Origin of the sequence: Ancylobacter sp. (assembly GCF_965279025.1) — a bacterium.
In the GTDB taxonomy this organism is placed as follows: domain Bacteria; phylum Pseudomonadota; class Alphaproteobacteria; order Rhizobiales; family Xanthobacteraceae; genus Ancylobacter.
On record NZ_OZ257132.1, the window covers coordinates 786,007 to 992,500 of the forward strand.

At 66.7% G+C, this 206,494-nt stretch carries 170 protein-coding genes, 2 tRNA genes, 5 pseudogenes and 1 CRISPR repeat array (2 of these 178 running past the window's edge); of the genes and pseudogenes, 107 read left to right on the top strand and 70 right to left on the bottom strand.

What is annotated here, in order from left to right:
* The 3 genes from ACQY76_RS03695 to ACQY76_RS03705 form a co-directional block, all read right to left on the bottom strand.
* A protein-coding gene (locus ACQY76_RS03695) for an ABC transporter substrate-binding protein (protein ID WP_428031569.1) crosses the window boundary here: on the bottom strand, positions 1 to 416 show its start. The gene continues 1,570 nt to the left of window position 1, outside the view; the window shows 416 of its 1,986 coding nt (coding positions 1-416); the start codon lies at positions 414 to 416; the stop codon falls past the left edge of the window.
* 94 nt (positions 417 to 510) lie between these two features.
* Positions 511 to 2,388, bottom strand: a complete 1,878-nt coding sequence (locus ACQY76_RS03700; RefSeq protein ID WP_428031570.1) for an extracellular solute-binding protein — start codon at positions 2,386 to 2,388, stop codon at positions 511 to 513.
* 241 nt (positions 2,389 to 2,629) lie between these two features.
* The gene (locus ACQY76_RS03705; protein ID WP_428031571.1) at positions 2,630 to 3,541 is read right to left on the bottom strand and encodes a c-type cytochrome; all 912 of its coding nucleotides are present in this window, start codon (positions 3,539 to 3,541) and stop codon (positions 2,630 to 2,632) included.
* Positions 3,542 to 3,682: 141 nt separating this feature from the next.
* Between ACQY76_RS03705 and ACQY76_RS03710 the strand changes: the two genes are divergently transcribed.
* From ACQY76_RS03710 to ACQY76_RS03730, 5 genes are all read left to right on the top strand, one after another.
* On the top strand, positions 3,683 to 4,468 hold the full coding sequence (locus ACQY76_RS03710) for a 3-deoxy-manno-octulosonate cytidylyltransferase (RefSeq protein WP_428031572.1): 786 nt from the start codon (positions 3,683 to 3,685) through the stop codon (positions 4,466 to 4,468).
* The gene (locus ACQY76_RS03715; RefSeq protein ID WP_428031573.1) at positions 4,465 to 5,319 is read left to right on the top strand and encodes a prephenate dehydratase; all 855 of its coding nucleotides are present in this window, start codon (positions 4,465 to 4,467) and stop codon (positions 5,317 to 5,319) included. The genes ACQY76_RS03710 and ACQY76_RS03715 overlap by 4 nt, the downstream gene beginning before the upstream one ends.
* Positions 5,320 to 5,481: 162 nt before the next feature.
* On the top strand, positions 5,482 to 6,420 hold the full coding sequence (locus tag ACQY76_RS03720) for a heme/hemin ABC transporter substrate-binding protein (protein ID WP_428031574.1): 939 nt from the start codon (positions 5,482 to 5,484) through the stop codon (positions 6,418 to 6,420).
* Entirely contained in the window at positions 6,417 to 7,505 is a 1,089-nt protein-coding gene (locus ACQY76_RS03725; RefSeq protein ID WP_428031575.1) for a FecCD family ABC transporter permease, read from the top strand. The genes ACQY76_RS03720 and ACQY76_RS03725 overlap by 4 nt, the downstream gene beginning before the upstream one ends.
* A gap of 28 nt (positions 7,506 to 7,533) precedes the next feature.
* Positions 7,534 to 8,271 (top strand): heme ABC transporter ATP-binding protein, encoded by a 738-nt coding sequence (locus ACQY76_RS03730; protein ID WP_428031576.1) that lies wholly within the window; start codon positions 7,534 to 7,536, stop codon positions 8,269 to 8,271.
* A gap of 58 nt (positions 8,272 to 8,329) precedes the next feature.
* On the opposite strand, the gene ACQY76_RS03735 is transcribed toward ACQY76_RS03730, so the two are convergent.
* Positions 8,330 to 8,923 (bottom strand): biliverdin-producing heme oxygenase, encoded by a 594-nt coding sequence (locus ACQY76_RS03735; RefSeq protein WP_428032921.1) that lies wholly within the window; start codon positions 8,921 to 8,923, stop codon positions 8,330 to 8,332.
* 42 nt (positions 8,924 to 8,965) lie between these two features.
* Entirely contained in the window at positions 8,966 to 11,098 is a 2,133-nt protein-coding gene (locus ACQY76_RS03740) for a TonB-dependent hemoglobin/transferrin/lactoferrin family receptor (protein WP_428031577.1), read from the bottom strand.
* A gap of 429 nt (positions 11,099 to 11,527) precedes the next feature.
* On the opposite strand from ACQY76_RS03740, the gene ACQY76_RS03745 reads away from it, so the two are divergent.
* From ACQY76_RS03745 to ACQY76_RS03770, 6 genes are all read left to right on the top strand, one after another.
* On the top strand, positions 11,528 to 14,038 hold the full coding sequence (locus tag ACQY76_RS03745) for a GumC family protein (protein ID WP_428031578.1): 2,511 nt from the start codon (positions 11,528 to 11,530) through the stop codon (positions 14,036 to 14,038).
* The gene (locus tag ACQY76_RS03750; protein WP_428031579.1) at positions 14,028 to 14,702 is read left to right on the top strand and encodes a hypothetical protein; all 675 of its coding nucleotides are present in this window, start codon (positions 14,028 to 14,030) and stop codon (positions 14,700 to 14,702) included. Before ACQY76_RS03745 ends, ACQY76_RS03750 begins: the two co-directional genes overlap by 11 nt.
* 137 nt (positions 14,703 to 14,839) lie before the next feature.
* On the top strand, positions 14,840 to 15,442 hold the full coding sequence (locus ACQY76_RS03755) for a hypothetical protein (RefSeq protein WP_428031580.1): 603 nt from the start codon (positions 14,840 to 14,842) through the stop codon (positions 15,440 to 15,442).
* 10 nt (positions 15,443 to 15,452) lie between these two features.
* Positions 15,453 to 16,739 carry an outer membrane beta-barrel protein gene (locus tag ACQY76_RS03760; RefSeq protein WP_428031581.1) on the top strand — a complete coding sequence of 429 codons (1,287 nt, stop codon included), beginning with the start codon at positions 15,453 to 15,455 and terminating at the stop codon, positions 16,737 to 16,739.
* 83 nt (positions 16,740 to 16,822) lie between these two features.
* The gene (locus ACQY76_RS03765; RefSeq protein ID WP_428031582.1) at positions 16,823 to 17,590 is read left to right on the top strand and encodes a metallophosphoesterase family protein; all 768 of its coding nucleotides are present in this window, start codon (positions 16,823 to 16,825) and stop codon (positions 17,588 to 17,590) included.
* Between the two features lie 44 nt (positions 17,591 to 17,634).
* Entirely contained in the window at positions 17,635 to 19,083 is a 1,449-nt protein-coding gene (locus ACQY76_RS03770; protein ID WP_428031583.1) for an O-antigen ligase family protein, read from the top strand.
* A gap of 23 nt (positions 19,084 to 19,106) precedes the next feature.
* Here the strand turns inward: ACQY76_RS03770 and ACQY76_RS03775 are convergent, their stop codons facing one another.
* On the bottom strand, positions 19,107 to 19,646 hold the full coding sequence (locus ACQY76_RS03775) for a polysaccharide biosynthesis/export family protein (protein WP_428032922.1): 540 nt from the start codon (positions 19,644 to 19,646) through the stop codon (positions 19,107 to 19,109).
* A gap of 867 nt (positions 19,647 to 20,513) precedes the next feature.
* On the opposite strand from ACQY76_RS03775, the gene ACQY76_RS03780 reads away from it, so the two are divergent.
* The 4 genes from ACQY76_RS03780 to ACQY76_RS03795 all read left to right on the top strand — a co-directional run bounded on the left by ACQY76_RS03780 (position 20,514) and on the right by ACQY76_RS03795 (position 25,748).
* Positions 20,514 to 21,938: an exopolysaccharide biosynthesis polyprenyl glycosylphosphotransferase gene (locus tag ACQY76_RS03780; protein ID WP_428031584.1), complete on the top strand. Its 1,425-nt coding sequence runs from the start codon at positions 20,514 to 20,516 to the stop codon at positions 21,936 to 21,938.
* Between the two features lie 311 nt (positions 21,939 to 22,249).
* Positions 22,250 to 23,143 (top strand): glycosyltransferase family 2 protein, encoded by an 894-nt coding sequence (locus ACQY76_RS03785; RefSeq protein ID WP_428031585.1) that lies wholly within the window; start codon positions 22,250 to 22,252, stop codon positions 23,141 to 23,143.
* A gap of 2 nt (positions 23,144 to 23,145) precedes the next feature.
* The gene (locus tag ACQY76_RS03790; protein WP_428031586.1) at positions 23,146 to 24,285 is read left to right on the top strand and encodes a glycosyltransferase family 4 protein; all 1,140 of its coding nucleotides are present in this window, start codon (positions 23,146 to 23,148) and stop codon (positions 24,283 to 24,285) included.
* On the top strand, positions 24,282 to 25,748 hold the full coding sequence (locus ACQY76_RS03795) for a hypothetical protein (RefSeq protein WP_428031587.1): 1,467 nt from the start codon (positions 24,282 to 24,284) through the stop codon (positions 25,746 to 25,748). The genes ACQY76_RS03790 and ACQY76_RS03795 overlap by 4 nt, the downstream gene beginning before the upstream one ends.
* Before the next feature lie 67 nt (positions 25,749 to 25,815).
* Here ACQY76_RS03795 and ACQY76_RS03800 read toward each other — a convergent pair whose 3' ends face one another.
* Positions 25,816 to 26,469, bottom strand: a complete 654-nt coding sequence (locus ACQY76_RS03800; protein ID WP_428031588.1) for a GntR family transcriptional regulator — start codon at positions 26,467 to 26,469, stop codon at positions 25,816 to 25,818.
* 274 nt (positions 26,470 to 26,743) lie between these two features.
* Between ACQY76_RS03800 and ACQY76_RS03805 the strand changes: the two genes are divergently transcribed.
* The 9 genes from ACQY76_RS03805 to ACQY76_RS03845 all read left to right on the top strand — a co-directional run bounded on the left by ACQY76_RS03805 (position 26,744) and on the right by ACQY76_RS03845 (position 35,650).
* Complete coding sequence (locus tag ACQY76_RS03805) at positions 26,744 to 27,559, top strand: transporter substrate-binding domain-containing protein (RefSeq protein WP_428031589.1); 816 nt, start codon at positions 26,744 to 26,746, stop codon at positions 27,557 to 27,559.
* Between the two features lie 189 nt (positions 27,560 to 27,748).
* A complete protein-coding gene (locus ACQY76_RS03810; RefSeq protein WP_428031590.1) occupies positions 27,749 to 28,411 on the top strand; it encodes an amino acid ABC transporter permease in 663 nt (220 codons plus the stop codon).
* 22 nt (positions 28,412 to 28,433) lie between these two features.
* Positions 28,434 to 29,087, top strand: a complete 654-nt coding sequence (locus tag ACQY76_RS03815) for an amino acid ABC transporter permease (protein WP_428032923.1) — start codon at positions 28,434 to 28,436, stop codon at positions 29,085 to 29,087.
* An 8-nt stretch (positions 29,088 to 29,095) separates the two neighbouring features.
* Entirely contained in the window at positions 29,096 to 29,821 is a 726-nt protein-coding gene (locus tag ACQY76_RS03820) for an amino acid ABC transporter ATP-binding protein (protein WP_428031591.1), read from the top strand.
* Positions 29,822 to 29,861: 40 nt separating this feature from the next.
* Positions 29,862 to 30,758 (top strand): dihydrodipicolinate synthase family protein, encoded by an 897-nt coding sequence (locus tag ACQY76_RS03825; RefSeq protein WP_428032924.1) that lies wholly within the window; start codon positions 29,862 to 29,864, stop codon positions 30,756 to 30,758.
* A gap of 146 nt (positions 30,759 to 30,904) precedes the next feature.
* Positions 30,905 to 32,161, top strand: a complete 1,257-nt coding sequence (locus ACQY76_RS03830) for an NAD(P)/FAD-dependent oxidoreductase (protein ID WP_428031592.1) — start codon at positions 30,905 to 30,907, stop codon at positions 32,159 to 32,161.
* Between the two features lie 12 nt (positions 32,162 to 32,173).
* Positions 32,174 to 33,175 (top strand): 4-hydroxyproline epimerase, encoded by a 1,002-nt coding sequence (locus tag ACQY76_RS03835; protein WP_428031593.1) that lies wholly within the window; start codon positions 32,174 to 32,176, stop codon positions 33,173 to 33,175.
* 131 nt (positions 33,176 to 33,306) lie between these two features.
* Positions 33,307 to 34,410 (top strand): cis-3-hydroxy-L-proline dehydratase, encoded by a 1,104-nt coding sequence (locus ACQY76_RS03840; RefSeq protein ID WP_428031594.1) that lies wholly within the window; start codon positions 33,307 to 33,309, stop codon positions 34,408 to 34,410.
* Between the two features lie 202 nt (positions 34,411 to 34,612).
* A complete protein-coding gene (locus ACQY76_RS03845; RefSeq protein ID WP_428031595.1) occupies positions 34,613 to 35,650 on the top strand; it encodes a trans-3-hydroxy-L-proline dehydratase in 1,038 nt (345 codons plus the stop codon).
* Positions 35,651 to 35,832: 182 nt separating this feature from the next.
* Here the strand turns inward: ACQY76_RS03845 and fabI are convergent, their stop codons facing one another.
* From fabI to fabA, 3 genes are all read right to left on the bottom strand, one after another.
* On the bottom strand, positions 35,833 to 36,696 hold the full coding sequence (gene fabI / locus ACQY76_RS03850; RefSeq protein WP_428031596.1) for an enoyl-ACP reductase FabI: 864 nt from the start codon (positions 36,694 to 36,696) through the stop codon (positions 35,833 to 35,835).
* 34 nt (positions 36,697 to 36,730) lie between these two features.
* Positions 36,731 to 37,951, bottom strand: a complete 1,221-nt coding sequence (gene fabB, locus ACQY76_RS03855; protein ID WP_428031597.1) for a beta-ketoacyl-ACP synthase I — start codon at positions 37,949 to 37,951, stop codon at positions 36,731 to 36,733.
* 100 nt (positions 37,952 to 38,051) lie between these two features.
* Complete coding sequence (gene fabA, locus ACQY76_RS03860) at positions 38,052 to 38,558, bottom strand: 3-hydroxyacyl-[acyl-carrier-protein] dehydratase FabA (RefSeq protein ID WP_428032925.1); 507 nt, start codon at positions 38,556 to 38,558, stop codon at positions 38,052 to 38,054.
* A 517-nt stretch (positions 38,559 to 39,075) separates the two neighbouring features.
* Here fabA and irrA point away from each other — a divergent pair.
* Positions 39,076 to 39,600 (top strand): iron response transcriptional regulator IrrA, encoded by a 525-nt coding sequence (gene irrA, locus ACQY76_RS03865; protein ID WP_428031598.1) that lies wholly within the window; start codon positions 39,076 to 39,078, stop codon positions 39,598 to 39,600.
* 78 nt (positions 39,601 to 39,678) lie between these two features.
* On the opposite strand, the gene ACQY76_RS03870 is transcribed toward irrA, so the two are convergent.
* On the bottom strand, positions 39,679 to 40,524 hold the full coding sequence (locus ACQY76_RS03870) for a LysR family transcriptional regulator (protein ID WP_428031599.1): 846 nt from the start codon (positions 40,522 to 40,524) through the stop codon (positions 39,679 to 39,681).
* A gap of 94 nt (positions 40,525 to 40,618) precedes the next feature.
* Between ACQY76_RS03870 and ACQY76_RS03875 the strand changes: the two genes are divergently transcribed.
* On the top strand, positions 40,619 to 41,023 hold the full coding sequence (locus ACQY76_RS03875; protein WP_428031600.1) for a 4-oxalocrotonate tautomerase: 405 nt from the start codon (positions 40,619 to 40,621) through the stop codon (positions 41,021 to 41,023).
* A 3-nt stretch (positions 41,024 to 41,026) separates the two neighbouring features.
* Here ACQY76_RS03875 and ACQY76_RS03880 read toward each other — a convergent pair whose 3' ends face one another.
* Complete coding sequence (locus ACQY76_RS03880; protein WP_428031601.1) at positions 41,027 to 41,602, bottom strand: SH3 domain-containing protein; 576 nt, start codon at positions 41,600 to 41,602, stop codon at positions 41,027 to 41,029.
* Between the two features lie 239 nt (positions 41,603 to 41,841).
* On the opposite strand from ACQY76_RS03880, the gene ACQY76_RS03885 reads away from it, so the two are divergent.
* Positions 41,842 to 42,843: a 2-hydroxyacid dehydrogenase gene (locus ACQY76_RS03885; RefSeq protein WP_428031602.1), complete on the top strand. Its 1,002-nt coding sequence runs from the start codon at positions 41,842 to 41,844 to the stop codon at positions 42,841 to 42,843.
* Between the two features lie 1,265 nt (positions 42,844 to 44,108).
* Here ACQY76_RS03885 and ACQY76_RS03890 read toward each other — a convergent pair.
* Positions 44,109 to 44,912: a HesA/MoeB/ThiF family protein gene (locus tag ACQY76_RS03890; protein WP_428032926.1), complete on the bottom strand. Its 804-nt coding sequence runs from the start codon at positions 44,910 to 44,912 to the stop codon at positions 44,109 to 44,111.
* Positions 44,913 to 45,067: 155 nt separating this feature from the next.
* On the opposite strand from ACQY76_RS03890, the gene ACQY76_RS03895 reads away from it, so the two are divergent.
* Both ACQY76_RS03895 and ACQY76_RS03900 read left to right on the top strand, forming a co-directional pair.
* Entirely contained in the window at positions 45,068 to 46,201 is a 1,134-nt protein-coding gene (locus ACQY76_RS03895) for a glycine hydroxymethyltransferase (protein ID WP_428031603.1), read from the top strand.
* A gap of 117 nt (positions 46,202 to 46,318) precedes the next feature.
* Positions 46,319 to 46,408, top strand: a tRNA-Ser gene (locus tag ACQY76_RS03900).
* Between the two features lie 180 nt (positions 46,409 to 46,588).
* On the opposite strand, the gene ACQY76_RS03905 is transcribed toward ACQY76_RS03900, so the two are convergent.
* Positions 46,589 to 46,921, bottom strand: coding sequence for a hypothetical protein (locus ACQY76_RS03905; RefSeq protein WP_428031604.1), 333 nt, complete (start codon positions 46,919 to 46,921; stop codon positions 46,589 to 46,591).
* A gap of 171 nt (positions 46,922 to 47,092) precedes the next feature.
* The gene (locus ACQY76_RS03910) at positions 47,093 to 47,485 is read right to left on the bottom strand and encodes a VOC family protein (RefSeq protein ID WP_428031605.1); all 393 of its coding nucleotides are present in this window, start codon (positions 47,483 to 47,485) and stop codon (positions 47,093 to 47,095) included.
* A gap of 87 nt (positions 47,486 to 47,572) precedes the next feature.
* On the opposite strand from ACQY76_RS03910, the gene ACQY76_RS03915 reads away from it, so the two are divergent.
* Positions 47,573 to 47,995 carry a MarR family winged helix-turn-helix transcriptional regulator gene (locus tag ACQY76_RS03915; RefSeq protein WP_428031606.1) on the top strand — a complete coding sequence of 141 codons (423 nt, stop codon included), beginning with the start codon at positions 47,573 to 47,575 and terminating at the stop codon, positions 47,993 to 47,995.
* A gap of 88 nt (positions 47,996 to 48,083) precedes the next feature.
* Here ACQY76_RS03915 and ACQY76_RS03920 read toward each other — a convergent pair whose 3' ends face one another.
* Positions 48,084 to 48,461 (bottom strand): nuclear transport factor 2 family protein, encoded by a 378-nt coding sequence (locus ACQY76_RS03920; protein ID WP_428031607.1) that lies wholly within the window; start codon positions 48,459 to 48,461, stop codon positions 48,084 to 48,086.
* A 230-nt stretch (positions 48,462 to 48,691) separates the two neighbouring features.
* Positions 48,692 to 49,906, bottom strand: coding sequence for an MFS transporter (locus ACQY76_RS03925; RefSeq protein WP_428031608.1), 1,215 nt, complete (start codon positions 49,904 to 49,906; stop codon positions 48,692 to 48,694).
* Positions 49,907 to 49,988: 82 nt separating this feature from the next.
* Between ACQY76_RS03925 and ACQY76_RS03930 the strand changes: the two genes are divergently transcribed.
* A complete protein-coding gene (locus ACQY76_RS03930) occupies positions 49,989 to 51,005 on the top strand; it encodes an AraC family transcriptional regulator (RefSeq protein WP_428031609.1) in 1,017 nt (338 codons plus the stop codon).
* A gap of 78 nt (positions 51,006 to 51,083) precedes the next feature.
* Here ACQY76_RS03930 and ACQY76_RS03935 read toward each other — a convergent pair whose 3' ends face one another.
* The 4 genes and pseudogenes from ACQY76_RS03935 to ACQY76_RS03950 all read right to left on the bottom strand — a co-directional run bounded on the left by ACQY76_RS03935 (position 51,084) and on the right by ACQY76_RS03950 (position 56,570).
* Complete coding sequence (locus ACQY76_RS03935; RefSeq protein WP_428033084.1) at positions 51,084 to 51,371, bottom strand: hypothetical protein; 288 nt, start codon at positions 51,369 to 51,371, stop codon at positions 51,084 to 51,086.
* Positions 51,372 to 51,444: 73 nt separating this feature from the next.
* A pseudogene (locus ACQY76_RS03940) lies at positions 51,445 to 51,600 on the bottom strand (FAD-dependent monooxygenase); the annotation flags it as partial.
* A gap of 6 nt (positions 51,601 to 51,606) precedes the next feature.
* Positions 51,607 to 52,323: a hypothetical protein gene (locus tag ACQY76_RS03945; RefSeq protein WP_428031610.1), complete on the bottom strand. Its 717-nt coding sequence runs from the start codon at positions 52,321 to 52,323 to the stop codon at positions 51,607 to 51,609.
* Positions 52,324 to 52,367: 44 nt separating this feature from the next.
* On the bottom strand, positions 52,368 to 56,570 hold the full coding sequence (locus ACQY76_RS03950) for an autotransporter domain-containing protein (RefSeq protein WP_428032927.1): 4,203 nt from the start codon (positions 56,568 to 56,570) through the stop codon (positions 52,368 to 52,370).
* Positions 56,571 to 56,874: 304 nt separating this feature from the next.
* On the opposite strand from ACQY76_RS03950, the gene ACQY76_RS03955 reads away from it, so the two are divergent.
* The 4 genes from ACQY76_RS03955 to minE all read left to right on the top strand — a co-directional run bounded on the left by ACQY76_RS03955 (position 56,875) and on the right by minE (position 59,203).
* A complete protein-coding gene (locus ACQY76_RS03955) occupies positions 56,875 to 57,048 on the top strand; it encodes a hypothetical protein (RefSeq protein WP_428031611.1) in 174 nt (57 codons plus the stop codon).
* 417 nt (positions 57,049 to 57,465) lie between these two features.
* On the top strand, positions 57,466 to 58,110 hold the full coding sequence (gene minC / locus ACQY76_RS03960; protein ID WP_428031612.1) for a septum site-determining protein MinC: 645 nt from the start codon (positions 57,466 to 57,468) through the stop codon (positions 58,108 to 58,110).
* Positions 58,111 to 58,124: 14 nt separating this feature from the next.
* A complete protein-coding gene (gene minD / locus ACQY76_RS03965; protein WP_428031613.1) occupies positions 58,125 to 58,934 on the top strand; it encodes a septum site-determining protein MinD in 810 nt (269 codons plus the stop codon).
* Positions 58,931 to 59,203, top strand: coding sequence for a cell division topological specificity factor MinE (minE, locus tag ACQY76_RS03970; protein ID WP_428031614.1), 273 nt, complete (start codon positions 58,931 to 58,933; stop codon positions 59,201 to 59,203). The genes minD and minE overlap by 4 nt, the downstream gene beginning before the upstream one ends.
* A gap of 103 nt (positions 59,204 to 59,306) precedes the next feature.
* On the opposite strand, the gene ACQY76_RS03975 is transcribed toward minE, so the two are convergent.
* Positions 59,307 to 59,783: an Lrp/AsnC family transcriptional regulator gene (locus ACQY76_RS03975; protein WP_428031615.1), complete on the bottom strand. Its 477-nt coding sequence runs from the start codon at positions 59,781 to 59,783 to the stop codon at positions 59,307 to 59,309.
* A gap of 140 nt (positions 59,784 to 59,923) precedes the next feature.
* Between ACQY76_RS03975 and ACQY76_RS03980 the strand changes: the two genes are divergently transcribed.
* Together ACQY76_RS03980 and ACQY76_RS03985 are read left to right on the top strand one after the other, a co-directional pair.
* Entirely contained in the window at positions 59,924 to 60,943 is a 1,020-nt protein-coding gene (locus tag ACQY76_RS03980) for a 1-aminocyclopropane-1-carboxylate deaminase (protein WP_428031616.1), read from the top strand.
* Positions 60,944 to 61,145: 202 nt separating this feature from the next.
* Positions 61,146 to 61,910, top strand: a complete 765-nt coding sequence (locus tag ACQY76_RS03985; protein ID WP_428031617.1) for an alpha/beta fold hydrolase — start codon at positions 61,146 to 61,148, stop codon at positions 61,908 to 61,910.
* A gap of 66 nt (positions 61,911 to 61,976) precedes the next feature.
* On the opposite strand, the gene ACQY76_RS03990 is transcribed toward ACQY76_RS03985, so the two are convergent.
* The 13 genes from ACQY76_RS03990 to ACQY76_RS04050 all read right to left on the bottom strand — a co-directional run bounded on the left by ACQY76_RS03990 (position 61,977) and on the right by ACQY76_RS04050 (position 78,331).
* Positions 61,977 to 62,465, bottom strand: coding sequence for a GAF domain-containing protein (locus ACQY76_RS03990; protein WP_428031618.1), 489 nt, complete (start codon positions 62,463 to 62,465; stop codon positions 61,977 to 61,979).
* A gap of 3 nt (positions 62,466 to 62,468) precedes the next feature.
* Positions 62,469 to 64,259 (bottom strand): gamma-glutamyltransferase family protein, encoded by a 1,791-nt coding sequence (locus ACQY76_RS03995; RefSeq protein ID WP_428031619.1) that lies wholly within the window; start codon positions 64,257 to 64,259, stop codon positions 62,469 to 62,471.
* A 15-nt stretch (positions 64,260 to 64,274) separates the two neighbouring features.
* The gene (locus tag ACQY76_RS04000) at positions 64,275 to 65,705 is read right to left on the bottom strand and encodes an aldehyde dehydrogenase family protein (protein WP_428031620.1); all 1,431 of its coding nucleotides are present in this window, start codon (positions 65,703 to 65,705) and stop codon (positions 64,275 to 64,277) included.
* Positions 65,706 to 65,737: 32 nt separating this feature from the next.
* Positions 65,738 to 67,114: an aminotransferase gene (locus ACQY76_RS04005; RefSeq protein ID WP_428031621.1), complete on the bottom strand. Its 1,377-nt coding sequence runs from the start codon at positions 67,112 to 67,114 to the stop codon at positions 65,738 to 65,740.
* Complete coding sequence (locus ACQY76_RS04010; protein WP_428031622.1) at positions 67,114 to 68,157, bottom strand: branched-chain amino acid ABC transporter permease; 1,044 nt, start codon at positions 68,155 to 68,157, stop codon at positions 67,114 to 67,116. The genes ACQY76_RS04005 and ACQY76_RS04010 overlap by 1 nt, the downstream gene beginning before the upstream one ends.
* Complete coding sequence (locus tag ACQY76_RS04015; RefSeq protein WP_428031623.1) at positions 68,154 to 69,044, bottom strand: branched-chain amino acid ABC transporter permease; 891 nt, start codon at positions 69,042 to 69,044, stop codon at positions 68,154 to 68,156. Before ACQY76_RS04015 ends, ACQY76_RS04010 begins: the two co-directional genes overlap by 4 nt.
* 10 nt (positions 69,045 to 69,054) lie before the next feature.
* A complete protein-coding gene (locus tag ACQY76_RS04020; RefSeq protein WP_428031624.1) occupies positions 69,055 to 69,765 on the bottom strand; it encodes an ABC transporter ATP-binding protein in 711 nt (236 codons plus the stop codon).
* A gap of 3 nt (positions 69,766 to 69,768) precedes the next feature.
* Positions 69,769 to 70,482: an ABC transporter ATP-binding protein gene (locus ACQY76_RS04025; protein WP_428031625.1), complete on the bottom strand. Its 714-nt coding sequence runs from the start codon at positions 70,480 to 70,482 to the stop codon at positions 69,769 to 69,771.
* A 93-nt stretch (positions 70,483 to 70,575) separates the two neighbouring features.
* Entirely contained in the window at positions 70,576 to 71,814 is a 1,239-nt protein-coding gene (locus ACQY76_RS04030) for an ABC transporter substrate-binding protein (RefSeq protein WP_428031626.1), read from the bottom strand.
* Positions 71,815 to 71,861: 47 nt separating this feature from the next.
* Positions 71,862 to 74,126 carry a hydantoinase B/oxoprolinase family protein gene (locus ACQY76_RS04035; protein ID WP_428031627.1) on the bottom strand — a complete coding sequence of 755 codons (2,265 nt, stop codon included), beginning with the start codon at positions 74,124 to 74,126 and terminating at the stop codon, positions 71,862 to 71,864.
* 14 nt (positions 74,127 to 74,140) lie between these two features.
* Positions 74,141 to 76,234, bottom strand: coding sequence for a hydantoinase/oxoprolinase family protein (locus ACQY76_RS04040; RefSeq protein ID WP_428031628.1), 2,094 nt, complete (start codon positions 76,232 to 76,234; stop codon positions 74,141 to 74,143).
* A gap of 310 nt (positions 76,235 to 76,544) precedes the next feature.
* Positions 76,545 to 77,147 (bottom strand): helix-turn-helix domain-containing protein, encoded by a 603-nt coding sequence (locus ACQY76_RS04045; protein WP_428031629.1) that lies wholly within the window; start codon positions 77,145 to 77,147, stop codon positions 76,545 to 76,547.
* A 218-nt stretch (positions 77,148 to 77,365) separates the two neighbouring features.
* A complete protein-coding gene (locus ACQY76_RS04050) occupies positions 77,366 to 78,331 on the bottom strand; it encodes an SDR family NAD(P)-dependent oxidoreductase (RefSeq protein WP_428031630.1) in 966 nt (321 codons plus the stop codon).
* 122 nt (positions 78,332 to 78,453) lie between these two features.
* Between ACQY76_RS04050 and ACQY76_RS04055 the strand changes: the two genes are divergently transcribed.
* The 3 genes from ACQY76_RS04055 (at position 78,454) to ACQY76_RS04065 (ending at position 80,801) form a co-directional block, all read left to right on the top strand.
* Positions 78,454 to 79,389 carry an AraC family transcriptional regulator N-terminal domain-containing protein gene (locus tag ACQY76_RS04055; protein WP_428031631.1) on the top strand — a complete coding sequence of 312 codons (936 nt, stop codon included), beginning with the start codon at positions 78,454 to 78,456 and terminating at the stop codon, positions 79,387 to 79,389.
* Positions 79,390 to 79,608: 219 nt separating this feature from the next.
* Positions 79,609 to 79,989 (top strand): MarR family winged helix-turn-helix transcriptional regulator, encoded by a 381-nt coding sequence (locus ACQY76_RS04060; protein ID WP_428032928.1) that lies wholly within the window; start codon positions 79,609 to 79,611, stop codon positions 79,987 to 79,989.
* A complete protein-coding gene (locus ACQY76_RS04065; protein WP_428031632.1) occupies positions 79,986 to 80,801 on the top strand; it encodes an NAD-dependent epimerase/dehydratase family protein in 816 nt (271 codons plus the stop codon). The genes ACQY76_RS04060 and ACQY76_RS04065 overlap by 4 nt, the downstream gene beginning before the upstream one ends.
* A gap of 62 nt (positions 80,802 to 80,863) precedes the next feature.
* Here ACQY76_RS04065 and ACQY76_RS04070 read toward each other — a convergent pair whose 3' ends face one another.
* Complete coding sequence (locus ACQY76_RS04070) at positions 80,864 to 81,565, bottom strand: fumarylacetoacetate hydrolase family protein (RefSeq protein ID WP_428031633.1); 702 nt, start codon at positions 81,563 to 81,565, stop codon at positions 80,864 to 80,866.
* A 167-nt stretch (positions 81,566 to 81,732) separates the two neighbouring features.
* On the opposite strand from ACQY76_RS04070, the gene ACQY76_RS04075 reads away from it, so the two are divergent.
* From ACQY76_RS04075 to cas2, 15 genes are all read left to right on the top strand, one after another.
* A complete protein-coding gene (locus ACQY76_RS04075) occupies positions 81,733 to 82,767 on the top strand; it encodes an ABC transporter substrate-binding protein (RefSeq protein WP_428031634.1) in 1,035 nt (344 codons plus the stop codon).
* A 2-nt stretch (positions 82,768 to 82,769) separates the two neighbouring features.
* A complete protein-coding gene (locus tag ACQY76_RS04080) occupies positions 82,770 to 83,573 on the top strand; it encodes an ABC transporter ATP-binding protein (RefSeq protein WP_428031635.1) in 804 nt (267 codons plus the stop codon).
* Positions 83,570 to 84,433, top strand: coding sequence for an ABC transporter permease (locus ACQY76_RS04085; protein WP_428031636.1), 864 nt, complete (start codon positions 83,570 to 83,572; stop codon positions 84,431 to 84,433). The genes ACQY76_RS04080 and ACQY76_RS04085 overlap by 4 nt, the downstream gene beginning before the upstream one ends.
* On the top strand, positions 84,430 to 85,188 hold the full coding sequence (locus ACQY76_RS04090) for a GntR family transcriptional regulator (protein WP_428031637.1): 759 nt from the start codon (positions 84,430 to 84,432) through the stop codon (positions 85,186 to 85,188). Before ACQY76_RS04085 ends, ACQY76_RS04090 begins: the two co-directional genes overlap by 4 nt.
* Before the next feature lie 278 nt (positions 85,189 to 85,466).
* The gene (locus tag ACQY76_RS04095; RefSeq protein WP_428031638.1) at positions 85,467 to 85,967 is read left to right on the top strand and encodes an RNA polymerase sigma factor; all 501 of its coding nucleotides are present in this window, start codon (positions 85,467 to 85,469) and stop codon (positions 85,965 to 85,967) included.
* 102 nt (positions 85,968 to 86,069) lie between these two features.
* The gene (locus tag ACQY76_RS04100) at positions 86,070 to 87,023 is read left to right on the top strand and encodes a FecR family protein (RefSeq protein ID WP_428031639.1); all 954 of its coding nucleotides are present in this window, start codon (positions 86,070 to 86,072) and stop codon (positions 87,021 to 87,023) included.
* 101 nt (positions 87,024 to 87,124) lie between these two features.
* A complete protein-coding gene (locus ACQY76_RS04105; protein ID WP_428031640.1) occupies positions 87,125 to 89,470 on the top strand; it encodes a TonB-dependent receptor domain-containing protein in 2,346 nt (781 codons plus the stop codon).
* Between the two features lie 7 nt (positions 89,471 to 89,477).
* Positions 89,478 to 90,599, top strand: coding sequence for an ABC transporter substrate-binding protein (locus tag ACQY76_RS04110; protein ID WP_428031641.1), 1,122 nt, complete (start codon positions 89,478 to 89,480; stop codon positions 90,597 to 90,599).
* Between the two features lie 104 nt (positions 90,600 to 90,703).
* Positions 90,704 to 93,034 carry a CRISPR-associated endonuclease Cas3'' gene (locus ACQY76_RS04115; RefSeq protein ID WP_428031642.1) on the top strand — a complete coding sequence of 777 codons (2,331 nt, stop codon included), beginning with the start codon at positions 90,704 to 90,706 and terminating at the stop codon, positions 93,032 to 93,034.
* Positions 93,035 to 93,203: 169 nt separating this feature from the next.
* Positions 93,204 to 93,881: a type I-C CRISPR-associated protein Cas5c gene (gene cas5c / locus ACQY76_RS04120; protein ID WP_428031643.1), complete on the top strand. Its 678-nt coding sequence runs from the start codon at positions 93,204 to 93,206 to the stop codon at positions 93,879 to 93,881.
* On the top strand, positions 93,878 to 95,695 hold the full coding sequence (gene cas8c / locus ACQY76_RS04125; protein ID WP_428031644.1) for a type I-C CRISPR-associated protein Cas8c/Csd1: 1,818 nt from the start codon (positions 93,878 to 93,880) through the stop codon (positions 95,693 to 95,695). The genes cas5c and cas8c overlap by 4 nt, the downstream gene beginning before the upstream one ends.
* Entirely contained in the window at positions 95,685 to 96,626 is a 942-nt protein-coding gene (gene cas7c, locus ACQY76_RS04130) for a type I-C CRISPR-associated protein Cas7/Csd2 (RefSeq protein WP_428031645.1), read from the top strand. The genes cas8c and cas7c overlap by 11 nt, the downstream gene beginning before the upstream one ends.
* Positions 96,627 to 96,637: 11 nt before the next feature.
* Positions 96,638 to 97,291, top strand: coding sequence for a CRISPR-associated protein Cas4 (cas4, locus tag ACQY76_RS04135; RefSeq protein WP_428031646.1), 654 nt, complete (start codon positions 96,638 to 96,640; stop codon positions 97,289 to 97,291).
* A 7-nt stretch (positions 97,292 to 97,298) separates the two neighbouring features.
* Positions 97,299 to 98,339, top strand: a complete 1,041-nt coding sequence (gene cas1c / locus ACQY76_RS04140; protein ID WP_428031647.1) for a type I-C CRISPR-associated endonuclease Cas1c — start codon at positions 97,299 to 97,301, stop codon at positions 98,337 to 98,339.
* A gap of 3 nt (positions 98,340 to 98,342) precedes the next feature.
* Positions 98,343 to 98,633 carry a CRISPR-associated endonuclease Cas2 gene (gene cas2 / locus ACQY76_RS04145; protein ID WP_428031648.1) on the top strand — a complete coding sequence of 97 codons (291 nt, stop codon included), beginning with the start codon at positions 98,343 to 98,345 and terminating at the stop codon, positions 98,631 to 98,633.
* 185 nt (positions 98,634 to 98,818) lie between these two features.
* Positions 98,819 to 104,741: a CRISPR direct-repeat array (repeat unit 32 nt; unit sequence GTCGCCCCCCACGCGGGGGCGTGGATCGAAAC).
* A 780-nt stretch (positions 104,742 to 105,521) separates the two neighbouring features.
* Here cas2 and aldA read toward each other — a convergent pair.
* The 4 genes and pseudogenes from aldA to ACQY76_RS04165 all read right to left on the bottom strand — a co-directional run bounded on the left by aldA (position 105,522) and on the right by ACQY76_RS04165 (position 110,073).
* A pseudogene (gene aldA, locus ACQY76_RS04150) lies at positions 105,522 to 107,011 on the bottom strand (aldehyde dehydrogenase).
* A gap of 35 nt (positions 107,012 to 107,046) precedes the next feature.
* Positions 107,047 to 108,069 carry a 4-hydroxythreonine-4-phosphate dehydrogenase PdxA gene (gene pdxA / locus ACQY76_RS04155; protein WP_428031649.1) on the bottom strand — a complete coding sequence of 341 codons (1,023 nt, stop codon included), beginning with the start codon at positions 108,067 to 108,069 and terminating at the stop codon, positions 107,047 to 107,049.
* An 83-nt stretch (positions 108,070 to 108,152) separates the two neighbouring features.
* On the bottom strand, positions 108,153 to 109,229 hold the full coding sequence (locus ACQY76_RS04160) for a four-carbon acid sugar kinase family protein (protein WP_428031650.1): 1,077 nt from the start codon (positions 109,227 to 109,229) through the stop codon (positions 108,153 to 108,155).
* A complete protein-coding gene (locus tag ACQY76_RS04165) occupies positions 109,222 to 110,073 on the bottom strand; it encodes a DeoR/GlpR family DNA-binding transcription regulator (protein ID WP_428031651.1) in 852 nt (283 codons plus the stop codon). The genes ACQY76_RS04160 and ACQY76_RS04165 overlap by 8 nt, the downstream gene beginning before the upstream one ends.
* Before the next feature lie 219 nt (positions 110,074 to 110,292).
* Between ACQY76_RS04165 and ACQY76_RS04170 the strand changes: the two genes are divergently transcribed.
* The 14 genes and pseudogenes from ACQY76_RS04170 to ACQY76_RS04235 all read left to right on the top strand — a co-directional run bounded on the left by ACQY76_RS04170 (position 110,293) and on the right by ACQY76_RS04235 (position 124,724).
* Positions 110,293 to 111,360 (top strand): ABC transporter substrate-binding protein, encoded by a 1,068-nt coding sequence (locus ACQY76_RS04170; RefSeq protein ID WP_428031652.1) that lies wholly within the window; start codon positions 110,293 to 110,295, stop codon positions 111,358 to 111,360.
* 49 nt (positions 111,361 to 111,409) lie between these two features.
* Positions 111,410 to 111,856, top strand: a pseudogene (locus ACQY76_RS04175) (ATP-binding cassette domain-containing protein); the annotation flags it as partial.
* Positions 111,850 to 112,890 (top strand): ATP-binding cassette domain-containing protein, encoded by a 1,041-nt coding sequence (locus ACQY76_RS04180; RefSeq protein WP_428032929.1) that lies wholly within the window; start codon positions 111,850 to 111,852, stop codon positions 112,888 to 112,890. The pseudogene ACQY76_RS04175 and the gene ACQY76_RS04180, both read left to right, overlap by 7 nt.
* A 15-nt stretch (positions 112,891 to 112,905) precedes the next feature.
* Positions 112,906 to 113,907 carry an ABC transporter permease gene (locus ACQY76_RS04185; RefSeq protein WP_428031653.1) on the top strand — a complete coding sequence of 334 codons (1,002 nt, stop codon included), beginning with the start codon at positions 112,906 to 112,908 and terminating at the stop codon, positions 113,905 to 113,907.
* A gap of 196 nt (positions 113,908 to 114,103) precedes the next feature.
* Complete coding sequence (locus ACQY76_RS04190; protein ID WP_428031654.1) at positions 114,104 to 115,693, top strand: sugar ABC transporter ATP-binding protein; 1,590 nt, start codon at positions 114,104 to 114,106, stop codon at positions 115,691 to 115,693.
* Positions 115,690 to 116,691 (top strand): ABC transporter permease, encoded by a 1,002-nt coding sequence (locus ACQY76_RS04195; protein ID WP_428031655.1) that lies wholly within the window; start codon positions 115,690 to 115,692, stop codon positions 116,689 to 116,691. The genes ACQY76_RS04190 and ACQY76_RS04195 overlap by 4 nt, the downstream gene beginning before the upstream one ends.
* Positions 116,692 to 116,696: 5 nt before the next feature.
* Positions 116,697 to 117,713 carry an ABC transporter permease gene (locus ACQY76_RS04200; RefSeq protein WP_428031656.1) on the top strand — a complete coding sequence of 339 codons (1,017 nt, stop codon included), beginning with the start codon at positions 116,697 to 116,699 and terminating at the stop codon, positions 117,711 to 117,713.
* A gap of 57 nt (positions 117,714 to 117,770) precedes the next feature.
* Positions 117,771 to 118,988: a sugar ABC transporter substrate-binding protein gene (locus ACQY76_RS04205; RefSeq protein ID WP_428031657.1), complete on the top strand. Its 1,218-nt coding sequence runs from the start codon at positions 117,771 to 117,773 to the stop codon at positions 118,986 to 118,988.
* A 163-nt stretch (positions 118,989 to 119,151) separates the two neighbouring features.
* Entirely contained in the window at positions 119,152 to 120,162 is a 1,011-nt protein-coding gene (locus ACQY76_RS04210; protein WP_428031658.1) for a LacI family DNA-binding transcriptional regulator, read from the top strand.
* The gene (locus ACQY76_RS04215; protein WP_428031659.1) at positions 120,159 to 120,713 is read left to right on the top strand and encodes a hypothetical protein; all 555 of its coding nucleotides are present in this window, start codon (positions 120,159 to 120,161) and stop codon (positions 120,711 to 120,713) included. Before ACQY76_RS04210 ends, ACQY76_RS04215 begins: the two co-directional genes overlap by 4 nt.
* Positions 120,714 to 120,758: 45 nt before the next feature.
* Positions 120,759 to 121,649, top strand: a complete 891-nt coding sequence (locus ACQY76_RS04220; RefSeq protein ID WP_428031660.1) for an N-acyl homoserine lactonase family protein — start codon at positions 120,759 to 120,761, stop codon at positions 121,647 to 121,649.
* Positions 121,646 to 122,602 (top strand): 3-hydroxyacyl-CoA dehydrogenase, encoded by a 957-nt coding sequence (locus ACQY76_RS04225; RefSeq protein ID WP_428031661.1) that lies wholly within the window; start codon positions 121,646 to 121,648, stop codon positions 122,600 to 122,602. The genes ACQY76_RS04220 and ACQY76_RS04225 overlap by 4 nt, the downstream gene beginning before the upstream one ends.
* A gap of 53 nt (positions 122,603 to 122,655) precedes the next feature.
* Positions 122,656 to 123,966 (top strand): histidinol dehydrogenase, encoded by a 1,311-nt coding sequence (gene hisD / locus ACQY76_RS04230; protein WP_428031662.1) that lies wholly within the window; start codon positions 122,656 to 122,658, stop codon positions 123,964 to 123,966.
* Complete coding sequence (locus ACQY76_RS04235) at positions 123,963 to 124,724, top strand: SDR family NAD(P)-dependent oxidoreductase (protein WP_428031663.1); 762 nt, start codon at positions 123,963 to 123,965, stop codon at positions 124,722 to 124,724. The genes hisD and ACQY76_RS04235 overlap by 4 nt, the downstream gene beginning before the upstream one ends.
* Positions 124,725 to 124,799: 75 nt before the next feature.
* On the opposite strand, the gene ACQY76_RS04240 is transcribed toward ACQY76_RS04235, so the two are convergent.
* The 9 genes from ACQY76_RS04240 to ACQY76_RS04280 form a co-directional block, all read right to left on the bottom strand.
* A complete protein-coding gene (locus ACQY76_RS04240) occupies positions 124,800 to 125,927 on the bottom strand; it encodes an ABC transporter ATP-binding protein (RefSeq protein WP_428031664.1) in 1,128 nt (375 codons plus the stop codon).
* Positions 125,924 to 127,642, bottom strand: coding sequence for an ABC transporter permease (locus ACQY76_RS04245; RefSeq protein WP_428031665.1), 1,719 nt, complete (start codon positions 127,640 to 127,642; stop codon positions 125,924 to 125,926). Before ACQY76_RS04245 ends, ACQY76_RS04240 begins: the two co-directional genes overlap by 4 nt.
* A gap of 91 nt (positions 127,643 to 127,733) precedes the next feature.
* On the bottom strand, positions 127,734 to 129,059 hold the full coding sequence (locus tag ACQY76_RS04250; protein ID WP_428031666.1) for an ABC transporter substrate-binding protein: 1,326 nt from the start codon (positions 129,057 to 129,059) through the stop codon (positions 127,734 to 127,736).
* A gap of 194 nt (positions 129,060 to 129,253) precedes the next feature.
* On the bottom strand, positions 129,254 to 130,609 hold the full coding sequence (locus ACQY76_RS04255) for a sigma-54-dependent transcriptional regulator (RefSeq protein ID WP_428031667.1): 1,356 nt from the start codon (positions 130,607 to 130,609) through the stop codon (positions 129,254 to 129,256).
* The gene (locus ACQY76_RS04260) at positions 130,606 to 132,531 is read right to left on the bottom strand and encodes an ATP-binding protein (RefSeq protein ID WP_428031668.1); all 1,926 of its coding nucleotides are present in this window, start codon (positions 132,529 to 132,531) and stop codon (positions 130,606 to 130,608) included. Before ACQY76_RS04260 ends, ACQY76_RS04255 begins: the two co-directional genes overlap by 4 nt.
* On the bottom strand, positions 132,528 to 133,901 hold the full coding sequence (locus ACQY76_RS04265) for an ABC transporter substrate-binding protein (protein WP_428031669.1): 1,374 nt from the start codon (positions 133,899 to 133,901) through the stop codon (positions 132,528 to 132,530). The genes ACQY76_RS04260 and ACQY76_RS04265 overlap by 4 nt, the downstream gene beginning before the upstream one ends.
* A 129-nt stretch (positions 133,902 to 134,030) precedes the next feature.
* Positions 134,031 to 137,114 carry an efflux RND transporter permease subunit gene (locus ACQY76_RS04270; protein WP_428031670.1) on the bottom strand — a complete coding sequence of 1,028 codons (3,084 nt, stop codon included), beginning with the start codon at positions 137,112 to 137,114 and terminating at the stop codon, positions 134,031 to 134,033.
* Positions 137,111 to 138,190 (bottom strand): efflux RND transporter periplasmic adaptor subunit, encoded by a 1,080-nt coding sequence (locus ACQY76_RS04275; protein WP_428031671.1) that lies wholly within the window; start codon positions 138,188 to 138,190, stop codon positions 137,111 to 137,113. Before ACQY76_RS04275 ends, ACQY76_RS04270 begins: the two co-directional genes overlap by 4 nt.
* Positions 138,190 to 139,656: an efflux transporter outer membrane subunit gene (locus ACQY76_RS04280; protein ID WP_428031672.1), complete on the bottom strand. Its 1,467-nt coding sequence runs from the start codon at positions 139,654 to 139,656 to the stop codon at positions 138,190 to 138,192. The genes ACQY76_RS04275 and ACQY76_RS04280 overlap by 1 nt, the downstream gene beginning before the upstream one ends.
* Positions 139,657 to 139,805: 149 nt before the next feature.
* Between ACQY76_RS04280 and ACQY76_RS04285 the strand changes: the two genes are divergently transcribed.
* From ACQY76_RS04285 to ACQY76_RS04310, 6 genes are all read left to right on the top strand, one after another.
* Positions 139,806 to 140,495 carry a response regulator gene (locus tag ACQY76_RS04285; RefSeq protein WP_428031673.1) on the top strand — a complete coding sequence of 230 codons (690 nt, stop codon included), beginning with the start codon at positions 139,806 to 139,808 and terminating at the stop codon, positions 140,493 to 140,495.
* Positions 140,495 to 141,814, top strand: a complete 1,320-nt coding sequence (locus ACQY76_RS04290) for a HAMP domain-containing sensor histidine kinase (RefSeq protein ID WP_428031674.1) — start codon at positions 140,495 to 140,497, stop codon at positions 141,812 to 141,814. The genes ACQY76_RS04285 and ACQY76_RS04290 overlap by 1 nt, the downstream gene beginning before the upstream one ends.
* A 133-nt stretch (positions 141,815 to 141,947) precedes the next feature.
* Positions 141,948 to 142,457, top strand: coding sequence for a DUF305 domain-containing protein (locus ACQY76_RS04295; protein WP_428031675.1), 510 nt, complete (start codon positions 141,948 to 141,950; stop codon positions 142,455 to 142,457).
* A gap of 9 nt (positions 142,458 to 142,466) precedes the next feature.
* On the top strand, positions 142,467 to 143,924 hold the full coding sequence (locus ACQY76_RS04300; protein WP_428031676.1) for a YncE family protein: 1,458 nt from the start codon (positions 142,467 to 142,469) through the stop codon (positions 143,922 to 143,924).
* Positions 143,925 to 143,993: 69 nt separating this feature from the next.
* The gene (locus ACQY76_RS04305; protein WP_428031677.1) at positions 143,994 to 144,524 is read left to right on the top strand and encodes an RNA polymerase sigma factor; all 531 of its coding nucleotides are present in this window, start codon (positions 143,994 to 143,996) and stop codon (positions 144,522 to 144,524) included.
* On the top strand, positions 144,521 to 145,300 hold the full coding sequence (locus tag ACQY76_RS04310) for an anti-sigma factor family protein (RefSeq protein ID WP_428031678.1): 780 nt from the start codon (positions 144,521 to 144,523) through the stop codon (positions 145,298 to 145,300). Before ACQY76_RS04305 ends, ACQY76_RS04310 begins: the two co-directional genes overlap by 4 nt.
* 28 nt (positions 145,301 to 145,328) lie before the next feature.
* Here the strand turns inward: ACQY76_RS04310 and ACQY76_RS04315 are convergent, their stop codons facing one another.
* Positions 145,329 to 146,216: an alpha/beta fold hydrolase gene (locus tag ACQY76_RS04315; protein ID WP_428031679.1), complete on the bottom strand. Its 888-nt coding sequence runs from the start codon at positions 146,214 to 146,216 to the stop codon at positions 145,329 to 145,331.
* Between the two features lie 125 nt (positions 146,217 to 146,341).
* Here ACQY76_RS04315 and ACQY76_RS04320 point away from each other — a divergent pair, with 125 nt between their 5' ends.
* Complete coding sequence (locus ACQY76_RS04320; protein ID WP_428031680.1) at positions 146,342 to 148,138, top strand: sensor histidine kinase; 1,797 nt, start codon at positions 146,342 to 146,344, stop codon at positions 148,136 to 148,138.
* Between the two features lie 65 nt (positions 148,139 to 148,203).
* Here the strand turns inward: ACQY76_RS04320 and ACQY76_RS04325 are convergent, their stop codons facing one another.
* Positions 148,204 to 148,395 (bottom strand): hypothetical protein, encoded by a 192-nt coding sequence (locus ACQY76_RS04325; RefSeq protein WP_428031681.1) that lies wholly within the window; start codon positions 148,393 to 148,395, stop codon positions 148,204 to 148,206.
* 556 nt (positions 148,396 to 148,951) lie between these two features.
* On the opposite strand from ACQY76_RS04325, the gene ACQY76_RS04330 reads away from it, so the two are divergent.
* From ACQY76_RS04330 to ACQY76_RS04345, 4 genes are all read left to right on the top strand, one after another.
* A complete protein-coding gene (locus tag ACQY76_RS04330) occupies positions 148,952 to 149,470 on the top strand; it encodes a Dps family protein (RefSeq protein WP_428031682.1) in 519 nt (172 codons plus the stop codon).
* A 69-nt stretch (positions 149,471 to 149,539) separates the two neighbouring features.
* Positions 149,540 to 150,058 (top strand): redoxin domain-containing protein, encoded by a 519-nt coding sequence (locus ACQY76_RS04335; RefSeq protein WP_428031683.1) that lies wholly within the window; start codon positions 149,540 to 149,542, stop codon positions 150,056 to 150,058.
* Complete coding sequence (locus ACQY76_RS04340) at positions 150,055 to 150,585, top strand: DsbA family protein (RefSeq protein ID WP_428031684.1); 531 nt, start codon at positions 150,055 to 150,057, stop codon at positions 150,583 to 150,585. The genes ACQY76_RS04335 and ACQY76_RS04340 overlap by 4 nt, the downstream gene beginning before the upstream one ends.
* A gap of 78 nt (positions 150,586 to 150,663) precedes the next feature.
* Entirely contained in the window at positions 150,664 to 151,854 is a 1,191-nt protein-coding gene (locus tag ACQY76_RS04345) for an MFS transporter (RefSeq protein ID WP_428031685.1), read from the top strand.
* 64 nt (positions 151,855 to 151,918) lie between these two features.
* On the opposite strand, the gene ACQY76_RS04350 is transcribed toward ACQY76_RS04345, so the two are convergent.
* From ACQY76_RS04350 to ACQY76_RS04370, 5 genes are read right to left on the bottom strand one after another with little or no spacing between them, the layout of a single operon-like run.
* Positions 151,919 to 153,034: an FAD binding domain-containing protein gene (locus tag ACQY76_RS04350; RefSeq protein ID WP_428031686.1), complete on the bottom strand. Its 1,116-nt coding sequence runs from the start codon at positions 153,032 to 153,034 to the stop codon at positions 151,919 to 151,921.
* A 26-nt stretch (positions 153,035 to 153,060) separates the two neighbouring features.
* Positions 153,061 to 153,837 (bottom strand): SDR family NAD(P)-dependent oxidoreductase, encoded by a 777-nt coding sequence (locus ACQY76_RS04355; RefSeq protein ID WP_428031687.1) that lies wholly within the window; start codon positions 153,835 to 153,837, stop codon positions 153,061 to 153,063.
* A 50-nt stretch (positions 153,838 to 153,887) separates the two neighbouring features.
* Positions 153,888 to 154,865, bottom strand: a complete 978-nt coding sequence (locus ACQY76_RS04360) for an efflux RND transporter periplasmic adaptor subunit (protein ID WP_428031688.1) — start codon at positions 154,863 to 154,865, stop codon at positions 153,888 to 153,890.
* A complete protein-coding gene (locus ACQY76_RS04365) occupies positions 154,862 to 155,065 on the bottom strand; it encodes a DUF1656 domain-containing protein (protein ID WP_428031689.1) in 204 nt (67 codons plus the stop codon). Before ACQY76_RS04365 ends, ACQY76_RS04360 begins: the two co-directional genes overlap by 4 nt.
* A gap of 14 nt (positions 155,066 to 155,079) precedes the next feature.
* Entirely contained in the window at positions 155,080 to 157,137 is a 2,058-nt protein-coding gene (locus tag ACQY76_RS04370) for an FUSC family protein (RefSeq protein ID WP_428031690.1), read from the bottom strand.
* Between the two features lie 381 nt (positions 157,138 to 157,518).
* On the opposite strand from ACQY76_RS04370, the gene ACQY76_RS04375 reads away from it, so the two are divergent.
* The 3 genes from ACQY76_RS04375 to cydB are packed head-to-tail and all read left to right on the top strand — an operon-like array spanning position 157,519 to position 162,276.
* A complete protein-coding gene (locus tag ACQY76_RS04375; protein ID WP_428031691.1) occupies positions 157,519 to 159,819 on the top strand; it encodes an FdhF/YdeP family oxidoreductase in 2,301 nt (766 codons plus the stop codon).
* A 1-nt stretch (position 159,820) separates the two neighbouring features.
* A complete protein-coding gene (locus tag ACQY76_RS04380; protein ID WP_428031692.1) occupies positions 159,821 to 161,236 on the top strand; it encodes a cytochrome ubiquinol oxidase subunit I in 1,416 nt (471 codons plus the stop codon).
* A 2-nt stretch (positions 161,237 to 161,238) separates the two neighbouring features.
* Positions 161,239 to 162,276 (top strand): cytochrome d ubiquinol oxidase subunit II, encoded by a 1,038-nt coding sequence (gene cydB, locus ACQY76_RS04385; protein ID WP_428031693.1) that lies wholly within the window; start codon positions 161,239 to 161,241, stop codon positions 162,274 to 162,276.
* Between the two features lie 42 nt (positions 162,277 to 162,318).
* Here the strand turns inward: cydB and ACQY76_RS04390 are convergent, their stop codons facing one another.
* A complete protein-coding gene (locus ACQY76_RS04390; protein WP_428031694.1) occupies positions 162,319 to 162,996 on the bottom strand; it encodes a helix-turn-helix transcriptional regulator in 678 nt (225 codons plus the stop codon).
* A gap of 355 nt (positions 162,997 to 163,351) precedes the next feature.
* Here ACQY76_RS04390 and ACQY76_RS04395 point away from each other — a divergent pair, with 355 nt between their 5' ends.
* Both ACQY76_RS04395 and ACQY76_RS04400 read left to right on the top strand, forming a co-directional pair.
* Complete coding sequence (locus tag ACQY76_RS04395) at positions 163,352 to 164,245, top strand: LysR family transcriptional regulator (RefSeq protein ID WP_428031695.1); 894 nt, start codon at positions 163,352 to 163,354, stop codon at positions 164,243 to 164,245.
* A 177-nt stretch (positions 164,246 to 164,422) separates the two neighbouring features.
* The gene (locus ACQY76_RS04400; RefSeq protein WP_428031696.1) at positions 164,423 to 165,343 is read left to right on the top strand and encodes a helix-turn-helix domain-containing protein; all 921 of its coding nucleotides are present in this window, start codon (positions 164,423 to 164,425) and stop codon (positions 165,341 to 165,343) included.
* Positions 165,344 to 165,364: 21 nt separating this feature from the next.
* On the opposite strand, the gene ACQY76_RS04405 is transcribed toward ACQY76_RS04400, so the two are convergent.
* Positions 165,365 to 166,051: a carbon-nitrogen hydrolase family protein gene (locus ACQY76_RS04405; RefSeq protein WP_428031697.1), complete on the bottom strand. Its 687-nt coding sequence runs from the start codon at positions 166,049 to 166,051 to the stop codon at positions 165,365 to 165,367.
* 335 nt (positions 166,052 to 166,386) lie between these two features.
* On the opposite strand from ACQY76_RS04405, the gene ACQY76_RS04410 reads away from it, so the two are divergent.
* Positions 166,387 to 167,283, top strand: a complete 897-nt coding sequence (locus ACQY76_RS04410; protein WP_428031698.1) for a helix-turn-helix domain-containing protein — start codon at positions 166,387 to 166,389, stop codon at positions 167,281 to 167,283.
* A gap of 122 nt (positions 167,284 to 167,405) precedes the next feature.
* Here ACQY76_RS04410 and lpxD read toward each other — a convergent pair whose 3' ends face one another.
* Both lpxD and ACQY76_RS04420 read right to left on the bottom strand, forming a co-directional pair.
* Positions 167,406 to 168,458, bottom strand: a complete 1,053-nt coding sequence (lpxD, locus tag ACQY76_RS04415; RefSeq protein WP_428031699.1) for a UDP-3-O-(3-hydroxymyristoyl)glucosamine N-acyltransferase — start codon at positions 168,456 to 168,458, stop codon at positions 167,406 to 167,408.
* 142 nt (positions 168,459 to 168,600) lie between these two features.
* A complete protein-coding gene (locus tag ACQY76_RS04420) occupies positions 168,601 to 169,512 on the bottom strand; it encodes a DUF3313 domain-containing protein (protein ID WP_428032930.1) in 912 nt (303 codons plus the stop codon).
* A gap of 385 nt (positions 169,513 to 169,897) precedes the next feature.
* On the opposite strand from ACQY76_RS04420, the gene ACQY76_RS04425 reads away from it, so the two are divergent.
* The gene (locus ACQY76_RS04425; RefSeq protein WP_428031700.1) at positions 169,898 to 170,620 is read left to right on the top strand and encodes a response regulator; all 723 of its coding nucleotides are present in this window, start codon (positions 169,898 to 169,900) and stop codon (positions 170,618 to 170,620) included.
* Positions 170,621 to 171,859, top strand: a complete 1,239-nt coding sequence (locus tag ACQY76_RS04430; protein WP_428031701.1) for an ATP-binding protein — start codon at positions 170,621 to 170,623, stop codon at positions 171,857 to 171,859.
* 284 nt (positions 171,860 to 172,143) lie between these two features.
* Here ACQY76_RS04430 and ACQY76_RS04435 read toward each other — a convergent pair whose 3' ends face one another.
* Positions 172,144 to 176,016: an autotransporter domain-containing protein gene (locus ACQY76_RS04435; RefSeq protein WP_428031702.1), complete on the bottom strand. Its 3,873-nt coding sequence runs from the start codon at positions 176,014 to 176,016 to the stop codon at positions 172,144 to 172,146.
* 272 nt (positions 176,017 to 176,288) lie between these two features.
* Here ACQY76_RS04435 and ACQY76_RS04440 point away from each other — a divergent pair, with 272 nt between their 5' ends.
* Positions 176,289 to 177,833, top strand: a complete 1,545-nt coding sequence (locus ACQY76_RS04440; protein WP_428031703.1) for a methyltransferase regulatory domain-containing protein — start codon at positions 176,289 to 176,291, stop codon at positions 177,831 to 177,833.
* An 82-nt stretch (positions 177,834 to 177,915) separates the two neighbouring features.
* Here ACQY76_RS04440 and ACQY76_RS04445 read toward each other — a convergent pair whose 3' ends face one another.
* From ACQY76_RS04445 to ACQY76_RS04480, 8 genes are all read right to left on the bottom strand, one after another.
* On the bottom strand, positions 177,916 to 178,668 hold the full coding sequence (locus tag ACQY76_RS04445; RefSeq protein ID WP_428031704.1) for a sulfite exporter TauE/SafE family protein: 753 nt from the start codon (positions 178,666 to 178,668) through the stop codon (positions 177,916 to 177,918).
* Between the two features lie 36 nt (positions 178,669 to 178,704).
* Entirely contained in the window at positions 178,705 to 179,460 is a 756-nt protein-coding gene (locus ACQY76_RS04450; RefSeq protein ID WP_428031705.1) for an SDR family NAD(P)-dependent oxidoreductase, read from the bottom strand.
* Complete coding sequence (locus ACQY76_RS04455; RefSeq protein WP_428031706.1) at positions 179,457 to 180,830, bottom strand: MmgE/PrpD family protein; 1,374 nt, start codon at positions 180,828 to 180,830, stop codon at positions 179,457 to 179,459. The genes ACQY76_RS04450 and ACQY76_RS04455 overlap by 4 nt, the downstream gene beginning before the upstream one ends.
* A complete protein-coding gene (locus ACQY76_RS04460) occupies positions 180,827 to 182,323 on the bottom strand; it encodes a tripartite tricarboxylate transporter permease (protein WP_428031707.1) in 1,497 nt (498 codons plus the stop codon). Before ACQY76_RS04460 ends, ACQY76_RS04455 begins: the two co-directional genes overlap by 4 nt.
* A complete protein-coding gene (locus ACQY76_RS04465; RefSeq protein ID WP_428031708.1) occupies positions 182,320 to 182,814 on the bottom strand; it encodes a tripartite tricarboxylate transporter TctB family protein in 495 nt (164 codons plus the stop codon). The genes ACQY76_RS04460 and ACQY76_RS04465 overlap by 4 nt, the downstream gene beginning before the upstream one ends.
* An 81-nt stretch (positions 182,815 to 182,895) precedes the next feature.
* Positions 182,896 to 183,855, bottom strand: coding sequence for a tripartite tricarboxylate transporter substrate binding protein (locus ACQY76_RS04470; RefSeq protein WP_428031709.1), 960 nt, complete (start codon positions 183,853 to 183,855; stop codon positions 182,896 to 182,898).
* Between the two features lie 111 nt (positions 183,856 to 183,966).
* Entirely contained in the window at positions 183,967 to 184,674 is a 708-nt protein-coding gene (locus ACQY76_RS04475) for an FCD domain-containing protein (protein ID WP_428031710.1), read from the bottom strand.
* A gap of 267 nt (positions 184,675 to 184,941) precedes the next feature.
* Entirely contained in the window at positions 184,942 to 186,825 is a 1,884-nt protein-coding gene (locus ACQY76_RS04480; protein ID WP_428031711.1) for a sigma-54-dependent Fis family transcriptional regulator, read from the bottom strand.
* Positions 186,826 to 187,060: 235 nt separating this feature from the next.
* Between ACQY76_RS04480 and ACQY76_RS04485 the strand changes: the two genes are divergently transcribed.
* From ACQY76_RS04485 to ACQY76_RS04550, 14 genes are all read left to right on the top strand, one after another.
* Positions 187,061 to 188,113, top strand: coding sequence for an NAD(P)-dependent alcohol dehydrogenase (locus tag ACQY76_RS04485; protein ID WP_428031712.1), 1,053 nt, complete (start codon positions 187,061 to 187,063; stop codon positions 188,111 to 188,113).
* 560 nt (positions 188,114 to 188,673) lie between these two features.
* Complete coding sequence (locus ACQY76_RS04490) at positions 188,674 to 190,344, top strand: aromatic/alkene/methane monooxygenase hydroxylase/oxygenase subunit alpha (RefSeq protein WP_428031713.1); 1,671 nt, start codon at positions 188,674 to 188,676, stop codon at positions 190,342 to 190,344.
* A gap of 73 nt (positions 190,345 to 190,417) precedes the next feature.
* Positions 190,418 to 191,479: an NADH:ubiquinone reductase (Na(+)-transporting) subunit F gene (locus tag ACQY76_RS04495; protein WP_428031714.1), complete on the top strand. Its 1,062-nt coding sequence runs from the start codon at positions 190,418 to 190,420 to the stop codon at positions 191,477 to 191,479.
* A gap of 51 nt (positions 191,480 to 191,530) precedes the next feature.
* Positions 191,531 to 192,601: an aromatic/alkene monooxygenase hydroxylase subunit beta gene (locus tag ACQY76_RS04500; RefSeq protein ID WP_428031715.1), complete on the top strand. Its 1,071-nt coding sequence runs from the start codon at positions 191,531 to 191,533 to the stop codon at positions 192,599 to 192,601.
* A 5-nt stretch (positions 192,602 to 192,606) separates the two neighbouring features.
* Positions 192,607 to 192,978, top strand: coding sequence for an MmoB/DmpM family protein (locus ACQY76_RS04505; RefSeq protein WP_428031716.1), 372 nt, complete (start codon positions 192,607 to 192,609; stop codon positions 192,976 to 192,978).
* Between the two features lie 109 nt (positions 192,979 to 193,087).
* Positions 193,088 to 194,110, top strand: a complete 1,023-nt coding sequence (locus ACQY76_RS04510) for an amidohydrolase family protein (protein ID WP_428031717.1) — start codon at positions 193,088 to 193,090, stop codon at positions 194,108 to 194,110.
* Positions 194,111 to 194,114: 4 nt separating this feature from the next.
* Entirely contained in the window at positions 194,115 to 194,987 is an 873-nt protein-coding gene (locus ACQY76_RS04515; RefSeq protein WP_428031718.1) for a metal-sulfur cluster assembly factor, read from the top strand.
* Between the two features lie 66 nt (positions 194,988 to 195,053).
* Positions 195,054 to 196,685, top strand: coding sequence for a molecular chaperone GroEL (locus tag ACQY76_RS04520; RefSeq protein WP_428031719.1), 1,632 nt, complete (start codon positions 195,054 to 195,056; stop codon positions 196,683 to 196,685).
* 383 nt (positions 196,686 to 197,068) lie between these two features.
* Complete coding sequence (locus ACQY76_RS04525; protein WP_428031720.1) at positions 197,069 to 197,566, top strand: hypothetical protein; 498 nt, start codon at positions 197,069 to 197,071, stop codon at positions 197,564 to 197,566.
* Positions 197,567 to 197,660: 94 nt separating this feature from the next.
* A complete protein-coding gene (locus ACQY76_RS04530; RefSeq protein ID WP_428031721.1) occupies positions 197,661 to 199,718 on the top strand; it encodes a sigma-54-dependent Fis family transcriptional regulator in 2,058 nt (685 codons plus the stop codon).
* A gap of 43 nt (positions 199,719 to 199,761) precedes the next feature.
* Positions 199,762 to 200,229, top strand: coding sequence for a hypothetical protein (locus ACQY76_RS04535; RefSeq protein WP_428031722.1), 468 nt, complete (start codon positions 199,762 to 199,764; stop codon positions 200,227 to 200,229).
* A 48-nt stretch (positions 200,230 to 200,277) separates the two neighbouring features.
* On the top strand, positions 200,278 to 200,577 hold the full coding sequence (locus tag ACQY76_RS04540; protein ID WP_428031723.1) for a hypothetical protein: 300 nt from the start codon (positions 200,278 to 200,280) through the stop codon (positions 200,575 to 200,577).
* Positions 200,578 to 200,614: 37 nt separating this feature from the next.
* Positions 200,615 to 201,760, top strand: coding sequence for a WD40 repeat domain-containing protein (locus tag ACQY76_RS04545; RefSeq protein WP_428031724.1), 1,146 nt, complete (start codon positions 200,615 to 200,617; stop codon positions 201,758 to 201,760).
* The gene (locus tag ACQY76_RS04550) at positions 201,757 to 201,939 is read left to right on the top strand and encodes a hypothetical protein (RefSeq protein ID WP_428031725.1); all 183 of its coding nucleotides are present in this window, start codon (positions 201,757 to 201,759) and stop codon (positions 201,937 to 201,939) included. The genes ACQY76_RS04545 and ACQY76_RS04550 overlap by 4 nt, the downstream gene beginning before the upstream one ends.
* A gap of 284 nt (positions 201,940 to 202,223) precedes the next feature.
* Here the strand turns inward: ACQY76_RS04550 and ACQY76_RS04555 are convergent.
* Positions 202,224 to 202,300: transfer RNA gene (locus tag ACQY76_RS04555), tRNA-Arg, on the bottom strand.
* 723 nt (positions 202,301 to 203,023) lie between these two features.
* On the opposite strand from ACQY76_RS04555, the pseudogene ACQY76_RS04560 reads away from it, so the two are divergent.
* The 4 genes and pseudogenes from ACQY76_RS04560 to ACQY76_RS04575 all read left to right on the top strand — a co-directional run.
* Positions 203,024 to 204,572 (top strand): annotated as a pseudogene (locus tag ACQY76_RS04560) (type I restriction-modification system subunit M).
* 8 nt (positions 204,573 to 204,580) lie between these two features.
* Complete coding sequence (locus ACQY76_RS04565; RefSeq protein ID WP_428032931.1) at positions 204,581 to 204,982, top strand: restriction endonuclease subunit S; 402 nt, start codon at positions 204,581 to 204,583, stop codon at positions 204,980 to 204,982.
* A 52-nt stretch (positions 204,983 to 205,034) separates the two neighbouring features.
* Positions 205,035 to 205,877 (top strand): type I restriction-modification enzyme R subunit C-terminal domain-containing protein, encoded by an 843-nt coding sequence (locus ACQY76_RS04570; RefSeq protein WP_428031726.1) that lies wholly within the window; start codon positions 205,035 to 205,037, stop codon positions 205,875 to 205,877.
* A 25-nt stretch (positions 205,878 to 205,902) separates the two neighbouring features.
* Positions 205,903 to 206,494, top strand: a pseudogene (locus ACQY76_RS04575) (IS3 family transposase) (its annotated part continues 481 nt past the right edge of the window); the annotation flags it as partial.

Genomic DNA, 206,494 nt, shown 5'->3' on the forward strand with positions numbered 1-206,494 from the left:
ACGCCCTGCGCACCATCGCCCTTTAGCACATAGCCATTCAGCGAATTGAAGGTCTGGAAGGACTGGTTGAAGGCAGCGGTCGGGCCGATCTGCGAAAAGGTGCCGCCTTTAGGGGCGTCCGGGTCGACATAATCGAAATGGACGAAATCGGCGGGGTATTTCAGGTCGCCAAAGGCCGAGAGCCCGTGCCGCTCGGGACTGAGGCTGGGCGCCGACGACGCCGGGGTGGAAGTCGGCACGGCCTCCTGCGCAAAGGCGGGGCAGCCGAGCCAGGGCAGCAGCGAGGCACCGGCGGTGAGCGTCAGAAGCGTGCGGCGGGAGACGGGAGCGCCGTCATGCCGGACGGCCAGAACGGCCGATCCGGTATCGCGTGCCGAAGGTGCATGACGGGCGGCGATCGGTGGCTTTCGACTCATGTCCGGCCCCCCTCATGCTGCCAGACACCGCCATGCTGAGGTGCCCGGGCGCCGCCTGGGTCTCGAAGCACGCAGGCCCCCGTCCCCTGCCCCCTCACCGTGCCGCTCCGGTCTTGGCCGCCTTCTCCGCGTCCCACCACCAAATGCCGGGAAAGCCATCGGAATATTCGGGCAGCTTCTCGGGGTGGCTGAAGCGGTTCCAGCGCGCCGTGCGGGTGTTCGGGTAGTTCCAGCTCGGCACCACGTAATCATGCGCCAGCAGCACCCGGTCGAGGGCGCGGGTGGCGGCGACGAGTTCGTCGCGGCTGGTGGCGTAGATGACCTTCTCGATCAGCGCGTCGATGCCCGCATCCTTGATGCCGGCATAGTTGGCCGAACCCTCGCGGTCGGCAGCGTTCGAGCCCCAGAAATCGCGCTGCTCATTGCCAGGCGAGAGCGATTGGCCCCAGCCCGTGATGATCATGTCGTAGTCGCGGGCGCGGAGGCGATTGATATATTGCGAGGTGTCCACCTGCCGGACGGTCACGGTGATCCCGAGACGTTCGAGTGAGGGCTTGTAGAACAGCGCGACACGTTCGAAGGCGGGATTGGCGATCAGGATCTCCATCGTGAAGGGCTCGCCCTTCGCGTTGACCAGCTTGCCACCCTTCACCTCATAGCCGGCTTGCTTGAGCAGGTTCGCCGCCTCGCGCAGATTGCCGCGCCGTAGGCCCTCGCTCCAGCCTTCCGGGTTGGTGTAGGGCGTGGTGAAAACGCTGGCCGGGACCTTGTCCTTCACGCTCTCCAGGATCTGCAGCTCCAGCCCCTGGGGCAGTCCGGAGGAGGCGAGTTCGGTGTTCTGGAAATAGCTCGATGTGCGCTTGTACTGGCCGAAGAACAGCGTGCGGTTCATGCCGTCGAAGTCGAGCGCCAGGTTGAGTGCGCGGCGCACCCGCTGGTCCTGGAACTTCTCGCGCCGCAGATTGGGGATGAAGGCCTGCATGGAGCCGGAGGCGCGGTTGGGAAATTCTTCGAGGACAACCTTGCCCTCCTTCACCGCCGGAAAATTATAGGCGGTGGCCCAGTCTTTGGCTGACGTCTCGACGCGATAGTCATACTGGTCGCCCTTGAAAGCCTCCAGTTCCACGGTCGAATCGCGGAAATACTCGTAGCGCAGCTCGGCGAAATTGTCGGTGCCGATATTCACCGGCAGGTCCTTGCCCCAATAGTCCGGCACGCGCTCCAAGGTGATGGAACGTCCGGGCAGCACCTGCTTGATTTTGTAGGCGCCGGAACCGAGCGGCGCCTCCAGCGTGCCTTGGCTGATGTCCCGCGGCTTGCCGCTGGAATCCGTGCCGGTCCACCAATGCTTGGGCATGACCCGCAACTGGCCGACGATCTGCGGCAATTCGCGATTGCCCGCTTGGTCGAAGGTGAAGGTCACCTCGCGCTCGCCGGTGACCGCAGCGCCCTTCACATGGCTGTAATAATAGGCCTGCCGGGGGCTGTTCTTGGTCAATTGCTCGAAGGACCACACCACGTCCTCGGCGGTGATCGGCTGGCCGTCATGCCACTTGGCCTCCGGTCGCAGCTTGTAGGTGACGAAGGAGAAGTCCGCGGGGTAGCGCACGCTTTCGGCAAGGAGCCCGTATTCCGTCGCCACCTCATCATAGGCTGGGCTCATCAGCGTGTCGTAGATCAGCTGCAACCCGTCCGCCGCCGCGCCGCGCGGAATGATGTCGTTCAACGAATCGAAGGTGCCGTCGGCCGAAAGCCGCAGCAGGCCGGCTTTCGGGGCGTCCGGGTTCACATAGTCGAAGCGCTTGAAGTCGGCGGGGTATTTCGGCTCGCCCATCAGCGACAGGCCGTGCCGCCATGCGCCCGGATCCGCCTGCGTCGACGGGGCGGCCGGGGCCGGGGCGGTCGCCTCCTCGGCCATCGCCGGGCCGACGAGGCCAAGGCCAAGCAGGGCGACGGCGAGAGACCGTGTCATGGCGCCGCTCCATGCCGGGGGACGCCAGCCGGCAGTGGCGGGGCGGTCGGAGCGGCGGAGACGGGTCATGCGCATTCATCCCTCGGGCACGTCTGGAAGCGGGGCGGTACCCACCCTCGCTACGATTATGAACAGTGGCAGCCAATAAGAAGAGGGTAGTCCCGAAAAGAATAAGGCCGGCGACGCATTGCGCCGCCGGCCTGACGTGATCGTGAAAGCCGCGCCTCGCAGCGCGCTTGTCTCAGGGCGTGGCGGGCGCCGCCGGAGCGGGCTCGGTCGGCGCCGGGGTGGCTGGCGCAGGTTCGGCCGGAGCCGGGGCTGCGGGCGCCGCAGGGGCAGGCTCGGCTGGCGCGGGAGCGGCCGGCGCTTCCGGGGCCGGGGCGGCCGGTGTCGCGGATTCGGGCGCGGCGGAGCCGGCAGGCGGCGGCGTGTTGCCGCCGGGCTCGCCCGAGGCAGGCGCGGTCGGTGCTGGCTCGGCGGAAGCCGGCGTTGCGGCTTCGCCCGGCTGGGGCAGCGGAAGCGGGCTGTGCGACAGCGTATTGAGATAGGCGATCAGGTCGGCGCGGTCGGTTTCCTTGGCGATGCCGGCAAAGCCCATCGCCGTGCCGGGGATGTCCGCCTTGGGGTTCTTGATGAAGTCGCTGAGGTCCTGGAAGGTCCAGTTGCCGCCATGCGCCTTCATCGCCGCCGAATAGGCAAAGCCGTCGACCCCGCCGATCGGGCGGCCGACAATGCCGTAAAGGTCGGGACCGACCTTGGCGCCAGCGCCCTCCACGAAATTATGGCAGGCGCCGCACTTCTTGGCCTGGGCCGCGCCCTTCTCGGCACTGGCCGCCGCGAGCAGCTGAGCGATCGGCACATCGGCGGGAGCCGCCGCCTGAGCTTCGCCGGCCGAACTCTCCTGCACGGCGATCTCGAATCCCGGCTTCTCCGGCGCATGGCTGGAAAACAGGATATCGGCGAACACGTTCAGACCGAGCGTGAACGTCAGCACGCCCAGGACGGCACCAGCAACCTTGTTCAGCTCGTAGCTGTCCATCGAAATATTCGCTCCCTCACCCGGCACGACGACCATCCGGCTGGCCTGCCGATACCCCGCGCGCAATCTACCAGCGCTCGCATGCGACCGCCAATCGCGGCGGGAACTAATCATTTTGACGGTTAGCGTGCAACCCGTATAAGCACGGCGCGGTGCTACGTTTCGCCACCCTGAGAGCGGGGCCGGCACTGTGTAGCGCGATGACAAGGCACGAGAATGTCCGCCCAGGACACACTTATTCTTATTCCAGCCCGCATGGCTTCGACACGTCTGCCCGGAAAGCCGCTCGCCGATCTGCGCGGCCGCCCGATGATCGTCGAGGTGGCGCGGCGTTCCGCCGCGGCAGGCATCGGCCGGGTTGTCGTCGCCACCGACGATGAGGACGTGCGCGCGGCGGTGGAATCGGCCGGATTCGATGTCGTCATGACCCGCTCCGACCATGCGTCCGGTTCCGACCGAATCTTCGAGGCGCTCGGCCATGTCGACCCGGAGCGTCGCGCGAGCCGCGTCGTCAACGTGCAGGGCGACCTGCCAACCATCGATCCCGCCCTCATCCGCGCCGCGCTCGATCTGCTCGACGACCCCGCCGTCGATATCGGCACGCTGGCGGCCGAAATCGTCGATGAGGGCGAGCGCACCAACCCCAATGTGGTGAAGGCGGTCGGCAGCGCGCTCAGCCCGTCGCGGCTGCGCGCGCTCTATTTCACCCGCGCCACCGCCCCCTATGGCGAGGGGCCGCTGTTCCACCATATCGGCCTCTATGCCTATCGCCGCGCGGCGCTGGAACGCTTCGTCGCCCTGCCGCCCTCTCCGCTGGAGCAGCGCGAGAAGCTGGAGCAGCTGCGCGCTCTGGAAGCGGGCATGCGCATCGACGTCGCCATCGTCGACACGGTCCCGCTCGGCGTCGACACGCCGGAGGACCTGGAAAAGGCGCGCGCCTTGCTCGCCCAGGAATCAGAGGTCGCCGAGAAGGTCGAGGAACTCGCCCGCGAGGCCGCGCACCCGCCGGACGCCGTACAGGAATCAGAGACGCCGCCATGACCACCCCTCGCCGCACCATCGTCTTCCAAGGAGAGCCGGGCGCGAACTCGCACATCGCCTGCCGTGAGGTCTATCCCGCGCATGAAGCGGTGCCCTGCGCCACCTTCGAGGACGCCTTCGCCGCGCTGCAGAACGGCGAGGCCGATCTCGGCATGATCCCGATCGAGAATTCGGTCGCCGGACGCGTGGCGGACATACACCACCTCATGCCGACCTCCGGCCTCACCATTGTCGGCGAATTCTTCCTGCCGCTCTCGCACCAGCTCATGGCCATCAAGGGCGCGTCGCTGGCAACGGTGAAGTCGGCGGAAAGCCATGTGATGGCCCTCGGCCAATGCCGCAACATCATTCGCAAGCTCGGCTTGAAGGCGATCGTAGGCGCCGATACGGCGGGCTCGGCGCGCCTCGTGGCCGAGGCGCAGGACGAGACCCGCGCCGCCATCGCCTCGCGCCTCGCCGCCGAGATCTACGGCCTCGACATCATCGCCGAGAACATCGAGGACGAGGCCCATAACACCACCCGCTTCGTCATCCTGGCGAAGGAGGGCGAGTGGGCCCCCGCCAATAATGGGCCGACGGTCACCACCTTCGTGTTCCGTGTGCGCAACGTGCCGGCGGCGCTCTACAAGGCGATGGGCGGCTTTGCCACCAATGGCGTGAACATGACGAAGCTGGAATCCTATCAGCTCGACGGCGAGTTCTTCGCCACCCAGTTCTATGCGGATGTCGACGGGCACCCGGATGACCCGGCCCTGAAGCTGGCTCTGGAGGAGCTGTCCTTCTTCTCCAAAGAAGTCCGCATCCTCGGCGTCTACCCCGCGCACGCCTACCGCATCGCGCTCCGCGCTTAGCGTCCGCAGAGGGCTCGTCTTGAAGCGAGGGCGGACAATGCTGCCCGGCTTCAATTTATTACATTTATAATCTGCAATTATTCGGACATTTGATCTTCCACGCTGTGGAATTAGACCAGCGCCCTGCCTATTGTCGCCGCGACCAATGCAGCGGTGAGGTTGATGGTGCTGAACGTGTCCTTGGAGCGGGTTCTGGCGGCGGCGGTGGTGGCCGCCAGCCTTGTGGCGGGCGCGGTTTCCGCCTCGGCGACGGACGTGCCGGCCCCCCAGCGCATCCTGGCCGTCGGCGGAGCCGTGACCGAGACGCTCTACGCCCTTGGGCTGGAGGATCGCGTGGTCGCCGTCGACACGTCGAGCACCTATCCGCGCCGCGCCTTGGGCGGGAAGCCCAATGTCGGCTACATCCGCGCGCTCTCGCCCGAAGGCGTGCTGTCCGTGGGGCCGGACCTCATCATCGCCCTCGACGGGGCCGGCCCGCCGGACGCGGTAAAGGTGCTCAGGGGCGCCGCCATTCCGTTCGAGACGCTGCCCGAGGCCCGGGATGAGGCGGGTGTCCTCGGCAATATCAGGCGCATCGCCGCCCTTGCCGGCGTGCCCGCGCGCGGCGAGGAACTGGCGCAGGCCGTCAGCGACGATTTCAAGGCGCTGGCTGAGATCCGTACGCGGATCACCGCACCGCGCAGCATCGTCTTCGTGCTGTCGGCATCCGGCGCGGCGCCGGTGGTCGCCGGTGCCGGCACCGGCGCGCAGGCCATGTTCGAGCTTGCAGGCATTTCCAACGCCATGGCCGGCCTGCACGGCTACAAGCCGGCGGTGGGAGAGGCGGTGCTGGGGGCCGATCCCTATGCCATCGTGCTGATGAAAGACCAGAATCACGGGGTTTCCGACGACGCGATCAAGGCCATGCCCGCCTTCGCCGGCGCGCCGGCCATGGCGGAAGGGCGCTTCTACCGCATGGATGGCGGCTATCTCCTCAGTTTCGGGCCGCGCACCCCGCAGGCCGCGCGCGACCTCGCCGCGCTGGTTTATCCTGAACTCCGGCTGCCGGCGATGCCGGCGCATGCCTGGACCCTCGACACGCCGGCGTCCAGCGCGCCATGAGCCTGGCCGTGCCCGCCGCAACACGCCCCGTTCGCCGCCGGCCGCGCCGCGCGCCTCTCGCGCTCGGCCTGTGCGTCGTGCTCCTCGTTATCGCTCTCCTTGCCTCGCTTGCCATCGGACCGGTGACCATCGCCCCGGGCCGGATCCTGGAGATTCTCGGCACCGCCGCGCGGGGCGAGCGCGCGACCGGCGCAGCCCTCCGGGAATCGGTGATCGTGCTGGATGTTCGCCTGCCGCGCACCCTGCTCGGGCTGCTGGTCGGCGGCGGAATGGCGCTGGCCGGCGCGGTGACGCAGGGCATCTTCCGCAATCCGCTCGCCGATCCCGGGCTCATCGGTATCTCCAACGGCGCCGCACTGGCCGCCGCGGCGTGGATCGTCGCCGGCGGGCATCTCGCGCTCTATTTTCCGCCGCTCTTTACCGATTATGGCCTGCCGATCATGGCCTTCGCCGGCGCGCTCCTCGCCACGGTCGCGCTCTATGCCATCTCGACGCATGAGGGGCGAACCTCCGTCGTCACCATGCTGTTCGCCGGCATCGCCATCGCCGCCCTGGCGGCGGCCGGCACCGGCCTCACCGTGTTCATGGCCTCCGACCAGCAATTGCGCGATTTCACCTTCTGGTCCTTTGGCTCGCTCGGCGGGGCAACCTGGCAGAAAGTGGCGGCAGCCCTGCCATTCATGGTGCTGCTCGGCGTCATCTGCAGCCGGCTGATCCGCGCCCTGGACGCGCTGGCGCTCGGCGAGGCGGAGGCGTTCCATGTCGGCATCGACGTGCAGCGGGCCAAGTGGCTGGCGATCCTCGGCATCGCCGCCGGGGCCGGGGCATCGGTGGCGGTGGCGGGTGTCATCGGCTTCATCGGGCTCGTCGTGCCGCATCTGGTTCGGCTGATGATCGGCCCCGGCCACCGCCTGCTGCTGCCCTGCGCGGCGCTGCTCGGCGGGGCACTGCTGCTGGGGGCGGATGTGGTGGCGCGCACCATCGTCAGCCCCGCCGAATTGCCGCTCGGCGTCGTCACCGCCGGCTTCGGGGCGCCGTTCTTCCTCTGGCTGCTGCTGCGCCGTCGCGCTGCGCTGATGGGGTAGGCCGATGTATGGGGCGAGGGACATAGGCGTGTCCGCCGGCGGCCGGGCGCTGCTCGACGGCGCCTCGGTAGAGGTGCGGCCCGGCCGCGTCACCGTGCTGATCGGGCCCAACGGCGCGGGAAAGTCGACCCTGTTCAAGGTGCTCGCGGGCGAGCGGCGGCCGCAGCGCGGGGCGGTGACGCTGGCCGGCACAGACCTCGCCGCCTTGCGCCCGGCACGCCTCGCGCGGCTGCGGGCTGTGCTGCCGCAGAGCGTGAGCGTCGCCTTTCCCTTCACGGTGGAAGAGGTGGCGGGCATCGGGGCGGCGCCGGGCCATGGCACGCCCGCCCATATTCACCGGGCGCTGGCGCGTGTCGAACTGGCCGGGATGGCGAACGAGAACTACGACCATCTCTCCGGTGGCGAAAGGCAGCGCGTGCAACTCGCCCGCGCCCTGGTCCAGCTGGAGAGCGGCGAGGGCACGGGCTACCTGCTGCTGGATGAGCCGACCGCCAGTCTCGACCTCGCCCAGCAGCTCCTTGTGCTCGCCCTGATGCGGGAACTCGCGGGAGAAGGCGTCGGCATCCTGGCCGTGCTGCACGACCTCAACCTCGCCGCCATGGTCGCCGACGAGATCGTCGCGTTGAAGCAGGGGCGCGTCGCGGCGCGCGGCACCCCGGGGGAGGTGCTGACCGACGCGCGGATCGCCGAGCTGTACGGCGTCTCAGTGCGCATCGGCTGGGCGCCCGCGACGCCGTTCCTGCTGCCGCAATCGGCCGCGCGCTGAACGAAAAAGCCCCGCCCGGCGACCCGGACGGGGCTTTGATCGATCGACGTGCGCACTCTCAGGCGTGTTCGGCAGCGAGTTCCCGACCGACGAGCAGGTCGACATGGTCGAAGGCGGCGGTGGCGGCGGCCTCGATCCGCGTCTCCTCCTCCGGCGTCAGCTCGACCTCGTTGAGGGCGGCCGTGAAATGGCGCCAGTGCAGGGCTCGACCTTCGGGATGGCCGGCGAGATGGCGCGCGCCGTGCTCGGCGGTGAAGCCGATCTTCGCCGCCTCCTTGGCGAGAATCGCGGCGCCCATGTTGGAGCCCTCGACCACATAGAGCCAGCCGAGCGCCTCGGCCAGTTCCAGCGAGGGGCCGGCAGCCGCGTCCGGCGGCGTCAGGCCGAGATCGGCGAAGTCCTGCTCCAGCGCCGCGAAGCGGGAACGCTCGGAAAGGTCCGGCAGCAGTTCCTGCAGGCCCGCATCCGCATAGAGCGTCTCGACCCGGCGGTGCAGATGGTACTGGAAACGCAGGAAACGCGCGTAATTTTCCGGGCTGGCGAAGGGGGCGGCGTGCATGACGCCCCCGTCCACCCGCTCATGCGCAGCCGTGGAAGCGGCCTTCAGGCGCTTGGCACGGCTCGGTGCCTCCACGTCGGTAGCTATGGACATCATGTGCTCCTCTCATCCCGCCGCTTTCAGGCAGGACCATTTTCACTTCACATAGAGCGGATCAGAAATCGACGCGACCTCGCCGCCGCCGAACCGCACCGTGAGAGCTCCCTTCACCGTCAGGCCGGCGCTCGGCAGGAAGTTCTCATACTGGGTGTACTGCTCATCGAGCAGGTTCTCGACCGAGACCCGCCACAGCGTGTTCTCGTTCGGCTGATAGCCGGCATACACGCTGACCAGGTTGAAGCTGTCGGTCGGCTCATACACCGCATTGGCCGGCAGATCCGACGCCTTCACGGCCGCCACCGCGGTCCAGCGCACGGCCACCGTCAGCCGTTCGTCGAGGAAGCGAAAGCCCAGCGTGGTTGAGATCTGGTCCGGCTGCACACTGGAGAGCGGCTGCCCGGCGGAAAGGCCGGCCGTGACCTCGCCTTCCGTGATTTGCCCGGCAAGACCGATAAACCATTTGCGGGCGTCATATGTGCCTTCGAACTCGAAGCCCTTGAGCCGCGCCTCTTCCACGTTCTGGTACTGCGCGTAGCCCGGCACGCCCCAGTCGAACGGGAAGCAGGTGGTCGGCCGGCCCGGGATCGGGCAGATGGTGCCGGTCGACGAACCGAACTCCACCAGCTCGATATAGTTCTCGACGTCGTTCTGGTAATAATTGAGCTTGGCGCGCAGCTTGTCGCCCGTGACGAAGAGATCGTCCTTTTTGATATTGATGCCGACCTCCTTGTTCTTGCCGATTTCAGCCTGCAGGCCGGGGTTCGGCAGGAAGTAGAACATGGTGCCCGGCGTATCGAAGGGCAGCGGGTGCGGGCCGGAAACCAGCGCCTCGGTCACGGTCGGGGCGCGATAGCCCTCGGCATAGGTACCGTAAAGCGTCAGCCACGACCACGGCGTCACGCCGAGCGTGAATTTCGGCGAGAGCCGCTCGCCGCTGGTGCCGCCATCATCGGAATTGAGGGAATAGGCGTCGTAGCGCAGCGCCGCGATCGCCTCCAGCCAGGTGGAGTAATTGCCCTTCCACTGCACGAAGGCGCCGCCGACCCCGCGATCGCCCGACGGATTATAGCCTTCGCCGAAGCCGTAATCATCGGTGTTGTCGATCTCGTCTTGGAAATAGTCGCCGCCATAGGTGATGGCGTTGTTCCAGCCGGCGACGTCGAAGCGGCTGGTGTTGTTGGCGTCGAAGCCCACCGTGTCGATAACGAAGCTGCGCGGATCGCCCACCCCGCCGGTGATCGGGTTCGAGGAGCCCGAGACCTTCACCTGATCCTGATCGACCTGGTTCCAGTAGACTGAGCTGCGCCAGTCGAACAGGCTGTCGCTGGGATTCTCGTAGTTCCAGCTCGCCGTCACGGTGCGGTTGGTTGTCTGCGTCGAATATTCCGTCGCGGCATTGGCGTCGGCGCTGGTGGTGAACTGGGTATCGTAGTTCAGCGCGGTCAGCTTCACCTCGTGGAAATCGGCCGGCCGCAAGGTCAATTTGGCGAGGCCGGTCCAGGTGTCGAAGGCGCTGTCGGGCACCACTTCGCCATTGCCGTCATGGTAGTTGTCGGCGTCACGATAGGTGCCGCCGACGAACAGGTCGACATTCTGTCCCACCCGCGTGGCGGCGAGCACCGACCCATAGCCCATGAAGCCGTTGCCAGCCGCCTCGCCCGTGGCCTCCACGCCCCAAACCTTGCCGGGAGCGATGATGTCATCGGCATCCTTGGTGCGCATGGTGACGACGCCGCCGATGGCACCCGAGCCATAGATGTTCGACACCGGCCCGCGCACTACATCGACATCGGCGATGAGGCCCGGCTCCACGAAGAAGCCGCCCGCGCCGGCGTGGCCGAGCTGGTTGAAATTCTGCCGCGCCCCGTCGACGATCACCGCGACACGGCCGAAATCCTGCAGGCCGCGAATATTGATCTGCGTCTGGCTGGTATTGGCATTCTGGATCGCCGTCGTGCCCGGCATGCCCTCGAACAGGTCCGACGTTCGCGCCGGCATGAGCATGTCCAGCTGATCCGAACGCCGGACGGTGACACCCGCCAGCGTATCGATCCAGCTCTCCGCCGTACGGGTGGCGACAACCGTGATCGGATCGAGTTCGACAAACTCCTCCGTCGCGACCACCGCGGCACTCGAGGCCTGCGGCGCTTCCGCCGACTGCTGCGCCATAGCCGGCGCGGCGGCCAGCAGTGCGAGCCATGAAACGCTCAGGCCAGCCGTGCGCGTGAGTGTCGCGAGAAGGGGAGTTCCCCGATCCGTCTTTCGCATCTCAGTCCATCCCCGAATCGCATCCGCGGAGCGGCGCGATGTTCCCCGGCGGGCAATGGGCGCCCGCATCCCCGTCCGGCGGCGACCGGACCTTGGCTCAAGTCAGAGATGGACCGTTATTTTAAGTAAAAGATTGAGTCAAATAACGTATTCATTTGATTTTGATGAATTATAAACGAAATCATTGTTTATAACGATTCGATCAATTTTGGCTTTAATCGCTACAAGAAAGGTCATCGTTTATATTTAGAATAGATATAATTCAGAAACTCTGGGTTATCCGGCGGCTAAAACGCGCGCAATCCGCGAGAGAGAGCACCGAATCAAGGCATGGGGCGGAGAGGATGGAATCGTGCCGTCAGAGGGCAGGATGCCCCCCCCGGCATCCGACAGACGTGCCTTCGATGGACGTGCCTTCGACAGACGTGCCAAAGCGGCGCACGCCGTGTACAGACGGAGCGGGCCCGACGCAGAGCCGGCCGTGCCGCAAGGGCCGGGCCTAGGAATTCACTGTTACTCAAATATAATCTCTACCGCGGCGCACAAACCGCGCGCCCGTGCCGGAAAGAGAATAGCCTGCGCTCCGCTTGGCCTCTCACGGCGGTTTCTGGATTGGGCCTGATGCACGGACAGATCACGCGAGCACCTGCGGCCGATGATGACGATCGGATCGATCTTCATCAGGTCATCGATTTTCTGCTGCGCCGCCGCGTTTTGATCGGCGTCGTCGCGGTGACGACGATGATACTGGCCCTCGCGAGCGCCTTTCTCCTGACACCGCGCTACACCAGCACGGCGGTGATCCTACTCGACCAGGCGTCGCGCTCGGCTCTGGGAGCCGAGCTCGGCGGCGTCAATGCGGCCGAAACGGCCACCGGCTCCAATATAGAGAACCAGGTTTCCATCATTGAGTCGCTCAACCTGCTGCGCCGCGTGGTGGAGAAGGAGAGCCTCGTTGGCGATCCCGAGTTCGGAAGTCAGTCCTCTGGGCCCTCGTGGCGGACCGCGTTCTGGAACCTGTTCGGATCCGCGCCCGCTGCCGATGAACAGGTACCGGCGGATTCAGGGGCGGCGAGCATTCCCGACGACGTCCGGACCTCGATCTACAAGCTGCGCAATGCCTTGGCGGTCGAGCGGGTGGGCAAGTCCTACATCATCGAAATCTCTGTCACGTCGGTCGACCGCGACCGGGCGGCGCGGCTGGCCAATGCCGTTGCGGACGCCTTCATCGTCGACCAGCTGGAAACCCGCTTCGAGGCGGCGCGCCGCGCCACCGATTGGCTGAACGACCGCCTGCAGCGGTTGCGCGACGCGTTGCGCCAGTCGGAAGAGGCGGTGTCCAAGTTCCGCAGCGAACACAATCTCGTCTCCGTCGGCACCCGCTCCCTGAACGAGCAGCAGCTCTCCGAAGTCAGCGCGGAACTCGTGCAGGTGGAGACGGAGGCTGCCGAGAAGCAGGCCAAATACGAGCAGGCCAAGAAAATTCTCGATGCCGGTGGCAATTTGGCGACGCTTCCCGACGTCATCCGCTCCGGGGTCGTCACCAATCTGCGCAGTCGCCATGCGGAAGTGGCTGGACGCGAGGCCGACCTGGTCACGCGGTATGGCGAGCGCCACCCGATGGTGGTCAATGTGCGGGCGGAACGCCGGGAGATCGAGCGCCAGATCACCGCCGAGATCGGTCGCATCGTCGCAAACCTCGAAAACGACTACGACGTCGCGCGCACCCGGGCCTCGGCCATGGCCGCCAATGTGGCGACCGCTTCCGGCCAGAACACCGACGAGAACGCCCTGACGGTGAAGCTGCGCGAACTGGAGCGCGACGCCTCCGCCAACCGCACGCTCTACGAGACCTTCTTGAGCCAATCGAAGGTCACGTCGGAACGTTCGGAGATGGACATACGCGACGCGCGCATCATCACCCCCGCCTTGCCGTCGGGCGGGCCCTCATTCCCGAAGAAGTCGCTGTTTCTGGCGGCCGGCACCGCCCTGGGTCTGGTTCTCGGCATCGGTCTCGCCGCGTTGCTCGATATGCTCAATGCGGGGTTCAGCAGCCCGCGCCAGCTTGAGGAGGCAACCGGCCTACCGGTGCTCTCTTCGGTGGAATGGGCCGATTTCAGCGAAGGCGACAAGACCAAGGGCACCATACCAATCGTCGACTTTCTGACGTCGAAACCGCTGTCGCGTTTCAGCGAATCGATCCGCAGCCTGAGAGCCGGGGTGCAGATGTCGGATGTCGACAACCCGCCAAAGGTCGTGCTGATCACCTCATCCTCTCCCGGCGAGGGGAAAACCTCGATCGCCATGGCAATCGCGACCTCCGTCGCGAGTTCCGGCAAGCGCGTGGTGCTGATCGATTGCGATCTGCGCCGCCCCTCGATCACCCAGCAGTTCGGGCTCGAAGACCGGCCCGGCCTCGTGGAATGGCTGGCGCAGACCGCGTCTTCCGAAGGCTTGATGCACCGCCATGCCGCATCGGGAATCTATGTTCTGGGCGCCGGCGCCAAGACACAGAACCCGCCCGACCTGCTCGGCTCCGCCCGCATGCAGCACCTGATCGAGCAGTTGCGGCTGAACTTCGATTTCGTCGTGCTCGATGCCCCGCCCATCGGGCCCGTGGTGGACGCGGCCATCCTGGCGCCGGTGGCGGACAAGGCGCTCTTCGTGGTGCGCTGGAACGCCACGTCGCGGGAATTCGTGCGCCATTCGATCGAGCGCATTCCCGGCGACCGCAAAATCTGCGGGATTGTCCTGAACATGATCGATCTGCGCGGCGCGCCGAAATATGGGCGCTACTCCTATCACTCGTCCGCCTATTACAAGAAGTATTATGTCGGCTAACGCTACCCGTCGCCACACTGGTGGCCGGGTGCTGAGAACCGCCTTCTCGCTGGCCCTTATCGGCGTCGCTGGCGGCGCCGTCTTCAAGGGAGTGCAGTTCGCTCGCCTGGGCGCACTCGAATGGGCGATGGAAGGCACCCCACCCGCCGCCGGGGATGCCGCGCCAAGCGATGTTCCGGCGGAGCGGGCGCAGGAGCGGCGCGACGCGCTTGCCCAATGGAGCGATTCCTGGGGGCTGCGGGATAAGGCGCGGCTCCTCTATTTCAGCGTCGGCCAGCGCGAACTGGTGCCCCCCTCGCCGGAGGGCCTGCGCGAACTCGCGGCCGCCCTGCAGGTTGATCCCGTGAGGTCAACCTCGTGGATGGACCTCGCCGAGATGACGTGGCCGACCCTCGCCCTCCGTCCTGTCTCCATGGCTGCCTGGGAAATGTCCCGGCTGACCGGGCCCTATGAATATGACGACATGCTGCGCCGCGTGCAGTTTCTGGCGCGGCGCTGGGCCTTCGCCGACCAGGGCAGCAAACAGCAATTTGCGTATGATGTGTCCGTCCTGCGACGCTTCCCCGATCCCTTCGCGGCGCCTTGGGACCGCCTGTTGCGGTCCGTGCCGGCCGCCCAGCGCACGCTCATCCAAGAAGAGATCGGCGCAACGCCGATGCGCTGAGGTTATACAGCATCTCATTACCATAAATTGGTATTTTGGCATCACCTCGTGCCAAAAGGTCGCTAAGAGGCTTCCACAACTGGCAAATTACCGGCAGTCAGGTATTATGGGGTGTGTGGGTTGGGATCGGATGGGACATGATCGTCAAAACGATGCGCGTCCTTGCGTGGGCAGTTGTGGTGGGTGCTTTTGCGCCGGCCGCCTTATTGACGTCGGCCGGGGCGGTTCAGGCTGCGATTTCGGCTGACGAAAAGGCTGTTCTCAGTGTCGTCGTCTCTGCGGAGACCGCAAGTGGGCCGGACGCGCAGGTATCCGCCCTCATGGCCTCCTCGCTCAGTGGCCCGCAAAAGGCACTTGCCGTGCAGTGGCTGATCGAGGGTGCGGCTACGGATGCGCAGGCGGGTGCGCTTAGCGCGGCCGTTGTCAAGGCCGCGGCGGCGGCCGCCGCCGCTGGTCAGCCCGGCACGGTCAGCGTTCTGGGAACCGGCCTCGGTCAGGCTTTCAAGGCGCTTAACGGCGACGGTCGTGCCTCGGCCGCCTCGGCGGTCATGGGGGCCGTCGAAAGCGCGGTGGCGGAACAGGGTTCGTCCGGCGGCATGTCGCGCCAGATGGCGGCACTCTTCGTCAGCTCGTTCAACAGCGCCGCCGCAGGCACGCCACGCAGCGCCGCAGACGCCGCCGGCGAGGATGCCGTCGATCCGGGACAGACCGACACTCCCTCCACACCCAGCCCTTCGTGAGGTGGCGCTCATGAACCGTATTCGGATAAAGGCACTTCTCTTGGGCACGACGGCGCTCCTCGCGTCGAATGCCGCGCATGCCGACGATGTGGCGCCGAGCTACCGTCCTGCAGTGGAGGTGGACCCCGCGCGAGCTGCCGTTATGGACCGGCAGCCGGTCAACTACCTGCCGCTCGGCGTGCCCGTCGGATCGTTCGTGCTGTTTCCCACTCTCAAGCTGGAAACGGGATACGATACGAACATCACTGCGGCCAACAAGAACGAGAAGGAAAGCTGGCTCTTCACCGTCCGGCCTGCCTTTGACCTGCAGTCGGACTGGGCGCGCCATTTTCTGGCTTTCGACGGCTATTTTGAAAGCACCAGCTACGCCAGCTACAGCAATGCGGATTACGAGAATTATGCCGGTGGTGCACGGGGGCGGATCGACGTCACCGGCGACTTCAACATAGGCGGCTATGCGCGCTATGCGCATCTGAACGAACTACCCGGCGACGACGAGACCAATGTGGACAATCTCGGCGACCCGTTGCCTTACGACCAGATCACCGCAGGCGTGAGCTTCGACAAGCAGTTCAATCGGATCTGGACAACGGGCGGGTTCGACTACCGCGACCGCGACTTCGCCAATTACCTGGACGGCGAGCCGACCGACCAATCCTATCGCGACGGCAGCGACTACAAGTTCGCCGGGCGTGTCGGTTACGAGCTCAGTCCGATGACCAGCGTATTCGCCGGCGGCTCGTATCAATGGTTCGACGTCGAGGACAAGAATTACAACTCCAGCGAATACCGGGTCATCACCGGCATCCAACTTGCGCCGTCGCGCCTGACGCGCGGAGAAGCCTTCATCGGTTATTACGACTGGAAGTCCGAAAATGGCTATCTCGACGGCAGTTCGGGTCTGACCTTCGGCGGCAATATCCAGTGGTTCATCAGCCCGCTTGTGACCGCGACCTTCACAGCCGGCCAGCAGGTGATGACCTCCAACTATGAATATGACGGCATTACCGGCTCGGCGGTGGTCAGCTCCAATGCCGGCGTACGCCTGGATTATGAGTTTCGGCGCAACATCGTCATTTCCGGCTGGGTTGACTATCTGAACCAGGATTACGATGAGTTTCCGCGCGTCGACAATCAGTACGTTATCGGCGCTGAGCTGCGCTATTCCATCAATCGCTTCTCCATCGCCAAGATCAATTACTCGTTCACGGATTTCGACACCAATTTCGACAACATAAACGGTGCGGAGGACTATGTCCGCAACATGATAACCGCCGGCGTCACCCTCGCCTATTGAGCGGCCGGCGGGGCGGGGCGCTTTTGGCGCGAGGCTTCGGGCATGATAGCTTGGTCGCACCCGGCCGCCGCCATGACGGCCTCATGACTCTCGGGCTAGGCATGTTGTTTTCCCGCTTTCGCGCGGCAGAGGCGCGACGTGCGCCGGCATATATTCCCGACGGGATGCGGGTCTACGCCGTCGGCGACATCCACGGGCGCCACGACCTGCTACGCTCCTTGCTCGGCGCGATCGCCGCAGACGCCGCGACGACGACCAGCCTCTGCCGCACGGTCTTTCTCGGCGATTATATCGACAGGGGCGAGGACAGCGCTGGCGTCGTCGAGCGCCTTTCCGCCGGTGCCGACGATGGCTCATGGACCTGCCTGATGGGCAATCACGAGGCCATGCTGCTGGCGGCCCTTTCAGGTGACGCCGATTGGGAAACATGGCTGCGGGTTGGCGGCGTGGAAACGCTATTTTCCTACGGCCTCTCCATCCGCGACTTCAGCGGGCCGGATCGGGACGAGCGCATGCGGGAGGCGGCCCTTGCCGCCCTTCCCGCCACGCATCTGGACTTCCTGCGGCAATTGCCCGGAACGGTTGAGATCGGCGACTATTATTTCTGCCATGCCGGCATACGCCCGGGCGTGGCACTCGATCGCCAGGCGCTTGAGGATTTAATCTGGATCCGCGAGGAGTTCACCCGCTCGGCGCTGGACCACGGCAAGCGGATCGTTCACGGCCACACCCCGGTAATGGACGTGGAACTGCTCCCCAACCGGATCAATGTCGACACCGGGGCCTATCTCACCCACCGCTTGTCCTGCGTCGTGCTCGAAGGCGACACTGCGCGGGTGATCCACACGTGACAGCGCACGCGGTTCCTGCGGAGGCAGTTGCATCGCGCGCGCCCGTGCCCGGCAAGCCCGCCCGGCCGGCCGGTTTCCTGGCGCGCCGTACGCGACATGAGACCTATAACGACCTGATATTCATCGGCCTCCTCATGTGCGTGGCCTGGGTGCCGTTTCTTCTGGGCAGCAATCGTCTGGTGGCCTGGGGCATCAATGCGGTCCTCTTCGGAGGCCTGCTCATCCTGTTCGAAGCCGGCTTGCTGATCAGCGGCACGCGCCACCCTGTCGCGCCGCGCCGGCTTTGGTGGGCGATTCTGCTCTGGACCGGGCTGCTGGGCTGGATTGTCTTCCAGCTGGCGCCCTGGGCTCCTGCAGCCTGGCAGAATCCCTTTTGGCAGCTCGCACGCGACGCGCTCACGGCTCTTCCGGACAGCGTGCCGCTGCAGGGAAGCCTCTCGGTGACGCCGGACGCTGGCGTGCGCGGGCTTGTCATGCTGTTGACGAGCTCCATGGCATTCTACCTCTCGCTGCAGCTCTGCCGGGACGGAAGGCGGGCCGACCTGTTCCTGCGCGCTCTCGCCGGCATCGCCGTGGGCTATGCGCTGTTCGGCATCGCCCAGCACGCGCTCACACCGCGCATGGTGCTGTGGTTCGAGCGCGAGGCCTATTTCGAACAGGTCACCTCGACGTTCATCAACAAGAACAGCTATGCGACCTATACGGGCATCGGGCTCGTCGCCACGGTCGGCCTGCTGATCGACGTCTATCGCCGCGCCGGTTCCCGGCGCGACATGCCGCTGGGCCTGCGTGCGGCCGCCTTCGTCGAGGTCACGCTGAAATCGGCCGGGGCAATCCTTGCCGCAACCGGCATCGTCGGCATCGCCCTGGTCCTCACGGTCTCGCGCGCCGGCTTCATCGCGGGCATGGCCGGGCTGGTCGCGCTGGCTCTCCTGGCGCTGGCATCGGCCCGGCGTCGCTGGCTTATCGTGGCGATCGCGGTTCCGGCCTTCGCGGTGCTCTTCGCGGCCCTCGCGCTGTTCGGCGATGAGCTGGGCGGCCGCTTCGCCTTGCAGGGCGCCAATGATCTGCGATGGCCCGTGGCCTTGCGGGCGCTGGAAGCGGTGGGGGACGCCCCCCTGACGGGCTTCGGCTATGGCAGTTTCGACCGCATGTTCTCGGTCTATCGCGGCGCTGAAGCCTTCGCGCCGTGGCATCACTGGGACAAAGCTCACAACACCTATATCGAACTGCTCTTCGACCTAGGCATTCCAGCGGCGGCGAGCCTTTTCATCTTAGTCGGCGCTCTGTTGACGACAATGCTCGCCAATATGCTCCGGCGCGATGCCCCCCATATGATAACGCTGGTCGCGCTGGCCGTCAGCGCCACGGTGCTCTCCCACGCGGCCTTCGACTTCAGCCTGCAGATCCAGGCGGTGGCGGTCACCTACTGGGCGATCCTTGGCGCCGGCCTGGCCCAGAGCTGGACACGGCGCATCGATACGGCCGCCTGAAGGGTTGGGTGCGGGAGGCGGTCTCAGAACAGGCGCTCGCCGACCCTCACAATATCGCCGGGAAGAACCGAGGTCGTGGTGGTGACGGGATAGGAATATTCCTGCGTCTGGCCGGCACGGCGGATGTTGACCGTCTGATCGTTCGCCCGATAGGTGAAGCCGCCCGCCACGGCCACCGCGCTCATGATGTTCATGCCGTTGCGATAGGGGTATTCACCCGGCTTCGAGACTTCGCCGATGATGTAGAAGGGGCGATACTGCAGGACCTCGATATTGACGCGCGGGTCCCGCATGTAGCCCGATGACAGCTTCTGCGCGACCGCACTTTCGAGTGCGTGGGCCGTTACCCCCTGAGCCTTGATGTTGCCGATGAGCGGGATGGAAATGACGCCGCTCGAGTTCACCTCGAACTCGCCCGAGAGCGAAGGCTCGTTGAACACGGTAAGGCGCAGCTTGTCGCCTGTACCGAACACATATTCCGCCTGTGCGCCCGGGTCCCCCGCAATGGGAGGCGGCGCGCTGGGTGCCGTCGAACAGCCGACCATGGCGAGGATGATGGGCACAAGAAGCAAGGCGACCCACTGACGGGCCGGGCACGGCCGGCGATCAAAGCTCATATAGGTTCCAAATCCCTGTCTTCGCCTCAGCCCCTGCGCGGGGCGCCCGCGACGCATCATTCATGCCTCGACAGCGCCGCTCGGTCGAGCCCGTCTTTGAAGTGAGCCTGAGGCGATGTCCAAGCAATTCTCGCCGGCCCGCTACGCCGGCCGGGCAAGCTCGAACCTTCCGACCGAACCCGCCGGCTCCGAGCACGGCAAAGAATACCGGACAAACCAGCCGCTGTTGCGCTGGGAGGGCGCCCGAATATAAGGCATGTGCGCAAGCGCGGAAAAAGAGGGGCGCCGCCTCTCGCAACGATTTTCCACGCGCACGCCGCGCAATCATGGAAATAAACACACTCAAACTTCCTCGAGCACCTAGAAAAGAAGCCCGCGCGGCAGACCGGACTACGACACGCCGAAGGCGTGCCAGCAAAATCCTTGCCACTCGCCTCCGCTTCTCCACTCGGCGCGGAGACACACACAAAGCGAGAGGCGCGTTGTGCGCCTGAGCGACGAGCCCTTTCTCAGCGATAGATTTCCAGATTACCGTCGCGGCTTATGTTGCCCTGCAGCAATCATCTCTGGTATATCAATAGCCTAGCAAATTCGTCGCATCAGAAGGGCGAGGCGACCTGCATGTCGTTCGCGCAGGTAGAGGGTGACGCGGGAGCTCCGCACCATCCTTGATGCCTCATGCCGTGCCGGGTTTGCCAGGTGATTGGATGTACCCCGGCAGCGGGCTCGGCTGACGTTCTGGTTCGATAATCTCCGAGCCACAGGATCAAGCCGCGGCCCCCCACGCGTTTCGACAGAAGGGAAGAACCACCTATGGGAGGGATCGGCCTGTACGGCGGCACGCATGACGCTGCCGGAGGCGACGGCCGGACCGTGGGTTCCCCCGACCGGTTGAGGCGCTATCGGGATCTGCTTCGGGTGAGTCTCACGGCCGGCATGGCTGCGACCGACCTGCTCGCGATTACCGGCGCCTGCTTCCTGGCCGCGGCGTTGCGACACGGAAACCCTTTCGAAGGCAACTGGGAAATTTTCTACTTTCTCGCGCCGACCTATCTGCTCGCGGCGATCGCGCTGCGTGCCTACGCGACCCAGACACTGACGTCGCTGAGCCGCTCCATCTCGTCGGCCGGCACGGCTCTGCTTCTCACGGCCGGCCTCTTCCTTACCGCCGTGTTCGCGCTGAAGGTCGGCAGCCTGCTGTCCCGCCTCGAGATCGGTTATTCCTTCCTTCTGACATTCGCGCTGCTCGGCCTGATCCGCATCGGCGCCGCTCTTCTCATCCGGCAGCTTTTTTTCCCCGTCGTTGCGCCGCGGCTGGTCGTGCTCACCGACGCGAAGGAACGCAAGACACCGCGGCACGATGGGCTGACCACCTATGTCGATGTGCGCGAGGCCGGGCTCGTCCCGCATTTCCAGGACCCCCGCTTCTTCGAAGCCACGAGCCGCGCTATCGGGTATGCCGACCGCGTCATTCTCGCATTCTCGGACGCGCATGAGCGGCTGAAATGGACCGAGGCCATGCGGTTGAGCGGCTTCGAGGCCGAGATCGTCCTCGATCTTCCCGGCTTCAATCCATTGGCCGTTTCGCGCTGGGGCGAGCGCACGACACTGCTCATTTCGCGCGGCCCGCTCAATCTCGGCGAGCGCCTGGTGAAGCGGCTGTTCGACATTGTCGTCACCATCCCGCTCCTGCTGGTCGCCGCTCCCGCTATCGGCCTCGCGGCACTGCTGGTGAAACTGGATTCGCCCGGTCCCGCCTTTTTCGTCCAGGAGAGAGTGGGCCGCAACAACCGGCCCTATCGCTGCTTCAAGATGCGGACGATGCGGTCCGAGACCTCGGATGCGAGCGGCCGCGTGTCGACATCGCGCAATGACCGCCGCGTCACCCGGGTGGGGAAAATCCTTCGCCGAACCAGCATCGACGAATTGCCCCAGTTTCTCAATGTGCTGATCGGCAATATGAGCCTCGTCGGCCCGCGCCCACACGCCCTGGGCTCGCGGGCGGAAGGGTCGCTTTTCTGGGAGCTCGTCCCGGACTATTGGAGCCGGCATGCCGTGAAGCCGGGCGTGACGGGCCTCGCCCAGATCCGCGGCCAGCGCGGCGCAACGGAGAGCCGGCGGGATATCGAAGCACGGGTGGCTTCGGATCTCGAATACATCAACAATTGGTCGTTGTGGCAGGACGTGAAAATTCTCCTTCTCACAGCCCGCGTCATTCTTCATCGCAACGCTCACTGAGACCGTAGGGGCATGGTAACAAGATGCGCGGACGCACCGGCTTATTGCGGATTGCCTTTGTTCCGTGAATTGCCGCTGCGTTCAAAAGCTAGCCCAACAAGCGGATCCATGCGGATTGACATCGACTTTTCCTTTGCGCATGCGTTTCACCGCAGCGGTTTAACGCCGCGCGTCGCCGGCGATGTCGGCCCCCTCATCCACCCCGGCTCTGTCGCCCCAGGATTTTCTCCTGCCTTCGGCAAGCGAGCAGGGATCAGCTTTCGCCAACGGCCCCCCCGGGCGCGGAGGATGGGGAAAAGGGAGCCTCGCCCATGACCGTCGCGCCCGACCTTTCCGTCGCCATCGTGATCGCGACACTCGGACGAGCGAGGAATGTGGCCGCCCTGCTGGACAGGCTGGCGCTCCAAAGCCCGCTCCCCGCCCGCGTCGTCCTCTCGATGGAGAGCGCTTCGGATGCACCGCCGCCAGCGGCCTACCCCTTTCCCCTGACCACCGTCTTCGGGCCGCGAGGCGCCTGCCAGCAGCGCAATCGGGCACTGGACCACCTGCCGCCAAGCATCGGTATCGTCGTGTTTCTCGACGACGACTATGTCCCCTCACGCCATCTGATCTCGGGCGTCACATCCTTCTTCACGACATTCCCGCATGTCGCCGGGGCCAGCGGCCGGCTGCTGGCCGACGGAATTTCGGGGCCCGCGATCGATCCGCAGGCGGCGGTTGCCTTGGTGGATGCCGAAGACGCCCAAGAACGCAGCCCGCGCCACAGTATCTCCTCGCCTCATCCGGGCCTGTATGGCTGCAACATGGCCTACCGGATGTCCGCCATCGCCGGGATTCGGTTCGACGAGAACCTGCCGCTCTACAGCTGGCAGGAAGACATCGACTTCGGAGGACAGATAGACGGTCCCCTTGTCTATACGGACGCTTTTCACGGCGTGCACTGCGGTGAAAAGGCCGGGCGCGAGCGCAATGGAAAGCGGCTGGGATATAGCCAGATCGCCAACCCGTGGTATCTCAAGCGCAAAGGCACCATGCCCAAGACCTTCGCGCACCGATTGATCCTCCGCAGCCTGATGGCGAACATTGCCCGCGTCCTTTGGCCGGAACCGTGGATCGACCGGCGGGGCCGCATGGCGGGAAACTGGCTCGCCGTATGGGACATTTTTCTCGGGCGTGCGGACCCCCGACGCATACTGGAGCTCTAGGCATGCCCGGCAAGGCGCCCCTCTTTATCAATGGTAGATTTGCAACGGGAGGTCCGGCGGCCGTTCACCGCGTGGCCCAGGAACTGATAGCCGGACTGGCGGCGATAACCGAAGACCGGGAGCTTACGCTGCTTGTCCCGCCCAACCCTGTCCAACTGGAAATCGATGACAGGATCCCGCGCGTCCAGATCGGGCGGTTCACCAAGACCGCATGGGAACAGGTCTCCCTGCCTCTGCATGTCGGCAATGGCTTGCTGCTCAACCTTTGCAATATGACACCCCTGGTCACGCGAAATGGCCTCACCCTGCTGCATGACGCGCAGGTCTTCACCACACCGCGGTCCTACAGCGCCGCGAGGGCGAAGTGGGGGCAGTTGCAGAGCCGCATCGCCGGGATGCGTCAACTCGGCCTGCTCACCGTGTCGGAATTTGCAAAGTCCGAACTTGTAGGCTTGGGGATCGCGCCAGCGGAACGGATACATGTCATCCCGAACGGCGCCGACCATGTGCTGCGTACACCCGCGCAGGACGATATCCTGCCCCGTCTAGGACTCGCGCCACGCAGCTACGCGCTCGCGCTCGCCAATCTGATGACGCACAAGAACATCCGGGTGCTCATCCGCGCCTTTGCGCGACCTGACCTTGCGGGCATAAAGCTGGTTCTGGCGGGAGCGGCGGGCCGGGAGGCCTTTGCAGCCGCCGGCCTTGCGGTACCGGCGAATACGATCTTCGCCGGCTATGTCTCGGATGGCGAGATGAGAAGCCTGCAGGAGGCGGCACTGGCGGTATGCACACCGTCGCTGACAGAGGGCTTCGGCCTTCCTCCCGTCGAGGGCCTGCTGCTGGGGACGCCCGCCGTGATTGCACCCTGCGGGGCGCTGCCGGAGGTTTGCGGCCCCGGCGCCCTGCACGCCGACCCGCACGATCCGGCCGCGTGGGCGGCTGCCTTGCTGCGACTGCGCGATGAGCATGGCCTTCATGAGGGACTTGCACGTGCAGGGCAGGCTTTCGCGGCGCGTTTCACCTGGAGAGCCGCCACCCGCCGCCTCATCGACGTGATCGAGGCGGTGGAGCCGGCGAACCGTGAACGTGGCAGGGTCGAGCAGAGGACCGTCGGCCTGGAGGCGGGCTCAGGCGCATGAACGCCGTAGCACTCGCCGGCTTTTGGGCGCTGGCATTCTGGGCGTTGTTTTCAAGGCGCCAGATGTTGTTTTGGCTGTTCTTCGGCACGTTGCCTCTTGGCTCTTTTGCGGTCATCCCGATTGAATTGACCGGCGGGCTATCGCTGCTGGCCACCCATGTCACGGCGGCGTTCATCGTCATCCAGCGGTTTTTCTTCCACCGTAATGGCCTCAAAAACCTGCTCAGCAGCGCGCTGCGCGTGCCGGGACTGCTCCTCACGCTTTTCTGGCTGGTTGCCCTTCTGGTGACGATGTTCGCCCCACGTCTCCTTGCCGGAAGGGTCGATGTGGCACCGATGACAGTGACCGAATTCATGCAGGTCTCTCCGCTCCGACCGACCCTGCAGAATTTTTCACAGCTTTCCTACGTGACCCTGTCCGTACTAATGGTCTTTTCCGCCGCCGATTTCTTCCGTTCGCCGCGGAATCATCCTCTGATCCTGCGCGGCCTTCTTTTCAGCAGCGGAATCACCATCGCCACCGGCATACTGAGCTACCTGGCGACATTCCTGCCGCTGGATTCCTTGCTCGATCCCTTCAAGACGGCCGGCTATACACTGCTGGACGAGGCTTCCATCGGAGACGGCACGCGCCGGATCACCGGGTTGATGCCCGAGGCCTCGGCTTTCGGAGCGCTGACGCTGGCGCTGCTCTCCTGCCTTTATTTCCTGCGCCACGCGATCGACGACCGGGTGCAGCTTTTTCGCACAAACGTCGTCATCGTCATGCTTGCTGTTCTCCTGGTGATGTCCACCTCGTCAGCTGGATATGTCGGGCTCGGCGTGCTCGGCGCCCTCGTCGGTCTCGATTGGTTCACCCGCGCCTTCCGTATCAACCGGCCCAGATTTGCCTATCGCGGCGTCCGCCAGGATTTCTTTCTCGCTTTGGCCATTGTCGGATTTGCGGCCCTCGCGGTCATGGCGACGCCGGGGGTCTTCGACCCCGTCATGCAACGCCTTGACGAGATCATCTTCAGCAAGGTCGAATCCGCTTCCTATCTCGAACGCAGTGGTTGGACAGCCACATCCATGCAGGCGGGTTTCGACAGCTATCTGATCGGCGTCGGCCTCGGCTCCACCCGGGCGTCCAATTTTGCCGCGGTCCTGTTCGGCAGCACCGGTCTGCTGGGATTCCTTCTCTATTTCAGCTTTATTGGTCGGATCCTGCTCACGCCGGCGCCGAAAGACGACCAACGGGCGCAGGCCGTATCGAGCGCGTTGAAATGGTCATTTTTTCCTGTTTTCAGCGTCAGCTTGCTGATCGGAACCACCCCTGATTTCGGCGTTTTCGAAGCCTTCCGCTTCGGTGCCCTGATGGCGCTGAGCCAGGCAGGCGCTGTGGCCATCGTCCATGCCGAGGCGACACCGGAGATCCCTCACCGGCCGCTTGGGCCGACATCGGCGGCGCAAAGGCTGCGCCGTTGACTCCCACGGATATGGCAAGGTCCACCAGCAGCCACAGCCAAGTGGACGCCGGCTCTCGATCCCCCGACTAGGGTCTGCGGTCGTTCGCCGCGCGGGTGCGGTCGAGGAAATCGATCAGCGAGACGCAGGCGCCGAGAATATGTGCGCGGGTGAGGCGGGCCGCCTCTTCGGCATCGCGCCGCATGCAGGCGAGCAGGATGCCTTGATGTTCGTGGCGAGCCCGCGCCATGCCGTCGGTCAGCACCAGCTGCGCGCGCAGATACCGGTCGACCCGATCGAGCGCCCCACTGATGGTCTGGAGGTAATAGGGCCGGCCGGACGCCTCGTAGAGGCTGTAATGAAAACTGCGGTTTAATTCGCCCCAATGCGATGAATCGGTCTCGGTCGAGAAGGCGTGGGCGAAGCGCTTGGCGGCCTCGAGCCCTTCGTCCGAGATACGCTCGACCGAATAGCGCAGCACTTCGGGTTCCAGCAAAGCGCGGAACTCGAAGATCTCGCGGATCTCGTCGGTGGAGAGGGTGGTGACCACCGCGCCGCGGTAGCGCTGCGTGGACACAAGTCCCTGCTCCTCCAGCCGGGTCAACGCCTCGCGCACGGGGATGCGGCTCACATTGAACATGCGCGCAATGTGGTCCTGGCGCAGGGTCTGGCCCTCGGCGATGTCGCCCTTGGCGATCGCTTCGCGCAGCGCGTCGAATATGACGTCCGACGCGGACGCCATCTGCGCGATGTCCGTGGCCCTGACCTTCACCGTGCCTGCCTCCCCAAGGGAATCCCGCCCATCTTATCCAACAAGCTCTGCGCCCACGCACCCTGCGATTTGTCGCGCGCCACGCCCATCGCCGGCCGCAGGTAAATTTCGCATGGTTTGTGTAAAATGGATATTGAAACTTGGATCCAAAAATCGGAAGCTCTTTTCCGTCGCCGGGAAGGCGCCCCTTTCGACGCCGCCGGCCATCAACAATGAAGACACCTTCCTCCAGAGGAGAGCCATCATGGCTAAGGGATTCGGCATTCTGGCCGCGGCGGCGCTGACGCTCGCCGCCGCACTGCCCGCGCAGGCGGACAAGCTCGACGACATCATCGCTTCCGGCACGCTGCGCTGCGCCGTCGTGCTCGACTTCCCGCCCATGGGATCGCGCGACGCCAATAACGAGCCGATTGGGTTTGATGTCGATTACTGCAACGACCTCGCCAAGGTGCTGGGCGTGAAGGCGGAGATCGTCGAGACGCCGTTCCCCGACCGCATACCGGCGCTGGTCTCCGGCCGCGTCGATGTCGGCGTCGCCTCGACCTCCGACACGCTGGAGCGGGCCAAGACGGCCGGCTTCACCATCCCCTATTTCGCCTTCAAAATGGTGGTTCTCACCAAGGATGGCCTGGGGATCAAGGATTACGACAGCCTGAAGGGCAAGAAGACCGGCTCGGTCTCCGGTACTTTCGAGGCAATCGCGCTCGATAACGACGTCAAGAAGTGGGCGGATGGCACGACGTTCCGCGGCTACCAGAATCAGGCCGACGTGTTCCTTGCGCTTTCCCAGGGCCAGATCGACGCGACTGTGGTCACCTCCACCGTTGCCGCAGCGATCGTCAAGGAAGGCAAGTATAAGGGCCTGATGATGGGCGGCGATGCTCCCTATGACATCGACTATGTTGCCCTGATCGCCCTGCGCAACGAGCAGGGGCTCATCAACTATCTGAACCTGTTCGTGAATCAGCAGGTCCGCACCGGCCGCTACAAGGCGCTCTACGACAAGTGGATCGGCCTTGGCGAGGCGCCCGACCTGACGGTCCCCGGCGTCTATCGCTGAGCGTTTCCGACAAATCCATCCCGGAGCGGCCATCGCGCCGCCTCCGGGATGACAACGTGACGGGACGTCCGCGCCGACTGCCGGCGCTGCTGCTTCCTCAAGCTGCAAATTGACCCCGGCCCGACGGCACGTTCAACTGCACGCTGCACCTTCACGATCCGCCTGCAACGTCCGAGCGACGAGCGCCCCATGAACTACACCTTCCACTGGCTCCCGGCCTTCCGTGCGCTGCCCGACATGCTGTGGGGCGCACTGGTGACGCTGGAGATCGCGGTGCTCTCCATGGTGCTCGGCGTGTTCTTCGCGGTGCTGCTCGCGGTCGGCGCCTCCTCGCGCTACCGCGTGTTCCGCGCGGCCGCCGTGAGCTGGGTGGAACTGGCCCGCAACACGCCGGCGCTGTTCCAGATTTACATGGCCTATTTCGGCCTCGGCTCGCTCGGCATCCATCTCGACAGTTTCGTCGCCCTGCTGGCCGGCATCACCTTCAACAATGCCGGCTATCTCGCGGAGACGTTTCGCGGCGGCCTGCGCGCCGTGCCGCAGACGCAGCTCCGTGCCGCCCGCTCGCTGGGCATGGGTCCGATACAGGCCTTCCGGCTGGTGATGATGCCGCAGATGTTCCGCATCGTCTTCTATCCCCTCACCAACCAGATGGTGTGGGCGATTCTGATGACCTCGCTCGGCGTCATCGTCGGGCTGAACAACGACCTGACCGGCGTGACGCAGGAATATAATGTCCGCTCCTTCCGCACCTTCGAGTATTTCGCCCTGGCGGCGGTGATCTATTATCTGCTGGCCAAATTCGTCACCGTGTCCGCGCGCCTGATGGCGTGGCGGCTGTTCCGCTACTGAGGGGGCCGCGATGTTCTCCTCCCTGTTCGACACCACCTTCTCGGCCAACGACCTCTGGTTCATGCTGAAGGGCGCCGGCGTCACGCTGATGCTCACCTTCTGGGCGGTGCTTGGCGGCACGCTGCTCGGCGTGGTCTTCGGCGTCATCCGGGCCATCTCGCCTTGGTGGGTGAACGCCCCGCTCGGCGCGGTGCTCGACGTGTTCCGGTCCATCCCGCTGCTGATCCAGCTTGTGGTGGCCAATTCGTTCAAGACCATTGTCGGCATTCACTGGAGCCCGTTCACGGTGGGCTGCGTGGTGCTGGCGCTCTACATGTCGGCCTATTGCACCGAGATCGTGCGCTCCGGCTTTCTCGCCGTGCCGACGACGACCCGGCGCGCCGCGCGCTCGCTGGGGCTGAGCTGGCGGCAGGACCTGACGGAAATCGTCTTCCCCATCGCCCTGCGCGTGGCGCTGCCGAGCTGGATCGGCCTGACGCTGGGCGTGATGAAGGACACCGCCATGGTGTGGTGGATCGGCGTGGTGGAGTTGCTGCGCTCCTCGCAGGTGATCGTCACCCGCATCCAGGAGCCGCTCTTCGTGCTGTCCATCGCCGGGCTGATCTACTTCCTGATGAGCTTCCCCATCGCCCGCCTCGGCGCACGCCTTGAGAAGCGCTGGCGCGAGAACGACTGAGGACCGAAATGTCGATCGAAATCCAGGACGTCCACAAAGCCTTCGGCTCGCTCGAAGTGGTCAAGGGCGTGACCATGACCGTCGAGAAGGGCGAAGTCGTCTCCGTCATCGGCGGCTCGGGCTCGGGCAAGTCGACGCTGCTCATGTGCATCAACGGGCTGGAGGCGATCAATGCGGGTCGCATCCTGGTCGACGGGACCGATGTGCACGGGCGCGGCACCGACCTCAACAAGCTGCGCCGCAAGATCGGCATCGTGTTTCAGCAGTGGAACGCCTTCCCGCACCTCACCGTGCTGGAGAACGTGATGCTGGCACCGCGCAAGGTACTCGGCAAGTCGAAGGCCGAGGCCGAGGCCATCGCGGTGGAAAAGCTCGCCCGCGTCGGCCTTGGCGAGAAGATCAAGGTCTACCCCTCCAAGCTCTCCGGCGGCCAGCAGCAGCGCATGGCGATTGCCCGCGCGCTCGCCATGTCGCCCGACTACATGCTGTTCGACGAGGTGACCTCGGCGCTCGACCCGCAGCTCGTCGGCGAGGTGCTCGACACGATGCGCCTGCTCTCCTCCGAGGGCATGACGATGATCGTCGTCACCCACGAGATCGCCTTCGCGCGGGAGGTCTCCGACCGCGTCGCCTTCTTCCACAAGGGCCGCATCCACGAGATCGGCCCGCCCGCACAGGTGATCGGCAATCCGCAACAGCCGGAAACGATCGACTTCCTCAAATCCGTCCTCTGACCCATCACGCGCATTCGCACGAATCTCAAGGAGCATGACCATGTGGCAGGGCGTCTATCCCGCCGTTACCGCCAAGTTCAACGAAGACGACACGCTCGATCACAAGGAGATGGAGCGCAGCTTCGCCTTGCAGATCGACGCCAGCGTCGACGGCATCATCGTCAACGGCTCGCTTGGCGAAGGCCCCATGCTCTCGCATGACGAGCGCCTTGCCGTGCTGAAGACCGCGAAGTCCGTGGCCGGCAAGCGCCCGGTGCTGATGACCATCGCCGATGCCGCCACCCGCGACTGCGCCTCGCTCGCCAAGCGCGCCGCGCAGGCCGGTGCCGACGGGCTGATGGTGGTGCCGAGCCTCGTCTACCACACCAACGCCAAGGAGACGGTGGCGTCGATGGGCGCGGTGGCGCAGGCCGCCGACCTGCCGGTGATGATCTATTCCAACCGCATCGCCTATCGCGTCGACGTCACCATCGAGATCATGGCGGAACTGGCCAAGGACAGCCGCTTCGTCGCGGTGAAGGAATCGTCCGATGACATCCGCCGCACGGTCGAGCTGCAGAACGCCTTCGGCGACCGCTACGACATTTTCACCGGCGTCGACAATCTCGCCTTCGAGGCGCTGGCGCTCGGTGCGGTCGGCTGGGTCGCCGGTCTGGTCGTCGCCTTCCCCGAGGAGACGGTGGCGATCTATCGGCTGATGAAGGCCAAGCGCTATGACGAGGCGCTGGAAATCTACCGCTGGTTCCGCCCGCTGCTCGACCTCGATGTCTCGACCTATCTCGTCCAGAACCTGAAGCTGGTCGAGGCAATGGTGACCGGCACCACCGAGCGCGTGCGCAGCCCCCGGCTGGTGCTGGACGGCGAGCAGCGCGCCAAGGTCGAGAAGATCGTGCGCGACAGCCTCGCCACCCGCCCGACCCTCGCCAAGGCGGCGTGAGCCTCCTCGACTCGGCCGGGATGGCATCATCCCGGCCAAGGCGAAGCCGCAGAACCGGGATGATGCCCGGATTCTTGGCGTCATCCCGGATGCGGCCTTCGGCCTTTCCGGGAGGACGCCGGACGTGAACAACCGCGGTAAAAAACGTGCCCGCTGCCTCCTCTCCCCCTAATGACATCGTCATCGTCGGTGCCGGCATTGTCGGCCTCGCCACCGCGTTCCATCTGCTGCGCGAGGGCCACCGCGTGCGCCTGATCGAGCGTGGCGGCGTGGCGGAGGGCGCGAGCTATGGCAATGCCGGTGCGTTCGCCTTTACCGACATCCTGCCACTCGCCTCGCCGGGCATGCTGCGCAAGGCGCCGAAATGGCTGCTCGACCCGCTGGGGCCGCTCACCATTCCGCCGCGCTACCTGCCGCAAATCACGCCCTGGCTGTTCCGCTTCTGGCGCGCCAGCCTTCCCGACCGCTACCGCGCCTCGCTCGCCGCGCAGGGCAATTTGATGCGCTTTGCCGCCACCGCGACGCAAGGCCTGCTCGCGCAGGCCGACCTCGCCGGCCATGTGCGCTCCGACGGCAATCTCCAGCTCTATGAGAGCGAGGGCGAGCTTGCCGCCGCTCTGCCGGGCTGGGAGGCGCGGGCGCGCGAGGGCATCGTCTTCGAGCATGTGCGCGGCGCGCAGCTGGGAGAACTCCAGCCCGGACTTTCGCCGCGCTTCACCGTTGGCACCTTCACGCCGCACTGGCAGACGGTGAGCGACCCCTATCACTATGCTCTGGCGCTGTTCCGCGCGGTGATGGCGCGCGGCGCCGGCCTCGTCCATGGCGAGGTGGTCGGCGTCGAGGGTGATGCGAACGGGGTGCGCCTGCGCCTCGCCGACGGGCAGGTGCTGAAGGCCGGGCGGGCGGTGATCGCCAGCGGTGCCTGGTCGCGCCCGCTGGCAAAGTCGCTCGGCGATTCCATTCCGCTGGAGACCGAGCGCGGCTACAACACCACCCTGCCGCCGGGCGCCTTCGACCTGCGGCGCCAGCTCACCTTTGGCGGCCACGGCTTCGTGGTGACGCCGCTCTCCACCGGCATCCGCGTTGGCGGGGCGGTGGAACTGGGCGGGCTGAAGGCGCCACCAAACTTCAAACGCTCGGAGGCGATGCTGACCAAGGCGGCGCGCTTCCTGCCCGGGCTGCGCACCGAGGGCGGCAAGCAGTGGATGGGCTTTCGCCCTTCGCTGCCGGATTCGCTGCCGGTCATCGGCCCCTCCACCGCCTCGCCGCGCGTCTTCTATGCCTTCGGCCACGGCCATCTCGGCCTCACCCAGAGCGCGGCGACGGGCAAGCTGATCGCTGATCTGGTGGCCGGACGCCGGCCCTCCATCCCGCTCGAACCCTTCCGCCCCGACCGTTTCTGACGAGTGACCTCCATGGCGCGACACAGCTTCTTCTGCATAGACGGCCACACCTGCGGCAACCCGGTGCGGCTGGTGGCCGGCGGCGGGCCGAACCTCGTCGGCGACACCATGATCGAGAAGCGCGCGCATTTCCTGCGCGAATTCGACTGGATCCGTACCGGGCTGATGTTCGAGCCGCGCGGCCACGACATGATGTCGGGCTCGATCCTCTATCCCCCGACCCGGCCCGATTGCGACGTCGCCATCCTGTTCATCGAGACCTCGGGCTGCCTGCCCATGTGCGGCCACGGCACCATCGGCACGGTGACGATGGCGATCGAGCATGGCCTGGTGACGCCGAAGACCCCCGGCGTGCTGATGCTCGACACCCCGGCCGGCGTGGTGAAGGCGCAATACACGCAGGTCGGGCAATATGTGGAAGAGGTGCGCATCACCAATGTGCCCGCCTTCCTTTACGCGCGCGGGCTCACCGCCGACTGCCCCGGCCTTGGCGAGGTCACCGTCGATGTCGCCTATGGCGGCAACTTCTACGCCATCGTCGAGCCGCAGGACGCCTTCCGCGACATGGCCGACTTCACCGCCGGCGAGCTGGTGGGCATGAGCCCGGCGCTGCGCCGGGCGCTGAACGAGAAATACGAATTCATCCACCCCGAGAAGCCGGAGATTCGCGGCCTGTCGCACATCTTGTGGACCGGTGTGGCCCAGCACCCGGAGGCGCATGCGCGCAACGCGGTGTTCTATGGCGACAAGGCGATCGACCGCTCGCCCTGCGGCACCGGCACCTCCTCGCGCATGGCCCATCTCGCCGCGCTCGGCAAGCTGAAGGTCGGCGATGATTTCGTGCATGAGAGCATCATTGGCTCGCTGTTCAAGGGCCGGGTCGAGGCGGCGGCGAAGGTGGGGGAGCGCGACGCGATCATCCCCTCCGTCGGCGGCTGGGCCCGCATGACCGGCTATAACACCATCTTCATCGACGACCGGGACCCCTTCGCGCACGGTTTCGTGGTGGTGTGAGCCACTCGAGCGCCGTCATGGCCGGGCTTGGCCCGGCCATCCCCGCCTTCGCTGCAGCCGACTTCGCCCTCGCAAGACGTGGATCCCCGGGCCAAGCCCGGGGATGACGTCGAGATAACGGAAACCACGCCATGAAGATCACCGGCATCAAGGCCTACAAGGTCGGTCTCCCGCTGCGGGAAGGCCGCTACAGCTGGTCGAACGGCAATTTCATCGAGGTGTTCGATTCCACCGTGGTGGCGGTGGAGACCGATGCCGGCATCACCGGCTATGCCGAATGCTGCCCGCTCGGCTCGGCCTATCTGCCCGCCTATGCCCATGGCGTGCGCGCCGGGCTGGAGGAAATCGGCCCGAAGGTGATCGGGCTGGACCCGACCGACCTCAACGTGCTGAACCGCCACATGGATGCGGTGCTGCGCGGCCATCCCTATGTGAAGGCGCCGATCGACATCGCCTGCTGGGACATTCTCGGCAAGGTGGCCGGGCTGCCGGTCTACAAGCTGCTGGGCGGCGCGGCGCAGGAGAAGGTCGCCCTCTACCGCGCCATCTCGCAGGAAGCGCCCGAGGTGATGGCGAGGAAGATCGCCGGCTACAAGGCCGAGGGCTACACCAAGTTCCAGCTGAAGGTGGGCGGCGATGCCGACCAGGACATCGACCGCATCCGCGCCACCCGCGACATTCTGGACGCCTCCGACATTCTGGTCGCCGACGCCAATACCGGCTGGACGCGGGCGGAAGCGGCGCGCATCGCCGCCGCCGTCGCCGATGTCGACGTCTATATCGAACAGCCCTGCCCGACCTATGAGGAATGCCTCTCGGTGCGCCGGCGCACCTCCCGCCCCTTCGTGCTCGACGAGGTGATCGACGGCGTCGGCACGCTGATGAAGGCGCTGGCCGAGGACGCCATGGACATCATCAACCTGAAAATCTCCAAGGTCGGCGGGCTGACCAAGGCGCGGCTGATGCGCGATATCTGCGTCGCCTCCGGCACGCCGATGACGATCGAGGACACCTGGGGCGGCGACATCGTCACCGCCACCATCGCCCATCTCGCCCGCTCGACGCCGGAGGAATTCTCCTTCTCCGCCACCGACTTCAACAGCTACGGCACGGTGGACATCGCCACCGGCGCGCCCAAGCGCGTCAACGGCTTCATGACCGCCTCCGACGCGCCGGGGCTGGGCGTGACGCCGCTCTTCGACGTGCTCGGCGACCCGGTGGTGGTGATCGGCTGAAGGCCACGCCCGTGTCCCGGACAAGCTGCACGAGGTGCAGAGCCGATCCGGGACCCAGCGCAGAGGTTCGGCGAAGCCGGCAAAAACTTTGTCGGTCGCCTCCGGCGCTGTTTTCACCTGGGTCCCGGCGCGGCGCTTCGCCTTCGGCTCCGCTGGGCCGGGAAACGTATAGTCAACGCACTCAACGCGGCGAGGCCCCCCCATGCGCACCAGCAAGATCATCCACATCGTCGGCTGCCATGCCGAGGGCGAGGTCGGCGATGTCATTGTCGGCGGCGTCGCGCCGCCGCCCGGCGACAGTGTATGGGCGCAGTCGCGCTTCATCGCCTCGGACAACACCCTGCGCAATTTCGTGCTGCAGGAACCGCGCGGCGGCGTCTTCCGCCATGTGAACCTGCTGGTGCCGCCGAAGAACCCGAGGGCGGTTGCGGCGTGGATCATCATGGAGCCGGAGGACACCCCGCCCATGTCCGGCTCCAACTCGATCTGCGTGTCCACCGTGCTGCTCGACACCGGCATCGTGCCGATGACCGAGCCGGAAACGCACATGGTGCTGGAGGCACCGGGCGGGCTGATCGAGGTCACCGCCTATTGCCGCAATGGCAAGGCCGAGCGGATCAAGGTGCGCAACCACCCCTCCTTCGCCGACAAGCTGGACGCGAAGCTGGAGGTCGAGGGCCTCGGCACACTGACCGTCGATACCGCCTATGGCGGCGACAGCTTCGTCATCGTCGACGCCCATGCGCTGGGCTTCTCGATCAAGCCGGACGAGGCGAAGGACCTTGCCGAGACCGGCATGCGCATCGTGAAGGCGGCCAACCGGCAGCTCGGCTTCAAACACCCCGAGAATGCCGACTGGAACCACATCTCGTTCTGCCAGTTCGCCGCGCCTGTGGTGGAGGCGGACGGCGTGAAGTCGGGCGCCAATGCGGTGGCCATCCGCCCCGGCAAGATCGACCGTTCGCCCACCGGCACCGGCTGCTCCGCCCGTATGGCGGTGCTGCACGCCAAGGGCCAGCTCAAGGTGGGCGAGACCTTCATCGGCCGCTCCATCCTCGATTCGCGCTTCGAGTGCCGGATCGAAGGGGAAACCAGCGTTGGCGGGCGGCCGGCGATACTGCCCTCCATCATGGGGCGCGCCTGGGTGACGCACACCGCGCAGCTGATGGTGGACCCGGAAGACCCGTGGCAGACCGGCTACCGGCTCTCCGACACGTGGCCGGTGTGGAAGCAGGACTGATGTCCGCCTTTACGTCGGTATGGACGGCGGACTGAATTTTCGCGTCATCCCGGCCGGCACCGCAGGCTGAGCCGGGATCGGGTGCCGCGCTCGCGCTCTAAAACGAGCGTCATCCCGGACACGGCCTTACGGCCGTTCCGGGATGACGCTCGTTCGCAGATGACTCGTTGGAACGGCGCGGCTTACTCCGCCGCCTCGCCAGCGGCGCGTTCCTCGGCGTCCTCGATGGTCTTCAGCGCGTCGGGATGCGGCATCGAGATGATGTTGTAGCCGGAATCGACGAAATGGATCTCGCCGGTGACGCCCGAGGACAAATCGGAGAGCAAATAGAGCGCGGCGCCGCCGACTTCGTCAATGGAGACGGTGCGGCGCAGCGGCGCGTTGCGCTTCTGGTAGTTGAACATGAGGCGCGCATCGGCGATGCCGGCGCCCGCCAGGGTACGGATCGGGCCGGCGGAGATGGCGTTGACGCGCACGCCCTGCGGGCCGTAATCGGCGGCGAGATAGCGCACGCTGGCCTCAAGCGCCGCCTTGGCGACACCCATCACATTATAGTTCGGCATCACCCGCGTGGAGCCGCCATAGGTCAGGGTGATGATCGAGCCACCCTCGGCCATCAGCGGCGCGGCGCGCTTGGCAAGCTCGGTGAAGGAGAAGCAGGAGATCACCATGGTGCGGGTGAAGTTCGCCCGCGTGGTGTCGGCGTAGCGGCCCTTCAGCTCGTTCTTGTCGGAGAAGCCGATGGCATGGACGAGAAAATCCAGCGTGCCCCACTTCTCCTTCAGCACGGCGAAGACGGCATCGACCGAGGCGAGGTCCTCGACATCGCAGGCCAGCAGCGTGTCGCTGCCCAGGCTCTCGGCGAGCGGCTTCACCCGGCGGCCGAGCGCCTCGCCCTGATAGGTGAAGGCCAGCTCGGCGCCCTGCGCCGCCAGCGTCCGGGCGATGCCCCAGGCGATGGAATGGTCGTTCGCGACGCCCATGATGAGCCCGCGTTTTCCCTGCATCAAATTGCCCTGTAGGGGGGCGCCCTGCGTCAGGCTCATGTTGGTTGTTCCTTCCGCAGCACCGCCGCCTCGATCACGCCTCGGGATGCTGGAAGACCAGCACCGCATTGGCCCCGCCGAAGCCGAAGCCGTTGGAAAGCACCCGCTCCAGCCGCGCATTGTCGACGCGCTCGCGCACGATTGGCATGTCCGCGAAGGCGGGGTCGATCTCGTCAATATGGGCGCTCGCCGAGATGAAGCCGTTCTGCATCATCAGGATGGAGTAGATCGCCTCATGCACGCCGGTGGCGCCCTGCGAGTGGCCGGTGAGCGACTTGGTGGCCGAGATCGGCGGCGCCTTGTCGCCAAACACCGCGCGAATCGCCTCGATCTCCTTGAGATCGCCGATCGGGGTCGAGGTGGCGTGCGGGTTGATGTAGTCGATTCCGCCCTTCACATCGGCCAGAGCCAGCTTCATGGCACGGGCAGCGCCCTCGCCGGACGGGGCGACCATGTCGGCACCGTCCGAGGTGGCGCCATAGCCGATGATCTCGGCATAGATGCGGGCGCCGCGGGCCTTGGCGTGCTCCAGCTCTTCCAGCACCAGCACGCCGGCGCCGCCGGAGATGACGAAGCCGTCGCGGTTCTTGTCATAGGGGCGCGAGGCGACTGCGGGACGGTCATTATAGTCGGACGACATGGCGCCCATGGCGTCGAACAGGCAGGACAGCGTCCAGTCGAGATCCTCGCAGCCGCCGGCGAACATGATGTCCTGCTTGCCGTACTGGATCATCTCGGCGGCATTGCCGATGCAGATATTGGTGGTCGCGCAGGCGGCGGAGATGGAGTAGCTCAGCCCCTTGATCTTGAACCAGGTCGAGAGCGTGGCCGACGCCGTCGACCCCATCGCCTTGGGCACCGCAAAGGGGCCGACGCGCTTGGGGTTGGCGTTCTTGCGGGTGATATCAGCCGCCTCGACGATGGTGCGCGTCGACGAGCCGCCCGATCCCATGATGAGGCCGGTGCGCTCATGGGAGATTTCGTGCTCTTCGAGCCCGGCGTCGCGGATCGCCTGATCCATGGCGACGTGGTTCCACGCCGTGCCGCCGCCGTGGAAGCGCATGGCGCGGCGGTCGACGATCTCGCTGGCGTCGAGTTGCGGGGCGCCCTGCACCTGGCTGCGGAAGCCGAGCTCGGCATATTTCTCGGCCCGGCTGATGCCGCTCCGTCCCTCGCGCAGGGAGGCGAGCACCTCCTGCGTGGAGTTGCCGATGGACGAGACGATGCCCATTCCGGTTACGACAACACGGCGCATAGGCTTCCTTTCCTTCAAAGCACGCGAGATGGTCTAGGCACGCGACAGGGGTGAGGCACGCGAGATGGCCCCGCGGGGCGAACCCCGCAAGGGCGTGACGTCACGACTGGAACAGCCCGACCTTCAGGTCGCCGGCCCGGTAGATAACCTCGCCATCGGCCTCGACCCAGCCATCGGCGATGCCGAGCACCAGCTTGGAACGCATGACTCGCTTGAAGTCGATGCCGTAGACCACCTTCTTGACGGTGGGCAGAACCTGGCCGGAAAACTTGATCTCGCCGGCGCCCAGCGCCCGCCCGCGCCCGGGCGAGCCGAGCCAGCCGAGATGGAAGCCGACCAACTGCCACAGCGCATCGAGGCCGAGGCAGCCGGGCATCACCGGGTCACCGATGAAGTGGCAGCCGAAGAACCAGAGGTCGGGCCTGATGTCGAGCTCGGCGCGGATATGGCCCTTGCCATTGGGGCCGCCGCTCTCGGAAATCTCGGTGATGCGATCGAACATCAGCATCGGCGGGGCGGGAAGCTGCGCATTTCCCGGCCCGAAAAGCTCTCCGCGCCCGCACGCGAGCAGTTCCTCGTAAGTGAAGCTCGTCTGCCGCTCGACCATCGTTTCGGTGTTACCCACGCTTGCTGTTTCCATTGCCTTGAACGGTCCCTGCCGCCGATCCTTCGCGGCGCGGAGGCGGGCTCTCCCGCATCGGCCACGTGACGCAGCGCGCTTCCTATCACAGCGCCCCGCCCGCTCAAAGCCGCCCGGCCGGCGGCCGAGCCACGCAAGACGGCGCGCCGATCGCCCTACCCCCGCACCTTCAGGCGAGAAAGGCGGCAGGCAGGCCGCGCACCTTCCCGCGAGGCGGGTTTCCATGCGAGGATGGTGGCAGGCGGCAGGGACGTGGCTGCGGGGGCCCCGGATGACCGCGCCGGCCCATAGTTTGGAACCATTACGATTATCCCGCACGATATTGCCCCCGCCCCTGCGGTGCCGATATAATGCCAGATGAATAGGGGTGTCGTGCGCCTGCCACTCGACCTGAGCGAGCGGCACGGGGACGCCCATTGTGATGCGGATCCACCTTGTCTCGCCCCCCGGCGGGAGGGGCGGTAACGATGGTTCGGAAGAAACGATGAGCGAAGGATTTCGCCCCCAGAACCTGGCCTTCTCCCGCATGGTCGTGGAAGAAGACGGTCCCATTCTGCCGGTCGCCAAGCTGCGCGACGGCGCCGGCCGCACCGGCTGCCCGTTCCATGACGTGCGCCATATGCTGCGCGATGTCGGCCTTCGCCCCACCCGCCAGCGCCTGGCGCTCGGCTGGCTGCTGTTCGCCAAGGGCGACCGCCACGTCTCAGCGGAAATCCTGCACGAAGAGGCGATCAAGGCACGCTTCCCGGTGTCGCTGGCCACCGTCTACAACACGCTGCACCAGTTCACCGAGGTCGGCCTGCTGCGCGAGCTGGCGGTCGACGGGTCGAAGACCTATTTCGACACCAACCCCTCGGACCACCACCATTTCTTTCTGGAAGGCGAGAACAATCTCGTCGACATTCCCAGTGCCTCGGTCGAGGTCGAACGCATTCCGGAAGCCCCGGAAGGTTATGAGATCGCCCGGGTCGACGTGGTGGTGCGCCTGCGCCCCAAGCGGCGCTCGTAGACCCAGCTGGACGCCACTGCGGCGTCATTGATGCGGAATTGAAAGCCGGTCGCGAGACCGGCTTTTTTGCTGGGTCGGTCAGCCCGCCCGCAGGAAGGCGGCAAGTTCGCGCAACGCCGCCTTTACCGGCGCGTCGCCGGCGCGGGCGACCAGCATGACGGTTGCCGCCGGCAGGCCGGGCAGGTTCAGGCGCGGACCGACATCGACAGCGCCGGCCGGGGCAAGGTGAGCGGCCAGCGGCGCGACCGCCAAGCCTGCCGCCACCGCCGCGCCGACAGAGGAGACGCTGCCGCCGACAAAGGCCTCGCGCCAGGAAATCCCGGCCGAATCGAGCGCCTCGATGGCCACGGCGCGCACGCCGCAGGGCGCCGCCAGCAACGCGAGCGGCAGCGCATCCCCCGCCTCCCGCCAGTTCGCGGCGGCGAACCAGCCATAGCGATCCTGCCGCAGAATCTCGCCGGTCCGTCGGTCGCCCTCCCGCCGCGCCACGACCGCATCGAGATCCCCCGAATCGAAGGCGTCGAGCAGGACCCGCGAAAAGCCCATGCGGATATCGAACACGATGTCGGGGCTGGCCGCTGAAAGGCGCCGCAGCAATCCGGGCAGCGTGTCGCCGGTGACGTGATCGCTGATGCCGAGTCGCAGCCGGCGCGCCGGTACGGCGCCCCACAGCCGCGCCTCGCGATCGGCCGACAACAGCCGGCGGGCACGCTCCAGAAACAAGGCGCCATCGGCGGTGAGGCGGACGAGACGCGGCGTGCGCTGCAGCAGCGTGCGGCCGAGCCGATCCTCCAGCTTGCGCAGCTTCAGGCTCACGCCCGCCTGCGTGCCGCCCAGCGCCTCGGCCGCGCGGGTGAAGCTGGAGAGCTCGGCCACATGCACGAAGGCGCGGACGAGATCGAGATCGAGGGGACGATCATTCATGACGTTTTGCTATCGCTGATATATTCAATGATAGCATTATCTCATGATGGAGGCTGCGTTACGACTCCCCTCGCAACCCCAGGGGAGACACGCCATGCCGATGATCCAGATAAAGTTCGCCACGCCGTCCGGCGCCACTGGGCTGGAAGCCGCCCTCGCCCGCCGCGCCGCGCAACTCGCGCAGCAATGGCTGGGCAAGGACCCCACGGTCACCGCCGTTCTGGTCGAGCCGGCGGACCCGGCGCACTGGTTCTGCGCCGGGCGCAGCCTTAAGGACGCGGGGCTCGCCGCCTTCTGGCTCGATATCCGCGTGACGGAAGGCACGAACACCAAGGACGAGAAGGCCGCCTTTATCGCCGCCACCTTCGCGACCTTCGCCGAAGAGCTCGGCCCGCTGCATGCGGAAAGCTATGTGCATGTGGTGGAGGCGCGCGGCGATGCCTATGGCTATGCCGGCCTTACCCAGGAGCGCCGCTATATCACCGCGCGGCCGGTGTGAGGCTCACTCCAGCTTCTCGCCGGGATAGACGCCCCACAGGCGCTCCTGCTCGATGAAGCCGTCGAAGCCATTCTCGAAGAAGCGGCACCATTTGCCGTCGCAATGCTCGATCTTGCCGAGCACCCCCGCCTCCAGGCGAGCGCGGACGGCCGAATCCTTGGACGGGCTGGCGTAGAGCGGAATCTCCTCGCCGGCCTTCCACGGGTTCACCAGCGCCGTGCGGCGGCCCGAGAGCATGGAATGGTAGACCCAGCCCTCCGCGCCGTCGGCGTCGCGGATGCGCCGCCAGGTCTCGAACTCGGCGGTGATCTCCACCGGCAGGCCGGCGCGAGTGAACACCCACGCCACACCGTGGTCGCGGGTGGGGCCCGAACGGACATTCACCTTGTCGGCCTTGAGACTGACGAATCGCGGCACCTGCAGCCCGCTGGTGCGCCCCACCGGCCCCGTGCTCCCGTCCGGCACGCCTTCCGGTGCCGGCACGCTCTCCGGTGCTGGCGTCGGGGCCTGCGCCAGCGCCAGCGGCATGGCAGCCGCCAACACCGCCGCCGCCGCCACGGCCCGCAGGAAACCCGTCATCCGCAGCTTCGCCACGCCTCGAAGCCTGTTGCTACGCATCGTCTCAATCACCCTTCGCCCATCGCGGCGGCACGGCCCGGCAGCGCGATCGCCAAAACACGCCTGCACCGCGAATCAGTGCATTTTTGTGTTTCGTGGACCTGTCTGCTAAGGAACGCGTCGCCCGGTTTTGGCGCGAGTGTGGAGCCCGTAGCGTTAACGGGAGCTTGATCGCCACGGGGAATCGTACGGGGAGCAACATGGCCCGCAGGAAGCCGCTGGTCGTCGTGACGCGCAAGCTGCCCGACAAGATCGAAACGCGCATGCGCGAACTGTTCGACGCGCGCCTGAATGTCGACGATGTGCCGATGAGCCAGGCCGACCTGTGCGAGGCGATGGCTACCGCCGACGTGCTGGTGCCCGCCATCTGCGACAGGATCGATACCAGGGTCATCGAGGCGGCCGGCCCCAATCTCAAGCTCATCGCCAATTTCGGCAATGGCGTCGACCATATCGACGTGACCGGCGCCACCACGCGCGGCATCACCATCACCAACACGCCCGGCGTCCTCACCGAGGACACCGCCGACATGACCATGGCACTGATTCTCGCCGTACCGCGCCGGCTGACCGAGGGCGCGGCGCTGATCACCAGCGATGACGGCGCCTGGCCCGGCTGGTCACCTACCTGGATGCTCGGCCACCGCATCTGGGGCAAGCGGCTCGGCATCATCGGCATGGGCCGCATCGGCCAGGCGGTGGCGCGGCGCGCGCGCGCCTTCGGCCTGCAGATCCACTATCACAACCGCCACCCCCTCCCCGCCCAGATCGAGGAAGACCTCGAGGCGACCTATTGGGACAGCCTCGACCAGATGCTGGCGCGGATGGACATCCTGTCCATCAACTGCCCGCACACGCCGGCCACCTTCCATTTGCTCTCCGCCCGCCGGCTGAAGCTGGTGCGGCCGGACGCCTATATCGTCAACACCGCGCGCGGCGAGGTGATCGACGAGCACGCGCTGATCCGCATGATCGAGCAGGGCGAGATCGCCGGTGCCGGCCTCGACGTGTTCGAGCGCGAGCCGGCGGTGAGCCCGAAGCTGCTCAAGCTCGCCCGCGCCGGCAAGGTGGTGCTGCTGCCGCATATGGGCTCGGCCACCGTCGAGGCCCGTGTCGACACCGGCGAGAAGGTGATCGTGAACATCAAGGCGTTCATGGACGGCCACCGCCCGCCCGACCGGGTGCTGCCGGCGATGCTGTGAGGCGGGGCGGCTGAAGGCGGGCGGCTGCGTGCTTCAAGGCGCGCTCCGCTCGCACCTCAGCATGACGTGGCCTTTGTCCCGCGCACCGTCTCCGCAGCGCGGCTCCCCCACTGCGTTCCCCGGACAAGCCGCGCCCCGCGCGGCGCCGATCCGGGGCCCAGGAGGACCGGGAGGGCGCTCGCCGCAGGCTGTTGGCGCGAGGGATTGCCCAAGTGTCATCCGCCGAAGTGTCTCCCCTGGGTCCCGGCGCGGCGCGGCGCTTCGCCTGCGGCTCCGCTGGGCCGGGACAAGAGGGTGGCGCGAGGATCGCCGTGCGGCGCCCGATCGGGCCATCCCATGACACGCGAGCGCCCCGTCGCGTTGCTTCACGTCCATTCAAAGATTAATTATATTAGCGATTACAGCCTCACATCGCGGATTTTGCCGAGCCAATCGATCTACGCACGGAGCCGCATATGATAAAACGTCTATTAATTGCTACATTTGGCGCCCTATTATTGTATATATTTTTGTATATATTTATGATAAGTTCCCATCTTATGTTATTTGTAGTACATGTCCAAAGTTTTCCTGGAGGCACCATCAAAATAGACGACAGCGACCGGCATATTGCAAAGAAAGATGGATATATTGCGTTCATACAACAATTAAATAGTGATTCCGACGTCATCTTGAAATGCACAAAATCTATAGATAGAGATGGATATTTTACACCTCTACTTGATCAATTTATATATATTGAAATAGATGGCTGCGATATAATTGACACCAAAGGATATGATTTAATATTTCCATTCATGATTATGAGTGGTTTTTTATATCAGCTTTATGAGCCCTCATTTATGCCCATAAGGGCGACCCGCGCGGTCGTTGGGATGACATAAATTGTCGTTGCGTGGCTCAAGGCCCTATTCGGCCCCCCACCTCTCGCGCTCCCGTTCCCCGGACAAGCCGCGCCCCGCGCGGCGCCGATCCGGGGCCCAGGAGGACCGGGAGGGCGCTCGCCGCAGGCTGTTAGCGCGAGGGATTGCCGAAGTGTCATCCGCCGAAGTGTCTCCCCTGGGTTCCGGCGCGGCGCTTCGCCTGCGGCTCCGCTGGGCCGGGACACGAGGGGGGGCGTCCGGCCCATCGTCATCCCGGACGGCCAAAGGCCGAGCCGGGATCGCGGGCAGAATGATCGCACGCGAATGACGGACCCGATCCCGGCTCTCGCTTCGCTCGGCCGGGATGACGCCCCCTTTAAGGCCATGCGGAGCCTGTCACCGTCAGCGCATATGCCCCGACAGGTCCTTGATGGTTGGGTTCTCGCCGGTCAGCGGGTTGTCCGGGTCCCAGCCATAGCTCAGCGTCTCGAAGCGCATGGTGAGGGTGTCGATCATCAGCAACCGCCCGACCAGCCCTTCGCCGAAGCCGGCGACGGCGCGCACGGCCTCCAGCGCCACCAGCGTGCCGGCCACCCCCGCCACCGCGCCGAGAATCCCCGCCTCCGCGCAGCTGGGCACCAGCCCCGCCGGCGGCGGTTCCGGGAACAAGCAGCGATAGGTCGGGTTCGGCGCGCCATCCGGCGCCTTCTCATGCGGGCGCAGCGTCGTCACCGTGGCGTCGAAGCGCCCCAGCGCCGCCGAGACCAGCGGTACGCCGGCCAGCGCGCAGGCGTCCGACACCAGATAGCGGGTGGAAAAATTATCCGAACCGTCGATCACCACATCGGCCTGCGCGACCAGCGCCAGCGCATTGTCGGCGGTGAGCCGCGCCGTGATTCCGTCAAAGCCGACATGCGGGTTGAGCGCGGCAATGAAGTCGCCCGCGCTCTCGGTCTTGCGCCGGCCGATGGCGGCGGTGGTGTGGATGACCTGCCGCTGCAGGTTCGACAGCGAGACCTCGTCATCGTCGATCACCGTGAGGTGCCCGACGCCGGCAGCGGCGAGATACATCAGCGCCGGCGCGCCGAGCCCGCCCGCGCCCACGACCAGCATTCGCGCCTTTTTCAGCGCTTGCTGGCCGGGGCCGCCGATTTCGGCGAGCACGAGGTGGCGCGCATAGCGCTCAACCTCCTCGGGGGAGAACAGCGGCGTGCGCGCGGGCGCGGAGGAACCGGCGGGAGTGTCTGTCATGGCTCAGCTATATAACAACCCGCCGCCCGCCCGCCACACTCTGCGTGGAGCCGCACGGGACGGCAGCGATCGGCATTGGCCGCGCGGCGATGAACCGGTATTGCGGGGGCATGAGCGCGAACCCTGAATCGCTTTTCGCCGCCGCCGATCGCCATGCCGAGACGCTCGCGCGCCAGCGCCTGGTGCTCTATGCCGGCGCCAACCTACCCTCGCCGGAGGTTCTGGCCGCCTATGCGCCGGGCCTCGGCGCCATGCCTGCCATGGGGCCGAGTTTCGACAAGGAGCAGCCGGGCACCGAGTTGGTGTCGCATTTCGAGGTAGCGGTGCGGGACGAGGCCTGCGCCCTGTTCGGCGCCGCCTGGGCGGAACCGCGCCTGCCCACCGCCACCCTGTGCAACCTGGCCGTATTCCACGCCTACGCCCGCCCGGGGGACCTCCTGCTGGCGCCGGACAAGGCCCATGGCGGCCATCTGAGCCAGCGGCGCGGCGGCACGCCGGAACTTGCCGGGCTCGCCTGCGCGGAACTGCCCTTCGATGCCGCCGAATACCGCCTCGACGCCGACGGGGCGGCGCGGCTGGTGGCGGAGCGCCTGCCGCGCCTCGTCATGCTCGGGCGCAGCGTGATGCTGAGGGCGGACGACATCGCCCCCGTCGTCGCGGCCGCCCGTGCCGTCGGCGCCACCACGGTGTTCGATGCCTCGCATGTCGCCGGGCTGATCGCCGGGGGCACCTACCCCAACCCGCTGGCGCAGGGCGTCGACGTGCTGGTCACCTCGACCTACAAGACCATCCTCGGCATTCCGCACGGCCTCATCCTCGGCGGTGACCCGGCGCAGGGCGAGGCGCTGGCCCGCCTGCTCGATGCGCGCTTTCTGGCCAATTACAACCCCGCTTTGCTGCCGCCGCTGCTGCGCGTGCTGCTGGAGATGCGCAGCGGCGCGGCCGCCTATGCCCAGCGCATCGTCGCCAACACCGCCGCCCTCGCGGCCGCCTGCCGCGCTGGCGGAAGGTGGCGTGATCGTCGGCCTGTGCCCGGACATCACCCGGCCGGGACGGACCGCCCTGCGGGTGGGCACGCAGTTCCTCACCACGCTCGGCCACGGGCCGGGCGAGATGGAGCACGTCGCCGCCACCTTCGCGGCGCAGCTCTCCCGTGCGCTTTCATCCGTAATGTGAGGTCCGGCGACGAACCTGTCCGCCCGTGCGCATCGCCAGGCGCCGCCTGCCACGCGCACAAGGCCTGAGCGGCCGTGCGCTATCCCCCGGAAGTGCGACAAGCGCACGGCAGGCACTTGTGCGCCGGACGCGCCTCGGCTATTCAGCCTGCGCTCCACGGCGCGGGTGACTTCCGCGCCACGCGCGGAGAGGTGCCGGAGTGGTCGATCGGGACGGTCTCGAAAACCGTTGTGCGTGCAAGCGTACCGTGGGTTCGAATCCCACCCTCTCCGCCATTTAATCGCCCTAAGGGACTGTATTTCGAACAGTTTTCATCGCGACGCTTGTTAGCCAATCCTCATTTTACCCCACATTTTTGAATTTCGGCGCGCGCCGATCGACCATTCGGCGTCCTCTCGCGTGGGTTGCGGTATGCAGGTCCTCCGGGTGCCCGGTCGTGCTCTGCGGCCCAGCCTTCACGGCGAGGCGAAGGCGATCTCCTTTACAAGGTCGAGGAAGGCGCTCGTGCGGATGCCCTTCGGATTCTGCCTCAGATCAACGGTCTGGACCACAACGAGCCACCTCGTCGGCACCAACGCTATGATCTGGCCGCCATAGCCGGACGCGTAGAAGGCTCTCTTCCCCCAAATGTCCTCCGGAAGCGTCCACCACAAATAGCCATAGCCCTGCCGAATCCGCTTCGCCGAGGAATAGGCCGCGGTCGACTCCCTGACCCATGAAGCCGGGACGACCTGCGTGTTGCCCCACACTCCATCATTCAGGAACAACTGGCCGAAACCGGGCAGCATCGCGAGCGCTCAGCCGGAACGGACACCTCGCGAGGCGAGTAGTAGACGATCCCGTCGCCTTTTCTAAGCGCCTTCACCGCGATGTACTTGCCATGACGGAGCGGCGCAAAACCGCCGCTGCGTCCCCCACGCATGCTGCGCCGATGCAACACCCATCGAGATCGCCATACCTTAGCGCCTCACGCGCTGGTCAATTGGGGCCGCGATCGTGTGGGCCGTAATTGTGTAGCCGAACGGATCGCGGAATGCGAAGTAGCGGCCGAAGGGCCCCTCTTTCGGGGAGAACTCGATATGGGCGCCTTGCCTGACAAGATGGTCGTGCAGCGAGTCGGCGTCGTCACAGCCGAACCAGATGGCGACACCCCAGCCCAGTCTGTCTGTTGCTCCGAGGTCGACCACGGGTGTGCGAACGGCAAACGGGATCGGCTTTGTGTCAAACACGATGGCTCCCGGCGGGCTATGGGGAGCGGCCTTCAGTCCGACGACTTCTGTGTAGAATGACCGTGCAGCTTCGAGATCCTCGGTTTGGATGCCGATGAAGTCGGGTCCGATCAGGTGGGGCATGTCAGGGCTTTCCTTCGTTACGCAAGTCTCTATTATCAGCCCACTTATTTATATAAGGGCACTGACATGTCAAACGCAAGTTCGCGAATGAGCGATCCTTATGCGACGATCGGCTTCGCGCTAAAGCAGGCGCAACAGGCGCTTCGCACGCGCATGGACGCGGAACTGCGGGAGATTGGCCTCACCACGCCGCAATACGCAGTCCTTGCATATTTGAAGGTCGAAGCAGGGGCTTCGAACGCGGCGCTCGCACGCCGCGCGTTTGTCACGCCACAAACGATGCAGGCCATACTCGTCACGCTCGAGAAAGCAGGCTTTATCAGGCGGAGTCCCCACCCCGAATATGGGCGCGTTCAGAGAACCGAACTGACGGCCTCGGGCTATCACGCCTTTGAAGCGGCATCTGCAATCGTAGCCGATGCGGAGACACGTCTTCGCAATGCTGCGGCACCCGTGGATCATCAGACTGCCACAGCTATGTTATTGCGACTTGCCGAGGCGCTCCGATAGAGGCGGGTTTTGCTGTTTGCTGAGCACGAGCAGGCCCTGAACTTAGTATGGAGAGAGTCAGCAGGGCCTGTGCGCAGTCGAAGCGTTTTCAGCCAACCGGAGCGTTCAGTAGCACCCAGAGCTGGGCAATCCTGCCGTCGACGATCCGGGCGGCATCCGATCCGGTGACGGCGATGGGCCCGCCGTCGGGGCCAGCCTCCCAACGGAGCACGGCCAGCCCGTGATGGCCGACGCCACGACCAGCCGGCGTGAAGCGGAAGGTGGGTCCGAACTGCGCCAGTAGCTTGCCGGCGACGGCGGAGATCGCTTCCCGGCCCGTCACGATGCCATCCGGCTCGTACATCACAGGATCGGCGATGAAGAGTTCTTCGATCGCCAGCGTGCGCCTATCGTCATCGCGCTCGTTGAATACGCGCTCGAGATTGGCGCGCAGCAGGTGGTCGTAATCGGGTTCCTGAGTCGACAAGGGAGCGGTCCTTCCGAGTGAGAGGCAATCAGTCGATCTTGATAGGGTTCATCAGCGGCTCACCAGGAAATTGCACCAGACGGCTGCCAAGGGCGAGCGGACCGAGATCAATGCCGAAAGTCGATGTTCCTCCCTCCTTCCGCCTGTGGCGACGCGTTATCGCCGGAATGGAACAGCACCCGAATGCGATGGCTGCGCGTCCCACGCCGTTCAGCCATCGCATCACGCTCCTAGTGCAGCGCGGTTGCGCGACCGCTGCCCGGCAGCGTGCGCACGCCGAACAGGACGATCAGCGCGGCGACCACCAGAAGCAGGCAAGCGGCGGCAAAGGTGCCGGTCACGCCATCGACCGCGAGTATCGCACCGCCACCGGCCGCTCCTACCGAAATCGCCAGCTGAACGGACGCGACGAGCAGGCCGCCGGCGGTCTCGGTCTGATCGGGAACGGCGCGGGTGAGCCAGGTTGACCATGCGACCGGAACGCCGCCGAAGGCAAAGCCCCAGAGGGCGAACAGCAGGGTATGTACCGTGGGATCCGCCGGAAGAGTGACCAGGGCGACACCCAGCGCTGCCATCAGCAGCGGCATGCCGAGCAGAGCCGCTTTCAGGCTGCGCTCGATCAACGGGCCGGCCGCCAGCGTGCCGACAAAGTTCGCCAGCCCAAAGCCGAGCAGAATACCGGAGAGCGCGTTGATGCCGATGCCGGTGACCGTCTCGAGGAAGGGCCGAATATAGGTGAAGACCGCGAAATGACCGGCGAAGGCCAGCATGGCCGCCAACATGCCCAACGCGACGCCCGGCCGGCGCAGCACGTCGACCAGCGTGCGCAGCCCAGCGGTGCCGGTCGGTGCCATGCGGGGCAAGGTCGCGATCTGGGCGATGATCGTCACGACGCCCATGGCCGCCGCCAGCAGGAACACGGCGCGCCAGCCGAGGAGATGGCCGAGATAGCTGCCGACCGGAGCGGCGAAGATCGTCGCCGCCGACACCCCGCTGAACAGGATCGACAGCGCACGCGGTATCATCGCCTCGGGCACGAGCCGCATGGTCAGCGCCGCCGACATCGCCCAGAAACCGCCAAGCGCCAGCCCCAGCAGCACGCGGCCCAGGATGAGCACAGGCAGGTTCGGGGCGAACGCCACGATAAGGTTCGAGATCACCAGCATGATCGAGAAGGCGACCATGAGGTTGCGCCGATCGATGCGCTGCGTCGCCGCCGAGACCAGCAGGCTGGCAGCCATCGCCACCAGAGCTGTTGCCGTCACGGCCTGACCTGCAGCGCCTTCGGTGATGCCGAGGTCGGCTGCCATCGGGGTCAGCAGGCTGGCGGGGAGAAACTCCGCCGTGACCAGACCGAAAACCCCCAGCGTCATCGAGCCGACGGCCGCCCATGCCGGGGAAATGGCGGGCGTTTGTGTCGCCTCCGCCGCAAGCGTGTCACTCATTCGTCTGCCTTTCCAGTGAAGCATGTTGCATTGCAACAGGCTAGGCTGGTTTGGCAAGACGAACTATGCCAGAATATCCTTCATGTTTGATCATTCGTCCGAAGCTGCGGCCTCCGCCGGGCGCTCCACCTACACTGACGTCGTGAGCGAACTGCTCGGCGGCATGCGGTTCGTCGGCCTGAAATACCGTCGTATTCAGATATCCCCGCCCTTCGGCGTGCATTTCGGCAATGAGGCGGGACGTGCGCAGTTTCATTTCATTTCGCGCGGCACGGTCTATCTGCGGCGCCCCGAGGGGGACATCGAAAAACTGGAGGCGGGATCGGCGGTGTTGCTACCGCATGGCGGGGCGCACGACCTGCTCTCCGCTCCAGACCTGCCATGCCGCACGATATCAGCCTTTGCTGAGGCTCCGCTCTGCGGCACCGTCGCGACGATCAATGCCTGCGATACCGATCTCTGCCGCAGCACCGATGTCGTGATCTTCAGCGGCTGCATGGAGCTCGAACTCGGTGGCATGACCCCGTTGGTCGCCTTGATGCCATCGGTGATGTCGGTCGGCACATTGCTGGAGCGCTATCCCGAATTGCTGCCGATGCTGGAGGCCATGGAACGGGAAACCCGCGGCGACCGTGCAGGTTTCGCCGGCATTCTCGCCCGCCTCGCCGAGGTGGTGTCGGTCTTCATCGTCCGGGCATGGATCGAATGCGGCTGTGGCACCGCCGCCGGATGGGTGGCCGCGCTGCGCGATTCCCGGCTTGCGCGCGTCATTGCCGCTGTGCACCGCGATCCCGGCCGCGAATGGACGGTGGCCGAACTTGCCTCGGTCATGGGCAGTTCCCGCTCCGTGTTCGCCGCACGCTTTCTCGACGTGACGGGGATGACGCCGCTGCGCTACCTCACCGAACTGCGGATGCGTCTTGCGGCACAATGGATCACGCGGGACAAGATTCCCATCGAGACGGCCGCCGACCGGCTCGGCTATGGCTCGCACGCCGCGTTCAGCCGGGCCTTCAAGCGGACGATGGGGCATGCGCCGGGAGCTCTGCGGTCGTTGCAGCTTGGTCCAAGAACGGTCGAGCCGCACGAGACGCGCTAGCACCCTGCTCGGGCGAAAAGCGCGGCGCGGAAAGCAAAACCACTCAATTCAAATGAGTTGTCGCCACTGCGGCTGAAGCTAATTACGCGCCAAAAAGCAGAAGTTCGCTGGGACGACGACGATGGGCCGGCTTGGGGCCAGTAGCAGACGGTCCGTTATTTGGGACTTCAAACAAGAAGCGGACATGTCGCCGACGAAGGTCGAGGGCAGCTCCGTGATGCTGATCGGCGCGCTGCCCGAGATATCCATAGGGCCGAACGACAAAAGCGCCACACCACGGACGCCCAGCCGCTCCGCGACCGTCTGGTCGATGCGGGCAAATCCACGATCCGGGGCCGGCGTGGCGAACAGGAATCTGGCCTCCAAGACAGGGCTTCCGGGGCAGGCGTGAAAGCGCGTGAGCCCTCCGCTGTGGGACGCCCGCTTTCAGCAGACGATCCGCAAGGCCCAGAGAATCGAAGATCTCAATTGAACGCTGATGAACGACGGTCGCCCGATCCCAGGTCAGTGGCTTGTCATGGGCGTCGATGAGAAGGAAACCGACCCCGCGGCGCTGGAGTTCCGCAGCGTCGGCACGCGTTCCGCTGGAGCCCACCAAGTTTTAGATGGGCTTCCAGCCGTAGCGTTTGCGCAGATCGGCCAGATTATTCTTGATTCGCACGATTGCGGAGCTGGTTGGCTCATTCTCTGAGAAGAAGCGGCCCGTGGGCGTCCGCAGAAACACCTCCGCAGCTTCGGCCGAGATCTTCAGATCATATCCGGTCTCAAGCCAGATCGCGTTGCCATAGGCATCCAGACGAACGAGCGAGGTCTCTTTGCCGAAGAAGCTGTTCGACGCGTAGGTCTGCAGCCGCGAAATGCGGTCGCCCCGGAAGCCGACATGCTGCATGGCCAACAGGTGCTCATTGCCGTAGCGGATATCGAGTACGATGGAGCCGGTATCCGTCTCGGCATCATAGCCTATGGAAGGCACGTCGACGCCGTCGATGATCGCAAACCACCAGACGTTGTTGTATTCGACGAAAAACCGCAGGGACATCCGGCTGGCATCGGCGAGCGTCGTCTTGAGATAGCCGGTATCGGCCTCGAAAAGATCCAGGTCGAAACGCCGGTCCGCGTACATCTGGCGGAAACGACCGAGCATTTCGAGACGTTTTGCCGCCCGTTCGCAATGGGGCGCGGTTTCTGCACCGCTGCCCTGGACTGAAACCGCGCCGGGCACAACCTGCGCTGTATCGGCTGCCATCGCGGCGCGGTGAACCACCGCAGCGACCGGTACCGCCAGCGACGCGGAGAGCAGGTGGCGTCGATTGAACACGATAGTCCTCCCGTTGCGCGGTGTGGCTGTTCGGGCTGCGTGGTTCACCAGGTGATCTTGAGGCCGCCCCAGAGCTGGTGGTTGTCGTTGCCGCCGCCGATTTCGCCGTCATAGCTGGCGAACAGCGAGCTGCTGTCGCTGAGCTTCACAGCGGCCGACAGGCCGACCAGCGCGCTGTCGCGCTGACGCGTCGCGCCATAGACCGTGAAGTCGGCAGCGGGAGACGAGGCGAACGAAGCCGTCATTGCCGGCGTCGTGTCGGCGAACTCGTGCACCCAGCCAAGCCGCAGGCCGAGGTCGAGCGGCACGCCGTTGCCGAGATCGAAGCGGGTGGTGAAGTCGGCGCCGAGCGTCGTGCGCACCGAACTGGTGGACTGCGAGGCAACGGCAAGATTGTAAAGACTCGAGCCGGTCTCGGTGAAGCCGTCCTGATCGATCGAGACCACCTGCAGGCGCCCGAACGGCGTGATCGCGATCTTGAACGGCGTGTCGAGGTCGAATGTGTAGCCAGTCTCGATCTGGCCGAGAAACTGGCCGGCGTCGGTGTCGCCCTTGGCGATCCCGGCCGCCAGACCCGGGCTGGAGATCGTGCGGTCCAGGCTGTTGCTGGCATTGGCATAGCCTGCCAACGCGTCGACATAGAGCGGGCCTTGCGTGAACGAGCCATAGGCGACCGCGCTGACCGTGTCGGCATCGGTGTTGCCGGCGAAGCCATTGACCGATTGCGAGCCAGCGACATAGCCGCCGGCAACGCCGACGAGGACGCCCGGATTGACGCGGTAGTCGATGCCGAAGGCGGTGCCGCCCAGCGAATAGTCGAGGCCGGAAGCATTGGCGTTGCCGCTCACGCCGCCGGTGCTGCCAATGCCGCTCATCCAGACAGAGAAGCCTGCCAGCGCATCCGAACCGGGCTCGGTGAGCGAAGCCCGGTCGCCGCCCAAGCCGGCGCCGCGCGCGACCGACATCTGCCGCCCCACCGCGTTCATGAACAGCTGGCTGGCGCGCAGATTGACCGTGGCGATGTCGGTATAGGGTTGGCCGCTCAGCGTCTGCAGCGCGGCGCTGCCTTGGCCGATTTTCGCGCTGGCCACGGTATTGATGAGGTCGACAGAACCGCCGGCAACGGCGATGGCATCCAGTGCGCCGCCGACGGCCTGCTGGTTGATGGTCAGCCCGCCCGCGCGGAAGGCATCGGGCAGCAGCGCCAGCGTGACATAGATGTGCTCGGGATCGATCGAGACCTGAGGCGTAAGGAAGGCCGTGCCACCTGTCACCTCGCCGAAAGTGACCGTCCCGCCGGCTTCCGTCGTGATGATGGTATAGGTGGTGCCCGGCGTGTAAATGCCCGGCTCCGCGGAGATGTCGAGCGTGCCGGCATTGATCATCACCCTGTGGTCGGCGCCGATGACGCTGATCCGGTCGCTGTCGCCGGCGGCGTTGACCTCCATCTCCAGCGTGCCGCTGTTGAGGGTGAAGTTGCCGTCGACGATGAGATGCCCGATCGAATTGCCCGGTTTGACCGTGCCGCCATTATTGGTGATGTCGCCGGTGACGTTGCCGCTGCCGCTCAGCGTGCCGCCCTTGTTGACGATGACATTGCTGGTCAGATGGCCGTTCACGGCAACGCCGCCGGCATTGATCGTGGTGCCGCCGCCGACGGTGCTGACGCCCGTGAGATTGAGCTTGCCGGTGCCGTTCTTGATCAACGTACCCGTGCCGCTCATGCTGCCGGCATAGGTGCCGTCGAAGGCCTGATCGAAGATCAGCGCGGCATTGTTGACGATGTCGCCCAGCAGGCTTTCGCTTGTCCCTTGCAGGGTGCCCCCGAGAACCGTGAACTCCGCCAGGCCCGGGACTTGCGACTTGAACTTGCTGGTGCCGGAGAGGACTAGCTTGCCGGCGCCGGTCTTGGTGAGGGTGCCGAGCCCGAGCGTATTGCCCATGCCGGTGATGTTGCCGGCGAAGGTGCCGTCGGTCGCCTGATCGAACACGATCGACCGCGCATTGGTGTTGCCGGCATTATTGTCGAAAGCAATATTGCCGCGCAGGTTGCTGGTATTGCCCTGAATGGTGCCGCCATAATTGTTGACCCCACCATACGGGTCCGCGGCGCCGGCGAGGACGAGGGTGCCGGAGCCAACCAGGCTGAGAGTTTGGGCGCCCGTTCCGCCCGCACCGATGGTGCCGGTCAGCGTCAGCGTGGTGCCGGCATCAAGCTGGAAGCCGCCACCCGCGTCCACCAGCGTGATCGAACGATCCGTCGTGAAGCTGCTCGACGCCCAGAGGTGCCCATTATTGACCATCATGATATTGGCCCCGCTCCCGAGCTTGTCGTCGGAAGCGATCTGCAGCGTGCCCTCCTCGATGATGGTATCGCCGCTATAGGTGTTCGTTCCCGTGAGCTGCAGGACGCCGCCACCGTTCTTGATGAATCGGCCGGTGCCGCTGATGTCACCGCTCCAGATCAGCGGATTGTTCTGCACGTATATAATGCCCGCGTCGGTCAGCGTGAGATCGCGGCCGATGTTGAGCGCCGCCGCCGCATCCGCGGTCGTGCCGAGGGTGCCGCCATTCAAGGCGATCCCCGTGCCGGCGGCGCCGAGATTGGCGTCGGTCGTAAACCGGACATCGCCCGCGATCCGCGTGCCGCCGGCGTAGGTGTTGTTGCCGGCCAGTTCGACAATGCCGTCGCCCGCAACGATCAGCGCGCCAGAGCCGCTTATTGTCCCGTTCCAGGTCACCTGGGCATTCGGATCGCCGCCGTTCGGCCCGACATAGATGCCACCGGTTCCCGTCAGCGTCAGGGCGCGATCCATGACCTGCCCGTTTGCCGTGCCGATCCCGATCGCCCCGCCAGCGAGGTCGATGGCCATTCCGGTCGGGCCAAGGCTGGCGTCGTCGCGGAAGAACAGCACACCGTTCTCGACCCGCGTGCCGCCGGCCTGCGTGTTGGTTCCTTCGAGCGTGAGGTTGCCCGTGCCGGTCTTGATGAGGGTACCCGTGCCCGACATGTTGCCGGCATAGATACCGTTGGCGCTCTGGTCGAACAGAACCTGGGCATTGTTCAGGATGTTGCCCTGTATCCCGAGGCTGTCGCCTTGCAGCACGCCACTATTGACGGTCGTGCCGCCGCTATAGCTATTCGTGCCGGTCAGGATCAGCGTGCCGGCGCCGTTCTTCACGAGCGACCAGCTGCCGGCATTGCCGCCGGTGCCTCCGAGACCGGTCTGGTCGGCGATGGCGTCGGATATGTTGACCGTCTGGCCAGATCCGGGCGCTATGACGAGTGAGCCGTTGCCGGCAAGGAACATTCCCGTTCCGGCCGAGCCGCCGGCCTCTCCCCAGCCGAATCCCCGACCACCGGCACCGCCAGAAACGGCATTGCCGGCGACATTGAGCGGCCCATTCACGGCGAGAGATCCGCCGTCCTGGACGAAGATCGCGCCGCCCATGCCGGCGCCGCCGCCGCCGCCGCCGCCCTTGTTCGGTCCGCCGGGGCCTCCCTTGCCCGCCAGGAAGCCGCCATCGATCTTGGTGGAGCCGGCACCGCCGCCCCCGCCGCCGCCGAAACCGCCCACACCGCCATAGGCTGATCCCGAGCCGCCACCGCCGCCACCGAACCCGCCCGCACCGCCATTGCCGGTGTCGATACCGTCACCACCACCGCCCGTTCCACCGCCGCCGCTGGAAAGCCCTCCGGCATTGCCGCCATTGGCACCGGTCGGCCAATAGCCCCCACCGCCGCCGCTGGTCGAAACAATGCCGTTGCCCGTCGCGACGCCGCCCGCGCCACCGCGCGCTGCGCTGCTCTGCAGATTGACATTGTCGACCGCCACATGCGCGCCACTGGCAACGAACAACGCCCCGCCAAGTCCAGCGCCGCCGCCACCGCCGGCACCCTGCAGGCCGTTTCCGCCTGTGCCGCCCTGCGCGACAGAATTGGTGATGGTGAGGTCGCTTATCGCGACCGAGCCGGACTGCACGAACAGGCCGCGATACTCGTTATCGCCCGAGAGGGTGTGGTTGCCGCCGATGAAGGTGACGTTCGTCGTGACGTTCGGCAGATTGCTCGCCAGCGTGATGTCAGCAGTGAAGGTGATGGTGTCGCCATTGCCGGCATTGCTGATGGCGCTGCGCAAATCCGCATCGCTGCCGACATTGAAGTTCGCGGCATAGACGGGGCCGGTGAGGATCGTCATCCCCATGGCGAGGAAAGTCGCCAGCGCCGTTGCTCTGAGCGGTCGCACGATCAATCGCGACGTTGTCATCGGGGGCGTCGCAACAGCCGGCATCGTCAGCATCCTCCGGCGCGCCCGAGTGGCCTGAGCCCCCAGCGTCGCACCTATCCCGTAACCTCTGGTCATTGGAGAAGCATGAGGGTCACGCGTCCCGCAACAGCTTTCTCGCCATGCGCGGCCCACTGATACATTCCGACCAATGTTGAGACGCCTGAAGCACTCGGCCCCTGAGCCGGTCCGTCACGCCCCGGAGAACGGCCGCTTCATCGCAGGCCTCAAGCGCGATCCGGATCAGCAGTCTCCCGCTGGTGGCGTGACCTCCACTGTGACCGACCTTGCCGAATGGGCGACGCTGGTACTGGCAAATGGCCAGCACGATGGCCGCGAGATGATCTCGCCCTCCGCTCTGCTGCCGGCACTGCGCGCTCAGGCCTTCGGTGCACCCGCGGGCACGGACGGCTCGCGCTCGGGATCTCACGCCGGCTGACACCCTCTTCGCCATTTGCTTCGGCTAAATCGTTGATTGTGAGGCTTTAAGTCTCGATCTGCCTGAGCAAACCCGTTCATTGCCCATTTCCTGGTTGCTGCCGGGTCCGACGCGCGACAGATCGGGCGGCCGTCTGCGCGTCGGAACGATACCTTCACGCTCTTCCAACGCCGCAACTCTCCGACCACCAACCCCGACGGACCCCGCCGCAGCTCTATCGGCGGCACGGCATGCGAGGGGCGACGGGCACATGGCGGTCCCATAGCGGCAAGCCGCATATCGATGGTGGAGATCATCGGCGCGGTTAACCACTCGTTAACCGAGATTAACTGAATCTATCCATCAGATGGGGAGATTCGATCCGTGAACGCTGTCACTCAAACTGGGCCATCGATCCGTTTCCGTGGACGGTCGTTCATGGCGATGACGCTGGTCGCCGATGTGCCGCTGCAGACGTGGCTGGCCGATTTCGACGTGTGGCTGCAGCGGTCTCCCGGATTCTTCAACGGCCGGACCGTCGTTCTCGACCTCGCCGACACCGCGCAGAGCCGGACCGATGTCGAGCGCTGGATCGCTGAACTCGCGACGCGGGGCGTGCGGCTGATCGGTCTCGAGGGCGTGCGGGCGAGCCTCGTGGATGCCACCATGCCGCCCATCCTGCGCGGTGGCCGCGACAGCACGCTCCCCATGGCCGATGTTGCGGCCCCCCCGGTGGAACCGCGCAAGCCCCTCGAACCCGTCAACCTGCTCGTCGAGCGGCGCGTGCGCTCCGGCCAGTCGATCGTCTGCCTCGAAGGCGATGTGACGATCATCGGTTCCGTCGGCGCTGGCGCCGAGATCATCGCCGGTGGATCGATCCATGTGTACGGGACGCTCGCCGGGCGGGCGATCGCCGGAGCCACCTTCGGCGCGTCGGCCCAGATCTTCTGCACCAAGCTCGAAGCCGAGCTGCTGGCCGTGGACGGCACCTATCGAACCGCCGAGGACATTGACAATGCCTTCCGGGGCAAGGCGGTCCGCGTATCGACCGAAGACGACACCCTGCAAATTACCGCGCTTTAGGAGCGAAGCAAGACATGGCTAAGATCATCACAGTCACGTCGGGAAAGGGTGGCGTCGGCAAAACGACGACGACCGCCGCCATCGGCGCTGCCCTGGCCCGCACCGGCGATAAGGTCGTCGTCGTCGACTTCGACGTCGGACTTCGCAACCTCGATCTGATCATGGGGGCGGAGCGCCGGGTCGTCTACGACTTCGTCAACGTCATTCAGGGCGATGCCCGGCTGCCTCAGGCGCTCATCAAGGACAAGCGGCTGGATTCGCTGTTCCTGCTCCCGGCCTCGCAGACGCGCGACAAGGATGCGCTGACCGAAGAGGGCGTCGATCGTGTCATCGGCATGCTGGCGCAGCATTTCGACTGGGTGATCTGCGACAGCCCGGCCGGCATTGAGCGCGGCGCGACGCTTGCCATGCGCCATGCCGAGATCGCCATCGTGGTCACCAATCCGGAAGTCTCGTCGGTGCGCGACAGCGACCGCATCGTCGGCATACTCGATGCCAAGACGCTGAAGGCGGAGCGCGGCGAGACGGTGGACAAGCGCCTGCTGCTGACCCGCTACGACCATGTCCGCGCAGCGCGCGGCGATATGCTGAAGACCGAGGACGTTCTGGAAATCCTGTCGCTGCCGCTGCTCGGCATCATTCCGGAGAGCAATGACGTGCTCAGGGCGTCCAATATGGGCGTTCCGGTCTCGATCCATGATCCCAACAGCGCGCCGGCCCGCGCCTATCAGGACGCGGCGCTGCGCCTCAAGGGCGAGAACATCGCCATGGAGCTGCCCCGGCAGCGCGGTCTGTTCAGCAAGCTCCTGCGGAGGGCGGCATGACCTTGTGGAAGCGTCTCTTCTCACCCGCCAGCGCCCCCCAGGCGCGGGAACGGCTGCAGATCCTGCTGTCCCATGAGCGCCAGGTACTGGGCGGCGACGACCTGCTCTCGCGTCTGCGCGAGGACATTCTGGCCGTCGTTGCCAAGCACGTGCCCTGCGAGCAGGACAATGTGAAGGTTCGCCTGGAACGCGGGACGCCGATGTCGATCCTCGAGATCGAGGTCGAGGTGCGCGGCGACATCAATCTGGCGATCAGCCACGCGGCCTGACGGCGCAAGCCAAACGCCATGGCTCATCCGGGTGAGCGCCCGAAAGGCAGCATCGCCCGGATGAGCCGTGTTCGGCCGGCCATTGCTTCGATAGGGGCGCGGCCTAGAACGGCAGGCTCGCATTGCCCTTCACTTCCTTCATGACGAAAAACGTCCTCGTCTGCCGGACGCCGGGCAAGGCGATCAGCTTCTGCCCGTGCAACTTGTTGAAATCGGCCATGTCGCGGACCCTTATCTTCAACAGATAGTCGAAGTCGCCCGCCACAAGATTGCAGTCGAGCACCTCCTTCATCTTGAGGATGGCCTCTTCGAACGCGCCGAAGCTCTCCGGCGTTGAGCGGTCGAGCACGACGCCCACCATGACGAGCGCGCCAAGGCCGACAACGGCCGGGGCGATCTCCGCCCGGACGCTGGTGATGCACCCCTCCTCAAACAGACGCTGCGTCCGCCGATGACAGGTGGCGGGGCTTACGTTGACGCGCAGCGCCAGTTCGGCGTTTGTCAGCCGCCCGTCCTCCTGCAGCGCCCGCAATATCCTGATGTCCGTCCGGTCCAGCGCCGCTGTGAAAGAATCTTCCATTTTTTCCACATTTTCTAGACAGGAATGCGGATTATATAAACGATATCGAGATGTTGGCGCATTAAATAACCGAACTTAGAGAGCACCTTTCGCAGGCAATAGACTATCTTCCGCTCATCAAGTTTTGGCGGAGGCAAGCCATGTCGCTCTTGCAGAAGTTCGAACGATATTCCCTCACGTTCGGCCCTACGCCGATCGAGTATTTGCCCCGGCTGTCGTCGGCACTTGGCGGAAAGGTCAAGATCTTCGCCAAGCGCGACGACTGTAATTCGGGCCTCGCCATGGGCGGCAACAAGCTCAGGAAGCTCGAATACATCGTGCCGGACGCCATTGCTGCCGGCGCCGACACGCTGGTCTCCATCGGCGGCGTCCAGTCGAACCACACCCGCATGGTGGCGGCGACCGCGGCGAAGATCGGCATGAAATGCGTGGTGGTGCAGGAGAAGTGGGTTTCTCACCATGACGCCGCCTATGATCGTGTCGGCAATATCCTGATGACCCGGCTCATGGGTGCCGATAGCCGGCTGGTGGATGCCGGCTTCGACATCGGCGTCCGCCAGAGCTGGGAGGACGCCATCGCCTCGGTGACCGACGCCGGCGGAAAGCCCTATGCCATTCCGGCCGGCGCCTCCGAGCATAAATATGGCGGCCTCGGCTATGTCGGCTTCGCCGAGGAAGTCGCCGAACAGGAGGACGCGCTCGGCTTCCGCTTCGACTACATAATCACCTGTGTCGTCACCGGCTCGACGCAGGCCGGAATGATCGTCGGCTTTGCCGCTCAGGGCCGAGCGGAGCGCGTCATCGGCATAGACGCCTCAGGCACCCTGGAGCAGACCCGCGCGCAGGTGCGCCGGATCGTCGACCACACGGCAACCCTCGTCGAACTCGGCCGCACGGTCCGCGAGGACGAGATCGTCATCAATCCGGATTATGCCTACCCGGCTTATGGCGTGCCGTCCGACGAGACCAATGCGGCGATCCGGCTCGCCGCCCGCACCGAGGCGATGATCACCGATCCCGTCTATGAGGGGAAATCGATGCAGGGGCTGATCGCCCTGACGCGGGAGGGCTTCTTCCCCGAGAACTCGCGGATTCTCTACGCCCATCTCGGCGGCGCCCCGGCGATCAACGGCTACAGCTCCTATTACAAGGACGGCTGAGCCGCGAGCCGGCCCTCCACGCTCCTACCCTTCCCGACACGATGCCGCCGGCCTGTCCACGGGCCGGCGCTGGGAAGGCTTTGCTCCGACCGTCGCGCCGCCCGGCGCGGCCCGCACGAACGAGAAGCGTTACCCGTTGCGGAAAGACGCCCCCAGACGGACCCGCCCTGAACGCCATCAAACCCAAGCAAGGAACCCTGTCATGGCACTCACACAGCTCTCGCTTTCGCTCGCTGGCACCCTGCTCTTCGCCCTGGCCGCCGCCGTCCCGGCGCGTGCCGCCGAACCGGTCAAGAACGTCGTCATCGTTCATGGCGCACTGGCCGACGGGTCCGGCTGGCGCAAGGTGCACGACCTGCTCATCGCCAAAGGCTTCAACGTCACCATCGTGCAGGCCCCGATGACCACCTTCGAGGCCGACGTGACCGCCGCCAGGCGCATCCTCGATCTGCAGGACGGGCCTTCGGTTCTGGTCGGCCACAGCTATGGCGGCATGATCATCACCGAGGCCGGCAATGCCGATAACGTCGCCGGCCTGGTCTATATCGCCGCCTTCCAGCCGGATGCCGGCGAGAACCTCCTCGACCTCGCCGGCAGGACGCCCCCCGCGACCACGGGCATCAAGGCAACCGCCGACGAGTTCCTCTATCTCGATCCCGACGTCTACGCCGCCGACTTCGCGGCCGACGTGCCGGCGGCGGAAGCCAGGTTCATGGCGAATTCGCAGGTCTTCCCGTCCAAGCTGGCCTTCGAGACCCGGATCAAGCAGGCAGCGTGGAAGAGCAAGAAGAGCTGGGCGCTCGTCGCGACCGCTGATCGTGCGATCAATCCCGAACTGATGCGCACCATGGCCAAGCGCGCCGGCAGCACCACGGCGGAGGTCGAGGGCAGCCATGCGGTGTTCATGTCGCAGCCGCAGGCCGTTGCCGATCTGATCGTGGAGGCCGCAAAGGCGTCCGCGAAGTGAGGATCCCGCTGCCCCCGCCCCCCGGGGGCAGCAGCTTCGCCGGACATGTGTGCGGGCGGCCCCTCGTCAGGTGTCGTAGCTCAGGAAGGATGACGACAGATACGGCGCCAGTGCGATGGCATCCGTTAGATGGCGCCTGTCGAAGGCGTGCTCGATACCGAGGATGTTGAGCGTGCCAAGCGTGCGGCCTTTGGCGACGACCGGCACATTCATGGTGGCGCCGAGACCCAGCCCGCGAATGAGATCGTAATCGCCGGGGAATGCCCACTTCACCCCCTCGGCGTCGGCGCCGAGGAAGGGCTGCTGCTCGACAATGACATGCTGCCCCCAGGCGGTCTTGCCGAGGCGCTCGCGCCCGGAAACCGGGTAGTTGACCGGGTCGGTCGTGTAGATGCGCTGCACCTCGTCGCCATCACTGGTCAAGAGCAGCATGGTCAGCAGCTTGAAGCCGATCCGCAGGCTGGCGGCCTCTTCCACCATCCGGAAGATTTCGACAGGCGTGCGGGCGCGCAGATAGCCGGCGCCCAGCTTGGTGAAGTCCTTCGCGGTCAGCATCGATCAGCGCCCCACCGCATAGCCTTGCATGAAGCGAGGCGTCGCTCCCGCACGCAGCATCCCGTCCGACCGCCCGGCCGCGCAGACCCGCCCGAGCGCCCACGGGCCTTCGATCTTCAGGCGGTGCCCCCGCGCGGCGAGGCGCTCCAGCGTCTCGGCCGGAAACCGGCTCTCGATCAGCAGTTCGCCCGGTGCGCGCACGCGGGGATAGAACGAGGCTGGCCCATGCCGGGTGTTGAACAGGGGCGCGTCGATGGCCGCCTGCAGGTTCAGGCCGTGGTGCAGGTGCCGCAGCAGCACCGTTCCCGTCCACTGGTCCTGCTGGTCGCCGCCCGGCGTTCCCAGCGCCAGCCACGCCGCGCCGTCCCGCTCGACCATGGTCGGCGACAGCGTGGTGCGCGGGCGCTTGCCGGGCACCAGGCACGAGGGCAGCCGCGGATCGAGCCAGCACATCTGCGCCCGCGTCGAGAGGGGAAAGCCGAGTTCGGGGACAACCGGCGAACTCTGCAGCCAACCGCCGCTCGGTGTGGCCGAGACGACGTTGCCCCAGCGGTCGATAATGTCGAAATGCACCGTGTCGCCTTCCACCTCGGGAAGGTCGATGAAGGTCGGCTCGCCCATGCCGGGACCGACCGGGATCTCGCAGCCCGCCCGTTCCAGCAGGGCGGCGAGCGCGGCCTGCGCACCCGGCAGGTCTCCGGGCCGCAGGTCGAGCGAGGCGTCGTTGCCGATCAAGGCGCGCCGGTCGCGATTATACGCGTCGGAGAGCAGCGTTTCGAGCGGCACGGAGACGACGTCGGGATCGCCATAGAAGGCGTCGCGGTCCGCCATGGCGAGCTTGGTGCATTCGGTGATCAAGTGCACATAGTCGTCGCCCAGCGGGTCCATCGCGCCGAGGTCGTAGCCCTTCAGCAGGGCCAGCACCTGCAGCAGCACGGGGCCCTGTCCCCACGGCCCGGTCTTGTGGACACGGGTGCCGTGATAATCATAGGACAGGGTGGGCTCGTAGCTGGCCTGCCAGCCGGCCATGTCCGCGCCGGTGAGCAGCCCGCGATGCTTGCGCCCGCTGGTGTCCATCAGCTCGTTGCGGCGGTAGAAGCCCTCGATCGCCTCCGCCACGAAGCCCTGATAGAAGGCCGCGCGCGCGGCGTCGATCTGCGCCACCCGGTCGCCGCTGGCGGCCTTGGCCTCCGCGCACAGGCGACGATAGGTGGCGCCGATCTGCGGCGTCGTGAACAGCGCGTCGGGCTTCGGCCGCTTGTCGTGCGGCAGCCATACCGCCGCCGAAGTGGGCCATTCCCGGCGGAAGAAGTCTTCCACCGCGTGGATCGCCTGCACGGCGCGCCGCACCAGGGGAAAGCCCTGCTCGGCGTAGAAGATCGCCGGCTCGAGCACGGTCTCGATGTCCATGGTGCCGTGATCGCGCAGCAGCAGCATCCAAGCATCGAAGGCGCCGGGGACGACGGCCGGCAGCAGGCCGGTGCCGGGCACCAGCTGCAGGCCCAGCGTCCCATAGGCTTCCACCGTCGCGGCCGCCGGCACGGTGCCCTGCCCGCACAGCACGGTCGGCGCCGGGGCGCCGGCTGGCCACAGGATGATCGGCACCTCGCCGCCGGGCCCGTTCAGATGCGGCTCGACGATCTGCAGGGTGAAGCCGGTGGCGACGGCGGCGTCGAAGGCATTGCCGCCGCGCTCGAGGATCGACATGCCGACGGCAGAGGCGATCCAGTGGGTGCTGGCGACGACGCCGAACGTGCCCTTGATCTCGGGGCGGGTGGTGAAGGAAGTGTCCATCGGTGCGGCTCGCATTCAGGCGGCGAAGGTGTAGGCGGTGCGGACCTTGGTGTAGAACCGCATGGCGTGGTGGCCCATTTCGGCCGGCCCGTAGCTGGAAGCCTTCATGCCGCTCAGCGGCACATGGAATTCGACGCCGGCGGTGGGCAGGTTCACCATGGCAAGGCCGCTGCGGATATTGGCCTTGAAGTGCTGCGCCAGCTTCAGCGAATTGGTGACGATGCTGGCGGAAAGACCGAATTCGGTATCGTTCGCCACATCCAGCGCCTCCTCATAGCCCTCCACCGGGATGATGCAGGCGATGGGCCCGAAGATTTCCTCGCGGTTCACCCGCATGGCGTTATGCGTATCGGCGAACAGTGCCGGTGCAAGAAAATGGCCGGGCGTCGCCCGCTGCAGGGGCTCGCCGCCGGTCACGCGGCGCGCGCCTTCGGCTTCCGCCAGCGCGATATAGGACAGGTCCTTCTCCAGCTGGCGTTCGTCGACCACCGGGCCGATATCGGTTTCCAGCGAGGGGCCGACATCGACGATGAGCTGGCCCATCCGCGCGGCGAGCGCCTCGGTGAAGCGGTCGGCGAGGCTGGCGTCGACGATCAGCCGGCTGGAGGCGGTGCAACGCTGCCCGGTCTGCAGGAACGACCCCTGCACCGCGCATTCCACCGCAAGGCCGAGATCGGCGTCGGCGGCGATCACCAGCGGGTTCTTGCCGCCCAATTCGCATTGGGCGGGAATCATGCGGGCGGCGGCAAGCTGGGCCACGGCGGTGCCGGTCGCCACCGAGCCGGTGAAGCTCACCGCGTCGACGTTCTCCACGATGGCACGGCCCACCGCGCCGTCGCCCATCAGCAGGCTGAACAGCCCCTTGGGACAGCCGGCCTTGTCGATGATGTCGGCCAGCGCCCAGGCCGAACCGGGGACCAGCTCGCTCGGCTTGAACAGCACGGCATTGCCATAGGCGAGGGCGGGGGCGATCTTCCAGGCGGGGATCAGGATCGGGAAGTTCCACGGGGTGATGAGCCCGACGATGCCCACCGGCTCGTGCAGCACCTCCACCGATACCCCCACGCGCAGCGAGGCGAAGCGCTCGCCCGCCATGCGCACCACTTCGCCGGCATAGAAGCGGAAGATGTCGGCGGCGCGGGCCACCTCGCCCCGGGCGTCGCGAAGCGCCTTGCCCTCCTCGCGCGACAGCAGCAGGCCGAGCTCGTCGGTGCGCCGCTCGATCTCGTCGGCGATGCGCCGCAGCAGGTCGGCCCGCACGCCCGGCGCGGCGACGGCCCATTGCGCGCCGGCGATGCGCGCGGCAGCGGCGGCGTCGCGCACCTGGGCGGGGGTGGCATCGGCATAGTCGCCGACGACGTCCCCTGTGTCGGAGGGGCTGACATTGAGGCAGCTGGTATCGCCCGAAACCCATTCGCCGGCGACGAGATTGCTGAAGATCGACATGGAATGTCTACCTGGCTGAAGCGTGGGGAGGATCAGGCGTGGGCGCGCATGTCGTCGGTGAAGCGCGCAAGGCCGCGTGCGAAGCGGGCCAGCAGATCGTCCACCTCGGCCAGCGTGATGATGAGCGGCGGCGAGATCGCGACTGTGTCGCCAATGGCCCGCACCACCAGCCCTTCTTCCAGACAGGCCATTTCCAGCGCGAGCGCGGCACGCCGCTCCGGCGGGAAGTTCTCCTTGCTGGCCTTGTCGCGGACCAGTTCGAGGCCGGCGATCAGGCCCATGCCGCGCACGTCGCCGACATAGGGCGAGCCGGCGAATTCCCGCAGCCCGTCCTGAAAGCGGGCCATGACCGAGCGGACATGGCCGACAATGTCGCGCTCCTCGTAGATCTTCAGCGTCTCGACCGCGACGGCGGCGGGGACCGGGTGCGCGGAATAGGTGAAGCCGTGGCCGAACACGCCGACCGCGTCGGCGCCGGCGGAAATCCCCTCGAAGACCTTCTCGTTCATGAGCAGCGCCGAGATCGGCTGGTAGCCGGACGACAGCGCCTTGGCGACGATGATCATGTCCGGCTCGATGCCGAAGGCCTGCGAACCGAACATGTGGCCGAGCCGGCCGAACCCGCAGATCACCTCGTCGGCGACGAACAGGATGTCATATGTGCGCAGCACCGCCTGCACCTTGGCGTAATAGCCTTCCGGCGGCACGATCACTCCGCCCGAGCCCAGCACCGGCTCGGCCCAGAAGGCGGCGATGGTTTCCGGGCCCTCGCGCAGGATCATCTCTTCCAGATTACCGACGATGCGGTCGACAAAGGCGGCCTCGCTCTCGCCTTCCTGCCCGTAGCGGTAGTAGAGCGGGCAATCGGTGTGGAGGATGCCCTCGATCGGCAGGTCGAAATTGATGTGGTTGCGCGCGATACCGGTCAGGCTCGCGGTGGCCAGCGTCGTGCCGTGATAGGCCCGCACGCGCGAGATGACCTTCTTCTTCGCCGGGCGGCCCAGTGCGTTGTTGTAGTAGCGCACCAGCTTGAGCGCGGTGTCGTTGCCCTCCGACCCGGAGCCGGCGAAATACACCTTCGACATCGGCACCGGCGCCAGCGCGACCAGTCGGTCGGCGAGGTCGGCGGCGGCCTCCGTCACCTTGTGGCCGAAGGAGTGATAGCAGGGCAGCACCTGCATCTGCCGGTGCGCAGTGTCGACGAGACGCTTCTCGCTGAAGCCGAGGGAGGCGTACCAGAGCGCGGAAACGCCTTCCAGATAGCGGTTGCCGGCGGTATCGAAGACATAGATGCCCTCGCCGCGCTCGATCACCAGCGGGCCGGTCTGCGCCAGCGCCCTCGGGTTGGAATAGGAGTGCAGGTGGCTGCGGGTGTCCCGCGCCTCGATGGAGTTCGGCATGTTGGACATCAGGCGTCCCCTTCCACGGCGGTTCGGTTGTTCCGGCGGGTGCGGCGGGCGTCGATCCACGCGAGAGCTTCGCGCAGGGCGCCGGCGAGACCGCTCGGAAACAGGGTGATGATGAGGATGAGCGACAGGCCGTAGATCACCAGCCGCCATTCCTGCAGGTCGCGCAGCACTTCCTGCATGCCGACCAGGAATAGGGCGCCGAGCAACGAGCCCCAGAGGGTTCCGCGCCCGCCGACATAGGCGATGGTGAGGATCTCGACCGTCCGCTGGATGCCGAATTCTTCCGAGGTCGGCACCAATATGCCGATGTAATGCGCGTAGAAGGCGCCGAAGACGCCGACGAAGAAGCTGGCGACGACGAAGTTGAACAGTTTGTAGCCGACGACATTGACGCCGAGCACGCTGGTGCCGAGCTCATCGTCGCGGATGGCCTTGAAGACCAGGCCGATGCGCGAATGCACGATGGTGTGCAGGATCGCGTAGACCACCACCACCATCACCAGAAGCAGGTAATAATAGGTGATGGGGTCGCCCCGCGAAAAGCTGAGGTCGAACAGCGGCGTGAAGGGCTTCACCGTCAGGCCGGAAGCGCCGCGCGTGATGTCGCGGGCATTGGAGATGGTGTAGCGCAGCGTCTCCATAACGAAGAGCGTCGTCAGGCCGATATAGATGCCGCGCAGCCGCAGCGTCAGCACGCCGGTGATCAGGCCGATCAGCGCCGAGGCGAGGCCGCCGATGAGCAGTCCGGTCCACGGCGTGATGTGGAAATACTGCACGCTGAGCGCCGAGCCATAGGCACCGGCGCACAGGAAGCCGGCGATGCCGAAATTCACGAGGCGCAGATAGCCCAGCATGAAGTCGAACAGGGCGCCGAGGATGAAGAACAGCAGTATCGAGGTGAAGACGGCCGGCAAATAGCGCCCGCCGACAATGCCGGGCACCATGGCCAGTGCCGCGAGCAGGACGAGGATGATGGCGGGGCCGGCGAACCGGCTGCCGGCGCCGTCGCGGACGGCGCCATCGCTGGAGGATGTTGCGCTCATGGCCGCGTCACCTGCGTGCTGAACAGGCCCTGCGGACGCAGCACGAGCACGGCGAGCACCAGCAGCGAGGTGATGGTGTTCTGCCAGCCGCCCGGCGCGAAGGCGGTTGCGTAGGCCTCGATGAGCCCGAGCAGCGGCCCGGCCAGCATCGCACCCCAGACGCTGCCGAGCCCGCCGATGATCACCACGACAAAGGCCTTGAGCAGCACCTCGCCGCCGACCGTGGGATAGGCGGGGTAGGTGGAGAGCAGCAGCGAGCCGATGGCGCCGGCCAGCGCGGCGCCGATGCCGAAGGTGATGGCGTAGATGCGCTCGATATCGATGCCCAGCACCTGCGCGGCGGCCGGGTGCTCGGCGGTGGCGCGAATGGCGCGGCCGGTATCGGTCTTCTTGAGGAACAGCGCGAGCGCCACGGCGGTGGCGACGGCACCGCCGAGAATGAGCAGCCGCTCATTCGCCACCACGATATCGCCGATCTCCTGGCGCCCGGGCCAATAGGCGGCGACGCCATATTCGCGCGGGCCGAACACGATGAGCGCGAGATTCTGCAGTACCACCATGAGGCCGATGGTGAGGACGTAGCCGTCGACCAGCCATCGGCTGCCCAATCGCCCGCGCAGCGGCGCGATCAGCCCGCGCTCGATGGTGACGCCGACGCAGAACATGACGCCGGCGGTCAGTAGCAGGCCGATGGGTGCCGGGATGCCCAGCATCACCGTGGCGAAATACATCGCATAGGCGCCGAGCATGAACAGCTCGCCATGCGCCATGTTGATGACGCCGAGGATGCCGAAGATCAGCGCCAGGCCGGCGCCCATCAGCCCATACATGGCGCCGCGCGTGACGCCGTCGATCGTCAGTTGGATCAGTACGCTCGCAGTCAGCACGGGTGGCTCCTCAGATGAAGTTGCGGACCATTTCGTCAATGTCGGCGGCGAGCACCGCGGCCGGGCCCTCCACGATGATCTCGCCGAGCCGGAGGACGTAGAGATGCCGGGAAGCCGCGCAGACGTGCCGCGCGCTCTGGTCGACCACCAGCACGCCGGCGCCCTCCGCCGCCATGGTGGCGATGCGCGCGAAAACCTCGTGGACCAGCTTCGGGGCGAGCCCGAGCGAGGGCTCGTCGAGAATGACCAGGCGCGGTTCGTTCAGCGCGAGGCGCTCCATTTCGAGGATGCGCTGCTGGCCGCCCGACAGCAGGCCGGCGCGGGAATGGCGCTTGGCCTGCAGCACGCTGGACTGGTCGAAGGCCCGCTCCAGCGCCCGCTTTACTCGTGGGCGATCCTTTCGGAAGGCCCAGGTGCCGAGGATCAGGTTCTCCTCGACGGTCAGGCTCGGAAACACCGAATGGCCTTCCATGAGATAGGCGATCTTCTTGCCGGCGAGATCGGACGGGCCCACCCCCTCCAGCGCCTGGCCATCGAAGCCGACCGAACCGCCACGGCGCTTCAGGAAGCCGCACACGGTCTTGAGAAGGGTCGATTTGCCCGCGCCGTTGGCGCCGATCAGCCCGGTCACCGCGCCGGCGCCGACCTGCAGGCTGACGCCCTTGAGCACGTCCGCGCCCGTGGAATAGCCGGCTCTCACGCTCTCTATGTCCAGCAGCATGGCTCAAGCCCCGAGATAGGCGTCGACGACGCGCGGATCGTTGCGGATCTCGGCCACCGGCCCCCGGGTCAGCACCTTGCCCTCGACGAGCACCAGTACTTCCTCGCAGAGCCGGGGCAGCGAGACGATGTCGTGGCTGATGACGAGGCAGCCGATGCCGGTGCCGGCGAGCCGGATGATCAGTGCGATGAGGATCTCGATCACCTCGGCGCTCACGCCGGCAAAGGGCTCGTCGAGGATGAGCAGCTTGGGGTCGAGCAGGATCGCCCGCGCGACCTCCAGCAGTTTTTTCTGGCCGTCCGGCAGCGCGGAAACATATGTATCGCGTGCGCCACGCAGGCCGACCTGGTCGAGCATCGCGTCGACCCGGCGGCGCTCTTCGGCAGAGGACAGCCGCGCCGTGACCAGCGCCATGCGCAGGTTCTCGTCCACCGTCATGTCGTTGAAGGTGCGCGCCACCTGGAAGGTGCGGGCGACGCCGAGGCGGGCGATCCGCGCCGGCGCCCTGTTGGTGATCTCGACGTCGGCAAGCCGAATCCGGCCGGAATCGGCGGTGTAGATGCCGCTGATCACGTTGAAGATCGTCGTCTTGCCGGCGCCGTTGGGACCGATCAGCCCGAGCACCTGCCCGCTCTCCAGCGAGAACGTCACATCGGTGAGCGTGCGGACGCCCTGGAAGCTCTTATTGACTTGTTCGACGGTCAGCAGCGCGGGCATGGCTCAGCTCCGGATGAACCCACCTTGCGGTGGATTCCTGGTTCATGGGTCGAGCGTCACATACGGGCCGGCCTTGCCGGCAGGCTCACTGGCTCACTTCGGGGCCTGGAACTCGGCCTCGGCGTAGTCGAACGGCCAGACCACCGGGGCCTTGTCGCCGTAATACTGGACCATCGGAAAGGAGAAGCCCTTCATGAACGGGCCGGTCTTGACCTCATAGGCCGAGATCGCGCCGTCGCCGGGCTGGGTGGCGAAGGCGTAAAACTGCCAGACGCCCTTGTGCTCGGTGGCGAGCAGCGCCGCCGCCAGCTTCTGCTGGTCGAGAGAGCCGGAGGCGGCGAGGCCCTTGATCAGCGCGCGGGTGTAGTCATAGGCGTGCCCTGCGGCCGCCGGCGAGGGCGCGGCGCCGAAGGTCTTTTCGTAGCGCGCCGACCATTCCTTCTCTTCCGGGGTGATGCTGCGCGGGCTGTCCATGGAGAGCGCGTAATTGGCGGCGTCGCCGGTCAGCTCGTGCCAGTTCGACGCCCAGCCGAGGCCGTCCGCGAAGAGCAGGCCCTTGATGCCGGCGCTGTTGAACTGCTTCACGAAAGCGGCCGCCGATGCCGGGGCGTTGAGCGTGAAGGCGGTGAGGCTGACGCCAGACGCCTTGTAGCGGGTCAGCAGCGCGTTGAACTCAAGCTCGTTGTTGCGCGCCACGTCCTGCGCGACGACCTCCCAGCCCTTCGCCTTCAGCCCGGTGACGATGGCCTCGCCCCAGGTGCGGCCCCAGTCGCTGTCCTCGACCACCACGGCAGCCTTGCGCGTCGGCGGGGTCCACTTGCCCTTGGCGATCAGGTCCTCGGCGGCATCGACATAGAGGCCGGACATGGATTTGGGGGCCGGCCAGCCCTTGAACCAGTTGGTGTACTTGTTCTCGGTGATCTTCTCGGAGATGTCCTCCGGCGCGGCGAGGTTGCCATAGCTGATGATGCCGTCGGCCGCCGCGAGGTCGATCAGCGCCAGGCCGACCGAGCCGTGCCAACCGTTGAGCAGAAGCTGGATACCCTCGCGCGAGACGGCGTTGCGATAGGCCTTTACCGCCTTTTCGGGCGAGGATTCGTCGTCGATCCAGACGAGGCTGATGTCGCTCTTCTTGCCGTCGATCGTGACCGGCAGCTCGCCGGCGGCGCGTGCGTCTTCGATCGCCATCTTGGTGCCGTTCTGGATGTCCTGCCCGATGCGGGCGGAGGGGCCGGTGAACGGGCCGACGACGCCGACCTTGATGGAATCGGCCGCCAATGCGGCGTGGCCGAGACCGGCCAGCAGCGCCGCGGTGGCCAGTAATCTGCGCATTTTCATGATGATCCTCTGGAGGTTCGTTTTTATGGGCAGGCTTAAGGTCAGGCGTGGGACGGGCCGGTGAGCTGCACGTCCCAGATCGGTGCTTCGCGCGCGAGCGCGACCTCGGTCTCGACCTGGGTCCCGCAGCCCGGACAGACGAAGGCGCGGAACTCGATCGGCTCGTCGATGAAGACCGCCGGATCGGGCATGGTCGGCGACATCTGCGCGATGGGAATGGCCTTCATGACGAGCGAGAGCTTGTAGTTCTGCTCGGCAGGGCCGTGATCGTGGCCGCAGCACCGGCATTGGAACCGGCGGCCAGCGAGCATGGTGTAGTCGTTGATGGCGATGCCTTCCGCTTCCGCCGGGCGCAGCGCGACGGGCGCCGCGCCGTCGAGGCGGTCGGTCCGCATTTGCGTGCGGCGATCCCGCGTCGCGGTGTCGTCGATGGCACCGCCGGCGCTGACCACGCCATAGAGGCGCTCGGCTTCCGCGGGCGAGACGAAGCCTTCCGCCAGATCGGCAGCGACATTCGCCGGGTCGCGGTCGAGTGGGTCACCGAAGCCGCCGCCGCCGAAGAAGGTGATGGAATAGACGTCGCGCGGGCCCTGCTCGGTCTGCGACTTCGGCGGCAGCACGTCCCGCTGGCCGGAGAGTTCCGCAATGTCCTGCGGAATGGTGCCCTGCCGCAGGCGCTCGTTCACGTCGCTATCGCGCTGCAGGGCATAGACCACCGAGGCGCCCGGCATGCCGCCGCTGAGCGCGCCGCCATTGGGCACGGCGACATGGAAGGCCGCCGAGACATGGGTGAAGTTGCGGTTGGTCTTGTGCAGAATGAAGGAGAAGCGACCGCCGACGCCACCGCGCCACTTGCCGGCGCCGCCCGTATCCACCGCCTCGCCGCGCCACAGTACCAGCAGCGGCCAGGTGAATTCCGTCGCCTCGACATTGGGGACGCGCGCCGAGGGGATGCAGTAGGCGCCGGCCGTATCCACGCCGTCGCCGAAGGAGCGGGCGCCGAAGCCGGTGAGGTTTGCCTCCTGGAACTGTGTGACAAAGGCGTAGCCGGTCTTGTCCCAGCCGAAAAGCTGCATCGCCGGCCAGGAGCCGCCGCCGGCCGAAAGCACGCGCAGGCGGTGCTCGGGGTGGCAGAGCAGCATCTTCGACAGCGTGGCATGGGCGCAATTATGCGCAAGCCAGGTGCCGGTGATCGAACCCATGCTAACCGCAGCGGGATATTCGGCATTCAGCATGGTGCCGCGCGGGCTGGTGATCTTGATGCAGCGTTGAAGGCCGCCGATCGCCCACGGAATGTCGCCCACCAGCATCGGCAGCATGCCGGCGAGCACGCCGGCACGCGTGCCCGACGTCGCCGAATTGATCAGGCCGACCTGCGCCGCCGAGCCGGTGAAGTCGAAATGCAGCGTGTCGCCGCTCTTCGTCATTTCAAGGCGCCCGGCATAGATGCCGCGATCCCCGGCCGAAGCGACCTCCTGGAAGTCGACATGGCGCCAGGTTCCATCAGGCAGTTCCTGCAGCCGGGCGCGAAGCTGCGCCTCGGCCCGGTCCATCACCCGGCCCATGACGGTCTTCACCGTGTCGGCGCCGTATTTCGCGATGGCTTCGAGAATGCGCGCGCGGGCGACGTTGTTGGCGGCGATCTGCGCCCGCAGGTCCAGCGAGAGCAGCAAAGGCTGGCGCGAGCGGCGGGTGTAGAGATCCTCGATATCCGACTGGATGACGAAGTTCTTGACGATTTTCACCGGCGGCAGCGGCGAAACTTCGCCGAACACGTCCTCCGCGACGATCGAGAAGCTGCCGGGGGCCGGGCCGCCGACATCGACCTCATGGATCGACGCGCCGACCCAGCAGAACAGCCGTCCCTCATGGAACACCGGGGCGAACACCGCGACGTCGTTCTGGTGCACCGCGCCCACCCACGGGTCGTTGCACAGGAACATGTCGCCATCTTCGATGCCCGGGCTGCCCGCACGGTTGATCAAGGTCCATTTGATCATCGGCTCGAAGGCGGCGGCCTGGTAGAGCAGGTTGGGCGTCATGAAGGCGACGTCGCCCATCTCGTCGGCGATGACGGTCATGAAGTCGTTCGCTTCCGTCGCCACTGGCGAGCCGGAGACGTGGCGGATGGTGACGCCGGCCTCGTCGCAGATGTGCCAGAGACGATGGCTCAGCACCTCGTCGGTGACGAAGTCGACCTCGCCTCCCGCCTCGCGGCGGTGCAGCTTGAGGCCTGCCGCCTCCACGGCCTCGACCGAGGGTTCGTGATCGGCGTAGTAACGTTCGGCGCCCGCAACCCAGCTCATGTTCCCGGCCCCGTTCAGTGCGTGAGGAGGAGGTTTCCGGCTGCGTCGACCGTGCAGGTCCAGCCGGGGGGAATGGTGATCGTCGTCGTCGAATATTCGATGATCGCCGGGCCGGGCAGATGGGTGCCGGGGCCGACGCTCTCCCCGCCGACGATGGCGGTGGTGACGAAGGCACGGGACTGCGGCCAGTAGACCTCGCGGCTCTGCGCCACCTTGCCCGGCGCCGGGCGCTGCGCGACATCGCCGGCGGGCGCGGTGCGCCGCAGTCCCACGGCCTCCAGACGGGCGCCGACGATCTCGACGGGAGCGTCCTTCCACGCCGCGCCCGGCCCGAAGGCCTCGACATAGAGCCGCTCGAATTCGGCGCGGATCCGGTCGGCGCTGCCGCCATCGGCGCCGACCTCGACGATCAGCTCGTTGAGCTGGCCGACATAGCGCACCTCGATGAAGCGGCGCATCTCGCGGTCCTCGGGCGGAACGCCGTCGCGGGAAAGCTGCGCGTCGGCATCCTGCGTCAGGCCGGCGAACACCTGCGCGATATCCGCGCCGGCGAAAGGCTCCCGCAGATTGATCGAGCGCTCATGGACATGGACGACATCGGCGATGGCGACGCCATAGGCACTGAAGGCCGAGGAGATTTCGCCGAGCGGGATCATCACCGCCTTCACGTCCAGATCGCCGGCATAGAAGGGCGCGTGCAGCGGGCCCAGCCCGCCATAGGCGCAGAGCACGAAATCACGCGGGTCGTGCCCGCGCTCCACCGTCACCTTGCGGACAAGATCCGCCATCTTGCCGTTGACGATGGTGAAGATACCGATGGCGGCTTCCTCGACCGACACGCCGAGCGGCTCGGCGACATGCGCGCGCAGCGCCTGCTCGGCGGCGTCGCGGTCGAGCGGGAAGCGCCCGCCGAGGAAATTCACCGGGTCCATGAAGCCGAGGACGAGATTGGCGTCGGTCACGGTGGGGTGGGTGCCGCCGCGTCCGTAGCAGGCCGGGCCGGGCGACGCCCCCGCGCTGCGCGGCCCGACGAGCAGGCGCTTGGTCACCGGATCGACCCGCGCGATGCTGCCGCCGCCGGCGCCGATCGAGACGATGTCGATGGTCGGGCAGTACAGGATGCGCTGGTCGACCGTGGAGGTGCTGCGGATCAGCGGGCGCCCGTCGACGATCAGCGCCACATCGAAGGTGGTGCCGCCGACATCGGCGCAGACGACATTGGAAAACCCGGCGGCGCCGCAGACACGGCGCGAGGCGACCACGCCGCCCGCCGGGCCGGAGAACAGCGTGGTGATCGGCTTGGCGGTGGAACTGGCCTCGGTGCCGACGCCGCCCGCCGAATGCATGACCAGCATGGACGGCTCGACGCCCGCCACCTTCAGGCCGGCGGACACCGAGGTGAGATATTTCTCCATCTCGATGGCGACATAGGCGTTCACCACCGCCGCCTCGGTGCGCTCATATTCGCCGAGGCGCCGCGACAGGGCGCTGCCGAGCGAGACGAAGATGTGGGGGTGGCGCTCTTCGATCAGCTGCGCGATGCGCTGCTCATGCGCGGGATTGACGAAGCTCCACAACAGCGAGACCGCGATGCTCTCGACGCCCTGCGCCACCAGCCGATCGACGGCGGCGACCACCTCGGCCTCCTGCAGCGGGACGATGACGTCGCCGGTGAAGTCGAGCCGCTCGTTGACCTCGGCGATCAGGCTCTTGGGCACGATGGGCTTGGGCTTGCTGCTGGTGGAATAGGACTGGATCTCGGCGAGCGACAGCCCGGCGACGCGGCCATTGACGCGCATGATCGAGATCATGTCGGCATGGCCCATCGTGGTGATGAGGCCGACCTTGGCGCCGGTATGGGTGACGACGGTGTTGGTCGCGATGGTGGTGCCCAGCGCGAAGGCGCGGACGCCGCTGTAGAAGCCCCCCGGCCCGGCTCCCGAGGCCTGCTCGGCGACGCGCAGCACGTTGAACACGCCCTGCGCATTGTCATGTGGGGTCGAGGGAGATTTATGGACGTGGGCACGCCCGCCATCGTCGATCACGACGAGGTCGCAGAAGGTTCCGCCCGTATCAACGCCGACCGCTTCCACCGCCTTCAACTCCATTCAAGTCACTTGAATGAACTGACAGTAGTCACGCGGTGCGGATGTCGTCGAGTCAAAAATATGGGCAGGACGATATTTGTTTTATCGCCACACCAACGGCCGACGGGACGGCGCGAAGATGCCTCGTTGAATGGATAATATCTGCAGCTAAAACAGATGTTTACCCGACAGAATCGGGAAGTGGTTGCGCAGCCCTGTGCGCCGGCGGGGGCCGGCCTGCGCCCCTGCCCTTCCGCGTCCCTGCGCGTTTCAACTCACTTGAAGCAGGTAAAGTGACTTGAACGAAGCAGGCACTGCCCAATCGGCGGGCTTAAAAGGTCGGCGGCGTGTTGACCCAGATGATGCGGCAGGAGGCACCATTGGCGGCGCGATAGAAATGCTCGAGCTCGGATTCGAAGAAGAAGCTGTCGCCGACGCCGATCACCGCGACGATGCCGCTGACCTTCAGCTCAAGCGCGCCTTCGAGAATGTAGCCCACCTCCTCGCCGGCGTGCCGGTAGGGCCCGCACCAGTCGCCATTAGCGGGGACGTGCATGATATGGGCTTCGAGCTGACGGTCGGGCGCATAGGGCACCAGGCTCTCCGCCATGCTGCCGTCGCCCTCGACAAAGCCGCCGCGCGTATAGGCCGGCCGATGGCCGTTGCGGTACACCACAAGCGACTGGTTCTCTCCGTCTTCCAGCAGGGCGGTGACGGAGATTCCGAGCGCGCGGCACAGCCGGTGCAGCGTGGTGAGGGACGGAGAGGCGACGCCGTTCTCGACCTTCGACAGCAGGCTTTCCGAGCACCCCGCCGCCGCGGCGAGATCCTTCAGGCGCATTTTTCGGGTCCGTCGCTCGACGCGGATGCGAAAGCCGATATTGCGAAACTCGCCTTGATTGAGCGCTTCGACGCTTCCGAGAACGTCGGACATGGAGGACCCCGAAAAACCAAAGGATATGAAAGCGCTTGAACGGCATTCAAGCCGCGCCGACAATAGGGCTTGTTGCCGGCCATATCAATTGCACCTCCGCCGCCCCCGCTGATGAGCCGATTGCGGGTGGCCGAACGGCTGCGGGAACCGTCCGGCCATGGCGAGGATCCGGACGCCGAGGGCAGCGGCGCCCGGAAAACTGCCGGGCGCGCCCCGCGTCAGAACCGCTCGCCGACGAGTTCCTCGCTCTTGCGCCATAGGGCCTCCGCCCGCTCGACATCGAGGGCATAGGGGCGCACGCCGCCGCGAATGCCTTCGCCGTCCTGAATTTCCGCAACATGGCAGTCCTCGCAGTAGCGGCCGCCGACCGCCTTGGCATCGGCGACGGCGGCGGCCCATACAGAGGTCGCGGCACCCTGCGGGATGGTCTTTAACGCGAAGGGCGGCAGGCCGGCCGCGGCATGGGCGGCATCGATGGAGGCGATCAGAGCCTCCATCTCGCCCGAGCTCATGTGCCGGCCCAACTCGGTGTGGATGCCGCCGGGATGCACAGCCGTGGCGCGCACCCCACGGTCGCGGTGCCTGCGGTCGAACGCCACCGCGAACAGGCTGTTGGCGGTCTTGGAGCGGCCATACGCCACCCACGGGTCATAGGCGGTCCGCTCGAAATTGGGATCGTCGAGGTCGACATCGGCGAAGCGGTGGCCGGCGGAGGAGAGGTTCACCAGCCGTCCGCCGTCGCCGAGCAGCCCGGCGATCCGGTTCACCAGCACGAAGTGGCCGAGATGATTGGTGCCGAACTGGGTCTCGAAGCCGTCGGCGGTTCGGCCGAAGGGCGGCGCCATGACGCCGGCATTGGCAATCACCATGTCGAACCGCCGGGCGTCTTCCAGCAGCCGGTCCGCGCAGGCGCGCACGCTGGAAAGCGAGGCCAGATCGAGCGCGACCAGCTCGAAGCTGCCGCCACTCGCCCGGGTAGCCTCCCGCACGCCGGCGGTCGCCCTCTCGGCCTTGGCGAGGTCGCGCGCCGCGCCGACGACATTGGCGCCATGCGCCGCCAGAGCCCACGACGTCTCGACGCCAAGCCCCGCCGAAGTACCCGTCACCAGCACGCGCTTGCCGAGGAGGTCGACGCCGGCGAGCACCTCGTCCGTGGTCGATGTCGCACCGAAAACCTGACTCATGATCCGTTCCTGTTCGCTTGAAGCCGAGCGGCACTGCCGCGTCCTGGCCAATATGGTCGGCGGCTTGCGAAGCGGAGCGCCCGATCGTATCAACTCCTTGCCTGATCCTATCAGTGCCGTAAGTGCCGCTTGCGACGGCCGCGAGGAAGGACGACGTCACCGCCATGCAGGATCTGCTCGATCGCATGTGCCGGCGCATCGCGCGCCATACCGACGGGATGCGGCTGGAAACGCCGTTGCCGCATGTCGGCATAGGCGTGGCCCGCCAGCACAGCGCGCCGGCGACGACTCTCTATGAGCCGATGGTCTGCGTGGTGCTGCAGGGCACCAAGCAGGTGCTGATCGGCAACCGCATGCTGCGCTATGGCGCGGGGAGCTGCTTCATCGCCTCGCTGGAATTGCCGGCGACGGGATGCGTGATCGAGGCGGCGCGGGACGAGCCCTATGTGGTCGCCAGCCTTGCCCTTGATCGCGACGTGCTGACCAGCCTGCTCGCGGACCTGCCGCCCGCCCCGGCGGCTGGGCCGGCCTCCGGCTTCGGCGTGGCGCCTGCCCCGGCCGAACAGTTGGAGGCCTGGGACCGCCTGCTCGCGCTGCTGGACACGCCGGACGACATCCCCTTCCTCGCTCCCTCGCGCGAGCGCGAATTGCTCTACCGCCTGCTGCAGGGCGCCCACGGGCCCCTGCTCCGGCAGGCCGGGCGCGCGGACAGCCGGGTGTCGCAGGTGCGCCGCGCGATCAGCTGGATCCGCCGTAACTTCGAGCAGACGCTGCGGACCGAGACCCTGGCCGAGATCGCCGGCATGAGCGTGCCGTCCTTCCACCGCCATTTCAAAGCGGCCACGGCGATGAGCCCGCTGCAGTACCAGAAGACGCTGCGCCTTCAGGCGGCGCGGCGATTGCTGACGACCAACACCGATGCGGCGCGTGCCGCCTACGCCGTCGGCTATGAAAGCGCCTCGCAGTTCAGCCGCGAATATGCCCGGCTGTTCGGGACGCCCCCCGCCCGCGACGCCGAGCGCCTGCGCAGCGCTTCACAGGCGGGCGGCACCATCTGAACGGCGCGGCAATGCGCGGGAAAGCCATCGCGGTACCTCCCGCCGCGCGCGGCGCGCCCACGCCGTGTCCGCACCCTTGACTTTGTTTGGTGCCTTACATTTAATTGCTAGGTAACTAGCTAAATGGGAGGGCAGCCATTGGATGACGGGCGCGAACACCAGGGGCACGATCTCGTCGCCGCGTGGGCCAAGCGGTGCTATTTCGCCGGCCGGGCGGTCATGGATTCGGTCTTGCGCCCCCACGATCTCGGTTCCGTGCAGTGGTACGTGCTCTACCAGCTCGCCACCTCCGGGCCGACGATGCAGCGCGATCTCGTAAGGCTGCTTGCCGTCGAGCGCGCGACGATGACCGGCATCATCGCGACCCTCGTGCGCAAGGGCCTCGTCGAGCAGGCGCCCGACGATGTCGACCAGCGGCAGAAGCGCCTGCGCCTCACCCAGGCCGGCGCGACACTGTGGGCCCAGTTGCCGGACCTCACCTTCATTCGCGCGGCGGCGTTCGGCGGGATCGATGGAGCGGACATCGCGGTGGCGGTGCGCGTGCTCCAGACCGCGACGGAGCGGCTCGAAAAACTACTGCAGAAAGGAAATCACCCGTGACCATTCTGGTGACCGGTACCACCGGGCTCGTCGGCGCCCGTCTTCTTCCACGTCTTGTCGCAGCGGGGTTGGAATGCCACGCCCTCCTGCGCGGGGGCAGAGCGGCACCCGCCGGCGTGACATCGGTGGAGGCCGACCTTCTCGATCCGGCCTCGCTCCCGCAGGCGGTGGAGGGCGTATCGGCGATCATTCATCTCGCCGCGGTGTTTCGTACGCCGGACACCGACCTGATCTGGAAGAGCAACCTTGAGGGCACGCGCAACCTCGTCTCGGCGGCGAAGGCGCGCGCCCCGCAGGCGCGTTTCATCCTGGCGAGCACGTCCAACATCTACAGCCCGGACAGCCCGCGCCCCGGCCGCGAGGACGATGCGGTGAACCCCCAGCAGGCCTATCCCGCCAGCAAGCTCGCCGCCGAGAACCTCGTCCGCGACAGCGGGCTGATCTGGGCGATCCAGCGCTTCGGCTTCGTCTATGGCGATGGGGACGGCCATCTGGAAGAGCTGCCCCGGCTCGTCGCCCGCCTCGACCTGCATCCCGCCCAGCGGATGAGCCTTGTCCATCACCGCGACATTGCCACGGCGATGAGGCTGGCCTTGGCCGGCGGCATGGACGGCCGGATCGTCAATATCGCCGACGAGGCGCCCACCTCCCTCTATGAGCTGGCCGCCCTGGTCGGGGAGACGATCGAGCCCTCTTCCGCACCGCTCGCCAATCCGTGGCATTTGCATGTCGATGCCGCGCGGGCGCGCAGCCTTGGCTTCCAGCCGGCAGTGCGGAGCGTCCATCAGGCCATGCAGCAGGGGCTGATGTGACTGGCGCCCGCAGGCTGGCGCGCGCCGGGCAGACGGGATCGGAAGGCTGTTCGCAAACGCGCTCAGCCGGCCGGGTGGCGCGCTTCACCGATGGTGATGGTCAGCGGCGGGAGCCCGGCGACGCTGGCGTCCAGCCGATCGCCCGGCACCACCGCGCCGACGCCGGCCGGCGTGCCGGTGTAGATCAGGTCTCCCGGCTTCAGCACGTAGGAGCGCGACAGGCTCGCGATGATCTCCGGCACCTTCCAGATCATCTGGCGGATGTCGCCGGTCTGCCGTCGCTCGCCATTGACGTCGATGCTGATCTCGCCGGCGGTGATGTGGCCGACCGCGCTCACCGGGGCCACAAGGCCGCAGGGCGCGGACTGGTCGAACGACTTGCCGACCTCCCACGCCACGCCCCTCTTGCAGGCCTCGCGCTGGCGGTCGCGCCGGGTGAGGTCGAGGCCCACGGCGTAGCCGAACACATGATCGGGTGCCTGCTCGGGCGTCACATTGCGCGCCTGCGTGCCGATCACCGCCACCAGTTCGACCTCGAACTGAAAGTCGGAGGTCTCCGGCGGGTAGTCCACCACGCTGTCCGGCGGCACCACGCTATCGGTCGGCTTCTGGAAGAAGAAGGGAGGGTCGCGCTCATCGCCCTCCTTCATCTCACGGATGTGGTCCACATAGTTGCGGCCCACCAGATAGACGCGACGGACGGGGAATGGCTCGTCCTCCCCAAGCACGGGCAGGGTGACGGGGGGCACGATCGGACGCGGCATTTTCAATCCTCGAAGACCTCACGGTGTCCCGCATTCGGAATGGCGGGCCGACGAGAAATACGCAAAGATTGCACGAAGCGCAAATCATACATTTTTTTGGAACGCTCCTTGCTTAATGGATTTTGGCGTCGCAAGCTCGCGGCAACCAGCAAAGGGAGCAGCCACCGATGAACCATCTTCGTGCAGGGCTTTTCGCAGGGGCGCTCGCCGCCTGCACCGCATTGATCAGCGCTGCGGCGCCGCCGGCGCAGGCACAGGAACTGACGCGCGTCACCGTCGCTTTCCCGCATCCCGGCGCGATCCAGCACTTCCCGATCCACGTCGCCATCGGCGAGGGGTACTTCAAGCAGGAGGGCCTCGACATCCGCGTGGAGGCGGTCGACGGGTCCGGCCAGGTGCTTCAGGCGCTCGCCGCCGGCCAGGCGCAGATCGGGCATCCCGGCGTCGGCCCGACGCTCTCCGCCCGAGCGAACGGCGTGGATGTGCTGTTCATCTACAACCACTTCGCCAAGAGCCAGTTCGGCCTGGTGGTGAAGGACGAGGCGACCTACAAGGTGCCCGCCGACCTCAAGGGCAAGATCATCGGCGTCGGAACCGCCGATGGCGCGGAGGTCTCCTTCACGCGCAACATCTTCGACGACCTCGGCTGGAAGGAAGGCACCGACTACACCTTCCTGCCGGTGGGCGATGGCGGCATGGCCACCGCCGCCTTCATGCGCGGCGACATCGATGCCTATGCCGGCGCCTTCGTCGACAGCGCGATCCTGACCCTTCGCGGCATGAGGCTGCGCGAGATCACCCCCGACAAATATCTCGGCTTCTTCGGCAATGGCTATGTGACGACGCGCGCCTATCTCGAGAGGAACCCCAAGGTGATCGAGGGCTTTGGCCGCGCCATCGTGAAGGCCACGCTGTTCGCCATGAACGAGGCCAATACCGACGCCGTGCTCAAGCACACCACGGCCGGCAACCCGCAGGAAGGCGAAGACAAGGCCTTCGGCAAGGCGCTGCTCGCCAGTGCCCGCGCCCGGGTGACCCCCACCATCGCCGGCAAGGGCTGGGGCTATAATCACCCCGAGCAATTCCAGCAGTGGCACGACGCGCTGGTCAAGAGCGGTTCGCTCAAGGCGCCCCTTCCGGACCTCGATAAGGCGTATACCAATGCGTATATCGAGACCTGGAACGTGGGTGCGACACCGTGACGATGACGGGTGAAACCGATGGACCGACCGGGGGCACGCCCCGGCCGGTCTACCAGCTGCGCGGGGTCAACAAGAGCTACGCCCGGCGTAATGTGGTCGCGCTCTCCAGCGTGGACCTCACCTTGCACCAGGGCAGCTTTTCCTCGGTGATCGGCTCCAGCGGCTGCGGCAAGTCCACGCTGCTGAAGATCATGGCCGGGCTGCAATCGCCCTCCGAGGGCAGCGTCATGCTCGACGGCAAGCCCGTGCTTGGCCCGCGTGACGACATCGGCATGATGTTCCAGCAAGCGACGCTGATGCCCTGGATGACGACGCTGGAAAACATCGTACTCCCCATCGAGATCCGGCGGGGCAAGAAGGCGGGCCGCGCCGCCCAGGGCAAGGCGCGGGAATTGCTCGAACTCGTCGGCCTCAAAGGGTTCGAGGCGGTCTATCCCGGCGAATTGTCCGGCGGCATGGCGCAGCGCGCCGCGATCTGCCGGATGCTGATCGGCGAGCCCAAGGTGATCCTGCTGGACGAACCCTTCAGCGCGCTCGACGAGATCACCCGCGACTTCATGAACATGGAGTTGCAGCGCATCTGCCGGCAGACCAACGCCACGGCGTTCCTCGTTACCCACTCGATCGCCGAGGCGGTGATCCTGTCGGATGTGGTGCATGTGATGTCGCCGCGCCCCGGCCGCTTCGTCGAGGCGATCCCCATCGACCTGCCGCGCCCACGGACGCTCGAGATGATGAACACCCCGGAATTCGGCGCCTATGTGCACCGTATCCGCGACCTGCTCGGCAAGGGAGCCCTGTCGTGAGCGACATCGGAAAGCAGGGGGGCGCCGACATGGCCCCGAGCACGGTCTGGAACGAGAAGCAGAGCTGGCTGGACTATCTCCCGACCCCGCTGGCGATGGCGATGCTGGTCGCGGTCTTCATCGCGATCTGGCAGGCGATCCATGTGTCCGGGCTGGTCTCGCCCATCATCCTGCCCTCGCCGGGGCGCACCGGAACCGAGCTGGTGACGGTGGGCATGAACCTCATGAGCGGCGGCTTCGTCTTCACCGCGTTCGTCATCACGGCGCAGGAAGTCCTGTTCGGCTTCGCCTTCGCCATCGCCATCGGCGTTGGCCTCGGCGTCATCGTCGGCGAGACCCACTTCGGGGAGCGCGCGGTGATGCCGCTCATCGTCGCCATCGACACCATGCCGAAGATCGCCTTCGCGCCCGTCTTCGTCGCCTGGCTCGGCTTCGGCATCGGGTCCAAGGTGGCGCTGGCGGCGTTCGTGGCGATCTTCCCCATCGTGGTGGGCGTCGCGGCGGGCCTGCACGCGGCGGACGAGAACGCCCGCATGATGTTCCGCAGCATCGGCGCGAGTCGCTGGCAGACGCTGCGGCGCCTGAAAATTCCCGCCGGCCTGCCGCAGTTCTTCACCGGGCTGAAGATCGCCTCCATCGGCGTCGTCGCGGGGGCGATCACTGGCGAATTCCTCGGCGGCGGGCGCGGCTTCGGCGATCTCATCCGCACCGCCGCTTCGCAACTGGACACGGCGCGCGTCTTCGCGCTCATCTTCTATCTGAGCCTGCTGGGGCTGGCGACATTCTGGGCCGTGGCGCTGACCGAGCGCCGAATGGTGTTCTGGCGTCGCTCGACGTCGGCGGCCGGGGGCGAACGATGAGCGACGAAAAAAGCATGGTGGCCGAGCGGTTGACCACCGAGACGCTGAAGCGCCGGCCGGGCCGTCGGCCCGCAACCTCGCCCGACAAGGCCACCTCGGCGACGCTGGTCTACGAGAAGTTGCGGCAGGACATTCTCAGGGGCGCGATGGTGCCGGGCCAGAAGCTGGCCATCGACGCGGTCGCCGCCATGTACGATGCAGGCACCAATCCCGTGCGAGAGGCGCTCAATCGGCTCTCGTCCGAGCGCCTGGTCGACCGACAGGACCAACGCGGCTTCTTCGTCCCCGAGATCAGCCTCGACCGCTGGCGCGAACTCGTGAAGACCCGCTGCTGGCTGGAGAGCACCGCGCTGACCGAGAGCATCCGCAACCGCGACGACCGATGGGAGGAGAACATCGTCATCGCCTTCCACCGCCTGTCGAAATGCTCGCCCACCGGCGACGCGCAGAGCCGCGCCGGCTGGGAGATTCACCACCGCGCCTTCCATCTCGCGCTCATCGCCAATTGCGGCTCGCAATGGCTGATGGATTTCTGCGAGATCCTGATGGACCACGCGCAGCGCTACATCCTGATTTCCGCCGTCTCCGCCAACCGCAGCGCCATTGAGGAGCACCGGGGGATCATGGAGGTCATCCTGCAGGGCGACATCGCGCGCGCCGTGTCAACGCTCGTCGAACACTACCAACGCACGCTCTACTATATCGAGGAGCAGATCCGCATCCCCATGGGAGGCGCTACGCCCGACGCGACCTAAGCCGGCCAGGGGTCGCGCTCACCCGCCGGCCCCCGGCCCTGGTGATGCCCGGCACCCTTCGACAGATCCACTGCGACGCAATGGAGATCGACCGCCCCCGCGCCGAGCGCGCAGTGGGGCGTGATGCCACGGCCGACCTCGGCAGCAACGGTTAAGAACTGCCCTGACAATAAGCAGCGCCGCGCACCTTTTATCTGTTCTAAATCATTATCATTGCGTGGAAAAACGCTTCTCGGTATCCCAGTCGCCAAGTATGACCCTGGGTCAATGTTAGCGATATGGGACACAAAGACTGGTCGGGCATTTACACAGCGCATCGCTCCGCGCTGGTGGCCTATGCGACGCCCATTCTGGGGTCGCGCGAGGCGGCCGAGGATGTGGTGCATGACGCGTTCCTTAAATTCCCGCCGGACAATGGCGAGGCCGAGCGCGGCATCGGCTATCTCTATCGCATCGTCCGCAACCTCGCCTTCGACACGTTGAAGCGGCGCAGGCTCGAATCCCGCACGCAATCCACCGAGTTGCCGGACTGGGCGCTGCCGGCGCCGGAAGCCTCGCCCGAGCGCCGATTCATCGACCGCGAGGACATCAGGCGCATCGCGCGCCTCATGGACGAGCTGCCGCCCGAGCAGCGCACGGCGCTTGAAATGCACCGCTTCGCCGGCTGCACGCTGGAGGAGGTTGCCGCACGGCTGGGCATCTCGGTGGCGACCGCCCACCGCCATGTCCGCGCGGCGCTGGCGCGCATCGCCAGCGAGCTCGACCGTGCCGGCGCGTGACAATTGCGGGCCGGACATGAAAACTAGCGCGCAGCAGATCGTCTTCTGCATGGTAACGGTGCCGCTTCCCTGAGAAGCGCGAATGAGCGGCGATGACGCGCCTTGACTGACGAAGCAACATTGTCGCTCCACGAAATGGCGGCGGACTGGCTGATACGGGTGCGCGAGGCGCCCGGCGACGCCGCGCTGGCGCGCTCGCTTGCGCAGTGGCTGGACGAGAACGACAGCCATCGCCGCGCTTACGCCTCGGTCGAGCGCTCCTGGCAGCTGCTGGCCGAGGTGCCGCGCGCCCATGGCGAGCCGGGCCCCCGCGCCGTCCTCCAGCGGCCCCGCCTATGGCGGCCGCTCGGCCTGTGTGCGGCGCTCGCGGCCGCGCTGGTGGCGTTCTTCGCCTATCCCGCGCTGCTGCTGATGATGGAGGCGGACTACCGCACCGGCACGGGCGCGCGCCAGGCCCTGACCCTCGACGATGGCAGCCGGGTCGAGCTCGGCGCCGACAGCGCGGTGGCCGTTGACGTGACGGGCACCACGCGTACCGTCCGGCTGCTGGCGGGCGAAGCTTTCTTCGACGTTCGGCCGGATGCGGCACGACCCTTCGTGGTCGATGCCGGCGGGGTCGATGTCACCGTGCTCGGCACCCGCTTCAATGTGCGGCTTTCCTCTACCGACACCGATGTCGAGCTGGCGGAGGGCGCGGTGCGGCTCGACTATCCCGGCCATGGCGCCGCGCAGGCACGGCTGGCGCCGGGCCAGAATGCGCGGGTGGATTTGCAAACCGGCGCGCTGGTGCGCGGAGAGATCGCACCGGACGACATTGCGGCGTGGCGCGAGGGCCGGCTGTTCGTGCAGGACGCCACCATCGCCGCCGTGGTCGAGCAGTTGCAGCGCTATCACCGGGCGTGGATCGCGGTGCCGGACGCGGCGCTGGCGAACGAGCGCGTCACCGGCCTGTACGACCTCACCGATCCCGACCGCGCCTTGCGCGCGTTGGTGGAGCCGCATGGCGGCCGCATGCGCGAAATCTCGCCCTTTATGCGCGTGTTGTCGCGCTTCTAGAAGAAATTGCGCGCGGGGATGAAAAACCGAGCGGGCTCGATCGTCTGACACCCGGGATGCGTTCGTCGCAACGCACAGAAACATTCTGGGGAGTACTGCTGATGAGCGCGCCGATGCGCCCCGCCGACATTGTGGCGGCGCGGCCCACCACCCACCGTCGCGCGCTGCGCCTGATGGCGACGACCGCCTTCGTCTGCCTCGCCGGCGTGCCCTACGGCTTCGCGCAGACCGCGACGTCGCCGGCGACCGCCGCAACGAACGTGGCGCGCGCCTTCAACATTCCGGCGCAGCCGCTCGCCAGCGCGCTGAATGCCTTCGGGCGGCAGTCCGGCCTGCAGGTGACGCTTGCCTCGACAACGTCGCAGGGCATCACCTCGCGCCCCGTGCAGGGCAACCTCACGCCGCAGCAGGCGCTGGCCCAGATGCTGGCGGGAACCGGCATCGCCTTCCGCATCACCGGCGAGGGCACCGCCGTGGTAGGCCAGAGCGCGCCGGCACAAACCCATGCGGACGGGACGGTCGAGGGCGAGCTGCTGGATGTCATCTCGGTGGCCGGAGACGGCATGAGCCGGGGCGGCGTCGCCGAAACGGTCATCGGCCCGCAGGCGCTGGAGCGGCTCAACCCGCAGAACCTCGCCGACGTGTTCCGCGAGCAGCCGGGCATCGAGGTCGGCAGTTCGCTGCCGATGTCGCAGAAGGTCTATGTCCACGGCATCGAGGAAACCAACCTCGCCGTGACCATCGACGGCAGCCGGCAGAACAACAAGGTGTTCCACCATATGGGCACCAACCTCATCGACCCCGGCGTGCTTAAGGCGGTGCGCGTCGATGCCGGCGTGGCGCCCGCCGATGCCGGCCCGGGCGCGCTCGCCGGCACCATCGCCTATGAGACCAAGGACGCGCGGGACTTCCTCGACGCCGACGGCTTTGGCGGCATCGGCAAATATTCGTTCAATTTCAACGGCGACACCTCGCTGGCCAACATCACCGGCTATGCCCGCAAGGGCGGGTTCGAGACGCTCGGCTATTTCAACATCGGCCAGGGCGACCAGTTCACGGCCGGCAATGGCGATACGGTGCTGGGCACCAGCACGAACCTCGTCAACGGCATCGGCAAAGTGTCCTATGAGGCGCCCACCGGCGACCGCTTCAGCATCAGCTATGAGAGCGTGAGCGACGACGCCCCCCGCCCCTACCGCGCCAATGGCTCGGATTTCCCCGGCGCGCGGCCTTGGGACCCGGACGTGACGCCCTATGACATCCAGCGCCAGAACACGGTGTTCACCTATACGGACTCGACGCCCGAAGGCTGGTGGGACCCCAAGCTGGTGATCGCCTACAGCTCGACCGAAATCTCCAAGCTGACCTATCTCAATCCCAATTGGGGCCTGCCGACGCCCTACACGACCTCCGGCAAGACCGACAGCTTCAACGGCAAGTTCGAGAACAAGTTTGCCTTCTCGCTCGGCAACGTCGTCGCCGGCATCGACTTCTACGACGACAGCGCCGAGCTCTTCGACCCCTATGACGCCGCGAGCGAGAAGGCGACCAATGTCGGCGTATATGCGCAGGCTCGCCTCGAGCCGTGGGAGCGCACCCGGCTCTCCTTCGGCGGCCGCGCCGACAATCAGTGGTTCACCGGCACGACGGGCGAGGAATGGGACAATGCCGGCCTCAGCGGCAATGTCTCGGGCGAGTACGACGTGGTCGAGAATTTCCTGACCGCGCGGGCCGGCTATTCCCATGTCTGGGCCGGCATTCCGCTGGCCGAGAACTTCTACATGAACCCCAACTGGGATTACGCGGACGGCTCCGAGCCGGTGACCTCGAACAACGCCATGGCGGGGCTGAAGGCGACCTATCAGGGCTTCACGCTGGAGGGCAGCATCTTCCGCACCGACATCGATAATGCCCGAGTCGTGACCTACAGCAACGCCCTGCTGGGCGCGATCCGGGCGCGCGACATCGAATCGCGCGGCTTCGAGCTTGCCGCCGGCTATGAATGGGACACCGGCTTCGTCCGGGTGAAATATGCCGATATCGACGTGAAGATCGACGGTCTGGCGGCGGATTCCGACACCGGCAACTATCTCGCCACTCCCGTCGGCCAGATGATCACCTTCGTCGTGGCGCACCGCATTCCGCAATGGGGCCTGACCATCGGCGGCAATGTGGAAGTGGCGCTGGAGTATGACGACCTTCCCGTCGTGGTGCCGGACGGGTGGGGCGACACGCTGACCACCTCGATCCCCGGCTACACCGTCGTCAACATCTATGCGGAGTACCGTCCCGTTACCGCGCCGAACCTGATGCTGCGCCTCGACGTCAATAATCTGTTCGACGAGACCTATGCCAGCCGCGGCACCTATGGCCAGGACATCGAGAACGTCGTGCCGCTCTACCAGCCGGGGCGCTCCTTCATCGTGACCGCGTCAGCGAAGTTCTGAGCCGCCGATGACGGCACGTCTCGCCGCGCTGATCGCCCTGCTTGTTGCGTTCTGGCCGGCGATCGCGGCGGCGCGGGAGATCGTCGACCTCGCCGGCCGCACCGTTACCGTGCCGGACCGGGTAGAGCGCCTCATCATCGGCGAGGGCCGCTATATCCCGGCCCTCGCCATTCTCGACCGCGACGACCCCACCCGCCGCCTCGTCGGCATGATGGGCGAGTATGAGCAGGTCGACCCGGCGACCTATGCGCGCTTCCGTGCCCGCTTCCCCCGCATTGCGGAAATCCCCCGCTTCGGCCGCTCCTCGCAGGACAGTTTCAGCGTGGAGCGGGCGCTGGCACTGCGCCCGGAGGTCGCGATCTTCGGGGTCGACGGCCATGGACCCGGCGCCGCCAATGCGCGGGTGATCGAGGTGCTGGAACAGGCCGGCATCGCGATCGTGTTCATCGATTTCCGCAACGATCCGCTGGTCAACACGCCGCGCAGCCTCGAGGTGCTCGGCGCGGTGCTGGGACGGGAGGCGGAAGCGGCGGCCTTCGTCACGGAATGGCGCGCCGCCCATGACGTCGTGCGTGACCGGCTGGCACAGCAGCGCCCGCCGGCGCCGCGCGTCTTCGTCGAGAGCCGGGTCGGCCTCATGCCCTGCTGCGAGACCATGGTGCGCGGCATGATGGGGGATTTCGTCACGGCGGCCGGCGGCACCAACCTCGCCGACGGCGTCATCCTCGCCGATGCCGGGTCGGTGAGCCTGGAATATCTGCTCGTCAACCAACCGGACATCTATGTCGGCACCGCTATAGGCAGCGCCGCAAGCCCGGCGGACAGCCCATGGATCGCGCTGGGGCCGGACGTCTCGGCGGCGCGTGCATTCGAGAGCCTGTCACGCGCCACCCGGCGCGTCGGCATTGCCGAGCTGACGGCCGTGAAATCCGGGCGTGCCTTCGCCGTCTGGCATCATTTCTACAATTCACCCTTCAACGTCGCGGCGCTGCAGGCCTTCGCCAAATGGCTGCATCCCAAATTGTTTGCCGACCTGGACCCCGAGGGCCTGCTGCGCGACCTGCACGCGCGTTTCCAGCCCTTTGCGCTGGAGGGAACGTACTGGACCTCGCTGAGACGTCCCCACTAGGGCGACGCCCCGCTGCCCCGGAGCCGGCGCGGCTCTTCGCTGGCCATTCGCGACGCTCCGAGTGAAAGTGACCTTCCGCCACATCCATTTCCCGCCGAGGACGCATGGTCGCCATCTATGCCCATTCGCTCGATGGGAAGCCCGCGGATCGATGGGAAACCCTCGCCGCCCATAGCGCCGCCGTGGGCGCGCGTGCCGCCGACTATGCCGAGCCGCTGGGATGGGCGGAGGTGCTGCGCCTCGCCGGGAGCCTGCACGACATCGGCAAAATGTCGCCGGAGTTCCAGGCCTACATCGCCGGACAGCGCAGCTCGGGCGGCGACCATTCTTCCGCCGGGGCCCGCATTGCGCTGGATCGTTACGGGAATGGGCCCGGCAAGGCGCTCGGCACGATCCTCGCCGCCCTCATCGCCGCTCATCATGCCGGGCTCGCCGATGGGGACGATCTGAGCCGCCGCATGGACGGGTCTCATCGGCTGGTCCCGGCAGACTGGCAAAGCCATGCCGGCCCGCTGCCGGACCCGGCCATGCTGACGCCGCGCGTGCCGCTCCCCAAGGGCGGCCCGAAGGGCTTCGCCCTCAGCTTCCTGATCCGGATGCTGTTCTCCTGCCTGGTCGACGCCGATTTCATCGCGACGGAACATTTTTACGCCGAGGTGACGGGCGAGACGGTCGAGCGGGGCGGCCACACCGATCTCGCCGTGCTGCGCGCGCGACTCGCCGCCTTCATGGCGAAGAAGCGCGCCACCGCATCTCGAAATGACCTCAACGCGCTGCGCGCCGACATCCTCGACCACGCCGTGGCCAAGGCCGCCCTGCCGCCCGGCCTTTTCAGCCTCACCGTGCCGACGGGCGGCGGCAAGACACTGGCATCACTGTCCTTTGCGCTGGAACACGCCGTCCGCCACGGCCTGCGGCGGGTCATTTTCGTCATTCCCTACACCTCGATCATCGAGCAGACGGCCGAGGTATTCCGGCAGGCGCTCGGCGCGGATTTCGACATTCTCGAACATCACGCCAGCTTCGACTGGGAGAACGCGAAAAGCCTTCGCACGGCGGATGACGAGGCTCCCAGCGCCCTCGCCAAGCTGCAGCGGGCGGCGGAGAACTGGGACGTACCGATCGTCGTCACCACGGCGGTACAGTTCTTCGAGAGCCTGTTTGCCAACCGCACTTCACGCTGCCGCAAGCTGCACAACATCGCCGAAAGCGTGGTGGTGCTCGACGAGGTGCAGACGCTGCCGCTGCATCTGTTGCTGCCAAGCCTGGCTGCCATCGAGCAGTTGACGCTGAATCATCGCTCCAGCGCGGTGCTCTGCACGGCGACGCAGCCGGCGCTGCGGAAGATCGACGCCGCCCTGCGCGATGGCCAGGGAACGCCCCTCGGCCTGGACCTGCCGGAGGCGCGCGAACTCGCGCCCGATCCGGCGGGCCTCTATGTGAAGCTGAAGCGTGTCGCAGTGGGGCGGATGGCCGGCCCGGTGGCGGACGAGGCCATCGCCGGGCGCTACGCCGCGCAGCCGCAGATGCTGTGTATCGTCAACACAAGGCGGCACGCGCGCGCGCTGTTCGACGCCATACGCGACCTGCCCGGCGCGGTGCATCTTTCCACACTGATGTGCGCCCGCCATCGCCGGCAGGTCCTGGCCGAATTGCGGGCCAGGCTGAAGGACGGCGCGCCGGTGCGGCTGGTGGCGACCTCGCTGATCGAGGCGGGCGTCGACATCTCCTTTCCCGAGGTCTGGCGCGCCGCCACCGGGATGGACGCCATCGCCCAGGCCGCCGGCCGCTGCAATCGCGAGGGCGAGTTGAAGGACGCCGCCGGCGCGCCCCGCCTCGGGCGCGTCGTCGTGTTCGAACCGGCGGACGGCCACATCCAGCACGATATCAAGCTGCGCTGGCAGGCGGCGCAGCCGGTGCTGGAAAAATACGCCGATCCGCTCGGGCTCGACGCGGTCCGGCACTACTTCACCGAGCTTTATTGGCAAAAGGGCGACGCGGGGAAGGCGTTCGATACGGCCAAGGTAGGTTCTTATACCGGCATCCTTCCCGCCATCAGCGAGAGCGCGGACGGCCTCGCCTTCCCTTTCCGCTCCGTCGCCGAGGCCTTTCGCATGATCGACGAGGCGGCGGCGGAGCCGGTCATCGTGCCGTGGCAGGCCAGCCCGGACGATGACGACGCCGAAAAACTGCTGGCCCGCCTCGCCGCGCAGGAGCGTCCGCGCACCGCCGACCTTAGGCGGCTGCAGCAATATGTCGTGCCGATCCCGAAGCGGGCCCGCGACGAATGGCTGGAACGCGGCGTGCTCAAGCGGGTCCACCCCACGCTCGGGGACGCGATGCTGCGCTTCGTCGACGACGCCCATTATCGGGCGGAGACAGGCGTCGATCTGGAAAACACGACGTATCGGGACCCCTCGCTGAACATGATGTAAGCGCCGATCTTCTCGATCCAGTCCGCAGGGTCGGCAAGCGGCGGCGACACGGCCCACAATCATCGGTGGAAAACCGGTTCATATTCCCCAACGTGAGTTGCGCACATCGAAACGTTGGTCTGAGGTGCTGGGGTGCCGTTGATTCCGGGGTTCTGGGTGAGGTGGGTGCATGTCCTTTGGGGTGAGGCTCCATGTCTGGGGCGAGCGGGCCTGCTTTACCCGGCCAGAAATGAAGGTCGAGCGCGTTTCCTATGACGTGATGACCCCTTCGGCGGCGCGCGGCATTCTCGAAGCGGTCCATTGGAAGCCGGCTATACGTTGGGTGGTGGACGCCATTCACGTTCTGCAGCCCATCCGCTTACAGTCGTTCCGTCGCAACGAGGTGGGCGCCAGGGCCAGCGCCGCCTCCGCCGGCACCGCCATGCGCGCCGGCACCACGGGAGGGCTCGGCCTCGTCGTGGAAGAAAACCGGCAGCAGCGCGCCACCCTGTTCCTCACCAAGGTGGCCTATGTCATCGAGGCGCATTTCGAGCTCACGGCCAAGGCAGGGCCGGACGATACCGAGGCCAAGCATCTCAGCATGTTCAACCGCCGCGCAGCGACGGGCCAATGCTTCCACCGCCCCTGCCTCGGCACCCGCGAATGCGTGGCGGATTTCGAGCTGATCGCCGCCGGCGAGCCGCTTCCCGAGAGCCGGCTGCCCGACGACCAGCGCAACCGCGACCTCGGCTGGATGCTCCACGACATCGACTTCGCCGACGGCAACACCTCCCGCTTCTTCCACGCCCGCCTCACCGATGGCGTGCTGGACGTCAAGGCCTGCCTCGCCGGTGGGACGGTGTCATGACCATCCTGCAATCGCTTGACCGCTATTACGAGCGGATGGCCGAGCGGGGGGAAGCCGAACCGCCGGGCTTCTCCCGCGAGAAGATCGGCTTCGCCATCGAGATCTCGCAAGACGGAGCGCCAGTCGCGGCGATCGACCTGCGCGCGGCCAGCGGCAAGAAGCTCGTTCCGCAACTGCTCTCCGTGCCGGCAGCGGTGAAGCGCACGGCGGGCATCCTTCCCAACCTGTTCTGGGACAAGAGCGCCTATGTGCTCGCTCGCACGGCGGGACAGGGAAACCGCACGGCACTGGAGCACGACGCCTTCAAGGTCCTGCATCTCGACCTGCTGGCCGGGGCAGACGATGCGGGCCTTGTCGCGCTGCGCCGCTTTCTCGAGAGCTGGACGCCGGAACGCTTCGACAACCCGCCTTTCCACGCCGAGATGCTCGACGCGAATCTCGTCTTCCGTCTGCAGGGTGACCTGCACTTTGTGCACCAGCGCGAGGCGGCGCGCGCACTGCTGGCGGCGCGGGCAGGCGGCGCGGGCACGCGCGTGGCGTGCCTCGTCACCGGCAACACGGCCATCACGCAACGGCTTCACCCCACCATCAAAGGGGTGAGCGGAGCGCAGTCCTCCGGGGCGGCGCTGGTGTCGTTCAATCTCGATGCCTTCACCTCCTACGGCAAGGAGCAGGGCGACAATGCCCCGACCTCCGAGGCGGCCGCTTTCCGCTACGGCGCCGCCCTGAACGGTATGCTGGAGCGCTCCAGCCGCAACCGGCTCGCCCGCGGCATCGGCGACGCGACGGTGGTGTTCTGGGCCGATACCTCGGACGCCGTCGACGAGGCGGCGGCACGGGCGGCGGAAGACTTCTTTGCCGCCATGGCCGAGCCGCCGAGTGACGAGGGAGAAGCGAAGAAGGTTCGCGCCAAGCTCGAACTGATCATGCACGGGCTCCCGGTCGAGACGCTCGACGCGCAGCTTCAGGCCAAGACGCGCTTTCATGTTCTCGGCCTCGCGCCCAACGCCGCGCGTTTGTCGGTGCGCTACTGGCTGTCGGATGATTTCGGCGCCTTCGTCGAGCGCCTCGGCGCGCATTACCGCGATCTCGCCATCGAGCCGAGCCCATGGGGCGAGCGGCCGCCTTCCATCGCCTGGCTGCTGCTGAAGACCACGGCGATGCTCGAAAAATTCGAGAACATCCCGCCTCTGCTGGCCGGCGAAGTTGCCCGCGCCGTGCTGGAAGGCACGCGCTACCCGCGCTCGCTGCTGGCGGCGGCGATCATGCGGGTGCGCGCCGGCGACGATCCCGCCACCGGCTGGCACGCCGCCGTCATCAAGGCGGTTCTCGCCCGCGAGCATCGTCTGAGGAGGCTCGACAAGGATGCGCCTGAAAGCCCCGAACGCGCCAAGGAGGACGTACCCGTGAGTCTCCACAGGGAGAATTCCGATCCCGCCTACCAGCTCGGCCGCCTGTTCGCCGCCTATGAAACGGCGCAGCGAATGGCGCTGGGCAAGGTCAACGCCACCATTCGCGACCGCTATTTCGGCGCCGCCTCGGCCACCCCGGCCAGCGTCTTCCCGATCCTGATGCGCGGCGTGCAGAACCATCTCGCCAAGCTGCGCAAGAGCGGCAAGGGCATCTGGCTGGAGCGCGAGATCGAGGAGATCATCAATCGCCTCGACGACCACATGCCGCGCTCTCTCCCCCTCGAGGCGCAGGGGCGCTTCGTGATCGGCTATTACCACCAGCGCAAGGGCCAGTTCGCCAGCCGCGAGGCCGAAGCCGAACTCGCCAGCACCGACGCGGAGGACAACGACAATGACGAATGAAACGAACAGCCTCACGCGCCGGCACGAATTCGTGCTGTATTTCGACGTGATCAACGGCAACCCGAACGGCGATCCGGACGCTGGCAACATGCCGCGCCTCGATCCCGAGACCAATCAGGGGCTGGTCTCCGACGTCGCTCTGAAGCGCAAGATCCGCAATTACGTGGCACTGGCCCGGCCCGACGTGCCGGGTCACGAGATCTACATGCGCGACGGGGCGACGCTGAACAACGAGCACAAGCGCGCCTGGGCCGCGGTGCTGCCCGACGTCACCAAGGCGGAGGAGCTGAAGAAGGGCCCCAAGGACGACGCCAAATCGCGTGAACTGACCGCCTGGATGTGCGCCAATTTCTGGGACATCCGCAGCTTCGGCGCCGTGATGACCACCGGCGTCAATGCCGGGCAGGTGCGTGGGCCGGTGCAGATCAACTTCGCTCGCTCGGTCGAGCCGATCCTGCCGCTGGAAATCTCCATTACCCGCCTCGCCGCGACCACGGAAGCCGACGCCGAGGCGAAGGGCGGGCGTACCATGGGCCGCAAGCACATCGTGCCCTACGGCCTCTACCGCGCCCATGGCTATGTCTCCGCCCCGCTCGCCTCGCATCCGACCAAGGGCACCGGCTTCTCAGACGCCGATCTTGACCTGCTGTTCGAGGCGCTCGGCAACCTGTTCGAGCATGACCGCTCCGCCGCGCGCGGCGAGATGGCGACGCGCAAGCTGGTGATCTTCCGCCACGCCTCGGCACTGGGCAACGCGAAGGCCAACGAACTGTTCGACCGGGTGAAGACCTGGCGGCTGTTCCGCGGAGAGAAGCACAAGCCCGGCGACGAGCGCCTCGACAACGCCCCGCCGGCGCGCAGCTTCGAGGACTACGCCATCACCATTCAACGCGATGGACTGCCGGACGGCATCGAGATCATCGAGAAGTAGGACCCAAGTCCATGCCGGCCTCTCCCATCGACGGCGAGACGGAGGAGGCGCTGGTCCCGCTCTCGGCGCTGCAGCACTATCTCTTCTGCCCGCGCCAATGCGCGCTCATTCATGTCGAGCAGCTCTGGGCCGAGGATGTTGCGACGGCCGAAGGGCGGCTGCTGCACGAGAAAGCCGATTCCGGCCGGGCCGAGGCCCGGCCGGGGGTCCGCACCGCCCGAAGCGTGGCGCTGCGCTCGGTTGCGCTCGGCGTTTCGGGCAAGGCCGACGTGGTCGAATTCCACCGGGCGCGCGGCGGCGAGCCGGACACGCCCTTTCCGGTCGAATACAAGCGCGGCAAGCCGAAGGCACACCGCGCCGACGAGGTGCAACTCTGCGCGCAGGCGCTCTGCCTCGAAGAGGCATTCGGGGTGCCGGTTCCCCAGGGCGCGCTGTTCTATGGCGAGACCCGTCGCCGCCTCGGCGTGCCCTTCGACGCGGCGCTACGGGCTTTGACGGCAGAGGTCGCGGCGGCAACGCGCAGCATGATCGCGGCACAGGTCACACCGCCGCCGGTCCATATGCCGGCCTGCCGGCGTTGCTCGCTCGAAGCCCTCTGTCAACCGGCGCGGCTGGAGAAGCCACCCTCGGTGGCACGCTGGCTCGCCGCGCAGATCGGAGCGTGAGGCGGCGATGCGGCGGATGCTCAACACCATCTACGTCACCAGCGAGGATGCCTGGCTGCGCAAGGACGGCGCCAATCTGGTTGTCGAGGTCGGTGGCGCGGAGCGCGGACGCGCGCCGCTGCACATGCTCGAGGGCGTGGTCAGCTTCGGCCGCCCGGGCGCGTCGCCGGCCCTGCTGGCGGCCTGCGCCGAGGCGGGGATCACGGTCTCGCATCTCGACCCCAACGGACGGTTCCTCGCCCGGGTGGAGGGCCCGCGCACCGGAAATGTGCTGCTGCGCCGGACCCAGTTTCGGGTGGCTGACGACCCGGCCCGCGGCGTGGCCATCGTGCGCGGCATCGTCGCGGCGAAGACGGCGAACCAGCGCACGGTCATTCGCCGTGCCCTGCGCGACCATGGCACCACCCTGCCGGTCGAGGGTCGGGAGACGCTGGAGGCAGCCGAGCGACGCCTCACTGATGTGGCGCGCCGCACTCTCGGCGCGCCGACCGTCGAAGTGCTGCGCGGCCTGGAAGGCGAGGCGGCGCAGGTTTATTTCAGCTGCTTCAACCAGTTGCTGCGGACAAACGATCCCGCTTTCGTCTTCGGCGGTCGCTCGCGCCGCCCGCCGCTCGACCGGGTGAACGCGCTGCTTTCCTTTCTCTACGCCCTGCTCGGCCATGATTGCCGCTCCGCACTGGAAGCCCACGGGCTCGATCCGCAGGTGGGATTTCTGCACGCCGACCGGCCGGGGCGCGCCAGCCTTGCGCTGGACCTGATGGAAGAGCTGCGGCCCCTCCTGGCGGACAGGCTCGTACTGAGCCTCGTCAATCGACGCCAAGTGGCGCCGCACGACTTCGTCCTTGAGGAGGCCGGTGGCGTGCGGTTGACCGACGACGCCCGCAAACGGGTCCTCGTCGCCTGGCAGGAGCGCAAGCGGGACGAACTCACGCATGCCTTCCTGGGCGAGACGCTGCCGCTCGGCCTCGTGGCGCAGGCGCAGGCGCAGCTGCTCGCCCGCCACCTGCGCGGCGATCTCGACGGCTATCCCGGCTTCATCTGGAAATGACGCATGCTGATGCTGGTCGCCTATGATGTACGAACCGAGACGGCGGCCGGCCGCCGCCGGCTGCGCCGCGTGGCGCGGGCCTGCCTCGACTACGGACAGCGTGTGCAGAATTCGGTATTCGAATGCGAGGTGGACCCCTCGCAATGGGTGACCCTGCGGGCACGTCTCATCAACGAGATCGACGAGGCGACCGACAGCCTGCGATTCTACCGGCTGGGCGCCGAGGGCCGGAGCCGGGTCGAGCATGTCGGCGCCAAACCCACCCTCGATCTCGAAGGCCCGCTGCTGTTCTGAGCGGCCGCGCGAACCTGAAGCGCGCACGCCCGGCCGCGGAGGTTCGCGCAACCGGCAACCCATTGCGGGCGCTCCCTTTTCCCATGCACGCGCGCCGCCCCGCCCCGCTTCACCACGCCCGGCCGAGCCGGATCGCGCAAACGCCGGTATTTTCCATGCGCCACCAAGCTGTTAGACAGTGTGCCGTCGCCCCCCACGCGGGGGCGTGGATCGAAACAGCGAAAACCCCGCCGACTTGCCCATCGCGATCGTCGCCCCCCACGCGGGGGCGTGGATCGAAACCAAGCCATTGATGTCATTTGCATCATACGGTCGGCGTCGCCCCCCACGCGGGGGCGTGGATCGAAACGATAGAGACGTCATAGTCATCGATAGGAAAAGCGGTCGCCCCCCACGCGGGGGCGTGGATCGAAACAACGCCTTCGAGATGATGAGCCGGAATCCTTCGCGTCGCCCCCCACGCGGGGGCGTGGATCGAAACTTCTCGAAGGCGCTGGGCGCCGGCGGACGGGGCGTCGCCCCCCACGCGGGGGCGTGGATCGAAACCGCGTGGTAGGAGCCAGACCCACCAGCGCCAATGGTCGCCCCCCACGCGGGGGCGTGGATCGAAACTTTATGGGCGGGGGCGACGACGGTATCGCGCGGGTCGCCCCCCACGCGGGGGCGTGGATCGAAACCCATCGGCAACGCGACCCTGTCCGCCGACAACACGTCGCCCCCCACGCGGGGGCGTGGATCGAAACTGGGTGATGGCTATGAACTCAAATTCTGACGCCGTGTCGCCCCCCACGCGGGGGCGTGGATCGAAACTCGTCGCGCTCCGCGTCCTGCGCTGCCTTGCGGGTCGCCCCCCACGCGGGGGCGTGGATCGAAACGTTGTGCACGGCATACAGGCCGGTCATCACCAGGTCGCCCCCCACGCGGGGGCGTGGATCGAAACATGCCAGTTCGGCCTCGCGGGTCGATGCAGGCGAGTCGCCCCCCACGCGGGGGCGTGGATCGAAACATCGACCAGGTGCCGACGGCCCAGACGACGGCGCGTCGCCCCCCACGCGGGGGCGTGGATCGAAACAGGCCGATAGGTGAGGGTGACGAAGCGAGACGAGTCGCCCCCCACGCGGGGGCGTGGATCGAAACGTGTTCACCCGGGGGGCCGCCCCCATCTACAAGGGTCGCCCCCCACGCGGGGGCGTGGATCGAAACGTCGCTCTCGTAGGGCAATGGTCATCGGACAACGGTCGCCCCCCACGCGGGGGCGTGGATCGAAACCTGGATGCGGGTCCCCAAATCTCCCAGAGTGAGGAGTCGCCCCCCACGCGGGGGCGTGGATCGAAACTTCCTATGCGCGTGCATGACGGCCCGCCCCTCCGCGTCGCCCCCCACGCGGGGGCGTGGATCGAAACATGGCGGTCATGACTGCATCACCATCACCTTCAAGGTCGCCCCCCACGCGGGGGCGTGGATCGAAACTTGAGGAGGGCGCCGTTGAGGCCCAGCTCCCGGTGTCGCCCCCCACGCGGGGGCGTGGATCGAAACTTGCCGTCCGAGGAGCGATACCGGCAGACCGAGGGTCGCCCCCCACGCGGGGGCGTGGATCGAAACCAGCACCTCAGCGGACGAGCGCGCGTTCATCAGCGGTCGCCCCCCACGCGGGGGCGTGGATCGAAACCTCGAAGATCACGCCGCTGAGTTGGCGGCCCCGCGTCGCCCCCCACGCGGGGGCGTGGATCGAAACCAACTGTTAAAGGATCTTACGTCACACTTAACCGGTCGCCCCCCACGCGGGGGCGTGGATCGAAACTCGAAGACGGCTCCGCCGTGTTCTTCACCATGGAGTCGCCCCCCACGCGGGGGCGTGGATCGAAACTTCCGACCGGGGAGAAGGTGCCGCCCTCCGTCGTGTCGCCCCCCACGCGGGGGCGTGGATCGAAACCCGCCCGGGCCTCTTTATCCGTGCACAGTGAGCAGTCGCCCCCCACGCGGGGGCGTGGATCGAAACGCCGACGTGTTCGAACGCGCGATGATCGACTTCGTCGCCCCCCACGCGGGGGCGTGGATCGAAACTTCGAATAGGTCGTCGAACCCTGCCCGGAACGCGTCGCCCCCCACGCGGGGGCGTGGATCGAAACGCGGCCGAGCATGTTCGCGACTATTGGCGACTGGTCGCCCCCCACGCGGGGGCGTGGATCGAAACTGGGCGGCGGCTTCCTCCTTTCGACGCTGACCGCCGTCGCCCCCCACGCGGGGGCGTGGATCGAAACCCCGAAACCCCTTTTGCATAACCTATGCGCGCGCGTCGCCCCCCCACGCGGGGGCGTGGATCGAAACATCGACGACACGCCGGAGACGGTGAGGATCGTCGTCGCCCCCCACGCGGGGGCGTGGATCGAAACATGGAGCGCCGCCGCCCTTGGGGTTTTGACCGCGCAGTCGCCCCCCACGCGGGGGCGTGGATCGAAACAAGCGCATGAAGCTCTTGGGCGTGGGCATCGTGGGTCGCCCCCCACGCGGGGGCGTGGATCGAAACTCGCCCATGGTCACTCACCCTCCTGCGAGAGGCGTCGCCCCCCACGCGGGGGCGTGGATCGAAACCAGTTCGCGCCACCCTGCCGGCACCGGCAGCGTGGTCGCCCCCCACGCGGGGGCGTGGATCGAAACCTGTAGAGAGCGGCGGCTGATGCGCAGCACCTCGTCGCCCCCCACGCGGGGGCGTGGATCGAAACTTGTATCTAACGCCCTTTACACCCAAGGCGCCTATGTCGCCCCCCACGCGGGGGCGTGGATCGAAACATATACGATGCGATGTTGGCCTGAGACACCGCCGCGTCGCCCCCCCACGCGGGGGCGTGGATCGAAACTCGCCGAAGTATGGACTCCTTCACGGCAGGAGAGGTCGCCCCCCACGCGGGGGCGTGGATCGAAACACACCAGATCAGGCGCATGTCAGTGTGAACCCGCGAGTCGCCCCCCACGCGGGGGCGTGGATCGAAACACCACATAGCGCATCACCCCCTTGGCCACCCGCGGTCGCCCCCCACGCGGGGGCGTGGATCGAAACTCAAAGTCAGTAGGGGCTCGCGAGCGACCCCAGGGGTCGCCCCCCCACGCGGGGGCGTGGATCGAAACAAAGATGGCAAGGTCTTGAAAGCTCCGACCGAGAGGTCGCCCCCCACGCGGGGGCGTGGATCGAAACATGCAACCGGCCAGAAACAGCGTCGTGATCAGCACGCGTCGCCCCCCACGCGGGGGCGTGGATCGAAACATACCGCTCTCGCTGACGTTCAAGCGCGGGTAGGTCGCCCCCCACGCGGGGGCGTGGATCGAAACTAGGATCGAGCGCCATGAAAACCCCGCGCCTCTGTCGCCCCCCACGCGGGGGCGTGGATCGAAACCTTGTAGAGCACCGAGTCGGCGCCATCGCGGGATCGTCGCCCCCCACGCGGGGGCGTGGATCGAAACCAGAGCAGCCCCATGGCTCAACCCTCCCAATCCGGGTCGCCCCCCACGCGGGGGCGTGGATCGAAACGCCAATGGACTATCGACCAAGCGCAAACGGACAATGTCGCCCCCCACGCGGGGGCGTGGATCGAAACCTCGATCGCCCACATGCCAATGCCAGGACGGAGAGAGTCGCCCCCCACGCGGGGGCGTGGATCGAAACTTTTTGCCAGTAGTCCATGTATTGCCGGCGAAGAGTCGCCCCCCACGCGGGGGCGTGGATCGAAACAATAAATGCCGTGATTATGTCTTTGGCCTCGGCGGTCGCCCCCCACGCGGGGGCGTGGATCGAAACAGGTTGGAAACGCCGATCTGGTCGGGCGGCTTGGTCGCCCCCCACGCGGGGGCGTGGATCGAAACATTGCGATGGCCGGGGATGAGATCATCATCTCCGGTCGCCCCCCACGCGGGGGCGTGGATCGAAACATCACCACGAAGTTCTGAGCGTCGACGCTCACGACGTCGCCCCCCACGCGGGGGCGTGGATCGAAACGAGGGCATCAGAGGGGCGAATGCTGGATCATGACGTCGCCCCCCACGCGGGGGCGTGGATCGAAACTGGATCCGCTTGGCACGGCGCGACCAATGAGCCGCGTCGCCCCCCACGCGGGGGCGTGGATCGAAACAGGGCTTGGGGGCAACAGGGTCAGTTCCGGTTTGTCGCCCCCCACGCGGGGGCGTGGATCGAAACAACGATGGTCGGCTCGTAGCGCACCCACATGGTGCCGTCGCCCCCCCACGCGGGGGCGTGGATCGAAACCGATCCACTGTACGATGTCCCCCAGAAGCCCGGGTCGCCCCCCACGCGGGGGCGTGGATCGAAACAGGCTGTTGGGCGACACCTCGATATGCGCTGACGTCGCCCCCCACGCGGGGGCGTGGATCGAAACTGGAATCCTCTCGTGCTGATCTGTTGATCGACAGTCGCCCCCCACGCGGGGGCGTGGATCGAAACCACTGCCCGTCCTGAAACGCCCCCTGAACCGAATGTCGCCCCCCACGCGGGGGCGTGGATCGAAACTGAACGAGAACTGCACAGGCCCGCCGTCTGCGCCGGTCGCCCCCCACGCGGGGGCGTGGATCGAAACAATGCGGGTGTGGCCGTCGCACGGTGTACGAGCGGTCGCCCCCCACGCGGGGGCGTGGATCGAAACACCGAGGAGTGCCGAAGGTGCTCCTTGAGCGTGGTCGCCCCCCACGCGGGGGCGTGGATCGAAACTCCTTCAGGCGCCGCATCTTGTCGAGCGCCGGGTTGTCGCCCCCCACGCGGGGGCGTGGATCGAAACATGAACCCCGGAGGTTTGGCGCACCAGTCTGACGTCGCCCCCCACGCGGGGGCGTGGATCGAAACTCGCGCATGAACGTGGTTAGTCGAATGGAAGCCAGTCGCCCCCCACGCGGGGGCGTGGATCGAAACGAGGAGGTCCTTCGCGAATTTGACGAGGACCGCGTCGCCCCCCACGCGGGGGCGTGGATCGAAACTTCATGACAGGCGGTGGGGCTGGCGAGAGCGCAGGTCGCCCCCCACGCGGGGGCGTGGATCGAAACGCGAACAGTAGCCGAGGCGCCGGTATAGATTTCGGTCGCCCCCCACGCGGGGGCGTGGATCGAAACTCGAGCGCAGCTCGCTCAGAATCGCCGAGAGAGGGTCGCCCCCCACGCGGGGGCGTGGATCGAAACAATCGTCTCGTGCATCCGGTCGATTTCGGCCTGAGGTCGCCCCCCACGCGGGGGCGTGGATCGAAACATCCAGCCGCCCGCTATCGAGCCGGAACGGCGTTGTCGCCCCCCACGCGGGGGCGTGGATCGAAACAGATCAAGGTAGATCTGATCCTGCCCATCGTAGCGTCGCCCCCCACGCGGGGGCGTGGATCGAAACCAGTATCCCGGCGTGACGCTCTGATATGCGAGCCGTCGCCCCCCACGCGGGGGCGTGGATCGAAACTTTATCGCCGGCGCGCTGACGGGGGGAAGGACCGGGTCGCCCCCACGCGGGGGCGTGGATCGAAACTCGTGACCTCTGCGGCGCCATCGCTTGAGCGAGATGGTCGCCCCCCACGCGGGGGCGTGGATCGAAACCGATATCGGCTACTCCCCGGCGCATGGGCCGACCGTCGCCCCCCACGCGGGGGCGTGGATCGAAACTACGGCGAGACGACCAATCCGCGCTTCAAGGTTGTCGCCCCCCACGCGGGGGCGTGGATCGAAACACGGCGCTTCCCATTCTGCTCACCGGGGCAGACGTCGCCCCCCACGCGGGGGCGTGGATCGAAACTTCGAGCACTGCGCCATGCGCGGCCGCGAGGAAATCGTCGCCCCCCACGCGGGGGCGTGGATCGAAACAGCGCGCCCTTGGTGCGACGGCGGATGGCGCCATGTCGCCCCCCACGCGGGGGCGTGGATCGAAACAACCGATCCGTATGTCTTTCTCATCACCCTCTCCTGTCGCCCCCCACGCGGGGGCGTGGATCGAAACTGATACCCCGTTGCGATGCCGCCGAGGGAGAGCAGGTCGCCCCCACCCGGGGGCGTGGACCGAAACAAGGATGCCGTCACGCGGGTGACGAAGGCTGTCAAGTCGCCCCCCACACGGGGGCGTGGATCGAAACACGTTTTATGTGCATGTCAGCGAGCGGGGTTTGCCGTCGCCCCCATACGGGGGCGTGGATCGAAACTCGGTGCCGAGCTCGGCACGGGCGATCCGGTCCAGGTCGCCCCCCCACACGGGGGCGTGGATCGAAACCTTTTCACCCGATACGGCGTGGACGGCCTCCTCAGGTCGCCCCCCACACGGGGGCGTGGATCGAAACCGGTTCGGCGTGCGGAACATCGAGGCCGAGCAAGTCGCCCCCCACACGGGGGCGTGGATCGAAACCTTCAAGGTGTCGAGCGCCGCCGGCGACCCGCCAGGTCGCCCCCCCACACGGGGGCGTGGATCGAAACGGGCGGATCGCGTTCGTCATCCGCCGTCACCGTTGTCGCCCCCCACACGGGGGCGTGGATCGAAACTCCACCACCGGTACGCCCTTGGCGCAGCCATTGGGTCGCCCCCCACACGGGGGCGTGGATCGAAACAGGAAGTCATCGGCCGCGACAGCCGACTCGACGAGGTCGCCCCCCCCACACGGGGGCGTGGATCGAACTCGGGGGCGCAGTATCTCGACCTGCAGGGCGCCGCCGTCGCCCCCCACGCGGGGGCGTGGATCGAAACACCCAGCCGGCGCGGGCGATAGCACCGGTGTTGGTCGCCCCCCCCACACGGGGGCGCGGATCGAAACCACGAGAGCTTGCAGCAGGCCATCGACGCGGCCGGTCGCCCCCCACATGGGGCGTGGATCGAAACACTGCGTCTCACCTCCTTCCGTAGCCGCGCCAAGTCGCCCGCAATGTTCAGCGCCCATAGGGCATCAGCGCTGCCGTGGGGCCGCCCGAATAGTTCACATAGACGGTCTTCTTGCGCAGATAGGTCTCCAGCCCATGCGCCCCGTCATCGCCGCCGAGGCCGCTCTCGCGGAACCCGACATGGAACCCCTGCAGCATCTCCGGGCCGATGCGGTTGACGTAGATCTCGCCGAACGAGACCTCGTTGACCGCCGACATTACGCGGGTGAGGTCGCGGGTGAAGAGATAGGCGGAGAGGCCGTAGCGGCTGTCATTGGCGATCGACACCGCTTCCTCGAAGCTGTCGAACGGCATGATCGGCACGACGGGGCCGAAGATTTCGCGCGACATGATCGGCATGTCGGCGGTGACGCCGGTGAGCACCGCCGGCTTCATCCAATAGCCGCCGGCGACCGGCGCGGTTTCCGGGCGGCCGCCGCCGAAGGCCAGCGTGGCGCCGCCGGCGATGGCGTCGGCGAGGATGGCCTCGACCTTCTCCAGTTCCTCGCCGCTGACCTTCGGGCCGATATCGGTGGTCTCCAGCATCGGGTCGCCGAGCACCAGGCTCTGCGACATCGCGACGAACCGCTCGACGAACGCGTCATAGACCGCGCGGTGCACCAGCGTGCGCTCGTTGCAGATGCAGACCTGCCCGCAATTCATGTAGCGGGAGGTGGCGGCCGAGCGGACGGCGAGATCGATGTCCGCGTCGTCCAGCACGATGAAGGGCGCCTTGCCGCCGAGTTCCAGCGAAACCGGCGTGAGGTTCTGCGCCGCATTGCTCATGATGCGCTTGCCCGTCGGCACGCTGCCGGTCATGGTGATGAGGTCGATGCCGGGCTCGGAGGTGATGGTTTCACCCACCGTGTCGCCGGGGCCGGTGACGATGTTGACGACGCCCGGCGGCACCCCGGCCTCGTCGAAGATGCGGGCCATCTCCAGCGCCGAGAGCGGCGTGTCCTCATGCGGCTTCAGCACCACCGTGTCGCCGGCGATCAGTGCCGGGGCGATCTTGCGGCTGACCAGCGCGCTGGGGTAGTTCCACGAATGATGGCGCCGACGACGCCGATCGGCACGCGCTGGATCCACACCTGCTCGCCGGCGAAGTCGGAGGGCAGGATTTCGCCCTGGATGCGGCGGGCGAACTCGGCGTAATAGTCGAAGAACTCGGCGGTTCCCCCGACTTCGCCGCGCGCCTCGTTGATCGGCTTGCCCTGCTCCATCACCACGATGCGGGCGAGCCGCTCGGCATCCCGGCGCACCAGCGCGGCGATGCGGCGCATGACACGGGCGCGCTCCAGCGGCGCCTTCAGGCCCCATGCCTTCTGCGCCGTGCGGGCGGCCGCGATGGCCTGCCGGGTCTGATCGGCACTGGCTTCGGGCACGTCGATAAAGGTCGCGCCGGTCGAGGGATTGATCACCGGCCGGGTGCCGGCGGCACCGTCGACGAACTGTCCGTCGATGAGCATGCGGCATCTGGCGGGCAGGCTTACGGGCATGGCGTCTGTCCCTGCGTGATTTTTTGGGAATGTGCCTAGCCGTCGCGGCGGCCGGCGAGATTGAGCGCGAAATCGATCGCCTCGATCAGGCTGTCCTCATTGGCGATGCCGCGCCCGGCAATGTCGAACGCCGTGCCGTGATCCACCGACGTGCGGATAATGGGCAGGCCGAGCGTGACATTAACGCCCGACAGCGCCCTCCACGCGCCGGTCTCGGGATCGATATCGAAGCCGAGCAGCTTGACCGGGACATGTCCCTGGTCGTGATACATGGCAACCACCGCGTCATAGCTGCGGCCGCGCAGCTTCACGAAGACCGTGTCGCCGGGCACCGGACCGATCACCGTGACGTCCGATCCCTCGTAGGTGGCAACCAGAGGCGCGGTGACATCGATGTCCTCGCGGCCGAAAATGCCGCCCTCCCCGGCATGCGGGTTGAGCGCCGCCACCGCGATGCGCGGATGGGGAATGCCGAGCGCGCGCAACGCCTGGGCGGTCAGATCGATGACACGGCGCAGCCGCTCCGGGGTGAGGCGCGAGGGCACCTCGGAAAGCGGCACATGGGTGGAAACGTGGCTGACGCGGAAAGCGCCATGCGCCAGCATCATCACCGAATCCCGCGCCGCGGTGAGGTCGGCCAGCATGTCCGTATGGCCGGCATAGGTGTAGCCGGCGAGATTCAGGGCTTCCTTGTTGAGCGGCGCGGTGACGATGCCGGCCACGGTGCCGTCCTGCGCCAGGCGAACCGCCTTCTCGATGGCGAGATAGGCAAGGCGCCCGCCCTCGGCCTGCATGATGCCGGGCTCGATCGGGGCGCGCTCCGGGCCGGCTTCGAGGATGGCGTGCGCGAAGGGCTGCGCGGGGTCGTCGGTCTGCGGGATCGGCGGCGTGCCGCACAGCGCTTCGGCCGTGCGCAACGCCGCGACGCTGCCGAGGATGAGGAGGGAAAACTCGCCGGCGGCAAGGCGCGGTGAGAGGCGGGCACAAGCCTTGGCAATGATCTCGGGGCCTATGCCGGCCGGATCCCCCATGGTGACGGCGAGGCGCGGGGCAACCATGAAGCGTACTCTCGATTAGGAACGCGCATTAGATATCAAAAGATTTCACAAATGCGCAATATCTATCTTTGGACGCGCGCCCGTCAACGCGACATGGCGCCAAGCGCTGCGGCGAGGTCCACCAGGAGCTCCGGGCGACCAAAGGCGCCGGATTTCGAGATGACGGCGAGGCCGTGAAGCCGCCCGCCGCGCAGCCGGGACACCGGCAGGCCGGCTTCCAGGGCGCCTTCAACCGCCAGCCCCTCCGCGCCGACCGCCTCCGCCACGTCGCGCAGCGTCTCGCCGCCGGCGACGAACAGGCAGCCCGGGCGTGGGCTCGCCTCCAGCAGGCGCGCGAAGCGTTCGGCGATGACCCGTGCCGCGCTCGCGCGGTCACCCTCGAAAGCGACGGTGACAAGTGCCGCCTGCCCCCGCTCCAGCCGGGAAAGCACGGCACCGAAAGCATTCGGGCCACCGCCGAGCCGGATGTGGCAGCCAGGATCCACGGCCTCGGCACGGGCGATCTGGCCGAAGGTGACGGGGTGATGGGAGCCGATCAGCGCGAGCAATGGACGCGGCAGATCGACATCCGGCGCCGTTGCATTCATCCCGCCGGCGCGTGCCAGCGCGGCCGCCAGCCCCCCGGTTCCCACCCACAGCACCCGATAGCCACCCGCGCTTTCATCGGCGACGGCGGCATCGAGATCGGCGTCGGTCTGCGCGTCCCGCACCACGAATTGCTGCCGGTCGATCCCGGCAGAGGCCAGTGTATCCGCGATCGACGGGCCGAGCGGCTCGTTCGACCCCACGCGCCATTGGCGCCCATCGCGCGTCACCCGCCCTTGAAACGGGAAAGACGGCGCGATCACGATGCGCCTGTCGGGCCGGGCGGTGGCCAGGGCGGCGATTTCGACGGCCCAATGACCGCGCATCAGGCTGTCGATCTTCTTGAAGGCCGGCCGTCCGTCGGCGAGCCAGCCCGCCAGGGCCTTGTGCCGCTCCGCCGCCTCCCGCGCGTGCCCTTCGCGCGTGGCGGCATCGACCGCGCCGGCGGCCGGCAGCGGGCCGCCCGGACGCCATCCTATGTCCAGCGGGCGTGCCGTGGTGGCGAAGGCGGCGGCGCTGTCGAGGGCGCCGGTGAGATCGTCGGCGAGGATATGCGGGCCGATCGGGTCAGGCACGGGCGCGTTCCGGCCTGGATCCGCCAACGGGGACGACGCGCACGACGAGGTTAAGCGCCCGCAACGCGGTGAGATTCGCCGGATCGATGCCATCATCGGTGACGATCTCGCTGACCTCGGAGGCATCGCAAATGGTGCAGAAGCTGGGCGAGGAGAACTTCGAACTATCCGCCAGCACCAGCACGCGGCGCGCGGCGGTGATCATGGCGCGCTTCATGGCGGCGACCTCCAGCGAGGTCTCGGTGAGTGTGGTGCCCGTGATGGCGTGCGTGCCGAGCAGGGCGACGTCGGCGTGGATGGTGCCGAGGAAATCCTCGCCGGGGCGGCCGACAAGCGTCAGCGAGCCGCGGCGCACCGTGCCGCCCGGCACCACGAGATGCACTTCGGGGACATCGGCCAGCACCTGGGCGATGGCGAGGCTGTTCGTCACTGCGGTGAGCGCCAGGCGCCGCGCCGCCACTTCGCGCGCCACGGCCAGCACGGTGGTGCTGGCATCGAAGATGACGCTCTGGCCCGATTGCAGCTCCGCGGCGACCGCCGCGCCGATCGCCTCCTTCTCGGCACGGGCGAATTGCGCGGCGATGGCGATTTCCGGCTCGAAAGTGGCGTGATCGGTGCGCTGGAGCAGGGCTCCCCCATGGGTGCGCTCCAGCGCCCCCTGCTTCACCAGATGCTCCAGATCGCGGCGAATGGTCGACGCCGAGGCGCCGACGACCTCCGCGAGTTCCTGGATCGCCGCCGCCCCGTCACGCTTCAGCCGCTCGAGGATAAGCGCGCGCCGCTTGGCCGGAATCATCTCGACCCGCCCGCGCCCCGGATCCTCGCCCCGTTCGTCCTGTGCCATGGCCCCTTTTTCCCCGCCGAAGGTCAGCATTGCTGTCGAATGACGCATTATGGATCAATATGAAATCTTTTGACGTATTTCGAAATGGTAGTTATAGGCTTTGGGAAAATTTGAACGTTCCGCGACAGCCGGTCAATCACGGCGTCCGCAGGGACGCAAGCGGAGAACCGTCCGCACAGGAAACGTCCGGCCAGCCGTGCTGGCGCACAGGAGGAACGCATGCCATTCATTTCACGTCTGAAATCCGTCGCGTTCGGCGCCGCATTGGCCACGGCGGCGGCGAGCGGCGCCCTGGCCGCCGACAAGCCGAAGATCGGCGTCGTGGTGCCGACCCTCGCCGCCCAGTTCTGGAACAACTACACCGACTTCATGAAGAAGGGCGCGAACGAACTCGGCGTCGAGCTCATCGTGCTCAACGCCGACAACAAACCCGACCAGATGGTGAAGTCGCTGGAAGACCTCGTTGCCCAGCATGTCGACGGCATCATCTTCACGCCCTATTGGGCGACCGCCGCGCGCGGCCTCACCTTGGCGAAGGAAGCCGACATCCCGGTCATCCTGACCGACAGCTATGCCGACTTCCCCCCGCAATCCCCGCGGTTCCCGAACTACGTCGCCTTCATCGGGCCGAGTGATGAAGACGCCGGCTACCAGATGGCCAAGACGCTCTTCGCCAACATCAAGCCCGGCGCGGACGGCAAAAAGGTGATCGGGGTGGTGAATGGCACGGCCGGCACGTCGGTCGCCATCGATCGCCGCAAGGGGCTGGAGAAGGCCCTGAAGGAAGCGCCTGACGTGCGCGTCGCCGGAGAGGTCGACGGCAACTTTGTGCGCGACACCTCGCAGACGGTGTTCGAGTCGCTCTATCAGGGCCATCCCGACATCACCGGCGTCTGGGCCGCCAATGGCGGCACCGCCACCGGCGTACTCGCGGCCTTGAAGAACCGCGGCAAGGTGCCGGGCAAGGACGTGATGGTCGTCGCCATGGACCTGAACCCCGAGAATGTTGATGCGGTGAAGTCCGGCGAGCTGCTGTTCGACATTGGCGGCCACTGGCTTCAGGGCGGCTTCGCACTGGTCATGATGTACGACCAGATCAACGGCAAACCGGTACCGGCCGGCGCTGCCAATGTGAAGCTCGGCCTGCTGCCGCTCACCAAGGACAAGGTCGCCCAGTTCGAGAAGGACTTCCCCGGCGGCGTCCCGCCCTATGACTTCAAGGAGCACTCGCAGGTCTACAACCCGAAGGCCAAGCCCGCCGCTTTCGAGATGACGTACGGCGACTGAGGACTCCGCAGGCGGCCGCTGCCCGCGTGGCGGCTGCGAGGTTGGTGGCATGACACTCGACGCGCGCAATCTTGGCAGAACCTTCGGGCGTACCCGCGCGATCGACGGTGTGTCGGTCGCGCTCGCCGCCGGTCGCGTGCACGCTCTGGTCGGCGAGAATGGCGCGGGCAAGTCGACCCTGCTGAAGATGCTGGCCGGGGCCGAGCGGCCCGACACAGGCACGATGACGCTCGACGGCGCGCCCTATGCGCCGTCGGGCCTGGTGGAGGCAGCGGCCGCCGGCGTCGCCCTGGTGTTCCAGGAGATCACCATCAATCCGGCGCTCGGCGTGGCCGAGAACATCTTCATCGACCGGCTGCGCCGCTTCGCCGGAGGTGGGTTCCTCGACAGCCGCGCCATGGAACGCGCCGCCCAAGGCGTGCTGGACCGGCTCGGCGCTCGCATCCGGGTCGGCTCGGACATTGGCCGTCTCGATCTCGGCCAGTGGAAATGCATCGAGATCGCCCGCGCGTTGTCGCGCGATCCCAAGCTGCTCTTCCTCGACGAATCCACCGCCTATCTCGACCATCGCGAGGTCGACGCGGTGCTGACCGCGATCCGCCGGCTGCGCGAGGAAGGGCTCACCATCGCCTTCGTCTCGCATCATCTCGCCGAAGTCCGCGCGGTCGCCGACGATCTCACCATCCTGAAGGATGGCCGCCAGGTCGGACGGTTCACGGTGGACGAGATCGCCCCCGACGAGATCCACCGCCGCATGGTGGGGCGCGACATATCGGGTGGAATCTACCCTGCCCGCCCCGCCCCTGCCGCGCAGGCGACGGGCCCGGTGTTCCGCGCCACGGGAATCGCGCTTCCCGCCGGCGTGCGGAACGCATCGCTCGACGTGGCGGCGGGGAAATCCTCGGCATCGCCGGGCTCAAGGGTGCGGGCGGCGAGGCACTGCTGGCGGCCATCGCCGGCGACCGCCCGCTCGCCCACGGCGCGATGGAACTCTCCGGCGCGCCCTACAGCCCGAAGCAACCGGCCGATGGCTGGCGGGGCGGCGTCGCGCACCTGCCGGGCGACCGCACGGGCGAAGGGCTCATCGTCGATTTCAGCGTGCTGGACAATCTGGTGATGGCGCGCCCTCCCCGGCGCGGCCCGTTCTTCGACCGCGCGGCGGCGCTCGACATTGCCGCCGCCCTCATCCGGCGCATTGGCATCAAGGCGCCGTATGCCGACCTGCCCGTGCGTACCCTCTCGGGCGGCAACATGCAGAAGGTGGTGCTGGGAAAATGCCTCGCCACCCGCCCGAAGCTGCTGCTGCTCAACAATCCCACCCGGGGCGTCGACGTCGGGGCGCGGCTGGAGATCTACCGCATCATCCGCGACCTCGCCGCTGACGGCCTGGCCGTCGTCCTCCTCTCCGAGGACCTGCCAGAGTTGCTCGGCCTGGCGGACCGGCTGCTGGTGATGCGCCACGGTGAGATCGTCCATCGCTGCGAAGCGGTCGGCGCGAGCGAGCACGACATCGTACGCCACATGACCTGAGCATCGGAAGACGCCATGAGCGAACGCGCAGAATCCACGCAGGAAACCCGTCCGGACAGCGAGACGCGTTCGGACGCGTTCGGGCGCAGCGCGGCGACACTGCGCCGGCTCTTTCCCACCATCGTCCTGCTGGCTTTGTGCCTCGTCTTCGCGCTGGCCTCGCCGCGCTTCTTCACCGTCTCGAACGGGCTGATCGTCCTGCAGCAGGCGACCGTGCTGCTGGTGGCTGCAGTGGGCATGACCTTCGTGGTGATGGCGGGCTCGATCGACCTCTCGGTGGGCGCCATCGTGGCACTGGCCGCGCTGACCGCCGCGTCCTTTTCCGACGAGCTCGGCGCGGCGGCGGTCATCCCCGCGGTCGGCGTCGGGCTGGTGGCCGGGCTGGTCAATGGCGTCATCGTGGCGAAGGGCAAGGTTCCCTCTTTCATTGCCACCATGGGTGCCATGGTCGTCTATCGCGGCATCGTGCTGATGTTCACGCGCGGCGCGCCGGTGTCGATCAATGACGAAGGCTTCCTCGACGCCTATTCCGGCCGCACCTTCGGCATTCCCCATTCGGTACTGATCGGCCTCGCGCTTGCGCTCGTGGGATTGGTGATCCTGCGCAAGACGGTGTTCGGCCGCGAGGTGCGCGCCATCGGCGGCGGCGAACGCGTCGCCATGCTGACCGGCATCCGCATCGCGCGGGTCAAGATCGCGATGTTCGCCTTGCTCGGGCTGCTGTGCGGCATCGCCGGGCTGCTGCAGAGCGCCCGGGCCATGGCGGCGACGGCGCAGCTTGGGGAAGGTCTGGAGCTCGACGTCATTGCCGCCGTCGTGGTCGGCGGCTCGCCGCTGACGGGAGGCATAGGCAGCATCGGCGGCACGGTGCTGGGCGTACTGATCATCACCATCCTGTCGAACGGGATGAACATGATCGGCGTCGATCCCTACCTGCAGAACATCATCAAGGGCGCGGTGCTGATCGCGGCGGTCTTCATTACCATCGACCGCAACAAGATCGGCATCATCAAATGAAAATACCATCGGTTTCCAAGGAGATCAGCCGAAACAGCCTTGAAGAACGAGACGGCTGGAAGGCCGCTTCGCCGGCCGTCACCGCAAAATCGAAGAACGCCGCTTGACCGAAATCATAAATGCCGCCAACAATGGGAACGTTCTCAGAGAACGTTCCCTCCAGAGGAACGGCTCGGGATACGTGGGAGGAATATGAATGACCGACGCCAATGGCCGCCCCGGCACCGGGGAGCGGCAACCTTTGCTGCGTGAGATGCGGGCGTCGGGCGTCCGGAAGGCCTATGGCGCGACCGTGGCCCTCGAACATGCCGACATCATGCTGCGGGCCGGCGAGGTCCATGCCCTGCTTGGCGAGAACGGTGCCGGCAAATCCACCCTCGTGCGCATCTTCACCGGCGCGGTGATACCCGATCGCGGCGAGATGCAGCTTCACGGCGAGACCTATGCGCCGCGCTCGATCCTGGAAGCGCGCAGGCGCCAGGTCGCCACCGCCTTCCAAGAATTGAGCCTCGTCCCGAACCTGACCGTGGCGGAGAACTTCCTGCTGCCGGCGCTCGCGGAGCAGGGCGCGCCGCTGATCTCGCGCCGGAAGGTCATCGCGCGCGGCGCGGACATACTGGCGCGTCACGGCCTGGGCAGGATCGATCCCGCCGCGCGGGTCGGCGACCTGCCGCTGGCCGAGCGCCAGCGCATCGAGATCGCCCGGGCGATCGAGAATGCCGGCCGCGTGCTGATTCTCGACGAACCCACTGCCTCGCTGGCCGAAACCGACTGGCTGTTCGAGCAGATCGCCAAGGCCCGCTCGCGCGGCGTCGCCATTCTCTATATCTCGCACCGGCTCGCGGAGGTGCGCGAGATCTGCACCTGCGCGACCGTGCTGCGCAATGGCCGTTCCATCGGCACGGTCGGGCTGGGCAATGCCAGCGACAGCGACATCTTCGAGATGATGGTCGGCCACCGCGTCGAGCAGGCGCGGCGGCCGACACGCCCGTCCAGTGTCTCCACGCCGCCGCGCATCGTCGCGGAGAACCTCACCGGCCATGGGCTGCGGGGCGCCTCGCTGCAGCTCGGCGAGGGCGAGGTGCTCGGCGTCGCCGCGCTCGAAGGACAGGGGCAGCGAGGGTTGTTCCGCGTGCTGGCGGGGTTGGAGACGCCGACGGGCGGCACGATCATGGTCGACGGCAAGCCGGCGTCCTACCGCAGCCCGCGCGCCGCGCTGAACTCCGGCAGCGGCATCAGCTACCTGCCGGAAGAGCGCAAGACCGAGGGCATCCTCGCCGGACTGTCGGCGGCGACCAATGTGGTGCTGCCCTTCCTTCCGCGCGTGGGGCGCGGCGGCTTCGTCAGCCGGCGCGACGAGGAAAAGGCGGCGCTTCCGGCGGCCCAGAAGGTGGCGCTCAGTCCGCGCTATCTCGGCTTCGCTATTGGCGACCTGTCCGGCGGCAACCAGCAGAAGGCGCTGATGGCGCGAACGCTGGCGAGCGGCGCCCGCACTTTGCTGCTGTTCGACCCGACGCGCGGCGTCGATGTCGGCACCAAGGAATCCATCTATGCCGCCATCCGCGCCTTTGCCGACGGCGGCGGCTCGGTGCTGTTCTATTCGTCGGAGCTGCCGGAGATCGTCCAGCTCGCCGATCGCTGCCTGGTTCTCTATGGCGGCAAGGTCTTCCGCAGCTTCGAGGGCGAAGGGATCGCCGAGCGGCACCTCGTGGCGGCGATGATCGGCCACGGCCATTGCGGCGGCCACGATCACGCCGGGCCTGCGGCGGCGGAGGCGGCGCGATGAGCCAGATGGAGAGCACCCATCCCTCGCCCGCGCTGCCGGCCGCGCGGGGCGGGCTGAAGCTGTGGCGCCTGACGCAAGGCGCGGGGCTGATCCTCGGCGTCTACCTCATCCTCTACGCGCTCTACGCCTATCAGCAGCCGCGCGCGCTGGAGACCTATGCCATCGCGGCGCTGATGAACAACACCGCGCCGCTGGCGCTCGCGGCGGCGGGCCAGACGCTGGTGGTGCTGAGCCGGGGCTTCGACCTGTCGATCGCCGGGGTCATCTCGGTGTGCAATGTGGTGCTGGCGGTCTATCCCATGGAAGGGCCGGGCGGCGCGCTGGCGTCGCTGCTCATCTGCCTCGCCATTGGCGGTGCCGTCGGGGCGGCGAATGGCTGGCTGGTGGCGTATCTGCGGCTCCAATCGATCGCCGCCACGCTCGCCACCATGATCATCTGCCAGGGCATCGCGCTGGTCATCCTCAACGCGCCGGGCGGCTATGTCTCGGAATGGATCGCCGACGAGCTGACCGCGCGGCTCTGGGGATTCCTGCCGGTCTCCGGGCTCATCGTCGCCGTGGTCATCGGGCTGTGGCTGCTGGCGCGGCGCACCAATTACGGCGTCGCGCTCTATGCCATCGGCGCCGACGAGCCGGCCGCCGCGCTGTCCGGCATCAATGTGCGGCGCACGCGCTTCCTCACCTTCGTCGCCGCCGGCATGCTCTACGGCATTGCCGGGATGATGCTCAGCGCCCAGACCGCGACCGGCAATCCCAATTCCGGCACGCCGCTGCTGCTGCTCTCCTTTGCCGCCGTCGCCCTCGGCGGGACATCGCTGAATGGCGGGCGCGGCGGGCTGTTCGCCTCCGTCATGGGCGCGGCAACGCTGACCCTGCTGCAGAAGGTGCTGTTCTCCAGCGGCGTCTCTTCTTTCTACACCGGGCTGTTCCAGGGTGTCGTGCTGATCGTGGCGGTGGTCTTCAGCGGCCTGCTGACGCGGATCGGGGAGCGGAAATGACGGTCATGAACGAGAATCCGATTGCCGAAAGCCGGTTCGTGCAGGGTGCCGACACGCGGAAAAGCGCCCGCATTGCCCCCGAGACGATCAGCACCATCGCCGTGGCGATACTCTGCGTGGTGCTGCTCGTGGGCGCCCGCTTCATCAGCCCCTCGCTCGGCTCCTGGTCGCAGGTTGAAACGGTCCTGGTACTGGGCTCGTTCCTGGTCGTGCTTTCCTTCGGCCAGGGCCTGGTGATCCTCACCGGCGGGCTCGACCTGTCGCTGCCGGCCGTGGTGACCCTTGGCGGCATCCTCGCCACCAACTGGGTCGGCAGCACGGATCCCGCTGCCTGGTATCTGCTGCCGGTGGTGCTGCTGGTCTGCGGCGGCGTCGGCTTCCTGTCGGCGGCCGGCATCGTCTGGCTGCGGGTGCCGCCCTTCATCATGACGCTGGCCATGTCGATCATCGTCGCCTCGGCGCTGCTCGGCTACACCCGGGGAACGCCGCGCGGCGCCGCACCCGATGCCGCGCTCGCCCTGATGAAGGGCCATCTCCTCGGCCTGCCAACGCCGGTGGTGTTCCTCGTCGCCTTCGTGGCACTGGGCTGGCTCTTCCAGAGCCGCACCGTGTTCGGGCGCTATCTCTACGCCATCGGCATCAATGCCGAGGCGGCCCGCATCGCCGGCGCCCCGGTCACGGCGATGCGCATCCTGCCCTATGTGATCAGCGCGGTGACCGCCGGCTTCGTCGGCATCATGCTGGTCGGCTATTCCAACGGCGCGACGCTACGCATGGGGGACAGCTATCTCCTGCCCTCCATTGCCGCCGTGGTGATCGGCGGCTCGTCGATCCTCGGCGGGCGCGGCACCTTTCTCGGCACCGTGGGCGGAGCGATCCTGCTGACCACTCTCGGCACCATCATCTCCGCCCTCGGCTTTGAGTTCGGCCTGCGCACCATCATCGAAGGCGCCATCGTCCTCATCGCCCTGCTGCTGCTGCGCGAGGAGCTGTTCCAGAAGCTTGGCTCGCTCTGGCGTTGAAGCCGGACGAGCAAGACCAACCACAAGAAACACAAATCGACATAGGAGGAATCGACGATGATATCGACAGTTCTCAAGGCGGCGACCGCAGCCGTTCTTCTTGGAGCCGCCTGCATCGGCGCGGTACAGCCGGCCTCGGCCAAGGAGGGCGAGAAGTTCAAGATCTATCTGAGCCTCAGCTATTCCGGCAATGCCTGGCAGTCCGAAGCCGCGAACATCGTCAAGGCGCTGGCCGCCACGCCGCCCTATAACGATATCGTCGAGCTGAAGGAGGTGATCTCCGGCGCCGACCCGCAGGCGCAGATCTCGGCCTATGAGAGCATGATCGACGCCGGCGCCGACGGCATCGTCAGCTTCCCGATTTCCGCCACCGCGCTCAACCGCACCATCAAGCGCGGCTGCGAGCAGGGCGTGCTGTTCTTCATGTATGACGCCACCGTCACCGAGAACTGTGCCTATAATGTCAGCTATCTCTCCTCCGGCTTCGGCGAGAACTCGGCGCAGGCGCTGGTGAATGAGCTGGGCGGCAAGGGCAAGATCTTCCTGTCGCGCGGCGTGCCCGGCAACTCGGTCGACCAGCGCCACACCGACGGCGCCAAGCATATCTTCGCGAAATATCCCGGCATCGAGGTCGTCTCCGAATATTATTCCTACTGGGACGACCGCACGACCCAGCAGGAAACCGCCAAGGCCCTGACCGCGCATCCCGATGTCCAGGGCATCTGGGCGCAGGCGGGTGAGTATGGCGCCATCCAGGCGCTGCTCGACGCCGGCGGCAAGCTGGTGCCGCTCACCGGCGAGAACTCCAACGGCTTCCGCCTCGCGCTGGCCGATCCGGCAATGCAGGCCAAGGGCCTGACCGGCGTCTCGGCCGGCTCGCCGCCGGCGCAGGCCGGCTACGCCTTCAAGCTGATGATGGAAATCCTCACCGGCAAGCGCGAATTGAAGCCGACCAATATCGAATACCCGCTGCCGTGGGTGCCCGCCGACAAGGTGAAGCCCTGCGCCGGCGACAAGTTCGAGAATGGCTGCAACGTCTTCCCGAAGGACCGGGTGCCGTCTTCCTTCGTGACCGAAGTACTGAACCCGGTGCTGCTGCCCGAGCTGAACATCGATTCGGCGCTGAACGGCACGCCGGTGAAGGGCGCCACCATCCAGCCGCTGCCGGCGGAAGTGGTGAAGGCCGCCAATGAGCCGGGCATCAACTGCGCCCGCTGCGAGCCGCCCAAGGACCAGTACAAGCTCACCAAGATCGAACCGACCGTGAAGCCTTGAGACATCGGCCGCCCGGCGGGACAGTCCGCCGGGCGGCCTGCGGCTCGGAAGCACGGTGACGGCGGAATGTGCTTTTCTGCCGCTACGGATGGCGAGTCGCCGCGTGCGGCGACGAGGACGGAGACGGGCGTTGGCGGACGGAAATCGAACCAGGGGACGCAGGGTGACCGTGAAGGATCTCGCGCGCGATCTCGGCATGTCGGTCTCGACCGTCTCGCGGGCTTTCTACCCCGAGGCGATCATCGCCACGGAGACGCGCCGCATCGTGCTCGAGCGCGCCACCGAGCTGGGCTACCGCCCCAATCCCTTCGCCCAGAGCCTGATCACCAAGAAGACCCAGATCGTCGGCATGGTGGTGTCGGACCTGACCAACCCGTTCTACCCGGAAGTCATGACCGAGATGACGACCAGGCTGCAGGAAGCCGGCATGAACGTCATGCTTGCCGCCGCCAACCAGCCGGAGAAGATCGACGATGCCGTCGACCTGCTCCTGACCTACCAGCCCGACCTGGTGATCGTTCTGGCCGCCAACATGGCCTCGCATGCCCGCGAGAAATGCGAAGACGCCGGCGCGCCGTGCATCTTCTTCAACCGCCTGTCTGCCGACGGGCTCGGCTTCGGCGTGAGCTGCGACAATGAAGCCGGCGGACGCATGGTCGCCAACCATCTGATCGACAGCGGCCACCGGCATCTCGCCTATGTCTCGGCCTTTCCCGGCGCGTCCACCAATGTGGAACGCCACCGTGGCTTCTGCCGGCGGGCGGAGGAGCGCGGCTTCGCGCGCCCGGTGGTGATCGACGCCGGCCGGTTCAGCTACGAGGCTGGCTACGCTGCCGGGCTGGAAGCGGCCAAGGCGCACTACCCGATCGACGGGGTTTTCTGCGCCAACGACATCGTCGCCATCGGCTTCATCGCCGGCGTGCAGGAGAGCGGGCGATTGCGGGTGCCGGACGACGTCTCCGTCGTCGGCTTCGACGACATCACCATGGCCGGATGGCCCTCCCATCTGTTGACGACGGTGGCGCAGCCGCTGGACGAGATGATGGCCGCGACCGTCAGCCTCGCGCGGGAGCTGGCGATTGATCGCACATTGGATCAGCACATTCTGCGGCTGGAACCGGGACGGCTGATCGAGCGCAACACCACGCGCCGGCGCGATGGGGGGAACGCATGAGTGTGCAGCGATCGCATCTCTTCAATCGCCTGACGGGCGTCCACCGCCCGGATTGCGCACTCGTCGCCGACGGAACGCCGGTGATTCCCGTCCCCGGGCCGGACGATCTCGCCCCGCTGCTGGGTTCGGATGCGACGGCGCGCTACGCCGCCGCGTGCCGGCCGATCTTTGAGGATTTGCGCCGCGTCGTCGGCCAGCTGGCGGGGCTGATGATCCTGGCGCAGCTCACGGAATCGTCGGAGGTCGCCGGCCTTGCCGAGCTCGAGAGCTGCCGGCGTCGCTGGGCGGAGGCGGATGAGCGCATCAAGGCGCTCGCCTTCCCCGAGGCGCTCGCGCCGCACCGGGAGCAGATCGTCGCCGCGCACGCTTTTTCGGGCCTCGCGCTGGGAACGTTCTCTGCGCTGCGCTCGCGCGGTGACAACGAAGCCAATCTCGATCTCATTTCCCGCCAGGTTCGGCGGGCCTACGCCCATCTGAGCGCCGCCACCGCCGAGAAGGCGGGGCTCGCCATGGTGGACCTCTCCCACGCCTGCTGTTCCTGCGGGCGCTGAACGCCGACCGAAAACGACAAAAGCCGAAAAGGAAGGAAGCGAGCCATGTCCGACTATTCGATCTGGGTATGCGAATACTCTTATGTGAAGGATTATCATAAGAGCGGCGTGCTCTATGGTGCGCACAACCAGGGTTTCGTGAAGCTCCCTTACTGCTATGTCGTCATCAAGGGCCGGGATCATGTCGCCATGGTCGATGTCGGCTACAATGACAAGGACTATGGCAAGGTTCTGGGCGACCGTTTCGGGGTGGAGAACTGGCGCGACCCCCGCACGGTTCTGGCCGAGATCGGCGTAAAGCCGGAAGACGTCGACACCTGTTTCATCACGCATGCGCATTTCGACCATTTCGGCAATGTAGAAGACTTCCCGAACGCCAAATTCTACATCCAGGAACGCGAGATCGCGAAATGGGTCTGGGCGATGTCGCTGCCCGACCGGCTGCGCTGGATGATGGTGGCGGTGGACCCCGGCGACATCGTGCGCGGCGCCGATCTCGCGCGGCAGAAGCGCCTCGTCACGGTGAACGGCGCGCTGGCCGACGTGCTGCCGGGCATCGACCTGCACGCCGCCGACGACAGCCACACCTGGGGTTCCATGTGGGTGACGGTGCGCAATGACGGGCAGGCGCAGTCGGAAGACGTGTGGGTGCTGGCCGGCGACCTCGTCTATGTGTTCGAGAACATCCATGGCCCCGGCGCGGCCGTGGGCGAGAAGGAGGTTTACACGCCCGTGGGCCTCGCAGTCGGCAGCCAAGCCAATCTGGTGCTCGCCACCGAAGCGATGATGAAGCAGGCGGGGTACGATTCGCACCGCGTCATCCCCGTGCATGAAGAGCGGCTGCGCGACACCTTCCCCTCGCGCATCACCGCGGAAGGCCTGCGCATCACCGAGATCTGCCTCGCCGACGGCGAAAGCTCGAAGGTGTCGGCATGACCGGCGCATTGCCCACAACCTCCCACGTCGTCGCCATTGTTGGTGCCGGTCTCGTCGGCTCCGGCTGGGCGCTCGTCTTCGCCCGTGCGGGCCTGCGGGTGCAGGTGTTCGACCCCGTCGCCGAGGTCCGCGCCCGCATCCTGCCCTGGGCGCGGGAGAGCGCGGCCTCGCTGGCCGAAGCCGGCCTCATTGACGACGTCGACGCCGTGCTCGGCCAGCTCAGCGTCTGCGACACGCTGGAGGCGGCGCTGGACGGCGCCACCTATGTCCAGGAATCGGTGTTCGAGCGGGTGGAGGTGAAGAGCGAGATCTGCCGCGCCATCGACGCCGCCATGGCGCCGAATGCCATTGTCGGCTCCTCCTCCTCCGGCATTCCCGCCTCGCGCTTCACCGAGCATTGCACCCGGCGCGGGCGCTTCCTCATCGCCCATCCGGTGAACCCGCCGCATCTGGCCCCCGTGGTCGAGCTGGTGCCGGCGCCCTGGACCGACGCCGATGCGCTGGCTGGCGCGCGCGAACTGATGCACGCGGTCGGGCAGGTTCCCGTGACGCTGACCCGCGAGATCGACGGCTTCATCCTAAACCGCCTGCAGGGCGCGCTGCTGAACGAGGCGTGGGCGCTCTATGACGAGGGCTATGCCGGGCTTGCCGACATCGACGCCACCATCGCTCATGGTCTGGGCCTGCGCTGGGCCTTCATGGGACCTTTCGAGACCATCGACCTCAACGCCCCCGGCGGCATCGTCGACTACGCGGCCCGCCTGGGCGGCATGTACCACGCCATGGCCGCGAGCCGCACGCCGCGCCCCTGGCCGGAAGAGACCATCCGCCGCGCGGGCGAGGAACGCCGCGCCGCGCTTCCCGAAGCCGAGCTCGCCGCCCGCCGCGCCTGGCGCGACCGGGCGCTGACCGGCCTCGCCGCCTTCAAGAAAGCCAGCGGGCTGGCTCCCTAGCCCCGGCCTTTCCTCCTCCCGCTCGAGACACATGTAAACGCAAGGACAGCACCATGGCCGTAACCCATCTGAAGCGGGGCAAGCCCTCCGAGGAGCGCTCGCAGGACGACCGCAAGGTTCGTGAGACGGTGGAGACCATCCTCGCCGATATCGAGGCGCGCGGCGACGTGGCGGTGCGCGAGCTGTCGCAGACCTTCGATCGCTACTCCCCGCCGGCCTTCCGCCTGACCCCGGGCGAGATCGAGGCGCTGATGGCGCGGGTCTCGACGCGGGACATGGAAGACATCCGCTTCGCGCAGACGCAGGTGCGCAATTTCGCGCAGGCCCAGCGGGACTCGATGACCGACATCGAGATTGAGACCTTGCCCGGGGTCATTCTCGGCCACAAGAACATCCCGGTGCAGTCGGTCGGCTGCTATGTGCCGGGAGGCAAGTTTCCGATGGTGGCCTCGGCGCACATGTCGGTGCTGACCGCCGCCGTCGCCGGCGTGCCGCGCATCGCCGCCGCCACCCCGCCCTTCAAGGGCGAGCCGAACCCGGCGGTGATCGCCGCCATGCATCTGGGGGGCGCGCATGAGATCTACGTGCTGGGCGGCATCCAGGCGATCGGCGCCATGGCGATCGGCACCGAGACCATCGCCCCGGTGGACATGCTGGTCGGCCCCGGCAATGCCTTCGTCGCCGAGGCCAAGCGCCAGCTTTATGGCCGGGTCGGCATCGACCTGTTCGCCGGCCCGACCGAGACCATGGTGATCGCCGACGACACGGTGGACGGCGAGCTCTGCGCGACGGACCTGCTGGGCCAGGCCGAGCACGGCTATAATTCCCCCGCGGTCCTCGTCACCAACAGCCGCCGGCTGGCCGAGGATACGCTCTCCGAGATCGATCGCCTGCTGGCCATCCTGCCGACCACCGACACGGCGACGAAGTCCTGGGCCGATTATGGCGAGGTGATCCTGTGCGACACCCATGAGGAAATGCTGGAGGTCGCCAACGACATCGCCTCCGAGCATGTGCAGGTGATGACCGATCGCGACGACTGGTATCTTGCCAACATGCACTCCTATGGCGCGCTGTTTCTCGGCCCCCGCACCAATGTCGCCAATGGCGACAAGGTGATCGGCACCAACCACACGCTGCCGACGCACAAGGCTGGTCGCTATACGGGCGGCTTGTGGGTCGGCAAGTTCCTGAAAACGCATAGTTACCAGAAGATCGTCACCGACGGGGCGGCGGCGATGATCGGCGCCTATGGCTCGCGGTTGTGCCTGCTGGAAGGCTTCGTCGGCCATGCCGAGCAGTGCAATGTGCGCGTGCGCCGCTATGGCCGCAAGAACGTGCCCTATGGCGAGGCGGCGGAATGAGCGCCGCCGCGCCCTCGTTTCGGCTGGACGGGCGCCGGGTGCTGGTCACCGGCGCGGGGCGGGGCATCGGCCTCGCCATCGCGCAGGCCTGTGCCGCCTCGGGCGGAGAGGTCACGCTCTGCGCCCGTACCGCCAGCGAGATCGGCGAGGCGGCGGCCGAACTGCGGGCGCAGGGCTTTGAGGCTGAGGCGCTGGTGGCCGATGTGACCGATGTGGCCGGGTTCGCCGCGCTGATCGCGGCGCGCCCGGCCTTCGACGCCTTTGTTAACAATGCCGGCACGAACCGACCGAAGCCGCTCACCGAGGTCACGGAGGAGGATTATGACGCCGTCCTAGGGCTCAATCTGCGCAGCGCCATTTTCGCGGCCAAGGCGGTGACGGCGCGGATGATCGACGCCGGGCGCGGCGGTTCGGTGATCAACATGTCCTCGCAGATGGGGCATGTCGGGGCCGCCCATCGCACGCTCTATTGCGCCTCCAAATGGGGGCTGGAAGGCTTCACCAAGGCGCTGGCGGTGGAGCTGGCGCCGCACCGCATCCGGGTCAACACCATCTGCCCGACCTTTATCGAGACGCCGATGACCGAGCCGTATTTTCGCGACCCCGCATTCAAGGCGGAGGTGCTGTCGAAAATCCCGCTCGGCCGCACCGGGCGCGTGGACGAGGTTGCCGGCGCTGCGGTGTTCCTCGCCTCCGACAGCGCATCGCTGATGACCGGCAGCGCCCTGATGCTGGACGGCGGCTGGACCGCCCTGTGACATCCGGCGGTGGGTTCATCGCCCACCCCGCGCCGCGAACCCGGCACCCTGCGGGAGGGCGATGATGTCGTCGGCTCAGGCGCTGGTGCTCGGCCCGAGCCAGAGCGCGGAAGAGGCGGGGATTTCCACCCAGACCCGATCGCCGATGTCATGCGGCGCGCGCGCGCCGGGGTGGAACACCTCGTCGACGGTGATCTCCTGCCCGGCGATGAGAATGCCGAACCGGATAATGCTGCCGAGAAATTCCCGGCGCATGATCTCGCCTTCGAAGGCACTCGCGCTGGCCGGCCTGTCCTTCGACAGCCGGGCCACCTGCGGGCGAAACACCAGCCGAGCATCGTCCGGCAGCACGGCGTCCGACGCAATGCCGATGCGAAGTCCGCCCAGGCTCTCGAAGTGCCGGTCGGCCCCCTCAGTCACGACCTTGCCCTCGAGCACGTTCGCCGTGCCCAGGAACGTCGCGACGAACAAATTGGCGGGATGCTCATACAACTCCACCGGCGTGCCAACCTGCTGCACAACGCCGTCATTCATCACCGCGATACGGTCGCAGACCGTGTTGGCCTCTTCCTGATCGTGGGTGACGAAGATGGTGGTGAGCCCGAGCCGCTGCTGCAGATCGCGCAGTTCGCGGCGCACCTGTACCCGCATCTTGGCGTCGAGGTTGGAGAGCGGCTCGTCGAGCAACAGCACCTTCGGCTCAATGACGACGGTGCGGGCAAGTGCCACGCGCTGCTGCTGGCCGCCGGAGAGCTGCGAGGGCCGGCGCTCGGCGAGATGGCCGAGCCCGACGATCTCCAGCGCCGCCGCCACGCGCCGCTGGATGTCCGCGCGCGGCACGCCGCGCTCCTCCAGACCGAAGGCGACGTTCTTCGCCACCGTCATGTGCGGCCACAGCGCATAGCTCTGGAACACCAGCCCGACATCGCGCTTCCACGGCGGCAGGTCGCTGATGTCGCGCCCGCCCACCCGCACACGGCCGGAATCGGCCGTGTTGAAACCGGCGATCAGCCGCAGCAACGTGGTCTTGCCGCAACCCGAGGGCCCGAGAAAGGCGAAGAACTCGCCGGGCCTGATGTCGAGATTGACGTTCTTCAGCACATGGTTGCTGCCGTAGAAGAGGTTCACCCCCTCAATGTGCAGATCGAGCGCCGTGGTGTGCAGGACGGCCGCAGCCGTGTCGTTGATGGCATGTGCGGTCATCGGGCAGCCCCCGTGGTCTTCTGGTTGCGATCAATGATGTATTGCGAGAGCAACGTGCAGGCGGCGACCAGCACGACGGCGATGACGCCGAGCGCGGCGCCCGGCCCGCGACCGGCGGCGGACTGCATGAAGACATACAGGCCGTAGGCGAGCGGGGCGTCGGCGTTGGACTGCACCAGCATCAGCGTGGCGGAAAGTTCGACCGCCGCGGTGGCGAAGCTGGTGACGAAGCCGGCGAGGATGCCGCCCATCATCAGCGGCACCACGATGCGCCGCACGGTGCGCGGCTTTGTGGCGCCGAGATTCTCCGCCGCTTCCTCCAGCGATACCGAAATCTGCTGGAGCGCGGCGTAGCAGGCGCGCAGCGCATAAGGCAGGCGGCGGATCGCCAGCGCGATCACCAGCACGATCCACATCGTCGCCAGCGGCGTGCCGTCCGGCATGCGGATATCGTAGAAGGTGCGCAGATAGCCGATGCCGAGAACCACGCCCGGCACCGCCAGCGCCGCGGTAGCCGCCCAGTCCAGCCAGTGCCGGCCGATGAGCTTGGTGCGCAGTACCAGATAGGCGATGGCGGTGCCCACCACGACGTCGATGCCGCCGGCGATCGAGGCGTAGATCAGCGTGTTCTTGATATAGGTCGAGCTCTCGCCGAACACCCGGCCGTAATGCGCCAGCGTGAAGCCGTCCGGCAGCGGGCTGAACGACCAGATGGTGGCGAAGGAGAGCAGCAGCAGGCCGATATGCGGCGCCAGCACCAGCGTCAGGATGAGCCCGACGACGCCATAGGCGACCACCTGCTCCCACGGCCGCATGCGGCGCTTGGCGAGCCCGCCGCCGCCGCGCTGGCTGGTGGCGTAGTCCCGCCCCTTCAGCGCCAGCGCCGACACCCACATGGCCAGCACCGACACCACGATCAGCACCACGGCGATGACATAGCCCATCGGGTCGGCGATGCCGATGGAGGTGACGCGCAGATAGGCCTGCGGCGCCAGCATGTCCTTCACATTCAGCAGAAGCGGCGTGGCGAGATCGTCGAACACCTTCACGAACACCAGCGAGGCACCGGCGACATAGCCGGGCATGGCAAGCGGCAGAACGATGCGTCGGAACATCCGCATGCCGGACGAGCCGAGATTCTGCGCCGCCTCTTCCATCGAGCGGTCGATGTTGCGCAGGGCGGTGGAGAGGTTGATGAGGATGAACGGGAAATAATGGATGGCCTGGACGAAGATCACGCCGTTCAGCCCTTCCATGAAGGGAATACGGAAGCCGAGATATTCGTTGAGCAGCAGGTTCACGCTGCCATTGCGGCCGAACAGCAACTGCATCGCCACCGCGCCGACGAAGGGCGGCATGATCAGCGGCACGAAGCCGAGCGTCTGGATGATGAGCGCGCCGCGAAATTCGAAGCGCGTGGTGATGTAGGCCAGCGGTAGCGCAAACAGCGAGGCCAGCACCACCGTCATCGCCGAGACGTAGAAGGAGTTCCAGAACGACCGCATGAACAGGTCGGTGCGGAAAAAATCGGCGAAATTGATCAGGGTGAAGTCGCCGCTGCCCTTTTCCGTGAACGCCACATAGATGACGGACCCGACGGGCACCAGCAGGAAGGCCAGCAGGAAGGCCGCGAGCCCGAGCGCCAGGGCGATCTGGCCGGTTGTTCCAGGCACGCGCCAGCGGCGCGCCGGGGCCTGGGTAAAGGCGAGCGACATGCAACACGCTCCAGCTATGGCGTGAGTGAGAGGTGGGCGCGGCGAACCCTCGGCCGCGCCCTGGTCAATGGTGGTCGGGCCGTCCGGCGGTTCAGTTGGCGAGCTTGGCGGCTTCCGCGACCTTGGCCTTCGCCTTGGCGTAGTTGGCCTTGGCGAACGAGGCCCATTGCTGCTCGATCTCGGCCTGGCGGGCGCCCTTTTCCTTGCCCCCGCTGAACGCGGCGAGCACTTCCTTGCTCGACGCCTGCTCCTCGGTAACCGGCACCGCACCGATCAGCGCGCGCGCTTCCTTGATCAGCGCACGGGCCTGCGGGTTGTCCTTGGCAGCGAGCTGGGCATCCACCTCGTGGATCGCCTTGGTCACCGCCTTCAGGTCGTCGAGCTGGAAGGAGATCAGCTGGTCGAACAGCGTGTCGACCACCGGCGTGCGCGTGCCTGATTTGTCGACGTCGAACATCGTCATCGCCTTGAAGCGCGGGTCGGTGAACGGGTTCGGGTAGCCCTCGGGCGCCTTGGCATAGACCGCCGGGTTCACCGGCAGGCGACGGATGCTGGGCTCCAGCAGCACTTCCTGGCCGGCCGGCGAGAGCAGGAAGTTGACGAATTTCCGGGCGTTCTCGGTGTTCGGCGCATTGGCGACGATGCCGACATTGGCCGGCACGACGGTCGTCACCGTGGGGTAGACGAACTTCACCGGAAAGCCCGAGCCCTGCGCGGAGAAGGCGAAGAAGTCGATGACGATACCATAGCCGACCTGGCCGGAATTGACCGCCTCGGGCACGCCGAAGGAGCGATCGGTGATGGTCTGGAAGTTGCCGGCCATGTCCTTGATGGTCTGCCAGCCCTTCTCCCAGCCCTCGCCCTGCAGGATCGTCTCTATGGTCAGATGCGTGGTGCCCGAGCGTGCGGGGGACGCGATGGCGACGTGGTCGTAATAAGGCGCGGTGGCGAGATCGCCCCACTCCTTGGGCTCGGGGAGTTCATTGGCGCCGACATAGCGGGTGTTCCACATGATGCCGTAGCCGGACGCCGCGAAGCCAAAATAATAGCCGTCCGGGTCATTGATCGGGTAGGCGCCGATCTTGTCGGGAATGCCTTCGGCGGTCGGCGTGAACTTCTGAAGCAGCTGCTTGGATTTCAGCACCTCGAACGCATCCGGCGCCGAGGCCCAGAACAGGTCCGTCTGCGGGTTGGAGCGCGTCTCGTCGAGATATTTCACGCCCGCATTGGTGTTGCGGTTCTGGACGTCGAGCATGACGCCTGGGTTCGCCTTCTCGAACGCGGCCTTGATCGGGTCGGTGACATCCTTCGAGAAGGACGTGACGACGGTGACCTTGCCGGACTGGGCATAGGCCGCCGACACAGCGGTGAACGAGGCGAGCGCAAGGGTGGCCGCGAGGGCGGCAGAACGGATCATGGCGTCTTCTCCCAATATCTTGCTTTGGCGGCCCGAAGGCTGCGGGCCTCCCTCCGCAACCCGCGTGCCAATGCGGGAAGGACGGGCAAGCTCTTGTTATCGCGCGACTTTACCCGGCGCCGTGCCGCCGGCGGTCTGATGTCGGGGCAATCGGGGTAACAGCGCGCGCGGCCCGATGGGTCAGTTCGGTAACATCAGTCCTCGACCGCGTCGCGCTCCAGCCCGTGCTTGCGCATCTTGAGGTACAGCGTCTTCCGGGAGATGCCGAGCGCCTTGGCGCACTGCCCCACCCGCCCGCCATGGCGCGCCAGCACCTGCGCGATCGCCTGCCGCTCGGCGATATCGACCATCGCCTCCAGCGACGGCGCGGCCACCGGCGGCGGCACCGCCTCCTCGGCATCCTCCAATCCGAGGAGGTGCCGCTCCGCCGCGTTGCGCAGTTCGCGCACATTGCCGGGCCAGGGCCGGCCCATCAGGCCGGCCAGGGTGCCGGCATCCGGCGAAGCTGCGGACACGCCGTCGCGCTCCGCCAGCACTGTGAGGAAATGCCGGAACAGCGCGGGAATGTCCTCGCGCCGGTCGCGCAGCGGCGGCAGCCGCACGGTCACGGTATTGAGCCGGTAGAGCAGGTCCTCGCGAAACTTCCCGTGCCCGGACAGCGCCAGCAGGTCGACCTTGGTGGCGGCCAGCACGCGGATGTCGACCTGAATTTCGACGTTCGACCCCAGCCGCTCGATGCTCCGCTCCTGCAGGGCACGCAGCAGGCGCGTCTGCGCCGCCAGCGGCATGGATTCGATCTCGTCGAGGAACAGCGTGCCCTTGTGGGCATGCTCGATCTTGCCGATGCGCCGCTCGCGCGCCCCGGTGAAGGCCCCTGCCTCGTGGCCGAACAGTTCGCTCTCGATCATGTTCTCGGGGATCGCGGCGCAGTTCACCGCGACGAAGCGGCCGGCCCGGCGACGCCCGAAATCGTGCAGGGCGCGCGCGGCCATCTCCTTGCCGGTGCCGGTCTCGCCGAAGATCAGCACATCGGTGCGCGTGTCGGCCAGCACGGCGAACGTGCGGCGCAGGCGCTGCATCGGCTCGGAGCGGCCGATGAGCCTCTTGGCCCATACATCGTCCGCGAGGTCGTCGTCCCGGGACACCTGCTCGCGCAGGGCGCGATTCTCCAGCACCAGCCGGCGCTGCTCCAGCGCGCGCCGCACGGTCTCGACCAGCAGCACCGGATCCGCCGGCTTCTCGACGAAGTCCCATGCCCCTGCCCGCAACGCGCGGAGCGCCATCGGCACGTCGCCATGGCCGGTCACCAATATCACCGGGATGTCGGGATCGAGCCGGCGCACCGCTTCGAGAAACGCGAAGCCGTCCATGCCGGGCATGCGCACATCGGAGACCACCGCACCCTCGAAGGCGCGCGAGAGCTGGGCCAGCGCCGCCGCTGGACTTCCCGCCGGCGAGACGGCCAATCCGTCGAGTTCCAGCGTCTGGCCATAGGCGTGCCGGACTTCCGCGTCGTCATCCACCAGCAGCACGTCGGGCGGGTTCATCATGCGGCCTCACGAAGTTCGATGGCGAAGGTGCTGCCGGCCGGCGAACTCTCCTTCAGCAGCAGGCGGCCGCCAAAGTCGCGGATGATGTTGAACGACAGCGACAGGCCGAGCCCGAGGCCGGCGCCCGGCGGCTTGGTGGTGAAGAACGGATCGAAAATGTCCGTGCGCCTGCCATCCTCGATCCCCATCCCGGTATCGCTGATCTCGATGCTCACATGGTCCGCACCGCGACGCGCCTGAACCACGATCCGGCGGTGCGGGGTGCCGTGGACGGCGTCCATGGCGTTGGCGATGAGATTGACGACGACCTGCTCCAGCCGCACGTCCTCGGCCAGCACGTGCAGCCCCGCCGGCACGGCGCGCACCACCTCGATGTGCTCGTCCGCGATGCGCTGGGCGAACAGCGACAGCGCACCCTCGATCACCGCCTCGAGGCTCACCGGCCCGATCTCGGGTTCCGGGCGTCGCGCGAAGCGTTTGAGGTGCGCGATGCTCTGCGCCATGCGGACAGTGAGCCCCTCGATGCGGCCGAGGCTTTCCGCCGCGTCGCCGGTTCGCCCGCGCGCCAGCAGCACCGCGCCATTATGGGCATGGGAACGAATGGCGGCGAGCGGCTGGTTGAGTTCATGGCCGATGCCGGCGGCCATCTGGCCGAGCGCGGCGAGCTTGGCGGACTGCACCAGCTCGTCGCGGGTCTGCCGGAAGATGGCGAGCGCGCGGGACAGCTCGTCCAGCTCATCCTCGCCGAAATAGCCCCGCATCGCCGGCGCCGGGAGATCCACCGCGCCACCCCCCGCAATGGCGCCGGCGGCCACCGTCAGGCGCTCCAGCCGCGCGATGAGGCTGCGCCGGACATAGAACCAGCCGACCAGCACCGCGACGCCGAGGGAAAGAAGGGCAATGCCCAGCAGAAGGCTGCGCCCCACGATGATGGCCTCGGCCGCCCGCGAGGCCGCCGCCCGCGCATCCGTCTCGATATGCCGCGCGACCTCGCCGATGTTCCCGCCGAGCTCGGCGGCAAGGTCGCGGCTGGTGCCAAGCAGCTTCTGCCCGTCCTCGAACGCCGCAATCTCGGCCATCCGCAGGCCCGGCAGGCCGCTCTCCGCCTGGGACAGCGCCGCGAGGCGGCTGACGATCTGGCGTACGGTGATGCTGTCGGTCCACCCCTGCAGCCGCTTGCTCTCCACCACCAGCTCGTCCACCGCCTCGCCGAGGAAGTGTCCGGTCTGGCGCAGATCCTCCGGCACTCGCACGCTGGCGACCTGCCCCAGCAGGCCGATGGAAAGATGCGCCTGCGCGCTCAAGGCCAGGATCGCCTCGGTCTTCGAGGTCTCGTCGCGCAGAATGCGCTGCGCGGCCCGCGCGGCATCGCCGGCCTGCCCCACCTGTTCCAAAGCGGCGTGAATGTTGAAGCGGGCGTCCTCGACCAGCGGCTCGACCTCGTCCACGAGGTCGGCCTGCAGCCAGCGCAGCTCGTCGACAATGGCGCGGGTGCGGGCCTCGATATCGAAGCGACGGCGCGCCGCCGCGTCGACGGCGTCGAGATTGCTGCCGAGCGCATCCACGAGGCGTCGCAGCGCGCCGAAGCGCTGCGAAGCGTCGCCGCTCGGCGCGGCATCCAGCAGGCGACGCAGATCGCCGAGCCGTCCGCGCGCGCGCTCCATCGCGGTGTCATGCGAGTCACGACGCTCGGCGGTGGCAAGTTCGGTCGCGGCCGCCGCCAGGCGCCCGCCGGCCTGTGACAGCTGGGCGGCAAACACCAACGCCGGCACATGGCCGCGCGCGGTCGAATCCAGTTCCGACGAGAGGCGCGCATAGGACAGCCAGCCGACGACACAGGCGATCACCGCCAGCGCACCGACCCCGATGAAGGCAACCAGCAGGCGCCCTCCTATGCCGAAGCGGGTTCCTGCCAATCTCATTGGGCGACATTTCCGGCACGGTGCACGGGCAGTCGCCCGAGGTCGACCAGCCGGCGCCGCCCGCCCTCCGCCGCGTCACGCGCATCGCTCAGATTTCGCGCGGTCCAGTCCTGAATGCGCGCGGTCAGGGCGGTTTGCGTGTCCGAGGCTGGAAGCCCACGCGGCACACGCACCAGCTTGACGGTGCTGGCCAGTCGGGAAGCCTCGCTCTCGCCGAAGGGCATCTGCGCCAGCAGAGCGCGTGACCGCGTCACTGCTTTCGCGGCCTCCGTGTCGGGCTGGGTGAGCAAGGCCACCTCGACCTCGTAGATCGTGCGCCAGATGTCGGCGGCCTCGGTGAGCGGGAAGGTAATGAGTTCGTCGAACAGGATGTTGATCAGCTCGTATCGCTGCGCCGAGCGGCCGGCATCGAAGCTCCAGGTCGCCGCCTCGTCGCTGAGGGCAAACGGGTTCGGGCGATCCGTGGCGCCATCGGCGTAGAATTCCGGGCGTATCGGCTGCCGGTCGATGCCGGGATCGAGGAGCAGGCGTTGGCCCGGCACGGAAAGCAGGAAGTCGACGAAGGCGTTCGCCGGTTCAAGGTTCACCGCCCCTTTGAGCAGGGCGATGCTGGCGGGGGTAAACACCTTCTGCTCGGGAAAGCTGAACCTCACCGGTCCGGCATCCAGATCCGTCGGCTGAGCCAGGAAATCAATGGTGATGCCAACGCCGAAGCGGCCGCGCGACACGCCCGCCGACACGCCGAAGCTACGCGCGGTGACGGTGGCGAGGTTGCCGCCCACCTGCCGCCACACCGCCCAGCCTTCATCCCACCCTTCCGACTGCAGCAGCGCCTCGACCATGAGGTGGGTGGTGCCGGATCGCGACGGCGACGAGATGCCGACATGGCCGTGATAGATCGGCGCTGTCAGATCGCGCCAGCGCTGCGGGACGCTGAGCCGGTGGCGGTCGAAATAGGCGTCGTTCCAGACCACCCCGTAGCCCGAGAGCGCAAAGCCCAGATACGTGCCGTCCGGGTCGTTCAGGGGATAGCCGGCCACAACGGAAGGCGCGCCGGTGTTGCGCGGCGCGAGCGGCGCGAGCTGGCCCTCCAGCTTCAGCAGTTCGAAAGCATCCGGCGCCGAGGCCCAGAACAGGTCGGCATCAAGCCGCTTTCCGCCGGTGATCAGCGCCACCGCCGCCGTGGTCTTGCGCTGCACAAACTCGGCGTCGATATCCGGCCGGACCTGGCGAAACGCCTTGCGGTAATGCTCGATCATCGACGGCGGAAACGAGGTGACGATACGCAGCGGACGGGCCGCCGCGACGCCGACGCCCGCCACCAGCATGCAGAGCGAAAACAGCGCGACAGCTGCGATGCGGAGCTTCACCGCCCCCTCCCGATTATGACGTTTTTATTGCCGCCACCATCGCCGGAGTGCCGCGGGCTGGCAACCGCCTGATCGAACAGGCGGTCCCGAGCGGAGACGGGCGGCCTGCCGCCTTCCCTGCGCGGCGCTTCACACGGGCTTCGGCAGCGGCTTTTCGTGAGGTCCTTCCGGCGCCCGAAAGAGCCGCTTCACCAGCGTCAGGAAGTCGTCGACGAAGGTGAATATGACGGGAATGACGAGGAGGCTGAGGAAGGTCGAGGTCACCAGCCCGCCGATCACCACGATGGCCATGGGCTGGCGAAAGCTCGAATCGCCCCCGCTCAGGCTCAAGGCCACCGGCAGCATGCCGCACCCCATGGCGATGGTGGTCATCACGATGGGCCGCGCCCGCTTGTGGCAGGCGTCGACGAGCGCCTCGAAGCGCGGCATGCCGCCGCGCCGCGCCATGATGGCGTATTCGACCAGCAGGATGGAGTTCTTCGTCACCACGCCCATCAGCATGAGCAGGCCGATGACCGCGGGCATCGAGAAGCTGGTGCCAGTGAGGACGAGCGGCAGCAGCGCGCCACCCAGAGACAGAGGCAGCGCCATGAGGATCGTCACCGGCTGCAGGAAGTCGTGGAACAGCAGCACCAGCACGGCATAGATGCAGAACACGCCGATCGCCATGGCGATGCCGAAGCTCGCGAACAGTTCCGAGCTTCGCTGCAATTCGCCCTGCTCGACCAGCCGGACACCGTGCGGCAGGCCCTTGAGGGCGGGCAGCGCCTGCGCTTCGCCGTTGACATCACCGAGGGTTCGGCCGTTGAGCTCGATCGACAGGGTGATGTTGCGCGACCGGTCGATCCGATTGATTTCGGAGGGGCTTCCGCCGATACGGATTTCCGCGATGGCGCCGAGATTGACGCTGCCATTGGCGCCGGCCACCCGCAGATTGGCGATATCGTCCAGCGCCGTGCGGTTGCGGGGATCGAGCCGCACGCGGATCGAAACCTGCCGCTGTGTCAGGTTGAGCTTGGCCATCGACGCCGAATAGTCGCCATTGGTCGCGACCCGCACCGCCTCGGATATCGCCTCCGATGTCACGCCGAGGGCGGCGGCGCGCGTGAAGTCCGGTGCGATCTGGACCTCGGGCGCCTGGAGCGAGGCGCTGGACGTCACCGCGCCGATGCCGGTGATGGTGCGCAGCTGCTCTTCGAGGTTGGCGCCGACCTTGTCGAGGGTGTCGGCATCGTCGCTGGCAAGCGTGATCTCCAGCTTGGTGCCATTGCCGCCCGATCCCACCTCGACGCGCGTGCCCGGCAGCGCGGTCAGGGCCTGGCGTATGCTGCGCTCAACCTCTGCCTGCTTGCGGTCGCGGTCGCCGATAGCCTTGAGGTCGACGACAAGGGTCGCGGACGTGACATCGCTGGTTGTGGTGGAATTCAGCCCGCCGCCCGACGAGGCGCTGCCGACGGCCACGTAGACGCCGGTGACGTCCGCCAGCTGCGCGATGATGTCGGCGGCCTGCCGCGCCGCCGCATCGGTCTGCTCTATCGTGCTGCCGGGCTGCAAGGTCAGCGTGACTTTCGTCTGCGCATCGTCGGAGGCCGGCAGGAAACCGGACTTGAGAAAGGGGATCGTCGACAGCGACAGGCCGAGGAAGACGCAGACGGCCAGCACCGTCAGCTTCCGGCGGTGCAGGCAGCCCTTCATCAGCGCCATATAGGCGCGCATGATCCGTCCATCCTTCTGCTCGACCGGATGCACCTTCATCATGTAGGCGGCCATCATCGGCGTCACCAGGCGCGCCACCAGGAGCGAGGCGAGCACGGCAACGGCCGCGGTCACACCGAACTGCCGGAAGATGAGACCGGGAATGCCGCTCATGAACGCCGTCGGCAGAAACACCGCCACCAGCGTAAAGGTCGTCGCAATGACCGCGAGCCCGATTTCGTCGGCGGCTTCGAGAGCGGCATCCATGGGCGACTTACCCATCTGCAGATGCCGCGCGATGTTCTCGACTTCGACGATGGCGTCGTCGACCAGAATGCCGACCACCAGCGACAGCGCGAGAAGCGTCACGGTGTTCAGGCTGAAGTCGGCAAAGTACATCACCAGAAAGGTCGGGATGACCGATAGCGGCAACGCCACCGCGGACAGGAACGTCGCCCGCCAGTCGCGCAGGAAAAGCCAGACCACCACGACGGCGAGGATAGCGCCCTCATAGAGCATGTGCATCGAGCCGTCATAGTTCTCGATGATCGGCCCCACCGTGCTGTAGGCCTCGACAATCTCGACATCCGGATTGGCCGCCGCGAATTTCTGCATCGCGGTTCTGAGGTCGGCCGCGACGCCGGTGTCGGAAAAGCCGTTCGAGCGCTTGACCTCGACGCCGATGACCGGCTGCCCCGCGAGATAGGCCAGTGAGGCGCGGTCGGAAAAACTGTCGGTGACGGTGCCGATCTCGTCCAGGCGCACCAGCGTGCCATTGGAGAGCGGTATCGCGAGCGCCTTGAGATCGTCGATCGAGGCGACGGCGCCGAGCGTGCGGATAGTCTGCCGGCCACCGCCGATCTCGCCGCGCCCGCCCGAACTGTCCGCCTGCACCGCCTTCAGGCGCGAGGAGACGGTGGCGGCGGTGATCCCGAGCGATCCCATGACGTCGGGATCGAGATCGACATGCACTTCGCGATCGATGCCGCCGACGCGGTTGACCTCGCCGACGCCGGCGACCGACAGCAACGCCTTGGTCAGGTCGTTGTCGACGAACCAGGACAGCTCGATCTCATTGAGGCGCGTGGAGCGAACGGCATAGGTAATGAGCGGAGAGCCCTGCACCGTCACCTTGGTCACGCTGGGCGCTTCCATCTCGGTGGGCAAATCCGTCGTGCTGTCCACCTTGTTGCGGACTTCGTTCAGCGCCTCCTCGCTGTTCTTCTCCAGTTTGAAGGAGACGCTGATCGACACCAGGCCGTCGGTGATGGTGGTGGTGATATGGTCGAGCAGGCTGAGCGAGGCGAGGTTGTCCTCGATCTTCCGGGCGACTTCGGTCTCCAGCTGCGAAGGCGAAGCGCCTTCCAGCGTGGCGGCGATCTTGACCGTCGGCAGGTCCATGTCCGGAAAGTTCTGGACCGGGAGCCAGCTGAAAGCGAGCAAGCCGCCCACCGTCAGCAGGATGAACAACAGGATGACGGGGACCGGGTTGCGGATGGCGAGAGCGGAGAAGTTCACGGGGCTTCTCCCTCGACCCGGACCAAGGCCTTGTCCGCGAGGAAGGCCCCGCCGGACTTCACCACCCGCGCGGATGGATCGAGCCCCGACAGGATTTCCACCTCGCCGCCATTGCGCCGGCCGGTCTCGACACGCAGGCGCGCGACGCGCTTGTCGTCGTTGACCGTGAAGACGTAGTTGAGCCCGTCGCGGAAGACGAGGGCCGATTCCGGCACCGAAAGCGCCTGCGTCGTTTGAAGTTCGATATTCCCCGTCACATAGAGGCCCACCGGCGGGTGGTCCTGCGCCGGCAGCGAGACATAGACGATGGCACGCCCGGTATCGGTGCTCACCATCGGCCCGACCAGGCGGACATGCCCCGCGATGCGCCGGTCACCGGGGCCGACGATAAAGGCGCTCAGGCCTTCGGTGATGCGCGGCAGATAGCGCGCGGACACCTCGGCCTGCCACTCCACGCGCTGCTGGCGCACGAGGCGGAAAAGCTCGGTGCCGGACGAGACCACCGCTCCGAGCTGCGCCGAGCGGGAGGTGATGAGCCCGTCATCGGGGGCAACGATCGTGGCTTGGTCGAGCTTGATCTTCTGGCCCTGCAACGTCGCTTCCGCCGATTTGACGTCGGCCATCGCCGTCTGCTCGGCAATGAGATATTCCGTCACCTTCTCGTCCGAGAGGGCGCCGCTGCCCTGCAATTTGCGCACGCGCGCGGCATTGGCCTGCGCCTTGGCGAGATTTGCCTTGGCCGTCTCCAGCGCCGCCTCCTCCTTCAGGAGGTCCGCCTGCAGGGTGTCCTGCGCCAGCTGCACGAGCACCTGGCCCTTGGTGACCACCGAGCCGACTTCGGCAAGCACATCGGTGATGCGAAGACCGCTGATCTCCGACGCGACGATGGCTTCGTGCCAGGGCTTGAGCCAGCCGCTGGCCGGAACGGTCTCCGGCCACTGGCGCTCCACGGGCCTCACCACGCTCACCGTGAGAGTCGCCGCCTCCGTCGTGGCCTGCGCGCTGGCGGGCAAACTGCCGGACGCAAGACCCGCCGTGGCGAGCAGGGCGGCGCATAGGTTCAGGGTTCGCCGCATCAGAGCTGATTTCCTTGTGTGTTCGACGAACGAAGTGTGTTGGCCGTACGGCCCGGCGGAGAGCCGGCACCGGCATCCCAGCCGCCTCCGAGGGCCTTGTAGAGCGCGATCCAGTAGCGGACCGCGTCGCGCCGGATCTCAATCAGCGAGATTTCCGACGACTGCGCCGCCCGGCGCGCCTCCTCGCGGTCCAGCAGGCTGACGCCGCCGGCCCGCCAGTTCGTGTCGATGGCGTTGAAGTAGGTTCGGTAATTGCGGGCGGCGCTGCTAGCATCGCTGATCCGGCGGCGGGTGCTGTCGATCCGCACCAGCGCAGTCTCCACTTCCGCGACCGCGCTCAGCACGCCGGATTTGTAGTTCGCCGCGGCGGTGTCGTAGTCGGCGATCGCGCCCATCACGGTGGCGCGGCGCGATCCGCCGTCGAAGAGCGGGATGGTGAGGGCCGGCCCGAAGGACCACGGCAAGGCGGCCCCGGTCAGCGTGGAGCTGCTGATCGTCACCGAACCCGCGAGGCTCAGGCTGGGATAAAGGTCGGCCTTCGCCGCGCCGACATCGGCGACGGAAGCGGCCACTTCCAGCTCGAGCGCATTGATGTCCGGTCGCTGCCGCAACGCCTCGGCCGGCACGGCCGTGATCTGGAAACTCTTCGGCGCCGGAAGGCCCGCCTTGCCCTGAGCCAGCAGGCGCCGCACCGTTGCCTCGTCGCCGCCGGTGACCTGGGCGAGCGAGATGATCAGAACATTGCATTCCGTGCGCTGGGCGATCAGCGTCGAGGAAGACGAGGCCGCACTGGCGCGCGCAAGGGCGAGGTCGGCCGAGGAGGTCAGCCCGGATGCGGCGGCTTTCTCGGTGGCCCGGATGGTTTCGCGCTGCGACGTGAGCTCGACGCTGTAGGCGTTCTCCAGCTGGCGGCAGGCGCGGTACTGCACATAGTAGTCCGCGACCTCGGCGGCGAGAGACACGCGCGTGTCGTACCAGTCGTCGACGCGCTGATCCACGCGAAGCCCGGCCGCCTCGGTCTTCTGCCGAACCTTGCCGAACAGGTCGATTTCCCATGAGGCGTCGAGGCCGCCGCTCGACAGCGTCGCCGCGGCCACCCGGTTGGTGGAGCTGCCGTCGGTGCCGGACCGGGTTGCGGATGCCGAGCCGTCGAGGACCGGGAAAAGGTTCGCCTGCTCGGAAGCCAACGTCGCGCGGGCCCGCTCGATGTCGGCCACCGCCGATGCGACGGTGGGGTTCTCCTCCTGCGCGAGCCGGATGAGGGCGATGAGCGACGGGTCGTTGAAGGTCCCCCACCACGTCACCAGCTCGGACGTCCTGCCATCATGCGGCTGGGTGGCGTGCCATGTGTCGGCGAGCTTGACGTCGGCGGGACGGAGTTCCGGAAATGTCGCGCAGCCTGACAGGCACAGGCCGATCCCGATCGACGCAAGCGCGGCGGAGGTCTTCGTGAACGATGAACGCATGCGCCGCCCGGGTGATCGACAGGTACTCGCTGTCGGTAGCGGGTCGGGCGTTAAGTGCGGTCAAGCCAACGTTAAGATGAGTAAAATCCGGTGTCGGGACGTCATTTTTCTGTATGGCTTTTCCCCGGAATGAATGACGGGCTCACCGGATGACCAAGGTCCTTCTCATCGACGACGACGTCGATCTCACCACGCTCCTGCAGGAATATCTTGCCGAGGAGGGCTTCGAGGTGACGACCACGAGCGATGGCCGCGCCGCGATCGCGCAAGCGGCGGCGAACAGCGTCGACATCATCGTCCTCGACATCATGATGCCGGCCATGAACGGAATCGACGTGCTGCAGCGGATCCGGCGGCTGAGCCAGGTCCCGGTGCTGATGCTGACGGCCAAGGGCGACGACGTCGATCGCATTGCCGGCCTCAATCTCGGTGCCGACGATTACGTGTCGAAGCCATGCTCGCCCGGCGAACTGGTGGCGCGGCTGAAGGCGATACTGCGCCGTTCGGGTCCCACGGGCGCCGGAACACCGCAGGATTCGCTCCGCGCGGGCGAACTTGTCATGCACCCCGGGACACGGACGGCAGATTGGCGCGGCCGGCCACTTGAGCTGACCGGCACGGAATTCAGCCTGCTCGAAGTGCTGGCCCGCCACGCCGGCCAGCTCGTCTCCAAGCAGGACATCTCGAAGCATGCCTTCGGCCGGCCGCTGACGCCCTTCGATCGGCGCATCGACGTCCATCTGAGCAGCGTCCGCCAGAAGCTCGGCATGCGGGACGACGGCCAGTCCTGGATTCAATCCGTGCGGGGTCACGGCTACCAACTGCTGCAGGATCGCTGATGCGCCGCCTGTTCTGGAAATTCTTCTCCATCATCTGGCTGACGCTGGCGGCCTCGATCCTTGGGCTGTTCCTCATCAGCCGCCTGCTCGACGCGCTGCCCTTCTCGCAGGACCTCCTGCGCCAGCAGCATGTGATCGCGCTCGATGTCACGGCCCGGCTCTTGGAGCAGGAGGGGATGGCGGCCGCCAAGGCCTACGCCCGCGCCGCGGCGGCGGTGGCGCAGCCTGTGGAACTGTCGATTTCCGAGAGCCGCACGCCGGCCGACTGCGCGCAAGGAAACGGCACGCAAGGAAACGGCACGCATATGCGCAACGTCCTGGTCGGCGAGACCTGCCATCGCGTGACGCTGATGGCGCAGGACCCCGGCGTCTTCGAGGGGACCTGGCCGAAGCTGCTGCCCTGGGCGTCCGCGCTGATCGCCAGCGCCGTTGCCGCTTTCGCGCTGGCCCGCTACCTCATTCGCCCCGTCGCCCATCTCCGCCACGGCCTGAGCGCCCTCGCCCACGGCCAGTTCGACGTGCGCATCGGCGACAAGATGGCCGGGCGCAAGGACGAGGTGGCCGCGCTCGCCCATGATTTCGACGTCAGCGCCGCCCGCCTGCAGGCCCTGCAGGAGGTTCAGCAGCGGCTGTTTCACGACGTCTCCCACGAGCTGCGCTCACCCTTGTCCCGTCTCCAGGCCGCCATCGGCGTGCTGAGGCAGAATCCGGCACGGCTCGAAACCCTGCTGGGCCGCATGGACCGGGAGATCGAGCGTATTGACGGGCTGGTCGGCGAAATCCTCACCCTCGCCCGATTGTCCGGCCGCGCGGATAATGCCGTGGTGCAGACCCTCGACGTCATCGACCTCGTCAACGAGATCGTCGATGACGCGTCATTCGAGGGCCAGACGCGCGGCATATCGGTCTCCCATGAGGGGGCCGCGACCTTCGTCGCCGACGTCGACGGCGAACTGATCTATCGCGCCTTCGAGAACGTCATACGCAATGCCCTGAAACACTCGCCGGACAATGCGCACGTCCTCATTCGTTCCCGGATCGTCGACGACGCCCTGCGCGTGACGGTGACCGATGAGGGATCGGGCGTCCCCGCGACGGATCTCGAACGAATCTTCCAGCCATTCCTGCGCGGCAGCGAGGCAGCGGCCCGAAGCGGCTATGGGCTGGGCCTCGCCATCACAAAGCGGGCGATCGAAACGCATGGCGGGCGTGTCACGGCCTCGCTGGCCGGCAGCGGCGGGCTGGAGGTCGCCCTGGAAGTTCCCAGGATGAGCCGCCGCACGACGAAAGGGGTGTTCCCCCTGCGGATCATGGAGTGAGCCAGATACTTAGAGTGAGCCAGATCCTGGAGTGAGCCAGGGGGCCACGGAAAAAAGCGTGCCGGCCCGGAATAATCCGGGCGGAGACGGGTCCAGCTTCTGACGGCGCCGCGTGCGCCGAAGGAGAAAGCCCATGCGACAACGCTCACTGGCCTTTACCGGCCTGCTGCTCGCAGCCTCCCTCGCCGGCGGCCCCGTCGCGGCACAAGACCCCGGCGCGGGCACCGCCGCGGCGTCGGCCACCGGCGCGGAAGCCCCGTTCCTCGCCGAGAATGCCGCCGCCATGGACAGGATGATGGCGGACATGGACGTAAAGCCGACCGGCGACCTCGACGCCGACTTCACGGCCATGATGATTCCCCATCACCAGGGCGCGATCGACATGGCGGTCGCCTATCTGCGCTACGGCACCAACCCGCAGCTTCGCCGCCTCGCGCAGGAGATCGTGGTGGAGCAGCAGCAGGAAATCGCCGCGATGCGGCTGGCGCTGGGACAGCCCTTGCCGCCCTCCGCGCCGGCACCGACGGCGCCCGTTTTGGCGGAGCCGGCGGCGAGCCCGGCACACGACCATTCCGCCATGCCTGACAACGCCATGTCTGCCGGCACCCCGTCCATGCCGGCGATGTCGATGCCGACGAAGTAGGAATTCCCCATGAAGAACCCTCTCCTGACCAGCCTGCTTGCGGGCGCCATGCTCGCCTGTGCCCTGCCCGCCTTCGCCGGGCAGGCGCCGTTCGCCGCCTCCGCCGCCGACATCCCGGTGAGCAGCCACGACCGCGTCTATGCCGCCGAACAGTTCTCCAACACCGTCTCCGTCACCGACCCCGCCTCCAACAGGCTGATGGGCGTCATCCGGCTGGGCGAGCCGCAGCCGATGAATTTCAGCCCGCTCTACAAGGGCCAGGTGCTGGTGCACGGCATGGGCTTTTCGCCCGACGCTAAGACCCTCGCCGTGGTGTCGATCGGCTCGAACTCGGTCACCTTCATCGACACGGCGACCAATGCGGTGAAGCACACCACCTATGTCGGGCGCTCCCCGCACGAGGCGTTCTTCACGCCCGACGGCACGGAGATCTGGGTGACGGTGCGCGGCGAGGACTATGTCGCCGTGCTGGACGGAACGACCTATGAGGAGAAGACCCGCATCAAGGTGCCGAACGGCCCGGGCATGCAGATCTTCTCGCCCGACGGAAAATACGGCTATGTCTGCTCCTCCTTCATGCCCGAGACCGTGGTGATCTCGGTCGCCGAGCACCAGATCGTCGGCCATGTGAAGCAGGAGAGCCCGTTCTGCCCCAACATCGCTGCCACGCCGGACGGCAGGCAGGTGTGGTTCACGCTGAAGGACATCGGCAAGACCCAGGTGTTCAACGCCCAGCCGCCTTTCGATGTCGTCAAGACGCTCGATACCGGGCCGATCACCAATCACGTCAACTTCGCCCGCAACGCCAATGGCACCTTCGCCTATGTGACGGTGGGCGGACTCAATGAGGTGAAGGTGTTCCGCACGGACGACTTCTCGCAGGTTGCCACCATCCCGGTCGGCAAGCTGCCGCATGGCATCTGGCCGTCGGGGGACGGGTCGCGGGTCTATGTCGGCCTTGAGAATGCCGACGGGCTCGCCGCCATCGACACCCTCACCAACACGGTGGTGGCGACCATCCCGATCGGCCAGGCGCCGCAGGCGGTGAACTATGTCCCGGGCGCCGTGCCGGAGGGAGACGGCACGCAGAACCTCCAGCCGCTCGGCGTTGCGGGCCAGGCCGCCCATCTCAGCCTCGCCGCGGAGGGCGGGGCCACGGGCAAGCCGGCGACCAGCGTCTCGCTGTTCGACCAGGGCCTGATCCAGATCCTGCAGGCTTCCGTTACCGGGCTGGCGCCGAAAAGGCCCTATGTGCTCGCGCTGGCCGGCCAGCCGGACGGCACGGGCACGCTGGAGCCTCTCGCCGCCTTCATGACCAATCCGGCCGGCTCGGCTATCGTCAACGCTGCCGGCCCAATCCGGCAGATCGTGCAGAACGATGCGCCGGCGCAGCGGCGCTATCTCGTCATCGCCGAGGGCACGAGCGTTCAGCCGGGAGCCGTGGTGCAGCGCCAGACCCGCGACTGAGAGGCTTTTGGCACGGGGCGAAGGGGATGGCCGGGCACGGCGACCTTCGTCTTGCCGATAGGAGACGGCATGGACCACGAGATGGTGCGCCTTATCGAACCGCTCATCCCCGCGTTGAGGCGCTATGCCCGCGCGCTGATGCGCGAGCGGGCGGCGGCGGATGATCTGGTGCAGGATTGCCTGGAACGGGCCATCGGCCGCTGGCACCAGCGGCGCGCCGATGGCGACACGCGGGCGTGGATCTTCACCATCCTGCACAATCTCGCCATGACGCGCCTGCGGCGTACGGCGCGGCGCCCGGTCCATGTCGCGCTCGACGATGCCGACGCCGCGAACCTTTCGCAAGCCGGTGCACAGGAGGAAGGGCTGCGCCATCGCGAACTGCTCGCCGCGCTGGCCAAGCTGCCGGACGAGCAGCGCACCGTGCTGCTGCTGGTCACCGTCGAAGAACTCTCCTATGCCGAAGCGGCGCGGGTGCTGGAGGTTCCGATCGGCACCGTGATGTCGCGGCTGTCGCGCGCCCGCGAACGCCTGGCACGGCTGATCTCGGCCGAGCCGCAGGCAAGTTTCCCGCCGTCCTATCTGCGGAGCGTCAAATGAGCTCTCGTCCCATCACCGAAGACGACCTCAACGGCCTCGTCGACCGCACGCTCGATGCCCGCCGCGAGGCCGAGGTGAGAACCTATCTCGACGCGCACCCGGAGATCGCGCGACGCGTCGCCCTTTTCAGCCAGCAGGGCGACATGTTGCGCGCGGCCTTCGCGCCGGTGATCGAGGAGCCGGTGCCGACCGAACTCGATCTCTCGCGCATGATTCAGGAACGTCGCCGCCCCGGTCAGACGCCGCGCTGGGCCATGGCGGCCGCCGCGGTGCTGCTGCTGTCGGTCGGCGTCGCCGGCGGCTGGTCGCTGCGCGGCATGGGACCTGCCACCTCTGAAGGCGTCCAGGCGCTCGCCCGCGAGGCGGTGGCGAGCTATGCGACCTTTGCCCCGGACAGAATGCGCCCGGTCGAAATCCGCGCGGACGACCGCAACGCGCTGGCGGACTGGGCCGCCACCCGCCTGGGTCGTCCGATCGGCATTCCGGACCTGACGGCGGCGGGCTACCGGTTCATGGGTGGCCGCGTGGTGCCGACCGAGCACGGCCCGGCGGCGCTGTTCATGTATGACGACGACCGGGGAACCCGGCTGGTGATGCTGGCGCGCCCGATGAAGGCGGAGCCGGACCTGCCGATGTCGCCGCATGCCGATGGCAGCCTCAATGGCTTTGCCTGGGCAGACAAGGGCCTCGGCTACAGCCTGGTCGGAGGGGTGGCGTCCGACACACTGCACCCTCTGGCGGACGAAGTGCGCCGCCAGATCCGCAGCGAGGTCTGAGTTCGCGCGTGCGAGGTCTCTCGATTCCTTACCGCTGGGATGTCTCTTCCCCGTTGGCGATAAAGGATGTCAACACGGCGTTGAACTTGGCCGGGTTTTCGAGAAACATGAAGTGCGATCCGCCGTCTTCTTCCTCGAAGATGACGGTTCGGGCACCCGGAATCGCCCGGCCCATCGCCTGCATCGCCTGCCAGGGCACGATGCTGCGGCGGGCGCCGATGCACAGGCATGGGCGCCGGATGCGTCCTATGACATCCCGCCAGTTCTTGAACGCATGGTCGTAGAGAAGCCGGGCGGCATAGGCACGTGGGAAAAGCGCATTCTGTGCAAGCACCCAGTCAAAATCGCTCTCCGGGTACTCGCGGCTGAACATCGCCGAAACGAAGGAACGGCTGAGCGGACCGCCATCCTGCGCCAGACCCATGACCAGTTCGGCAGCCTCCTGCGCCGACAGGATCGCCCCGGCATCCAGCCGCTCTTCCTCGGTCCAGCCCGGATCGGCGACGATGGCGGACGCCTGGTCGACGAAGACCATGCGCTCGACGTTGCCGTCGCCGAACTGTTCCAGATAGCTCCATATGATCGACGAACCCATGGAGTGCCCGACCAGGGTGATATCGCTGAGGGCAAGAGCGTGGATGAGATCGTCGAGATCAGCGGCCAGCCGCGAGATGCGGTAGCCATGATCCGGCTTCTCGCTGAGGCCATGCCCGCGCATGTTTACCGCGATGACGCGGTGCGTCGCGCTGAGAGCCTCGATCTGGAAAGTCCATTGCTCCGCCGTCTGCGACCAGCCGGGGATCAAGATGACCGGCTTACCCGTTCCGGCTGTCAGGTAGTGCAGGGTTACCTCGTCGGACGTTCGGACCGTGCCATCCGCCCATGACGGTCTCCCGCGGCCGCCCCCCTCACCCATGACGGATCTCCCGCACGTCCTCTAACCATCTGCGTTACCGAGTGTTTTTCGGCGACCGGCGTCCGCTCGACGGCCCATGCTTTACGGCACCGTCCCCTCCCCGCGCAACTACGATTCTCGTACGGGTGGGCACACACGTTCAAGACCGGCGACCTCTTATCCCGGTAGATGTCACGGGATGGCAGGCGCGGGTCTCGCGACTGGCCGTCTTGCAGCGAGGAGGAACTGTGCCCGTGACCGATGCGACAGGCATGCCGAGAAGGATGGAAAGCGCCCACAAGGCCTTCACCGTCGTGACCGCCGCTTCTGCCGCGATGGCGGTCTTCCTTGCCGACCTTTGGCTGCCCGTGCACAGCGCCATCGCGGCGCTCTACATCATCGTCGTGGCGATTGTCGCGGGAGGCGGGCTGCAACGGCTTATCGTTCCCGCCGGCCTGGCCTGTCTGGTTCTCGCCGCCCTCGCCTATTTCATCTCGCCGGTCATCGCGGCAAATCCGCATGCCGCACCCGATATCATCATCAGCGACCTGGTCATCGCTGCCGCGACGGCGCTCGCCTTCCGTATGACCCTGCAGCACGCGCCCTTGCTGGAACAGGCCCGCGATTCGCAGGAGCGGTACGCCGCGATCTTTCATGAATCGCCGGTTTCCATCTGGGAGTCCGATTGGACCCGCGTGCTCGCCCATTTGAGGGCAACCGGCGCGACCCCTCACGCTTTGCGGGCGAGCACCGATCAGATAGCGGTCCTGCGCAATCTCGGCTCGACCCGCATCGCCAACAAGGCGACCGCACGCCTCTTTGGTACGGAGGCTCCCGATGCCATGGTCGGGAAGACCTTCGTTTCCCACTACATGCCGTCGACCGAAGCGGCCCTCGCGGAAATCTTCGCCACTTTCCTTGAAGGCGAGCAGATGCGGGAGGTCGAAACCCAGTTCCGGACGGCACAGGGTCGCTTGATCGACGTGCTGTGGCGCGCCACGCTCCTGCCGGGCGAAAGCGAGTGGTCGCGCGTGCTGATCACCGCCATCGACGTGACGGACCGCAACAGTGCCCGCGCCAAGCTGGAGCAGGCCTCCGCCGACCTCGCGCATGCCGCGCGAGTCTCCACCCTCGGGCAGCTTTCGGCGTCGATCGCTCATGAGGTGAGCCAGCCGCTGGCCGCCATCAAGACCTATGCAGATTCCGCCAAGCGATGGCTCGCGGCGCCCACCCCGGACATGGGCGAGGTGAAGGCCTGCCTGGATGGCGTGATTGCCAACACCACGCGGGCATCCGAAACCCTGGCCCGCGTCCGGTCGCTGGCGCGCAAGGACACGCCCGAGCCCGAAGCCTTCGACCTTGCCGATCTCATCACCGAATCTGTCCGCATGCTGCAGCGCGAGGCCAACGCGCATGCAACCCATATCCGCGAGCTGATCGAACCCGGCCTGCCGGACGCCTTCGCCAACCGAGTCCAGATCCAGCAGGTCATCGTGAACCTGCTGCTCAATGCGATCCAGGCCATGGACAAGGTGGGGGGCCGACAGCGCGAAGTCGTGGTTTCGCTGACCATGGCGCAGGACCAGATGATGAATATCGACGTGCGGGACAACGGCACCGGCATCGCGCTGGAGAACCCCAACGCGATTTTCCAGCCCTTCCACACGACCAAGACCAACGGCATGGGCATGGGCCTCGCCATCTGCCGCTCCATCGTCGAGGCACATGGCGGGGCCATCCGGGCCGACAACAACAGCGCCATCGGCGCGACGGTGTCGTTCACCGTGCCATCCGAAGTGCGCGCCGCCGATGCGCGCCAACGCCGCTCGCCGGCCCATGACGGCCGGACCACGGACGACATGGCCGGCGCGACAATCGCCGCCAGCGATCGGCATCGACACGGGCGGGATTCGCAGGGCTCAGCGCCTCCGACAAAGCACTGACCCGCCGTCCCTCCGTCTTTCGGCGATGGACGAGCCTGGCGCGGCTGGCTACAGCCCCGGCGCTGCTAGCGGGCGAATTGCTCGCGTTGTTTTACGAGTTCGTCGAGCAGTTGCTGCTGCTGCGCAATCCTGTTGGCGGCCAGATCTTCGTCGGCGGCGCCGGAATAGGCTGCGGCCTGCTCGGTCAGTTCCGACAGGTTGCTGCGCAGGATGGCGATACGTTCATCAAGCTCGATAAGAGCTGCGGCATCCGGCATGGCGATATCCTCCCGTTGAGACGGCGGCAAAACCGCCGCCTTGCAATTACGTACGCCGCACTCGCGCTCCGGCGGCATCGGCTCGACGGGATTATATGGCCCGGCTCTGCCTCTCCTGCCAGCGGATGGCGTTCGATTTCATTCTGGCCAGTGTCGAAGCCTGCCGGCCTTTGAGCCGCTCGGCACCAGTGTTGCGCCGGCGATGCTGGGCCGCGCTCGATGGCATATCTTTCGTGAATGACGGGCGCCCTTTCGCTTCGCATGACAGCCGCGCGTGCCGGCCCCGGCGGCAACGTCTTCCAACGATTCATGTCAGCCTCGGTGGCGGCCGAGTTCGTGAGGTCCGGTTTGCCGTTGCCTCGCAGGTGAACCGGGCGCCCGTCAGGCCCCGCAAACTCAAGTATGAGGCGACCAACCCAACGGCCGATTTCAGCCGTTCCCCCCGCGCTCTAGCGTCAATGGCGTGATGACGGCGGCGTCCACCTCGGTTCCTTCCCAGGCAACTACGTAAAGCCTCCGCCAATCTCCAACCCTTGCCCTCCGAGGAGCTCCCGCCATGACCAGTGTCCCGCCGAAAACCCGCCAGATCGCACCGCTGCGCACCCCCACCGACCTCGGCGAGGACGCCACGCGCGACATCGCCGCCGCCCTGACCTCGCTGCTGGCGGACGTGTTCGCGCTCTATCTGAAGACCAAGAACTTCCACTGGCACATGTCCGGCCCGCATTTCCGCGACTACCACCTGATGCTCGACGACCAGGGCGACCAGCTCTTCGCCATGACTGACGACATTGCCGAGCGCGCCCGCAAGATCGGCGGCACCACCCTGCGCTCCATCGGCCATATCCAGCGGCTGCAGCGCATTCCCGACAACGACGCCGACTATGTAACGGCCTCGGACATGCTGGCCGAGCTCGCCCAGGACAACCAGCAGCTCACCGGTTTTCTCCGCGCCACCCATGCCGTCGCCGACGAATATAACGACGTCGCCACCGCCAGCGTGATCGAGAACTGGATCGACGAGACCGAGCGGCGGACCTGGTTCCTCTACGAGGCCACGCGTTCCAACCACTGAGTGTACCCAGCAGTCCCGGCCGGCCGGTGCTCGCACCGGCCGTTACCCCTCTCATGTGGAGCTGACGCGATGCCCGATGTGAACGCCTCCCCCTCGGCCGGCCCGCTCGCCGCCGGCCAGGTGGCACCGGACTTCATCCTTGCCTCGACCCCGGACCAGTTGCTGTCGCTTTCCGATCTCAAGGGGCAACCCGTCATCCTCGCCTTCTACCCGGCGGACTGGAGCCCGGTGTGTGGCGACCAGATGGGGCTCTACAACGAGGTGCTGTCCGAATTCCACCGCTACGGCGCCCAACTCCTCGGCATCTCGACCGATGGCGTCTGGTGTCACGCCGCCTTCGCCGGCGAGCGCAAGCTGCATTTCCCGCTGCTCGCCGATTTCGAGCCCAAGGGCGGCGTCGCCCGGCGCTACGGCGTCTATCGCGAGCATGAAGGCACCTCGGAGCGCGCCCTTTTCGTGATCGACGGCGAAGGCATCATCCGCTGGAGCTACGTCTCCCCGGTCGGCCTCAACCCCGGCGCCGACGGAATCCTCGATGCGCTGGACGCACTGGCCACCCCGCCGCGCCATGCGGGAGCCGTGTCATGAGCCGTCTTGCAATACCTGTGAGTGCCGACGAACTGGCCCTCGGCCCGGCCGACGCGCCGGTCACGCTCATCGAATATGGCGACTATGAGTGCCCCTATTGCGGCGAGGCCTACCCGGTGCTCAAGGCGGTGCAGCAGGCCATGGGCGACCGGCTGCGCTTCGTGTTCCGCAACTTCCCGTTGGTCGAGGCCCATCCCCATGCCGGGCGCGCCGCCGAATTCGCCGAGGCAGCGGCCAGCGTCGGCCGGTTCTGGGAAGCGCACGACATGCTCTACGAGCATCAGGACGCGCTCGACGACGCGAGCCTGCTGGCCTATGGCCGCGCCCTCGGCATTGACGAGGCGGTGCTGCAGGCGGGCTTCGAGGGACGTTTCGACGCCAAGATCCGCCATGATTTCACCAGCGGCGTGCGCAGCGGCGTCAATGGCACGCCGTGCCTGTTCATCAACGGCCATCGCTATGACGGCCCGCGCGAGGTCGACACGCTTCTCGCCGTGCTCCAGCAGGCGGCGGAGATGCCGGCCTGACAGGGCGCCCTGCTCAACATGCCGCTGAGGGGATCGCGCCCCTTGGCTTCACTCCCCTCAGCCAAAGGCAGGAATGCGATGTCGGAATCGGAAATCACCCAGGACGCACGGCCACTGCCCGCCATGGCCGGTTTCGGCACCACCTTTGCCATGGCCGCGGCGGCCGGCATCGCGGTGGCCAATATCTATTACAACCAGCCCATGCTGGCGCTGATCGAGCAGGACCTGCCGGGCCAACTGTCGGGCGCCATTCCCACCGCGACGCAGCTCGGCTACGCGATCGGTCTCTTCCTGCTGGTGCCGCTGGGCGATCTGGTGGAGCGCCGGCGTCTCATCATCCTCCAATTCGTCGCGCTTGCCGCGGCGCTGGTTCTGGCGGCGATCGCGCCGAGCGCGCTGCTCGTCGTTCTGGCCTCGCTGGCCGTCGGTCTGGCCGCAACGGTGGCGCAGCAGATCGTGCCGCTCGCCGCGCATATGGCGGCGCCCGAACGGCGGGGCGCCACGGTGGGCACCGTGATGGCCGGCCTGCTCACCGGCATCCTGCTCAGCCGCACGCTGGCGGGCTTCGTCGCCACCCATGGCGGCTGGCGCGAGATGTTCTGGCTGGCCGTGCCGATGGCGCTGGCCGCCGCCGGGCTGATGGCGGCGATCCTGCCGCGCAGCACCCCCGATTCCACCTTGAGCTATGGTCGCCTGCTGCACTCGATCGTGCATCTCTGGTCCGAATTTGCGGCGCTGCGCTTGGCGGCGCTGACGCAGGCGGCGCTGTTCGCGGCCTTCACGGTGTTCTGGACCATTCTCGCCTTCCGGCTGGAGCAGCCGCGCTTCGGCCTCGGCGCGGACATTGCCGGTCTGTTCGGCCTCGTCGGCGCCGTCGGCGTGCTGGCCGCGCCGATTGCCGGCCGTTTTGCCGACCGGCAAGGTCCGACCAAGGCTGTCGTCCTCGGGGTTGCGGTCACGCTGGTCTCCTGGATCGTCTTCGGCGCCTGGGGATCGCTGGCCGGCTTGGTGGTCGGCGTGATCCTGCTGGATTTCGGCATGCAGACCGCCCTCGTCTCCAACCAGCATATCGTCTTCTCGCTGCGGCCGGCCGCCCGCGCCCGGCTCAACACCGTGCTCATGGGCGCCATGTTCCTGGGCGGCTCGCTCGGCTCGGCCCTCGCCACCCTCGCCTGGGGCGCCGGCGGCTGGCTGCTGGTATGTGTCCTCGGCACCGCCTTCGCGGCCGTTGCGGCCGGGCTGCAACTGCTGGCGTGGTCCCGCCGCTGAGCGCTCCTGCCGGCGCATATCCCCCGCGCCGGCAGTCTGCGCATCTTGGCTGCCGCGTCGGCGGCTAACCCAATGACTGCCCCAGCCTCTTGCCGTAAGCGACGATGGAGCGCCCGACAGGCGCGCGTTCCGCCTCATAGGCGGCGAGCGCGGCGTCGATGTCGGGTCTCGCGCGCAAGGCATTGCGAAGCGCGAAAGCGTCGCCCGCCGCCTTGGCGACGCCCATTGCCGTATGCGGTCGCGCCACGAACGCCGCGTCCCCCATCAGTGCGACGCGGCCGGCCACCATATGCGCCGGCGCGTAGTCGAAGATGGCGTGAATGAACGGCCGGGGCTCGGCCGTCACCGCCGCTGCGAAAGAAGGCGGCAGCAGCCGCGCGGCATCCGCCCGCATGGTGGCGACGATGTCGGGCCGCATCTGGCCCGGCGCCAGGGAAAAGGAACGGCGCTCGCCGCCGATGTCGGTCAGCACGCCATCCAGTTCATCCCGCATGTAGCGCCGGTACCAGACCCAGTTGTAGCGACGACGTCCGACGGCGGTCGAACCGTCCGGGCCGGTAACGAGATAGCCCAGGATGTGTGATCCCGGCATCTCATAGAAGGCGAAGCGATCGAACAGCTGGCCGGCGGCGGCCGGCGGCACTTCCCGTTCGGGCACCAGCCCGCGCCAGGTTGCATAGCCGACATACTCCGGCAGGGACTGCGGCCCGACAACGCTGGCCCGCACCGCCGAGCCGATGCCATCGGCGCCGATCAGCACATCGGCATGTTCCTCGCCGCCATCGGCGTAGCGCACCCGGACGCCATCGGCCTCCTTGACGACCGCGACGGCACGCCGGCCGGTCTGGTAGCGGCCTTCGGGAACCAGATTGCGGAAGGTGCGGAACAGCACGTCCCAGGACAATTGGGTCTGCGGCGTCGGCTGCCGGCTGATGATGGTGCCGGCGCGGTCGAGATAGATCCGCTCGCGGGCCTCGACACCGATCTGCGCGACATGCTCGACGCCAACCTCGCGGAGAATGTCGAACACCTCGCGCTGGGCCACGAGACCGGCGCCGCGCCCTTCCAGCCCCTGCACCGAGCGTTCGGTGATGGTGACATCGAAGCCGGCACGGGCCAGCAGGACGCCCGCGAACAGGCCTCCCATCGAGCCGCCGACGATGAGAATGCGCGCGCTCATGATCCGTAATTTTCTCCGGGAGAGTGTCAGACGATGAAGTCGATCACGCCGCCATCGACGCGCAGGGCGGCGCCAGTGGTGGCCGAAGCGAGCGGCGAGGCGAGGTAGACGGCCATGTTCGCGACCTCCTCCACCGTGGCGGGCCGGCCGATGAGCGAGGTCGGCCGGTGCGCCTTCACGAAGTCGGCGCCGGCCTGCTCCAGCGTCTTGCCGGCGGCAACCTCGGCCTTGAGCATCTGCGCCACGCCTTCGGAAAGCGTCGGCCCGGGCAGGATGGAATTCACCGTTACCCCGGTGCCGGCCATGCGCTTGGCAAGCCCCCGGGCGAGCGACACGTCGGCGGTTTTGCTCACGCCGTAATGGATCATCTCGACCGGAATGTTGAAGGCGGATTCCGAGCCGAGGAACAGCATGCGGCCCCAGCCGCGCGCCGCCATCCCCGGCAGGTAGGCGCGGGCGAGGCGCACCCCGGACATCACATTGAGCTGCCAGTGCCGATCCCAGACATCGTCGGGCGTGTCGAAGAAATCCGAGGGCTGGAAGATGCCGAGATTGTTCACGACGATGTCGAAGGCGGGCTCCGCCGCGATGAGCTCGCGGGCGCCTTCCGGCGTGCCGAGATCGATGGCGCGCCCGCGCGCGGCCCCGCCCAGCCGTCCCAGCGCCGTCTCGACATTTGCCGTGGTGCGGCCGTTGATCACCACCTGCGCCCCGGCCTCCTGCAGGCCCCTGGCGATGGCAAAGCCGATGCCCTCGGTGGACCCGGTGACGAGGGCGGATTTTCCGGAAAGATCGAAGTTCATCGTCTGCTCCTGTGCCGATGGGGGAATTGCACGCGCGCTGGCGTCGCGTCTCAGGGGGCCGGGCTTGGCTTTGGCGGCGCGGCGGCGGCTTCGACGGGGGCCGCGCCGCCCTGCGATGCATTGGCCGAGGCCGATCCGCTGACGATGGACACGGTCGCGGTGAGCCCGGCGGCAAGCGTAACCGAGGGCGGCACATCGTCCAGAACCACCCGCACGGGCACGCGCTGGGCCAGCCGCACCCATGTGAACACGGGGTTGACGGTGGCGAGGCCCAGCCCATCCGGCTGCGTGTTGGGAATGGCGATGCCGCGCCCGATGCCGGTGACGTGGCCGGTCAGCGTCTCCGGATACGCCATGAGGGACACCTTGGCGGTGTCGCCGGGGCGGATGCCGTTCAGCACCGATTCCTCGAAATAGCCGTCGACCCAGAAACTGTCGCTGTCGACCACCGACAGCACGCGCTGGCCGCTCGTGGCGAAGTCGCCGGCCTGGGCGAGCAGGTTGGTGACATAGCCATTGACCGGCGACACGATGCGGGTCCGACTGAGGTTCAGCTTGGCCTGGTCGCGGTTGGCCTGCGCCTGCTGATAGGCCGCCGCCGCCATGTCCGCCCCCGCCGCGAAGCTCTGCTGCTCTTCCTTGGAAACCGCGATGGCCGTCAGCTCGGCGCGCCTCTGCGCCTCGGCCTGCTTGTTATCGAGATCCGCCTTGGCACGCGCGACGGCGGCTTCGGCATTGGCGAGGGCGATCTGGTAGTCGTCGGGTTCGATGACCACCAGCACATCGCCCTTGTGCACGTAGCGGTCATCCTTCACGGGAAGCTCGACAATGCGCCCGGAAACCTGCGGCGTGACCGTGACCACATAGGCCCGCACCGTGCCATCGCGGGTCCAGGGCGTTTCCATATAGGCCTGCCACATCCACCAGCCGAGCACGCCCGCACTCGCGAGAACGCACAGGGTGAGCAAAACCGGCAGCAGCGGGCGGCGGGGCGTTTGCCCTTCGCCGGCGGGGTTGGTGGTGGTCATTGGCGTGCACCCACAAGGACGATGAGGGAAAGGATGATGATGTAAATGCAGACGTTGAACAGGCCGGGATGCCAGACTTTTCGTGAAACGCCGTAATGGTTGGCGACCAGGCTCAAGGGAATGGTGACGACCCATGCCGCCAGCATCATCACCGCGAACGGGGCGACATAGACGCCGAAAATGTTGATCTCTGAATACATGGGACCGGACCTTCTCAACTGAAGGACAACAGGAACAGACGGCGCGTATCGACGCGTGCCGTCAGCAGCGCGGCATGGGTATCGAGGCTGTCAGCGATCACTGTTATCGCCGCGCACAACTTTTCCGGCGGGGCCGCCGCGACGCCGGAGGCGGCGGCGTTGGCATGATGCGCGCGCAGCAACTGCTCCAGCGCGTCATGGCTCGCGGCCAGCTCGCCGTCGGCGAGAGCGCGGAGCGCCTCGCGCAGCAGGCGGGCGGCGGGCGCGTGCGGCTCGCCCGCCCGCAGAAAGATGACGGCTTGGCCGAGAGCGAGCAGCGCCATCAGGTCGCCCGCCTCCTGGAGCGCCGTCTGCGGAGGAAGCGCCTCGATGCGCCGCGTCAGCAGCGTGGTCCACCGCGCGCGATCGAACGCCCGGTCTCCGCGCGCCAGCGTCCGGAAATCGCGCAGCGACAGTTCCAGCAGCCGGCGGGAGCGGATCTGCGGCGGGATGACCGGCATGATGACGAAGAACATCATGCCCACCACCGACCCTGCCACCACCGCCAGGGCCAGGTTGAAATAGGCGACCGCGCTGTAGCTGATGGGGTTGGCAACGCCCAGCAGGGGCAGAGAGGCCACCGACATTCCAAGGAACACCACGCTGTGCCACGTGCCGGCCTGCATCACGCCCAGCGGCAGGAAAAGCAGGACGAGCACGGCCATGAGCGCGGGAAAGCTGGTCACCGAGGGAAGAACGCCGAAATAGAGAACGGCGCCGAGCGCGGCCATCAGGGCGGCGCCGATCGCGTAATCCTTCGCCAGTGGCCGGGCCATGTCGCCGAAGGACCCGAAGATCAGCGTGCCGGCGGCGACGAACACGATCGCGAACGGGCCGCTGGGCCAGGCCGAGACCACCCAGAAGGCGGAGATGGCCAGCACGGCCGCGAACACCCGCAGCCCGTTCAGCAGCGCCGGAAGGGGATCGGCCACGACAAGGGCGGGAGCGCCGCGCGCGATGCGCTTGCCCTCGCGGTCGCGCAGCAGGATCAGGCTGTCGACCATCGCCGCAAGGCCCATCGCCACGTCTCGCGATGAATCGACGGCGAGGGAATTGGTGGAACCGGCGGTGGGCAGCGCCCGGATCTGCGCCACCACGTCCGCGCAGGTGCGCTGCATTTGCCGTGGGTCGCGGTCGAGCTGCGCCGGATCGATGCGCTGGAGAAGCGGAACCAGCGTGTCGGCGATCACGGCGTTGCTGTCGCCCGGCCGGCGGTGGTGATTGCCGACATTGCGCCAGGCGACGAGCGCACCAACCAGCGTGTCGACCATGTGACGAAGATTGCCGGCACGCGAGCGCAGATAGGAGGATTCGCCCGTGACAGCGTCGATCTGCACCTCGAGCTGCCCGAGCGAGCGCACCAAACCCTGCCGCGCCGCCTGTATGTCCGGCGTCTCCCCGCCCTGCGCGAGCGTCGCGATGAAGCCGTTCGCCACCTTTTCCAGCGCTTGCCGCAGGGTTTTCGCCAGCTGACGGCTCGCCGAGCCGAAATCGGTAAGGAGAATGACGAAGACGGCCGCCGCTATACCGATGCAGATCTCGCTGACCCGCACGATCGCCAGGAAGAAGGCCGTGCTCGGGTCCGCCAGCGTGTCGGCGAAGATGATCGCCGAGGTGATGCCGGCCAGGGCGGCGGCATAGGAGGCGAAATTGCGCAGCATCACCACCCCGAAGCCGCAGACGCCGCACCACAGGGCGAGGCAGAACAGCAGGGAGTTGCGGTGCTGCGGAAACAGACCCAGCAGCGTGACCATGACCAGCCCGCCGACAATCGTCCCGACGCCCCGGTAAAGGCCCTTGCGCAGCGAGGCGCCGAGGTTTGGCTGGCAGACGATGGCGGCGGTCGTTGCCGCCCAGTACGAGTTCTGCAGTTCGAGAAAGTAGGTAATGTAAAGCGCCAGGCACACGGAAGCCGCCAGGCGCACGCCGAACAGCAGTCGCGGGCCGAAGGGCTGGAAGACGTGGAGCACCGCCTCCAGCGCGGCGCCTGCGCGCCCCGTCTTGGCCGAGCGTAAGTCGTGAACGTCGCTCATGGCGCCTGTGCCGGGTTTGAACGGGTGGAAGTGTGAGAACAGCATAGGCAGCGGGCGGCGCTTTTAAATTATACGGCCGTGCCGGCGCATCGCACTTTGGTATGCGAGGGTGGCGTCACGCGGCGCGCGGCGGCGCCGGCACAGGGGCGGAAGCCGCGCCTGTGCCAGTTTTCGCGGCTCTACTGCCGGCCAGAGACGGCGGCAGCCGGGCCTCGTTAATACCTATGTTTGTCCCCCGCATATGGGCGGACTATTTCTTCGGCGGCCGGCCTCACCTTTTATTTACCGCAGGGGCGGCCAGGCATTTTCCGAGCATGGCGGCTCCCGGCCGGCTTCCGACAGGCGGCCGGTGTCTCAACCCTCCCGCGACAGGAGACCGCCATGGGTATCGCGAAGACCATTCGTCCCTATCATGAGCCGGCCGGCGGCTGGGGTGCGCTCAAGGCGATGGGCATTGCCCTTGCCGAGCAGGACATCGCGCTCTCCGGCATGGCGACGCTGGCCCGCATGAACCAGCATGGCGGGTTCGATTGCCCGGGCTGCGGCTGGGCCGACCCGAAGAACCCGTCGCCGTTCGAATATTGCGAGAATGGCGGCAAGGCGGTGGCGTGGGAGGCCACAACCAAGCGCTGCACGCCGGAATTCTTCGCCGCCAACACCGTGTCGGAGTTGGAGGCCTTCACCGATTTCGAGCTGGAGATGCAGGGCCGGCTGACCCACCCGATGCGCTACGACGCCTTCACCGACACCTATGTGCGGGTGAGCTGGGACGAGGCCTTCGCCATTGTCGGGCGGCATCTCAACGCGCTGCCCGACCCCAACATGGTGGATTTCTACACCTCCGGCCGCGCCTCCAATGAAGCCGCCTTCCTCTACCAGCTCTTCGCCCGCGAATACGGCACCAACAACTTCCCCGACTGCTCCAACATGTGCCACGAGGCGACCAGCGTCGGGCTGCCGCAGTCGCTCGGCGTCGGCAAGGGAACGGTGCTGCTGGAGGATTTCGAGAAGGCCGACGCCATCTTCATCTTCGGCCAGAACCCCGGCACCAATTCGCCGCGCATGATGACCGACCTGCGCAACGCCTCGCGGCGCGGCGCCACCATCATGTCGTTCAACCCGTTCCGAGAGCGGGCGCTGGAGCGCTTCCAGGCGCCCCAGAACCCGATCGAGATGGCGACGCTCACCTCGACGCCGATCTCGCAGCGGCTGTTCCAGGTGAAGGTCGGCGGCGATGTCGCGCTCATCAAGGGCATCATGAAGCTGATGGTCGAGGCGGACGAGGCCGCCCGCGCCAACGGCCAGGCGCTCGTGCTCGACTGGGAGTTCATCCACGGCCACACTGTCGGCATCGACGCCCTCATCGCCGATCTGAAGGCGACGCAATGGGCGGATATCGAAGCCAAGTCCGGCATCGCCCGCGCCGATATCGCGGTGGCGGCGGACGCCTATATGAAGGCCGAGCGGGCGATCATCGTCTTCGGCATGGGCATCACCCAGCATCGCCACGGCACCCAGAACGTCCAGCAGCTCGCCAATCTCGCGCTGCTGCGCGGCAATATCGGCCGCGAAGGCACCGGCATGTGCCCGGTGCGCGGCCATTCCAACGTGCAGGGCGACCGCACGGTCGGCATCACCGAAATTCCCTCCGCCGAATTCCTGACCCGGCTGAAGGACCGCTTCGGCTTCGAGCCTCCCCACGCGCCCGGCCACAACGTCGTCACCGCGCTGGAGGCGATGGTGCGCGGCGAGGCCAAGGTGTTCATCGGGCTGGGCGGCAATTTCTCCGCCGCCATTCCGGATTGGGACCAGACCCAGGCGGCGATGCGCCGGCTCGACCTCACCGTCCACATCGCCACCAAGCTGAACCGCAGCCACATCGTGCATGGCCGCGAGGCGCTGATCCTGCCCTGCCTCGGCCGCACCGAGTTGGACCAACAGGCCGGCGGCCCGCAGGCGGTGACGGTGGAGGATTCCATGTCGATGGTGCACGCCTCACGCGGCCACAACGCGCCCGCCGCCGAGCATCTCAAGAGCGAGCCCGCCATCATCGCCGGCATGGCCCGCGCCACGCTGGGTGCGCGCTCCAGGGTCGCGTGGGAGACGCTCACCGCCGACTACGCGCGGATCCGCGACGATATCGAGGCGGTGTTCCCGATTTTCCAGGGCTATAATGAGCGGATCAAGGAGCCCGGCGGCTTCCACCTCACCTCGCTCGCCCGCGAACGCATCTGGGCGACGCCGTCCGGCAAGGCCAATCTGCTGGTCTGCGACGGGCTCTGCGAGGACCCGAACGTCGATGACCCGGAGGCGCTGTGGCTCACCACCGTGCGCAGCCACGACCAGTACAACACCACGCTGTACTCGCTCTCCGACCGCTATCGCGGCGTCTATGGCCAGCGCGACGTGATCTTCCTGAATGAGAAGGAGATGGCGCATCGCGGCCTGAAGGCCGACGACCGGGTCGACATCGTCACCCTCTCGCAGGACGGCATCGAGCGCGCGGTGCGCGGCTTCAAGGTGGTGCCCTACAGCTTCCCGGACGCCAGCTGCGCCGCCTATTACCCCGAGACCAACCCGCTGGTGCCGCTTTATGCGCATGACCCGCAGAGCTTCACCCCCTCATCCAAGGGCGTGCCGGTTCGCCTGGTGAAATCCACCGCCCAGCCGGGAGCCAACTGACATGGACGCGGTCGCCCTCTCCCGCCTGCAATTCGCCTTCACCATCGGCTTCCACATATTGTGGCCGACGCTGACCATCGGCACCGCCTGGTTCGTCACGGTGCTCAGCGCCCTGTGGTGGCGCACCGGCAACACGCTCTATCGCGACCTGATGCGCTTCTGGATGCGCCTGTTCGCGCTGGGCTTCGGCATGGGCGTCGTCACCGGCATCGTGCTGAGCTACGAGATCGGCACCAACTGGGCCGGCTTCTCGCGCTCGGTCGCCAATGTGCTGGGGCCGCTCTTCGCCTATGAGACGATGACCGCCTTCTTCCTGGAAGCCGGCTTCATCGGCATCATGCTGTTCGGCGAGGGCCGGGTTTCCAAGGGCGCGCACTTCTTCGCCTGCCTGATGGTGGCGATGGGCGCGCTCATCTCCTCCACCTGGATCATCGCCGCCAATAGCTGGATGCAGACCCCGGCCGGTGCGGTGGCGGATGCCGAGGGCATCTACCACGTGGCGAGCTGGTGGGACGTGATCTTCACCGCCTCCTTTCCCTACCGCCTCGCCCACATGGTGTGCGCCAGCTTCCTCACCTGCTCCTTCGTCATCGCCGGCGTCTCCGCCTTCCATCTCTGGCGCGGCCAGCACGTGGCGGCCTCGCGCAAGGCGTTCTCCATGGCGCTCTGGCTGGCGCTGGTGCTGGCACCGCTGCAGATCTTCATCGGCGACCTGCACGGGCGCAACACCATGGTCGAGCAGCCGACCAAGCTCGCCGCCATGGAGGGCCTGTGGGAGACCACCAAGGGCCCGGCCATGACGGTGATCGCCTGGCCCGACATGGAAGCGCAGAAGAATCTCTACGCGATCGAGATCCCCCACCTCGCCAGCCTCTACCTCACCCATAGCTGGGACGGCGAGGTGCAGGGCCTGAAAGCCGTGCCGGAGGCCGACCAGCCTTATGTGCCGATCGTGTTCTTCGCCTTCCGCATCATGGCCGGCATCGGCGTGGTGCTGCTGGCCACCGCCATCACCGGCCTCATTCTTCGCCTGCGCGGAAAGCTGTTCACCACCCGCTGGTTTCAATACGTCACCATGGCGACCACGCCGCTCGGCTTCCTCGCCGTGCTGGCGGGCTGGACGGTGACCGAGGCCGGGCGGCAGCCCTGGATCATCTATGGCGCGCTGCGCACCGCCGATGCGGCTGCACCGGTGACATCAGGCGCGGTGACGACCAGCCTGCTCATCTTCTTCGCCGTCTACAATGTGCTGCTGCTGGCCTTCGTGTGGTTCGCCGGGCGGGTCGCTCTCAAGGGCCCGGTCGACAGCACGCCGCCGACGCTGGAGCGGCCCGGCATCGAGCGCACGACGCTCGACGCCTTCACCTCCTCCCCCATCCCGTCGCCCGCGCGCGGCATCGAACAAGCGAGGGCCTGACCATGACCGAGCTTATGCACGCGGACTACATCCCGCTGATCTTTGCCGCCGTCGCCGTCTTTTGCGTGACCGTCTATGTGCTCGCCGACGGGCTGGATCTCGGCGTCGGCATTCTCTTCCTCGCCGCCCCGCGCGACCAGGACCGCGATTTGATGATGGCCTCGATCGAGCCGGTATGGGACGGCAACGAGACCTGGCTGGTGATGGGCGGCACGCTGCTCTTCGCCGCCTTCCCGGCCGGCTACTATATCCTGCTGCCGGCCTTCTACCTGCCGATCATGTTCATGCTGTTCGCGCTGATCTTCCGCGGCGTGGCCTTCGGCTTCCGCCTGCAGGCGACGCAGTTCCGGCTGGTGTGGGACATTGCGTTCGCCGCCGGCTCCTTCCTCGCAACTTTCTGCCAGGGGCTGATCCTCGGCGGGCTGATCAATGGCGTGCCGGTGGAGAACGGCATGTTCGCGGGCGGCCCGTTCAGCTTCCTCAGTCTGCTCGGCATCCTGTGCGGTGTCGGTTTGGTGGGCGGCTATGCGCTGATCGGGGCGGGCTGGCTCATCTGGAAGACGCAGGGGCCGACGCAGGTCTTCGCCCGCGAGATCGCCCATGCCGCGCTTATTCTCACCGCCGCCATGATGGCGCTGGTGAGCGCGTGGAGTGCCTGGAGCGTGCCGGAAGTGGCGGCACGCTGGTTCGCCCTGCCCAACCTGCTGCTGCTCGCGCCGGTGCCGGTCGTCACCCTCGCAGTCGTCGTCGCCCTGTGGCGCGGCATATGGGAGGGCGCGCAATGGCGCACCTTCCTGCTGGCGCTCTCGCTGTTCGCGCTGGGGCTGGTCGGGCTGATCGTCAGCCTGTGGCCCTATCTCGTGCCGCGCCAAGTCACGGTATGGGATGGGCTGTCCGACCCGCAATCGCTCGCCTTCGTCTCGGTGGGGATCGTGGTCATCATTCCCATCGTACTGGCCTATCAGGCGCATGCCTATTGGGTGTTTCGCGGCAAGACCCAGCACGAGGCGGGGGCCTATGGCGGGCCCTCGGGCTCCTGACACCGCGTCGCGACGCGCCATGGAGCACAGCGTCGAGGGCGTCTAGCCCTTGACGCTGCCTCGCCAGGCGCCGGGGCTGTCACCCACCTGCCGCCGGAACGACCGGGCAAAGTGGCTCTGCTCGGTGAAGCCGCACCTCAGCGCGATCTCGGCCAAGGAAAGATCGGTAGTGCTCATCAGGCGCTTGGCTTCGGCGATCCTGAGATCGGAGAGATAGCGGTGCGGCGCGGTGCCGAAGCTGAAGCGAAAGGCGCGCGCGAAGTGGCTGGGCGAGAGCTGGCACTCGCGGGCAATCTCCTTGATGGTGACCTGCCCGCCGATCCGCGCATGCATCATTTCCGTAGCGCGGCGCTGCTGCCAGGGCGCCAGCCCGGCACCCATGCGAGCGCGCTGGGCGTCCAATCCCCCATAGCTCTGCGCCACATGCGCCAGCACGCTCAGCCCCAACTGGTCGACAAACAGCCTGTTCGCCGCCGCGGGTTGCCGGGCGACCGAGAGCAGCACCCGGGAAAGCCCGACCAGCGTCTCGTCGAGCTGGTCGCGGGGCCAGTGGAGCGTCCTGACACTTCCGCCATTGTGCTCGCGAAAGAAGTCCTCCAGCACCTGCCTCGGAACATAGAACTGCAGCGCCTCGAACGGGCCTGTGAACTCGCACTGGGGATTGGCGCGGAGATCGACAACGCTGACCGTCCCGGCGGCGAAGGCACCCGAGAAGCGCATGAGCCCGCCAATCCAGCAGGCGTGACGCTCGATATCTCTTAATTGTTGGAGTATGCTGAAGGCATCTTCGGCCGGGATAGGTGCCGTTCTCTCCCGCTGTACCTTCGGGCAATGGATGTGCGTTACAGAAAAGGGAAGTTCAAGCGGATGGTTTATTCCCGCAATCAGCGCACCTCTCATGTCTAGATGCCGACAAATACGCTCGCCAAAAAGCCCTTCCACGGGCAACGACTCTCCTTTCCCGGATGACATTTGCGTCGATCTTTCATATTCTGGCTGAGCGCAGGAGATTACGTAAGTTGAGTGGCCTGCGAAACCGGGACTGGACGCCGGATGATGCGGAAGAAAATTCCGCATGAACAAGCTGGACGGCATTTCAGTCTTCGTTCAAGTGAACGATTCCGGCAGCTACGCTGCGGCCGGCCGCGTTCTTGGCATGTCCGCCTCGGCCGTCGGCAAGGCGATCGTCCGGCTTGAAGAGCGCATGGGCCTCCGGCTGCTTCATCGCAACAATCGGAGCATCGGGCTGACAGCGGAAGGCGCGGTCTTTCTCGACCATTGCCGCCGCATCATGGCCGAATTGGCGGCGGCGGAGGCAACCCTCTCAAACGCCCAGGCCCAGCCGAGCGGAAGGCTTCGCGTCAGCGCACCTGTGGCCAGCGAAGGATGGAACCGCGTTTTCCTCCAGTTCATGGCGACCTTTCCCGAGATCGACCTTGACGTCAGCTACACCAATCGACTCGTCGACCTTGTAGAAGAGGGCTACGACGTCGTTTTGCGAATTGGCCCGCTTCAGGACTCGCGCCTGCTCACCCGGCGCCTCGGCGTCTTCAGCCTGCGACTGGTGGCGTCGCCGACCTATCTGGAGCGACATGGCACCCCCCGGACGATCGAGGATCTGCTGGGCCATGCCTGTCTGCGCAATCGAAACGTGTCGAGCCGCCGGATCGACGCGTGGCCCCTCGGGCCTGACCACGCGCATATCAACGCCGAGCTCTCCAACAAGTTGGTCGCCGACCATTACGCCATGTTGCTCATGGCGGCGTTGGAGGGACTAGGCATCGTGTGCATGCCGAGCTTCTGGTCCGACGAGCATATTGAGCGGGGCACGCTGCGGCATATTCTGGCCGACCTGACCCCCAACCAGCGCGCGGTATCGGCCGTATGGCCGGGCGGGCGCGGATTTCCCGCCAAGCTGGCGGCATTCCTGGACTTCATGGCACAGAAACTTCCGGCCGTGCTGCGATAGGCATCCGGGCATCGGGCCCGTGCCCGTAACCTCGACACGTCCGCCATCCACCGCCGGAGCGGGACGTTTGCGCGCGAAATTGGATAGACGCCGACAAATCAGCCAATCGCCGAATCGGCCGCTCCCTTAACCTGCAGGCTGGGATTACACCCGGGAAGGCTCCAGCAGGAGGTCGAGATGACTGGGCAGCGGACGCGCCCGGCCGCGTTGAGAGAGCATCTTTCACACCTCTTCGGGCTGATCCCGGAGAGCATCCTCAGCACAAGCCCTGACTGCAGGGCGCCGCTCGAAATGGCGCGGGTGTGCTTTGATCCGCCCATTTCCGGCAACATCTCCATCGGGCCGGGGGAGCCGGGATTCCTCGTAAGCATTCAGCTCGGAAATAGTCACGCGCAACGCGTGTACAAACGCGATAACTCGGAAATCTATGTCTACAACCGCGATACGATAAGCATCCGCCATTTGAGTGAAGCCTATAAGGCCGACCTGCTGACGCCTTTCGATTTCGCCCTTTGCTACATCCCGTGCGAGGCGATCAATGCCGTCGCGCAGGAAATGGGCGCACCGGAACTGACATCGCTCGCCTGCCCACCGGCGACGCGCGACCCCGTAGCGGCCGATCTCTGCCGGGCGCTGCTGCCGGCCCTGGATCGGCCCGGGCAAAGAGAGGCGATTTTTGTCGATTCGGCCGCGACGGCGTTCGTCTGCCACCTTGCCGCAACCTACGGGGACGTCCCCGCCTCACGCTCCTGGACCAATGGCAGTCTGGCGGAGTGGCAGAAGCGGCGCGCCATCGAGCTGTTGACGCTCGCGGCCGAGGCACGTGCGCAGATGTCCATTGCCGCGATTGCTGCCGAGTGCGGGCTTTCGCGCAGCTATTTCGTGAGGGCCTTCAAGAAATCGACAGGCCTCCCGCCGCATCGCTGGCTGGCGCGCCATCGTTTGCACAAGGCGAAGCACTTTCTCTCCCAGACCGATGAGCCGATTGCCGAGGTGGCCGACAGGTGCGGGTTTGCCGACCAGGCCCACATGACGCGCGCCTTCGCGTCGGCGACAGGCCTGACGCCGGCCGCATGGCGCAGATACCTGCGGTCCTGACGGGTCGCCCCGCGCGGCGGGTCATCCCACTGGGGCTTCGAGCCGTTCGCCCTCGGTGAGATAGCACGGGTATCGGCACTTCTGGCGGCGCGCGAGCCGCGCATCGATCTCGACAACGACAAGGCTCTCTTCGGCCGACGTCTTTGCCAGCAGCCCGCCATCGGGCGCAAACGCGAAGCCCGGTCCGCCGAATTCAGGATTGTTGCCGGCGCGGCCGGCGCGGTTGGAACTGACAACGTAGCTGCCGGAGACGATGGCGGCCATGGCGCCTGCGGTCACGCAAGGCGAGGGCGCATCGGTGGCGCGCGGCACAACAATGAGCTCGGCGCCGTCGCCGCCGAGATGGCGAGCCATCTCATTGAACATCAGTTCCGTGCAGAGCAGCACCCCGACCCTGACGCCCAGCACGTCTGCCAGCAGCGGCGCGCTCTGGCCGGGCTGAAACCAGGTGCGCTCGCGCCAGCCTTCCTGGTCGGGAAGAACGAGCTTGCGGTGGAGATAGCGCAGGCGCCCACCTTCAAGTACCACGCCCTCGTTGGCCAGCCGGCCCTCCGACCATACCGGCCGGGAGGTGATGACGGCAGGGAGGTCGAGATCACTCAGCGCCTTGAGGCCCTGTTCGTGTATCTCGACGCTCGCCGCCGCCGCCTTCTCATCGTAGCGCGGGGAGCCGGCAACCCAGGCGCCGAACGGAAGCTGGTTGGTCACCAGAAGATCGGGACTCGCATCCTCGACGCCTTGCGCGATACGCTTCCATTCCGGGCCGGATGGGACAAGCCCATCGGGCCATTGGACAAACGCTACGCGCAACAGAGCCTCCAGCCAACCGGGGACGAGGTGAGAACGCCATTGTAGACCGGGCTCGCGCTGGGGTAACGCGTCCCGCAGCGCGGCGGCTGCATCTCTTTCGCCGTGGCTGCCGCACCCGCCGCCATTTGCCGTCCAGACATGCTATGAGACGATATCTGCTCCTGTCTGCAGGCGCCAGAGCCGTTGGCATGCGCGTTACGTTCGATGGCACAATGTACCGCTGAGGGGTGGCTGTGAGAGCAGAAGAGGACAGTGGCCCTCTTGCCTGGCAACCGCCCCTGCGCGAGGCGCCGCGCCTTGTCATCAGCCCATCGACCGCCCTGCAGATGGTCGTGGTCCGCCTGCGCGCCGAGCCCGGCCTGCCGGCGCCGGGCATGCGCTTTCCCGGCGCCCCCGAATGTTTCGCCGGCCTGCCCCGCAACTATCCCCGAAACCGGCTCTGGCTTGTCGGGCTACACCGAGGCACGCACCCCTCCGGGGACAACGGCGTCAGCTTCATGGATGTTCGCGAGACGCCGGCCCCGCCGGCGGAGGATGGTTTCGACTATCTCGCCATCCACATCACCCGGTCGTCACGCGACGAAATCGGCCGCCCGCCCGTCGGCCGCTCACCGAGCGCATGGCGCTGGCCGCAGCAGGTCCAGGACAGCACCCTGGCAACGTTGGGCAGGCTGCTGATTCCGGCACTGGAAGGTCGGGCCGATCCGAACTCCCCCTTCGTGCAGCATGTCGGCTGCGCCATCCATATCCACCTGGCCTCGGCCTATGGTGGCGTGGAAGAGGACCGCCCGGTCAACAAGGGCGGATTGGCCGCATGGCAGGAGCGGCGGGCCAAGGAGTGCATGCAGCAGAACTTCGCGGCGTCGCTGAGTATTTCGGACATTGCGCGCGAATGCGGCCTGTCGCCCAGCCACTTTACCCGTGCGTTTCGCCAGAGCACCGGACTGCAGCCCCACCGTTGGCTCACGCTGCATCGCCTGGAGACTGCAAAGGCAAGGCTGCTCGAAGGCCGGATGTCGCTGGCGGAGATTTCGCTTTCCTGCGGCTTCGGCGATCAGAATAACTTCACGCGCGTGTTTTCATCCATCGTCGGCGTCAGTCCCGGCCATTGGCAGCGCCTCAATCGTTAGGGACGCTCACCCGCGCGGCGCGTTCATCATCGCCGCGCGAACTCTTCCCGGGCCGGGGCGAGAAATGGGGCCCCGCCCCTCTCCCGCTTGGCCAGATGACCCCGTCCGGCCAAGGCACCGGTTCAGGCGCCGGTGCGGTGCTTCGCCAGTTTCGACAGGGTCGCCTGTTCGCGGAACCATTCCCGCAGTCTTTTGGCCGGCATGCCGCCCCAGCGCTCGCCGGCCGGGACGTCTCTCATGACGCGCGAGGCGGCGGCGAGCTGGGCACCCTGGCCGATCCGCAGATGGCCCGCAATGGCGCTCTGGCCGCCCACCGCCACATAGTCTTCGAGCACCGTCGAGCCGGCAATCCCGACCTGCGCGGCGATCACGCAATGGCGCCCGATCCGTACATTGTGAGCGAGTTGAACGAGGTTATCGATCTTCGTTCCGTCGCCGATGACGGTGTCGCGCCCGCTGCCGCGGTCCACCGTGGTGTTGGCGCCGATCTCGACATCGCTGCCGATCACGACACGGCCGAGCTGGGGCACCTTCACATGGCCCGACGCGCTCATCGCGTATCCGAAGCCGTCCTGCCCGATGCGGACGCCGGGATGGACGATCGTCCGATCGCCCAGCGTGCAATGGGTAATGGTGACACTGGCGCCAAGGGAGCAGTCCGCACCGATCGTCACGCCCGCCCCCAGCACCACATGTGGACCGAGCACACTGCCCGATCCGATGGTGACACGCTCCCCGACCACAACGCCCGGATCAATCACCGCGCCGGCCCCGATCACCACGCCGGCGCCGATATGGGCGCTGGGATGCACCCAGCATTGTGAGGACCCGCCCGCCCGTGCGAGCACCGGCTCCGGCCGCAGGGCCTCGGGATGCAGGCGGGCAAGCAGCCTCGCATAGGCCATGCGCGGGTCCCTGACCACGATGGCGACGGTGCCGGACGGGACCATATCGACGAACCGCTGCGTGACGATGCAGGCGCCCGCGAGCGTGGCGCGCAGCGATTCCGCATGGCGGACATGGTCCATATAGGCCACCTGCCAGGGCTCGGCGGTCTCCAGGCTGGCGCCACCGCGCAGGCGGACGCGCGGATCGGCGGTCGCGGGCAGCGGCGATCCCAGCTCCCGCGCGAGTTCGGCCAGGGCGATTCCGCTCGGATCAGACGCTTGGATCATGGGGCTCTCTTCATGCCGGTCGGGGAGACGGGCAGCGAGGTTCGGCCGACCTGCGGGACGGTGCAGGCTGGCCGATCCACGCGTCCGGATGCGGACGACGCCGTCTCTGGAGGGGGGTGGTCGACGTGCTGGTATGTGCGCGCTAAGGCGCCGCCGCTTCGGAAGTCTCTTCCGCCGCAGCGGTTTCGACCGGCGCCGTCGCGGTTTCTCTCGTCCCCGCCGGCTTGGCGCCCTTGTCGGTCCATTCCGGCGGCAAGCCGAGCTGCCCTCCGACCAGGCCGGCCAGGCCGGGATAGCGCCCATAGCGTTCGCAGGCGGCGTATTTCGGCGCCAGCCCCATCGCCGAGTTGATCTTTTGCGCCGAGGGCAGATCAATGCCCGAACTTCCGAAGGGGCTTTTGCCCTTCACGAGCAGGTAGCCGAAGTCCTCTCCAAAGGCGTCCGCCAGCTCATAGGCGTCGCTCACCTTCGACGCGCGTGGCGTACTGAAGAACGCGTTCGCTCCCCGGGCCCAGAGCATGGAGGCCTGCTGCTGGCCCGAGGGATCGGTGGCGGCGGCCTCCATCGAGAGCGTACCCAAGCCGATGGGCAGGCGCGGGGTGGGAACCGGCACGCCCAGATCGACGAAACTCATGCCGATCGACGTGGCGGCCGAAAGGCCTGCCGCCACCTCGTCGGTTTCGGTCGCCTGCGTGACGGAGGCCTGTACGGTGAGATCCGCCGGCTGGTCCGGCGGCACTACCGTGAAGCGGTCGCTCAGGCTGACGCACAACCCGCGATTGACCGCGTTCGCCACAAGGTTTCGTTGCGGGCTTGTCAGCTTCACGGCGATGGCGGGCGAGAATTCCGTCGGAGCAATCCGCACCGTGCGGGCGGCCAGGACGCTCTCCTTGTTCACGCTGATGCGCGATTTGGTAAGCACACCGTCCGAGGGCTCCAGGGTGTGATAGGCCGACAGCCCCGTGCCCTGCACCAGCGGCGCCGGGGCGCAGCCGCCCATGGCGCCGGACACGGCCAGCAGGCTGCCAATTCCGGCGCGGCGAAGCGTGGGCATGGCCGGCGCCCGAGCCGGGCACGCGGAAGGAACGTCCGGCTGTCGTGCAGGCGACGGCGCGGGCGCGCCCATCAGCGGCGCTTGCCAGGGTGCATCTGGCCGGGGAGGACGACGAGGATCGTACGCTCCGCCGCGACAGGGCTCAGAAAGAACGCGCATCGAGCGCCTCCCGGTGGTGGCTGTGCTTGCCGTGCAGTGCACGCCGATACCAGTAGACGGCGTTGTGGAGTAAAATCTGGCGGTAGATGTCCGAACGCGTCTGCCCACCGAAGTTTGATGTCAAAACATGTCGGGCCGCTCCTGAACGGTATTTGACACAGAAAAGCTACCACCGCCCGCTAGGGCGCTTTCCAGCTTGTCTGAAGTCACCCGTTCAAAGCTGATCATGAGTCCGCAAGAGCCCCGCATCCTGGTCGCCGACGATGACGGCGAAATCCGCAAGCTGCTTGCCCGCTATCTGCGCGAGCAGGGCCTGGCGGTTCTTCTCGCCGGCAACTGCGCCGAGGTCCGGCAGACCATCGCCGCCCATGAGGTCGATCTGATCGTCCTCGACGTTCTGCTGCCCGACGGGTCGGGGCTCGATTTGTGCCGCGACCTGCGCGCGGCGCGATCGAACATTCCGATCATCCTGCTGACCGCCCTGCAGGAGGATGTCGACCGCATCATCGGTTTGGAAATCGGCGCCGACGACTATCTCGGCAAGCCGTTCAACCCGCGCGAACTGGCGGCGCGGATTCGCGCCGTCCTGCGGCGGGGCGTGAATGCCCGCCCGGCTACCGGCATGGCGGCGCTCTACCAGTTCGAGGACTTTGCCGTTGACCCCGCGGTGCGCACGGTAACGGGCCCCGACGGCCAGTGCGTTCCGCTGACAGGGGCCGAGTTCGATCTCCTCCTCGTCTTCCTCGCCCGGCCCGGGCGCGTCCTGTCGCGCGAGCAATTGCTCGACCTTTCCCGCCGGCGAAATGGCGGCGTGCTCGACCGGTCGATCGATGTTCAGGTGAGCCGGCTGCGCCGCAAATTGTCGAGCGGCGGCAAGGCGCATATCTTCAAGGCGATCCGCAACGGCGGCTACCAACTCGCCGCCAAGGTCAGCGTCCTGGACCGGTAGATGGGGACCATCCGCGCCAAGTTCGCCCTGTTGCTCCTGGGCTCCATCGTAGCCGTGGTGGCATTGATCACGCTCGCGGTGATCTATCTCTTCGCCCTGCCGAAGGAGAGCGAAGTTTCCCTGCTCGCCCGTCAGCTCATCACCATGAAGCGATTATCCGAGCAGGATCCCACCCCGCCCATACGCGCGCCGCAACCCGATGCAGGCCCGCCCGACCGCGAGCAGACGGAGCTTATGCGGGCGGCCGTCGCGGCGCTGGGGGTTCCGCTCGACCTCACGGTGACGCGCAGGAGCGACGACCGACGCTTCCGCACCGTCTCCTTGCCTGTCGGCCCCGGGAGCTGGGTGCTGATGGAGATCGACCCTCCGGCGGATCCCCATTTCTGGCTGTGGCTGGCCTTCATCACCGTCGGTGTCGGGTCGGTGGCGGTGTTCGCCGCGCACCGCATGAGCCGTCCGCTGGCATTGCTCGAAAGCGCCCTCGCACAGGTCGGGCCGGATGGCATTCTTCCCGCGCTTGCCGAGCGCGGCCCGGCCGAGGTGCGCGCCACGGCGGCGGCGATCAACTCCCTTTCGGTTCGCCTGAAAAGTGCCATGGAGAGCCGGATGCGGCTGGTCGCGGCCGCCGGCCATGATCTGCGCACACCCCTCACCCGCATGAGGCTGCGCGCCGAATTCGTCCCCGACGAGGAAGAGCGGAGCCTGTGGCTGCGCGATATCGACGAGTTGCAGCGCATCGCCCACAGCGCGATCCAGCTCGTCCACGAGGAGACGACCAAGACGTCGCTCGAAATCATCCGGCTGGATCAAAAGGTACGACGCGTTGTGGTGGATTTGCAGCAGCAGGGCTATGCGATCGACATGGCCGAGCTCTGCGAGGTGGAGGTCAGCGCCAGCCGCCTGAGCCTGAACCGTGCCCTGCGCAATCTGCTCATCAATGCGGCCACCCATGGCGTGCGCGGCACCGTCGCCGTCGCTGGGGGAGTGCGGGCGCGAGTGACGATCACCGATCAGGGACCCGGCATCGAGGCCGACATTCTCGACCAGGTATTCGAGCCGTTCTTCCGTGCCGATCGCGCACGCAGCCAGAGCATTCCCGGGGCCGGCCTCGGCCTGACCATTTCGCGAGAGATCATCCGCAAGGCCGGCGGCGACATCACCATCGCCAATCGCCCGGGTGGCGGCCTGGTTCAGGTCATCGAACTGCCGGCGCTCATTTCCCGGTCGCCCTCGTCCTAGCCGCCCGCCGATAGTCCCTGCGGACAAAACCATCTCCCGGACATGGACCGCCAGGCGGACGATCGCGCCGGCTCGCGCCTTCGCACGCTGCGTCCACCGGGCCAGCTCGGCGCCGGCCCGTCGCCGCCGTCATCAACATGGCCACGATGATCCGGAGACGGCGTCACGCGGGCAAGACGCCCGGGGCAACAAAGCGAGAAGGCGCGCCGCCTTGCAGCGACGCGCCCTCGTGATGCTGGTTTCGATGTCAAACGAGGCCGGTCAGGCCGGCACCCGCGAACCGATCAGAACTTCTTCTCCAGGCCGATCTTGCCCGTGATCTGGGTGCTGTCGGAGTTGAACTCCGAGCCGCCCGACACGATGAAGGCGGTGGTGCGGTCCAGGCTGTAGAACGCCGCGGTCCCGGTGACTTCGCCGAACGACCCGTCAAGCGCATCGAAGAACGCCGCGCTGTCGAGCGTAACCGGATCGAAGAAGGACGCCGAATTGTTGTCCCCGAATTCGTTCCAGTACTTGGCCAGCACGTAGAGGTCGGCGGACCCGGTCGACGTGGCGAAGCTCGTGCCGATACGGGCACCAACGCCGCCACGCGTGCTCTCGCCATCCTTGAAGTTGACGCTGGTGCCGGCGAAGACGCCGTCGTCGAAGGATGTGCTGAGATAGGAGAACGACACGACCGGCTCGACATAGAACAGGTTCGTGCCGAACCGATAGCCGGCGTTCAGGCGAAGGCCGACGTTGGTGACGTCAACGCTCGGGTTCTGAACCACCGCCGAATTGTAGTCGAGGGTGAGGAAGTCGGCCTTGACCTCGGCATCGGCGTAGAACGGCCCCGTCTTGTAGGCCACGAAGCCACCGATCGAGCCGCCGTCAAAGTCGGCGGAGAGGCCGTAGGCGTTGTACTTCACGTCCGATGTTTCGTAGCCGCCGAAGACACCGATGCGCCAATTGCTGTTGGCGAGATAGTCCGCACCGCCGAAGAAGCTGTACGTGTCCTGATCGTAGCCCGTGTCGATGGTGATCGGGGTGCCACCGATGAGCGAGGTCGAGCTTCCGTCATTCGAGCCCCAGGCACCGCCGGCACGCGCCCAGACCAGGATCCGGCCGTTGTCCTCGACCTGCGGGGTCGCCTTCACCGGGAACGGCGCCTTGGTCGGGCCGGGATTGGTGGCCGCGTAGCCGAGCGGGACGGAAGCGGCCGAGTCGGCGGAGGCCGAGAAATAGCCGTCGTAGATGTGGTCCTGCACGACGGTGTTCGACTGATACCAGATGCTCTGCGCCGCCGTGACCAGGCTCGGTAGCACGCGGGCGTCGACGCCCCAGTCGCTGTACAGCTCGAAGTGCTCGTCGACCTTGTCCTGACGCAGGAACGAGGCGCGGAAGCCATCCTGCACGGCGCCGTAGCCGCCAATGTTGATGTAGCCCTGGGACGTCGAGGAGATGAAGAACGCGTCACCGGTCCTGCAGAGGGACTGGGAACCGCCGGTGCACTCCTTCTCCACCGGAACCTCGGCGGAGCTGCCGCTGTAGTCGACCACGACGATGCCCGTGGGATCGATACCCGAGGAGCCGCCCACCTTGTTGATCACGATGCCGGTTGAACCGGAGATCGTCGGGAAGATCTGGTGATCCTCCTTGTCGCCATGGTCCAGCATGACGAGCATGTCGGCATTGTGCTCACGGTAATTGACGTCCACGCCCAGCCGCCCGCCCACACCGACATAGTCGTGCAGCATTTCGATACGGTCGCCGGCGCCGCCGTCGATCATCGACACCAGGCCGTCATTGTAGAGCGTGAAGTGCTTGAAGCTGGCCGTCTCACTCACCGAGCTGTCGAAGCCGGTCTGGATCAGGCCGTTATTGATGAACACCGCCTCGGAGAACTGCTCCCCGTCGCGACCCGTGATCGCGCTCTCGCCAGTCGTGAACCACGCACCATTATTGACGAAGATGGAGTTGCCTTCGCCCTCCGAGCCGCCTTCCTTGCCGTCGATGTCGAGCCGGCCGATGATCAGGCCGTCATTGACCACGAAGGAGGCGCCGCCCTTGATCTTCACGGCCAGGTCGTCCGAGGCGTCGGCGAATGCCGACAGCCCGCCGGAGCTGGCCCTGTTGACGACAGAGCCCCAGCGCGAGTCGCTGACGGCGTTGAACAGCCCATCGCCCCAGTCGAACGGCGTGTTGGTGCTGCCGACGATGCCGCCGGCGCCGTTATAGACGAACACGCCGCCATCGTTCTTGTCGGCGTCGATCTTGATGACCGGCGTATCCTTGCCGCCCGCACCGATCAGCGTGCCGTAATTGATGATGCCAACCGCGTCGTCACCCTTGTACTTGATGTCGACCGCCGAGCCGCCGGGCGCGAAGACGCCGCCCGTGGTCTGCGCCTCGGTGCCTTCGGCGACCGCGAGGCCGTCCGCATAGCCGGGGGTCAGATAATCGTCGGCGCCGCTGAAGTCCCAGCTGCCGGAATTGAAGACGATGGTGCCGAATTCGCGCTCGTCGACGGCAAAGCCACCGAATTCGGGGGCAATGTCGTAGACGATGCCCTCACCGGCGCTGCCGCCTTCCATCTTGATCTGGATGCCGGTGCCGGCATCCTTGCCGGACGGCACCACGAACGTGCCGTCGCCATTGTCCTTATAGGCGTTTACCCGCGCGTCCGCCGACGCAGACACGAAAAAGCCGTTGCTGACAGCGACATAGCCGCCGGGGCTATCCTTGGTAATCTCGGCATAGATGCCGGCCTTGGCGTTGGCACCCTCAGCGCCGACGAAGCCCGAATTGACGATCGTGATATTGCCGTAGTCTTCGGTCGCGTCCTTGTTGTCGACCTTGGCGGAGATACCGTAGTCGCCGCCCGCATAGATTTCCGAGAAATCGTTGTTGAAGATCAGGACATTGCCACCCTTGTTGGTGACGTTGATGCCGATCTTTCCGGCGACGATGACGCCATCGAGATTGACCTCGCCATCCGAGACCGGCAAGCCGTTGGCGACGGTGATGTTGCCACCCTTGCCGTCGACATGGATGCCGTCGTCGCTGCTGATGATGGTCTCATCGGAAAGGTTGTAGACGTCGATCCGCCCGGTGCCCTCGTTCTTCACCGAGATGCCGATCTTCGACTCGATATGGCCGGCATTGATGATGGAGATGCCGCCAGTGGACGTCTTGTCGGTGATTTCGGCCACGATGCCGGATTCACCGGCGTAGATGTCGCCGACATTGACGATGGAGATGACCTCGCCCGAGGCGCCCGTGCCCTTGGTGGTGGCCGAGATGCCGTCCTTGGCGGCGTAAATCGCCCCGCTCTCGATAACGAGGCCGTCCTCGGCCACCCCGTTGTAGATGGAGATGGTGCCGGTCTTGGTGGTCGCGACGATGCCGGAGCCGGCGACCTGGCTGATGTCGAAGGCCGAGCCATCCTTCAGCGTAGCCGGCGTCTCGCCGACATAGAACTGGTTCTCGGAAAGCGTCAGGGCCTCGTCGAAAGTGACACCGATGATGCCGGTGTTGGTGATCGAGATATTGCCGCCCTCGGACTCGGCCTTGATGCCGTTGCCGTCCTTGCCGAGCGCCTCGATGAACGCGCCGCTGGTGATGGTGATGGCGCCGGTATTGTCGACATCCGCCGTCTTGGTCGTAACCGAGATGCCGTTCTTGGACGAACTGATCGCGCTGGTGCCGCCGACGGAAACCGTCACGTCGTAGCCGGCCGTCGCTTTGCCCGCGGTCTTGTCGGATTCGATGACGATGCCTTCGCCATCATGGAAGTAGTTGTAGACGGTGCTGTCGGAAACCGTTTCCGGCGCCGTCAGCACCAGGTCCATGTCGAAGGTCTTGCTGTCCGGCGAAACCGGTTCCGCGCCGGACTTGTACTTGGCCTCGTCCTTGCCGGTGATGTCGCCGGTGCACACCACATTGCGATAGGTGAGGTCGGTCGAGCCGGGGTTGGTGACGATGCACGTCCCGCCGGGCATCGGCTCGGCACGTACCAGCGAGGGGAGCGTCGCCACCACGATTCCGGTGATCAGCGCCGTGCCGGCGAGAAGCGCCGTGCGCTTCGATGCGCCGCTCGTCCGCCCGCGAACGCCAGCCGCCGCCGCCGCAATGTGCCGGCTGTCGCCAGACACAGCAGACCGCTTGTTAACGCGCATTTTAATCGTCCCCAGCCTTAAAGATCGTCACGCAGCCCAGCACACCGTATGGCCCGCGACGGGCGAGTCGCAATGGCTATCGAAGTGTTAACATTGCCGAACATGGCTTTCTTCGAAATAGTTGCAAGTTCGCAACAAATTCGTTGGATCGCGCCGAACCCCATGGGTGCCGGCGCCCCTCAAGGGCCCTGATAGCCCCGCGCGCGGCTTGATTAGCGCCGCCCCGCGCGCCTATGTAGCCCCACGCGCTCATGCGGTCTCGGGGGGGAATGATGTCGGCGGCTTGGATGGGGGGCTATGTCAGCGATGTGGCCTATACGCTGGGATATTATCGTGAGCTTTCCCCCGCTTTTCTCCAATATGTGTGCGAAAGCAACGGGATAAAGGGCCCGCCGGAAGGCCGCCGCCTGCGCTATTGTGAGCTCGGCTGCGGTCGCGGCTATGGCACGGCACTGCTGGCCGCCGCCAATGCCGACATGGACTTTGTCGGTATCGACTTCAATCCGACGCATATCGCCGAGGCGCGTGCCTTCGCCGAGCGGGCGGGACTGACCAACATATCCTTCGTCGAATCGAGCTTCGGCGACGCCGCCATCTCGAGCGATCCGGACCTTGCGGACCTGGATTTCGTCACCCTGCATGGTGTCTTCACCTGGGTCAGCCCGGAAGCGCGGCGCGACGTCGTCAGCTTCCTGCGCACCAAACTCCGCCCCGGCGGCATCGCCTATGCCAGCTACAATACCTATCCCGGCTGGGCGGCGGTCGCGCCCCTTCAGCACATGATCAGTGAGGTCGCCTCGCGATCGACCGGCGACAGCATTGCGCGCCTCGGCCGGGCGCGCGACATGCTCGCGCAGCTTGCCCGGCCGAGCTGCGCCTATACGGCGCAGAACCCGGCCGTGAAGGCCCGCGTCGAGGCCATGGCAAAGCAGGACGTCAACTATCTCGCCCATGAATTCCTGAACGAGCACTGGTCGCCGCTCTATGTGAGCGAGGCCTTCGATTATTTCCGCGAGGCAAAGCTGACCTATGTCGGCTCCGCATCGATCGGCGACAACCGCATGTCCTTCTCCGTGCCGAGGGACATGTTCGACGTCGTCACCTCGGCCACCGACCCGTCGATGCGCGAGCAGATCAAGGACTTCATCGTCAACAAGCAGTTTCGACGCGACGTCTATGTGAAGGGGCCGATCCCGCTGACGCCCGCGCAGCAGCGCCAGAGCTTCGAGCGGATGCGTTTCGCTCTCACCTCCGTGGAGACTGGCGCGAAGGAAAGCTGGAAAATTCCCGCGGGCGAGGCGCGGCCGACCCCCGGCCTCGTGGCCGCCATCGTCGCCCGCCTGGGCGGTGGCAGCGCGACCGGCAAGGAGATCATGGAGAGCGCCGCGGCCGGCAATTTCTCGGAGACCGACGTCCAGATCGTTCTCGAACTGCTCATTGAGAACCTCGCCATCACCCCCTGCCGCCGGGATGGCGGCACGCAGGACCGCAGCGCGGCGGCGCGCCTCAATACCGTCGTCTGCGAGATTGCGCAGACGGAAGACACGCACCGCTTCCTCGCCGTACCCGTAGCCGGCTCGGCGATTGCCACCAGCCATTTCGATCGGCTCGCGCTGCCCGTGCTCCTGAGCAATGAGAACGCGAGTTCAACGCAGATCGCGGAAATGCTGATCGCGCAGATCGAAAGCGGCGGGCGCAGGATGCGGCGCGAGGGGCGGCCGATAGGTACATCGGACGTCTCCGAACTTGCCCAGCTGATCGAGGACCTTCGCACCAAGGTGCTGCCGGTCTGGCGCAATCTGGGAATGTCTCTGTAACCGCCAGAGGGTTGGCTGGAACGGCCGGTGGCTTAGACGGCGCGGGGAAGAACCAGGGCGTTCTCCCCGCAGCGCTCCGAGGTCAGCCCATCGCCCGCAGCCCCTGCACGATCAGCAGCGCCCCGCCGATCGACACGATAGCGTCGAGGATGCGGATATGGGCGCGGCTGGACAGGGTGCCGAGCAGCCTTTTCGCCAGGAAGACGCCGGGCGTGGCGCAGACGCCGATGAGCAGCGCCATGATCCAGGACGGGAGCGGCAGCGCGCCTGCCGCCTGGAACACCGCGACCTTCACCACGCCCAGGACGAGCGAGATGCCCGCATCGGTGGCGATGACAGCCGCACCGTTGAGGCCCGCTGCCAGCAGGATCGAGAGCAGCACGACGCCCGTTCCCGCCGTGCCGCCCATGAGAAAGCCATAGCCCGCCCCCGCCGCCATCACCCCCCGCGCCGACAGATGGCCGCGCAGCTTCAGCAGCGCGTGGCGTGCCGGGATCGCGAGCAGCAGCACCGCGCCGATGATCACCAGGATCAGGCCGCCCGACAGAAGCGTGTAGCCCCACGCACCCAGCGCCGAGGCCGGCAGCGCGAAAGCAACGATGAGCGCGGCGCGGCGGGCGTCGAAATCACGACGGAAGGCCGCCAGCCGCGAGGTGTTGGACAGGAGGGACGAGACGGCGATGACCGGCACCACCGCCTCCGGCCCGACGATGGGCAGCAGGATCGGCGGCAGCAGCAGGCCGGGCCCATAGCCGGTCACGCCGCCCAGCGCACCGGCGATGAAGGACATCAGCGCCACCAGCGCATACTGCGCCAGCGTAACGTCTGCGAACATGGCGCGTCCCCCGGTAGGCAGCCGGCGCCGCCCGCCTCACGGCAGGAAGGCGCCGCCATTCACATGGACGGTCTGCCCGGTCACGAAGCGCGCGGCCGGGCCGGCGAGATAGGCGACCATGGCCGCGACATCCTCGGCGGTGCCCTCCTTGCCGGACAGGGTGACGTTGCGGGCGTGATGGGCCGGGTTCTTCTCGGCACCGGCATGGCTGCGATCAGTGCCGATGCGCCCGGGCGAGACGAGGTTGACCGTAATGCCGCGCGGCGCCAGTTCCACCGCCAGCGCCTTGGTCAGCCCGTCCAGCCCGGCCTTGGCGGCGACCACATGGGCGCGGTTGGGCGCGCCGGTATAGGCGGTCAGCCCGCCTATGTTGATGATGGCGCCGGCCGGCGCGGCCGACAGGTGCGGAATGGCGGCCCGGCTCAGCAGGAAGGCGCCGTCGAGGCAGATGCCGAGAATCTCGTGCCATTCCGCGAAGCTCATCGCCTCGACCGGCTTCTCGCGCCGTATCGCGGCATTGTTCACCAGAATGTCGAGCCGCCCGAAACGCTGCAGCGCGTGGTCGACGATAATGTCGGCCGAGGATTCGCGCGCCACATCGGCCAGCACGAACGACGCCTCGACGCCGGCCGCTTCCAATTCGCGCACCACCGCTTCGGCGGCCTCCTTGTCGCTGCGGGCGACGATGACGATGGAGGCGCCGCCGGCGGCCAGCGCGCGCGCGATGGCGCGGCCGATATTGCGCGAGCCGCCGGTGACGATGGCGACCGGGCGGGAATGGACCTCGCTCATGCGACACCTCCCAGCGACACCGTGGCCGCGCCGCCGGCAATGCGATCGACCGCGTCGCGCAGCGCAGCGGCGGTCGCCGCCGTGCCGCCGCCGAACATCACATTGGCGGTGAACTTCGCCTCCAGCTCGGCGTCGGAAAGCGGCTCCCGGGCGCCGCCGCGCATGTGCGGCTGGCGGATCTCGCGAACCGAGCCGTCTTTCAGCGTCGCCCGCAAATGGCCGGTGAAATTGCTGGGATATTCGTCCTGCGGATCGACCTCGTAGGAAATCCGCGCGGCCAGCGCCTGCACGTCCGGCCGCCTTGTCTGGTCGTCGCCGAACTGGCGCAGCCCGGCGGCGCCGTCGAGGAAGCCGACCGCCATGCAGAAGGGAGTGGAGAATTTCGCGGCGTAGCCGTTCGGCACCGCCTGCTTGGCGGCGAGCGGTTCCCACAGGCGATGCACCGTACCCTCCCCCACCTTGCACACCAGGCTCACAATATCGTCCGCCGCCACGCCCTGGCGCGCCAGCGCGATGGCGCAGTCGATGAAGGGCTGGGTCATGGTCCCGCAGGCATAGGGCTTGAAGGCGATGGTCGGCATGATCCAGGTCTCGCCCAGCCCCTCCAGCAGCGGATCGAAATTCGCGGTCTTGGAAGGCGCGAAGGCGCGGAAAAAGCCGTGGTTTCCTTCCAGCACCGTGCCGGGCCCGACAAAGCCTGCCTCGGCCAGCAGCGCCGCGCGCAGCCCGGCCTGCGCGGCGGCACCGGGATGCAGCCGCTTGGTCCAGGAGCCGTCCGAGAGATATTCGATGATGCCTGAGGCGAGGCTGCCGGCGGTGCCGAGCGCGTGCGCGGTCCGCACCCGGTCGAGACCGAGGGCGGCACTGACGGCGACAGCGGCGGCGAGCGCGCCGATCACCCCGGTGGGATGGAAGCCGGCCTTGTGGATCGCCTGCGGCGTCACGAGGCTTAGCCGGCTCATCAGCTCGGCGCCGACACCGATCGCCCGCATCACCGCCGCGCCGCCGAGCTGGCGATGCTGGGCGATGGCGAGCATCGCCGGCACCAGCACGGCCCCGGCATGCACCGGGCCGCCCTCGAACGTGTCGTCGTAATCCTCGCCATGCGCCGCCGTGCCGTTGATCAGCGCCGCATCATAGAGCGAATAGCCCTCGGCATGGCCGATGGCCGTGCAGGGTCCGCTTCCTGCCGCGCTGGCGAGGGCGGCGCGGGTATAGGGTTCGTGCCGGGCGGAGAAGGCGAGGCCGACAATGTCCAGCAGCAGGCGCCGGCTCACCGCATCGGCCGCCGGCGGCGGGACGGCGGTTTCGGCGAAGGCGGCGAGGCGTGCCGCGACGGACGCCCCGGCGAGGGGAAGGTGCTGGTTCACGGATGGGCTTCCTTCGACTTGGTCCGGCGCGCCTCGCGATATTCGCGCGCCAGCGAGAAGGTGATGAAGAGCAGTGCGGCGCCGAGCAGCCCCACGGCGATCGGATCCTCGATGAAGATGTGGAAGTCGCCGCCGGAGAGCACGAGCGAGCGGCGATAGCTCGATTCGACCATATGCCCGAGTACCACGCCGAGGATCATCGGCAGCACCGGGAAGCGGGCAATGCGCATGAAATAGCCCACCAGCCCGAGCGCCAGGGCAAGGCCGAGGTCGAAGGGGCTGTTGTTGAGCGTGTACAGGCCCGAGAGGATGAGCGCGAAGATGAAGCCCGAGCGATAGGGGCGCGGCCGGTTCACCAGCCACACGCAGGCCGGCAGGATGATCACCCCGACGCCGATCTGGGCGATGATAGCGATCAGCGAGCCGACATAGAGGCTGTCGATGACCTGCGGGTTCTGCTCGAACAGGCGCGGCCCCGGCAGCAGGCCATGCATCAGCAGGCCGCCGAGCAGCACGGCGGTGGAGTTGGAGCTGGGAATGCCGAAGCTCAGCAGCGGGATCAGCGCGGTGGAGGCCACGGTATTGTTGGCGGTCTCCGGCGCGGCGACGCCCTCCTCCGAGCCCTTGCCGAACTTCTCCGGGGTCTTCGACCAGCGGCGCGCCTCGTTGTAGGACATGAAGGCGGCCACCGAGCCGCCGCCGCCCGGCGTCAGACCCTCGAACAGGCCGAGAATGCAGCCGATGATCTGGGAGCGCCGCAGCTTGCGCATCATCTCCCATCCCGGCAGGCGGATGCGGATCGAGTTGCCGAGCTGGGTCACGGTGGTGGAGCCGGATTGGCTCATCAGCTCGGTGAGCGCGAACAGCCCCACCATCACCACCACCGGCTCGACGCCGCTGAGCAGGTCCGGCACGCCGAAGGTGAATCGCGGGACGCCGGAAATCGGGTCGGTGCCGACGGTGGCGATCATCAGGCCGATGACGGCGGCGGCGAGGCCCTTGAGCAGCGAATCCCCGCCCATGGAGGCGATCACGCTGAGACCCAGTATGCCGAGCGCGAAATAGGAGGTCGGCTTGAAGGCGAGCGCCAGCCAGGAGAGCGGCTCGGTCAGCAGCACCAGCATGACGAGGCCGAACAGACTGCCAACGACGCCGGACATCAGCGAGATGCCGAGCGCCTCGCCGGCGCGGCCCTGCCGGTTCATCTCATAGCCGTCGATGACGGTGGCGGCTGATGAATTGGTGCCAGGCGTGCGGATCAGGATGGCGGGGATCGAGCCGCCATATTCCGCGCCGATATAGACGCAGGCCAGCAGCGCGATCGCCATGGCCGGGTCCATGCTGTAGGTGAAGGGCAGCACCAGCGCCATGGTGATTGACGCCGAGATGCCTGGCAGTGCGCCGCCGAGAATGCCCCACGTCAGGCCCAGAATGGCGACCAGGAACAGCGGCGTGGCGGTGAGAAGGTGGAAGATGTCCCAGAAGGTCGTCACGAAAGCCACCCTTGAAAGAACATGCCGGCCGGCTGGTGGACGCCCAGCAGCTTGACGAAGATCGCCCAGTAGAGCGTGGCGCCGCCAATGGCGGCGGCCGGCACCACCCAGCTGCGCGCCGCGCCCTCATAGAGCGCGATCGCCGCAATCAGCAGGGCGACGCAGACGACGTAGCCGGCATAGGGCAGCAGCACGACATAGCCCGCGCCGATCAGCAGAAGGCCGAGGGCGCGCGGCACCGAGGCGTCGTTCTCCTCGTCCTCGTCCGGATGGTGGACGGCAGCGGTCGCCTTGCGGGCGGCCCGCGCCGCAAGCACGGCCCGCGCCATCATCACGACGGCGATGAGGGCAAGCAACGCGGCCAGCAGGCGCGGCAGGCCGGCGGCCCCGACCTCGTCGGAGAGCGTGCTCTCGGCGATGGTGTCGATGGTGGCATAGTACGCGCCGGCGATGGCGAGCAGCACGGCGCCGGCAATGAGGTCGCGGTTCATGGAGCGGTCCTCGCGGGGACGGGGGATGAACGGCGCCGACGGGTCGGGTCGGCGCCGCACCGGATCGTCGGGTCGTCGGCGCTATTTGACCGCGCCGGTTTCCTTGAGGAACGCCTCGGTGGTGCCGGCGAAATTGGTGATGAAGGCCTGGTACTGGGCGTGCGGGATATAGTTCGGCACCAGCACTTCCTCGGTATAGCGCTTTTGGTAGTCGGGATCGGCGAGCACGTTCTTGATCGCCGCGTCCCACACCTTGGTCACATCGTCCGGCAGCCCCTTCGGGCCGGCAAGGCCACGGAACTTCACCAGCGTGACGTCGTAGCCGCTTTCCTTGACGGTCGGCACGTCGGGCTTCTCGGGGATGCGCTCGGGATTGAAGGTGGCGAGCAGGCGCAGCTTGCCGGCAGCGATTTGCGAGCGCAGCTCCTGGATTTCGCCGATGCCGATGTCGAGCGTGCCGTTCATCACGTTGAGCATCATGTCGCCACCGCCCTCATGGGTGACGATGGCGGCATTGACCCCGGCGGCGCGCTTGAGCTGCTCGGCGGCCTGGCGCTCCAGCGATGCCGGGTTGGCGGCGCCCCAGCGGCCGCGCTCGTTCTTCGCCTTGTCGATCACGTCCTTCAGCGTCTGGAACGGACCGTCGGCACGAGTGTAGATCACCTCGCTGTCGGCGAACAGGTTCACCACCGGCTCCAGGTCCTTGTAGGTGGCCGACGGCTTGCTGAGCAGCGAGGTATAGATGTAGGTCGGCGTGGTGGCGTAGAACACGCTGCCATCGGCCGGCGCCGCGGCAACGCGGGCCACCGCCTTGGCGCCGCTGCCGCCCTGCACGTTCTCGACCACGAAGGTCGCGTCGATATATTTGCCGAGATATTTGGTCAGTTCACGCAGGAAGACGTCGCTGCCGCCGCCCGGGCTGGAATGGGTGACGAGGGTCACCACTTTCTGCGGATAGGCGAGCGGCTCGGCGTGAAGGGCGAATGTCCCGAGGGCGGCGGTCAGCGCCGCCGCGAGCAGGCCGGTCAGGGTTTTATGCATCAAGTCCTCCCATAGTGCGGGGCCACCTCTGGCGGGCGGTCTCCCAGTGAAGAGTTCAGGCGGCGGCGCGTCTCCCGGGCACGGGAGCACGGGCCGTAGATGCGGCAGCGTTCATGCCGATTTCTCCTGCGAGGACGCGCCGGGAGGAACGGAGCGCGCCAGCAGCCGCTCCTTGCCGCGCTCCACATGGTCGAAGCAGGCCTGCCACGCCGCATCCGCGTCCCCGCGGGCGATGGCATCCACCATGCGGGCATGCTCCGCGTTGGAGAGCTCCAGCGTGTTGCCGGTCATGAGATTGCCGGCGCGGTAGAGCCGAAGCTGCTTGACGAGGCCGCGATACTGGGCCGCCAGAACCGTGTTGCCGGTGCTGGCGACGACGAGGTCGTGGAAGGCGAAATTCAGCGGGTAGTAGCGGTCAAAATCATGCGCCCGGGCCGCCGCCGACATGTCGTCGAGCATGGCGCGCAGCCGCGCGATCACCGCCGGGTCCGCGCGCTCGGCGAGCAGCCGGCCGGCATAGCCGAACAGCGCCGCGCGCACGCCATAGACCTCCACCACCTGCCCGATCTCCAGCCGGCGGATGAACACGCCGCGATTGGGCTGCAACTCGACGAGGCCGAGCGCCTCCAGCGAGCGCAGCGCCTCGCGCACCGGTCCACGGCTGACGCCGAAGGTCGCGGCGAGCTGGTTCTCGTTGACCCGACCGCCGACCGAGAGGCGCCCGTCGAGGATCATGCTCTCGATCTCGCGCTCCAGCAGCATGGGCAGCGAATTGAGCCGCAGGAAGGTGACGTCGTGGGTGGTCGAGGACGTTGACATGGCGCGAGCGTAAGCCGCGATTGTCAAGTGTCAACAATTTAATGTCAGATGCCGAATGTCTTTCGCTGACGCCGATCGAGACCGGCGTGGCGGCACAGGTCCACCGCGCCGGGCCTGTATTGGAGAGCGACAGCGCGGTGCGCACCGGCCGCGTCCACGCCGCCATCGGCACGCGGGAACCGACGATCAGCTCAGGGGCGACGAGAGGATGGTTCCGGCGGGTCGGGGGCCGGAAGGCGCCGGAGAGCCATTGAGCGGCCGACGCCGTCAGCCGGCATCCATATGTTTATAGACCGTCGTCCGGGAGATGCCGAGCTGGCGAGCGGTCAGCTGTATATTGCCGCCGGTCGCCGCAAGGGTTTCGCGGATGCGCCGGCATTTGTCGCGGCTCAGGGGATTGCGGGCGCAATGCGCGCATGTCGGCTCGCCGGCGCCGGTGCCACCGTCAGCCGGCACAAGGATCCGGCCCGCGTCATCCGCCTCGATCGCCGCGCGGCGCAGCCAGGACTGCAACTCGCGTATGTTGCCCGGCCAGGGACGCTGGCGCAGGCAGCCAAGCGCCGCCTCGTCGATCGAGCAGTCGCTGGCGTGCCGGGCCAGCAAATGGCGGACGATGGCGTCGAAATCGCCGCGCTGGCGCAGAGGCGGGATCTCGATGCAGAGCCCGTTGAGCCGGTAATAGAGATCGGCGCGGAACGCGTGCGCGGCAACGGCGGCGGCGAGGTCGCGATTGGTGGCGGAGACGATCTGCACATCGAGCTTGGCGGTTTTCCCCCCGCCGAGCGAGCGCACCTCCATCGTGTCGAGAAAGCGCAGCAGCGCCGTCTGCGCGGCGAGCGGTATGTCGCCGACCTCGTCGAGGAACAGCGTCCCCCGGTCCGCCTGGCGAATTAGGCCCGGCGCGCCCTCATTGCGCGCATTGGTGAAGGCGCCCCGGTCATGGCCGAACAATTCGGCGATGAACAGCGATTCCGGCACCCCTCCGCAATTGATGGGGATGAACGCCCCGCTTCGGCCGCTGAGCGCATGGACATGGCGCGCCATCAGTTCCTTGCCGGTGCCGGTCTCGCCATGGATGTGGATGGCGAGACGCTCGCGGGTGGCCGGCGCAAGCGGCCGCATCCGCCGCAGCAGGAGCGGGTCCTCGCAGATGAATCCGGCCGAGGACGCGGTCGGCGCCTCCGGCACGGGAAGGCGATGCACCGTGGGCGCCGGGCGCGTCGCAACGGGCGGCGCGGCGAAGCGCCGGCACGCGACATAGAGCATGCTCCCGGCGCGGTCGCGGACACGGGCGATGCCATTGCCGCGCAGATCGTCGACCAGCCTGCCGAAGCCGGGCTCGAACAACGCATCGAAGGCCTGCCCGGAATGGGCGTCCAGCCCGGCGAGCAGCGCCCGCGCCGCGCGGTTGATCGACACCACCTCGCCGTCCGGCGACAGCGCAATGAGGCCGGAGGATAGAGTGTCGAGATATTCCGCGCGCGGGTGCAGGGCGAGCAGCAGCACATCCGGCCGTCCATCGGCGATCAGCCCGTTCTCGATCGCCGACGCCGCCATGCGCACCAGCGCGTGCGTGTGCTGCTGGCGCGCTTCGTTGGAACTCGACGCGTCGAGCAGCCCGACCAGCCGGTCCGACGGGTCGAAGATCGGCATGGCCACGCAGCTGAGATGGCCATGGCACGCGAAGAAATGTTCACGCCCGTAGATCGCCGCCGGCGCCTGCTCGATGAGCGCAAGGCCGAGCGCATTGGTGCCGCGCCCGCCTTCCAGCCACACGCTGCCCGGCACAATGGAGCGTCCCGCCTCGCTGTCGGCGAAATGCGGGTCGCTCAGCGCATCCAGCACCACGCCGCCGGCATCGGCGAAGGCTATCATGAAATTCGAGCCGGCTATCTGTTCATGCAGAAGCTGCATCTGCGCCAGCGCGAGACGGCGCAGCGGCGCCTGCTCCTCCCGCCGGGCGCGCACCTCGGCAAAGGCGATGACCACATCGTCCGGCCGATGCATCGGGTCGAGACCGCTGCCGATGCAGCGCTCCCAGCTGCGCGCGACCTCCGGCGACAGCGCGCCGCCGGGCACGCGCGCGCCCGCCTCCAGCGCGGCACGGGCGCGGGTGACATTGGATTGCGGCGGGTGGGAGAGGGACGGCATGGGCGCGATCCTCCATCGGCTCTTGTCGTTTTGTCGCAGGTTCGGCGCAAAACAGATGGAAGGCAATATCCAGAAACTGGACACTGCCCGACACGCACTGTCCAGTTCATGTACACGGAAAATTCTTCGCAGCCGCAGTAAAGCGTTGATGAAATGAACGAATAGTGCGTGGCATGTTTGCTGCGATGGCTCTTCCGACGGCGACGTGTTGCGTGCCGAAAAAAGGGAGGACGCCATGAAGGCGCAGGTGCTGAAGAACTACGACACGAGTCTCTCCGGCGACATATGGGTGGCGGAAGAGAACGTGCCCGACCCCAGGATCGTGAAATCCACCGATGTCATCGTCCGTATCGGCGGCGCCGGCGTCTGCCGTACCGATCTCCACATCATCGAGGGGGTATGGAGGCCGCATATGGACCCCACGGGCGACCAGCTCCTGCCGCTTATCATGGGCCACGAGAATGCCGGCTGGATCGAGGAGGTTGGCAAGGAGGTGGAGGGCCTGAAGAAGGGCGACCCGGTGATCGTGCACCCGAAGATAACCGGCGGTACCTGCCTCGCCTGCCGCCGCGGCTTCGACATGCACGGGCCGGGCACCTTTCCCGGCCTCGACTGCGACGGCGGCTATGCCGAGTTCATCTGCACGTCAGAACGCAATATCGTGCCCCTGCCGCGTTCCTTGGCGCCAAAGGAGGTTGCGCCTTATGCCGATGCCGGGCTCACCGCCTATCGCGCGGTGAAGAAAGCCACCCGGCATTTGCTGCCCGGCCAGAGCTGCGTCGTCATCGGCGCCGGCGGCCTCGGCCATATCGGCATCCAGTGCCTGAAAGCCATGTGCGCGGCCGATGTCATCGTCGTCGACAAATCGGACGCCTCGCTGGCGCTGGCCAGCAAGAGCGGCGCGGACCAGACGGTGAAGGCGGATGGCAACGAGGTCGAGGCCGTACTGGCGCTGACCGACGGCGTCGGTGCGGAGGCCGTGATCGACTTCGTCGGGGAGAAGGGAACCACCGCCAAGGGATTGGCGATGACCCGCCCGATGGGCAGCTACTACATCGTCGGCTATGGCGAGGACATCAAGATTCCTGCGGTCGACCTGATCATCTCCGAGCGCAACATCATCGGCAATCTGGTCGGCACCTGGGCCGAGCTCACCGAGCTGATGGCGCTGGCCGATCGTGGGCTCGTGGAACTCGCCACCGCCGAATACAAGCTCTCGGACGCGAACCTGGCGCTGCACGACCTCAATGCCGGCAAGATCCATGGAAGGGCCGTGCTCGTGCCCTGACGAGGCGACGGGTATCTTGTATTCCACAGATGATCAAAGATGCGACGCAACATAGATAGCCGATAAGTAAGCAATCTTTACCGACTATTTTGCGCCGCACCATTTTCGCAGAATGAAACACTTCCTGACCACCGATTCGCAAAACAATTCACTTCCGCCGACCAAAGCATGTGGAGCCGCCGTAAAGTCGTTGAAACACGTACTGTGACCAATTGGCACGGCGCTTGCTACATTACTATTAGAACAATGCTGACGTGCCCCACGGGGCAGGCCGCGACAAGAACGAAGGGAAGAAGTCCGGGGAGGCTGCCGACACGGCGATGAGCCGGTTCGGCGGGGATGGGGCGGTCAGGTCAGGATCGCCGTCCCGCACCCGTTACGCCAACAGCCGACCCCGGTGCCTTGCACCTTTGCCCAGGCCTTCGACGCCCGCCGCATGCGCGACGGGCGAGGGCCCGCTCATGTCTGAAACCCGCTCGGCCGGGCAGCGCAAAACGCTGCGCCGCGCCTGCCGGGAGGAAATTGACCGTGGACTCCGCTCCAGGAGCAGGATGGCAAAAATGACAAGTACACTGACCCTGAACAAGATTACGGCGCAGAAGGGTATTTCTGTCGCCGAAGCGGCGAAGAAGATCGCCGATCTCGGGTGGAACCCCTCCTATGTGCAGGAGGCGATGACCTTCCCGACCGACTACAAGATCACCAAGGCGCCGAAGGATCCGATGAAGCAGGTGCTTCGGTCCTACTTCCCCATGCAGGAAGAGAAGGACAACCGGGTCTATGGCGCGCTCGACGCGGCGCTGCGCGGCGACATGTTCCGCAATGTGGAGCCGCGCTGGGTGGAATGGATGAAGCTGTTCCTGGCGATCATCCCCTTCCCGGAAATCTCGGCGGCGCGCTCCATGGCGATGGTCGGCCGCCTGGCGCCCGGCGAGGACCTGCGTACCGGCTTCACCATGCAGATGGTCGATGAGTTCCGGCACTCGACGATCCAGATGAACCTGAAGAAATGGTACATGGAGAACTATATCGACCCGGCCGGGTTCGATATCACCGAAGAGGCGTTCGGCAAGTGCTACGCCACCACCATCGGCCGCCAGTTCGGTGAGGGCTTCATCACCGGCGACGCCATCACCTCCGCCAATGTCTATCTCACCGTCGTGGCCGAAACCGCGTTCACCAACACGCTGTTCGTCGCCATGCCCTCGGAAGCCGCGCGAAACGGCGACTACGCCCTGCCGACCGTGTTCCTGTCCGTGCAGTCGGACGAGAGCCGGCACGTCGGCAACGGCCACTCCATGCTGATGTCGATGCTGAAGGAGCCGGAGAACCACCTCCTGCTGGAGCGCGACATGCGCTACGCCTTCTGGCAGAACCACGCCATCGTCGACGCCGCCATCGGCACCTTCATCGAATACGGCACCACCAACCGCGACAAGAACAAGGAATCCTACGCGGAGATGTGGCATCGCTGGATCTTCGAGGATTACTACCGCACCTACATGCTGCCGCTCGAAAAATACGGCATCAAGATCCACCACGACGATGTGCAGACCGCGTGGAAGCGCATCACCGAGAAGCACTATGTCCACAAGATCGCGCAGTTCTTCTCGGTCGGCTGGCCGCTGAACTTCTGGCGCATCGAGGCCCAGACCGACAAGGACTTCGAGTGGTTCGAGCACAAGTACCCGGGCTGGTATGCGCAGTTCGGCGATTACTGGAAGTGGTACGCCAAGCTCTCGCATCGCGGCCAGACCAACGTGACCTTCAACGCCGACACCGGCTACGTCTATCCGCACCGGTGCTGGAGCTCGATGGTGCCCTGCGTGGTGCGCGAGGACATCGTCACCGACACGATCGACGGCAAGCTGCACACCTTCGCCCATGAGCTCGACCGCTGGACGGCGGTGGAAGCCTTTGCCGGCGAATATCAGGGCCGCCCCACCCCGGCGATGGGCCGCTTCAGCGGCCGGCGCGAATGGGAGAGCTGCTATCACGACTGGGACCTGGCGGACGCCATCCAGGATCTCGGCTTCGTGCGCACCGACGGCAAGACCCTCGTGCCGCAGCCGCATCTGCGCTTCGAGGAAAAGGAGATGTGGACGCTGGACGATGTGCGCGGGCACACCATCAAGAGCCCGCTCATCACGCTGCGTGAGATGAGCCCGGAGCAGCGCGAGAAGCATCTCGCCGACTACCGCGCCGGCTTCACCATCAACCCCTGCAACTGAACGTCGTGCGGGACCGGCCTCGCCGGTCCCGCATCGACCAAGGTGCTCCAGAACCTAACGGGGAGGTCGCACGATGGGCGACGTCTATACCGTCCGCCTGAACCCGGTCGGCGTCGAATTCGAGGTCGAAGAGGGCGAAACCGTCCTCGACGCAGCCTTCCGGCAGGGCATTGCCTTGCCGCATGGCTGCAAGGAGGGGCGGTGCGCGGCCTGCAAATGCGTGCTGAACGAGGGCGAGGTCGAGCTCAAGCCCTATTCCACCTTCGCTCTCAACGAAATGGAGCGGGACCAGAACTATGTCCTGCTGTGCCGGACCCTGGCCTATTCGGACATCGAGGTCGATCTGCTCAACTTCGACGAGGAGATCCTCTCGAAATCGATACCCGTCCGAACCTTCGGCGCAGAGGTGACGCGGGTCGTCGAACTGACCCACGACATAAGGCGCCTGGAGATCGTGCTCGATCAGCCTCTCAAATTCTGGGCGGGCCAATATGTCGACATCACGCTCCCGGGGGCAGAGGCGATTACGCGCTCGTTTTCCATGGCAAATACGCCGGTCGCGGGCAAAGAACTCGCCTTCATCATCAAGAAATACCCCAATGGCAAGTTCTCCTCCCGTCTCGACGGAGAGCTCCAACCCGGAACCCGGCTCACCGTCCGCGGGCCCTTCGGCACCTGCTTCCGACGGGAAGACAAGGGAGGAGCCCTGATCCTGGTCGGCGGCGGCTCCGGCATGTCGCCGCTGTGGTCGATCCTGCACGACCATCTGGAGAGCGGAGAGGATCGCGAGGTCCACTTCTTCTACGGCGCCCGCACCGCCAAGGACCTGTTCTATCTCGACGCCTTCGCGCGGCTGGCGGCGGAAAATCCTCGCTTCCACTTCATCCCGGCGCTTTCGGGTGCCGGCGAGGACGAGGGCTGGAGCGGCGAGCGCGGCTTCATTCACGAGGTGCTGAACACCCATCTGCGCCGGCTGGGCTTCGGCGAGGACATCGACGTCTATGCCTGCGGCCCGGAGCCGATGATCGAGGCTCTGGTGCCGGTCCTGCAGATGAACGACGTGCCGACCGAGCGGATCTTCTTCGACAAGTTCACGCCGGCCTCAACCGCCACCGAACAGCTGGCGCATGCCTGAGCGCCATCACCCCACGCCTTCGCCAGACAACGATAATTTGGGAGGACCACCATGACAGCCACGCAAACGGCGCCGGTCAAGTCGGGGGCCGCCGGTTCGGCCGTCTTTGCCGATTCCGACAGCCGCAAGTACCGCTACTTCGAACCGCGCGGCAAGCGCGCGACCCATTACGAAGACATGACCGTCGACGTCCAGCCCGATCCCGAGCGCTATCTGCTGCAGGACTGGATCATCTCGTTCCCGAACGGGCGCGGCGCCTATTCCAAGGACAACACCGCCGCGCTCAGTTCCAACTGGCACCTGTTCCGCGCCCCGGACCAGGAATGGGAGCGCACGCATTACCAGCGCCAGTCGAAGATCGAGGCGATGGTGCAGGCGGTCATCGCCAATGGCCGCAAGTCGGGCGCGCCGCTGCATTTCGACAAGGCGTGGGTGAAGGTGCTGCAGAACCATCTCGGCGCCTGGAAGCACGCCGAATTCGGCCTCGGCACCTCGCTGATGCAGGCGCAGCGCTACGGCTACACGCAGATGATCAACAACGCGACGCTGACCAATTCGTCTTACAAGCTGCGCCTTGCCCAGGACATCACGCTCTACCTTGCCGAAATCGGCATGGACATCGGCAATTTCGACGACGAGGCCGGCAAGCGCGCCTGGCTTGAAGACGTCAACTGGCAGGGCACCCGCGAGGCCATCGAGTCCATCATGGGCTCGTCGGATTATCTCGAGCAGTACTTCGCCATCAACATCGTGTTCGAGCCGCTAGTGGGCGAACTGTTCCGTTCGGGCTTCCTCATGCAGGTGGCGTCGCCCAATGGCGACTTCATCACCCCGCCGGTGATCTCGGCAGCGGAAGCCGATTACGAGCGCAACCTCGCCAACGCCATCGACCTGTTCCACCTGCTGGCACACGACCCCGAGCACGGCGACCACAACAGGCGCCTGTTCCAGTCCTGGCTGCACAAGCACGTCGCCCTGGCGAACAAGGCCTCGGCCGGCCTGCAGCCGATCTGGTCGCAGCCGCACTCCAAGCCTGTCCAGTACGCCGACGCCCGCGCGCAGTCGGTCGAGCGCATCGGGAAGATCCTGGGCGAACTCGGCCTCGACCTTCCCCAGGAGTGACGCCCATGTCCACCATGTCCCGCTCGGCCACCAACCACAACATCTTCCAGAAAATGGGTGACCTGGTCTTCGACCAGACGATCTCCCACCAGTGCGGCGTCACCATGAACGACAGCGTCGAGGCGCGCGCCATCGCCGAGTTCATGGGCCAGAAGCCCGACGTGACCATCACCTACCAGCCGGCGCTGATCCGCATCGATGGCGTGGGGAAGCTCATCTTCAAGATGGACGAGATCAGCGAAATCCTCGGCAAGGAAATGAATGCCGAGATCTTCGAGGTCAACACGTCCACCCACTATGGACGCATGATCCGCGTCGACGACAACACCGTGACGCTGTTCGGCGACATGGAAGAAATTCGCCAATACATCGAGTGACAGCCGGAAGGCCGCGCCCGGGGAGGGTCCGCCGTCCCGGGCGCGGCACGCCCGTCGCCATCAGGCGCGACGCCACGCGCTCACAGCATTCGTTCAAGGGGAGAGGTTCATGTTCAGGACGCCGGACGGTGAAGAGATCTTCATCATCGATGGTCACACGCATTTCTGGGACGGCAGCCCGGAGAACCAGGCCAACATCCATGGCAAGCAGTTCATCGACTGCTTCTACGCCTACCACACCGCCTTGAGTCCCAAGGACAAGCTGTGGAGCAAGGAGCAGTTCGAGAAGTACAGTGCCGACAAGATGTACAACGACCTGTTCGTCGACGGTCCCGACGACATGGCCATTGTCCAGTCGACCTATCTCAGCGAGTTCTACACGAACGGCTTCAACACCATCGAGCGCAACCTCGACATGGCGAAGGCCTATCCCGACCGCTACATCGTCAACGGCGCCTTCGACCCGCGCGACGGCGAAAGGGCGACCGAATACATCCACTTCATGAAGGAAAACTACAATATCAAGGGCGTGAAGCTCTACACGGCGGAATGGAAGGGCGATTCCCGCGGCTGGAAGCTCACCGACCCCAGCGCCTATCGCTGCCTGGAGCTGTGCCAGAAGCTCGGCATCACCAATGTCCATGTCCACAAGGGACCCACCATCATCCCGCTCGACAAGGACGCGTTCGATGTCCACGACGTCGACCATGCGGCGACCGATTTCCAGGGCCTCAACTTCATCGTGGAGCATTGCGGCCTGCCCCGGCTGGACGATTTCTGCTGGATCGCGGTGCAGGAGACCAATGTCTATGGCGGTCTCGCCGTGGCGCTGCCCTTCATCCATTCCCGCCCGCGCTACTTCGCCGAGGTGATCAGCGAGCTGCTGTTCTGGGTGGGCGAGGACAAGATCCTGTTCGGCAGCGACTACGCCATCTGGACCCCGCGCTGGCTGGTCGAGAAGTTCTGGAACTTCGAGATCCCGGAAGACATCAAGCAGGAGCACGGCGTCGACCTCACCCGCGAGGCCAAGCGCAAGATCCTCGGCCTCAATGCCGCCCGGCTCTACAATGTCGATGTCGAGACGCAGAAGGCGAAGCTCAAGAACGCCTCGCTTGCGGTTGCGGCGGAGTAGGCCGATGCGCCGCCCCGCCAGCACGCAGATCGGCGGCGATGCGCGCATCGCCGCCGTGTGGAACCAGCTCGCCGGCGTCATGGACCCGGAGCTCGACGAATCGATCGTCGATCTCGGCTTCGTGGAAGACATCGCGATCGGCACCGACGGCCGCGTGGACGTCGCCTTCCGCCTGCCCACCTACTGGTGCTCGCCCAACTTCGCCTTCCTGATGGCGGACGATATCGGACGGGCGGTGCGCACCCTGCCCTGGGCGCGGGAGGTTCATCCCCGGCTCGAAGACCACATGTTCTCCGATGAGGTCAATCGCGGCACCCATCTCGGCCTTTCCTTCGCCGATACGTTCCGCGACCTGGAGGTGAGCGACACGCTGGAAGGCCTGCGCGAGACCTTTCTGCGCAAGGCGTTCCAGCGCCGGCAGGAAGCCGTCATCCTGGGCCTGCGGCGGGCCGGCTGGTCGGATGCGGCCATCGTGACGACGGATCTCGCCACGCTGGACCGCGCCGCCATCACCGATCCGGAAGGCCTGCGCCAGAAGCCGCGCTACCGCGAGATCCTGCTGGCACGGGGTCTCGCCACGCGGCCATCCGACCTCGCCTTCGTCACCCTCGACGGTGAGGCCATCGCGGCCGCCGGCCTTCCCGTGCATCTGCGCGGGCTGCGGGCGATCCGCATCAACATGGAAGCCAATGGCGCGCTGTGCCGTGGGCTTCTGGAGGCCCGCTACGACGAGGGGCCGCGCACGGCGCCGGCGCCCTCCTCCGGCCATGCCTGCGGCAATGCCGAAGCGGCCACGGGATGCTGCGGCGGCTGCGCCCTTCACGCCACCGGGGCGGCGCCCGCCGCCCGCGTTGCCGGCATTCCGCTCGCCCTGTGAACGGGGCGGCGACGCTCCGTTCCGAAGTCGATACGAACAAAGACACAAAAGAACGAGGAAACAGCCATGGCAAAGATGATCCTGCATGATGGCGAGGCGCGCCGCGCCCTCGCCCGCGGCGTTGGCAAGCTGGCGGCGGCGGTCGAATCGACGCTCGGTCCCAAAGGCATGAACGCCATGGTCGACAGGCCGATCGGCACCCCCATCGTCTCGCGCGACGGCGTGACCATCGCCTCCGAGATCGAACTGCCGGACCGCTTCGAGAACATGGGCGCGCAGGTGGTGCGCGAAGTCTCGATGCAGACCAACGAGGTCGCGGGCGACGGCACCACCACCGCCATGGTGCTGGCCAACGGCCTCATCCAGAACGGCGTCGCGGCGCTGGAGCGGGGCGCCAAACCCGTCGATCTGTGCCGGGGCATCGACACGGCCGTCAATCTGGTGGTGGAAACGCTGAAGGGCCGCGCCCGCCCGGCCTCCGAGCGCTCCATGCTCGAAGCGGTGGCGACCATCGCCGCCACCAACCCGCATCTCGGGCATCTGGTGGCCGAAGCGCTGCACCGGGTCGGCCTCGACGGCATCGTCTCGTCCGATTACGGCCTCACCATCGAGACCACGCTTGACGTGGTGGAGGGCATGTCCTTCGACCGGGGCTATATTTCCCACCACATGGTGACCGATGTCGAGAAGATGGAAGTGGTGCTGCACGAGCCCTACATCCTGCTGACCGATCTCAAGATCCGCGCGCCCCAGGAGATCGCCGGCCTGCGCAGGGCGGTGTCGCAGACCGGGCGCACGTTGGTCATCATCGCCGAGGAAATCGCCCCGGAGGTGGTCGTCACCCTGCTGGGAGACGGCAATCGCGGCAAGGTGCTGGTGGTCAACCCGCCCGATTACGGCCATTGGCGCAAGGCCATGATGGACGATCTCGCCATCATCACCGGCGGCAAGGTCATCGCCCGCGATCTCGGCGGACGGCTGGAGGACGTCACCCTCGACGATCTCGGCACCGCCCAGCAGGTCCGCGCCAGCGCCCGCGAGACCGTCATCATCCGTGGTGGCGGCAATGCCGACGAGATCGCCGCCCGTCGGGCGCAGGTCACGCGCCAGCACGAGCTCGCCCCGCCGAACATCGAGCAGGACAAGCTGAAGGAGCGCCTCGCCAAGCTCTCCGGCGGCACGGCGGTGATCTATGCCGGCGGCGTGACGCCGGTCGAGCAGAAGCGCACCCTCCAGCTCGTCGACGACGCGCTGAGCGCGACCCGCGCGGCGGCGGAAGAGGGCATCGTGGCCGGCGGCGGCACGGCGCTGCTGCAATGCGCGCCGATCGTCGCGGCCCGGCTCGGCAACCTCAATGGCGATGTCGGCGAGGGCATCCGCCTGGTCCGGGAGACGCTGGCCCGTCCGGCGGCCTTTATCGCCCGCAATGCCGGCTACGACCCCGACAGCATCGTCGACAGGCTGATGGGGGCGGAGGACGGCATCGGCTTCGACGCCGCCACCGGTGAGATGAAGGACATGATCTCGGCCGGCATCGTCGACCCGGTGCGCGTCACCTATACCGCGCTGCGCAACGCGGCCTCGGTCGCCACGCTGGTGCTCACCACCAACACGCTGATCGCCGACATCACCGACTATGTCGACCCGACCGCCGGCCCCGCACTCGGCGGCGGCGCCGAGAAGCTCGGCCGCGCATGATCATGGTATCCCGCCGGCGGCACCCGCCCGGCCGGCGGGCCGCCTCCCGGAAGGGTCCGGGAACTCCACGCCTCGACATCGCGCCGGCCCCGCTCGGGCCACGGCCGGAAGCGCCCACTTCAAAGGACACGCCCATGCGTAAATACATCGCCGAATTCATCGGCACCTTTGCATTGCCGGAGCGCTCTTTCGAATGGGCGTCACACGGCACGCGCCGGTAGCCGCGTGATGGAGAGCCTCCCGGTCGCCACGGCCATCGGGAGGCCCCCTCGGGTGACGCTTGATTGGAACCGTGTTAAAAACGTCGCAACGAAGCGCATAGATCCCAAACGCCAACTTGCGGGATCTGAGGTTTGCATAATAATAATCGGGAGGGTGCTTTGGTGTATATCATCACCAAGACTGACGAACCTCGAAAAGAGGACGTCGCCGCCAAGAAGATGATCCAGCAAAACTGGGGCACGATCGACGCTCTGGCCAACCAGATATCCGGCGGGCGCTGGCAAGACATCAAGCAGGCACGGGCCACCAAGACATCCGTCGCCGAATACGAACGGAAGAGCTTCGTGGGGTACGTGCCGACGGCACGCGGCACGCCCGCGCGGCCCTATATCCGCATCAGCCTGAACAACCGCGTTGTCGTGGTCGATGAAGAGACCAACCGGCAGGTGCTGTTCCTGGGCGAAATCCGGCACCGCCCGCAGGGCCGGGTGTTCTGCCTCGCCACCCGCGCCAATGGCTTCTTCGATCCGGCGGCGGACGACGTGCTGGAGGCGCTGGCCGGTCTCGATGGCTGCGTGCTCGGCGCGGACGAGGTCGACGAGCCGTTCAAGCAGGAACTCGCACGTCGCCTCGGGTTCGCCGTGCCGCAGGACGTCTGAGCGGGCGCCCCCCCGCCGGAACCTCCGGTCCTTTCTTGCGCAGACATCGCTCTGGGCGCGGCTACGGGACATGTGGATGCAGACGGAAGCGCATATGAGCAAGCCGCCCGTTGAGCGCCGTTCGACCGCACTTCCTTCGCAGGAGGAAGAGGATGCGGTCGATCACGCCACGGACGGTGCATCCTACGACGCATCGGCGACGATGAAGGCCTGGGAGAATTTTCTCGACCGGGGCCGGCCGACCGCACCGGGCGGCCTCATTCGCGGCGTCATCGAGCAATCCTGGCAGCGCAGCGCCGTCTCCGGCGTCGACCCGCGCGGTCGCGGCAGCGATCTCATCGCCTCTGCCGACGAGGTGGACGGGTTGCGCCGGCACCATGGCGGCCTGCTGCAGGCGGCGGGCAAGACCTTCCAGCGTCTCGCCGACATCCTCGGCGAGACCGCGACCATGGTCGTCGTCACCGACCATCGCGGCGTCATCATCGAAACCGCCGGCGATCCCCACATCGTCAACGCCGCCCATGACATCCGCCTGGAGATCGGCGCCAATTGGGGAGAGGGCGTCACCGGCACCAACGGCATCGGCACCGCTTTGGTAACCGGCAAGCCGGTCTATGTGCGGGCGGCCGAGCATTTCTGCGAAGGCGTGAAATCCTGGAACTGCATCGGCGCGCCGATCCGCAGTCCGCTCGACGGCAGCATCGTCGGCGTCGTCGATTTCTCCGGTCCGCAGGACATCTTCCGTCGCCACAATATCGCGCTCGGCATCATGGCGGCGAGCCATATCGAACTCGCCCTCGCCGACCAGCTGCGGGTCGAGCGCATGCAGCTGCTCGAACTGTGCCTGTCGCGGCTGCAAAGCGGCGGGCGCGGCGACGGCTTCGTCATTCTCGACCGCCAGGGCCGGGTGATCCACCACAGCGACAGTGCTGCGGTGCGCTGGCGCCATGCCAATCCGGGCACCGAACTGCGGCTCGGCGACCAGCTCGTGGACTTCAAGGGCGGCATCTGGCCGGAGAATGTCTCCGACATTCCCGGCATCGACGCTCAGCGCATGGAGCCGCTGATGCACGCCGGCACCTTCTCCGGCGCCGTGCTGCTGCTGGAACCCACCGGGCACCCCTCACCCGCCCTCCGTTCCGGCACGAATGCGGCGCGCTCGACCTTGAAGGCGGCGCGCGAGGCGATCATCGGCGAGAGCTCGGTGCTCATCGAGGCGATCGAGCGGACCGAGCGCGCCGCGCAGGGCCGGAGCGCCATCCTGCTGGAGGGGGAGACCGGCGTCGGCAAGGAGCTGTTCACAAGGCTCATCCACGCGGCCGGGCTGACGACCGGCAAGGAGCCCTTCGTCACCTTCAATTGCGGTGCCATCTCCAAGGAGTTGCTGGGCGGGGAGCTGTTCGGCCACGCCCCCGGCGCCTTCACCGGGGCGACCCGCGAGGGACGCGCCGGCCGCTTCGAGCTCGCCGATGGCGGCGTGCTCAGCCTCGACGAGATCGGCGAGATGCCACTCGAGCTTCAGCCCTATCTGCTGCGCATTCTTGAAGAGAACGCGGTCTACCGCATCGGCGAGGGCCGGCCCCGGCCCATCAATGTGCGGCTCGTCGCCTCGACCAACCGCAGCCTCAAGGCCGAGGCGGCGGAGGGGCGGTTCCGCAAGGACCTGTATTTCCGCATCGGCGCGGTGAAGATCACCATCCCCCCGCTGCGCAACCGCCATGGCGATATCAGCCTGCTGATCCACCATTTCAACCGTCAGGTGTCCGAAGCCCACGGCACCGGGCCGCTGCGCTTCCAGCCGGCGGTGCTCGATCTGCTGGAGCGCTATGAGTGGCCCGGCAATGTCCGGGAGGTCCGCAACCTTGTCGAATCCCTGTCGCTGATGGCCACCGGCCGCACCATCGGCGTCGACGATCTGCCGGAAGATTTCGTCGAGGAGGTGCAGCATCTGCGTGACGCCGGCGGCAGCCCGGCCGGACCGTCCGACGGCGGCGGCGCCGACGAGATCGCCCGCATCGACGAGGCCGAGCGCCGGCTGATCGAGCGCACGCTGGTCGCCTCGGGCGGCAACACATCGGTCGCCGCCGATCGGCTGGGGATCTCGCGCAGCACGCTCTATCGCAAGCTCCAGCAATACCGGGCGAGGCACTAGCCGCGCTCGGTGTGGCAGAGGAAACCGGAGAGGCGGGGATCAGATGACAGAACGGCGCCAACGCTCCGGCAGCGATCCCTGCGCGACGGAGCTCGCCTCGACCATCCTCGACAATGCCCAGCGCGATGTGGTGTTCACCCTGCGCATTCGCGGGGAGAGCCTCGATCTGCTCTCCCGGCACTTCCAGGGCTTCATCGAACGGTCGCTCCTCTCCAACGGCGTCGGCTATGGCGACCATCCGCTGCTGCGGCTCTTCGTCGAGACGCACGGCCGCGAGCTCACCGACTTCGTCACCAATGGCATGGCCCTGTCGCACCAGATGGATCTGAAGGCGTTCGAACGTTTCGGCGGCGATGCGACCCATCTGCTGCGGGCGGATATCTGGGACAGCCTGCGCGGCTATATCGAGAGCGCCGAACGGCACTTCATGTCCGGCCTCGGTGGCCTGCACGACATTCTGGCCGAGGTCGAGGCCAACCGGCCGGGCCGCGCGGGAGGTGTCGATGGCTAGCATCGCGGCAGCGTGCCAGCCGGGACAGCATCGAGCGGAGGGCACAAGGTGACGGACACCCAGCAACTTCGTTCCCTGCTCGGCCAGCGTCTGGAGATCGTGCAGGAGATCGCCCGCCTGAATGCACGCCAACTGCAGAACCGGCAGATCTTCAGCGGCCTCGAACTCGAGGTGATGCAGTGCGAACGCGACCTGTTGCAGCTTGCCGATGCAGCAGCAAAGGACGGTCTCGCAGCGGCGCTGGCGCAACGCATGGCGGCCGAGGCAAGGCTCGCCGAGGACGAGAACGAACTCACGCAATGGCACCGGCGGCTCGACGCCGTCGACCGCCAGATCAGCGGCATCTGAACCGGCGCGCCGGCGAAACGGCAAGGAGCACAGGGACATGAGCACGACGGAAGCCGAAACATCGCCGCTTTTCGCCCTGCTGGCGCGGCAATGGCGGCTGGACGCGGAGGTCCAGGCCTGCGCTTTCACGCGGGACGGCGCCCGTCTCGCCTTCGCGCTGGGCGACGGCACGCTCGCCCTCGCCTCGATGGACGATCCGGAAGCGGCGGGCACACGCTGGCACATGTCGATCGAGAATGGCCGCTCCACCATCGCCCCGCGGGCCCGGCCGGTTGCCGCCCCGGTCAAGGTGTCGGTGGGCGAGGGCCCGCTTCGTCTCGCCGCGTTCGGTCCATCGGGATTTCTGCTCGGCGGCGCCACCGGCCGGGTGGTGCGCGTCGAGGCCGATGGCGCGGTGCGGGTTGTCGTCGAGCACGACCGTGGGGGGGTCGACGCGATGGCGACATCGCCCGCGTCGTTGAGCGACCAGGCGGCCTTCGTCGCGGCAAGCGGCAGCGTCACGCGTTACCACGCCAATGGCTACACCGCCCGGGCGATGGCGCGTTACGACGGCACGGCCCGGACGGTCGCCGTGTCGCCCGATGGCCAGAGCGTAACGCTGGGCTTCGAAGCGCGTCTCTCCATCGTCGATGTGGCCAGCGGTGCCCGCGAGCCGTTCGAGATCGCGGGCGGGCCGGTCGAGGCCCTGTCCTGGTCGCCGGACGGTCGGCGGCTGGCCGCCGGCCTTCTCGATGGCGGCGTCGCGCTCATCGATATCGCGGATCGGCGGCTGCTGCGGCTGCCGGACTATCCCGCCCCGGTGCGCACGCTCGACTGGAGCGACGACTCGCGGCAGCTCGTCACCGGCGGCGCCTTCCGCACCATCGTCTGGGCGGTCGGCCAAGGCAGCGAGCGGCCAGGCACCCTTGAAACCGGCCGTTCCGGCTTCGTGGCGGTCGAGGCGGCGCGGTTGCATCCGCGCCTGCCCCTCGTCGCGGCCGGCTATGAGAACGGCATGATCGTCGTCATGGCGATCGGTCATCGCGACGAACTCGTCATTCGCGATCCGGCGCCAGGTGGGCTGCGCGACCTCCGCTGGTCGCCTGACGGCGAGCACCTCGCCTTTCACGCAGCGCAAGGCTGGGCCGGGGTGATCGACGTGCCCACGCATATGTTCAAGCAGATCGACAGGAGGACAACATGACGTCGCCGGACAAGACCGCCCAGAGCAAGGACGTTTTCTTCGAGGAGATCGCCGCTCTCGCCGAACGGATGATCGCGGAACATGGCCGCGATTTCACCATGGGCGCGTTCATTCTCGCCGCGCGCTTCATCGCCGAGAAGAAGGATATCGGCAGCGGCAGTCTTGAGCCGACAAACTGAGATCTGCGTCCATCCGGGGTTGGCCGTCTTGGGGGGCGGCCGGCCGAGCCTGCGCGCCCCTCAGCATGCGGGGATTCAAGGCTCCCGGTTGAAGGCGCGCGGACGCGGGTCCACCGCGAAGGAATCGCGCCCGAGCTCGAAGTGCGCGGCTCTCGACGGAACCACCTACGCGCCTTCGCTTGACGCGTGGAGGTTGCGGACAGCGAAGTACGCATCATGCGACCCAAGTCCGAACGGCTGCAAACGCCAGCGGCGGTTTCGGCGTTCGCAGTTCTGTACTGAAATGGCGCACCCGGCACGATTCGAACGTGCGACCTCTGCCTTCGGAGGGCAGCGCTCTATCCAGCTGAGCTACGGGTGCCAGCGGCGCGATGGATGCGCCGAAGCTGCGTCTACATAATCGAACGGGCGCCCCCCGGCAACCGGCACGGCGCGCCTTTCGCCGGAAGGTGGTGTGGATCTCGCGCGGCCTCCGCCGGCAGAGGCCGCACGTTCGGATCGTGCCGGATGCCGCAGGTGGGCCGTTATCGCAACAGGCCGTCGACCGGAACGCTGCAGCGGAAAGCCGCAGCCTCCAGGCGCGCCCTCGCGTCAGTTGCGACCGGCGCCATCATAGAGGGGCTTGTCGGGCCAAGCTGAATCAAACCGATGACGCAGGTCGACGCCAGGGGAGCGTTCATGAGGCCCTATCTCGCGGCATTCCATGGGGCGGGCGGTTTGTCCGCCGCCATCCGTAGGTGTGCCGAAAGCGATGGAGCTGACCCGCTGACATGGCGACCGCCTGCGGCTTGCACGCCGGCCAGATCGCGGCGACCTTGCCGGCGATTTTCTCGCGCGTCTTCAGCTCGGTCAGCGGGCCGATGCCCGCCCAGCGATGGCGATGACGGCCTTCAGCGCATCGTAGAGCCGTCCGCCGCGCTCGGCGCGCACAACCCAGCCTTGCTTCATCGCGTCACCTGCCGCGCTTCCCGTTAGGCGGTAGTATAGGGAGGCTGCAAGATGCGTGGCTCCGCCAAGGCTATGCCGACGCGATCGTGCCGACTAATGTCGGCGTTCCGAACCATCAACGTGCAGGAAGTGCCGCGTGCTGACAGGCGAACTGAGATCCAAGATCGACGCCATCTGGAATGCGTTCTGGGCGGGTGGCATCGCCAATCCGATCGAGGTGATCGAACAGCTCACCTATCTTCTGTTCATCCGCGGGCTCGACGAATTACAGACCCGCGAGGAGAGCCGGGCGCGCCTCACCGGCGGGCCGATGCAGCGCGTCATCTTCCCCGCCGGCACCTACCGCAAGGACCGAGACGGCGCGGACGTGACCTATGAGGAACTGCGCTGGTCGCGGCTGAAGAATGCCGAACCCGCCCGCATGTTCACGCTGATGGCGGATTTCGTCTTTCCCTTGCTGCGCGAGATGGCGGAGGAAGGCACCGCCCATGCCGAGCACATGAAGGGCGCGCGCTTCACCATTCCCACGCCCGGCCTGCTGGCCAAGGTGGTGGACATGCTGGCGGAAATCCCGCTGGAGGACCGCGACACCAAGGGCGATCTCTATGAATACATGCTGGGCAAGATCGCCAGCGCCGGCCAGAACGGCCAGTTCCGCACGCCGCGCCACATCATCAAGCTGATGGTGGAGCTGACCCAGCCGACGCCGAGGGATGTCATCTGCGATCCCGCCAGCGGCACCTGCGGCTTCCTGGTGGCGGCGGGGGAATTCTTGCGCGAACAGCACAAGGGGCTGTTCCACGACGCCGCGCTGCGGGAGCATTTCCACGGCGGCATGTTCCACGGCTATGATTTCGACCAGACCATGCTGCGCATCGGCTCGATGAACATGCAGCTGCACGGGGTGGAGGGAGCGGATATCCGCTACCGGGATTCGCTCGCCACCGGCCATGCCGACGATGCCGACACATACTCGCTGATCCTCGCCAACCCACCCTTTGCCGGCTCACTGGACTATGAGACCACGAGCGCCGACCTGCTCTCCATCGTCAAGACCAAGAAGACCGAGCTTCTGTTCATGGCGTTGTTCCTCAAGCTCCTGAAGCCCAGCGGGCGGGCGGCGGTCATCGTGCCGGACGGGGTGCTGTTCGGCTCCTTCACCGCGCACAAGGCGATCCGGCGCATGCTGGTGGAGGATCACAAGCTCGACGCCATCGTGAAGCTGCCCTCCGGCGTTTTTCGGCCCTATGCCGGCGTGTCCACCGCCATCCTGTTCTTCACCAAGACCAATTCCGGCGGCACCGACCATGTGTGGTTCTATGACGTGCAGGCCGACGGGCTGAGCCTCGACGACAAGCGCCAGCCACTGGTGTCGGAGGACAAGTTGGGCCCGGTGCCGAAGGCGGCGCTGGCGGTGGAGGAGCACGCGAAGAACAATTTGCCCGATGTCGTCGCCCGCTGGCGCGCGCACCGGGGCGGAGCGGGAAAACCCGCGCACCGGCCAGAGCTTCACCGTGCCGCTCGCGGACATCAAGGCCGCCGATTACGACCTCTCGCTCAACCGCTACCGCGAGGTGGAGCACGAAGCCGCCGAGCACCGCCCGCCGAAGGACATCATCGCCGAGTTGCTGGCACTGGAAGACGACATCGCCGCCGGGTTGAAGGAACTGGAGGCGATGCTGTGAGCGTGCCTATGGTTCGGCTGGGGGATGTCTGCGAAATCAAGGGTGGGGGCACTCCGTCAAAATCAAAGCCTGAGTTCTGGAACGGAGACATTCCATGGGTTTCGCCCAAGGATATGAAGTCGTGGGAAATAATTGACGCAATAGATAAAATTAATTCAGCAGCAATAAAAGGGAGTGCGACGAGCCTTATTCCTGCCGACTCAATTCTATTGGTAAATCGATCCGGTATTCTTAATCACACGCTACCGGTTGGAATCAACCGTCGTCCTGTGGCCATCAATCAAGATCTAAAGGCCCTTATTTGCAATCGAAGGGCGCATCCGGATTACATTGCTCGCCTTGTTAAGGCAGCCGAGCCGATCATTCTTAAATGGGTAAGAGCGACGACCGCAGACAATTTCTCCATATGAAAAAGCGATCCGCAGCGCGGCGCTCGACTTCCTGAAGACCTATGTCGCGAGCATGAGCCTCGACAATTTCATCGTCCGCGCCAAGCGCAGGCTGGTGGAGAAGTATCAGGCGCCAGAGCCCTGGCTCGCGCCCTCCGATGCCATGCGGGAGGACCTGGTCGAGCATATCGCGCCGCTGCCGACCGCCATGAAAAGCGACCCGGAGGAGTCCAAGCGCTTCGATCTCCTGATGTTCAATCTTGAGATTGCGCTGCTCAAGGGATCCAGGCGCTTCGACAAGCTGAAGAAGCAACTGGTCGCTATCGCCTCCGCGCTCGACGAACAGACGGCGATTCCCGCCATCGCGGCCCAGCACGCGCTGATCCTCGACATTCTGTCCGATGACTGGTGGGAGGGCATCACCGTACCGCTGCTCGAACGCGTGCGGCTTCGCCTGCGCGGTCTCGTGCCTCATATCGAGCGTCACCGGAAGGCGATCGTCTATACCGATTTCGAGGATCAACTCGGGGAGGGGACCGAGCTCGAACTGCCGCAGGTCGGCGAAGTGGATTTCGCGCGGTTCAAGAGCAAGGCCCGTCACTTCCTTCGCGTCCATCAGGACCATATCGCGATCGCCAAGCTGCGGCATGGCAAGTCGCTCACCGCCACGGATATCGAAGAGTTGCGCCAGATGCTGCTTGATTCTGGCATCGGCGAAAGTCAGCACATCGAGGCGGCGAGCTCACTGGCAACCGGCTTCGGAGGGTTCTTGCGTTCGCTCGTAGGGCTGGATCGTCGGGCCGTTGCAGATCTGTTCAGCGAGTTCCTCGGCGACGCTGCAGCCAGCGCGCAGCAGATCGAGTTCCTGGACATGGTCATTGACCTGAGACCCCGATCCTCCTCCAGATTTGAGTAGAGTCCGTCGATCACGGAGACGGACGATGCGAGCCTCACGGTTCACGGAAGAGCAGATCATCGGCATGCTGAAGGAGCAGGAGGCGGGGGCGAAGACCGCTGACGTGTGCCGCAAGCACGGCATCTCCTCGGCGACCTTCTACAAGTTCAAGGCAAAGTATGGCGGCATGGACGTGTCGGATGCCCGCCGGCTGAAGGCGCTTGAGGATGAGAACGCCCGCCTGAAGAAGCTGCTCGCCGAGCAGATGCTGGACAACGCTATCCTGAAGGATGTCGCCTCAAAAAAATGGTGACGCTCGATGTGAGGCGTAAAGCCGTGGCCCATGCCTGTGCCGAGCACGGGGTGAGCCAGCGTCGGGCGTGCAAGGCATTGAGCTTCGATCGCACCAGTATGCGCTATCGAAGCGTCCGTCCTGACGATGCGGCCCTGCGCGACGCCATGAAAGCCGTGGCCGGCGAGCGCCGCCGCTTCGGCTACCGACGGATCCACGTCATGCTGCGGCGTCAGGGCATCGTGATGAACCAGAAGAAGCTGCGCCGGCTGTATCGAGAGGAAAAGCTCCAGGTGCGTCGGCGAGGTGGTCGCAAACGGGCGCTTGGCACAAGACGGCCTATGCT

Coding starts and splice junctions, on each gene's coding strand:
- ACQY76_RS03700 (WP_428031570.1), bottom strand. CDS start 2,388: ATGACACGGTCTCTCGCCGTCGCCCTGCTTGGCCTTGGCCTCGTCGGC.
- ACQY76_RS03705 (WP_428031571.1), bottom strand. CDS start 3,541: ATGATTAGTTCCCGCCGCGATTGGCGGTCGCATGCGAGCGCTGGTAGA.
- ACQY76_RS03710 (WP_428031572.1), top strand. CDS start 3,683: ATGGCTTCGACACGTCTGCCCGGAAAGCCGCTCGCCGATCTGCGCGGC.
- ACQY76_RS03715 (WP_428031573.1), top strand. CDS start 4,465: ATGACCACCCCTCGCCGCACCATCGTCTTCCAAGGAGAGCCGGGCGCG.
- ACQY76_RS03720 (WP_428031574.1), top strand. CDS start 5,482: ATGGTGCTGAACGTGTCCTTGGAGCGGGTTCTGGCGGCGGCGGTGGTG.
- ACQY76_RS03725 (WP_428031575.1), top strand. CDS start 6,417: ATGAGCCTGGCCGTGCCCGCCGCAACACGCCCCGTTCGCCGCCGGCCG.
- ACQY76_RS03735 (WP_428032921.1), bottom strand. CDS start 8,923: ATGTCCATAGCTACCGACGTGGAGGCACCGAGCCGTGCCAAGCGCCTG.
- ACQY76_RS03740 (WP_428031577.1), bottom strand. CDS start 11,098: ATGGCGCAGCAGTCGGCGGAAGCGCCGCAGGCCTCGAGTGCCGCGGTG.
- ACQY76_RS03745 (WP_428031578.1), top strand. CDS start 11,528: ATGGGGCGGAGAGGATGGAATCGTGCCGTCAGAGGGCAGGATGCCCCC.
- ACQY76_RS03750 (WP_428031579.1), top strand. CDS start 14,028: ATGTCGGCTAACGCTACCCGTCGCCACACTGGTGGCCGGGTGCTGAGA.
- ACQY76_RS03755 (WP_428031580.1), top strand. CDS start 14,840: ATGATCGTCAAAACGATGCGCGTCCTTGCGTGGGCAGTTGTGGTGGGT.
- ACQY76_RS03760 (WP_428031581.1), top strand. CDS start 15,453: ATGAACCGTATTCGGATAAAGGCACTTCTCTTGGGCACGACGGCGCTC.
- ACQY76_RS03765 (WP_428031582.1), top strand. CDS start 16,823: ATGACTCTCGGGCTAGGCATGTTGTTTTCCCGCTTTCGCGCGGCAGAG.
- ACQY76_RS03780 (WP_428031584.1), top strand. CDS start 20,514: ATGGGAGGGATCGGCCTGTACGGCGGCACGCATGACGCTGCCGGAGGC.
- ACQY76_RS03785 (WP_428031585.1), top strand. CDS start 22,250: ATGACCGTCGCGCCCGACCTTTCCGTCGCCATCGTGATCGCGACACTC.
- ACQY76_RS03790 (WP_428031586.1), top strand. CDS start 23,146: ATGCCCGGCAAGGCGCCCCTCTTTATCAATGGTAGATTTGCAACGGGA.
- ACQY76_RS03795 (WP_428031587.1), top strand. CDS start 24,282: ATGAACGCCGTAGCACTCGCCGGCTTTTGGGCGCTGGCATTCTGGGCG.
- ACQY76_RS03800 (WP_428031588.1), bottom strand. CDS start 26,469: ATGGCGTCCGCGTCGGACGTCATATTCGACGCGCTGCGCGAAGCGATC.
- ACQY76_RS03805 (WP_428031589.1), top strand. CDS start 26,744: ATGGCTAAGGGATTCGGCATTCTGGCCGCGGCGGCGCTGACGCTCGCC.
- ACQY76_RS03810 (WP_428031590.1), top strand. CDS start 27,749: ATGAACTACACCTTCCACTGGCTCCCGGCCTTCCGTGCGCTGCCCGAC.
- ACQY76_RS03820 (WP_428031591.1), top strand. CDS start 29,096: ATGTCGATCGAAATCCAGGACGTCCACAAAGCCTTCGGCTCGCTCGAA.
- ACQY76_RS03825 (WP_428032924.1), top strand. CDS start 29,862: ATGTGGCAGGGCGTCTATCCCGCCGTTACCGCCAAGTTCAACGAAGAC.
- ACQY76_RS03835 (WP_428031593.1), top strand. CDS start 32,174: ATGGCGCGACACAGCTTCTTCTGCATAGACGGCCACACCTGCGGCAAC.
- ACQY76_RS03840 (WP_428031594.1), top strand. CDS start 33,307: ATGAAGATCACCGGCATCAAGGCCTACAAGGTCGGTCTCCCGCTGCGG.
- ACQY76_RS03845 (WP_428031595.1), top strand. CDS start 34,613: ATGCGCACCAGCAAGATCATCCACATCGTCGGCTGCCATGCCGAGGGC.
- fabI (WP_428031596.1), bottom strand. CDS start 36,696: ATGAGCCTGACGCAGGGCGCCCCCCTACAGGGCAATTTGATGCAGGGA.
- fabB (WP_428031597.1), bottom strand. CDS start 37,951: ATGCGCCGTGTTGTCGTAACCGGAATGGGCATCGTCTCGTCCATCGGC.
- fabA (WP_428032925.1), bottom strand. CDS start 38,558: ATGGTCGAGCGGCAGACGAGCTTCACTTACGAGGAACTGCTCGCGTGC.
- irrA (WP_428031598.1), top strand. CDS start 39,076: ATGAGCGAAGGATTTCGCCCCCAGAACCTGGCCTTCTCCCGCATGGTC.
- ACQY76_RS03870 (WP_428031599.1), bottom strand. CDS start 40,524: ATGAATGATCGTCCCCTCGATCTCGATCTCGTCCGCGCCTTCGTGCAT.
- ACQY76_RS03875 (WP_428031600.1), top strand. CDS start 40,619: ATGCCGATGATCCAGATAAAGTTCGCCACGCCGTCCGGCGCCACTGGG.
- ACQY76_RS03880 (WP_428031601.1), bottom strand. CDS start 41,602: ATGACGGGTTTCCTGCGGGCCGTGGCGGCGGCGGCGGTGTTGGCGGCT.
- ACQY76_RS03885 (WP_428031602.1), top strand. CDS start 41,842: ATGGCCCGCAGGAAGCCGCTGGTCGTCGTGACGCGCAAGCTGCCCGAC.
- ACQY76_RS03895 (WP_428031603.1), top strand. CDS start 45,068: ATGAGCGCGAACCCTGAATCGCTTTTCGCCGCCGCCGATCGCCATGCC.
- ACQY76_RS03905 (WP_428031604.1), bottom strand. CDS start 46,921: ATGCTGCCCGGTTTCGGCCAGTTGTTCCTGAATGATGGAGTGTGGGGC.
- ACQY76_RS03910 (WP_428031605.1), bottom strand. CDS start 47,485: ATGCCCCACCTGATCGGACCCGACTTCATCGGCATCCAAACCGAGGAT.
- ACQY76_RS03915 (WP_428031606.1), top strand. CDS start 47,573: ATGAGCGATCCTTATGCGACGATCGGCTTCGCGCTAAAGCAGGCGCAA.
- ACQY76_RS03925 (WP_428031608.1), bottom strand. CDS start 49,906: ATGAGTGACACGCTTGCGGCGGAGGCGACACAAACGCCCGCCATTTCC.
- ACQY76_RS03930 (WP_428031609.1), top strand. CDS start 49,989: ATGTTTGATCATTCGTCCGAAGCTGCGGCCTCCGCCGGGCGCTCCACC.
- minC (WP_428031612.1), top strand. CDS start 57,466: ATGGCGATGACGCTGGTCGCCGATGTGCCGCTGCAGACGTGGCTGGCC.
- minD (WP_428031613.1), top strand. CDS start 58,125: ATGGCTAAGATCATCACAGTCACGTCGGGAAAGGGTGGCGTCGGCAAA.
- minE (WP_428031614.1), top strand. CDS start 58,931: ATGACCTTGTGGAAGCGTCTCTTCTCACCCGCCAGCGCCCCCCAGGCG.
- ACQY76_RS03975 (WP_428031615.1), bottom strand. CDS start 59,783: ATGGAAGATTCTTTCACAGCGGCGCTGGACCGGACGGACATCAGGATA.
- ACQY76_RS03980 (WP_428031616.1), top strand. CDS start 59,924: ATGTCGCTCTTGCAGAAGTTCGAACGATATTCCCTCACGTTCGGCCCT.
- ACQY76_RS03985 (WP_428031617.1), top strand. CDS start 61,146: ATGGCACTCACACAGCTCTCGCTTTCGCTCGCTGGCACCCTGCTCTTC.
- ACQY76_RS03990 (WP_428031618.1), bottom strand. CDS start 62,465: ATGCTGACCGCGAAGGACTTCACCAAGCTGGGCGCCGGCTATCTGCGC.
- ACQY76_RS03995 (WP_428031619.1), bottom strand. CDS start 64,259: ATGGACACTTCCTTCACCACCCGCCCCGAGATCAAGGGCACGTTCGGC.
- ACQY76_RS04000 (WP_428031620.1), bottom strand. CDS start 65,705: ATGTCGATCTTCAGCAATCTCGTCGCCGGCGAATGGGTTTCGGGCGAT.
- ACQY76_RS04005 (WP_428031621.1), bottom strand. CDS start 67,114: ATGTCCAACATGCCGAACTCCATCGAGGCGCGGGACACCCGCAGCCAC.
- ACQY76_RS04010 (WP_428031622.1), bottom strand. CDS start 68,157: ATGAGCGCAACATCCTCCAGCGATGGCGCCGTCCGCGACGGCGCCGGC.
- ACQY76_RS04020 (WP_428031624.1), bottom strand. CDS start 69,765: ATGCTGCTGGACATAGAGAGCGTGAGAGCCGGCTATTCCACGGGCGCG.
- ACQY76_RS04025 (WP_428031625.1), bottom strand. CDS start 70,482: ATGCCCGCGCTGCTGACCGTCGAACAAGTCAATAAGAGCTTCCAGGGC.
- ACQY76_RS04030 (WP_428031626.1), bottom strand. CDS start 71,814: ATGCGCAGATTACTGGCCACCGCGGCGCTGCTGGCCGGTCTCGGCCAC.
- ACQY76_RS04035 (WP_428031627.1), bottom strand. CDS start 74,126: ATGAGCTGGGTTGCGGGCGCCGAACGTTACTACGCCGATCACGAACCC.
- ACQY76_RS04040 (WP_428031628.1), bottom strand. CDS start 76,234: ATGGAGTTGAAGGCGGTGGAAGCGGTCGGCGTTGATACGGGCGGAACC.
- ACQY76_RS04045 (WP_428031629.1), bottom strand. CDS start 77,147: ATGTCCGACGTTCTCGGAAGCGTCGAAGCGCTCAATCAAGGCGAGTTT.
- ACQY76_RS04050 (WP_428031630.1), bottom strand. CDS start 78,331: ATGAGTCAGGTTTTCGGTGCGACATCGACCACGGACGAGGTGCTCGCC.
- ACQY76_RS04060 (WP_428032928.1), top strand. CDS start 79,609: ATGGATTCGGTCTTGCGCCCCCACGATCTCGGTTCCGTGCAGTGGTAC.
- ACQY76_RS04070 (WP_428031633.1), bottom strand. CDS start 81,565: ATGCCGCGTCCGATCGTGCCCCCCGTCACCCTGCCCGTGCTTGGGGAG.
- ACQY76_RS04075 (WP_428031634.1), top strand. CDS start 81,733: ATGAACCATCTTCGTGCAGGGCTTTTCGCAGGGGCGCTCGCCGCCTGC.
- ACQY76_RS04080 (WP_428031635.1), top strand. CDS start 82,770: ATGACGGGTGAAACCGATGGACCGACCGGGGGCACGCCCCGGCCGGTC.
- ACQY76_RS04090 (WP_428031637.1), top strand. CDS start 84,430: ATGAGCGACGAAAAAAGCATGGTGGCCGAGCGGTTGACCACCGAGACG.
- ACQY76_RS04095 (WP_428031638.1), top strand. CDS start 85,467: ATGGGACACAAAGACTGGTCGGGCATTTACACAGCGCATCGCTCCGCG.
- ACQY76_RS04105 (WP_428031640.1), top strand. CDS start 87,125: ATGAGCGCGCCGATGCGCCCCGCCGACATTGTGGCGGCGCGGCCCACC.
- ACQY76_RS04110 (WP_428031641.1), top strand. CDS start 89,478: ATGACGGCACGTCTCGCCGCGCTGATCGCCCTGCTTGTTGCGTTCTGG.
- ACQY76_RS04115 (WP_428031642.1), top strand. CDS start 90,704: ATGGTCGCCATCTATGCCCATTCGCTCGATGGGAAGCCCGCGGATCGA.
- cas5c (WP_428031643.1), top strand. CDS start 93,204: ATGTCCTTTGGGGTGAGGCTCCATGTCTGGGGCGAGCGGGCCTGCTTT.
- cas8c (WP_428031644.1), top strand. CDS start 93,878: ATGACCATCCTGCAATCGCTTGACCGCTATTACGAGCGGATGGCCGAG.
- cas7c (WP_428031645.1), top strand. CDS start 95,685: ATGACGAATGAAACGAACAGCCTCACGCGCCGGCACGAATTCGTGCTG.
- cas4 (WP_428031646.1), top strand. CDS start 96,638: ATGCCGGCCTCTCCCATCGACGGCGAGACGGAGGAGGCGCTGGTCCCG.
- cas1c (WP_428031647.1), top strand. CDS start 97,299: ATGCGGCGGATGCTCAACACCATCTACGTCACCAGCGAGGATGCCTGG.
- cas2 (WP_428031648.1), top strand. CDS start 98,343: ATGCTGATGCTGGTCGCCTATGATGTACGAACCGAGACGGCGGCCGGC.
- pdxA (WP_428031649.1), bottom strand. CDS start 108,069: ATGGTTGCCCCGCGCCTCGCCGTCACCATGGGGGATCCGGCCGGCATA.
- ACQY76_RS04165 (WP_428031651.1), bottom strand. CDS start 110,073: ATGGCACAGGACGAACGGGGCGAGGATCCGGGGCGCGGGCGGGTCGAG.
- ACQY76_RS04170 (WP_428031652.1), top strand. CDS start 110,293: ATGCCATTCATTTCACGTCTGAAATCCGTCGCGTTCGGCGCCGCATTG.
- ACQY76_RS04180 (WP_428032929.1), top strand. CDS start 111,850: ATGCATCGAGATCGCCCGCGCGTTGTCGCGCGATCCCAAGCTGCTCTT.
- ACQY76_RS04185 (WP_428031653.1), top strand. CDS start 112,906: ATGAGCGAACGCGCAGAATCCACGCAGGAAACCCGTCCGGACAGCGAG.
- ACQY76_RS04190 (WP_428031654.1), top strand. CDS start 114,104: ATGACCGACGCCAATGGCCGCCCCGGCACCGGGGAGCGGCAACCTTTG.
- ACQY76_RS04195 (WP_428031655.1), top strand. CDS start 115,690: ATGAGCCAGATGGAGAGCACCCATCCCTCGCCCGCGCTGCCGGCCGCG.
- ACQY76_RS04200 (WP_428031656.1), top strand. CDS start 116,697: ATGAACGAGAATCCGATTGCCGAAAGCCGGTTCGTGCAGGGTGCCGAC.
- ACQY76_RS04205 (WP_428031657.1), top strand. CDS start 117,771: ATGATATCGACAGTTCTCAAGGCGGCGACCGCAGCCGTTCTTCTTGGA.
- ACQY76_RS04215 (WP_428031659.1), top strand. CDS start 120,159: ATGAGTGTGCAGCGATCGCATCTCTTCAATCGCCTGACGGGCGTCCAC.
- ACQY76_RS04220 (WP_428031660.1), top strand. CDS start 120,759: ATGTCCGACTATTCGATCTGGGTATGCGAATACTCTTATGTGAAGGAT.
- ACQY76_RS04225 (WP_428031661.1), top strand. CDS start 121,646: ATGACCGGCGCATTGCCCACAACCTCCCACGTCGTCGCCATTGTTGGT.
- hisD (WP_428031662.1), top strand. CDS start 122,656: ATGGCCGTAACCCATCTGAAGCGGGGCAAGCCCTCCGAGGAGCGCTCG.
- ACQY76_RS04235 (WP_428031663.1), top strand. CDS start 123,963: ATGAGCGCCGCCGCGCCCTCGTTTCGGCTGGACGGGCGCCGGGTGCTG.
- ACQY76_RS04240 (WP_428031664.1), bottom strand. CDS start 125,927: ATGACCGCACATGCCATCAACGACACGGCTGCGGCCGTCCTGCACACC.
- ACQY76_RS04245 (WP_428031665.1), bottom strand. CDS start 127,642: ATGTCGCTCGCCTTTACCCAGGCCCCGGCGCGCCGCTGGCGCGTGCCT.
- ACQY76_RS04250 (WP_428031666.1), bottom strand. CDS start 129,059: ATGATCCGTTCTGCCGCCCTCGCGGCCACCCTTGCGCTCGCCTCGTTC.
- ACQY76_RS04255 (WP_428031667.1), bottom strand. CDS start 130,609: ATGATGAACCCGCCCGACGTGCTGCTGGTGGATGACGACGCGGAAGTC.
- ACQY76_RS04260 (WP_428031668.1), bottom strand. CDS start 132,531: ATGAGATTGGCAGGAACCCGCTTCGGCATAGGAGGGCGCCTGCTGGTT.
- ACQY76_RS04275 (WP_428031671.1), bottom strand. CDS start 138,190: ATGCGGCGAACCCTGAACCTATGCGCCGCCCTGCTCGCCACGGCGGGT.
- ACQY76_RS04280 (WP_428031672.1), bottom strand. CDS start 139,656: ATGCGTTCATCGTTCACGAAGACCTCCGCCGCGCTTGCGTCGATCGGG.
- ACQY76_RS04285 (WP_428031673.1), top strand. CDS start 139,806: ATGACCAAGGTCCTTCTCATCGACGACGACGTCGATCTCACCACGCTC.
- ACQY76_RS04290 (WP_428031674.1), top strand. CDS start 140,495: ATGCGCCGCCTGTTCTGGAAATTCTTCTCCATCATCTGGCTGACGCTG.
- ACQY76_RS04295 (WP_428031675.1), top strand. CDS start 141,948: ATGCGACAACGCTCACTGGCCTTTACCGGCCTGCTGCTCGCAGCCTCC.
- ACQY76_RS04300 (WP_428031676.1), top strand. CDS start 142,467: ATGAAGAACCCTCTCCTGACCAGCCTGCTTGCGGGCGCCATGCTCGCC.
- ACQY76_RS04305 (WP_428031677.1), top strand. CDS start 143,994: ATGGACCACGAGATGGTGCGCCTTATCGAACCGCTCATCCCCGCGTTG.
- ACQY76_RS04310 (WP_428031678.1), top strand. CDS start 144,521: ATGAGCTCTCGTCCCATCACCGAAGACGACCTCAACGGCCTCGTCGAC.
- ACQY76_RS04315 (WP_428031679.1), bottom strand. CDS start 146,216: ATGGGTGAGGGGGGCGGCCGCGGGAGACCGTCATGGGCGGATGGCACG.
- ACQY76_RS04325 (WP_428031681.1), bottom strand. CDS start 148,395: ATGCCGGATGCCGCAGCTCTTATCGAGCTTGATGAACGTATCGCCATC.
- ACQY76_RS04330 (WP_428031682.1), top strand. CDS start 148,952: ATGACCAGTGTCCCGCCGAAAACCCGCCAGATCGCACCGCTGCGCACC.
- ACQY76_RS04335 (WP_428031683.1), top strand. CDS start 149,540: ATGCCCGATGTGAACGCCTCCCCCTCGGCCGGCCCGCTCGCCGCCGGC.
- ACQY76_RS04340 (WP_428031684.1), top strand. CDS start 150,055: ATGAGCCGTCTTGCAATACCTGTGAGTGCCGACGAACTGGCCCTCGGC.
- ACQY76_RS04345 (WP_428031685.1), top strand. CDS start 150,664: ATGTCGGAATCGGAAATCACCCAGGACGCACGGCCACTGCCCGCCATG.
- ACQY76_RS04350 (WP_428031686.1), bottom strand. CDS start 153,034: ATGAGCGCGCGCATTCTCATCGTCGGCGGCTCGATGGGAGGCCTGTTC.
- ACQY76_RS04355 (WP_428031687.1), bottom strand. CDS start 153,837: ATGAACTTCGATCTTTCCGGAAAATCCGCCCTCGTCACCGGGTCCACC.
- ACQY76_RS04360 (WP_428031688.1), bottom strand. CDS start 154,865: ATGACCACCACCAACCCCGCCGGCGAAGGGCAAACGCCCCGCCGCCCG.
- ACQY76_RS04365 (WP_428031689.1), bottom strand. CDS start 155,065: ATGTATTCAGAGATCAACATTTTCGGCGTCTATGTCGCCCCGTTCGCG.
- ACQY76_RS04370 (WP_428031690.1), bottom strand. CDS start 157,137: ATGAGCGACGTTCACGACTTACGCTCGGCCAAGACGGGGCGCGCAGGC.
- ACQY76_RS04375 (WP_428031691.1), top strand. CDS start 157,519: ATGGGTATCGCGAAGACCATTCGTCCCTATCATGAGCCGGCCGGCGGC.
- ACQY76_RS04380 (WP_428031692.1), top strand. CDS start 159,821: ATGGACGCGGTCGCCCTCTCCCGCCTGCAATTCGCCTTCACCATCGGC.
- cydB (WP_428031693.1), top strand. CDS start 161,239: ATGACCGAGCTTATGCACGCGGACTACATCCCGCTGATCTTTGCCGCC.
- ACQY76_RS04390 (WP_428031694.1), bottom strand. CDS start 162,996: ATGCGCTTCTCGGGTGCCTTCGCCGCCGGGACGGTCAGCGTTGTCGAT.
- ACQY76_RS04395 (WP_428031695.1), top strand. CDS start 163,352: ATGAACAAGCTGGACGGCATTTCAGTCTTCGTTCAAGTGAACGATTCC.
- ACQY76_RS04400 (WP_428031696.1), top strand. CDS start 164,423: ATGACTGGGCAGCGGACGCGCCCGGCCGCGTTGAGAGAGCATCTTTCA.
- lpxD (WP_428031699.1), bottom strand. CDS start 168,458: ATGATCCAAGCGTCTGATCCGAGCGGAATCGCCCTGGCCGAACTCGCG.
- ACQY76_RS04420 (WP_428032930.1), bottom strand. CDS start 169,512: ATGCCCACGCTTCGCCGCGCCGGAATTGGCAGCCTGCTGGCCGTGTCC.
- ACQY76_RS04425 (WP_428031700.1), top strand. CDS start 169,898: ATGAGTCCGCAAGAGCCCCGCATCCTGGTCGCCGACGATGACGGCGAA.
- ACQY76_RS04430 (WP_428031701.1), top strand. CDS start 170,621: ATGGGGACCATCCGCGCCAAGTTCGCCCTGTTGCTCCTGGGCTCCATC.
- ACQY76_RS04435 (WP_428031702.1), bottom strand. CDS start 176,016: ATGCGCGTTAACAAGCGGTCTGCTGTGTCTGGCGACAGCCGGCACATT.
- ACQY76_RS04440 (WP_428031703.1), top strand. CDS start 176,289: ATGTCGGCGGCTTGGATGGGGGGCTATGTCAGCGATGTGGCCTATACG.
- ACQY76_RS04445 (WP_428031704.1), bottom strand. CDS start 178,668: ATGTTCGCAGACGTTACGCTGGCGCAGTATGCGCTGGTGGCGCTGATG.
- ACQY76_RS04450 (WP_428031705.1), bottom strand. CDS start 179,460: ATGAGCGAGGTCCATTCCCGCCCGGTCGCCATCGTCACCGGCGGCTCG.
- ACQY76_RS04465 (WP_428031708.1), bottom strand. CDS start 182,814: ATGAACCGCGACCTCATTGCCGGCGCCGTGCTGCTCGCCATCGCCGGC.
- ACQY76_RS04470 (WP_428031709.1), bottom strand. CDS start 183,855: ATGCATAAAACCCTGACCGGCCTGCTCGCGGCGGCGCTGACCGCCGCC.
- ACQY76_RS04475 (WP_428031710.1), bottom strand. CDS start 184,674: ATGTCAACGTCCTCGACCACCCACGACGTCACCTTCCTGCGGCTCAAT.
- ACQY76_RS04480 (WP_428031711.1), bottom strand. CDS start 186,825: ATGCCGTCCCTCTCCCACCCGCCGCAATCCAATGTCACCCGCGCCCGT.
- ACQY76_RS04485 (WP_428031712.1), top strand. CDS start 187,061: ATGAAGGCGCAGGTGCTGAAGAACTACGACACGAGTCTCTCCGGCGAC.
- ACQY76_RS04490 (WP_428031713.1), top strand. CDS start 188,674: ATGACAAGTACACTGACCCTGAACAAGATTACGGCGCAGAAGGGTATT.
- ACQY76_RS04495 (WP_428031714.1), top strand. CDS start 190,418: ATGGGCGACGTCTATACCGTCCGCCTGAACCCGGTCGGCGTCGAATTC.
- ACQY76_RS04500 (WP_428031715.1), top strand. CDS start 191,531: ATGACAGCCACGCAAACGGCGCCGGTCAAGTCGGGGGCCGCCGGTTCG.
- ACQY76_RS04505 (WP_428031716.1), top strand. CDS start 192,607: ATGTCCACCATGTCCCGCTCGGCCACCAACCACAACATCTTCCAGAAA.
- ACQY76_RS04510 (WP_428031717.1), top strand. CDS start 193,088: ATGTTCAGGACGCCGGACGGTGAAGAGATCTTCATCATCGATGGTCAC.
- ACQY76_RS04515 (WP_428031718.1), top strand. CDS start 194,115: ATGCGCCGCCCCGCCAGCACGCAGATCGGCGGCGATGCGCGCATCGCC.
- ACQY76_RS04520 (WP_428031719.1), top strand. CDS start 195,054: ATGGCAAAGATGATCCTGCATGATGGCGAGGCGCGCCGCGCCCTCGCC.
- ACQY76_RS04530 (WP_428031721.1), top strand. CDS start 197,661: ATGAGCAAGCCGCCCGTTGAGCGCCGTTCGACCGCACTTCCTTCGCAG.
- ACQY76_RS04535 (WP_428031722.1), top strand. CDS start 199,762: ATGACAGAACGGCGCCAACGCTCCGGCAGCGATCCCTGCGCGACGGAG.
- ACQY76_RS04545 (WP_428031724.1), top strand. CDS start 200,615: ATGAGCACGACGGAAGCCGAAACATCGCCGCTTTTCGCCCTGCTGGCG.
- ACQY76_RS04550 (WP_428031725.1), top strand. CDS start 201,757: ATGACGTCGCCGGACAAGACCGCCCAGAGCAAGGACGTTTTCTTCGAG.
- ACQY76_RS04565 (WP_428032931.1), top strand. CDS start 204,581: ATGGTTCGGCTGGGGGATGTCTGCGAAATCAAGGGTGGGGGCACTCCG.
- ACQY76_RS04570 (WP_428031726.1), top strand. CDS start 205,035: ATGAGCCTCGACAATTTCATCGTCCGCGCCAAGCGCAGGCTGGTGGAG.